This window comes from Rhizobium leguminosarum bv. viciae, assembly GCF_012276115.1.
GTDB classification, from domain to species: Bacteria; Pseudomonadota; Alphaproteobacteria; order Rhizobiales; family Rhizobiaceae; genus Rhizobium; species Rhizobium leguminosarum_T.
Window position 1 is genome coordinate 1 of the sequence record NZ_WIEU01000011.1, and the last position, 222,694, is coordinate 222,694.

Consider the following 222,694-nt stretch of genomic DNA (forward strand, 5'->3'; position numbering starts at 1 on the left):
CAGATCATGAAAGACGCTATTGTCGTGCCGCACGGTGTTGCTCCTCTTTCGTGTCCGGGAACGTCGCCAAACGCTCGAACATGAGTAGAATCAACACCGTGCACCATGTCCACTAAATTTAAACCGGACAGCAGTGGCCTCGTGCCGGGGATCTGCTGCACCAGCTGTAGATGCTCGGGACAGACCCGAGCATGACGACAGAGGAGTTGGCCGACTTTGTCAGCAGTCTAAGCCGGCTCAAGCCGGTTGCGATGCCTCGACGACGGCGAGTGCCGCCATATTGACGACGCCGCGGGAGGTGACAGAGGGGGCGAGGATATGGGCGGGCAGGGCGGTGCCGAGCAGGATCGGGCCGACATGCAGGCCGTCGGTCATCGACTTGACCACGCCGAGGGTGATGTTGGCGGCATCGAGGTTCGGGAAGACCAGGAGGTTCGCCTCATCGTGCAGCGTCGTGTCCGGCATGACGCGCTTGCGCAGCGCTTCGGTGATGGCGCTTTCGCCGTGCATCTCGCCATCGACCTCAAGGTCGGGTGCAGCATCGCGCACGAGCTGCAGGGCGTTGCGCATCTTCGTCGCGCTTTCGGACTCACGCGAACCGAAATTGGAATGCGAGACCAGGGCGGCGCGCGGCGTGAGGCCGAAACGGCGGATTTCCTCGGCCGCTAGCACTGTCGCCTCGGCGACCTCCTCGGCGGTCGGATTAAAGGTGACATAGGTGTCGGTGAAGAAGGTGGCGCCGCGCTGCGAAATCATCAGGCTGAGGGCTGAGAAATCGCGGACATCCTTGCGCTTGCCGATGATCAGGCGGACGTCGCGAAGATGCTTCTCGTAACGGCCTTCCAGGCCGCAGATCAGCGCATCGGCCTCGCCGCGCCTCAGCGCCAACGCGCCGATGACTGTCGTGTTGGTGCGCACGATCGTGCGGGCAGCTTCCGGGATGACGCCGCGGCGGCCGACGAGGGAGAAATAGAGATCGACATATTCGCGGAAGCGCGGATCGTCTTCCGGATTGATGACTTCGAAATCCTGCAGCGGGCGGATGCGCAGGCCGTAGCGCTTCAGGCGCGTCTCGATGACTTGCGGGCGGCCGATCAGGATCGGTTCGGCAAGGCCTTCTTCGAGCAGCACCTGGGCGGCGCGCAGCACGCGCTCGTCCTCGCCTTCGGAAAAGATGACGCGCTTGCGCTCGGCGGCCTTGGCCGCAGTGAAGATCGGCTTCATGACGAAGCCGGAGCGGAAGACGAAGCGGTTCAGCTGGTCGAGATAGGCGTCGAAATCCTGGATCGGGCGGCGTGCCACGCCGCTCTGTTCGGCGGCTTTGGCGACTGCAGGTGCGATGCGCAGGATCAGGCGCGGATCGAAGGGCGAGGGGATCAGGTAATCGGGGCCGAAGACCGGGGTCTCGCCGGAATAGGCACGCGCGGCAACATCGGACGGCTCTTCGCGGGCAAGGGCTGCGATGGCGCGCACGGCCGCCATCTTCATCTCCTCGTTGATCGTCTCGGCGCCGCAATCGAGCGCGCCGCGGAAGATATAGGGAAAGCAGAGGACGTTGTTGACCTGGTTGGCGAAATCCGAGCGACCGGTGCAGATCATCGCGTCGGGGCGGGCGGCACGGGCGAGATCGGGCATGATCTCCGGCGTCGGATTGGCAAGCGCCATGATCAGCGGCTTGTCGGCCATCTGCGCCAGCAGTTCCGGCTTCAGGACGCCAGCGGCCGAGAGGCCCAAAAAGACGTCGGCGCCGCCGATGTTTTCGGCGAGCGTGCGCGTCTCGCTCTTTTGGGCATAGATGGATTTCCATTCGTCCATCAACTCGGTGCGGCCCTCATAGACGAGGCCTTCGAGATCGTGGACCCAGATGTTTTCGCGTCTTGCCCCGAGAATGACAAGCAGGTTGAGGCAGGCAAGGGCGGCAGCACCGGCGCCGGAGGCGACGATCTTGATGTCGGCGATGTTCTTGCCGGCGAGTTCCAGCCCGTTCAGGATCGCGGCGGCGACGATGATTGCCGTGCCGTGCTGATCGTCGTGGAAGACGGGGATCTTCATCTTTTCGCGCAGGCGACGCTCGACCTCGAAACATTCCGGCGCCTTGATGTCTTCAAGGTTGATGCCGCCGAAGGTCGGCTCCAGCGAGGCGATGGTTGAGACCATCTGGTCGACGGCTGCGGCATCGATCTCGATATCGAAGACGTCGATGCCGGCGAATTTCTTGAAGAGCACCGCCTTGCCCTCCATGACCGGCTTGGAAGCAAGCGGACCAATATTGCCGAGGCCGAGCACGGCGGTGCCGTTGGAGATAACGGCGACGAGATTGGCGCGCGAGGTATATTCGGCCGCCATTTCGGGATTGTCGCGGATGGCAAGGCAAGGGGCCGCAACACCGGGCGAATAGGCGAGCGCCAAGTCGCGCTGGTTGCCGAGCGGCTTGGTCGCCTGGATTTCCAGCTTGCCGGGGCGGGGATAGCGGTGGAAGAAAAGCGCCTGTTCGTCGAGATCGCCGCTCGTCAGGTTCTTTTCCGTCTTCGATTTTTCCAGGTGATCCATCGCCGCCTCCGTGCACGTCTTTTGAGCTCCCTCCATACATCAATCGGATACGGGCGACAGTATGGAAATGAGGGATGGAAGAAGTTTTCGTGAGGTGGGCAGAGGGGTGTATCCACGCCGTGACCATTCGGCCTTCAAGCAGCCGCCGCAGCTAATCCTTTTGGGGAAACTTGTTTGACGACCTCAACAGGAGCAGGATGCCGGCCGCGACGGTGCGGGGCGCCGGTCGCATGGAGGAAATCATGGACAATTTGAACCTCACGACCCTGCAAAAGGGGCAGACGATGGTCAATGACGTGGCCATCGATGCTTTTGCCGCCGGATTTCGCGGCAGTCTCCTGACCAGCAAAGACATGGATTACAACGAGGCGCGGGCGATCTGGAATGGGATGATCGACCGCCGGCCCGGGCTTATCGCGCGCTGCGCGGGCGCCGCCGATGTCGTGCGGGCGGTGCGGTTTGCACGCGACAATAATCTGCTCGTTTCGGTGCGTGGCGGCGGACACGGCATCGCCGGCAATGCCGTCTGCGAAGGCGGTGTGGTCATCGACCTGTCTGCGATGAAATCGGTGCGGGTCGATCCGAAGACGCGTCGCGCCAGGATCGAGCCGGGAGCCACGCTTGCCGATGTCGACCAGGAAACGCTGGCCTTCGGGCTGGTGCTGCCGACCGGCATCAATTCCACCACCGGCATCGCCGGCCTGACGCTCGGCGGCGGTTTCGGCTGGCTGACCCGCAAATTCGGGCTGACGCTCGATAATCTGCTTTCGGTTGATGTGGTGACGGCCGATGGCGAACTGGTCAAGGCGAGCGAGACGGAAAAACCGGACCTCTTCTGGGCGCTGCGCGGCGGCGGCGGCAATTTCGGCGTCGTCACATCCTTTGAATTCAAACTCAACCCTCTCAACACAGAAGTTCTCGCCGGGCTGGTGGTACATCCCTTCGCCGATGCGGAGAAGGTGCTGAGGGAATACCGGCAGGCGCTGGACGCGGCACCCGATGAGCTGACCTGCTGGGTGGTGATGCGGCAAGCGCCGCCGCTGCCCTTCCTTCCCGCGGAATGGCACGGCAAGGAAATCGTCGTGCTCGCCATGTGTTATTGCGGAGACATCACGGCGGGCGAAAAGGCGACGGCCAGATTGCGCGCGATCGGAAATCCGATTGCCGACGTTGTCGGCCCGGTGCCGTTCACCGGCTGGCAACAGGCATTCGATCCGCTGTTGACACCGGGCGCGCGCAATTACTGGAAGAGCCAGGATTTTGCCTCTCTCTCAGATGTCGCGATCGAGGTTCTGCTCAAGGCCGTGCGCAAGCTGCCCGGCCCGGAATGCGAGATCTTCATCGGCCATGTCGGCGGTGCGGCTGGCCGCGTGGCCACCGAAGCCACCGCATTTCCACAACGCAGCTCGCATTTCGTCATGAATGTGCATGCGCGCTGGCGGGAAGCCGGGATGGATGGAAGCTGCATAGGCTGGGCGCGGGATCTGTTCGAGGCAACCAAGCCGCATTCGGTCGGCACGGCCTACATCAATTTCATGCCCGAAGACGAAGGCGATCGCGTCGAGACCGCCTATGGCGCCAACTACGCTCGCCTTGCCGAGATCAAGCGGCGCTACGATCCGAACAATCTGTTCCGGATGAACCAGAATGTTAAACCGATGGCGGCAGTGCGAGCTGCCTAGCCCCGCCGATCCCGCGCTCGGATGATATAGTCGGGCGCGGGATGAGGCGCCAATCACTTGTCACCCCTCGGTGAGTTCGATCAATTCACGCAGCAGAACCGCGTCGTCGGACGCGGCATGGCCGTCAGGCCGTAAAACATGGGCAAGCCATGCGCCGTCCGCCGCCAGGCGAACGATCTCGAGCCGCATTCCCATGTCGGTTTCGGCGTGCCTGATGAGCCGGTCGTTCATCCATCTGTGCCAGAGGCTCTTGGAGTAGGGGTCGGCGAGCACCGTCATCGTCTGCGCCGACCACGGGCTGTTGTTGAGGGCGCGGTCGGCAAACAGGGTGCGGACATAGGCGCGGGTGAATGTGCCGTGGCCGCCCTTATCCTTTTCCAGTTCTCCATCGATCTCACGGTCGAGGTTTTCCATCATGCCGTCGAACACGGCCTCTATAAGCGCCTGCTTATTTGGGAAGTGGTGAAACAGACCTCCCTTGGTCACGCCGGCGGCACTCGCGACCGCCTGCAGGCTGACGGCGGCGAGACCATGCTCGAGCGCCAGCTTGGTGGCGCAATCGAGAAGAGCCTGCCGCACGACGTCCGGCTGTTTCTTTCTGTTGCGGGGGCTATCTACCAATGCATGACCTGTGTTCGAGAAGCTTCGCGCCGAGGCGGCCCGAGAAAGATCAGTATCACTCCCGGGATCGCTGGGCCATGGGAGTTCCGATCATGATAGTGCTATCATACCTACCGGTAGGTATCTTGTAATGCAAAATAAGATCGACTATCTGTCGGCTGAGGAGGCCCGCCGAACGTCATTTCGGCGGGCTGCGCTTTTTTGGACCCCAGCGGGACCAGCAGGAAGGCTAATGAACATGCTTTTTCGAACGAAATCATTGCGTTATACGCTTGTCCTGGCGCTCATATTCGGTGCCGGCCTGCCGGCTTACGCGCAGGAAGGCGGCGCGATGCCGCCAGCAGCCGTCAGCGTCCTGACGCTCAATGCGCGTCCGGTTCCCGTTATCAGCGAGCTGCCGGGCCGCATCGCCGCGACGCGCGTTTCGGAGGTGCGGGCCAGAGTTTCCGGCATCCTGCAGGAACGGATCTTCGAGCAGGGCAGCCTCGTTCATCAGGGCGACGTGCTTTACCGGATCGATCCGGCGCTTTTCCGGGTCCGCGTGGCGAGTGCCGAGGCAAGCCTCGAGCGCGCCAGGGCGACGCAGATGAATGCCCGCCAGCAGTTGGAGCGGCAGAAATCGTTGCGCGACCGCGATGTTGCAAGCGGTATCGAATACGATGCGGCAGCCGTCGCCCTTGCCCAGGCCGATGCCGATGTCGCGCTGGCGCAGGCCGCACTCGACGAAGCGAAGATCAATCTCGGCTATACCGAAGTCCGCGCACCGATATCAGGCATCATCGGCGGCGCGCTGGTGACGGAAGGCGCGCTGGTGACGGCCGACGCCGGCGATGCGCTGGCGATGATCCAGCAGATCGACCCAGTTTATGCCGACTTCACGCAATCCTCCGGAGATCTGCTGGCGCTGAAGCGGGCGGTCGAGAACGGCAGCCTCACATCGACCGAACCAGGCAAGGCCGATATCAAACTCGTCTTCGACGACGGCACGGTCTATGGCGAAGCCGGCAAGCTGCTCTTCAGCAGCGCCAGCGTCGATGCGACGACGGGCCAGGTCACCCTCCGCGGTGAATTCCCAAATCCCAAGGGCGATCTGCTGCCGGGTCTTTACATCAGGGTCCGCATCGAACAGGCCGTCCGTGAGAAGGCAATCCTCATCCCGCAGCGCGCCGTCATCCGCACGGCCGATGGCAAGGCGCAGGTCTATGTCGTCCAGGAGGGAGACGTAGCACAGCCGCGTGACGTGGAGCTCGGTCAATCCTTCGGCAATGAATGGGTGGTCGAAAGCGGCCTGTCATCAGGTGAGCGTCTCGTTGTCGACGGCAGCCAGAAACTGCAGCCGGGCGCAAAGGTCGCGCCGGAAGAGTGGCGGGATGGTCAGCTCGCGTCCGGTGACGCCAAGAAGCCGGAGTAAGATCGATGGCACGTTTCTTTATCGATCGCCCGATCCTTGCCTGGGTCTTTGCGATCTTCATCTCCCTCGCCGGCCTGATCGCGCTGCCGTTCCTGCCGGTCGCGCAATATCCGAAGGTCGCGCCGCCGCAGCTCAGCATCACCACGAGCTATCCCGGCGCATCGCCGCAGGACATCTATCAGGGCGTCACTCGCCAGATCGAAGAAGAGCTGAATGGGGTCGAGCACCTTTCCTATTTCGAGTCGACCTCCGATACATCGGGTGCGATGACCATCACCGCGACCTTTGCGGCAGGCACCGATATCGACCAGGCCTCGGTCGACGTTCAGAACGCCATCCGCCGCGTCGAACCGCGACTGCCGCAATCCGTCAAGGATCAGGGCATCACGGTCGAGGAGGCATCGTCCGGCTTCCTGATGTTCATCTCGCTGACATCGACGGATGGGAAGACCGACGAGGTGGCGCTCGGCGACTATCTCAACCGAAACGTCATCGGCGAGCTGCGCCGTCTCGAGGGCGTTGGCCGCGCCCAGCTGTTTGCGTCGCAGCGGGCGATGCGCATCTGGATCGATCCCGACAAGATGGTTGGCCTGAACCTCACAGCATCCGACATCAGCGCGGCGATCTCGGCACAGAACGCCCAGGTCGCGGCTGGCCAGATCGGTGCGGCACCCAATCCGATCTCGCAGGACCTGACGGCGACGGTGCTGGTGAAGGGGCAACTGACCGACATCGAGGAGTTCGGAGACATCGTGCTGCGCGCCAATGCCGACGGATCGAACGTCAGGCTGCGCGACGTTGCGCGCATCGAAGAGGGCAGCGAGAGCTACAGCTTCTCGACCCGCTTGAACGGGCAGCCAAGTGCCGCCATTGCCATCCAGCTGTCGTCGACGGGCAATGCCGTCAACACCTCCAACCTGGTCAAGGCGAAGATGGAGGAGCTGTCACGCTTCTTCCCTGACGGCGTCGAATATTCCGTTCCCTATGATACCAGCCCGTTCGTCTCGGCATCGATCGAGAAGGTGGCGCATACACTCGCAGAAGCCGTCGCGCTCGTCTTCGTCGTCATGCTCATCTTCTTGCAGAGCTTCCGCTACACCATCATTCCAACGCTCGTCGTGCCCGTCGCGCTGCTCGGGACGCTTGCCGTCATGTTTGCCGCAGGCTTCTCGATCAACGTGCTGACGATGTTCGCGATGGTGCTTGCCATCGGCATTCTCGTCGACGACGCCATCGTGGTGGTGGAAAACGTCGAGCGGCTGATGGCGGTGGAAGGGCTGTCACCGAAGGAAGCGACCAAGAAGGCGATGCGGCAGATCACCGGCGCGATCCTCGGGATTACGCTGGTTCTCTCCTGCGTCTTCGTTCCAATGGCGTTCTTCCCGGGTTCCACAGGCATCATCTACCGTCAGTTCAGCCTGACCATGGTCGTATCCATCCTGTTTTCGGCCTTCCTGGCGCTGTCGCTGACCCCGGCGCTTTGCGCAACCTTCCTGAAGCCGATCAAGGGTCATCACGAGAAGAAAGGCATTGCCGGCTGGTTCAACCGCAACTTCGACCGGCTGACAGGCCGTTATGCCCGCACCGTCGAGGGACTGGCCAAGCGTTCCTGGCGGGTCATGGCCGTCTATGTCGCGCTGCTCATCGGCCTCGGTTATCTTTTCGTCAACCTGCCGAGCAGCTTCGTGCCGGATGAGGATCAGGGCTTCCTGATCGTCGACGTGCAGGGACCGCCGGAGGCGAGCCGCAACCGCACGGTGGCCTCGCTTGAAAGCATCGAAGCGATCTTCAAGAAGGAGCCGGCCGTTGCCAACGTCGTTGCGATCCAGGGCTTCAGCTTCTCGGGGCAGGGACCGAACGCCGCCCTGGTGTTCGTCACGCTCAAGGACTGGGCCGAACGCGGCGCCGGCAATTCGGTACAGGAGATCTCCAACCGCGCCAACATGCAGCTATTTGGGCTGAAGGACGCCACATCCTTCGCGCTGTCGCCGCCGCCGATCGAAGGGTTCGGCACGACCAACGGCTTCACCTTCCGCCTTCAGGATCGCGGGGGGAAAGGCCAGGCGGCACTGACCGAGGCGGCGGGAATGCTGATCGGCAAGGCATCGCAGAACCCCATCATATCAGGCATCCGACCGGAAGGTATGCCTGACTCGGCCCAGCTCGTGCTCGTCATCGATCGCGAGAAGGCAAATACATTCGGCGTTGCCTTCGCCGACATCAACAGCACGATCACCGCCAATCTCGGCTCGAGCTATGTCAACGACTTCCCGAATTCGGGCCGCATGCAGCGCGTCATCGTGCAGGCGCAGGACAAGAGCAGACTGCAGGCGGAAGACCTGATGAAGCTCAATGTCCGCAATGCGAGCGGCGGTATGGTGCCCCTATCGTCCTTTGCCGTCGCCGAATGGCAGAAGGGACCGGCGCAGATCGTCGGTTATAACGGCTACCCTTCCGTGCGTATCTCTGGCGCTCCGGCACCCGGATATTCGTCGGGGGCGGCGATTACCGAAATGGAGCGGCTGGCCTCAGAACTTCCCGACGGCTTCGGCTTCGAATGGACCGGCCAGTCGCTGGAGGAGCTCAGATCGGGATCGCAGGCGCCGTTCCTGTTCGGCCTCAGCATCCTTTTCGTCTTCCTGCTGCTGTCGGGGCTTTACGAGAGTTGGTCGATCCCGTTGTCGGTAATGCTGGTCGTGCCGCTTGGCGTCATCGGCTGCGTGCTCGCGGTGATGAGCCGCGACATGTCCAACGACATTTACTTCAAGGTCGGTCTGATCGCGATCATCGGACTGTCGGCGAAGAACGCCATCCTGATCGTCGAATTCGCCAAGGACGGTTTTGCCGAGGGCAAATCGCTGATGGAGGCCGCAATCGAAGGCGCCCGTCTGCGCTTCCGGCCGATCGTCATGACCTCGCTCGCCTTCACTTTGGGCGTGGTGCCTCTGGCGATCGCCACCGGGCCAAGTGCGGCGAGCCAGAATGCCATCGGCACGGGCGTGCTCGGCGGCATGATCTCGGCGACGGTGCTGGCGATCTTCTTCGTTCCCGTCTTCTTCGCCTTCGTGCTGCGTCTCTTGAGGACGAAGCGGCCGGAGACTGTGAACGAGGAGGCGCCGGCCGGGCAGGAGCCGGCAACCGTCGCGTCGCCGACCTGAGGTGAAGAATTGGCGGGTTGCCTTACCCGACCCGCCACACCTTTGCGCCGGTCCGATTTCAGGAATTATGCAGTCGGCTTCGGCGTGATCGTCACGTCGGCGCCATAGGCATCGCGCAGTTCGCCTTCCTGTCCCGGCTGCCGGTCGGCGGCCTGATGCAGCAGGATCGATTCGTATCCTTGCGAGCGCGTCCCCTCGATCAGCGTGATATCGGCGTTTCCAGGATTGTCGGAGCGCTCGAACCACTCGACAGGGCGGTGCAGGAAGTTCATTTCGACCGCCCGGTTGGTGACGCCATGACCGACGATCACGAGGTTGTGGTCGCTATTTTCGGCGTCGTGCATGACGGTCTGGAGGAACAGGCGCACCCGCTGAGCCACATCCGCCCGGCTTTCGCCGTCCGGCGGCCGTGCGTAGAATTTGCCGCTGTTGCTGCGCAGCCTTGCCCATTTTTCGAACTCCTCGGGAAACTTCTGCTTCTGTTCGGCGTGGTCGTAGATTTCGGTGAAGAGACCGAAATCCTGCTCGCGCAGCAGATAATCCTCCCTGATATCGCCGACGAAGCTTTCCGGCAGGGCTTCGAGCAGCGCATCCTTGCTCTGCCGGGTCCTGAGAAAGGGCGAGTACCAGATATGCAGCTTACCGAAACCCGCGCTCGGCAATGCCTTGAGATAGGAGGCGATCACGCTGCCTGCTTCGAGAGCCTGCCGATGGCCCCACCGCGTCAGCGGCACATTGTGATCGCCGAATTGGCGGTAGGCCTGTTCGTTGATATTGCCGAGGGATTCGCCATGGCGAACGAGAAAAAGACGCATCAGCCATCCCGCATTGTCGGATATGAATCGCCGCCATCATGAACGCCCTGAATGCGCAGGGCAACATGGCCGGCAGGCCTGGCGTCGACGGCCATGCTGCCCGCGCGGCGACGGCCATCCGGCCGCGCGGAATGATCGGGTTTGCAGCGCTTTTCCCCAGCTTGTCATCTTCCTGAAACACGAGTCTGGTTTTGGAAGGTTAGATGAAAGATGGGACATGAGCGGCAGCTCGTGAAAGACATGATGGAACCCAGACATTTCCGCACGCTCTTCATTTCCGATGTCCATCTCGGCTCGAAGGCCGCGAAGGCCGATTTCCTGCTGGATTTCCTGCGCTACCACGAGGCCGATACGATCGTGCTCGTCGGGGACATTGTCGACGGCTGGCGCCTGAAGCGCAGCTGGTACTGGCCGCAGGTCTGCAACGATGTCGTCCAGAAACTGTTGCGCAAGGCGCGCAAGGGCACGCGTGTCGTCTATATTCCCGGCAATCACGACGAATTCCTGCGCGCCTTCCCAGGCATGCATTTCGGTGGCATCGAGGTCGTCGAGCGCATGATGCATGACGGCGCCGACGGCAAGAAATACCTGATCCTGCACGGCGACGAGTTCGACGTCGTGGTCCGCAACGCCCGGCTGCTCGCCTATCTCGGCGACTGGGCCTATGACACGGCGATCCGCATCAACATCATCCTGGCGGCGGTGCGCCGCCGGCTCGGCATGCCCTACTGGTCGTTCTCGGCCTGGGCGAAGCTGCAGGTCAAGCATGCCGTCAATTTCATCGGCGAATTCGAGCGCGTCGTGGCCGAGGAAGCCCGCAAAAACGGCGCCGACGGCGTGATCTGCGGACATATCCATCATGCCATCATCCAGGATATGGACGGTATCCGCTACATCAACACCGGCGATTGGGTGGAAAGCTGCACGGCTGTCGCCGAGCACGAGGATGGCACCTTCGAACTGATCACCTGGCGCTCGCTCGCCAGCAGTGTGCCGGCACTTGCCGCTATCGAAATGCATGACGAGGGCGAACTGGCCCCGCAAGCCGCCTGATTTTGGCACCCGCGCTTTACAGCGCCGCGCGTCTTTCGGACGCGCAAAGGACGCCGTAGCACGTTGAAATTTTGCAGTAGGAATTTAGCCGTTACCGTCAGGCGACAGGCCCTATTTATTTTCTAAAACGTTTCAGGACGGCTATTTCTCGCAATAGTCGCCTCAAGGGTGGTGTGTTAGGACAACGACGAGTTTCCTTCAGGTCCATCCATGATTCCCGCTCAAAATTCCCCGACGGGTGAGGGAGCGCCGCCGCGCTTCCGGCTGCTCAGTGCGCTTTCCTATTGCGCGCCGCTGCTCGTCAACGGCATCGTTCTGCCGTTCTTCCCCGTCTGGCTTGCGGGCCACAGCTTCAGCGACCACGAAATCGGTGTGATCCTGGCCGTTCCGATGGTGGTGCGCGTGCTGGTGGCGCCTGTTGTCGCCATGATCGCCGACCGGATGAAGGAGCGCGCCGACGTGCTGCTCTGGTCAGGCAGCCTGTCGCTGCTGACGGCAGTAGCACTCTACTGGACGACGACTTTCTGGCCTGTCTTCATCGTCTTTACGCTGCAGGGCGCCACCTTCGCGCCCTATGTGCCGGTCGTCGAATCGATCGTCATATCTGGCGTGCGCCGCTGGGGTCTCGATTACGGATCGATGCGGGTCTGGGGCTCGATTGCTTTCATCGTTTCGACGCTGGTTGGCGGCGAATTCATCAACCAGTGGGGCGGGGGGATGGTGCTGCCGATCATGGTGTTCGGCTTTATCATGACCGTGGTCATGGCGATCTTCTGCCCGCGCATCGGGCCGACGCGGCGGCGAGGCCAGCCGATCGATCTTCCGGCCGCCACCGGCAGCGGCCTGCGTGAGCCGCACCTGATGCTGCTCTTGATCGGCGTCGCCATCCAGCAATCGAGCCATGCGGTGCTCAACGCCTTCTCCTCGATCTACTGGCATCACCTCGGTTTTTCCGGTACCGAGGTCGGCCTGCTCTGGAGTGCCGGCGTTGCTTCGGAAGTGACAGTGTTCTTTCTGTCGAAGCGCCTCAGCCGGCGCTTCAATGCCTGGACGCTTATCCGCTTCGGCTGCGCCATCAGCGTCTGTCGCTGGATCCTGTTTCCGATGAATACGGGATTTGCCGGTTTCTTCCTGTTGCAATGTTTCCACGGCTTCACCTACGCCTTCGTGCATACCGGCGTGCAGCGGCGGATCGTGGCGACGGTGCAGGAGACGCAGGAATCCTCGGCGCAGGGCGCCTATTTCTTCTATGTCGGCATGGCGATGGCGCTGATGACCCTGGCGTCGGGTTATCTCTATGCCTGGCTCGGCGTCGTCAGCTATTACGTCATGGCCGTGGTGGCGTTCACCGGCCTCGGCCTCGTCATCTCAGCCTATTACCTTCAGCCCCAGAGCGCGGTCTCGGGCGGAAAGACCAGGGAAGCGGCGTAGCGCAGGCCGGGTTCGCGGTCGCGGGCAAGCAGCAGCGGGCCGTCGAGATCGACGAAATCGGCGTTCTGGGCGAGTAATACTGCGGGCGCCATGGCAAGCGAGGTGCCGACCATGCAGCCGATCATGATGCTGAATCCAAGCCGTTCGGCCTCGGCCTTCATCGACAGCGCCTCCGTCAGGCCGCCGGTCTTGTCGAGCTTGATGTTGATCGCGTCGTAGCGGTCGGCAAGGCTTGCGAGATCGCCGGTGTGGTGGACGCTCTCATCGGCGCAGACGAGGAGCGGGCGGCGGATTTCGGCGAGCAGCCCATCGCGGCCGGCCGGCAGCGGCTGCTCGACGAGGGCGATGCCTACTTCTGCGGCGAAATGGAGATGACGCTCCAACACCGCTTCCGGCCAGCCTTCATTGGCGTCGAGGATGATTTCGGCATCGGGCGCGGCGGCGCGGACGGCGCGGATGCGGCTTTCATCGTCGCCAGTGCCGACCTTGACCTTCAGCAGGGCACGGCCGGCATGCGCGCGCGCCCGGGCGGCCATCACCTCCGGTTCACCGAGCGAGATGGTGTAGGCGGTGGTGAGCGGCTGCGGAGCGGAAAGGCCGAGGCGGGCGGCGACGCTGTCTCCCGTCCGCTTCGCCTCAAGATCCCAGAGGGCGCAATCGACGGCGTTGCGGGCCGCACCCGGCGGCATGGCCGACTGCAGATCGCGGCGCGAGATGCCGGCCTCGATCAGCGGTCGCGCCGCTTCGATCTGGGCGAAAACGCTCTGCATGGTCTCGCCGTAGCGGCGATAAGGCACGCATTCGCCAAGCCCCTGCGCACCCGCTTCGACAAGCGTGCAGGTGATGACCTCGGCTTCGGTCTTTGCCCCGCGCGAGATGGTGAAGGTCCCGGCAATCGGAAAGGAATTCATCTGGATATCGAGGGTGCGCGGCATTATTGCTCTCCTGCGAGCATGGAAATTGCACGGTGCTTCTGTATATTGACGCGCCGGGCGACGAACGATCTGCTTCGCGATTCGGCAATGTCGCTATAAGCCTTGAAAGACACAAGTATCTTGAACGCCGAGAATCGCAACGCCGCCTCACTTGATGTGAACGACCAGGCTGATGGCTCGGGACAGCGTGTGCGTCTTCAGGGAAATTGGCGCAGCGCCTACATCCATCTGGTGCTGCGCGATTTCGACAAGCTCCTGCAGAAGAAGACCGGCGACCTGACGGTAGACCTCTCGGACATATCGGAGATCGACACTGCCGGCATCTGGCTGCTGTGCCGGCTGAAAAAGCAAGAAGAGGCCGGCGGGCGTACGGTTCGCTTCGAAGGCACCAACCCGCATATCGACGAAATGCTCGAGATGTTTTCCGAGGAGCCGGCCAAGCCCGAGCCGGAACAGGCGGAGAAAGTCTCGCTTGCCGCGCGCATCTTCGCGCCGATCGGCAAGATGACCTATGAGGTCTGGGACAATTTCGCCGCCGCCATGTATATCCTCGGCTCGGCGGTGCGCGGCGCGCAGATGAAGTTCGGCCGCGGCAGCGGCGTTTCGCCGGCCTCCATCGTCAACCAGATCGACCATATGGGCGTTCGCGCTGTTCCGATCATTCTGTTGATGTCGTTCCTGATCGGGGCGATCATCGCCCAGCAGGGCGCCTTCCAGCTGCGCTATTTCGGCGCCGAGGTTTTCGTCGTCGATCTCGTCGGCATCCTGCAATTACGCGAAATCGGCGTGCTTCTGACCTCGATCATGATCGCCGGCCGTTCGGGCAGCGCCATCACCGCCGAAATCGGTTCGATGAAGATGCGCGAGGAGATCGACGCGCTGAAAGTGATGGGCCTGAACCCGATCGGCGTGCTGATCTTCCCGCGGCTGGTGGCGCTGACCATTGCGCTGCCACTTTTGACGGTGCTGGCGAATTTCGCTTCGCTGGGAGGGGCTGCCGCTGTCGCCTGGGGCTATTCCGGCATCACCTTCGCCAACTTCCTGTCGCGACTGCACGAGGCGGTGACGCTGTCGACGGTGCTCTCAGGCATGATCAAGGCGCCGTTCATGGCGCTGGTCATCGGCATCGTTGCCGCCGTCGAGGGGTTGAAGGTTGGCGGCAGCGCGGAATCGCTCGGCCAGCATGTCACGGCCTCGGTGGTGAAAGCGATTTTCGTCGTCATCCTGATGGACGGGCTTTTTGCGATGTTCTATGCAGCGATCGACTTTTAGCATGGCGGACCGCGTGGACGAGAAACCGATCGATACGGAAGACAAGGACGAAAGGGACATCGTGCTGTCGGCGCGCGACGTCACCGTCGGCTTCGGCTCCAAGGTCGTGCTCGACAATCTGAACCTCAATATTTACCGCGGCGAGATACTCGGTTTCGTCGGTGCGTCGGGCACCGGCAAATCGGTGTTGATGCGCACGGTGCTCAGGCTGCTGCCGCGCCGCTCCGGCACGATCAAGATCCTCGGCCAGGATTTCGACGAGCTCGATGAGCCGCAGCGCAACGCGCTCGATATGCGGCTCGGCGTACTGTTCCAGCAGGGAGCACTGTTCTCGTCGCTGACGGTCAAGGAGAACATCCAGGTGCCGATGCGCGAATATCTCGACCTGCCGCGCTCGCTGATGGACGAACTGGCGCATCTGAAGATCCGCATGGTCGGGCTCGCGGCTGATGCCGCCGACAAATACCCGTCCGAACTGTCAGGCGGCATGATCAAGCGTGCAGCCCTTGCCCGCGCTCTGGCGCTCGATCCGGAACTCGTCTTCCTGGACGAACCGACCTCGGGCCTCGATCCGATCGGCGCGGCCGAATTCGACGAACTGATCGCCAACCTGCGCGATAGTCTGGGACTGACCGTATATATGGTCACGCACGACCTCGACAGCCTGTTTTCGGTCTGCGACCGTATTGCCGTGCTCGGAAAGAAGCGGGTAATGGTGGAAGGCACGATCGACGATATGCTGGCCTATGACGATCCGTGGGTGCAGGCCTATTTCAAGGGCAAACGTGCGCGGTCGATCGTGCCGCAGGATGATGGCGCGCGGCACGGCAGCAGCGAGAAGTGACCGGATAAGATGGAAACCAAAGCCAATTACACGATTGTCGGTTTTTTCACTGTGCTGGTGATCGCGGCGGCCTTCGGCTTCGTCTACTGGATGGCCGAATATGGCCGAGGCGGCCCGATGACGGAGCTGATCGTTCGTATTCCGGGCTCGGCCAACGGTCTCAGCGTCGGCTCGCCGGTGCGCTTCAACGGCATCCAGATAGGCTCGGTGCAGACGCTGTCGATCGATGCCGACGATCCGCAATATTCGCTGGCCTTCACCCAGGTGCGTACCGATGCGCCGATCTACCCCTCCACCAAGGCCGCCCTTGAAATTCAGGGCTTGACCGGGGCTGCCTATATCGAACTCTCGGGCGGCCGCAAGGGCGAGGAAAGTATACTCCAGCATGCGATCGACAATAACAAACGCGCCGTCATCGTCGCCGACCAGTCGAGCGTCACCAATCTTCTGGCGACCGCCGACAAGATCCTCGATCGGGCCAACGACGCGGTCGGCGAACTTCAGGGTTTCATCGAAGATTCGCGCGGGCCGCTGACCGAGACTTTCAAGAATGCCGAGACGTTCTCGGATGCGCTTGCCAAGAATTCCGGCAATATCGACGCCTTCCTGCAGAGTGTGGGTGAGCTCTCCAATACGGTGAAGGCCGTGTCCGGCCGTGTCGATTCGACGCTTCAGGCCGTCGAATCGCTGATCAAGGCGGTCGATGCGCAGAAGATCGACAACATCGTCTCCAATGCCGAGAAGATCACCGCCAATGTCGCCGATGCCTCAGGCGACCTCAAAGGGGCGATCCAGAAGTTCGACCAGACGGCCACCACCTTCAACGATTTCGGCAAGCAGGCGCAGGCGACGCTCGACCGCGTCGATACGCTCGTTGCCCAGATCGACCCCCAGAAGGTGAAGGGCTCGGTCGACGACATCGCGCAGGCGACCAAGGATGCGCGCGCCGCCGTCGTCTCTATCCGCGATGTCGCCAACACGGTTTCGGCGCGTCAGAAAGATATCGACCAGACGATCCAGGACGTGTCGCAGCTTTCCAACAAGCTGAATTCGGCCTCGACCCGCATAGACGGCATTCTCATCAAGGTCGATGCGCTGCTTGGAACCGACAATACGCAATCGCTGTTCACCGAGGCGCGAAATACGCTGGAATCCTTCAAGAAGGTGGCAGACAACCTGAATTCGCGGATCGGGCCGATCGCCGACAATCTGCAGAAATTCTCGAACGGTGGCTTGCGCGACGTGCAGACTCTCATCAATGACATGCGCGGAACCGTGAGCAATCTGAACGATACGATCACCAACTTCGACCGCAATCCGCAACGCCTGATCTTCGGCGGGGACACGGTCAAGCAATATGACGGCCGGACGCGGCGTTAACTGGGGAAGTCAGGGGTAGCCTAATATGGTCGCATCGCATCTGTTGTCGCGCCGTTCTTGGATCAGGGGAACGGTGATCGCGCTGCCGCTGACGGCGCTGATCCTTTCGGGGTGCGGCACCGCGGCCAAGAACGATACTTATGATCTTTCCGCTGCCGTCGACGGGGGTGGACCCGCGGCCAAATCCCGCCAGATCCTTATCGCCAGCCCTACAGCGCTAAGGTCGCTTGACAGCGAGCAGATCGTCATCCGTGTTTCGCCGTCGGAAATCCAGTATCTCTCGAAGGCGCAGTGGGGCGACAAGCTGCCGCGCATGGTGCAGTCGAAGCTGGTGGAAGCCTTTGAAAACTCCGGCAAGCTCGGCGGCGTCGGCATGCCGGGGCAGGGGCTGGCGATCGACTATCAGGTCGTTACCGATATCCGCTCCTTCGAGATCGATGCTTCGAACGGCAACCAGGCGGTGGTCGAAATCTCCGCCAAGATCCTCAACGACCGCAACGGCTCGGTGCGCGCCCAGAAGGTGTTCCGCGCCATGGCGCCGGCCGGGGGTGACAATCAAGGCTTCGTCAAGGGCCTCGACCACGCCTTCTCCACGGTTGCCTCCGAGATCGTCAGCTGGACGCTGCCCTTGATCTGAACTGGAATTTCGAGGCCGAGGAGACGAGGTTCTCAAGCGGTGGCATCGACCTGCAAGACGACACTTCGAGCCGGTGATCTGTTCGGCCTTCTTGGCGGCGATTCGAAACGAATTGCAGGGTGATCGCGCAAGACCGGCAGCACCTGGAAGTGGCTTTCAGGTAGCCCGTTAGAGCGCCGTGCGTCCTTTCGGACGCATAAAGGACGCTCTCACTCTTTCAATCCTCGCATCGTGCTTTCCGAAAATCGATCCGATTTCGGGTCTATGCTAGCGAAAACCTGTCGGCAGGTCTCCGCTCATCGATCTACTTCGTCGGTTGCGAATCCGTCATCGTCGCTCCCGGCTGATTACCCGGTATGGTGGAAGCTGTGGCGTTTGATGACGGCGACAGGGTGCTGTCCAGCAGGCTTGCCATCTTGTCGTCGCGTATGCTCGCGGTCTTTTCGCCCATGACGACGCCGACCACGCGGCGGCCATCCTTCAACGCCGACGTCACGACATTGTAGCCCGATGCATCGGTGTAGCCTGTCTTGATGCCGTCGACGCCGTCGTAGCGATACATGAGGTTGTTGTGGCCGCGCAGTTTCATGCCGCGGAACTGGAAGCCGCGCATCGAAAAGAGCTTGAACTCCTCGGGGAAGTCTCGCATTAGCGAAACGCCGAGCGTCGCCATGTCCCGCGCCGTGGTCACCTGCTCCGGATCGGGAAGGCCCGACGGGTTCTTGAAGACCGTATCCTTCATGCCGAGTTGGCGTGCCTTGTCGGTCATCGCCTTGGCGAAAGCCTGTTCGGAGCCGCCAAGCTGTTCAGCGATCGCCACGGCCGCATCATTGGCGGAGAGCACGACAATTCCCTCGACCGCTTCGCGCAGCGTCACCTTGCGGCCGGCGCCGACAGCGAGCTTAAAGGGCTCCTTGCTCTCGGCATTTTCCGACATGGTGAGCTTCTGGTCCCAGTTGAGGCGTCCGTCATGCAGGGCTTCGAAGGCGAGATAGAGCGTCATCATCTTGGTCAGCGACGCCGGATAGTTCAGATCGTCCTGGTTGGAGCCTTCGAGAACCTGGCCTGACTGCACATCCACGACGAAGCTTGCCTGGCCTGCCTGAGCCAGAGTGAAAGCGCCCATCAGGAAAAAGGAAGAGAGCGCGGTGGCAAGGAGCCGGGATGTCGTCTTGGTCATCAATATTGCTGTCTCTGTCGTTTGGATGGCGGAGTGAGCCGTTCTGTTTGAATATGAGCGGATCAGAAAAGTTTGTGACGGAATGAAGGACAGCGGGCAATAAAAAAGGATCATCCACAGCTGATTCCTTTTGTCTCACCCTCTTCGGTTTTGACAATGATGCGTACGGCACGTAGAAAATGCACCATGAGCATGAAGCGCGCGCCCTTCTCCCGTCATATCAGCACCTGCCCGCAGGTCGCGATCTTGCGCGCTCTTGGCGGACGAGGTCTTCGCGTCCTGCTGTGACGTCAGGGCGCCAGGCGCCCGGCGCGCTGCTGGACGTAAAGCCCCTCACCACGTCAATCAAGGTTGCCAGGGAGACAGGCACCGTGCTCAATATTTATCATGTCAATTCGCTCGTCCATTGGGAGGAGCGCGAGATCCAGTTGCGCGATCATATGATCGGCTTCTTCTCGCAAGAGGTCCGTAGCTTCCTCAGATCCGTCAATCCGGCCTGGGATGTCAGGAGGGTCGAGGCGCCGGCGCTGATGCCGCGGTCGCTGGTTTCAAGTGCCTATTCGAACGCCGATATCTGGATCCAGGAACAGCTCTCCACCAGCGATACCGCGCTGGTGCTGAGACCGGAGACCACGCCGTCGACCTACGTCTACATGCAGCATATTCTCGGCAATCACTCGAAGACACGGCTGCCGCTCTGCGTCTGGCAGGCCGGCAGATCCTATCGTCGCGAGCAGGAACAGCCGAGCAAACACATGCGGCTGAAGGAATTCTGGCAGCTCGAATTCCAATGTGCCTTCACGGCCGACAGCGGCAACGACTATCACGCCGCCTGCCTTGAGCCGGTCCGCCGGATGATCGCATCGTTGATCCATCTGCCGACGCGGATCGTACCCTCCGACCGGCTTCCTGATTATTCCGAGGTGACTGTCGATATCGAGGTCGACAATGGCGACAAGTGGATGGAGGTCTGCTCGATCTCGCGACGCACGGACTTTCCGCAGCGCTACCGATCACAGCCCAAGAAGGGAGCGGCTATCGACCACGACGTGCTCGTGCTTGAGATCGCCATCGGCCTTGATCGTTGCGTCTACAACTGGAACATAGCGGCCGATCGATGAGATATCGGAAGCCGGGGCTGCCAAGCAGTCCCGGTTCTCCTGCAGCCCGAAAATTTATGAAAAGGCTATCTCGGCGGCGGGACGGATTTCTACCGTCGCCTTGCCCGCATCGAAACCATCGAGTGTTTCATTGTGATGGGCAATGATCTCGGAGAAGGTGAGGGTCGCCGTGTCGCCGGTCGTGTGACCATCGGCAATCAACGTCACGTCATATCCCAGCGACACGGCACGCCTGACTGTCGTGTCGACGCAGAATTGTGACATGCATCCACCGATGACGAGGTGGGTGACCGACCGTTCGTCCAAGCGTTCGGCAAGATCGGTCTCGAAGAAAGAGTCGGCGCTTTTCTTGCGCACAACGACCTCGGCCTGTGTCGGCGCGATCTCGTCGCGTAGCGCCCAACCCGGCGTGCCGACAGCCAAGCGATGGCCGCTGTCGCCGTCATGCTGAACGAGTACGATCGCCGCGCCCGCCTGCCGAGCTTTTTCCTGCAGCGCGGCCAGCCGTGCGACCGTCTCGTCGAGTGCGGCATCAATATGAGGTTGCCGCTCCGGCGAGGCTTTGCCGGAGAGGATGGCATTCTGCACGTCGATGATCAGAAGGGCCGTGGTCATTTCGGCGAGGTTTCCATAGCAGGACGGCGGACGGTTTCGTTTGGGAATGCTTGCTTTCGTGTGCCTTGGTCACACCCACATTATAGAACGAAAACCGCCTGACACGTGTTCAAGCGGCTTTCCAATCGTGGGTGCCAAGCCAGGCTCAGCCGAGCCTGCCTGCGGCGTGGGCGAGCATGGTGTAGACCTTGCCCGTATCCGAAGTGAGGTAGGACTGCGTCACCGTGCGGTTCGGGTCGGTGCGGGCGACGTCGGCGAGTAGCTTTTCGAAATCACCGATGTAGCGGTCGACGGCGGTGCGGAACTCCGGTTCGCGGTCGTATTTGCGCTTGATCTCGTCGAAAGTCTGCTGGCCCTTCAGCGTGTAGAGGCGGCGGGTGAAGACGTCGCGCTCGCCGCGCTGATAACGGCGCCAGAGATCGACCGAAGCGTCGTGATCGATGGCGCGGGCGATATCGACCGAGAGCGAGTTCAGCGATTCGACGACGTGGCGCGGATTGCGGCTGTCGTTGCTGCGCGCGGCCGGTGCGGCAGTTTCCGCCGGGCGGGCCGGAGCGCGGGCAGACGCCTGATCTGCGGCCTCCTCACGCGATGCGCCGCGCAGGAGATCGCTGATCCAGCCGCCGCTTTCGGGACGAGCCGGCTCTTGACGAGCCGTTTCCGGGCGACCTGCTTCCGGGCGGCCTGTTTCCTGGCGAGCGGGGGCAGGTTGCGGCGCGGCGCGCTGGGGGGCGGCAGCCGGCGCAGACGGTGCGATCGTCCCGCGCAGACCCGTCGCTTCGATCGGCGGCGGTGCTGCCGGCTGCGGCGGCTGGGCTGCGACCGGCTGAGCGGGACGCGGGGCCGGCTGTACCTGAGCGAGCGTGCGGGCGACGGGCTCGGAGATCTCGAGCTGCTGGCTGGAGCGGCCGACGAGCTGGGAGATATCCTGCAGCGCCTTGATCTGCTCGGCGACGGCGCGGCGCATGGCCGAAGCGCTTTCCTTGGCTTCCTCGGGAAGGTCGAAGGCGCCGCGCTTCAGCTCTGCGCGGGTGGCGTCGAGCTCGCTGCGGATGTCGGCGGCGGAGCGGCGGATATCCTCGGTGGCGCCGGAGAAGCGGCCGACGGCATCATCGATCGCTTCGCGCAGCGCTTCGCGCATATTCTGGGCGGCACCGTCGGAAGCGCGGCCGGCTTCGCCGAGCATGCGCTCGACCTCCGACAGCGAGGCGGTGAGACCGCCGCGAATACGATTGGAGAGATCGCCGGAGCGACGCTCGACATTGGCGAAGGTGCCGTCGATCGTCGTATTGGCCTCGTCGCCGGCGCGGGTGATCGCCTCGCGCATCGTCTCTGCCGCTTCCTGGGCACGCTTCTCGGTTTCGGTGAGAATGCGGCCGATATCGGCGAAGGAGGACTGCACACCCTGGCGCAGATTGCCGGTGACCTGGGCTGAGCGTTGCTCTGCCCGCTCAAACACCGTCTCGATCATGCCGCCGAGGCCTTGCATGGTCTTTTCGATCTCTGCGGAGCGCGAGACGAGGCCGACCGAGAGCGTCTGCAGAGCGCTCTCGCGCTCTTCGAGCGTCGAGGCGAGGTTGGACTGGGCGGCGCCGAGAAGCTGAGAAGCCTGGGTCAGAACCTTGGAGTGTTCGTCGAAGCGGCCGATGATGCCGCCGACCTGCGCCAGCGTCTGGCCCGAAATGTCGGAGAGGCGATCGACCTTGCCTTCGAGAAGCCTGGTCGAGGCGGAGACCATTTCGGCTGCCTTGGTGGCGGACTCGGCAAAGCGCGTGGTGGTATCGCCGAGACGGCCATCGACGCTGGTCAGTTGCTCGGCGGCGCGGTTCATCATCATCGCCATCGCCGCGCTGCTTTCCGACATGCGCTCGACGAGGCCGTTGACGTTGCCGACAAGGCTGTTCTCGATGGCGCTGACGGCATTGGCGACATTCTCGGTGCGGGCGGCAACGGCGCTGGCGAGCGCTTCGTTTTCGGCGCGCAGACGGTCGGCGCTGAGACTGGCCGCGGCAGTAATGCGGGCGGCGGCCTGCTCGCCGGCGTCGGTGTAGCGATCGATGATCGGGCGAGCCGTTTCGTCGAGGATGCGAGTCAATTCGACCGAACGGCCTGATAGCATCGAGTTGAGGTCGCGGGTGCGCTCTTCGAGCGTCGAGCGGATCGAGTTGCCGCGTGCTTCGAGCGCCCGGTCGATGTCGGAGAACGTCGTATCGATCTCGCGGGCATGCTCCTCGAGATTGGTGCGAATGGCGCTGCTGCGCGCTTCGAGCGCGCGGTCGACATCCGCCATGGTGGCCGTAATCTCGCTGCCGGCGCCCGACAGTGTCGAGCGGATGGCGTTACCGCGTGACTCCAGAGACTGGCCGGCATCCGACAGCACCTTGGAGATGGCATTGACTTGCGTGCCAACGATGGTCTCGGCCTCGGCGACCTTGTTGACGATGGCGTTGCCGGCTTCCGAGAAAGTCTGGGCGACGGCAGCGGCCTGGCTTGCCAGCCGGTTCTGAGCTTCGGCGACGCGAGTGACGATCTGCGACGAGCGCTCATCCATGGTGCGGGTGAATTCGTCGCTTTTCACATTGAGATCCTCGGCGAATTGCTGGCCGGTCTTGCCAAGCAGTTCGGTGGTTCTCGTCGCTTCGCCTTCCATCCCCTGGGCCGCGTCGGCAACTGCGCTGCGCAGCGTCGAGGCGAGACCAGCGGCCTTGCCTTCGATGGTGCGGTTGACGGCCTCGAGGCCGACGGTCAACGCACGGTCCATGGTGGAGAGGCGTTCCTCGATGCGTTCATTGCCGCGGTCGAGCGTTTCCGCGAGGCTCGCGGTTCGGCCATCGATAGCGCCGGTCAGGCTGGTGGTGCGGCTGTCCAGCGTCTCGGCCAGATTGGCGGTGCGGCTGTCGATCGCCTGAGTGAGGTTTGCGGCACTGCCTTCGAGCGTCGCCGAGATGCGCTGTGTGGCGTCGTTGCTGAGCGCGCCGAGACGAGAGGCGCCGTCGGCAAGCACGCCGGACAGCTGGCCGCTGGCCGCTTCGACCTTTTCGGCAACGCCGCCGACGCCGTCGCGGATGCGGGCCTCGATCGCCGCAAGACCGGATTCCACACGCGATCCGGTTTCTTCAAAACGGCCCGTCAGGCTTTCGACCGACCGATCGAGATGGGTGGACAAATCCTGGGTGGAGCTCGAAATCGCACTTGCCGCCTCCTGGAAGCGGCCGGCGATCTGGCCGGCGCCTGCATGCATGCGATCTTCCAATGTCTGGGCGCCGGCATCGATCGCCTGGCGGATCGCGGCCTCACGGTGTTCCAGCGACAATTCGAGCATGCTGACGCTCGTCGCCACCGAGGTGCCGATGCTGGTCGCCTGTTCGGCCAGCGTATCGCTGATCAGCGCATGGGCCTGGTTCAGCGATAGGTCGATGGCGTTGGCGCGGTCTTCGAGCGTCGTGCGGATGCGCTCATGGGCAGAGGCGAGCCCGCCCTCGATGCGCGCCGCGGCCTCGTCGGCGAGGTCTCCGAGCCGCGTATGTGCATCGGTCAGGCGGCCTTCGATGCGGCCGGTCAAGCCGCCGACGAGATCCTCGAAGCGGGCGCTGCCGGCATCGAGAACGCCCGAGAGGGCGGCGCTATGCTCGGAAAGCGCATTTTCGAGCCGCTGCTGATTGTCGGTATAGGCGGTGCGGATCGCATCGGTCTTGTCGGAGAAGGCACCGGCGACTCGTGCCTCGGCACCGGAGACGGCCTCCATGATGGCGTTGCTGCGGGCTTCGAGCACGCTGTCGAAGCGGCTCTGGTTATCATCGAGCGAAATGGCGAGCGCCATGGTCTTTTCGTCGAGCGTATCGGTGAGCCGATCGTGGGTTGCCGTTACGGCGCCGATGATCGCGGCGGTACGGTGGCCCAAGGCTTCCTCGAGGCGGGCCTGGCCTTCGCTCAGCGAGGTGGCGAGGGCGGCGGCCTTCTGGTCGAGTACACCGTTCAGGCCAACATGCGTGCCGGAAACCGCATTGGTGATCGCATCGGCGCCTGTTGTCAGCGTCTCCTCGAGACGGCTCTGGCTCTCGTTCAGCGAGATGGCAAGCGCCATCGCCCGATCGTCGAGTGTCTCGGACAGGCGGTCGTGGGTGGCAGAGACCGCATTCAGGAAGGATTCCGAGCGGCTCTCGAGCGTATCCTGCAGGCGGCTCTGACCCTCGTTCAGGGAGGCGGCGATCGCCGTCGCCTTTTCGTCGAGCGTTTCCGAGAGACGGTCGTGCGTGCCGGACACGGCCTTGAGGAAGGCTTCGGAGCGTGCTTCCAGCGTGTCTTCGATCCGCGACTGGCTCTCATTGAGCGAGATGGCGAGCGTCATCGCCTTCTCGTCCAGCGTCTCGGACAGACGGTCATGCGTGCCGGAGACCGCATTCAGCAGGGCCGCCGAGCGAGTTTCCAGCGTGTCTTCGATACGCGTCTGGGTTTCGTTGAGCGAAATGGCGAGTGCCATCGCCTTTTCGTCCAGCGTCTCGGAGAGGCGATCATGGGTGCCGGAGACGGCGTTCAGCAGCGCCGCGGAGCGGGTTTCGAGCGTATTCTCGATACGGGCCTGGCCTTCGCTCAGCGAGGTGGCAAAAGCTGCCGCCTTGCCGTCCAGAGTCTCCGAGAGACGATCATGGGTTCCGGAGACGGCGTTCAGCAGAGCGGCGGAACGGGTTTCCAGCGTCTCCTCGATACGGGCATGGCTCTCGTTCAAGGACATGGCGAGTGCCATCGCCTTCTCGTCGAGCGTCTCGGCAAGACGGTCGCGCGTGCCGGACACAGTGTTCAGCAGTGCCTCGGCGCGCGTTCCAAGCGCATCCTCGATGCGGGCATGGCGCTCGTCGAGCGAGGTCGTAAGGGCCGCCGCCTTGCTGTCCAGCGTTTCCGACAGGCGATCATGGGTGCCGGAGACGGCGTTCAACAGAGCTTCGGATCGGGTCTCGAGCGTGTCCTCGATGCGGGCCTGGCTCTCGTTCAGAGAGATGGCAAGCGCCATCGCCTTTTCGTCGAGCGTCTCGGCAAGACGGTCATGGGTGCCGGAGACGGCATTGATGATGGCGTCGGAGCGGGTCGTCAGCGCTTCCTCGAAGCGGCCGTGATGGGTGGTCAGCGCCTCGACCAATGCACCGCCGCGCTCTGCCATGACGCTGTCGATACGGCCGTGGGCAGTGCCGAGCGCCTCGCTGATTTCGGCCGCACGGGCGGTAAGCACGCCGCTTAGCTCCTCGGCGCGACCGCCGAAGGCAGCGGTCACCTGCTCGGTGCCAGCGGCAACGGCAGTCGTCAGATCGGTGGTGGTGGTGCGCAGCGTGTCGCGGAATTCGGCCGAGCGTGTCTGAAGGTTGTTCTGCAGCTCGGAGGTGCCGGTCGCAAGCGTCAGCGCGATTTCCGAGGTCGCGCTCTGCAGCGCCGAGGTCAGCTCGCCGGTGCGGCTGGTGAGCGCGGTGGTGATTTCGTCCGCCCGGCTGCCGAGCGTGCTTTCCAGCACTTCGTGGCCGGTGGCGAGCGCGGTGGCGAGCGCCAGCGACTGGTCTGATATCGACGAACCGAGCCGGTCGATGCCGGAGCTCAGAATGCCGTCGATCGAATCCGAGCCGCCGGTCAGCGTCTCGTTGATACGGGCGAGGCTCTCCATCAGCTTGGTGTCGAGCGAGCCGGTACGTTTGTCGAAGGCACTGGTGAATTCGGCGACGCGTTCGTCGAAGGCGGTCGACAGATGGGCGACGGTCGTCTGCAGCCGCTCCTCGAAGAAGCCGGAGCGCACGTCGAGATCCATGACGGCGTCGTCGGCGGTGGTCTGCAGGCTCTGGCGGAAGCTTGCGCCCTTTTCGTCGAGCGCGCTGTTCAGCTTCGACAGCACGTCGTCGAGCGTGCCGCCGATGGTGCGTTCGCCTGACGTCAGGCTCTCATTGATCTCGCGGGTGCGCGCGATCAGGATCTCGTTGAGCTGGTGCGTGCGCTCATTCAGCGCCGCATTCAGCTTTTCGGTGCTGCTGTCCATGGTCGAGGCGCGCGTCTCGAACTGGCTGAGCAGCCTTTCGCCATGGTCGTTGAGATTGACGGAGAGGGCTTCGAGGCGGTTGTCGAATTCGGTGGCCAGCGCAAAACCCGATGCGTTCAGGGTCTGCAGCAAGGTATCGGTCTTGGCGGCGAGCAGGCTGCCCATCGACTGCAGGGCGCTGTCCGATTTTTCCAGGATCGTCGCGGCGCGTGTATCGATCAGCGAGGCGAAGGCTTCGCCCGATGTGGCGAGCCGCACCGCGATTTCTTCGGTCGCAAGGGACAGCTCTTCCTTCAACTGGTCGTGCACGCTGCCGATCGAGGTGCGGATACGGTCGGCATGGTTGACGATCGCCTCGCGCTCGGAGCCGAGTTCGTGGACGAGGCCGCGAACACGCAACTCGTTGTCGGCATAAGAACGTTCAAGCGCATTGACTTCGGAATGGACGAGCGTTTCCAGTTCGGAGGCACGCGCGATGGTGCGCTCGATGCCTTCATTCATGGCCGAGACCTCACGGCGCACGGCCTGGCCGACGGTCATGATGCGCTCGGAGGCGATGGTTTCCGGCTCTGCCAGGCGCAATGCCACCTCTGCCATGGAGCGGGCGGCGTTGCGCATGTCCTGGGCGCGGGAGATCATGATGGCGAAGGCATAGAACATCATCACGGGAATGATGATGCCGACGAGGCCGGCGATGACGCCGGGCAGGGCGACGAGATCGGCGAGCGAACGGATCTGCCAGATCTGCGGAGCATAAAGCAGCGACATCAGGCCGAGGCCGGCCATGACCCAAAGCACGGAAAACAAGGTGGCGGTGCGCACCGCCGAGCGGCTGGAGGCGCCGTCAAAGGATTTCAAGATCGAGGCGGGCGTATTGCGGCTGGCATCGTTGGCGGGCGCGAAAGCCGGACCCCTGGAAGCCTGCTCGCCAGCGGCACCGCGGCGGCTGCGGCGCTGCGCTTCTTCCTGGGCCTGCTGGTTACGCGCATTTACTGGATCAGACACATTAGCCTCCGGGGCCTGGGGCGCGTCGCCGCGGCGAGACGGTACGTTATCCTTGCTAAAGTCGATCTGGAGCGCCTCGTCCAATGCCTTGAACGCCTTGTCCTCAATTGACTCATTATATTTGTTGTTCGCCATTCGGTTATGCCTCGTTACTGTCAGCCAGTCCGACAGCGCATCCTGGGCTTCCGCCTCACCCGGGAATAACTTTGCCGTTCCAGCCCTCCATCCCAACGAAGGACGGATAAGCATGTCATTTCAGAGTAGATAGCCGCTTTTTCAAACGGAAGGTATCAAAACACTACCATTATCCACTCGCTCGGCAAAGGCGCGTACCATAAACCCGCTCCACCAGTATCGTAGTGACACATCTGGGCTCTTCACACAATTAATGAAGGCTTGAGATTCATGGCTCGTTAACTCATTGTTAACATCTTTGAATCCTAGCTACGGCTTAAAAACCAATAATTTAGGGATATTTAACGGACGTTAACCATATGGCGAGATTTCCGCCCCGAATGTGCCGGAATTTAACGTAATGGCCACCCTCCTGTCGCAGAACTGTTGCAACTGCAGACGACAGAGACGGGAGAATTGGCAATGGCAGCCCAGATGGCAGCATTGAACATCGTATTCGAGGCGCCGGATAATGCAAAGGGACCGTGTCCCTCCAAGGTTCGGCCGATCGATCTGGTGCATCTCGCAAAGCAGACGATGGGCGACAAGACGCTGGAACTCGAAGTCCTTCAGATGTTTGCGCGTCAGGCCCGCGCATGCCTCCAGGACATTGCCAGCGGCGAAACCATCCGTATCGGCGCAGCCGCGCATCGGCTGAAGGGCGCGGCAAGCTCGGTCGGCGCGTTCCGCGTGTCGCAGACGGCGGAAGCCGTCGAGGAAAACGGCAACGATGCCGGCGCGACGGCAGCGCTCGGAGCCGCCGTCATCGACGCCGAGAATTTCATCCTGAAGCTCTGCCGCGGCTGATCTCCAAGTTTTTATCTGACGCATGTCGTTGTGCCAAAACCACTGTGCACTTTTGGGCGATGTGCATAAGATACAGTTCAAACGAGGCCCGTTGTTCCATTGCGGAACCGCGGGTCTTTTTGCGACGTCCCTGATGACGCTTTGAAGACGACGGGCGAAGGCCCGATCTGCGAGGCTATCACGGATTTCCCAATGTTGACTGATGCGTCGAATTGTCGGAAGAAAATCCGCCCACCCACTTGAAGACCGGAAATAGTCCTGATGCCAAAACTTACCATCGTCGCCTTCGACGGCACGCGCTTCGACCTCGACGTCGACCAAGGCTCCACCGTGATGGAGAATGCCGTGCGCAATTCGGTGCCCGGCATCGAGGCCGAATGCGGCGGCGCCTGCGCCTGCGCGACCTGTCATGTCTATGTCGACGAAGAGTGGACAGAGAAGGTCGGCCAGCCGGAAGCGATGGAAGAGGACATGCTCGACTTCGCCTTTGATGTGCGCCCGACCTCGCGGCTGTCCTGTCAGATCCGGATGAAGGCTGTCTATGACGGGCTCGTGGTGCACGTGCCGGAACGCCAAGCCTGAAGCACGCTGCGCTTCAAACGTCGCCGAAACATTCGATACCAAAAAAGACGCCTCGCGCGCTTGAGCGAGCGAGGCGAGGCGGGCGCATTACCTACGGATGAGGGAGGAACATCCGAGGCTTCGGAACGCGCCAGGAGAACCCAGCGATGAAAGTGCAGATGCCGTACCTGAACTTTCGAATGTGTTCATGTTAACGCGTTCCGGTTGAGTCTGCCAGGATGAAAAATGACCAGTAATTCGCTGGGGAGGGTGCAAGTTTCGCACAAGTTTCGTTATGCAGCTAAGGGTTTCCGCTCGCAACCAGACTGAAAAAGCCTTATTTTGCGCCGGCTCGACCATTGATTCGATTGTGCAGCAACCTCAGCATCCGCTTCTGGAAATTGACCGCCTCGACCCGGTCGAATCGCGCCTGCTGCCGGTCGTGCTCCTCTATACCGCGAGCTGATTCGTTGGAGACGAGTTCCTGCATGGCTTCGCAGCTGCGCTGCTGCGGCAGCGCGCGGATGGCGCGCTCCATGGCGCGGGCCTGGTCGCGGGCGATCTCGGCATGGCGCTCCTCGTGGCGCTTGATATCGCTCGACAGCGCGTCCCAGATCATCGACAGCTCCTTGCTGGCGCCCTTGCGGCTGCTCCAGCGCGGCAGGATGATCTGGGTGTGGACCGTGACCTTGACGTTGCCGACGCGGCAGCGCCCGTTATTCTGAATATAGGTTGCCTCGCCGCCGAAGCGGATCTTCGTAGCGCCGGGGTGGCGTGCCGAGGAACCGCTCGCCGTCGGGCCGCGCCGGCTGAGTTCGCGGTCGAGTTCATCCGCGGCTTTGCCGCGAATGTCGAAATAAGAATAGCTTTTCGATGCGATCACTTCGGCTGCCGACGGGCTGCAGAGGGAAAGAGCAATGGAAAAGGCGATAGGAACGACCATATAACGCACTGCAAGCGGCATTCTGAACGCAATCCGTGTTGAAATCGGCAGGAGCTTGGGGCATAGCCACCGCAAGCGCAATATCGGATGGCGCTTTTTTCGTCATCAATGGGATAAGTCTGGTGACAGGGCTCGAAGGCAGCATATGGCGTGTCGGCCATGGCCGGGAGATCGAACTCGGCCGTCGTTCGACGATCATGGCGATCATCAACGTAACGCCGGACTCCTTTTCCGACGGCGGACGCTTTGAAACCGTCGATGCGGCGGTCGAACAGGCGCTGCGGGCGGTGAGCGAGGGTGCCGGGATTGTCGATATCGGCGGCGAATCGACGCGGCCGAACGCAGCAACCGTCAGCCCTTCCGAGGAGCAGGCGCGCGTGCTGCCCGTCATCGAGGCGCTGCGCGGGCGCACCCAGGCGCTGATCTCGATCGACACTTATCGCGCCGAGACGGCGCGGCTTGCGATCAGCGCCGGCGCCCACATCGTCAATGACGTCTACGGGCTGCAGAAGGAGCCCGATATCGCCGATATTGCTGCGGTGACCGGAGCCGGGCTCTGCATCATGCATACCGGCCGCGACAGGGTAAAACTCGTCGATGTGATTGCCGACCAGGTGCATTTCCTCAAACGGTCGCTTGATATCGCCGCTGCATCAGGCGTCAACCGAGACCGCATCGTGCTCGATCCGGGATTCGGCTTCGCCAAGGAGACGGCGGAGGAGAACCTGGAGCTGATGGCGCGGTTTTCCGAACTTTCCCGCTTCGGCCTGCCGCTGCTCGCCGGCACGTCGCGCAAGCGCTTCCTCGGCGCCGTGACGGGGCGTGAGGCGCAGGACAGGGATGCGGCGACGGCTGCGACCAGCGCGCTGCTCAGGCTTCAAGGGGCTGCGGTTTTCCGGGTGCACAATGTCGCAATCAACAGGGATGCGCTCGATATCGCCGATGCTATGCTTAATGCGCGCCAGGAATTCGAGAGGAAGCGGCCGACATGACCACCTACACGATCACGCTGCAGAACTGCGCCTTCTTCGCGCGCCATGGCGTGCATGACGAGGAGGAATTTCTCGGCCAGCGCTTCTTCGTCGATGCCGAGCTCGATGTCGTCGCGGGCGAGGCGCTGGAAAGCGATTCGATCAACGATACCGTCAACTACGGCATCGCCTTTACGGTGATCGAGCAGATCGTCACCGGCAAGCGGCGCTACCTGATCGAGGCCTTGGCGCTCGATATCGCCAAGGGGCTCTGCGAGACATTCCCGCAGATCCGGCGAGCGAAGATCACGGTGCGCAAGCCGAACGCGCCGGTGCCCGGCGTGCTCGATTTCGTGCAGGTGAGCATTGAACACTTTGCCTGAGGCCGCATCGCAATCCGCCACACTTGGTCTCGGTGGCAATATCGGCGACCCTGTGAAGGCGATGGCTGCGGCACTGCGGAGGCTCAACGGACGAGACGACTGCCGGGTTACGGCGGTCTCACGGCTCTATCGCACGCCGCCCTGGGGCAAGACCGACCAATCGTTCTTCTTCAACGCCTGCGCTGCCGTCGAGACCAGGCTGGAGCCCGAGGCTTTGCTCGATGTCTGCCTGTCGATCGAACGGGAGATGAAACGCGAGCGCATCGAACGGTGGGGTCCGCGCACGCTCGATATCGACGTGCTGACCTATGGCGACGTGATCCAGGACGCGCCGCGGCTGGAACTGCCGCATCCGCGCATGACCGATCGCGGTTTCGTGCTGATGCCGCTTGCCGATATCGCGCCGGATCTTCGGGTCAGGGGCAGGGCGGTCAGTGACTGGCTGTCGAATGCCGAGGTGACCGGCATCGAGATCGCCGACGACAGTCGTGACTGGTGGCTGAGCGCCTGAAGCAGGGAAACTGAAACGGAAAACGGCGGGAAACCCGCCGCTTCAGGAAAATCCGCTGTGCGATTTGTCTACTGGATGGAACCGACGGCCATCTCGTCGACCTGGCGGGTCAGCGTCAGGCCGATGACCGGGATCATCTGGCTTTCGACCTTGACCGAAACGGTGACGTTCATCGTCTTGTCGTCGCGCACGCGGGCAATCATCGCACCATTCAGCTTGGCGCGGTTGATGCCGACAACGACGGTATCCTCGCTGACGGCACCGGAAACAACGTCAAGGCCCTTGCCGGCGGCGCCGTCGAGGAATTTGCCCTTGTAGCTCGAGCCCGACTGAGAGATGACGGCGGTCATCGGCTGCTTGAAGACGCCGACGCGGCAGGTGCCGTCGAGCTTGATGCCGGCGCTGCTGTCGCCGGTGGGCTCGCCGATCAGGTTGCAGGTGAATTTCGTGCCCTTGTACTTGCCGGCGACGATTTCGCCGGGGCCCTTCCAGGAGCCGGCAACGGAATCGAAGAAGGCCTTGTCACGGGTTGCAGCGGTGGCTGCCGGTGCGACATCTGCGACGGGAGACAATGCCGCGGCGGCCAGACCGCATACGATGAGAAACTTGCGCGAATACATGGATTTTCCTTGGCAAACACCACTCACGAACTGGCTGCAAGTTTTGCCGAAGAATGGTTAATCCTTCCTTTCGATTATGCCGAAATGCAAGACAACGCAGAGCTTTCGCGCGTCAACGATTTTAAAACATCGGCACTAAATCATTGAATCTGCCGTAATTTCTTCGGCCTTACGCAAGGGGAGGTGAAAGCTGCGGATTCCCTGCTTCGTTCAAGGATTATTGCCGCGCGGCGACATGGAGGGAGTGAGATCGCCGATGAAATCACCGATTCCCGGCCGCTTCAGGGCGCGGAAGGCGAGCGGACGGCAGAGATCCATCGCCGCGATTCCAATGCGGGCGGTCATCAGGCCGTTGATGACGCCTTCGCCCAGTCGAGCTGAAAGCTTAGAAGCCAGCCCATGGCCGAGCACCTGCTGGACGAGGCTGTCGCCAACGGCGATCGAGCCCGTGACGGCCAGATGCGCCAGCACGTCACGCAACAGGCGGAACATTCCGAGCGTGCCGGGCCGGCCGCCATACAGCTCGGCCATGGCGCGGATGAGGCGCACGGCCTCATAGAGCACGTAGAGCAGGTCGACCACGGCGCGCGGGCTGACGGCGGTGGCGATCGAGACGCGCTTCGAGGCGTTGACGATCAGAGCGCGGGCCTTGCGGTCGAGCGGAGCGAGCAGTTCCCGTTCGGCTAGCGCGATCAGATGCGGGGGATCGATGACCTCGCCCTCAGTCGCCTTCAGCGTCGCGCGGCCCTTCGCCGTCTCCGGATTGGCGGAAAGGAGCGTGGTAAGGCGTGCGACGACGGCGCGCGCCTTCGCTGGTCGGGTTTCGAGCATCGCCGCGTCTGCCTCGGCCTTGATCGTTTGGACGGCGGCAAGGCGCATCATGCCGATGGTTTCGCGGATGACGAGGGCCAGTATCGCGAGAATGCCGACCGCGAGCACGGCAAGGGCGGCATAGCCCAACCAGTCGGCGCGGGTGAAGAGATCGCGGATCAGACTATCGGTCCAGAGGCCGATGGCGAGCGACAGCAGGATGCCGAAGGCGCCGGCGGCGATCTTGCCGAAGGAGGTCCGCCGCTTGCGCGGCGCTGCAACGGGGACCGCGCTCAGATCCTTGTCGGGATTGAGGAAGGGATCGTCCTCGTCAGATGTCACGACGATATTTTCGGAGAAGCTTTCCGGCTTGCGTCGCTCACCTCCCTGCCGGCCGTTGTCGCGCTGATCGGCGGCCTCGTCCTCGTAGCTGAAGGCGGCGGGTGCGCGGCGCGGCGGATCTGACGGGGGCTTGCTCATGCGAGACGGTCTCCGAACAGAAACTGCATGGCGCGGTCGAGGCGGATATGCGGCACCGACAGCTTGATGCCGCCGCCGGTTTCCTCAAGGTGCGGCGGGCGGAACCTGACGACATTGACATCGGGCAGCTGCACACCTGTTACACCCGAGGCGATGCGGTCGAACAGGCTTTCCGGATCCTCCGGCAGGTCGCCGGGAAAGATCGCGGTCTTTCTCTTGCCGTCAAAACGCTCGCCGGCAATGGTTTCACCCTCCATCGGCGTGCCGACGATGACCGGCAGTTCATGGCCGTCACGCTTGACGGTCGCCTCGCGGGTGGCCCGCACGGAGGCAAGCGCCATGACGTCGATGCCGGCACCGGCCATGCCGATGCGGTCGATGGCGCGATCCACCAGGCGACGGGTCAGCGCGTCGAGCCGGTCGTGGCTTTCATGGTGGAGATGATCGGCCTTGGTGGCGGCAACCAGTACGCGGTCGATGCGCCGCCCGAGCAGGGAGGAGAGCAGCGAATTGGTGCCGGGGCGGAAGCAGGCAAGCACATCGGTCAGCGCGCGCTCCAAATCCTGCACGGCTTCGGGGCCGCGGTTCACCGCCTGCAGCGCATCGACCAGGACGATCTGACGATCGAGCCGGGCGAAATGCTCGCGGAAGAAAGGTTTGACGACGACCGATTTGTAGGCCTCGTAGCGCCGCTCCATCATCGTCCAGAGCGAGCCGCGGCCGGGACGGCCGTTCGGCGGCAGAGCCAGCGGCGCGAAGGTCAACGCCGGCGAGCCGTCGAGATCGCCGGGCAGCAGCAGACGGCCAGGCGGCAGGGTGGAAAGCGAGCGTTCGTCGGCTTTGCAGGCTTTGAGATAATCGGCAAAAGCGGTGGCGAGGTCGCGGGCGATCATCTCGTCGGCGCCGGCATGGATGTCAGTGGCGCGCGTCAGCGCCAGCCATGGGCGCGACAGCTCGCAGCGGACGCCGGTTTCGGCAAGTGCCAACGTTTCCTCGCTGAACATGCGGTAATCCTTGCCGAGCAGCGGCAGGTCGAGCAGCCATTCGCCGGGATAATCGACGATATCGATCGACAGGCGGCCGGGCGAAAACAACCGGTTCCAGCCGCTGGCGCTCTGATAATCCAGCGTGATGCGCAGCTCGGAGATGGCGCGGGTCGAATCCGGCCAGATACGGTCCTTCACCAGCGCACGGATATGGTCCTCGTACTGGAAGCGCGGCACGGCATCGTCGGGCTGCGGCTCCAGCCGTACCGCCGAGACGCGGCCTGATTGGACCGGTTCGAACAGCGGCAGGCGGCCGCCATGCAGGAGATTGTGGACGAGCGAGGAGATGAAGACCGTCTTGCCGGAGCGAGAAAGGCCGGTGACACCTAGCCGCACGGTCGGATTGACGAGGCCGCTCGCCCGGTCGGCGAGATTATCGAAGGCGATGCGGGCATCGTCGGCGAGGGATGTCAGGCGTGGCGGCAAGGCGCGATTCCGGTTGGTGACTGCCCCGCAATATAGGGAGGGCGCGCCGCCCGCAAAAGAAGCGAGGCTAGAGCATTTCCGTTTTTCTTCGAATCACGGAAATGCTCTATTTCGTTGTTTTCACGCAATTCCCGGCAAAAGCGCTTCGCGCTTTGCCCGGCAAAACCGCGGCACAGTTTTGCTGGAATTGCTCTAGTCTTCAGACGACGACGAAATCGGTGAGGCGCCAGGCGGTGGCCAAAGCATCGAAATCGAGCACGGCAAGGCCAGCCGTCGGGAAGCCGCCGGCAAGAGAGCCTGCCATTGCCTCATGGCCGATCAGCGCCTCCAATGCCTGCTCCATGGTCGGATTGTGGCCGACCAGCATGACAGCAGCTTGGTCCTGCGCATCGATGATCTCGAGATAGTTGTCGACCGTAGCGTTATAGAGCGCGTCGACATAACGAACCTCGAGCGTAAGGCCCATCGCCCGGTACACCGCATCGGCGGTATCGCGGCAGCGCAGCGCCGTAGAGCTGATCAGAAGATCAGGACGGTAGCCCTTGTCGGCGGCCTTATCGGCTATGATCTCGGCATCGCCAAAGCCCTTTTCGTTGAGCGGGCGGTCGAAATCGCGCTGTCCGGGTTCGGCCCAGGCGGCCTCGGCGTGACGCAGGAGATAGATGCGGTTGGGCGGAGGCAGGGGTACGGTCATGGGCAAATCCAAGATCCAGCGGGCCTTTTCAGTAGCGGTTGCAATCGGCCGGCGTCAACCGTCAGCGCTGCTCCAGCTGCCCAAAACGCGGCTGATAACACGGCGTTTTGAAGGCGAAGCAAAAAACGCAAGCCGGAATAATGATGAGAAAATAGTCTGTTAGCCGAAAATTGTGACAGATTTAAAAATCTGTTTACCTGTCGTATTTGGCTTGAATCGCGGCTAGCGCTTGGGATATACACCCCGCCAGATGAGATGTTCTTCAGGAGAATCGCGTTGAGTGAGAAGATCGATCTTAGCAATTACGTTCCCTCGGAAGAGGAAGAGTTCATGAACGTAAACCAGCGTGCCTATTTCAGGGCCAAGCTGGTTGCATGGAGAAATGATATCCTTAGAGAAGCGCGTGAGACACTCGACCATCTGGCCGAGGAAAGCGCAAACCATCCTGATCTCGCTGACCGAGCGTCGTCGGAAACAGATCGGGCGATCGAACTTCGCGCCCGTGACCGGCAGAGAAAGCTGATTTCCAAAATCGATGCGGCACTGCAGCGCATCGAAGACGGCACCTATGGCTATTGCGAGGAAACCGGCGAACCGATCGGCCTCAAGCGCCTCGACGCCCGCCCGATCGCGACACTGTCGATCGAGGCGCAGGAGCGTCACGAACGCCGCGAAAAAGTCTATCGCGACGAATGAGAGTTTTCATGCAGGTATGACAGCAGAATAGGCGCCGCGATCCGATCGCGGCGCCTTTTACAATTACGGTGAGCTTCCGGTCGCCACAGACCTCCACCATTGCTCCCGGCCGGTCTCGGCGGTGAGGTCGACTGCAACCCTGGTGCCGTTCTTGATCCGCCGCCGCAAAACGTCGGCTCGATTCGAATCCGTCCGCAGCATGCCACCATCGTGAAGAGCCTGTAGCCGGGTGCGTGAAACTTGCAACTCGGACGCCAGCAGGCGGTCGAGGCGCGTGCTTGATGGAAACGGGACGATCAGTTCGATTTCCAGTCTCGTCCAATTGGCAATGTCCTGCTGCATCTCTTTTGCGATTTCAGATTCGGCAAACTCGTCGACACGCTGCGACTTGCGCCTGAGAGCTTCGAGGTTGAACGCTTCTGCCCGGATCCAATCCGGATCGTTGGACTGCAACGCCTCGAGGACTGCAGGATCGATGTCGCGAACATTCCGACGCTCGAAGATCGGACGGTTCCACGTCTTATCGCAGGTCGAGCATTTGTAGATAAGCCAGGCATCGAGCTTGCGGCCATTGGCGTTGAGCCGGATCTTGTCGCTGCATCGGAAAGCTCTGAGGCCCCCGCAGCCGCTGCATACAATCCAGGGCTGGGGCGCTGTTTTCGGCAGAATGGTCCATCGGACCCGAAGGGTATTGCACATATCGTGTTGGTCTTCCGTTCGGAAGTCCACCAGGATGATGCGTGAGAAAGCCCTTGCGGGCGCGGTGTGGCGATGTTCTGGGCGGCGGAAGAGCTGAGACAGCGGAGCTGCACATGGCACATGTCAACAATGCCAAACCGGTCTCTCGCCACCACCCGATGAACATATTCATACGCCGTCAGCGTGTCGCTGTTCGGCAGTACGGGTGAAACTGGAGTGAGACCGGTATTTACTTAGGCAAAGTATGACCTCGATGCGCCAAAGCTCTTCAACCGATGCGATAACAAATTATCAGCACAAGATGGAGCCCCCTGACACATCAGGAACTGAAAATCGCCGCATTGCGGCTTTTATGCAACTGGTGATGATGGAAAGTCGGACGTGCGTTTCCGCTCACTTGTCGCGCCGCTCACTTGTCGCGGTTGACGCTCATCTCGCCGAAGATGCGGGCGACTTCCTTTTGCAGATCGGTATCGGCGCCGGTGATCGGAGCCATTTCCGGATCGCGGCGCGGCAGGTTTCCGGGTTGCGGCGCTCCGGGCCGGGGCGCTTGGTTTGCCGACGCCGGCACGATGCGTTCAGCCGTCAGATTGTTCGACATTTCCTGTTCCAGCACCCGCTGGAAATCAAGACGGCTCGCTGCTGCCGACTGCGCAGCCCAATCGTCTTCGGCGCTACCTGGTGCGGCGCGTGCGGCCGTCGGCATGTCCTTGACAGGCGGGGCGGAGACTTCGGGTTCGATGCGCTGCTGCGGCAGCACGCGCTGGCGGGCGGCATCGAGGATCTCGGCGGCACTTGAGGCATCGTGGAACGGTGCGGGCTGCGCGGCCGGGGGAGCGACGGGACGCTCCAGCGGACGCGGCTGGGGCGGGACGGCACGCAGAGGATTGTCGCGTTCGGCCGACAGCGGAGCCGTCACGGGCTCTGCCGGAAGAGGGCTCGTGACCACCGGCGGGGCCACGATCGGCTGAGCGGGCGATTGGGCCGACGGTTCTGGGCGCGGGCGCGGCTCCGGCGGAACCGGCGCGGAGAAAACGGGCTCGGCGGCCGGCTCGACACGGGCTGCGACCGGCGGGCGCGGTGGCGTTTCCGGCCGCGCAACGGATATCGGACGCTGCTCGACGGGCTGCGGGCGGTTGGCGCTTTCCGGCTGCTCGGCCGCCGCGGGCAGGATGCGGCTCTCGATGACGATATCGCTTGGGCCGCCGATCATGATCAGGTGCTCGACCTCGTCGCGGCGCACCAGCACCAGCCGGCGACGGGCATCGACGGCTGCGGCATCCAGCACTTGCAGGCGGGGCTGGCGATTGCGGCCGCCGCGCACGAAAGGCGAGGGCGCCCGGCTGCGGATCACCCAGAGCACGAGGATGAGCAGGAGAAGCGCCAGGCCGACGCCACCGGCCGCAAGCAGGAAATGGCTGCCATAAGCTCCGACAACATCATCCAACATAGTCACTCACTCCATTTCACATTCGGCACATATTGACGACTTTTCCGTTCCTTAGGCAAGGGCCGCCGGTGCTGTCCAGTCACGGGAGAACGCGATTTCGTGTTCCGCTGGTAGGCACCCGGCGACCTTGCGCACGGGCGGCAGCGTTGGCTTCTGGGGCAGATGGCGCTGTTGCCTGTGAATTCAAGCAGTCTTGCCGGCTAGCGGTGTTTTTGCCGACGCGGCAAATTGCTAAGAAGGAAAGAGTGCCTGATTCCTGCTTCGTGTTCGTGCTACGAAGCGGGAGGGCTTATGTGAGGAATATATGACGAAATCGCGTCAGGCCGACGACTATAACGCACCGCTTGTGGATCGTGGGGGGCGTTCTGGCACGGTCTTGCGCATTCTTCTGCTAGCGCTTGTGCTGATCGCTGCTGCCGGCGCCTTCGTCTTCTTCAAAAAATCGCTCGACAACGAGGTCGTGCTTGGCGGTCTCGGCGTGCTCGCCATGGTCGGCATCTTCTTCCTGGTGTCTTCGGTCATCGGCTTCATCGAGGTGATGCCGCAGCATCAGTCCGACAGCCTGGCGCGTGCCTTCCTCAACAGTCATCCCGACGGTACGCTGATCACCGACGAAAAAGGCCGGATCATCTATGCCAATGCCGCCTATGGCGCGCTGACCGGCGCGCGCAAGGCGACCGAGGTGCAGACGCTGGAAACGCTGCTGTCGCGCCACCGCGAATCCAACGAGGCGCTCTACAGGCTGGTCAACGGCCTGCGCGAGGGCAAGGAAGGCCGGGAGGAATTTCGCCTGCTGCGCGCCGTCGGGCCTGGCAGCAACAGCTCCGGCGCGCATTGGTACCGGCTGAAGGCGCGGCTGCTGCAGCCGGAGGAAAACGGCGGCAAGCCGCTGCAGATCTGGCAGATCACCGACATCACCACGGAGCGCGACGACCAAGAGCGCTTCTTCAAGGAATTGCAGAACGCGATCGATTATCTCGACCATGCGCCGGCCGGCTTCTTTTCCGCCGGCAGGAAGGGCGAGATCTTCTACCTGAATGCGACGCTTGCCGAATGGCTGGGCCTCGACCTCACCAAGTTCGTGCCGGGCTCGATGACGATCGGCGACGTCGTGGCGGGCGAGGGACTGGCGCTGATCCAGTCGGTGCAGGCCGAGCCGGGTCTGAAGAAGACCGTGACGCTCGATCTCGACCTGCGCAAGAGCAACGGCCAGAGCCTGCCGGTGCAAATCGTTCATAGCGTCACCTCGATGCGCGACGGCGCCCCCGGCGAAAGCCGGACGATCGTGCTGGCGCGTGAAAAGAGCGATGCCGGCGGCCAGTCCGCTTCGGCCGCCGCCATGCGCTTCACCCGCTTTTTCAACAATACGCCGATGGCGATCGCCTCGGTCGACGGAAACGGGCGCATCCTGCGCACCAACGCGCCGTTCCTGAAGATGTTCTCCGGCGTCGTCTCGCGCGACGACCTCGAAAAGGCGCCGCATCTTGAAACCATCGTGCAGGAGAGCGACCGGCCGCAGTTGGCCGCGGCGCTGGCGGCGGCCAAGGACCGGCAGGGCGACATCGCGCCCCTCGACACCCGGACGCCGACCGACGAGGCGCGCTATTTCCGCTTCTATGTCAATGCCGTCATCGACCAGAGCGACGAGGCGCCCGAGGAGGCGGCGATCGTCTATGCCGTCGAGGTGACCGAGCAGAAGGCGCTGGAAGCGCAGATGGCGCAGACGCAGAAGATGAATGCCGTGGGAACGCTCGCCGGCGGCATCGCGCATGATTTCAACAACGTGCTGACGGCGATCCTGCTGTCCTCCGACCACCTGCTGCTGCAGGCGCGGCCCTCGGATGCCAGCTTTGCCGACCTGATAGAGATCAAGCGCAACGCCAACCGCGCCGCAGTGCTGGTGCGCCAGCTGCTCGCCTTCTCGCGTAAGCAGACGATGCGGCCCTCGGTGCTAAACCTTACCGATGTCGTCGGCGACCTGCGCATGCTGGTCGACCGGCTGCTTTCCGGCACCAATGTCAAGCTCGACGTGCAATATGGCCGCGACCTATGGCCTGTCAAAACGGACCTGTCGCAGTTCGAGCAGGTGCTGATCAATCTCTGCGTCAATGCGCGCGACGCGATGCCCGAGGGTGGCACGCTGACGATCCGCACCCGCAATCTGACCGCCGCCGAGGTCTCGGCCTTCAACTATTCCTACATGCCGGCCGAAGACATGGTGCTGGTCGAAGTCGCGGATAATGGCACCGGTATCGCACCGGAGATCATGGACAAGATCTTCGAGCCGTTCTTCACTACCAAGGATGTCGGCAAGGGCACCGGTCTTGGACTCGCCATGGTCTACGGCATCGTCAAACAGTCGGGCGGCTACATCCAGCCGGAATCCGAAGTCGGCAAGGGAACGACCTTCCGCGTCTTCCTGCCGCGCCACATTCCGGAGCCGGCGGTGGCCGCCGAAGCAGGTTCGATCGACGGCGCCATCGCCGGGGCCGAAGTGGTGCCGCTGCCGGTATCGCCGCAGCAGCCGGAGGACCTGACGGGGTCGGCCGTCATTCTTCTCGTCGAGGACGAGGAGGCAGTGCGCCGCGGCGGCAAGCGCATGCTGGAAACGCGCGGCTATACCGTGCACGAGGCGGGCTCGGGCGTCGAGGCGCTGGCTATCTTGGAAGAACTCGACGGCAAGGTCGACATCGTCGTCTCCGACGTCGTCATGCCCGAAATGGACGGCCCGACGCTGCTGCGCGAACTGCGCAAGACCTATCCAGATATGAAATTCATCTTCGTCTCAGGCTATGCCGAAGATGCCTTTGCCCGCAATCTGCCGCCGGAGGCGAAATTCGGCTTCCTGCCGAAGCCGTTTTCGCTGAAGCAGCTTGCTGTTGTGGTGAAGGAGACGTTGGACGGTTGAGGGTATGGGTCAGAGAGGTCGTGCCGTACCGCCCCCCTCTGCCCTGCCGGGCATCTCCCCCACAAGGAGGGAGATCGGGCCGGGCGCGCCGGCTTCCCCAAACAATGAGCGTCCAGCACGGCGAAACGGTCGATGGGCAGGACGTTCAAGCCACTTGTGATCTCCCCACCTGTGGGGGAGATGCCCGGCAGGGCAGAGGGGGGCGGGATCGGCACCACCTATCTGACAAGGCCCGTCAACCTTCACTCACCCAGCGCGACAGCAATCTCAGCAGCAAGCCGCGCGTTGTTCTCAACCAACGCGATATTGGTCTTCAGGCTCTGACCATCCGTCAGGTCGAAAATGGTCGACAGAAGATAGGGTGTTACCGCCTTGCCGGTGACTTCGTCGCGTTCGGCGCTGTCGAGCGCTCGCTCGATATAGATTTCCATCTCTTCGCGCGCGATCTCGTCGGCCTCGGGCACGGGGTTGGCGACGAGCATGCCGCCGTCGACGCCGAGCTGTTCGCGCACCGTCTGGAAATTGGCGATTGCCGCCGGGCTGTTCAGCGACAGCGGGCTGCGGATGCCCGAGGAGCGCGACCAGAAGGCGGGGAATTCCTCGCTCTCATAGGTGACGACAGGCACGCCGCGGGTTTCCAGCACTTCCAGCGTCTTTGGAATGTCGAGGATTGCCTTGGCGCCGGCGCAGACGACGATGACGCCGGTGCGCGCGAGTTCCTCGAGATCGGCTGATATATCGAAGCTTTCTTCGGCGCCACGATGCACGCCGCCGATGCCGCCTGTGGCAAAGACACGGATGCCGGCGCGCGCCGCCGCGATCATCGTCGCCGCAACCGTGGTGGCGCCGGTGCGGCGCTCGGCGATGGCGAAGGCGAGATCGGCGCGCGACACCTTCATGACTTCGGTCGCCTTGGCGAGCTGCTCCAGTTCCGCAGCTTCAAGGCCGATATGCAGCGTGCCGTGAATGACGGCGATCGTTGCCGGCACCGCACCCTGTTCGCGAATGATCGCCTCCACGCTGCGGGCCATCTCGATATTGCCGGGATAGGGCATGCCGTGGGTGATGATCGTCGATTCCAGTGCCACCAGCGGCGCGCCGCGCTGCTTGGCGCTGGCGACTTCCTTCGAATAGGCGATCGGCAGAAGAGGGGAGATGGGCTTGGTCATGGTCTTGTCCTGTGATCGACAGAGCATGATGTCGAAGTGCGAGCGGTTTTCGGACGACATCATGCTCAACTATTTAATTAGCCGCTTCAATGCAGAATTCTGACCTTGGGAACAAGGGCAAGCGCTTCATTCAGCAGATCGGGTGTCAGATTTTCGTTGACGGCATGCCGCGACTGGACGGTCAGCGTGGCGGCTGCGGTGCCGTGACGAACAGCTTCTTCGAGCGGCAGGCCTGACATCAATGCGGCGAGCGTGCCGGCCGCAAGTGAATCGCCGGCACCCGTAACATCGGCGACGGTGTCGGCAATCGGCGGCTGCAGCGTCACGGCGCGGCCCTCGCAAAGTGCAACGAGCTCACGCCGGCCGCGGGTGACGACGGCGTTCCTGATGCCGATCTCGTTCAGCAAAGGTGGCCAGCCTGCAGCCTCTTCCGGCCGCTCGCCGGCAAGGGCGGCGGCTTCAGCCTCGTTCAGGAACAGGTAGTCGATATCCCCAATGCAGGGTTTCAGCCTGACGACCTTCGCCGGCGAGATGGCGATTGCCGCAACGGGCTTGGCGAGGGAATGCGCCTTTGCGACGATCGCCGCGATCGTCTCTTCCGGCAGGTTGGCGTCGAAGAGGATGAAATCATGCGCGGCGAAGGCCTCCCGCACCCAGCGGATGGAGAGACGTCGCGGCACGAAGAAGCGGTAAAGATCCATGTCGGCAAGGGCGATCACCAGATTGCCGTCCTTCTCGATGATCGCCGTGTAGCTCGGCGTCTTGCGGTCGAGGAAGACGAAGGGCCGGTCGTCGATGCCGGCGAAATCGGCAGCTTCTCCGACCGTCTCGCCCATCGGATCGCCACCGCGCGGCGAGATCATCGTCACCTGAAAACCGAGCCTTGCCAGGTTGCGCGCTGCATTGAAGCCACCGCCGCCTGGCTCCTCGAACCATGTGCCGGGATTGCTGGCGCCAGGCGCCGTCTCGCCGGAGATGCGGCCGCGCCGGTCGATATGGGCGCCGCCGAGAACAAGAATCTTTTTCTTCATCCGATCCTCTCTCCCGATGCCCGAAGGACGAATCGATACAGCGCGCCCTTCCGCGGCCGAGTCGGCATTTCTGGCCTAAGCCGTTGCTTTTTATCGATAAAACAAATGCAGAACACGTGTCGTTTTACCTTTTTCTTTCAACTGTTTGATCGCCTATTGCGAGAATGGAACAAATGGAGTACAAACTCGACATTGCTAGAGCGGCTTCAATAACCTAAAGGTGGATCGGATGTCTCAGAATTCATTGCGGCTGGTAGAGGACAAATCGGTGGACAAAAGCAAGGCGCTTGAAGCGGCACTCTCACAGATAGAGCGGTCGTTCGGCAAGGGCTCGATCATGAAACTCGGCTCCAACGAGAATGTTGTCGAGATCGAGACGATCTCGACCGGCTCGCTTGGTCTCGATATTGCACTCGGCGTCGGTGGCCTGCCGAGGGGCCGAATCATCGAGATCTACGGGCCGGAAAGCTCCGGTAAGACGACGCTTGCACTGCAGACGATTGCCGAAGCGCAGAAGAAGGGTGGCATCTGCGCCTTCGTCGATGCCGAACATGCGCTCGATCCCGTCTATGCCCGCAAGCTTGGCGTCGACTTGCAGAACCTTCTGATCTCGCAGCCCGATACCGGCGAGCAGGCGCTCGAAATCACCGATACGCTGGTGCGCTCCGGCGCCGTCGATGTTCTCGTTGTCGACTCGGTCGCTGCCCTGACGCCGCGTGCCGAAATCGAAGGCGAGATGGGCGACAGCCTTCCCGGCCTGCAGGCGCGACTGATGAGCCAAGCGCTGCGCAAGCTTACCGCTTCGATCTCGAAGTCGAACACCATGGTGATCTTCATCAATCAGATCCGCATGAAGATCGGCGTCATGTTCGGCTCGCCGGAAACGACGACGGGCGGCAATGCGCTGAAGTTCTATGCCTCCGTGCGCCTCGACATCCGCCGCATCGGCGCGGTCAAGGAGCGCGAAGAGGTGATCGGCAACCAGACCCGCGTCAAGGTCGTCAAGAACAAGATGGCGCCGCCCTTCAAGCAGGTCGAGTTCGACATCATGTATGGCGAGGGTGTTTCCAAGACCGGCGAACTGGTCGATCTCGGCGTCAAGGCCGGCATCGTCGAAAAGTCGGGCGCCTGGTTCTCCTATAACAGCCAGCGTCTCGGCCAGGGCCGTGAAAACGCCAAGACCTTTCTGCGCGACAATCCGGATCTCGCCCGCGAGATCGAACTGTCGCTGCGCCAGAATGCCGGCCTGATCGCCGACCGCTTCCTGCAGAATGGCGGACCGGATCCCGATGATGGCGACTCCGCCGCGGAAATGTGATTTTCACGCTCGGTTCTTTTGAACATCAAAGCCGGCCGCATTCCTTGATCAGAATGCGGTCGGTTTTGTTTGTCTGCTGGACAGTGGCGGGGGTGAACGTTAAAAGCCGATGAATTTAAATTTACCTGCCTCCGGCAGCATTGAAGGGCGTAGCATGAGCGGTGTGAACGATATCCGGTCGACCTTCCTCGACTATTTCAAGAAGAACGGCCATGAGATCGTTCCGTCGAGCCCGCTCGTGCCGCGCAACGACCCGACGCTGATGTTCACCAATGCCGGCATGGTGCAGTTCAAGAACGTCTTCACCGGCCTCGAAAAGCGTCCCTATTCGACGGCGACGTCTTCGCAGAAATGCGTGCGAGCCGGCGGCAAGCACAACGACCTCGACAATGTCGGTTATACTGCACGCCACCTGACCTTCTTCGAGATGCTCGGCAACTTCTCCTTCGGCAACTATTTCAAGGAGAATGCGATAGAGCTTGCCTGGAAGCTCGTCACCGAGGGCTTCGACCTTCCGAAGAACCGCCTGCTGGTGACTGTCTATTCCGAGGACGAGGAAGCTGCGACGCTCTGGAAGAAGATCGCCGGCTTTTCCGACGACAAGATCATCCGCATCCCGACCTCTGACAATTTCTGGCAGATGGGCGATACCGGCCCCTGCGGCCCGTGCTCGGAAATCTTCATCGACCAGGGTGAGAATGTTTGGGGCGGCCCTCCGGGCTCCCCGGAGGAAGATGGCGACCGGTTCCTGGAATTCTGGAACCTCGTCTTCATGCAGTTCGAACAGACCGAGCCTGGCGTTCGCAACCCGCTGCCCCGCCCGTCGATCGATACCGGCATGGGGCTGGAGCGCATGGCCTGTATTCTGCAGGGCGTTCAGAGCGTGTTCGACACCGATCTCTTCCGCACGCTGATCGGCACCATCGAGGAGACGATGGGCGTCAAGGCGGAAGGCAGCGCAAGCCACCGTGTCATCGCCGACCATCTGCGCTCCTCGGCCTTCCTGATCGCCGACGGCGTGCTTCCGTCGAATGAGGGTCGCGGTTATGTGCTGCGCCGCATCATGCGCCGCGCCATGCGCCATGCACAGCTGCTCGGCGCCAAGGAACCGCTGGTCTACAAGCTGCTGCCGACGCTGGTGCAGCAGATGGGCCGCGCCTATCCGGAACTGGTGCGCGCCGAGGCGCTGATCTCGGAAACGCTGAAGCTGGAGGAAAACCGCTTCCGCAAGACGCTGGAACGCGGCCTGTCGCTTCTGTCGGATGCGACGAGCGATCTTTCCAAGGGCGATATGCTGGATGGTGAGACCGCCTTCAAGCTCTACGACACCTACGGCTTCCCGCTCGATCTGACGCAGGATGCACTGCGTGCCCGTGAGATCGGCGTCGACATCTCCGGCTTCACCGATGCGATGCAGCGCCAGAAGGCCGAAGCTCGCTCGCACTGGGCCGGTTCCGGCGAGAAGGCGACGGAAACCGTCTGGTTCGAGCTTAGGGAAAAACACGGTGCGACCGAATTCCTGGGCTACGACACCGAAACGGCTGAAGGCGTCGTGCAGGCGATCGTCAAAGAGGGCGCGGTTTCGACCGATGCCAAGGCCGGCGACAAGGTGCAGATCGTCGTCAGCCAGACGCCGTTCTACGGCGAATCCGGCGGCCAGATGGGCGATACCGGCGTGATCTCGTCCGACCACGGCAAGATCGAGATTTCAGATACGCAGAAGAGGGGCGAAGGCCTGTTCGTGCATCAGGGTACCGTCGTCGACGGCGTGTTCAAGGACGGCGATGCTGTTGTGCTGACGGTCGATCATGCCCGCCGTTCGCGGCTGCGCGCCAACCATTCTGCGACCCACCTGCTGCACGAGGCGCTGCGCGAAGTGCTCGGCACCCATGTTGCCCAGAAGGGATCGCTGGTCGCACCCGAGCGCCTGCGCTTCGACGTTTCGCATCCGAAGCCGATGTCGGCCGAGGAACTGAAGATCGTCGAGGATATGGCAAACGAGATCGTATTGCAGAATTCGCCGGTTACCACGAGGCTGATGAGCGTCGACGATGCGATCGCCGAAGGCGCGATGGCGTTGTTCGGCGAGAAATACGGCGACGAGGTCCGCGTCGTGGCGATGGGCGAGGGTGTGCGCGGCGCCAAGGCCGGCAAGCCCTATTCGATCGAACTCTGTGGCGGCACGCATGTCGGGGCCACCGGCCAGATCGGGCTGATCCGCGTTCTCGGCGAAAGCGCCGTCGGCGCCGGCGTTCGCCGTATCGAGGCCGTCACCGGTGAATCGGCGCGCGAATATCTGGCCGAACAGGACGAACGCGTGAAGACGCTCGCCGCCTCGCTGAAGGTGCAGCCGGGCGAAGTGCTGTCGCGTGTCGAAGCGCTGATGGACGAGCGCCGCAAGCTCGAAAAGGAATTGGCTGACGCCAAGCGCAAGCTCGCCATGGGCGGCGGGCAGGGCGGCTCGGCCGATGCCGTGCGCGAAGTCGCCGGCGTCAAGTTCCTTGGCAAGGCGATTTCGGGCGTCGATCCCAAGGATCTGAAGGGACTTGCCGATGACGGCAAGACCAGCATCGGGTCGGGCGTCGTCGCGCTGGTTGGCGTTTCCGACGACGGCAAGGCAAGTGCTGTCGTGGCTGTGACACCGGATCTGGTGCAGCGCTATAGCGCCGTCGATCTCGTCCGCATCGCATCTGCCGCCCTCGGCGGCAAGGGCGGCGGCGGTCGCCCCGACATGGCGCAGGCCGGCGGCCCCGACGGCTCGAAGGCCGATGAGGCGATCGAGGCGGTTGCCGTGGCACTTGCCGGCTGAACTGCCGCCTGACAACAGTTTAAAATTCAAATCGGCTGCGAGATCATGGATTTCGCAGCCGGTTTTGTTTTCAACGACCGTGGTCACTCGATGTTCAGCTTCGCGGCTGCAATGCAAGGCGGCAGGCGAGCCCGGTGAAGACCGTTGCCAGGACATATTGCGACAACTTCGGGAAACGGCTCGCCGATTGGAGTCTCGAACGGATCGTGCTTCCGAGGAAAATCACGGCGCCGTTCACGACGAGGCCGATGCCATTCAGGATGCTTGCAAGTATCAGCATCTGCACCGTCAGCGATCCGGCTGACGCATTCACGAATTGCGGAAAGAGCGCCATGACGAAAAGCGCCATCTTCGGATTGAGCAGATTGGTGGCAAGGCCCGCAAAGAAGATACGCCGGCCCGACAGCTGCTTCAGCGTCGATGCCGGCTGAAAGGCGGCGCCTTCCGAGCGGACCGTCTTGTAGGCGAGATAGAGAAGATAGCAACAGCCGGCCCAGCGCACCGTTTCATAGGCGGCCGGCACGGTCATGAAGAGCTGCGACAGCCCAAAGGCTGCGGCAAGGGCGTGGCAATAGGTGCCGAGCGCGATGCCGGCATAGGTCAGGAAACCGGCAGCGCGTCCCTGGCTGATGCTGCGAGAGGCGATCAGCAGCATGTCCGGACCGGGCGTGGCGGTCAGCACCAGCGCTGCGGCGGCAAAGAGCATTAATGTTGAAAAATCCGGCATCTATCATTCCTTTTGGGTTCGAGCCGGAATTCCGGTCTACGCAGGATTCGCCGAAGGTTCAAGTCAGCAGGATTTGTCAAATCGGACTATGCTTCTCTCAAGCCGATCGATTTGCACGAGGTTCCGAGATGAATGGCGAAACGGCATGGGTACTTTATGAAAGCCGTCTGAGACGGGTTTCGGCCTATATTCACGACCACCTCGACGAGGAGCTGGATATGGAGCGCCTTGCCGAGATCGCCTGCATGTCGAGCTATCACTGGCACAGGATCTACCGGGCGATTTACGGCGAGACGCTGGCGGCCACCGTCAAGCGGCTCAGGCTGCATCGCGCGGCGGGCGAGATCGTCCGCACGGAGCTTGCCGTCAGCGAAATTGCGAAGCGATCAGGCTATCCCAATCTCCAATCCTTCAATCGTATCTTCAAGTCGGTCTACGGCATGCCGCCGGCCCGCTATCGGAAAGAGGGAAGCCACATAGCCTTCGAACCCTCACCTAACGGAAAGACCAAAGCCATGTTAGACGTTATCATACGCGAGATCGGGCCGATCGAGTTGATCGGCGTTGCCCATACCGGCTCCTACATGCAGATCGACAAGGCCTTCGAGACGCTGTTCGGCACGCTTTATGCCCGTGGCCTCGCCAAGCCCGACATGCGGATGATCGGCGTCTATCTCGACGATCCCGATCTTGTGCCGGAGGAAAAGCTGCGCTCGATCGCCTGCGTCACCGGCGCTGCCGAAGTGCCGGCGGCGGCACCCTTCGAGCGGCGCACGATCGACGGCGGCGACTATGCGGTGCTGCGCCACAAGGGTCCCTATGCCGACATGTCCAAGTCCTATCAGTGGCTGTTTGCCGAATGGCTGCCGAAATCCGGCCGGCAGCTGAAGGACAGGGTCATGTTCGAGGAATATCTCAACAATCCGCGCGAGGTGTCGCCGACCGAGCTTTTGACGGATATTCACATGCCGCTTGTCTGAGGCCCATCCATCGGGGGCGCAGCGGATCTGCCGCGTCCCCAGGACGTTCAAGGCGACCTTCCGCGTCCTGGAATTTTCAAGCGGCCTGCATGGTCTTGATGGCTTCGTCATCAACGGCGTTCGCCCGTTTGTAGGCCTCGCGCTCGCTGATGCGGCCGACATAATCGAGGAAGGCCTGGCGTCTTTCGATGCCGCCGAATCCGATGCCCCAGCCGATATGGGAGCCGACATAGACGTCGGCGGCGGTGAAACGCTCGCCGGTGATGTAGGTCGAAGCGGAGACGGCTTTCTCGAGTGTGTTCATGACGTCGCCGAAACTGCCGCAGCCGGCCATGCGCAGGCGTTCCTTCGGAATTTCGAAGCCGAGAGCCTTCATCGTCACCGCCGATTCGAGCGGGCCGGCGGCAAAGAACATCCAGCGGTAATAGCGGGCGCGCTCCTCCGGCCTCGGCGCCAGCGCCTTTTCGGGGAAGGTCTCGGCCAGATAGGCGCAGATCGCCGCGCATTCGGTGACGATGGTATCGCCGTGGCGGATTGCCGGCACCTTGCCCATCGGATTGACCGCGAGATATTCCGGCGCCTTCATGGTTTCGCCGAAGGTCAGGAGTTCGGTGCGGTAAGGCTGGCCGATCTCCTCCAGCATCCAGCGCGCGATGCGGCCGCGCGACATCGGGTTCGTATAGAATACCAATTCTTCGGTCATGACGTCCTCCTCGTGTTGCTGGTCCCACGGAATCAATAGCGCAGCGATGGCAGCCTGCAAGTCCCGGCCGTTAGAGCGGCTTGCGATATTGGATGAAGCCGGAGCGCTCGGCGATCCTGTCATAGAGCCGGCGGGCCGTTGCATTGGTCTCGTGGGTCATCCAGTAGAGCCTGCCTGCGCCGTTGGCGCGGGCGAGGTCGGCGACGGCCTCGATCAAAGCGGCCCCGATGCCGAGCCCGCGCTGGCTGTTGTCGACATAGAGATCCTGCAGGTAGCAGGTCCATTGCGGCAGCCAGCAGGAACGGTGAAAGATGGCATGGACGATGCCGACGAGACGGCCGTCTTCGTCGAAGGCGCCGAGCGCATGCATCGGTTCGTCAGGATCGTGGAAGCGATCCCAGGTGAGATCTGTGGTTTCGGGCGGGATGACCACTTCATAGAAGCGTTGATAGGCCTCCCATAGGGGTTCCCAAACGGCGCGGTCCGAGGATTCAAGCGGTCGCAGGATGGCCGTCATCGGTTCATTCTCCCAAAATAAAACGGCGGGGAAAATCCCCGCCGCTTCGATGTTATCTCGGAAAGACCGGCTTACGCCATGGCCTTCTGCAGGTTCTGGTCGATCTTGTCGAGGAAGGCGGTGGTTGAGAGCCACGGCTGGTCGGGCCCGATCAACAGCGCCAGGTCCTTGGTCATGCAACCGGATTCGACGGTGTCGACGCAGACCTTTTCGAGCGTCGCGGCGAAGCGGGCGAGCTCGGCATTGTCGTCGAGCTTGGCGCGATGCGCCAGGCCGCGGGTCCAGGCGAAGATCGAGGCGATCGAGTTCGTCGAGGTTTCCTGGCCCTTCTGGTGCTGGCGGTAGTGGCGGGTGACCGTGCCGTGAGCGGCTTCGGCTTCGACCGTCTTGCCGTCGGGCGTCAGCAGAACCGAGGTCATCAGGCCGAGCGAGCCGAAGCCCTGGGCAACGGTGTCGGACTGGACGTCGCCGTCATAGTTCTTGCAGGCCCAGACGTAACCGCCAGACCACTTGAGCGCCGAGGCGACCATGTCGTCGATCAGACGGTGTTCGTAGGTGATTCCGGCTTCCTTGAACTGATCCTTGAATTCGGTCTCGTAGACTTCTTCGAAGATGTCCTTGAAGCGACCGTCATAGGCCTTGAGGATGGTGTTCTTGGTCGACAGATAAACCGGCCACTTGCGCATCAGGCCATACATCATCGAGGCGCGGGCGAATTCGCGGATCGATTCGTCGAGGTTGTACATGGCCATGGCAACGCCGGCGCCCGGTGCGTTAAAGACTTCCTTCTCAATGACCGTGCCGTCTTCGCCGACGAACTTGATCGTCAGCTTGCCCTTGCCCGGGAACTTGAAATCGGTGGCGCGGTACTGGTCGCCGAAGGCGTGGCGGCCGACGACGATTGGCTTGGTCCAGCCGGGAACCAGGCGCGGCACGTTCTTGCAGATGATCGGCTCGCGGAAAATGACACCGCCGAGGATGTTGCGGATCGTGCCGTTCGGGCTTTTCCACATTTCCTTGAGGTTGAATTCCTTGACGCGGGCCTCATCCGGCGTGATCGTCGCGCACTTGATGCCGACGCCGTACTTCTTGATGGCGTTGGCGGCGTCGACGGTGACCTGGTCGTTGGTGGCGTCGCGGTTTTCGACCGAGAGGTCGAAATAGTCGATGTCGAGGTCGAGATACGGATGGATCAGCTTATCCTTGATGAGCTGCCAGATGATGCGCGTCATTTCATCGCCGTCGAGATCGGCGACGGGATTGGCGACCTTGATCTTGTTCATGTATCTGCCTCGTTCGAGCTTCAATGGGGACCGGCGTCCCGGGTGGGTGATGTGATGAGGAGCGCTATAGCATTGTGATCAGGGAACGCAAAGCTGCAAGGGGCTCGACAATGCGTTTTTGCCGCCATTGCCAAGTGCTGAAATTTAGCTAGTGTCCGCCTCGATCTGCCGCTCCGGACATCCGACCATGAAGACAATCGCCGTTGTTATCGCAAGCCTTATCGCCTTTTCCGGCATCGGGCACGCCGCCGACATCATTGCTCCCGTGAAGGAGATCATGGAGGCGACCAAGAGCAATTGGGCCGACAATAACAGCGACTGGACCGACATCTTCGATGCGAGCCGGCTTGACCATCTCTACAGCCGCGATTTCGTCGCGAAATACCAGGCGGCGGCGCAGTTTCCCGCCGTCGACGACGACGGCATTTCGCCCTTCGACTACGACGTCATCGTCAACGGCCAGGATGCCTGCCCGCTGGAGGATCTGACGATTGCGGCAGCGCCTGTGGTCGACGGCGTGGCCGAGGTGACGGTGCGCTTCCGAAAATCCGCCTGCTCGGCGGCGCCCGATGCCAAGGACTATACGACCGTTCGTTTCCTGGTGGTCGAAGTAGGCGGCAAGCCCGTCATCGACGATATCGTCACCGAGAATATCGAAACGCAGGCGCGCGATTCCCTGAAAACGACGATGGCGCTGATTGCCAAGGGCCAATAGGCGCGCGACATTCGAGAGCATCGGGGCGATCTCAGGCGGTTTGATTTCCGCTCTTGCGGCGGTATCTGTTGATCCCTGGGCGGCATGAGGGGCTTTTGCATTTGTTTTCCGGTTTTCAGTTCCGCGACTGGCTGCTTGCCAACGATCCGGCGCTTTCGCGCCTGCGGATGGCCTCGCGGGTAACGCTGACGATCGTCCTCTCCTTCGCCATTCTACTTGCCATCCAGATGTTCATCGTGCCGTTGCCGAAGGCGGCTTTCGGCCTCGGCATCGTGCTGTCGATCGAAGGCGGGGTGGCAGTGCGCGACAAGGGCAATTCGCGTCAGTTGGTGACGCGGCTTTTCGGCTGTGTCGCGAGCATTGCCGTCGTCGGCATCGCCGCGGGGCTGGAGGACCGCCGTTTTCTCTCCGATCTCGTCTTCCTGGTGGTGATCGCGCTGGCATCCGCCGGGCGGGTGTTCGGGTCGCGCGGTTTTGCAATCGGCATGTTCGCCTTCACCTCCTATTTCATGGGCGCGTATTTCCAGCCTTCGCTTGCCGAGCTGCCTTATGTGGCGGGCGGCCCTGTCGTCGCGGTGCTGATCGGCCATGTGGTGCGGGCGGTGCTTCTGCCGGATGATTGGCGGCGCGACCTGCTGCGCTCGCTCGAAAGCGTCAGGGGCCGGATCAACCAGATCCTCTTCAAGCTCGCCACCCTTGCCGGCAGCGGCCATATCGGCGAGGCTGACCGGCAGGAGCTGCGCCAGCTGGAGGACCGGCTGAAGGAAGTGGTGCTGATGGCCGAAACCTTCATTCCACGCCCGGCCGGCGGGGTTTTCGATGCCGCCGCCGATCCTGCCGCAGAGCTGGCGATCCGGCTCTTCGATGCGCATCTCGCCGCCGAGAGCGCGATCGTGCTGAGCTTCCATAGCCCGCCGCCCTTTGCGCTCGTCCATGCGGTGATCGAGGCGGATGCAACCGAACTTGCACCCTATAGTGCCATGGCTGAAGCCATCAAGGACGAGCCTCAGGGCGAAACCGTGCGGGCGCTTCTCTGGCTCGGCGAGGCGCGGCAGCAGCTGACGCAGGCGATCGGCGAGGGGCAGGCCTCCGGCTTTGCCGGCATCGATGCCGTCAAGGACACTGCGCAGCCTGAAAAGATCGACTTTTCCTTTGCCAATCCGCTGCTGCGCTCGGCACTGCAGATCACGCTCGCCTCGGCGCTTGCCATGGGCTTCGGCCTGCTTCTGTCGCGCGACCGCTGGTTCTGGGCGGTGCTTGCCGCCTTCCTCGTCTTCACCAATACCAATTCGCGCGGCGACACGGCGATGAAAGCGCTGTCGCGGTCGCTCGGCACGGTGTTCGGGATCGCCATCGGCCTCCTGCTGGCGACGCTGATTTCGGGGCAGCTGGCGATCGCCATTCCGGTTGCGGCCGTCTGCATTTTCCTCGCCTTCTATTTCCTGCAGGTTTCCTATGCGACGATGACCTTCTTCATCTCGATCGTGCTCTGCCTGGTCTACGGCATGACCGGGGTGCTGACGCTCGATCTCCTGCAACTCCGCATCGGGGAGACCGTGATCGGCGCGGTGGCCGGGACAGCGGTCGCCTTCCTGGTCTTTCCGGCACGCACGCGCGGCGCGCTTGATGCAGCACTCGCCCGCTGGTTCCAGGCGCTGGACGAGTTGTTGAGCTCGATCGGCGATGGCAAGAGCGGTTTTGCGCTGATCGCCCAGTCGCAGAAGATCGATGCCTGCTACCGCGACGTAACGGTGGCGGCGCGGCCGCTCGGCTCGTCCTGGTCGGTGGTGACGCGGCCCGGCCAGATCCGCCAGACGCTGGCGATCTTCCTCTCCTGCACCTACTGGGCGCGCATTCTGGCGAAGAGCTACGCAGCGTCGGGCGAGGCCGACGAGCTGAAAAGGCTGATCGCGTCGGATCTGGCGCTGATGAAGGATGCGGCCCCGCGTGGCTCGACCTGTTTCTTCATCGAGCGCAAGGCGTCGCGGACGACAGGGCGGCACCTGCCGCTGTCGCGCGAGGGCGCGAGGCTGGGGCTCGAAATGATCGGTTCGGCGCTGCAAAGGCTCTATCCGCAGGCTGATGTCTTGCCGTTTGCACCGGGCGAGGTTATTGCGCGCTCGAAACAGGGATAGAACCATGGCAGGCACGAACAGCGAGCGTCAACTTCTGGCCGAAGGGCCGGCCATCATTCTGGTCGAGCCGCAGATGGGCGAGAATATCGGCATGGTGGCGCGTGCCATGGCGAATTTCGGCCTTGCTGAACTCCGCCTCGTTAATCCGCGCGACGGCTGGCCGAACGAGAAAGCCCTGGCGACCGCCTCCAAGGCCGATCACGTGATCGAGGCGACCAAGGTCTACGATACGCTGGAACAGGCGGTCGCCGACCTCAATTTCGTCTATGCGACGACGGCGCGGGAGCGCGACGGCTACAAGCCGGTGCGCTCGCCCGTCATCGCCGCCGAGACGCTCCGGGCGAGGTTTCGCGCCGGCGAAGGCACCGGCATCCTCTTCGGGCGCGAGCGCTGGGGGCTGACCAACGAGGAGGTGGCGCTTGCCGACGAGATCGTCACCTTTCCCGTCAACCCGGCTTTCGCCTCGCTGAACATCGCCCAGGCGGTGCTGCTGATGTCCTATGAATGGATGAAATCAGGCATGGAGGATCTCGGCGCCGTGCCCTTCCAGGCGATGGGGCAGACGCCTTCGACCAAGGAACAGTTGTTCGGCCTCTTCGACCAGCTGGAAGAGGCGCTCGATGCGCGCGGTTATTTCCATCCTGCCGGGAAAAAGCCGAAAATGGTCGACAATCTGCGCGCTGTCTTATCCCGCCGGGCCTTCACGGAGCAGGAAATCAGCGTGTTGCGCGGCGTCATCTCCTCCCTCGACCGCTTCTCGCGCAAGAGCCCGCGCGGCGGCCGGTTCCCGACAGCGGCCAAGGAAACACCGCCAGATGACAGCGCCGACGCATGAGCTGAAACCCGTCCTCGTCTTCGATTCCGGCATTGGCGGGCTGACCGTCTTGCGCGAGGCGCGCGTGCTGATGCCGGAACGCGGCTTCATCTATGTCGCTGACGATGCCGGCTTTCCCTATGGCGGCTGGGAGGAACAGGCGCTGAAGGAGCGGGTGATCGGCCTCTTCGGCCGCCTGCTCGAAGAGCACGATCCCGAAGTCTGCATCATCGCCTGCAACACCGCCTTCACGCTTGTTGGTGCCGATCTGCGCGCCGCCTTTCCCCAGATGACCTTCGTCGGCACCGTGCCGGCGATCAAGCCAGCAGCGGAGCGCACGCGGTCCGGCCTCGTCTCGGTGCTCGCGACGCCGGGCACGGTCAAGCGCGCTTATACGCGCGATCTCATCCAGTCCTTCGCCCAGCAATGCCATGTCCGCCTCGTCGGCTCGGAGAACCTTGCGCGCATGGCGGAGGCCTATATTCGCGGCGACGCCGTCTCCGACGACGCCGTGCTTGCCGAAATCGACCAATGCTTCGTCGAGAAGGACGGACGAAAGACCGATATCGTTGTGCTCGCCTGCACGCATTATCCCTTCATGGCGAACCTTTTCCGGCGGCTCGCGCCCTGGCCGGTCGACTGGCTTGACCCCGCCGAAGCGATCGCCCGCCGCGCCCGCACGCTGGTGCCGCTGATCGCAGACGCTGTGCATCCCGGCAATTTCGACTTTGCGGTGTTTATGTCAGGCAATCCCGATTTCGCGACGCGGCGGCTGATGCAGGGATTCGGCTTGAGGGCGTAGCGCCGCGATTGATTTGAAGGCCCTTCGATTTTGGGGACACATTTGAGGAACTGACATGGCTCGGAATGCTGAAGAAGAAGATAGGTTGGCGGTCTACGCCGCAACTGCCGAGGGCGCACGGACGCGCTTTACGGCCCAGGATTGGGAACGCTTTTTCGCGGCACTCGACGAGCCGGCAAAGCCGACCGATCGCATGGTCAATGCCGTCAGGAAATATCGCGATATCGGCGGCGGTTGATGAAATTCGAACTGCTCGACCCGAAGCGAACCGTCGCAGATGTTGTCACACGCAATCGCGTGGGAGAAAGGGAGCAGCATGTCAATTGTGATCAGAAAGATGCGAGCAGGCGACAGTGCGCTTTGGGCTGAGATGCGCTTCAAGCTCTGGGACAGCCTTTCTATCGATGAACATCTTGGCGATATAGGCAGAATGCTCAAAGGCAAGAAACGGACCGGCTATCTTGCGCTGCGTCCCGACCAAGCGCCGCTTGGTTTTGCCGAGATTTGCATACGGGAATACGCCAACGGCTGCACTGCACAGCCCGTCCCTTTTCTCGAAGGCATCTGGATCGATCCCAAACACCGTCGACAGGGCGTTGGCCGTGCACTGCTTGAAAACATTACCGGTGATCTGATCAAGCAAGGATTTCGGGAGCTCTGCTCCGATGCAGACATCAGAAACAGACGGTCGCACTAGGCGCATCAGAATTGGGGTTTTACTGAAACCGAGCGAGTCGTCTATTTCCGCAAAGTTCTTTGATAGCCCGGAGCCCGGAATTGTCCTGTGGGTTGGCGAAATACGGTCCTGAAAGACGATGCATTCTTTGATAGACGGGGCGCTGCCGTTTCGGAAGAATGGCGCTTCGTTCATGTGAGTCTTTTCGCCGCGAGGATCAGCATTGCAGGTTGGCATCGATATGGGATTGGCGTCCGGCAGCCCGGCGACGCTCGATATCGAGGAGCTGCTGGCGACCCGTCTGCTCGTGCAGGGCAATTCCGGATCGGGCAAGTCGCATCTGCTGCGCCGCCTGCTCGAACAGTCGGCGCAATGGGTGCAACAGGTCATCATCGATCCCGAGGGTGATTTCGTCACTCTCAGCGATAGGTTTGGCCACGTCGTCGTCGACGGTGAGCGCACAGAGGCGGAGTTGGCGGGCATTGCCAACCGCATCCGCCAGCATCGCGTTTCCTGCGTGCTGACGCTCGAAGGCCTCGATCTCGAAGACCAGATGCGCGCTGCAGCCGCCTTCCTCAACGGCATGTTCGATGCCGATCGCGAATACTGGTATCCGGTTCTCGTCGTGGTCGACGAGGCGCAGATGTTTGCGCCGTCGGTCGGTGGCGATGTTTCGGAAGATGCGCGCAAGATGTCGCTCGGCGCGATGACCAATCTGATGTGCCGCGGACGTAAACGCGGCCTTGCCGGCGTGATCGCGACGCAGCGGCTTGCCAAGCTCGCCAAGAACGTCGCGGCCGAGGCCTCGAACTTTCTGATGGGCCGCACCTTCCTCGATATCGACATGGCGCGCGCTGCCGACCTGCTCGGCATGGACCGGCGCCAGGCCGAGATGTTCCGCGACTTGAAGCGCGGCAATTTCGTTGCTCTCGGACCGGCGCTGTCGCGCCGGCCGCTGCCGATCCAGATCGGCGCGGTGGAGACCTCGGCGCGCTCTTCCAGCCCGAAGCTGATGCCGCTGCCGGATGCGCCTCAGGATGTCGAAGACCTGATCTTCACGCCCGATCCGGAGGAATTCCAGCGGCCGCTGGTGCGCCGCGCGCCGCCGGCGCCGCGGCCGACGACCGATATTCTGGCCGAACTCTCGCGCTCGACGCCGGCGGCATCGGCTGCACCTGCGGAGGCGAGGGCGAACCAGGTGGAAGTCTCCGCCGAGGAGCGGGAAGAGCGCCTTGCCGGCGTGCTGGCCGAGATACTGGACGATCCGGCATCCGCCTTCCGCACCGATTCGGTGCTTTACCAGGACTTTCTGGTACGGCTGCGCATGCGTCGCGTGCCGGGACCGCCGATCGCGCTGCCGGAATTCCGCCGGCGCGTGGCGATCTCGCGTTCCGGCGTCGATGCGGCAACTGCCGCAACCGATGCCTGGGCGACGGCGCTGTCGCTGTCATCAAGCGTTACCGACGATCTGCAGGGTGTCTTCCTGACGATCGCCAAGGCCGCCGTCCGCGGTGAGCCGTGCCCGTCGGACGCCCGCATCGCCCGCGCCTACGGCACCCATTCCGCCCGCCGCGCGCGGCGCCTGCTTGGTTATTTCGAGGAGCAGGGCATCATCGTCGTGCACGCCGATTTTTCCGGCAAGCGTATCGTCGCTTTCCCGGACATGGACTGCCAGACGGCGCCGGGCGACGCCAACGCGCCCGACACGGGTGATCAACCGCTGGCGGCGGAATAGTGGCGCTTTCAGGGTTTGCCGCTGTTGACATTTTCATGACGGGCCTCTAAAGACCGCCGCAAGCACCGGGCAGCAATGTCCGGTGTTTCATTTGACATGTCCCGTGGATCGTTCCTGTTCGCTAACCGGAACATCCTGTCAGATCTCGGCAGAGATCAGAGGAGGGCGTGTTTCCTTCGTGCGGTTTGGCAACAAACCGTCTTAAACCTTTGAAAGGAAATACGATGAGCAAGCGCGAATCGTCCAAGTACAAAATTGACCGCCGTATGGGCGAAAACATCTGGGGCCGTCCGAAGTCTCCGGTGAACCGCCGCGAATACGGCCCGGGTCAGCACGGCCAGCGCCGCAAGGGCAAGCTTTCGGACTTCGGTGTGCAGCTGCGCGCCAAGCAGAAGCTCAAGGGCTACTACGGTGACCTGCGTGAAAAGCAGTTCCGCGCGATCTTCGCCGAAGCCGACCGCCGCAAGGGCGACACCTCTGAAAACCTGATCGGCCTCTTGGAATCGCGCCTCGACGCGATCGTCTATCGCGCCAAGTTCGTTCCGACGGTCTTTGCTGCCCGTCAGTTCGTCAACCATGGCCACGTCTCGGTCAACGGCGTGCGCGTCAACATCGGTTCCTACCGCTGCAAGGCCGGCGACGTCATCGAAGTTCGCGAAAAGTCGAAGCAGCTGGTGATCGTTCTGGAAGCCGTCAGCCTCGCCGAGCGCGACGTTCCCGACTACATCGAAGTCGATCACCACAAGATGGTCGCAACCTTCGGCCGCGTCCCGACACTCAGCGACGTTCCGTTCCCGGTCGTCATGGAACCGCACCTGGTCGTCGAATTCTATTCGCGTTAATGCATTCGTCTCGCAGTCGAAACCGATTGCGAGACAACAGCATGCGTCGATATAGGGAAAGCCGCTCCTTCGAGCGGCTTTTTTGCGATCTGGAGAGAAGCAATGGCAGATTTGCAGGCGACCCTCGATAGCATCTACGCCGATATCCAGCCGCGGATCGGCGAGGGCAAGGTCGCGGATTATATTCCCGAGCTCGCCAAGGTCGACCCGAAGCAGTTCGGCATGGCGATCGTCACCGTCGACGGCAAGGTCTATCGCGTCGGCGATGCCGACATCGCCTTCTCGATCCAGAGCATTTCGAAGGTCTTCATGCTGACGCTGGCGCTCGGCAAGGTCGGTGAGGGGCTGTGGAAGCGGGTCGGGCGCGAACCCTCCGGATCGGCTTTCAACTCGATCGTCCAACTCGAGCATGAGAGCGGCATCCCCCGCAACCCCTTCATCAATGCCGGCGCCATCGCCGTCAGCGACGTCGTCATGGCCGGCCATGCGCCGCGCGAGGCAATCGGCGAGCTGCTGCGCTTCGTGCGTTATCTCGCCGACGACGAGTCGATCACCATCGACGACAAAGTGGCGCGCTCGGAAACGCAGACGGGATACCGCAATTTCGCGCTTGCCAACTTCATGCGCGCCTACCGCAATCTCGACCATCCGGTCGATCATGTGCTCGGCGTCTATTTCCATCAATGCGCGCTGTCGATGAGCTGCGAGCAGCTCGCCCGCGCCGGGCTGTTCCTGGCGGCGCGCGGCAGCAATCCGACGACCGGCCATTCGGTGGTCTCGCCGAAGCGGGCGCGGCGCATCAATGCGCTGATGCTGACCTGCGGCCATTACGACGGCTCGGGCGACTTCGCCTATCATGTCGGCCTGCCCGGCAAGAGCGGCGTCGGCGGCGGCATCTTCGCGGTGGCGCCGGGCATCGCCTCGATCGCGGTGTGGTCGCCGGGGCTGAACAAGGTCGGCAATTCACAGCTTGGCGCTGCGGCATTGGAGATGCTTGCGGCGCGGACCGGTTGGTCGGTTTTCGGCGATTGACGCTGTGTTGCCAGGTGGGTTTCTGCTAGAGCAAATGTGGAATTTCTGTAGGACGAAGCAATGAATATCGCAGCCAACATCGCCGATGATCTGGAAACTGACGAGGCCGACAGCAACGGCCATGCGCTGTTTGCCGATGCGCCGCGTTCCGTCTCCTTCAACAAGCTGCGCAAGCGGCTGCTGCGGCAGGTGCGTCAGGCCTTCGACGATTTCGACATGCTGAAGGGCCAGAAGCGCTGGCTGGTCGGCCTTTCCGGCGGCAAGGATTCCTACGGGCTGCTGGCGCTGCTGCTCGATCTCAAATGGCGCGGCCTGCTGCCGGTCGAGCTCATCGCCTGCAATCTCGACCAGGGACAGCCGAATTTCCCGAAGCACGTGCTGCCGGGCTATCTTACGAAGATCGGCGTCCGCCACCGGATCGAATATCGCGATACCTATTCGATCGTGAAGGAGAAGGTGCCGGAGGGTGCCACCTATTGCTCGCTCTGTTCGCGGCTGCGGCGCGGCAATCTCTATCGTGTGGCGCGGGAAGAGGGTTGCGATGCGCTGGTGCTCGGCCACCACCGCGAGGACATTCTCGAAACCTTCTTCATGAACTTCTTCCATGGCGGCCGGCTCGCCTCGATGCCGGCGAAGCTTCTGAACGACGAGGGCGACCTGATGGTGCTCCGGCCGCTTGCCTATGCCGCTGAGGACGACCTCGCGAAATTCGCCACCGCCATGCAGTTTCCGATCATCCCATGCGATCTCTGCGGCTCGCAGGACGGGCTGCAGCGCAACGCGATGAAGGACATGCTCGCTGATATCGAACGGCGCATGCCGGGGCGCAAGGATACGATGCTGCGGGCGCTTTCGCATGTGAACCCGTCGCATCTGCTCGATCCGAAACTCTTCGACTTTTCCACCCTTGGTGTCACCGATCCTTCATAAGGGTCCGGCTAAGCAGGCTGTTCATTGCATGAAGGCAGGACTTCGCATGACTATTTCAGATCAGGATATTCTCTTTCTCGGCGATTGCGTCCGAGAGGCGGCGCGCGCCGAGATCATGCCGCGTTTCCGCAATCTCGGCGCTGCCGATGTTTCGGAGAAGACTTCGGCAATCGATCTGGTGACGCAGGCTGACCTGCTTGCCGAACACCGGATCACCGCGGCGCTGAGAGAGCGCTTTCCCGCAGCACTCGTCGTCGGCGAGGAGGCTTATGACGCCGACCGGTCCGTCGTGCCGGCCCTTGCCGATGCCGAGCTCGCCTTCGTCATCGACCCTGTCGACGGGACATTCAATTTCGCCGCCGGGCTTCCCGTCTTCGGGACCATCCTGGCTGTGACGGTCAAGGGCGAGACGGTCGCCGGCATCATTCATGATCCGGTTCTCGGCGACACAGTGACCGCGATCAAGGGGGCGGGCACCTTCCTGACGCGCCAGGACGGGCAATCGACAAAGCTGAAGGTGGCGGAGCCTACTAGCCTGAGCCAGATGGTCGGCGGCATGTCGTGGGGGCATATGGACGAGCCGGACCGCTCGCGTATCTGCGCCAACATGGCAAAGATCCGGATGACCTTCGCCTTCAACTGCTCGGCCTACGAATATTGGATGGTCGCCTCCGGCAAGCTGCATTTCATCGGGCATACGAAACTGATGCCCTGGGATCACCTGGCCGGTGTGCTGGCGCATCAGGAGGCCGGCGGTCATACGGCGAAATTCGACGGCACGCCCTATCGCCCCGGAGAGACGACGGGCGGGATCATCTCCGCGCCCGACCGGGAGAGCTGGCAGCTCATCCGGCGCGAGATCGTCGGCATCTGATTCAAGCTTCTCCTGAGAGACCTAAGCGTGAGGATTTGACATGACTTCGACTGTCGACGTGACCGTTCTTGCCGATCTGCTGCGCCGCGCGGCAAAGGCAGAGATCCTGCCGCGCTTTCGCCGGCTCGGCCAAGCCGATGTGCGCGCCAAGAGTGAGGCGACCGACCTCGTCACCGAGGCCGATGAGCAGGCCGAACGGATGATCAAGGCGGAAGCTCAGCGGCTCTGGCCGAACGCGCTGTTTCTCGGCGAAGAATCGGTCGCGGCCGATCCCGATTTGCTCGGCAGCCTCGAACATGCCGATCTCGCGATCGTCGTCGATCCGGTCGACGGCACCTTCAATTTCGCCTCCGGCATTCCGGCTTTCGGCGTCATGGCATCCGTCATCTCCGGCGGCGAGACGGTTGCCGGCATCATCTACGATCCGATGGGCGACGACTGGGTGATGGCCGAAAAGGGCGGCGGCGCCTGGCTGCGGCGGCCGGATGGCGGCGCCGAGCGGCTCTCGGTCGCAGCTCCCGTGGGACTGGAGCATATGGTCGGCATGGCCTCGACCGGCTACCTGCCGCAGGCGAAGCGGGCCGAAGTGCTCGCCAATCTCGCCAAGGTGCGCTTCCTCACCAATTACCGCTGCGCCGCCCATGAATACCGCACCTTTGCCGGCGGGCATGTGCATTACCTCATGTACAATAAGCTGATGCCCTGGGATCACCTTGCCGGCACCCTGATCTCGCAGGAGGCGGGCGCCTATGCGGCGCGCTTCGACGGCTCACCCTACCTGCCGCATCATCTCGACGGCGGGCTGCTGATTGCGCCCGACAAGGCCTCGTGGGACGTGCTGCGGCGTGAGGTTTTCACGGTCTGAACACTCGCCTTAAAGCGTAGAGCCTTTACTGCTGCCCTCATGCTATAGGACAGCGAGAATGTGCTCCCACGCTAGTCGTCCCAACTCTGTGTCGGCTTCGTCACTTCCACCGTGCGCATGCAGCGATGATCGGGGGGTCGTTTCGCCCGGCAACAGATTGCGATGGCCCGCGTGTTCTCCCAAGACAAGCTGGGTGGACAAACCAAAACCTGCGCGCCGCCGAACAATTGATGCGGCAAATTTGTCTGACGGCCAAAGCGCGTCATCGCATCCTGCTACGAGCAGAATTTCAGCATTCGTTTTCTCCAAAGGGATAGCCGCTGCGTCGATCTCAGACTCGTGCATATCGAGGCATCTTTGGAACAAACCCCGATAGGCGACCAGCCCGTCTCTGTATTCTCGCACCCAATCTGGGTCCGACGAAACAAAAGGAAGCGGTGTACCTCGCAATGTCCACGACGAGCGCTCGGGCCAACTGATGCCATCAAGCCCTGGACCAATATTTCCCCATACGACTGACGAAGGGCTCATGGCGACGACCGCGGTGATGCGCGGATCGTATACGGCCGTGAGCAGTGCAGCTTCGGCGCCTTTCGAGGTTCCCACCAGGACGATGCGTTTACAGCCGAGACCCACCAGGCAGTCCGTGGTAGAGAAAAACGTTTCTAGCGGCACCTCGCAAATGCCTGGCACCTGGCCTTCGCCGCCGAACCAGCGAAGCGCTATGGCCGTTGCCCCCTGGCTCGCAAACAACCTTGCGCGGGCCACATCGACCCGGCCACTGGAGCCGCCGAGCACCACCACGCCGGTGCTGGCATCCGGTTTGACTTGAAATATCTCGCCCTGCAATGGCGGGGGGAGACGTTGATATTCTGCATCCAAAACCAGGCTCCTTCTTCCAGGGGGCATCCAGATTTAGGAACGTGCCAAGTTTGCCATCTAATGCAATGCCGTCGGGGACCAACTGCTCCGGCAGATTTCCCATTTTCAGAAGTGAGCAGCACCCGGATCGAGCTGCGGGCTGTCGCCGGGGTGGGTGAAGAGCTTGCCGTTTTCGGCCCAAAGGGTGGCTGCGATCGTCACCGCGCCGAAGAGAGCGAAGCCGCCGAAGAGCGGCTGCACCGTGCCGTTGAACATCTGGCCGACCAGGCCGCCGAGGATGGCGCCGGCTGTCGTCGAGACGAAGCCGGTGATGGCGGTCGCCGTGCCGGCGAGATTACCCATCGGCTCGAGGCTGATGGCGGTGAAATTGGTGGCGATCAGGGCAAACATCATCAGCACGATGGTGAAGATGCCGTAGGCGATGGCGAAATCCGGCTTGCCGGCCAGCGAATAAAAAAATCCGACAGCCGACAGCGCCGTGAAGATCAGCAGGGCGGCGTGCGAGATGCGGCGCATGCCGAATTTGCGGACGAAGAATCCATTGGCGAAATTGGCGACGGCGATGCCGCCGGCGGTGGCCGCAAAGGCGATCGGCAGCCAGTCGCCAAGGCCATAGACCTCGCCGAAGACCTGCTGCACCGAGATCACATAGGCACTGATAACGCCGGTGAACATGGTGAGGCCGATCATGTAGCCGCAGGTGATGCGGTTTGTGAGCACGGTCTTGAAGCCATCCACGACAGAGCCGACCGACAGCGGCAGCCGCTCTTCCGGCGGCAGCGATTCCTTCAGCCGCAGGAAAGCCCAGACGAACAGGACGGTAGCGATGATCCCGAGCAGGATGAAGATCCAGTGCCAGTTGGCATAGAGGATGATGAGCTGGCCGACGGAAGGGGCGACGATCGGCACGATCATGAAGACGATCATCACATAGGACATCACACGGGCCATTTCGCGGCCACCGAAGCAGTCGCGCACCATGGCCATGGTGGTGATGCGCACCGCAGCACCGCCCACACCCTGAACGAAACGCATGACGAGCAGCATTTCGAAGCTGCCGGTCGCTGCAGCGGCAAACATTCCGACAATATAGCAGGCGAGGCCACCGAGCAGGATGTTGCGGCGGCCGAACGTATCCGAAAGGCTGCCGAAGAAGATTTGCGAGACACCAAATCCTAAGAAGAACACGCCGATGATCAGCTGCGCGTCGTTGGTACTGGTGACGCCGAGGGAATGGCCGATATTGGGCAATGCCGGCAGCATGCTGTCGATCGCCATAGCAACGCTGGCGGTCATGATGGCGATGGTAACGACGAATTCGCCAAAGCCCATGCCGATGCGGCGGGAGCCCTGGTTTTCCTGGTGCGGCTTATGCGGCGGCGTCATTTGGTGAAATCCCGGATGCGAATGAGGCCCGCCGTTCAGACGGCTGGGTTCTGCGATTGGAAGAGGCGGCCCTTCTCGGCGATGAGCACGAAGACGAGCCCGATGATCGACACGGTGAAATAACCGGCGACCATCGGCAGCGCAGTGCCGTCGAAGGCCTGGCCGATGCCGGCGCCGATGATGGCGCCGCCGACCGTGCTCATGAAGCCGAGGACGGAGGAGGCGGTGCCGGCGACGTGGCCGAGCGGCTCCATGGCGAGCGAATTGAAGTTCGAGCCGATCCAACCGAACTGGAACATGGAAAGGCCGAAGAAGGAGATGAACAGAGCGAAGGGCATCGGCTCGGTGCTGGCCATCTGGACGATCAGCCAGATGGTGTTGATGGCGATGAAGCCGATGAGCGAGCCGTGCGACAGGCGGCGCATGCCGAGCTTGCCGACGAAGCGCGAATTGAAGAAGGACGACAGCGACATGAAGATCGCCACGCCGGCAAAGGCGAAGGGGAAATAGACGCCGAGATCGTAAATGCCGACATAGACCTGCTGGGCCGAATTGATGAAGCCGAACAGCGCGCCGAAGATGAAGGTGCTGGCAATGGTGTAGCAGAGCGCGACGCGATTGGTCAGCACCAGCTTGAAGGCGCCGAAGATCGAGCGGGCGGTGAAGGGCCTGACATTGGCGGGATGCAGGGTCTCCGGCAGGCGTAGATAGGCCCAGACGGCGATAGCAGTCGCCATGGTGGCGATGAACAGGAAGATCAGGTGCCAATTGCCGAAGAACATGACGATCTGGCCGGTGCCGGGCGCAATCACCGGCACGATCATGAAGACCATCATGATCAACGACATGACCTCGGCCATCTGCCGTCCGCCATAGATATCGCGGACGATGGAGATGGTGATGACGCGGGTGGCCGCCGAGCCGATGCCCTGGACGAAGCGCAGCACCAGCAGACCGGCGAAGGAGGGAACGAAGACGATGCCGATGGCGGAAACGATATAGACGACGAGACCGAACAACAGCGGCGCGCGGCGGCCGAATCGATCGGAAAGCGGTCCGTAGAAAAGCTGGGCGCAGCCGAAGCCGAGCAGATAGGAGGAGACGACGAGTTGCCGGTGGTTCTCGCTCTCGACGCCGAGGCTTGCGCCGATCTGCTGCAAGGCTGGGAGCATGATATCGATCGCCAGCGAATTGATGGCCATCAGGAAGGCTGCGAGCGCGATGAATTCTCGCTTGCCCATGGGCATGCGGCCCGCGGACACGGCTTGTGATGAATCTGTCACAATGAAATTCCCATAAACAGGTCAAGGCGCTGCTGGCCGCAGCGCCTCGAACTCAAGAAACAGATTTGGAAACCGGGCGGACGTCCGGTGACCGGTCAGGCGGCGCCGCGAACCGTGATGCCGTTTTCCTGGAGATGCTGCTGCAGTTCACCAGCCTGGAACATTTCCCGGACGATGTCGCAGCCGCCGACGAACTCGCCCTTTACGTAGAGCTGCGGGATCGTCGGCCAGTTGGAATATTCCTTGATGCCCTGGCGGATTTCCGAATCGGCGAGCACGTTGACGCCTTTGTAGTCGACGCCGATGTAATCGAGAATCTGCACGACCTGGCCGGAGAAGCCGCACTGCGGAAACTGCGGCGTGCCCTTCATGAAGAGGACGACGTCGTTGCTCTTGATTTCGTTGTCGATAAATTCGTGAATGCCGCTCATGGGACCTAATCCTTTCAACAGGCGGGTTAAAGGCCCACCGTTTCAATCGTTGCCTTTAGATAGCATGCGACAGCAGGAATTCCAGCCGCCCGAACCAAAAAAATACCAATTCGGGCCGGCCGTTGCCGGGTTGTTGCAGTCGCGCTACTGCCCATCAAAGTGCTACAGCGTCCTTTGCGCGTCTCAAGAGACGCGCGGCGCTTTAGCGGAGCAGAATTCATCCGAAAGCCGCTCATATTTTCATCGTGTCTTAGCTGCGTCGCTGACGGCTGCGGCCAGCGGCAGTGCGGCGCTTGCTGACCTGTTTGCGGGCGGGCTTGGGCTTGGCCGCGGTCGCCTTGCGCGCAACCTTCGTCGTTGCGGCGGGGCGTGTCTTACGCCTCCTGCGCTTCGTCGTGACGCGGCCGGTGGTTTTCTTCAGGATCTCCTTCAGCACGCTTTCGACGACGCCTGATATCAATTCTTTGACTAGGTCGGCCACAAAACCCCTCCGTTCGTGGTGGAAACGACATGGCTGCTATTGAATTCTGGAAGAGTTCGGTTAGCAAGACGGCTTCGAAAACATACCCGGTTTTTCGCCGACAGCATCGGTGGAATGGCCTGATCACAGCAGCATGCCGGCCATTCGCCCGGCCGGAAGAGTGGAATGAAACTGATCGAGAAGCGGGTCGTCCTGCATTTCCCGGGCTTCGAGCCATTGGATGGCACTGCTCACAGGGCGCGCTACGAGCGATCCGCCAGGCAAAGTGCCGCCGTCTGGGGATATTCGATCGCGACGGGGGCAGTGGAAGAAGGAACCGATCCTGTCAGTTTCGAGGTCACGATGGGCGATGGGATGGGCAGCGATGCGGGAGATTCATCCGGCTGGCAGACCAAGAGCCGGATCCACATGATCGATCAAGACGCTCTGGTGCGTCGGCTCCGCGGCGGCAATACGTTGAGCCAGATCATTGCGGGCTTCCGAAGTTGCGCCGAGATCATGCTCGAAGGCGGAATGCGGGGATATTTCCGCCATGCCTGGCGCTTCGGCCTGTTCTTCGTTTTCCCGTTCCTGCTGATGGCACTGGCGATCGCTCTGACAGCACAAATTACCGTCATGCCTTATGTTCTCGGCTTTTCTGCCTGGCATATGTTCTGGAGCGGGCCGCTGGCGCTGTGTCTGTTCGTCTTCGCCTTACTGCCGTTTTGCGAGCGCTTCTATACGCTGCATCTTTTTGCCGATTGGGAAATGGCCGTGGCGCTCGGACGCATGGACCGGGCGGAATTCAACGACTGGCTGGAAGACCGGGCCTCTGCAGTGCGCACGGCGCTTGACGAAGAGGCGGACGAATATGTGATCTCGTCGCACAGCATGGGGTCGAGCGTCGCCGCCCATGTCATCGGCATATTGCTGGAACGGGAGCCGGAGATCTTCAACGGCAAGCGCGTGGTGTTCGCCACCCTCGGCAGTGCCATCCTGCAATGTGCGCTCATGTCATCGGCGACACTGCTTCGCGCTCGCGTCGGGCTGATTGCCCGCTGTCCCGACATTTCCTGGCTCGACGTGCAGTGCCTGACGGATTCGATTAATTTCTACAAGGTGCCTGTCGTCGCCGTCTCCGGCCATGCGGATGCGCCCCAGGCGAAAATGATCCTGATCCGCGTCAAGCAGATGCTGACGCGCGAGCACTATCGCAAGATCCGCAAGGACCAGCTGCGCGTCCACCGGCAATATGTGCTTGGGCCCGATCTGCAGGCGCCCTTCGACTTCACGCTGCTGACATCCGGGCCGATGCCCGCCTCGGTCTTTGCCGATCCCGACGAAAAGAGAATGCCCGGCTGAGGGCCGGGCATCGTCATCCGGATTGCATCGGGCTTTTATTCCGGCGCGGAAGTCTGCAGGGCCAGAGCGTGCAGCACGCCGCCCATATTGCCCTTCAGCGCCTCGTAGACCATCTGATGCTGCTGCACGCGGCTCTTGCCGCGAAAGGCTTCGGCGACGACTTCGGCGGCGTAGTGATCGCCGTCGCCCGCCAGATCGCGGATCGTCACTTTGGCACCGGGAATCCCAGCCTTGATCATGTCTTCGATATCGCCGGGTTTCATGGCCATGATCGTTACTCCTTGCGCATCATTCCGCAGCGGCAAGTTCGCCGCGGCCTTCCATGAAATCAGGGAACCACGATTCATGGGCATCGCGCAATTGCTGAATCGGCAGCGAGATGAGATCGCCGACGACGAGCGCCGTTCCTTCGACCGTGCCGAGACGGCGGAAGGGAACGCCGCCGCCTTCCGCATTGACGCAGACGAAATCGGCGACATCGGCGGGCAATGTCAGGACGTAACGCGCCTGATCCTCGCCGAAGAGCAGCGCATGCGGTGCACCCTTGCCTTCGCTCAGATCGATCGTCAGGCCTTTGCCCGAGGCCATCGCCATTTCGGCGAGCGCCACGGCAAGACCACCAGAGGAGATGTCGTGGCAGGCGGTCGCCTGGCCGTTGCGGATGACGGAGCGGACGAAATCGCCGTTGCGACGCTCGGCGAACAGATCCACTTCAGGAGCCGGACCTTCGCTGCTGGAAAGCACGTCGCGGAGATAGACGGACTGGCCGAGATGGCTGCCGTCGACGCCGATCATGATCACCTTGTCGCCATCGTTGGCGCTGCCGATGCGAACCATCTTGCGCCAATCCGGCAGCAGGCCGACGCCTGCGATCGTCGGGGTCGGCAGGATGGCGACGCCGTTGGTCTCGTTGTAGAGCGAAACGTTGCCTGAGACGATCGGGAAATCCAGCGCCCGGCAGGCCTCGCCGATGCCCTTCACCGCCTGAACGAACTGGCCCATGATCTCGGGCTTTTCGGGATTGCCGAAGTTCAAATTGTCGGTGGCGGCGAGCGGCTCGGCACCTGTCGCGGTGATGTTGCGCCAGCATTCGGCGACCGCCTGCTTGCCGCCTTCGAAGGGATCCGCCTCGACATAACGTGGGGTGACATCGGAGGAGAAGGCAAGCGCCTTGGAAGGATGGCCGTCGACGCGCACGACGCCGGCATCGCCACCCGGAAGCTGCAGCGAATTGCCCTGGATCAGCGTGTCGTATTGCTCATAGACCCAGCGGCGGCTCGACTGGTTGGCGGAGCCGACGAGTTGCAGCAGCGCCTGGCCGTAATCCTGAGGAGCGGCGACGAGATTGGCGGGCAGGGGAGCGTGTTTGCCGGGCTCGCGCCAGGGGCGATCATATTCCGGCGCCTGGTCGCCGAGATCCTTGATCGGCAGGTTGGCGACTTCCTCACCCTGGTGCATGACGCGGAAGCGCAGATCGTCGGTCGTCCAGCCGACGATGGCAAAGTCGAGGCCCCACTTGACGAAGATCGCCTTGGCTTCCTCTTCCTTCTCCGGCTGCAGCACCATGAGCATGCGCTCCTGGCTTTCCGACAGCATCATCTCGTAGGCCGTCATCCTCTCTTCGCGGACCGGCACCTTGTCGAGTTCGAGCAGGATGCCGAGATCGCCCTTGGCGCCCATTTCGACGGCAGAGCAGGTGAGGCCGGCGGCACCCATGTCCTGGATGGCGATGACGGCGCCGGTCTGCATCAGCTCGAGGCAGGCTTCCAGCAGGCACTTCTCGGTGAAGGGGTCGCCGACCTGAACGGTCGGGCGCTTCTCTTCGATCGATTCGTCGAATTCGGCCGATGCCATCGTCGCGCCGCCGACGCCGTCGCGGCCGGTCTTGGCGCCGAGATAAACAACCGGAAGACCGACGCCCTTGGCTTCGGACAGGAAGATGGCGTTGGATTTCGCAATACCGGCGGCAAAGGCGTTGACTAGGATGTTGCCGTTGTAGCGGGCGTCGAACTCGACCTCACCGCCGACTGTCGGCACGCCGAAGGAATTGCCGTAGCCGCCGACGCCGGAGACGACGCCGGAGACGAGGTGGCGGGTCTTCGGATGATCCGGCTCGCCGAAGCGCAGCGCGTTCATCGCGGCGATCGGGCGCGCACCCATGGTGAAGACGTCGCGCAGGATGCCGCCGACGCCGGTCGCAGCGCCTTGATAAGGCTCGATATAGGAGGGGTGGTTGTGGCTCTCCATCTTGAAGACGACGCAATCGCCGTCATCGATGTCGACCACGCCGGCATTTTCGCCCGGGCCCTGGATGACGCGCGGGCCTTTGGTCGGCAGCGTGCGCAGCCACTTCTTCGAGGATTTGTAGGAGCAGTGCTCGTTCCACATGGCCGAGAAGATGCCGAGCTCGGTAAACGTCGGTTCGCGGCCGATCAGATCCAGAATACGCTGATACTCGTCCGGCTTCAGGCCGTGCCTTGCAATGAGTTCGGGCGTGATCGGGATGGTGTTTGGAATGGTCATGAGCGGAAAATCCCTGGCGCGTTTTGCGCTGTCTTTAGCTTATGTAGCGGCGACGCGCGACAGGAAAATGCCCGCTGTCAACAGAGGGCGGGCAACTTCTTCTTCATGATGAAAAGTGGTCGCTGCTAGAATTTGTAGCCGATCTGCAGACCGGCGCGCGTCATGCCGTCGTTCGGCCCATCGCAGAGGTTGGCATGCGAGGAGTGAGCGATCTGGGCCATGACGTTCCAGTGGGCGTTGAAACGATAGCCGGCACCCACATATTCGTGGAAGAGGACGCGACAGCCGAGTTCCGGACCGTCATCATCGCCTTCGAGATCGCCGGTATGGATGACGCCGCCGAAGCCGGCTTCGGCAAAGAGCTTCTCGTTGAAATCGATCGTCCAGGTGAAGCCGGTGAAGAATTGGGTGGCTTCGCCCGATGTGCCGATCGAGGTGCCGAGATGCACACGAGGGTGCAGCAATTGCTGCTGCCAGCCGACCGCCGTGTCGTAGCCGAAAGGATCGAAGAGAGCGGTAATTTCGGGAAAGACGCCGTCTTCCCTGGAATGGCCCGATTGTACCGAGGCCGAAGCGCCGAAGCGCAATTCATCGAATATCTGCTCGCCGGCACTTGCCGAACTCGCAACCGGGATGGCGGCTGCCGCTGCCAATGATGCCATACCCAAAAAACGCAACGCGATCTTTCCGAAGTCGACCCTCATTTGCTGTCCTTTGATTCGCGTCAGACGGGAACAACAAAGAGGTAACATGGAGGTTGAGTCGGTATAGCGCTCCGAATAGGCGTCGGCGTTTTTTCCGATTTATGGCGTGTATTTGCAACACGTCATATTTCGCCATCATAGGCGGAGCCGCCATTTTCCAGCAGCCGGCGCAGGATCATCAGGCCCGAGATCAGTTCCTGCCCCGTCTTCGGCGAGGAAAAACCGATGCGAACGCGATGATAAGGTCGCTCTCCGCGCGCCGACTTGAACTCGTCCTCGTCGTCGACGAGCACGCCGTCGCGGAAGGCGGCATTCTTGAAGGTGCCCGACATCCAGGGTTCCGGCAGTTTCAGCCAGAGGAAGGGCGCGTGTATGTGCGATTCGAAATCGAAGCCCTGCAACTGTTCGCGGGCGAGCCGGACGCGCCGGGAGAGTTCCTCGACACTTGCCTTGCGAATCTCATGCGCCATGCCGCTCTCGACGAGGCGCGCACAGGTCTCTGCCAGGATGAAGGGCAGGCCGCCGGTGATCATCCTGTGCGTCACCTTGATGCGCTGGGCGAAATGCGGCGGGCAGGCGACCCAGCCGCCGCGCACGCCGGCGGCGACCGATTTCGACAGGCCGTTGACGAGGAAGGTGCGGTCGGGCGCAATCGAGGCGAGCAGCGGCGTATCATCGTCGGCCATGCCGCCGTAGAGGTCGTCTTCGATCAGCCAGACGCCGTGTTTCCTGGCGATTGCGGCGATATCAGCGCGCCGCTCATAGGGCATGATTGCCAGCGTTGGATTGTGGACAGTCGGCATCAGGAAGGCGATCTTCGGATGCTGCTGCTGACAGAGCCGCTCGAAATCCTCTGGAATTACGCCCAGTTTATCGGAATCGACCGTCAGCGTGCGGCGGCCGAGAAGGCGGGCGCTGCGGCTGACCTGGGTATAGGTGAGATCCTCGAAGACGATCTTGTCCCCCGGCGCCGAGACGGCGGCGATGACTGATATCGCCGCCGCATGGGCGCCGAGCGTCGGCACGATGTTTTCGACCTCCGGCGTCCAGCCGCTGCGGGCAAGCCACAACCGGCCGGCCTCGAACCAGTTGCGCGGGAAGCTCCGGGAATAGGAGGAGATTTCGGCAAGATGCTGCTCGCCGATCTCGGCGAGGATGCCTGCGATGATCTTGCCCTGGCCGAGATCGGGCGCGGCTGTCGTGTCGAAGCGGATCTTGTTGGCAGGCGCATCCTGGATGCGGGTGCCACTGAGCGAGACGGTCAGCGGATCGATCTGTTCGCCGGGCGGCGTTTCGGAGCGGTTCAGCACATAGGTGCCGCGCCCCACTTCGCCGGCGACCAGGCCGCGCTCATGCACCAGCGCGTAGGCGCGGCCGATCGTGCCGATCGTCACGCCGATATCGTAGGCAAGGTTGCGCTGCGGCGGCAATTTGCTGCCGGCGGGCAGGGCGCCGCTTGATATGGCGGATTCGATGCTGTCGGCAAGCCGGAGATAGACCGGCCCGGAGCCGCGGGAAATATCGGGAAGCCAATTTGTCATGGTGACAATTGTATATATTGGCACATTGTACCCGTCAAGCGTATGAGTCAATTCCAATGGCAAACCGAGAGGATTCCTGGAATGTCTGCCTTGCCTGAGATCAAAATGCCGATTGTACCGATTGTCTCTTACGAGGACAGGAGACAAATCATTCTCCCCGACTCGCCCGCCGAGGTGACGACGCTGGAGCGAATCTGGGCCGCCATTCTTCTCTGGCATCAAAAGCGGGAAGGCCGGCGCGCGCTGAGGGAGCTGACAGCGACCGAACTCAAGGATATCGGAGTGTCGCAGTCCGATGCCGCGCGCGAAGTCGGCAAGTCGTTTTTCTGGGAATGATTGTGCAGAACTCAAAGAGTTACAGCGCTGTTTGCGCGTCTGAAAAGACGCGTGACGCTGTCATCGCCGGGATCAGCTGCAGGCCTTGTTGCCGCCGGACCAGCGATTGACGTCGGCGGTGATGCGGCCGGCGACCGGTTCCTGCATCATCGGGCCGAAGGCCTGCAGGCGCGACGGACTTCCCTCGGCCTGCACGACGAGCAGCGGCCGGCTTTCCGGGCTTCCCTTATGGACGAGCAGGATGCGCGGACGGCCGGAGAAGGAATTGAGCTCCGGCGCGAGCTTGTAGGCTGCAAAGGCCGGATCGCCCGATTTGAACCAGCAGGCATTGGCGCCAAGCGCCACGCGTTCCATCGTCGGCAGCGCGGCGCGGTTCGGGCCTGTCGGCGCCGGCGTCTGGCAGGCTGCCACCATGGCTGCGAGAGCGGTCAACAGGGCGGCGTTTGCGACGGAGAGGCGAGGGCGCATCGATTGCTCCAGATCCGAATAGAAGGATTTTCGTGTGCATCCCGTTGCCCAAGACCGCTACGCGCGCTTGGGCGACGTGCGGGTTCAGGCGGCGATGACGTCGAGCGCCGAGGCGAAGAGGCCGCGGCCGTCCGAACCGCCATGGGCGGCCTCGATCAGGTTCTCTGGATGCGGCATCATGCCGAGCACGTTGCCCTTTTCGTTCATGACGGCGGCGATATCGTTGATCGAGCCGTTCGGATTGGTGCCTTCCGCATAACGGAACACCACCTGGCCATTGCCTTCGATCGCAGCCAGCGTCGCATCGTCGGCGAAATAATTGCCGTCATGATGGGCGACCGGGCAGCGAATGACCTGGCCCTGCGCATAGGCGCGGGTGAAATCCGTCTCGGCATTGACGACTTCGAGCTTGATCTCGCGGCAGACGAATTTCAGCGAGGAATTGCGCATCAGCGCGCCTGGCAGCAGGCCGGCCTCGACGAGGATCTGGAAGCCGTTGCAGACGCCCAGCACCTTCACGCCCTTTGAGGCCTTGTCGATGATCGCCTGCATGACCGGCATGCGGGCGGCGATCGCGCCGCAACGCAGATAATCGCCATAGGAAAAGCCGCCGGGGATGACGATCAGGTCGACATCGGGGATCTCGGTTTCCGTCTGCCAGATCGTCATCGGTGGCTGGCCGGAGATCTTGGTCAAGGCGGCGATCATGTCGCGGTCGCGGTTGAGGCCCGGAAGTTGAACGACGGCTGATTTCATGGGTGCTGTTCAAACCTTGCTTGTGTTTGTGCCAGTTCCCGAAGCGGCGACAGTGTTTCGATGTGCTTCGGGCATTGCCAATCTCGCAATGTTCAGTCGATCGCGATTGCGTAGTTCTCGATCACCGTATTGGCGAGCAGTTTTTCGCACATGGCCTTGAGATCGGCCTCAGCCTTGCCCTTGTCGGCGCCATCAAGCTCCAGGTCGAAGACCTTGCCTTGTCTTACATGGCCGACGCCCGAGAAGCCGAGGGCACTGAGCGCACCCTCGATAGCCTTGCCCTGCGGATCGAGAACGCCGTTTTTCAGTGTGACGGTGACACGAGCCTTGATCACTTTGTCTTTCCTGCCTTACTTGACGAGAACCGGGCCGGTGCCGCGCACAGGCTCGTTTTCATTGATGATGCCGAGACGGCGCGCGACTTCGGAATAGGCTTCGAGCAACCCGCCGAGGTCGCGGCGGAAGCGGTCCTTGTCCATCTTCTCGTGGGTTTCGATATCCCAGAGCCGGCAGCTGTCCGGCGAGATCTCGTCGGCGAGGATGATGCGCATCATATCGCCTTCGAAGAGACGGCCGCATTCGATCTTGAAATCGACGAGCTGAATGCCGACCCCGAGGAAGAGGCCGGTCATGAAGTCGTTGACGCGAATGGCAAGCGCCATGATGTCATCGAGTTCGGCGGGGTTTGCCCAGCCGAAGGCGGTGATGTGCTCTTCGGAGACCATCGGATCGTCGAGCGCGTCGGACTTGTAATAGAATTCGATGATCGAGCGCGGCAGCACGACGCCTTCGTCGATGCCGAGGCGCTTGGCGAGAGAACCGGCTGCGACATTGCGCACGACGATCTCCAGCGGGATCATCTCCACTTCCTTGATCAACTGCTCGCGCATGTTGAGCCGGCGGATGAAATGAGTGGGGATTCCGATCTTGTTCAGATGGCTGAAGATATATTCGCAGATGCGGTTGTTGAGGACGCCCTTGCCATCGATGACTTCGTGTTTCTTCTTGTTGAAGGCAGTGGCATCGTCCTTGAAGAACTGGATCAAAGTGCCCGGTTCCGGGCCCTCATACAGAATCTTTGCCTTGCCCTCGTAGATACGGCGGCGACGGTTCATCGTGGTCATTCTCTATTGTTGGCGCTCTTGGGATAGCGCGAGTGGATCGATCTCGTGGCGTCCCCTTAAAGGAAAAGAGTGGGTTTCACAATCCGCCTGTCGCTCCTTCCCCGGTTTGACGATTCTGTGGCCCCGGTTTCAAGATTCTGTGGCCCCGGTTTCCGGATTTCGCGACCTTGGTTTCCAATTTTACGGAATACCGCCAAGAGAATCGAATGAATTCGCAAGAGGAGTTTAGCGCCTTTTCCTCTACGGTGAAATGAAGGCGAAATGGCGGGCCGTTTATGCAGGTTTTTATTTGGCGGCTCTGCTTGGCAGGGCGCGGCGAAGTTGCGCCTGCAAGGCGCGAGCGGCGATTTGCCCGTGGCGCCAGCTTTCGGAGCGGATGAAGGAGGGGATCTGCATGGCCGGCATCGGCCGGGCGAGCGCGTAGCCCTGCAGCGTATCACAGTCGAGTTCTTCGAGAATGCGGATATGCTCCGCCGTTTCGACGCCCTCGGCGATGACGAGGATGTTCAGCGAGCGGCCGATATCAATAATCGAGCCGACCAGTTTGCGCTGCTCGGCCGATTGCGGCAGCATGCGGATCAGCTCGCGGTCGATCTTCAGCGTCTTCGGGCTCAGGCGCAGCAGGCTGACGATCGAGGCATGGCCGGTGCCGAAATCGTCGATCTGGATGTCGATGCCGAGCTTGCGCAGCTTTTTCAGGTTGGCGGCCACCGCCTCGTCGCAATCGTCGAGCGAGATCGATTCCAGCAGCTCGAAGGAGAAGGTGCCGGGCTCGATCTTCAAGGCGCGGAGCTTCTTGCCCAGATCGGGATCGGCGAGCCGCCTGGCGGAGACGTTGACCGATATCTTCGGGATCGGCAGCCCGTCCTTCAGCCACAGCTTCCGGTCGGCAATGGCGCGCTCGAGGATCAGGGCGTCGATGGTCGAGACGGCGTCGAGATCCTCGGCGATGTCGAGGAAGCGGTCGGGCGTCAGCAGCCCGTGCACCGGGTGCTGCCAGCGGGCAAGTGTTTCGACACCTGCGACATCGAGCGTGCGGGCATCGAACTGCAACTGATAGAAGGGCACGAATTCATTGCGTTCGAGGCCGATCAGGATCTCGTCTGCAAGGTGCTTGGCGGAGATGATGTCGCGGCGGGCAGCGGCCGAGAAGAACTCGAAGCGGTTGCGGCCCAGGCCCTTGGCGCGGTAGAGCGCGATATCGGCGTCGAGCAGCATCTGCTTGGCGTCGAGCTTCGCTCCGCTGTCGATGGCGATGCCGATGCTGGCACCGAAACGGCAATCGTGCCCCTCATATCTGACGGGTTTGCGCAATTCGCGGATGACACGTTCGGCAAGGCCGGCGATCTTCTTCGATGCGGGATCGACAGTGCAGAGGATGACGAATTCGTCGCCGCCGATGCGGGCGACGAAATCGGCGGCGCGGACGGATGTTCTCAGCACGCTTGCGGCATGCTGCAGCATGGCATCGCCGGCCCGGTGGCCGAGCGTGTCGTTGATCTGCTTGAAGCGGTCGAGATCGATGTGCAGGATCGCCAGAGCCAGGTTCTTGGCCCGGCATTCCGCCGCACGCTCGTCCAGCATCTTGTCGAGATAGCGGCGGTTCGGCAGCCCTGTGAGGTAATCGTGCAGTGCCAGGTGCTCGATGCTCTCCTTGGTGGCTTCGAGCTCGCGGTTGCGCGCCTCGGCCAGATCCTTGGCGCGCTGCAGTTCGTTGCGGAGCGCGACTTCTTCGGTGACGTCCCAGTTGGCGCCGATCAGTTTGCGGTGGCCGTTGCCGTCGACGAAGAAGGCCGAGCGGGCGCGGATGACGCGTTCGGCACCGTCGCCGCGGATGATGCGGTATTCCTGCTGGAAATCGCTTCCACTCTCGACGCTGCGGTCGGCCAGGCCGAGCACGCGCTCGCGGTCGTCGGGATGCAGACTTCTCGCCCAGGCGTCGCCGGCGATCTGGCGCGAGGCGCCCTGCAGCCCGTAAATGGCGATGAGGCGGTCGTCCCATTCGACGGTATCGTGCTCGATATCGGCTTCAAATACGCCGATGCGGGAGATCTCTAAGGCCAGATCCAGGCGGCGCGACAAACGCGACAGCGTCTCTTCGGCCTGCTTGCGGGCAGTGATATCCGTGTCCGTGCCGACGATGCGCGTCGGCACGCCGTTCTCGTCCCATTCGACGCAGGCGCCGCGACACTCGATCCAGACCCAGTGGCCGTCCTTGTGGCGCTCGCGATATTCGAAGACCTGGTAATTTGGATCGCCGGCGTTCTGCCGGTCGATTGCATGGACAACAAAATCGCGATCGTCGGGATGGAGGAGCTGCAGCCAGGCCTCGTAATCGCCGTCGGCTTCCTCCTCGGGCGCCATGCCGCGGATGGTCTTCCACGTCGGCGAGTAATATTTCCGGTCGAGACGGTAATTGTGATCCCATACGCCGAGACCAGAGCCGACGAGTGCATAATTCCAGCGGCTCTCCCGCTCGGCCAGGTCGGAATCATCGGTTGCCCCATTGCCGATGCCTGCCTCAACCGCTGCGGCATCGCCATGCGGATCACCGGCCTCTGGATGGGCTTTCTTCACGGGCATTCTCGCTTATCTCACCTCGGCGCAGTCTGCTGTCATTCCATTAAGAAAGACTTAGAAAGCACTTGCTCAACAAGCGAGAATGCGGGTTTTCCTCAATCAGCGGAGAGCCGGCCGAGGAACTGGGCAAAGACCATGGTGCCTTCGGGCCAAGGGCCGTGACCGGAATCGGCATTGATGTGGCCGGCCTCGCCGGCATCGACGAGGAAGGAGCCCCAGCTGCTGGCGACATCATCGGCATGTTCGTAGCTGCCGAACGGATCGTTGCGGCTGGCGACGGTGATCGACGGGAAGGGCAGCGGATCGCGTGGATAGGGGCCGAAGGTCATCAGGTGCTTCGGTCGGATGTCGGGATTGGCGACATCCGGCGGGGCGACGAGGAAAGCGCCCGCCACCCGGTTGCGGAAATGCGGGATGGCATGGATCACCGAGGGCACGCCCAGCGAATGGGCGACGAGAACGACCGGGCGGGTCGAGGCGTTCACCTCTTCGGCGATGCGGGCGATCCAGTCCTCGCGGACCGGCTTCGTCCATTCGGCCTGTTCGACGCGCCGCGCCGTGCTGAGCTTTGCCTCCCAGCGGCTCTGCCAGTGGCTCGGGCCGGAATTGGTGTAACCGGGGATGATGAGGATATCTGCGTCTGAGGCTTTCATGATGCCGCCGATGTGAGAAAGCTGGTCCAAGATGTCAAGAGGGGGTGTCAAGGGAGGGAGCGACACGGGCCCTGAAAGTTGCTATATTCCTCCAGTGCCGGTTGCGGATTTCGTATCGGCTTGCCCGCCGATGCTGTCCGCCGCCGATCAGGTCTCGGCTGAGGAGGAGAAAGCTATGGCGGCATTTCACGTCATGACGGGTGCAAGCGAAAGCATAGCGCGGCCCGTCGTCAATCGCATCGGTATCGCCGACGTCTTCGACGCGCTGAAGCGCGGATATGACGATTTCATGGAGAAACCGTCCCACTATGTGTTCCTGTGCCTGATGTACCCGATCGCCGGCGTTTTCCTGACGCTGTGGACCTCGGGCGCCAACCTTTTGCCGATGGTCTTCCCGCTGATGGCGGGTTTCGTGCTGATCGGCCCGATCGCAGCGATCGGCCTCTATGAGATCAGCCGCCGGCGCGAGGCCGGCCTCGACGCGTCTTGGACGCATGCGCTGGACGTACGCCATTCGCCGGCGCTGCCGTCGATCGTCGCGGTCGGCTTGATGCTCTGCGGCCTCTTCATCGTCTGGCTGGTGACGGCGCAGACGCTCTACAGCAATCTGCTCGGCGAGGTCTTTCCGCGCAGCATGGGGGATTTCTTCCGCCAGGTCTTCGGCACGTCGGAGGGCATGCAGTTGATCATCTGGGGCAATCTCATCGGCTTCGTCTTTGCGCTCGTCGTGCTGGCGATCACCGTCATAACCTTTCCGCTACTGCTCGACCGCGATGTCGGGGCAGTCGCCGCCGTCACGGCATCGATCCGCGCGACGATTCTCAATCCGGTGCCGGTGCTGCTCTGGGGCCTGATCGTCGCTGCGCTGCTCGTCCTCGGCACGATCCCGGTCTTTGCCGGGCTTGCGCTGGTTATCCCGATCCTCGGCCATGCGACCTGGCATCTCTATCGCAAGCTGATTGCGCGGGAAGCCACAGCATAACCACGGCCTGGCCTGCCGGAATCCCGGAGATCCCTCGGGGGAAATCTCGGATCCCTCGGGGGAATCTGAGATCCCTGGGGAATCTAAGATCCCTGGGGAATCTAAGATCCCTGGGAACCTCGAACCTGCCTCGGAGTTTGTTTAACCGAGAGCATGATGTCGTCGACATCATGCTCCGGAGACGTCGAGGGAGGATTCTAGAGGTGACGATGAAGCATCTGTTCGCCCGCTTCGCAACAAAAGTATCGGAATGGGCGGGCAAACCCGTCATCTTCATCCTGGCGCTGATCGCCGTCGTCATCTGGGCGGCACTCGGCCCGTTCTTCGACTATTCGGAAACCTGGCAGCTGGTGATCAATACCGGCACGACGATCATCACCTTCCTGATGGTCTTCGTGCTGCAGAACGCCCAGACGCGCGACACGCGGGCGATCCAGGCCAAGCTCAACGAAATCATCCTGACCAGCCATGCCGAAAACCGTTTCATCGGCATCGAAAATCTCGACGAGGAGGAGCTGAAGCACCTCGACCACCTGGTCGCCAAGGCCGCAAAGGGCAGGGGTGAGACGGAGGCTGGCAGGACATCGGAATCAACCGAAGCAGCGAATGCGGCGCCGTCGAAGAAGGCGGGAGCGCGCAAACGCTCTGTGATTGCCAAAGCACCGAAGCAAAAACAGCGGCCGCTTGAGAAAAGCTAGACTATGAAATACAATCGGCACTATATTCAGTTCATTAAATCCAACTCCGCAGGGAAAAATGAACGACTCCTTTCTTCGAGAGCCGCAGGTTGAGCTGTTCTTTCAAGCTTATTTCATAGGATTGACGTTAGGTCATTTGCCATTTTTCTTCGACGATATCGGCTTTATCGCGTTTATTCCAAAGTTTATTGTTTCGATACCAATAGTTTTTGTTTTGTTTATTTTTTATCGTGTGAAATACATTGAAATAAATTCACGGCCATTTCTTTGGTCGTCTATCATTTTTGTAGTAATTTTGTTGCTGATTGTAGCCGCTTTCTTGTTGCTGTCGGGCGGAAGTATTCAGAGGCTGACCTTGTTAGCTTTTTTCCTAATTATTTCTCTGCCTTCTATCCTTGTCTCATGCATCTACTTCCCAGTTATGATCAGGCTGCGACTAAGGAAAAAAGCCATCTGATAGATTCTCGACGGAGAGATATGCTGGCAGAAAAACGGCGCTTGCAAGGGCGCCGCTATTTCGTCGATTGAGGGTCGCTCAGGCGTTGCCGAACACCCGCCGGAAAATCGTGTCCACATGCTTGGTATGATAGCCAAGGTCGAACTTCTCCCGAATATCTTCCTCCGAAAGCGCAGCGCGTACCTCCGCATCAGCAAGCAGCTCCTCCAGGAAATCCTTGCCCTGTTCCCAGACCTTCATGGCGTTGCGCTGGACGAGGCGGTAGGCATCTTCGCGGGAAGTGCCGGCCTGGGTCAGTGCCAGCAGGACGCGCTGCGAATGGACGAGGCCGCGGAATTTGTTGAGGTTCTTCTCCATGTTCTCGGGGTAGACCAGCAGCTTTTCGATGACGCCGGCGAGCCGTGACAGGGCGAAATCGAGCGTCACGGTGGCATCAGGGCCGATCATGCGTTCGACCGAGGAATGGGAGATATCGCGTTCATGCCAGAGGGCGACGTTTTCCATCGCCGGCATGGCATAGGAGCGGACCATGCGGGCAAGACCGGTCAGGTTTTCGGTCAAAACCGGGTTGCGCTTGTGCGGCATGGCCGAAGAGCCCTTCTGGCCGGGCGAGAAATATTCCTCGGCTTCCAGCACCTCGGTGCGCTGCAGGTGGCGGATTTCGGTCGCCAGCCGCTCGATCGACGAGGCGACGACGCCGAGGGTGGCGAAATACATGGCGTGGCGGTCACGCGGGATGACCTGCGTCGAGACCGGCTCGGCCTTCAGGCCAAGGGCTCTAGCGACATGTTCTTCGACGCGCGGATCGATATTGGCGAAGGTGCCGACGGCGCCTGAGATGGCGCAGGTCGCGACTTCCTCGCGGGCGGCGACGAGGCGCTGGCGGCAGCGCTCGAATTCGGCATAGGCAAGCGCCAGCTTGACGCCGAAGGTGGTGGGCTCGGCATGGATGCCGTGCGAACGGCCGATGGTGACGGTGTCCTTGTGTTCGAAGGCGCGGGTTTTCAGCGCTGCGAGCAGCCGGTCGATATCGGCAAGCAGGATGTCGGTGGCGCGGACCAGCTGCACGTTGAAGCAGGTGTCGAGCACGTCGGACGAGGTCATGCCCTGGTGGACGAAGCGCGCATCCGGGCCGACGATCTCGGCGAGATGGGTGAGGAAGGCGATGACGTCATGCTTGGTGACGGCCTCGATCTCGTCGATGCGGTCGACGTCGAAGGTGGCGGCGCCGCCTTTCTCCCAGATCGTCTTTGCCGCCGATTTCGGGATGACGCCGAGTTCGGCCAGCGCGTCGCAGGCATGCGCCTCGATCTCAAACCAGATGCGGAACTTGGTTTCGGGAGACCAGATGGCGACCATTTCGGGCCGGGAGTAACGCGGGATCATGGGCGGCTGCCTTCACTTCAAGAGGTTTGCTTTGTCGAGGTTAGCGCCCCTGTAGCAAAGACGGGCGGCAATCTCAACGCATGCGTTTGGCAAGATGATAGCTGCTTGCGACAAGACAGACGAGGCCGAGCGGCAGGAAGAGGCGCAGACCGATCACCAGGAACTGATAGACGGCGCTGATACTGGTGAAGACGAACTGGAAAGCCCAGACGATACTGCCGAAGGGCGCATGCCAGCGCGAATAGAACATCCTGTATTCCATGGCGAAGAGGAAAGCGGTCATCAGGATCGTGGCCGCGGTCAGCGTCACGAAAAAAGCGGCAAAACGCGTTTCCAGCGGCCTGTCAAAGGCAAGGAAGCGGGCGACCGGCAGGGCGAACGGCCAGGCAAACAGGCCGCCGGCGAAATAGAGTGCGGCGATCTCGGCCAGTCGGCTCGTCTGCAGGCCATTGCGCAGGTAAAGGCCGAGCATGGCGGCGACAAGCATCTGCATGCCCCAGAGCAGCGCGCCGGCGATCAGATCGGGGTAGGGCGGCCGTGCAGCTCTTAGACGATCCATCCGTTGGCGATCCGTCCTCGGGCGATCCATGCTCAGGGTTGAACCGGAACGGCGATCCAGCGTCCGTTCCTGTCGGCATCGAAGGCCAGGACGAGGGCGATGTGAACCTGGTTTCCGCCTTCCGGCTGATAGACCACGGCGCCGCCGATCCGGTATTCGACGGAACATACGCGCTCGGCCGGAACGGCTGTAGCCTGGCGCGCCGCCTGCCGGTTCGGAGCGCCTTCCTTCTCGATCATCTGCAGGCTGAAGCCGATGACCCGCTTGTCGACCGCAGCGCAATCCTTCGGCGTCGGCACCGGCATCTCGCCGAGCGAGAGCGTATAGGGCGCCTTCGGCGGACCGTCGGTCGCAAGCGTCGTGTAGCGAAGCGTCTTCGAAGGGGAGCCGAGTTCGGTCGGCGGATTGAAGGCGGCGATCAGGCCGGGATTGGTCAACAGATCGTATTTGTCCATCTGGCTGCGCGCCGCCGTCAGGTTCTGCCGCCGCGCCTTGGAAAGATTGGCGTCCCTGTCGGTCAGCTCGGTATGGAAGGGCGTGCCCTCGAGATAGCGGCCGTCTTCGGTATCGATGAAGTAGGTGTTGGAGTAGGGAAGCTTGCCGCTCTCCTCGATGCCGAACTCCTGAAATCCGAAAACCTTGCCGTCGGCGGAAAAACCGATCGGCTGGATATTGGCGATATCGCCGGCAAGTGACAGGCCGGGCAGGCCGGCAAATGCGGCAGCAAGCATGCCACCAATAATCAGACGTTTGTTCATGCTCGTGCCCCTTCGGCTGCCTGACGCAGATCGGCGACGGTCCGGCGATAATCCTCGACCGTATCGCCCTTGAAAATTGCCGAGCCGGCGACGAGGACGTTGCCGCCCGCCCGCGCGACATCAGGCGCCGTTTCCACCGTGACGCCGCCATCGACCTCGAGCTCGATCGGCCGGTCGCCGATCAGTGACTTCGCCGCCGCGATCTTCTTCGCCATCGCCGGAATGAACTTCTGCCCGCCGAAACCGGGATTGACCGACATGATCAGGATGAGATCGACATCGTCGAGCACGTTCTCGATGGCGCTAAGCGGCGTCGCCGGATTGATTGTCACGCCGACCTTCTTGCCGAGATTACGGACGGTCTGCAGCGAGCGGTGCAGATGCGGCCCGGCTTCGGCATGGACGGTGATACGGTCGCAGCCGGCCTTGGCGAAGGCTTCGAGATAGTCGTCGACAGGGGAGATCATCAGGTGGCAGTCGAAGGTGGCTGATGTATACGAACGCAGCGACTTGATGACATCCGGGCCGAAGGAGATGTTTGGCACGAAATGGCCGTCCATCACGTCGAGATGGATCCAGTCGGCGCCGGCGGCCGTCACGTCGCGCACCTCCTCGCCGAGCCTGGCGAAATCCGCTGCGAGGATCGAAGGGGCAATGCGAATGGGCAGCGTCATCAAATCTTACTCCGTATGGGCCCGCCAGAGCGCGGGGCCCGAATTCAAGGCTGGCGCGCCGTTCATTGCGTCGGCGCGGCAGGTGGAAAAAAGCCGTTGCCCCGCCATTCGAGCAGGCGGTAGGGGTTTTGCGAAAGTTCATGCGCACCGGTGAAGGCAATAGTGCCGACCGGCGTCTGGAATGTTGCGCCGAGAAGCATCTCCTGGAGGGGCTTGCCCGCCGCGGCGGCGGCTTGTCCCGCCTGGCCGGCAATGAGGGCCGCGGCCAGCGACGGCAGGACATAACCTTCCGGCTCGACGCCTTTGGCGCGCAGCGCATCGGCTGTCGCTGCGCTTTCCGGCAGAAGGGCGTATTCGGGCAGGGCGACGGCGCGCACGCCATCTGCGAGCGGCAGCGGCTGATTGGCGGCGCGCATGGCATCGCCGCCGAGGATGGACAGCGGGATGTTCTCGGCCTTGGCGTCGCGGGCGATGACGGCGACGTCGTTGCGGTCGCCGCCGATGAAGACCCTGGTGGCGCCGGCCCGTTTCAGGCGGCGGACGAGGGCAATCTGCTGCTCCTGTCCCGGCCGGTAGGTATCGGTAAAAACCGGCTTCAGGCCGTTCTGCTCCAGCGCATTGCGGATCGCTTCCGTCAGTTCGCGGCCATGGATGGTGCCGTCCTCGATCAGGGCGATCGGATCGGCGGCCCAGTCCTTCAGGATCACTTCGATGACCTTTGCCGCCTCGGCGCCGTCGGCGGGCGCCGCCCGGAAAAGCGGCCAGCCGTTCTTCAGCGCATCCTCCATCAGGATGCGGGAGCGCACCGAGACGGTGATCGCCGGAATATTGGCGTCCTTCAGCTTCGGCAGCGCGCCTTCCAGCGTCTCGCTGCAGAGAAAGCCGACCGCGACCTGGACCTTGGCGTTGACAAGAGCATCGGCGACCGCGGCACCGCTATTCTCCTCGCAGGTCTCGTTGATGGCGACGAGGATATTTCCGGACTGCTGGATCTCGAAACCGGCGCCGGCGGCAATCTGGGCGCCGAGGAGGGCGAGCGGTCCGTTCTGAGGGGCGACGACACCGATCGTCACGCCGGCCGCATGGCTTTCAGCCGCCGCTCCCAGCAGCGCCAGAAAAGCTGCTATGCCACGCAGGTTGATCATGAAAGGCGGAGATCCCTAGCCATCGTCCATGCCCTTTTATCCGCAAGGCCGCGATCGTCAAAGAAAAACAAGCGCAACGCAGCGCTTTTCACCGGTGCTATTGTAGAAAAGGTAACCGATGCTCGCCATATTGGCGCGATAGCAAAGACGAACCGGATAAAACGCATACGGGAGAAGCAGGTGTTGAACAGGCAGCATATCGACCCCGGCCTTTATCGCGATGCCATGAGCCGGTATGCCGGCCATGTGCAACTCGTGACGACGGCGATGGGCGAACTGCGCCGCGGCGTCACCATCACCGCCGCCTGCTCGGTCTCGGACAATCCGGCCTCGGTGCTGATCTGCCTCAACAACACCAATCCGAAGAACGAGATCTTCTTCCGCAGCGGCATCTTCGCGCTGAACACGCTTGGCGCTCATCATCAGAGCGTCGCCGACGCCTTTTCCGGGCGCACGTCGCTTGCCAATGACGACCGTTTCGACAGCGCCCGTTTCGAGATGCTCGTGACCGGCGCGCCGGTGCTGGCCGATGCGCTCGCCGCCTTCGATTGCCGGGTCATCGACATCAAGGAAATGCCGACGCACAATGTTATCTTCGGCGAGGTTGCGGCTGTCCGCTTCAGCGAAAAACACCCGGCGCTAATCTATATGAACCGGGATTATCACGCGTTGTGATTTCCGCAGCGATCGAGATTTCGAGGGAATAGAGAATGGACAATGCCGGGATCGAGGAAATGTTTCAGGGGCTCGGCCCCGTCACGGTCAAGCGCATGTTCGGCGGCAAAGGCATCTATCATCTCGGACGGATCATTGCGCTCGAAGTGCGCGACGAGATGCTGCTGAAGGCCGACGAGAAGAGCGCCCCGGAATTTGCAGCTGCCGGCTCCACGCAATGGACCTATGAGGGCAAGAAGGGCAAGCCGGTAAAAATGCCCTACTGGTCGATCCCCGACGAGGCTTATGACGATCCCGATCTGATGGCGAAATGGGTGAGGCTTGCCTATGAGGCGTCGCTTCGCGCCGAATAGCAGAGCAATTCCAGCAAAAGTGCGTAGCGGTTTTGCGTCCGGAATTGCGTGAAAACAAAGAGATAGAGCATTTCCGTGATTCGGAGAAAAGCGGAAATGCTCTAGCGTTCAGCAGTCGGCAAGGCTGCGATGGCGGCTTTGGTGAAGGCCGACAGCGGCTCGGGCAGATTCGTCAGCGGAAACCAGCCGAAATCCGAGAGCTTCTCCGGTTCGGTCAGTTGAGGCTCGCCCTCGACGTCGCGAGCGAGATAGAGCAGAGAGATCCAGTGTTGGCGATCGGCATCGATGATCTGCTCGGTCATGCCAAGCCGTTCGATGCGGCCGATCGTCAGGCCGGTTTCCTCCTCGGCCTCGCGGCGCGCGGCTATCTCTGCCGGCTCCATATGGTCGACCTTGCCGCCGACAATATTCCAGTAGCCGGCTTCAGGTGCACGCAAGCGCTTGTAGAGAAGGATCCTGGCGTCGCGCAGAATCACCAGGCCGACGCCGAGGCCCGGAAAATCGAGACCGGGCCTGCCCATTGGAAATTCAGACCTTGGCGCTGCCGGCGATCAGCATGAAGGCCGGGATATCGTCGCCGAAGCCGACCGGGGTCGGGCCGTCGTCGTGGTCGCGATGACGGCGGCGGTCGCGGCTGTCGTCGTTTGCCGGGTAAGGCCGACTGTTGCGCGCATTGTTCTGCGGCTTCTGCTCTGCTTTGCGCTCGTTCTTCACGATGTCGGCCTTTACTGGTGCTGCTTCAATCACGTCTACGCCATTATCCTGTATGTCGTTGTCAGATTTATGACTCGCAGCGCTGCGACTGCCGCGTCCGCGGCTACGATCCCTGTCGCCATTTTCTCTCGGCGCACGATCTCGGGTTGCACCATCTCTGGCGCCACGCTCGCGGCTGTTGCGGCGCGGGCGTTCGCTGTCCCGGCTGTCTTCTGCCGGCGGCGGCAGCGACGTCAGGTCACCGCTCAGCCATTCGACCTTTTCGCCGATCAGCTTCTCGATGGCATCGACGAACTTAGTGTCGCGTTTCGTGACGAGAGTGAAGGCGGCACCCGAGCGGCCGGCACGGCCGGTGCGGCCGATGCGGTGGACGTAATCCTCGGAATGGATCGGTACGTCGAAATTGAAGACGTGGCTGACATCAGGGATATCGAGGCCGCGGGCGGCGACGTCGGAAGCGACCAGAAGCTGGAGATTGCCGTCACGGAAGCTCTGCAGCGTCATCGTGCGGGAACGCTGATCCATGTCGCCATGCAAAGCGCCGACCGAGAAGCCGTGACGCTCGAGCGACCGGAACAGATCGGCGACATCCTTTTTGCGGTTGCAGAAGACGATGGCGTTCTTGAGTTCGGTCTGGGCGCGGACGAGTTCGCGCAGGACGGCGCGCTTCTCGTAATCCTTGCCGTGCGAGGCGACGAAACGCTGCGTCACGGTCGCGGCGGCGGAAGCCGGCTTTGCAACTTCGATGCGCTCAGGATTCTGCAGGAAGCGGTCAGCGAGTTTCTGGATCTCCGACGGCATCGTTGCCGAAAAGAACAGAGTCTGGCGGGTGAACGGGATCATCTTGGCGATGCGTTCGATATCGGGGATGAAACCCATGTCGAGCATGCGGTCGGCCTCGTCGATGACGAGGATCTCGACGCCGCTCATCAGGAGCTTGCCGCGCTCGAAATGGTCGAGCAGGCGGCCGGGGGTGCAGATCAGCACATCGGCGCCGCGCTCGAGTTTGCGGTCCTGGTCCTCGAAGGAAACGCCGCCGATCAGAAGGGCGACGTTGAGGCGGTGGTTCTTGCCGTATTTCTCGAAATTCTCCGCGACCTGGGCAGCGAGTTCGCGGGTTGGTTCGAGAATCAGCGTGCGGGGCATGCGCGCACGCGCACGGCCCTTTTCGAGAAGCGACAGCATCGGCAGCACGAAGGATGCCGTCTTGCCAGTGCCGGTCTGCGCGATGCCGCAAATATCGCGGCGCTCGAGCGCAAACGGGATGGCGCCCGCCTGAATGGGCGTGGGGATCGTGTAGCCCGCATCCGTAACAGCGGATAGCACTTTTTGGCTCAAGCCAAGGTCAGCAAATGTCGTCAAAGGGAAAACTGTTTCCGTTCCGTTCGGCCGCTCTGAACGAGTCGGCGGGATTGCATGCCGCAATGCAGCGCGACATAGCCCCGAATGGCCGGCAAGTCAAGAAATAGAGACGCCGCACCCATTGCAGAGTGAAGCGTTGGTTACCAGGCAGGAGTTACTTGATATAGGTGGCGAGTTTAAGGCCGGCATTCATGAAATATACTGGATCGACGGCATGGCCATCCTGGCGCACTTCATAATGCAGGTGCGTGCCCGTCGAGCGGCCGGTGCTGCCGGCAAGACCGATGACGTCGTTGCGATCGACCGTGTCGCCGACCTTGACCAGAACCTCCGACATATGCCCGTAGCGCGTCGAGATGCCGTTGCCGTGATCGATCTCGATCATGTTGCCGTAGCCGCCGGTCCAGCCGGCGGAAATGACCTTGCCGGGCGCCGTCGGGCGGATCCTTTCGCCCGGCGAAAAGCGGAAATCGATGCCGGAATGGAGCGCGAGGCGGCCGAGGAAGGGATCACGGCGATTGCCGAAGGGGCTGGTCACGTCCTTGCCGATAGCGGGATTGCGGAAGGGCAGGGATTCGGCGGTACTGCGCACTGCTTCGAGCCGGGTCAGCGCGCCGTCGAGCGCTGCCAGCGAATTGCTGAAGCCGTCGTTGCTTTCCGGCTCGACATAGGGACCGCCGACGGCATCGTCGTCATCTTTCCTGGCAACGGTCTCGGGCATCGGAATCTTGAAGCGGGTCAGCACCGTCTCGATGGCGTTGGCGGCATTGCCGGCATCGCTGGTCAGCTGTTCGACACGGCTGCGCTGGTCCTGTTCGACATCTTTCAGCGACAGCGTCACCTTGGAGAAGATGCGGTCGGCACGGTCGCCGACCGTGTCAGTGGCCGGCACATAGGCAAGCGTCGAATTGTCGGGCGTCGCATCGGCAGGCGCGCCGCTCGCCAGCTGTTTCTCGATCGCCTCGATGCCGCTACCGGAGAGCGAAGCGCGCTTGTCCTTGATATCGGGTGCATAGGACTGAACGGGCGAAGACGGCGCAGGCGGGGCGCCGTCCTTTTCCGTCAGGCCGGAGCTTTCGGCCCGGTCGAGCAGATTGTCGAGCTTGCCATGGCGCGAGGTGAGCGCCATCTGCTGCTCCATCAGCTTGTCGACCTTGTCTTCCACCACCTGCTGATCGAGAAGCTGGCGGGAGGTGATGCGGTCGACCTGCGCGCGAAGGGCGGCGATGCGGTCTTCATAATCGTGCTGCATGCGGGCCTGGCGGGCCATGGTGGCGCCGATCAGGTCGTCGCGCAGCACGAGATAGGACGTGGCCAGGAGGTAGCCGATCGAGAAGACGCCGACGAAGCAGAAGGCAAGTGCTGCCATCCAGGGCCGGACCGTCATATGGCGGACTTTGTCGCCGCTTGCCAGGATGAGGATATGTTCCTGCGCCCGCCTGCCGAATACCCGGTGCTGATGTCCGCTGTTCACGCAGGCTCTCCCGATTGATGCTCTACGCCTCTTTCGGAAATTAGACACCGTTATGGTTAATGAATGCTTTCATTGTCGCCGTCGCGTCATAAATTTCAGTGACTTCAAGCGTGGCTGATCGATGCAAGCGCGCGGTAGAAGGACGGCGTCAGCCCGGCCTCGGCGCGGGCAAGGTCGTTGAAGGGCGGCTTCAGCGGTCCGCGGAAATTGGCGCGCACCAGTTCCTGGAAGGCCTTTGCCGGATCGCGCTTCTCGCGGGCGCAGAGAAAGCGGAACCATTTGGCGCCGACGGCGACATGGCCTTTCTCGTCGTTGTAGATGACGTCGAGCACCGCTGCACTTTCGAGATCGCCGGTCTGGCGCATCTTCGCCTGCAGCGACGGTGTAACGTCGAGGCCGCGGGCTTCCAGGATCAGCGGCACGACGGCGAGCCTTGCCGTCAGATCGTTGCGCGTCGCATGGGCGGCCTGCCAGAGCCCGTCATGGGCGGGCAGATCGCCGTAATCGGCGCCGAGATCGTTGAGCCTGGCGCGCACCATGCGGAAATGCTTCGCCTCCTCGAAGGCGACCAGCATCCAGCCGTCGAAAAAGGAATTCGGCACCTGCTCGGTCGCGAATCGCGCGACGATATCGAGCGCCAGATCGACGGCGTTGAGCTCGATATGGGCGATGGCATGAAGCAGGGCAATCCGTCCTTTGAGCGTATGCAGCGAGCGCTTCTCCACCTGGGTCGGCGGCATGAGCACCGGTTTGTCAGGACGGCCGGGCCTGTCGGGCAGGGCGGCATCGAGCGGCGAGCGCAGCGACACCCGGCGGGCGAACCAGCGGGTGGCGCTTTCCTGCGCAAGCGCCGTCTTGCGGTCGAGATCGGCCGAAGAGATCGCATCGATGGCGCCGCCGCGCAGCGAGGTTATCGTGAGATCCGCGCTCACGCCGCCAGGTTCCTCACGGCCTCGAGCACGGTTTCGGCATGGCCCTGCACCTTCACCTTCTGCCAGATGGTGGCGATCGTGCCGTCCTGGCGGATCAGGAAGGTCGTACGCTCGACACCCATGAAGTTGCGGCCGTACATGCTTTTTTCCTTCCAGACGCCATAGGCCTGCAGCGTCGTCTTTTCCTCGTCCGAGGCGAGCGCCACCGAAAGACGGTGCTTCTTGATGAACCTGTCATGGCAGGCGGCCGAATCGGGCGACATGCCGATGACGGCAGCACCCGCCGCTTCGAACTCGGCTGCCAACGCGGTGAAAGCCAGCGATTCGGCGGTGCAGCCTGTGGTGTCGTCCTTGGGATAGAAGAACAACACCAGCGGCTTGCCGTGGAATTCGGCCAGCGAAACGCGGCCGCCGCCGTCGCGGGGAAGGTTGAAATCAGGGGCCGTGACGCCGATGCCTGGAACCGCCATTGTGAAAACCTTTCTTTTGCCGGGTTTGTGTGGTGACACTTTCTCTCCCCGAATTATATAGTGGACGGATACCCGTCCAGCATGGCCGGGTTCATTTCTTCACGTAAAGGGAGAGCCCCAGGGCGCATGTCAGCCATCCGCGGCGAAAAGGTCACGTTTCGCAAGAAGGATATCGTTGCGCTGGACCGCTTGCCGTCCGCTCAGGCCGAGGATCCGATCATCGTTCATTGCCCGCCGCAGCGTTCGCCGATGCGCCGTACGGCGAAGCTGAGTTGCGGATTTCTGGGGCTGATCCTCGTTATTCTCGCTGCCATCGTTTTTACCGTCGAGAGCGGCATGTTCGACAAGCCGCTGTCGCAGCAGGCGCAGGCGGCGCTGAATGGCGTGGCCGGACCGCGCTACCGCGCCGAGGTCGGCTCCACCGTCATCCGCTTCACCTCGGATTTCCGGCTGGCGCTGGAAGCGCGCAACGTCAACATGATCGACCAGGAGAGCGGCCAGCACCTGTCGACGACGGGTTCGGTGCGCCTGGGGCTCGATCCGCTGCAGCTTTTCCGCGGCCGCATCGCCGTCGCGGACATCGAAGCGGAGGATATCGCCCTCGATACCGCGCTTCTGCCCTCCGGCAATGCCGTCAAGCTCGACGATCTGCGCATCGACGCCATGCCGGCGGCGATGGAGAAGATCTTCTCGCAGTTCGACATGTTCGACAGCATCGTGACGCGCGGCTCGACCAATTCGGTGCGCATCTCCGGCCTCGACATCAAGCTTGCCGATACCGCCAACGGTCCGCTGTCGCTCGTCATCGACAATCTCGTCTTTGCCCATGCCGGCCCGTCCTCGCTGCAATTGACCGGCGAAGTCGCGCTCAACGGCGAAGTGGCGGAGCTCGACGTGCTGGCCGAGAAGGACGGCGGCCACGTGTCGAAGGTCGTTGCGACGCTGAAGCATGCCGACCTCACGCCCTTCGGGCTGAAACGCAACGATCAGGGCGCAATACGGCAGGGGCTCAGCGCCTTTGCCGACCTCACGGTGTCGGCCACCAGAGGGCGCGATGGCGTGCAGCCGGCGCTTGCGGCGACAATCGATATCGATCCCGGCCTGGTCTATGCCGACGGCGATCCGCAGGAGCTGTCGGGCGGGCAAGTCAATCTCGTCTACGATTTCGCCAAGCAGACGATCGAGATCGCCCGATCGAACGCCCGGTTCGGCGCGACCACGCTTCCGATCAACGGCGCGCTGATCGACCTCGACAAGCTCGACCCGCAGGCGGGCAAAGGCTTCGGCATCGACCTGCTCGTCAGTGGCGGCACGGCAGCCCCCGGGGGCTCCGGCGAGCAGCCGCTCTCTTTCGACATCCAGGCGACCGGGCGCTACATGGTCGCCGGCCGCGAATTCCAGTTTCCCAACATAACCGCTTCCAGCCCGCTCGGCGCGCTCTACGGATCACTGCACGTCAAACTCGGCGACAAATCGCCGGAGATCAGTTTCGCCGGCCAGTCGGCGCAGCTGCAGACGACAGCGATCAAGCAGCTCTGGCCGTTCTGGATGGCGCCCAAGGTGCGCACCTGGGTGCACGGCAATCTCTTCGGCGGCACCGTCACCAATGCTACCCTATCCGTCTTCATTCCTTTCGGCAGGCTGGACGAGGCAGCCGGCGGCAAGGGCCTGAAGCTCGACGCCAACCAGATCCGCATCGGCTTCGACATTGCGGAGGCGCGGATGAACGTCGCCGGCGACATTCCGCCGATCCGCGACACGTCAGCACATTTCGACCTGACCGGCCCGGTTGCGACGATCGCGATCAAGAGCGGTACCTCCTATTTCCCCTCCGGCCGGTCCGTCGGTCTCGGGCAGGGGACGTTCATCTTGCCCGCCACCTACAATAAACCGCTGATGGCCGATATCGATCTCGCGGTCTCCGGAGCGGCCGACGCCGTCGGTGAGCTTCTGACCTACAGGCCAATCCGGGTGCTGCAGCGCGCCGGCTTTACGCCCGACGATCTCAAGGGCCGGATCGAAGCGAATGTGAAGGCCCATTTCGGCCTGCTCTCCTCGCAAAACCCGCCGCCGGCCGAATGGACGGCGGCAATGAAGCTCACCGATGTCGATCTTGCCAAGCCGTTTTCCGGCCGGATGATCAGCAATCTCGACGGCACGCTGAACGGCAATCCAAAGCGAATCACGCTTGACGCCAAGGCTCAGATCGACGGCGTCCCGGCCGATATCGATCTTACCGAACCGGTCGAGGCATCCGACACAGCGGCCAAACAACGGGTGATCACTGCGACCCTTTCCGAGGACCAGCGCAACAAGCTGATACCCGGCCTTTCCGGCATCGTCGGCGGCAGCGTGAAGATGGTGTTGACGCGGATCGACGACGACCGGCAGGACGTCCAGCTCGACCTCACCAAGTCGCTGCTCGAACTGCCCTGGATCGGCTGGGCGAAGGGCAGCGGCATTGCCGCTACGGCGGAATTCGAAACATCCGGCCCTGCCGACAATACCCAGATCAAGAATTTCCGGCTGAAGGGCGACGGTTTCGGCGCCAATGGATCGTTGAACATCGGCAAGGGCGGGCTGATCTCGGCCGATTTCGACAGCGTCAAGCTCTCTTCGCTCGACGATTTCGCCCTGTCGGTGAAGCGCAGCAAAGGCAATTTCGACGTCTCGGTCTCCGGCGACAGCGCCGATGCGCGGCCGGTCATTGCGCGGTTGAAATCGGGTTCGGACGGCGATGGTGATGGGGATGCCGGCGACACCGGCGTATCGGTGCGCGCCAGGCTGAAAAACGTCATCGGCTTCAACGACGAGAAGGTCGGCAATTTCCAGGCGCAAATATCACTGCGCGGCGACAAGCTGCAGACACTCAATTTTTCCGCTGTTACCGACAGCGGCGAGGCCGTGGTCAGCCAGATGAAGGACGGCGGCGTCATCAACATCACCAGCGGCGATGCCGGCGCGGTATCGCGTTTCGCCGATCTCTACCAGCACATGCAGGGCGGGTTGCTCAATCTGGCGATCCGGCTGGGGACGGAGGGCGGCTGGGACGGCTCGCTCGACGTGCGCCGCTTCGCGATCGTCAACGAACAGCGCCTGCGCTCGATCGTCTCGACACCGGTCGGAAATGAGCAGCGCAGCCTCAACGAAGCGGTCAAGCGCGACATCGACACCTCGTCCCAGCGCTTCCAGCGCGGCTTTGCACGTGTCGTCTCGCGCAACGGCATGGTCGGCATCGAGAACGGCGTGCTGCGCGGCGACCAGATCGGCGCAACCTTCCAGGGCATCGTGCGCGACCGCAAGGGCAACATGGACATGACCGGCACCTTCATGCCGGCCTACGGCCTCAACCGCCTGTTCGCCGAACTGCCGCTGATCGGCGTGATCCTCGGAAACGGCAGCGACCGCGGCCTGATCGGCATCACCTTCAAGCTGACAGGCAAGTTCGACCAGCCAAACCTGCAGATCAATCCGCTGTCGATCATCGCGCCTGGTGTTTTCCGGCAGATCTTCGAGTTCCAGTGAGGCGGGAAGCGGTCACGGCAGAGGTCGTGGCGAGACGTAGCTAACTCTCTCTCCGCCTGAAGAGATAGTCGAGGCCGCTGACACAATACCAGCGATAGCCGTAGGCATCGAGCATGACGGGTGTGGCGTTTGTCTTCATCTGCCGAGCGCGATTGACAAGTCCGTCATCGACGCCCAACTTGATTTAGAAAAATCTGATATAAGATACGGTCCCGGCCAGGAAGCAACGGCCGGTGCAATGTCGGAGGATGCCATGCAGTGCGCCCGGACAGTTTCTTTCGCATCGGCCGCCGTGCTCGCAGTCACGATTGGCGACGCTTCGTTTTCAGCGGAAAAGAGCGCGCGGTTGAACTCGCAAGAGGCGGTCATCCGTTCCGACCACGTCCTGACGGTTCCTCTGGACGCGATGATAACGCCGCCGATCTTCTCGATCAGCTGGTGGTCGCGGGTGAAGCCCGCTTCAAGCGTCGATCCACCGGGCTATCTTCTTAAGAAACCAGACGAGATGACCCGAAATACCGGTGAGGGGCCGAATGATCTTGCTCGCCGACCCGAATAGCGAGGCAGGGAAAAGCCGGCGAGGGCGCCGGCTTCGATATTGGTTCGGAATTGGAGGCCCTTACGCCGCGCGGCGGATCAGGATGTGCTTCTTCTTGCCGAGCGAGAGCTTGATGACGCCGTCGGCGGTGATTTCGCCGCTGCCGATCATCTTGCGTTCGTCGCTGACCGCCTCGTCGTTGATGCGGACTGCGCCGCCCTGGACGTGGCGGCGGGCTTCGCCGTTCGACGAGGCAAGGCCGGCACGAACGATCAGCGACAGCAAGCCGATGCCAGCGTCGAGCTCGGAGGCGGGCACGTCGACCGACGGCAGATTTTCCGAGAGGCTGCCTTCCTCGAAGGTTTTGCGCGCGGTTTCAGCGGCCTGCTCGGCGGCCGGGCGGCCGTGCAGGATCGCCGTTACCTCGGTCGCAAGGATCTTCTTGACCTCGTTGATCTCCGAACCACCGAGTGCCGAGAGGCGGGCGATTTCATCCATCGGCAGCGTGGTGTAGAGCTTCAGGAAGCGCGAGACGTCGGCATCCTCGGTGTTGCGCCAGTACTGCCAGAAATCATAGGCCGAGAGCATGTCGGCGTTCAGCCAGACAGCGCCGGTCGCCGACTTGCCCATCTTGGCGCCCGACGACGTTGTCAGTAGCGGTGACGTCAGCGCATAGAGCTGCGGTGTCCCCATGCGGTGACCGAGATCGATACCGTTGACAATATTGCCCCACTGGTCCGAACCGCCCATCTGCAGTCGGCAATCGTAGCGCTTGGCAAGCTCGACGAAGTCGTAGGCCTGGAGGATCATGTAGTTGAATTCCAGGAAGGACAGGGACTGTTCGCGGTCGAGACGCGTCTTGACGCTGTCGAAGGACAGCATGCGGTTGACCGAGAAGTGCTTGCCGACATCGCGCAGGAATTCGAGGTAGTTCAGCGAGCGCAGCCATTCGGCATTGTTGATCATCAGCGCGTCTTTAGGGCCGTCGCCGTAGTTCAGGTAATTGGAGAAGACGCGCTTGATCGAGGCGATGTTGCCTTCGATCGTATCGACGGTCATCAGCTGGCGCGCCTCTTCCTTGAAGGAGGGGTCGCCGACCATACCGGTGCCGCCGCCCATCAGCGAGATGGCGCGATGACCGGTCTTCTGCATCCAGTGCAGCATCATGATCTGGATCAGCGAGCCGGCGTGCAGGCTGGGCGCCGTCGGATCGAAGCCGATATATGCCGTCACGGTTTCCTTCGCGAACAGGTTATCGAGGCCGCTTTCATCGGAAACCTGATGAATGAAGCCGCGCTCTTTCAGCGTGCGGAGGAAATCGGACTTGAACTCGGACATAGGTTTCGTCTCTTGGTGTCTGCTCCGCACCCCATGCGGGCTTGAAGCAAGTTCGTTGTTGTTGATCTGTCGCGGCGCGTTTAGCACTGTTTTTATAAAAGTGCATCCGGGAATCGCATGGGAGGCAAGCCTCATGGATGTCATCAGGACCGCGATCGGGCTGATGAGCGGCACGTCGATGGACGGAATCGACGTCGCGTTGATCAGGACCGACGGCCGCGGCTTCATCGAGCGCGGGCCGTTCATGGGCGTGCCCTATGATGCGGATTTTCGCGGGCAGCTCAAACGGGCGCTGGAACTGTCGCGTCCACTCAGTGAGAGAAGCCAGCGGCCGGCTGAGCTTCGCGATATCGAGCTTGAACTGACGTTACGGCATGCAATTGCCGTTACGGCATTCATGGAGCGTTTCGGCCTAGCGGCCGATGGCGTCGATATCCTTGGTTTCCATGGCCAGACGGTGCTTCATCGCCCTGATGAGGGATTGACGATCCAGATCGGCGACGGCCAGGAGCTTGCGAAGAGAACCGGCATATCGGTTGTCTACGACATGCGCGCCAACGACATGGTTCATGGCGGGCAGGGCGCGCCGCTGGTGCCGGCCTATCACGCAGCACTTGCGGGAAAATTCCAGCAGGCGGGACAGGCAGTGTGCTTCGTCAACATCGGCGGCATCTCCAATCTGACCTTTATCGGCACGGACGGCCGGATATCGGCCTTCGACAGCGGGCCGGGCAATACGCTGATCGACCAGTGGGTGGAGATGCAGACCGGCAGAACCTATGATCCCGGCGGCGAGATCGGCGGCCGCGGCAAGGTCGTGGCCAGCCTGGCGGAGCGTTATCTGCAAAGCCCGTTCTTCCGCGGCAATGTTCGCCGTTCGCTGGACCGCGGCGATTTCGCGCCACTTCGGCCGGAGGAGGCGGGTCTTGAAGACGGCGCTCGGACGCTGGCGCATGTCGCCGCCGCCTCGATCATCAAATCCGCCGGTTTCCTGCCGGAGACCCCAGCGATCTATATCGTCTGCGGCGGCGGGCGGCTGAACGCCACTCTCATGGCAGAGTTCTCAGCCACGGCCGAAAGGCTGGGCTCGAGGGTGTTGACGGCTGAGGAGGGGGGCTTCGACGGCGATGCGATGGAAGCCGAGGCCTGGGCCTATCTCGCCGTCCGATCGCTGGACGGGCTGCCGCTGACATTTCCCGGCACGACAGGGGTCGCGGCTCCTGTCAGTGGTGGGGTGCTGGCAACGCCATGACAGAGAAAAGGGTCATACTGAAGACGCCACGGCTTACCTTCGTCATGTGGGACGAAGGCGATGGGACCTTGGTGCAACAGCTGCATTCGACGATGGCGACGACCCGATACCTGTCCGGCAACGTGCCGTGGAGTCTCCAAAAGGCTGAGGAACGGCTGCGCGGCTGGTTCGAGGAACAGGCGCGCGACGGCACGACCAAATACAAGCTTCTCGCCGAGGACGGTCGATTTGTCGGCCGTGCGGGGATTTCAAAGTTCAGGAACGAGCAATTCGAACTCGGCTATTCCCTGCGCGAGGAGGCGTGGGGCAAGGGCCTGGCAACGGAAGCGGCGAGCGCGCTTGCCGACTGGTTCTTCGAAAGGAAGTTTGCATCGGGCTTCATCGCCTTCACGCATCCCGAAAACATCGCCTCGCAACGCGTCCTCAGAAAGATCGGCATGCGCGAACGCGCGCCGATCCTGATCGATGGAGTGCTGGACACGGCTTTCGAACTCATCGCCAGTATGCGGCCGGCAAAGCTCTAACTCTTTACGGCGACCGGCCGGACATGGGATTCGCGTCCAGCCTGATGGCCATCCTCGACGCCCCTGACCTGAGCGATGAATGAGAACTTCTTGCGAAGGCCGAGGATCGGCTTCTCGATGAAATGCCAGGACAGCACCGCAACGGCGAGAGCCGATGGCAGGCCGACGAGATAGAGCGCCAGCGCACCATATTTCGGATAGAGGAAAACCGACGGGAACGAGCTGATCCAGATCTGCAAAAACGGGTCGTGATAGAGATAGACGCCGTAGGAATAGTCGCCTTTCCTGAAAAAGGCCGGGATGGGCACCTCGGACAGGCCGACGAAGACGGTGATGTAAACGAGAGAGGTAATGACCAAAGGCCGGTTGAGCACCGACTCCGTCGCTTGGCTATCGAGGGTGAGAATGGCGACGACGCAAACCAGGCAGGCAGCGGCGAACAGCCAGCGGGAATGCGGAATGACTGCTCTGAACTGAAAGACGACGATGCCCATCATGAAGGCCGTGATCAGCTGCGAGCCTCGGCTCATGAACAGGAAGCGAGCGACCGGCTTTATCGAGCCGGGCAACAGATAGGGCATCTTCTGCACGATAAGGCCGATAACGATGTAGGCGATCGTCACCGCGAGCAGCTTGTAGCGCGTCTTCACGATGGCGGTGATCATCAGGAACGACATGATGATGTAGCAGAAGATTTCCCAGGGAACCGTCCACAGAGCGCCGTTGACGCGCTGGCTCGGATTATCCTGGAAAACGCCCGGAAGCTCGTAATGGATCCAGCCGACGATATTCAGGAAGTATTTGAAAAATCGCTGATCGGTAAAATATTCGGAGTGGTAAACGACCGTGATGATCGGCCCGATGATCAGCGAACAAACGACGATATCGACGGCCAGGGCCGGGACGATGCGCAAGCCGCGGTTGATCAGAAAATTCCGGAGGCTCAGGCGCTGGGCGCTGCCGGCGATCAGAAATCCGCTCAACGCGAAGAACATCGGAACAAGAGCGTATTCAGTGAACCAGAATACTGACCCCCTGATGAAGTCATTGTTGTCGGTTAACAAAAAGGAATGGGTCAATACGATGGAAAAGGCGAGCCCTATTCGAAGGAAATCGAACCCCGGACCAATTCCCCTATACTTATCCAGGACTTCCCCGAACGACTTGGTCATTGCGGACCTCGCTTTTGTTAGGATCGCGAGGACCCTACCGCACTGCAACATGGATTGCAACACGATAGGTGATCTGTTCCGGCACAGCCGGCCCGGTTGTGTTCCGGACCGTCATGGCATCGATAAGGCCGAGATTTGTGGTGTCAGCGAATCCGCTTGGCGGCCGGTTCCGGCACCAGTTCGCCGTTGAGGCGGCGGTCGAGATAATCCTCGCATTCGCCCATCAGCGTTTCCACTTGGCCGTTGAAGAAGTGGTTGGCGTTGGCGACGGTGCGATGGGTGATGAGGATGCCCTTCTGGGTCTTCAGCTTCTCCACCAGGCCGTTGACATCCTTTTCCGGCGCCACCTTGTCGGCCTCGCCGTTGATGATCAGGCCGGAGGAGGGGCAGGGCGCCAGGAACGAGAAGTCGTAGGTATTCGGCTGGGGCGAGATCGACATGAAGCCTTCGATCTCCGGCCGGCGCATCAGGAGCTGCATGCCGATCCAGGAGCCGAAGGAATAACCGGCGACCCAACAGGTCTTGGAATCAGGATGCAGGCTCTGCACCCAGTCGAGCGCCGAGGCGGCATCCGAGAGCTCGCCTGCGCCGTGGTCGAATTCACCCTGGCTGCGGCCGATTCCCCGGAAATTGAAGCGCAGCGTCGTGAACCCGCGCTTCTGAAACATGTAGAAGAGCTGATAGACGATCTGATTGTTCATCGTGCCGCCGAACTGCGGATGCGGATGCAGAATCAGGGCGATGGGCGCGCTTTTTTCCTTGGAGGGCTGGTAGCGGCCTTCAAGACGGCCGGCTGGGCCGTTGAAAATAACTTCGGGCATTGGTACTCCGGGTTTTATTTCGCGTTCGCGCTGCGTTGGATGACAACATGACTTGACTAATGTTGTCAGCTTTTCTAAAACGCAGTTTAGAACAATTCGAAACTTGCATGGCGATCCACGCATCGTGGAACGTGTCATAAGGCAAGCCCGGCGGAAATTTCAAGAAAAATGAACCGCGGCCGCTGAAGCAAGCTCGTCAAGCGCAGGACTGAAGATCATGGCGCCGCCACGCCTTTATCTCGACTGGAATGCCACAGCGCCGCTGCACCCCGCAGCACGCGCGGCGATCATGCGCGCCATCGACGTGTTTGGCAATCCGAACAGCGTGCATGGAGAGGGCCGCGCCGCGCGCGCCGCCATCGAAGGCGCACGACGCAAGGTGGCAGCACTTGCCGGCACCGATGCCGGCAATGTGGTCTTTACCAGCGGCGCGACCGAAGCCGCCAATCTGGTGCTGACGTCGGATTTCCGCATGGGCCGCACGCCGCTTCGCCTTGGCCATCTCTATTTTTCGGCGATCGAGCATCCGGCGGTGCGCGAAGGCGGCCGCTTCGCCAAAGAGAAGATGACAGAGATCCCGGTGACGGAAGCCGGCATCGTCGATCTCGATGCACTCGGCCGCCTGCTCGATGCGCATGACAAGGCCGCCGGCCTGCCGATGGTCGCCATCATGCTCGTCAATAATGAGACGGGCATCGTCCAGCCGGTCGAGGCGGCGGCTAAGATCGTCCACGCCTATGGCGGGCTCTTCGTCGTCGACGCCGTGCAGGCGGCCGGCCGCATCGCGCTCGATATCGGCAAGATCGGCGCGGACTTCATGATCGTTTCCTCGCACAAGATCGGCGGGCCGAAGGGTGCCGGCGCGCTCATTGCGCAGGGCGAAGCGCTGATGCCCAGGCCGCTGATTCAGGGCGGCGGGCAGGAGCGGGGTCATCGCTCAGGGACACAGAATTCGCTGGCGCTGATCGGCTTCGGCGCGGCAGCAGAAGCGGCGGTCGACGAACTCGAGGCGCGCAATGCGGCAATCGGCGCGTTGCGCGAGCGGCTCGAGGCCGGCATGCGTGAGGCGGCAGCCGATGTGATGATCCACGGCGAGGGCGGCGAGCGCGTCGCCAATACGATCTTCTTCACCCTGCCGGGGCTGAAGGCCGAGACTGGACAGATCGCCTTCGATCTCGAAGGCGTTGCACTTTCCGCAGGTTCGGCCTGCTCATCGGGTCGGCTTGGCGAAAGCCATGTGCTGACGGCGATGGGACGTGACGCCAAGCTCGGAGCTCTGCGCATCTCGCTCGGCTTTTCGACGACGGAAGAGGATATCGACAGGGCGATTGCGGCTTTCGCAAAGATCTCCAACCGGCGCAGGTCGGCTGGGGAGGCGGCTTGCCCCGTGTCAAAACTTGCGGAAACGCAAATTTCTACTTGCCAATCGGGCTGAAAAGTCCCTTTTGGCCTCTTACATAAAGGGCAAGACAATTGCCCAAACACTACAAGCTGCCGGACCTTGTATCCGGCGAGATTGGAGAATGAGATGGCTGCCGTGCAGGAAACAATCGACCGGGTGCGCCTGATCGATGTGGACCAGTATAAATACGGTTTCGAGACCGTCATCGAGATGGACAAGGCGCCGAAAGGCCTGTCCGAAGATATCATCCGCTTCATTTCGGCCAAGAAGCAGGAGCCGGAGTGGATGCTGGAATGGCGTCTCGAGGCCTATCGTCGCTGGCTGACGCTGGAAGAGCCGACCTGGGCGCGCGTCAACTATCCGAAGATCGATTTCAACGACATCTATTATTACGCCGCGCCGAAGAGCACGCCGGGTCCGAAGTCGCTCGACGATGTCGATCCGGAGCTGTTGAAGGTCTATGAAAAGCTCGGCATCCCGCTGCGTGAGCAGGAGATCCTTGCCGGCGTCGAGAAGCCGAAGATCGCGGTCGACGCCGTTTTCGATAGCGTCTCGGTCGTCACCACCTTCAAGGCAGAGTTGAAGAAGGCCGGCGTGATCTTCATGTCGATCTCGGAAGCCATCCGCGAGTATCCGGAACTGGTGAAGAAGTACCTCGGTTCCGTCGTTCCGACCAGCGACAACTACTATGCGACGCTCAATTCGGCGGTCTTTACCGACGGTTCTTTCGTCTTCGTGCCGAAGGGCGTTCGTTGCCCGATGGAGCTGTCGACCTATTTCCGCATCAACGAGAAGGGCACCGGCCAGTTCGAGCGCACGCTGATCATTGCGGAAGAGGGCGCCTATGTCTCCTATCTCGAAGGCTGCACAGCGCCGCAGCGCGATGAAAACCAGTTGCATGCGGCTGTGGTCGAGCTGGTTGCGCTTGATGATGCCGAGATCAAATATTCCACCGTCCAGAACTGGTATCCTGGCGACAAGAACGGCAAGGGCGGCATCTACAACTTCGTCACCAAGCGCGGCGATTGCCGCGGCGACCGTTCGAAGATCTCCTGGACGCAGGTCGAAACCGGCTCGGCGATCACCTGGAAATATCCGTCCTGCATCCTGCGCGGCGACGACAGCCGCGGCGAGTTCTACTCTATCGCCGTGTCGAACGGCCATCAGCAGATCGACAGCGGCACCAAGATGATCCATCTCGGCAAGAACACGTCGAGCCGCATCGTTTCCAAGGGCATCGCCGCCGGTGTTTCCAACAACACCTATCGTGGCCAGGTTTCGGCTCACCGCAAGGCGTCGAACGCGCGCAACTTCACCCAGTGCGATTCGCTGTTGATCGGCGACAAGTGCGGCGCCCATACCGTGCCTTACATCGAGGCGAAGAATTCGACGGCGCAGTTCGAGCATGAAGCGACGACTTCGAAGATCTCCGAGGACCAGCTGTTCTACTGCCTGCAGCGTGGCATCCCGACCGAAGCGGCGATCGCACTGATCGTCAACGGTTTCGTCAAGGAAGTGCTGCAGGAACTGCCGATGGAATTCGCCGTCGAGGCGCAGAAGCTGATCAGCATCTCGCTAGAAGGCTCGGTCGGTTAGCCGCAGTTTTCCGTCATCCTCGGGCTTGTCCCGAGGATCTACGCACGTATCCGGAAAGTGGGATGAGTGGTTTCGTCTACATGATGTCCGACAAACCACGAGGCGTGATCTACATCGGCGTAACGAGCGATTTGCACGGACGCATTTGGGAACATCGCAACGAAATCCAGAAGGGTTTTACGCAGAAATACAGAGCAAAGAATCTCGTCTGGTTTGAGCACCATCCGAATATCGTGTTGGCGATCCAGCGGGAAAAATCTCTGAAGCGCTATATGCGTGAATGGAAAATCAAGCTCGTAGAGGAGCTCAATCCGACCTGGATGGATCTCTACGAGCGGATCGATGAAATCGAGAATATCTATCGACCGCATCCGAATACGCGGGAGTGGAGCGATTACAATTGACGGCTTAGATCCTCGGGACAAGCCCGAGGATGACGGATCGAGACCGGTGCGAACGGTCTATCAGGCGGCACTTGAATCCGCTTTATGAACAGGAAAAACGAAATGCTTGAAATCAGAAACCTTCATGCCCGTATCGCCGAAGACGGCACCGAGATCATCCGTGGCTTGAACCTGACGGTGAAAGCCGGCGAAGTTGCCGCGATCATGGGGCCGAACGGCTCCGGCAAGTCGACACTCTCCTATGTGCTGTCCGGCCGCAGCGATTACGAAGTCACCGAGGGTGACATTCTCTACAATGGCGAGAGCATTCTCGAGCTTGATCCCTCCGAACGCGCCTCCAAGGGCATCTTCCTCGCCTTCCAGTACCCGGTCGAAATCCCGGGTGTTGCCACCATGCAGTTCCTGAAGGTGGCGATGAACGAGCAGCGAAAGGCGCGCGGCGAGGACGAGCTGACGACGCCGGACTTCATGCGCCGCGTCAAGGATGCCGCCGGCAAGCTGCAGATCAATACCGAGATGCTGAAGCGTCCGCTGAACGTTGGCTTCTCCGGCGGCGAGAAGAAGCGGGCCGAGATCCTGCAGATGGCGCTGCTCGAACCGAAGCTCTGCGTGCTCGACGAAACCGATTCCGGCCTCGACATCGATGCGCTGAAGATCGTCGCCGACGGCGTCAACGCGCTGCGTTCGCCGGACCGCGCGGTCGTAGTCATCACCCACTACCAGCGCCTGCTCGACTATATCGTGCCGGATACCGTCCACGTGCTCTACAAGGGCCAGGTGATCAAGTCGGGCGACAAGACACTGGCGCATGAGCTGGAAGCCAACGGCTATGCCGACATCATCGGCACGGCGGCCTGAGTTTCGGGTGGAAAGGACGACGTCCATGAATATGCAGACGACGAGCCGCCTGACTGCGGCTGAGACGGCGCTGATCGAGGCTTTCAACCAGCAGATCGGCGAGCTGCCGGGCAATGGCGCCGTGACGGCATTGCGCGACCGGCTTCTCGACGACCTGAAGAAGGCCGGCCTGCCGACGCGCCGCATCGAGGCCTGGCACTATAGCGACCTCAAGAACCTGCTGCGCACTGTCCCGCAGCAGGCTGGCGATGCCGGCTCGCAGGCTTTGGAGCCGCTCGTTGCCGACTCGACGGTGCTGGCGGTGATCCAGGGCCATTCCAACCAGAAGGCTACGGTCGACGGTCTTGGCGTTTTCGCCTATTCCGAGCGTCTGCTTGACGGCTCTGCCGCGGGTGGCCTGGATGCACTCGGTTCTGACGACGCGGTCGGCCGCATCAATGGCAGCTTCGTGCGCGACGGCTATGTCGTCGACGTGCCTGCCGATACCGAGCTTGAAAACCCCCTTGAAATCCAGTTCATCCATGCCGGTGGGCAGACACATACGCGCCTGCCTGTGTCCTTCGGCGCCGGCGTCAAGGCGACCGTCATCGAGCGTCACCGCACGGTGACCGGCGATGCAGCGCTGGTGTCCCATGTCAGCGACATCACGGTTGGCGAAGGCGCCGAACTGACCTGGATCATCCTGCAGGAGCAGGGGGCTGACGATACGCATCTCGGGCAGATCCGCATCGATCTTCGCGCTGACGCCAAGCTCCGGCTTTTCGTCATCAATGCCGGCGGCAAGCTGGTCCGGCAGGAGCTGCATATCAAGGTGACGGGCGAGGGCGCCGATCTGACCCTGCGCGGCATCAACCTGCTCGGAGCAGAAAGCCATACCGACGTGACGATGATGCTCGGCCATGACGTGCCGAATACCGGCTCGACCGAAGTGATCCGCAACGTCGTCTTCGACCGTGCCAAGGGTGTGTTCCAGGGCATGATCCGGGTCGCGCCCGATGCGCAGAAGACCGATGCCAAGATGGCCTGCAACACGTTGCTGATGTCCGACGATGCCGAATTCTCGGTCAAGCCCGAACTCGAAATCTTCGCCGACGACGTCCAGTGCGGCCACGGCGCCACGGTGACCGATATCGACGCCAACCATCTCTATTACATGATGGCGCGGGGTATTCCGGAGAACAAGGCGCGGGCGATGCTCGTCAACGCCTTCGTCGCCGAAATCGTCGAGGAACTGGAAGACGAGGCCCTGGTCGAGGCGCTGGAAGGCGTGATTTCGGCCTGGCTCGAAAAGCACGCCTGATCGGATATAGCAATGGACAAGATAGTGCCGGCCACGCAATACGACGTCGAAGCCATTCGCCGGGATTTCCCGATCCTGGCGGAGAAGGTGTATGGCAAGCCGCTGGTCTATCTCGACAACGGCGCATCCGCGCAGAAGCCGCAGGTGGTGATCGACGCCATCTCGCATGCCTATTCCCATGAATATGCCAATGTGCATCGCGGCCTGCACTATCTCTCGAATGCGGCCACGGACGCCTATGAGGCAGCGCGTGAGAAGGTGCGCCGTTTCCTCAACGCCCCCTCGGTCAACGACATCGTCTTCACCAAGAATTCGACGGAAGCGATCAACACCGTCGCCTATGGCTGGGGCATGCCGAAGATCGGCGAAGGCGACGAGATCGTGCTCACGATCATGGAGCACCATTCCAACATCGTGCCCTGGCACTTCATCCGCGAGCGGCAGGGCGCCAAGCTCGTCTGGGTGCCCGTGGATGACGAAGGCGCCTTCCATATCGAAGATTTCGAGAAAAGCCTGACGGAGCGCACCAAGCTTGTCGCCATCACCCATATGTCGAATGCGCTCGGCACGATCGTTCCCGTCAAGGAAGTCTGCCGGATCGCGCATGAGCGCGGCATTCCGGTGCTGATCGACGGCAGCCAGGGCGCCGTGCATCTGCCTGTCGACGTGCAGGATATCGATTGCGATTGGTACGTCATGACCGGTCACAAGCTCTACGGCCCGTCGGGCATCGGCGTGCTCTACGGTAAGAAGGAGCGGCTTTTCGAGATGCGGCCGTTCCAGGGCGGCGGGGAGATGATCTTCGAGGTCGCCGAGGATATGGTCACTTATAACGATCCGCCACATCGCTTCGAGGCCGGCACGCCGCCGATCGTGCAGGCGATCGGGCTCGGTTATGCGCTCGACTACATGGAGAAGATCGGCCGTGAGGCGATCGCCAAGCATGAGGCCGATCTTGCCGCCTATGCGGTCGAGCGGCTGAAATCCGTCAATTCGCTGCGTGTCTTTGGGACGGCGCCCGACAAGGGCAGCATCTTTTCCTTCGAGCTTGCCGGCATCCATGCCCATGACGTCTCGATGGTGATCGACCGGCAGGGTGTTGCGGTCAGGGCCGGCACACATTGCGCCATGCCGCTCTTGAAACGCTTCGGCGTCACCTCCACATGCCGTGCATCCTTCGGCATGTACAATACCCGCGCCGAGGTCGATGCCCTGGCCGATGCGCTTGAATATGCGCGCAAGTTCTTTGCTTGAGGAGTGTCCGTGATGAGCCTGGACGAAAGCGAACAGAAGATCGACGTGCGCGAAGGCATCGTGCATTCCAGCATTCCGGCCGATGAGCTGGCGCGGCTCAGCGACGACGTCATCAGCGCGCTGAAGACGGTCTACGATCCTGAAATTCCCGCCGACATCTTCGAGCTCGGTCTGATCTACAAGATCGACATCGAGGACGATCGGATGGTGAAAATCATGATGACGCTGACCGCACCCGGCTGCCCGGTTGCCGGCGAGATGCCCGGCTGGGTCGAAAACGCCGTGGGCGCCGTCGAAGGCGTATCGGGCGTCGAGGTCGCGATGACCTTCGATCCGCCATGGACGCCGGACCGCATGTCGGAAGAGGCGCAGGTCGCCGTCGGCTGGTACTGATACAGTACCGTGGTATTGATCCGTTTACCTCGGAAGACTACATTTGAATCACGAAGCGCCGGATCTTGACCCCGGTTGCGGAAGGAGAATGAGCCGATGGGCTTTGCAATCATGAGCATGACGGACGGTGCTGCGGCTCGCGTCAAGGCGATCGTCGAGAACTCAGGATCGGATGCCAAAGGCATTCGCGTCGGCATCAAGAAGGGCGGCTGCGCCGGGATGGAATATACCATCGACCTGGTGACCGAGCCCAATGCCAAGGACGATCTGATTGAGCGCGACGGTGCCAAAGTCTGGGTCGAGCCGTCGGCAGCTCTCTATCTGCTCGGGACCGAGATGGGCTTCGAAACGACGACGCTCCGCTCCGGCTTTACCTTTACCAATCCGAACCAGACATCGGCCTGCGGCTGCGGCGAATCGGTCGAGCTGAAGCCCGCCGATCTCGCGGCTCTTGCCGCACAGCGCCAGGGCGAGCCGGCGCATTCCTAGGCCATTGAGTCGGCAGAGAAACTCCGCCAGCCAATTCCTGTTGAAACGAGTCCGCCTAGTCGAGCCTTTGTAGCTGCGCTTTATGGACGAGCAAGGCGAGGCGCCGCGCCACATGCTGTGTCCTGCTCAGCAGAACTTGTCATAAAAAACGACTGCGAATGGGAACGTGTCTCGATGTCTAGGAAAGAGACGACACGGCAGCCGTGGGGGTTGTTCCCGGCCAATCGAATACCAAGGTTGGTGGAAAATAGCGGATCCGGGTTCCAATATTCGTAACGTCCGGTACTGAGGAGTTCATCCCGTTCGACAAGAAATGTCGCTCTCAGTAGTTTTTCCTCGTCCGTGGAGATTGGCTCCGCTCTCTGCGCAAGTTTGATCTCGCACGAACGTTTTGATTTGCCACGATTGGATGGATGCTCGGCTTCCACGACCAAGAAACGAGATCCAGGAACCTCCCAGCGCTGTTCAGCCACTTCGTACCCAGATATAAGCGGAAAGGGCACCCCAGGAGCGGTCACCGGGGCCACCGTCCTAACATCACGCCCAAGGTCGCGTAATCCTGTTGCATCAAAGTCTTTGCCTGTCTCGACGGCAATTCGACACCGTGTGAACAGGTTACGCCAAACGTCGGAAAGGTCTTCGCTAGCGCCGGCACCGGTTATCAGAGCTAAATTCAGAAGAGCTGACAAGGTAATGCGGCGCAAGCGGAATTCCCTCCCTGAGGGATATATGAGCCCCTGATCAGAGCAATTATTCTAGGCTGCTGATTTCGTAGCGGTCAATGCCAGTACGTAGATCGGCACAAGTGTGATGTAAACAGTATTATAACAGCGCCACGACTTTGAGGATCGTGCTCAGTCGCGCTTGATGCTCATCAGCATTTCCCACATGTCGGCGCCAGTCTCGAAGACAACGGCGTTTGCCTTATAGCTCTGTTCGGCTTCAATCAGGTCGGTCAGTTCGGTGGCCGGATCGACATCTGACGCGGTCGGGTTGATGACGGCCTGGACGCCGCCTGACTCAACGGAGGTGAGGCTGGTGTTCAGCCTGGCATAGCCCGGCGTGCTGCTGTTTGCGATGTTGTTGGCAACCACGCTAACCCGCGTCGTCTGCGCTCGCATTCCCGAAAGAGCAGTGCTCGTAACACCCGATATGCTCATCAGCCGTTTCCCCAGAACTGGATGAAATCCTTGTACATGCAAGGGCTTAGGGAATGTTGAAGGCGTTGCGTTAGCAAAGACCTATCGGTTCGCGCATCTTCGCATCCATTTGTTCCGGATTGGCACGGAACGGGGTCGGGCGCGCGGAGCCATGGCCAGCTTCGCTATCGCGACGCCACCCAGTCATGCCAATCGCTCTCGTTGCCGTTGAACACGTTGAGGTCGATCTTGCCGTCGACGCCTTCGGAAAGGCCGGAGCCGGAATACTGCCAGAAGACCCACTTGCGGCCGGGGTAGACCTTGGAGGGATGAGCGGCCACCGAGCGCAGCCAGAAGGGATAGTCGAGCAGTTGGCCCTTCAAATTGTCGCGGTAGAAATCCGGTGCGGTATAGATGATCGGGCGTTGGCCGTAATAGCGCTCCAGCTTGTCCATGAAGACCTGCATCTTTTCCCGGACACGTGCGGGAGAGATGCGCCTCTTGCAGCTCGATTCGCCGTTCCATTCGACGTCGATCACAGGCGGAAGAGCGTTGGCTTCCCTTGGCACGTTGCGGATGAACCAGTCGGCCTGCTCACCGGCTGTCCGGCACCAGTAGAAGAAGTGATAGGCGCCGTGTTTCAGGCCGGCTTCCTTGGCCCGGCGCCAGTTCTTCTTGAACATCGGATCAAGGTGATCGCCGCCGTCGGTCGCCTTGATGTAGACGAAGTTCGCGCCTTGCCGCCGCAACGTCTCCCAGTTGATCTCGCCCTGCCAGCGCGACACGTCGACGCCGTGCACGGCAAGCTTCCTCGGCGAAGTGGAACCGAAGTTGATCGGCTTGGCATCGCGGAACCGGTGGCCGTAAATTTGGCCGCGTGTCGGCGATCTCGCGCCGACATCGGGCATTGCATTGCCGGCGGGATTGGACGGCATCAGCAGTGCGACGGGCTTATCTGTTGGCAGCGGCATGCCGACCGGCCTGTCGGCGGGTACGAGCGCTCGCGGCTCCGGAACCTCTCCCGCCCAGCGCAACGCCTGCTGCGGCGGGCTTGCCTGCGGCGCAGGATCGCCAACGGCGGCGGCAGGGATCGGGCCGCTCGGCTGGGCGATGGCATTGGTCGTTTCCGGCGACGGCACGTTGCCCAGCACATCTTCGGCGCCAGAACTGGCAGCGCATCCCGACAGGATCAGGGCGGCGAGGAGGATTGCTGGCACTGCCGATGGACGCATAAGAACCTGCACGCAAAACAAGGGATCGACGGAGATCCATGTTGATGGAAGTCGCCTTTCTGAATTGCTAACAGAGACTTGCTAAGAAAGGTTAAATTTGATCCTTGCGCGCGGAAGTCCTCCATGTCGATGTCGCCATTCTCGCGCACCTCCATCCGAAACAGCCTCAGCGATTGGCTCTCATACCTGCAATCAGAATATCAATGAGTTGCCTTGCCGCCTCCCGCCAGGCGGGGCCACAGCTGATGCTCGCGCCGCCCGCCAGCGCGCGCAAGATATCGAGCGGGTCCATCGCCAGACGGATTTCACCGGTGGCGACTGCGCGATCCACCAGCAGATTGACGGCACCTATGATCAAATCGGCAGAATCGGCATAGAGCTCGGAGGTGCCGCCGACCAAAGAATCCAGCACCTCGGACATGCCATGTTTAGTCACGACATAGTCCACGAACTGCACCAGCCACAGGCGAAGCGCTTCGACAGGCGGATGTGTCTCGGCAAGGCTTTTGGCGGCAGCGGCAAGCTGCGCCGTCTCGTTGCGGTAGATGGCGGAAACCAATGCATCGCGCGTCGGGAAATGGCGATAGAGCGTGCCGATACCGACGCCGGCGATACGGGCGATTTCCTCCAGGCTGGCGCTGGAACCCTTGTCGGCAAAGACGGTCTTTGCCGTTTCCATCAGCACAAGACGATTGCGTTCGGCATCCGCACGCGGCTTTCGGACGGTGGGCCCGTCACTTTTTTCGGCCATTTCCGAAAAGTCTCCTTGATAAACGGAGGCACCCTCCATATTTATCTGGAGGCATCCTCCTTTTATTTCATTTGAGGCCGGCGGGCAATGGTCCACCAGCCTGGAGTGGTGCGTCCATGATCAAGGAGATAATCATGAGTGGACTTTTTGGCGCGACATCAACCACCGATGAGGTGCTCGCCGGCGTCGATCTCAAGGGCAAGCGTGTTCTGGTGACGGGTATTTCGGCCGGCCTCGGCGTGGAAACCGCGCGCGTGCTGGCAGCCCATGGTGCGCAGGTGACGGGTACGGCACGCGACCTTGCAAAGGCGAGGGTGGCAACGGAAGTCGTGCGCGCCGGTGCGGCCGATGGCGGCAGCCTTGACATCATCGAGCTTGATCTTGCCTCTCTGGCAAGCGTGCGCGCCTGCGCCGATGCGCTTATTTCGGATGGCCGCCCCTTCAATGTCGTCATTGCCAATGCCGGCGTGATGGCCGCTCCCTTCGGCCGCACCGCCGATGGCTTCGAAACGCAGTTCGGCACCAACCATCTCGGTCATTTCGTGCTGGTCAACCGCATCGCACCGCTCGTCAAATCGGGCGGCCGAGTGGTGATCGTCGCATCCTCGGGCCATCGAATGGCACCTTTCAGCCTCGATGACCTCAATTTCGAGAGCAAGACCTATGAGCCCTGGGCGGCCTATGCCCAGTCGAAAACTGCAAATATCCTGTTCGCGGTGGAACTCGACCGGCGCCTCAAGGAGCGCGGCATCCGTGCAACGGCACTGCATCCCGGCGGCATCCAGACCGAACTCGACCGTCATCTCGACCCTGACATGATTGAAGGCATGATAACGCAGATCAACGCAGCACTCGCCGCCGAGGGCAAGCCGCCCTTCCAGTGGAAGACGGTTCCTCAGGGTGCGGCTACCTCCGTCTGGGCAGGTTTCGTTGCGCCGGCAGACGTGGTCGGCGGCAAATATTGCGAGAATTGCCACCTCTCCGAAGTGACGGATGCGGAGATCAGCCCGATTTCCGAAGGCGTGCGCACCTACGCGGTCGATCCCGAGACGGCCAGGGCATTGTGGGCCAAAAGCGAGGATATGGTCGGCGAGCGCTTTTAGGCCGTAAACCGGCACGCGTCGAGGCTGATAGGGGGAACTGGGAAACTGGTGCCCCTGCCGAGGAATTGAACCTGGATCGGCTGCTAACCAGACAGGTTAGCCGCACATGTCCATCAGAATTAGGAAAGCCCCTCCCATGATGGAAGGGGCTTGGATTGCTCTGCCCTTCGCTACAGCATCAGGCTTGACCGCTACTCAGCCGCCTCCGCGTAGCTTTCCACCGGCGGGCAGGTGCAGATCAGGTTGCGGTCGCCATAGACATTGTCGACGCGGTTGACCGGGGACCAGTATTTGTCGACACGGAAGGCGCCGGGCGGGAAGCAGGCTTGTTCGCGCGAGTAGGGGCGGTCCCAATCGCCGACGAGATCTTCCACCGTGTGCGGGGCGTTCTTCAGCGGGTTGTTCACCTTGTCCATGCGGCCATCCTCGATGGCGCGGGCTTCCTCGCGGATCGCCAGCATCGCCTCGCAGAAGCGGTCGAGTTCGGCCTTGGTCTCGCTTTCCGTCGGCTCGATCATCAGCGTGCCGGCGACCGGCCAGCTCATGGTCGGGGCATGGAACCCGCAGTCGATCAGGCGCTTGGCGACGTCGTCGACGGTAACGCCTGCGCTGTCGACCAGCGGGCGGGTGTCGATGATGCATTCATGGGCGACACGGCCGGCCTCCGACTTGTAGAGCACGTCATAGGCGCCCTTCAGCCGGGTGGCGATGTAGTTGGCGTTGAGGATCGCCACCTTGGTCGCCTGCGTCAGGCCTTCGCCGCCCATCATCAGGCAATAGCTCCAGGAGATCGGCAGGATCGAGGCCGAGCCGAAGGCGGCAGCCGAGACTGCACCCGAACGGCCGTCGGTTTCGGGATGGCCGGGCAGGTAGGGAGCCAGATGCGCCTTGACGCCGATCGGGCCCATGCCGGGTCCGCCGCCGCCATGCGGGATGCAGAAGGTCTTGTGCAGGTTCAAGTGCGAAACGTCGGAGCCGATGTCACCGGGGCGAGACAAGCCGACCATGGCATTCATGTTGGCGCCGTCGAGATAGACCTGGCCACCATTGACGTGCACGAGATCGCAGATTTCCTTGACGGTCTCCTCGAAGACGCCATGCGTCGAAGGGTAGGTGATCATGCAGCAGGCGAGGTTCTCGGCGTGCTGCTCCGCCTTGGCGCGGAAATCGTCGAGATCGATATCGCCGTTCTCCCGCACCTTGACGACGACCACCTTCATGCCGGCCATCTGGGCCGAGGCCGGGTTGGTGCCGTGTGCCGATGTGGGGATCAGGCAGACGTCGCGATGGGTATCGCCATTGGCGATATGATAGTTGCGGATCGTCAGCAGGCCGGCATATTCGCCCTGCGCGCCGGAATTCGGCTGCATGGAAAAGGCGTCGTAGCCGGTGACGGCGCAGAGCTTTTCGATCAGGTCGTCGATCATCTCGCGGTAGCCGAGTGCCTGATCGGCCGGCACGAAGGGATGAATATCCGAGAATTCCGGCCAGGTGATCGGCAGCATTTCCGCCGTCGCATTGAGCTTCATCGTGCAGGAACCGAGTGGGATCATCGAGCGGTCGAGCGCCAAGTCGCGATCGGAAAGCCGGCGGATGTAACGCGTCATCTCGCTTTCGGCGCGGTTCATGTGGAAGATCGGATGGGTGAGGTAATCGCTGGTCCGGAGCAGGCCCTTCGGCAGGCGGTAGGAGGGCTCGAAATCGGCAATGGTGAAATTGCCGCCGAAAGCGCGCCAGACGGCTTCGAGCGTCGCCGGCCGGGTGCGTTCGTCGAGGCTCATGCCGATTTTGGTTTCGCCGACCTTGCGCAGATTGACGCCTTCGGCGACGGCAGCGCGCAGGATGAGGCCCTGCATATGGCCGACATCAACGGTGATCGTGTCGAAGAAAGTCTCGGGCTCAACCTTGTAACCGAGCTTTTCCAGGCCCTTGGCCATCAGCACTGCCTTCTGGTGCACCTGCTGGGCGATCGCCTTGATGCCCTTCGGGCCGTGGAAGACGGCATACATCGAGGCCATGACGGCGAGCAGCACCTGGGCGGTGCAGATGTTCGACGTCGCCTTTTCGCGGCGGATATGCTGTTCGCGGGTCTGCAGCGACAGGCGATAGGCGCGGTTGCCGCGGGCGTCGACGGAAACCCCGACGAGGCGGCCGGGCATGGAGCGTTTGATGGCATCTTTCACCGACATATAGGCCGCATGCGGGCCGCCGTAACCGACCGGGACACCGAAGCGCTGCGAGGAGCCGACGGCGATATCGGCACCCATTTCGCCAGGCGATTTCAGCAGCGTCAGCGCCAGGATATCGGCGGCGACGATCGCTATGGCGCCGGTCTGATGCAGGCGCGAGATCAGGCCGGTAAAATCATGCACGTGACCGTGCGTGCCGGGATACTGGAAGATCGCGCCAAAAACGTCGACAGGATCGAGATCGGTGAAGGGATTGCCGACGATGACGCTCCAGCCGAGCGGCTCGGCGCGGGTGCGGATGAGGGCAATGGTCTGCGGATGGCAGTCGGCATCGACGAAGAAGGCCTTCGCCTTCGACTTGGCGACGCGTTCGGCGATCGCCATGCCTTCGGCGGCGGCGGTCGCCTCATCGAGCAGCGAGGCGTTGGCGACGTCGAGGCCGGTGAGGTCGCAGATCATCGTCTGGTAGTTCAGGAGCGCTTCCAGGCGGCCCTGGCTGATCTCCGGCTGGTAGGGCGTATAGGCGGTGTACCAGGCCGGGTTTTCCAGGATGTTGCGCTGGATGACCGGCGGCGTGATCGTGCCGTAGTAACCCTGGCCGATCAGCGAGACCAGCACCCTGTTCTTGTTGGCGGTCTCGCGCAGCTTGTCGAGCGCCTCGCGCTCGGTCATCGGCGCGCCCCAGACGAGCGGCGCCTTTTGGCGGATCGAGGGCGGCAGCGTCGCGTCGATCAGGCCATCGAGGCTGCTATAGCCGATCACCTTCAGCATATCGGTCATCTCGGCCGGCGAGGGGCCGATATGGCGGCGATTGGCGAAATCGTAGGGCTGATAGTCGGTGAACTGGAATTCTGTCGGCGTCGTCATTACGCAATGAGCTCCTTGTAGGCCGCCTCGTCGAGCAGGCCATCGGCGTCCGCAGCATTTGCAAGCTTCAGCTTGAAGAACCAGCCGGCGCCCTGGGGATCGGAATTGACCAACGACGGATCTGCAACGATGGCCGGATTGACCTCGGTGATCTCGCCATCCAGCGGACAATAGACGTCGGAAGCAGCCTTGACCGATTCAACGGTCGCGGCATTGCCGTTCTTGGAGAAGGTCGCGCCGACTTCCGGCAGTTCGACGAAAACCAGGTCGCCGAGCTGTTCGACGGCATAAGTCGTGATTCCGACCGTCGCAACGCCGCCTTCGATCTTCAGCCATTCATGTTCTTCGGTAAATTTCAGCATTGTTCGTCCTCTCTGGAAAAGGTTTAGCGTTTGTAGGTCGGTGTGACGAAGGGCAGGGCGCTGACGGTGATCGGTAGATATTTGCCGCGCACCTCGGCATAGACGAGCGTGCCTGCCGCAGCATGGGAGAGTGGCACGTAACCCATGGCGACGGGGCCTTCGACGCTAGGGCCGAAGCCGCCCGAGGTGACCTCGCCGATTTCGATCTTGCCCTCGGCATCGGCATAAAGCTTGGCATGGCCGCGCACCGGCGCCTTGCCTTCCGGCTTCAGGCCGACACGGCGGCGGGCAGCGCCGTTTTCGAGTTCGGACAGGATGCGGCCGGAGCCCGGGAAACCGCCGGCGCGCGCGCCGTTGCCGCGCCGTGCCTTCTGCATGGCCCATTCCAGCGCCGCCTCCACTGGCGAGGTGGTCGTATCGATATCGTTGCCGTAGAGGCAGAGGCCGGCTTCCAGGCGCAGCGAATCGCGGGCGCCGAGGCCGATCGCCTGGACGTCCGGATGTTCGAGCAACCGCATGGTGACATCCACGGCCTTGTCTGATGGAATCGAAATCTCGAAGCCGTCCTCGCCGCTATAGCCGGAGCGCGAGACCAGACAGGAGACATCGTGCAGGCGGCAGTGGCGCACATCCATGAATTTCATCGCCGCAACGTCGGCCCAGAGTTCGGCGAGAACCTCGACCGCGCGCGGCCCCTGCAGCGCGATCAAGGCGCGGTTGAGAAGGGTGATGTCGCACTGGTCGCCGATATGGGTTTGCAGATGGGCGAGATCGGCCTCTTTGCAGGAAGCGTTGACGACGATGAAAAGGTGGTCGTCGAGATGGGTGATCATCAGATCGTCGAGAATGCAGCCGGTGTCGTCGGTGAAGAAGCCGTAGCGCTGCCGGCCTTCGGCAAGGCCCAGGATGTCGACCGGCACCAGGCTTTCGAGCGCCAGCGCCGCATCCTCGTAGCTGCCCGACTTCGCCTTCACGATGACCTGGCCCATGTGGGAGACATCGAAGAGGCCGGCTTCGGCGCGGGTATGAAGATGCTCCTTCATCACGCCTGCGGGATATTGTACCGGCATGTCGTAACCGGCGAACGGTACCATGCGGGCGCCGAGCGAAAGATGCAGGGCATGCAGCGGGGTTTTCTTCAGGGCAGCAGTATCGTCCAAAAGACGCCTCCGGGGTTTGCGCCTTCTCGCGAAGGCGCGGGCTCAAATCTGAAGGCGCGGTTGCGCACTTCTCTCCTGAGCCCCCTCTGTCCCTGTGCCTGAGATTGTTATCCCTTCGGCGAGCGTTTCGAGAACGCTTCTCTCCAGAGTTCCGTCTGCCCCTTGCTGGTCCTTTTGCCTGAGAGTTTCCGGGGCGGTTGCTCCTTCGGCACCGGTGGCGAAAGCACCGGCTTCTCCCAACAAGGTTGGCGCAATTATCCGGCGGGTGCAGCACTTGGCAAGGCCAAATGTCGTGACCGGACATATTTTTGTCGCCATATGCCGGCTGAGCCCCGATCTGCAGCAAATCTGCTTTTGCATTTCGCGGGGAAAACGGCTATCGCGACATGCTGTTGAAGGGGATTTCATGCGACAGACCGGACTGAAAGCGACGCTCTTCCTGCGCATGCTTTGCGCATTGAGCTTGGCTTTGCTCGGCGCCCATCAGGCGCCGCAGGCTGTCGCCTTCGAAGGTTACGATGCCGCGGCCTATGTGCTGCCCGACGGCACTTTCGCCTCGCTCTGCGTCACCGTGAAGGACGACGACGGCAAGACCGTCGTCTTCAAGTCGAATTGCGAAGCCTGCCGGTTGTCGACCTCCACTATTCTGCCGACGCCGGATGCGGCCTCCTGGCTCGAGCGCAAGTTCGCCTCGCTGATCAACGTGCCGATCGAAATCTCCGCCGTTGCCGGCGCAAGCGCTGTCAGCCGGGCGAATTCCCGCGCGCCTCCCATCCTCGCCTGACCTGCCTTCGCAATCCATGATGCAGCATGCCGGTCCGCCTGAGAGAAGTCCGCGGCCGGCGAGGAGACATCCGATGAAAACTATCAAGACACTTGGCGAGACATTCGGGCTTGCCGCCCTTCTTTCCGTGACCGCCTTTGCCAGCTCCGAGGCGCATGTGACCTTCCTCGACAGAGAGGCGAAGCAGGAGAGCACCATTCTCGCTACGCTGCAGGTGCCGCATGGCTGCGATAGCAAGGCGACCACGGAAGTGCGGGTCAAGCTGCCGGAAGGCTTCGTGTTCGCCAAACCGCAGCCGAAGGCCGGCTGGGAACTCGAGGTGATCAAGGGCGACTACCAGAAGACCTACGACAATCACGGCGACAAGGTGAAGACGGGTGCGATCGAAGTGCGCTGGACGAACGGCAATCTCTCCGACGATTTCTACGACACCTTCGTCATCCAGGGTAAGGTATCGGGCGTCGAAGCCGGCACCTCGCTCGCCTTTCCGGTGACGCAGATGTGCGGCGACACGGTCGCGGCCTGGGATCAGGTGGCCAAGGAAGGCGGCGACGCGCATAGGATGAAAAGCCCGGCGCCGCTGTTGAAGGTCGTTGCCGGCGAAGATCATGGTCACGATCATGACGATATGGCCGACATGGACATGTCTGGTATGGCGGGCATGGACATGTCAGGCAAGGGGGCCGCACCGGCTGGCGACACGGTCAAGGCCGGCGATCTCGAAATCTCCGGCGCGTTCGCCAAGGCAATGCTGCCCGGCCAGCCGGTCGGCGGCGGCTTTTTCACGGTGAAGAATAACGGCCAGGCGGACGATCGCCTGGTGTCCGTCAGCTCGCCCGCAGCTGGCGAGGTTCAGATCCACGAGATGGTGACGAAGGACAATGTCATGCGGATGCGCCAGCTGAAGGACGGCATCGCCATTGCCGCAGGCGAGGCGGTCAAGCTCGAGCCTGGCAACCTGCACCTGATGTTCCAGAAGGTGAAGACGCCGTTCAAGCAGGGCGATACGGTGCCGGTGACGCTGACCTTCGAAAAAGCCGGCAAGGTCGATCTGGTCCTGCGGGTACTCTCCGCCCAGGGCAAGTGAGAGCAGCGATTCAAAGTGCTACAGCGTCCTTTGCGCGTCTGGAAAGACGCGCGGCGCTATCGTTAAAACAGAAAAGCCCGCGACTGTCATGTGAACTGCCCCCGAAGGTTGATGTCCAACTTTCGGGGGCAGTTCACATCGCAGTCGCGGGCTGTCGTTTGGAAGGCGATGGCCTCAGAAGTCTTCGTAGGATCGCAGCGCCTGTTTCAGGCCGGCCTGCGGCTGGCGGTTGCCTTTGGCCATCAGGTCGAGGGCAACTTCGGTCGACTGGATGATGCTGGAGGGCTCGTCTATTTCCTGAGTGCCTTCGGCCTTCAACTGCCGGTCGGCAACGCGGCGCGCATCGCGGGCGGCGGTGCTCGTCGCGACACGCTGCGGAATTCGGAGCGAGTCGAAGGCAATGGCGGCGGTGCTCGCCGATATGGACAGAAGCTGGGTCATGCTGTCAGCGTATCGGTACGACCTTGGCGCCCTCATAAAAAAATCATCGGCATTTTACCGGATGGTAAGAATTCATTCCTTCCCGATTGGAATCGCTGCAGAGTTGCGATAAATCCGGCTGATGATCCAGGCTCTTCTCGTCGCCGTCGGCGGCGCCATCGGTTCTCTTCTCAGATATTATGTCGGCCAATGGGCGCTGAGACTCATGGGTCCGGCATTTCCCTGGGGCACGCTCGCCGTCAATGTCGTCGGCTGTTTCGTCATCGGCGTCTTCGCCGAGCTGATCGCGCGGAAGTTCAATGCCTCGGTGGAGCTGCGCCTCCTCTCGATCACCGGCTTCCTCGGAGGCTTCACAACCTTCTCGGCCTTCTCGCTGGATGCGATCTCGCTGTTCGAGCGCGGCGAGGCCGTCGCCGGCGGTATTTACATCGCGGCGAGCGTCGGGTTTTCGATGGCGGCCGTCATCGCCGGGCTTGCCGTCATGCGCGCTTTGGCCTGATTTCTTTTCCGGTTTCCGTTTTGCTTGAAAATGCTCTAAAGGCTGCGGCAAGAACGCCGGCTTGGCCTGCGCTGCAATTTCCGAAAGATTTTTTATGGCTGGCATAGAACATATCAAGGTTGAACCCGACGAAGCCGGCATGCGGCTCGATCGCTGGTTCAAGGTGCACTTTCCCGGGCTCGGCTTCGGTCCGCTGCAGAAGCTCTTGCGCTCCGGCCAGGTGCGCGTCGACGGTGGACGTGTCAAATCGGATGCGCGCGTGCAGCCCGGCCAGACGGTGCGCGTGCCGCCGATGGATGTCGACGCCAAGCTGAAATCCGGACCGATCGCCGGCAAGGATCTCAAACATTCGACGGATTTCCAACTCTTGTCGCGCATGGTGCTGCACGAGGACGAAAAGGTAATCGTACTCAACAAGCCCCCTGGTCTTGCGGTGCAGGGCGGCTCGGGTGTGGCCAGGCATATCGACCAAATGCTCGAAGCCTGGACCAGCCCGAAGGGCGAGAAGCCGCGGCTTGTTCACCGTCTCGACCGCGACACCTCGGGTGTTCTCGTCATCGCCCGCACGCGTGGTGCAGCGCAGAAGCTGACGGCGGCCTTCCGCGAGCGCGACACCAAAAAGACCTACTGGGCGCTGGTCAAGGGCGTGCCGCGCAAGCACGAGGACAAGATTTCGACCTGGCTCGTCAAGGAGCCGACCGTCGACGGCGACCGCATGCGCATCGCCAAGCACGGCGAGGACGGCGCCGACCATGCGATTTCCTTCTACCGGGTGCTGGAGACGGCGGCACAGAACCTCGCATGGCTGGAGATGGAGCCCTATACCGGCCGTACCCACCAGTTGCGCGTCCATGCCCTGCATATCGGCCACCCGATCATTGGCGATCCGAAATATTTCGACGACGATCCGAATTGGGATTTTCCAGGCGGCGTTCAGAAGAAGCTGCATCTGCACGCGCGTCACATCGACATTCCGCACCCCTCCGGCGGCCGCCTGCGTGTCAGCGCGCCGCTGCCGGCGCATATGGTGCAGACCTGGAACCTTCTCGGTCTCGACCTTGCCGGCGCTGAAAGGGACAGCGAATGAAACTGGCGCTCTTCGATTGCGACGGTACGCTGGTCGACAGTGCTGCGCTGATCCACGAAACCATGCGCAGGACCTTCGACAAGTTCGGCAAGCCGGAACCGCGATTTGAAGACACCAAGGCCATCATCGGCCTGTCGCTGGATATTGCGATCGCCCGCATGCAGGGCAGGCCGCATGTGGAGCAGCAAGACATCGACATGACGGCGCATTACAAATCGCTGTTCTCGATCGTGCGTCAGGATCTCGACTACAAGGAGCCGCTGTTTCCCGGCATCCGCGAGATGATCGACGCGATCAGCGGACGCGATGACTTGCTGATCGGCGCGGTGACGGGCAAATCCAGGCGCGGGCTCAAGGTGGTGATGGAGACGCATGGCTTCGACAAGCATTTCATCGTCGCACGCACCGCCGACGATTGCCCCTCCAAGCCGCATCCGGCCATGGTGACGGAATGCTGCGATGAAACCGGCCTGAATGCAGTCGACACCATTGTCATCGGCGATGCGGTTTACGATATGCAGATGGCCAAGGCTGCCGGCGCCAAGGCGATCGGCGTTGCCTGGGGCTATGCCAGCGTGGATGAGCTGATCGCCAACGGCGCTGATGCGATCGCCTACCATCCGAACGAGATATTGCGTCATTTTTCCTGAGGTGAGCCCATGCGCGATCTGCTGAACGACCTTTCCGAAGGCCTGAGCCATCCCGATCCCATCCGCCGCGCGCAGATCCAGATGAAGAAGCCGCTGCCGAAGCGTTTCTATACCGATGTCTCCATAGCCGAGCACGAGGGTGGTTTTGCGATCACGCTCGACGGCAAGATGGTGCGCACGCCGGCGCGCCAAGTTCTCGCAGTACCGACCGAAGCGCTTGCGCGGCTTGTCGCCGCCGAATGGCAGGCGCAGGGCGAGGAGATCAATCCCGTGAGCATGCCGGTGACCCGGCTGGTCAACACCGCACTCGACGGCGTTGCCGCCAACGCGCAGGCGATCTTCGAGGATATCCTGCGCTTTTCCTCAAGCGACCTCATCTGCTATCGCGCCGAGGAGCCGGAACTGCTGGTCGAGCGCCAGGCCGAACGCTGGGATCCCGTGATCGACTGGGCGGCGACCGATCTCGGCGCCCGCTTCATCCTCGTCGAAGGGGTGATGCCTCATGAGCAGCCGCGCGAGGCGATTGCCGCCTTTGCCGTCACGCTCGCGAGATATGATAGCCCAATGGCGCTAGCCGCCCTCCACACAGTCACCACGCTGACGGGCTCGGCGATCCTGGCGCTGGCCTTCGCCGAGAGCCGGGTAACGGTGGAGGAGGCCTGGTCGCTTGCCCATCTCGACGAGGACTGGACGATCGAGCATTGGGGCAGCGACGAGGAAGCAGAGCAGCGGCGGGCCAAGCGCTTTGCCGAGTTCAAAGCCGCAGCGGATGTTTTTTTCGCCCTAAGCGCCTGAAACATATTGCCTTCCAATGCATTATGACGAAGTCTGCGACTCCAACGGGGTGGTGCGGGATTTTGCAATGAATTGGCTGAGGTCGTGTTTTTGCCGGGCGACACTCGTCTGTGTCGCGCTCACGGCCTGCGGCAGCCTCTCGGCCACCAAGCCGGCGGCGCCGGTCTATGATGTGCGCAGCGCCGTCGTTCTCTCAGGTCCGAACATGCAGGCCGAGCTGCTTTCCGGTATCAACGACCGCGTCAACGCGGCGATCAACGCCACCATGCGCGACACCGTGCTGCCGCGGGTGGTGCTGACGATCCGCGTGGTTTCCGTCCAGAAGGGCCTCGGCTTCCAGAAAGACCGCAACGTCGCCAAGATCAGCATTGACGCGGCCTCGGTCGAGGACGGCTCGGTCATCGCCGTCAGCGCCTTCGACGTCACCAGCATCGCTGCCGATCCCAAGCTTGCCGACGAGATCCTCGCCGAGGACGTCGCGGCAAGGATACGCTCGGCTTTCTCACTCAGCGGGCGCGCTCATTAGCACCGCGCTCTAACCGCCGGATTGCCGCCGGCAGCGGCGAGGGAGATCACATGAAGGAAATTCTCGAAGAACTGGAACGGCGCCGCGACGTCGCCCGCCTCGGCGGCGGCGAGGCGCGCATCGCCGCCCAGCACAAGCGCGGCAAGCTGACGGCGCGCGAGCGCATCGATCTCTTCCTTGACGAAGGCTCGTTCGAGGAATTCGACATGTTCGTCGAACATCGCTCCACCGATTTCGGCATGGACAAAAGCCGGATTGCCGGCGACGGCGTCGTCACCGGATGGGGCACGGTCAATGGTCGCACGGTGTTCGTCTTCGCCAAGGACTTCACCGTCTTCGGCGGCTCACTGTCTGAGGCGCATGCCGAGAAGATCATGAAGGTGCAGGACATGGCGCTGAAGAACCGCGCGCCGATCGTCGGCATCTACGATGCGGGCGGCGCCCGTATCCAGGAGGGCGTGGCGGCTCTCGGCGGTTATGCCGAGGTGTTCCAGCGCAATGTGCTCGCCTCCGGCGTCATTCCGCAGATCTCGGTGATCATGGGTCCTTGCGCCGGCGGCGACGTCTATTCGCCTGCGATGACCGATTTCATCTTCATGGTGCGTGATACTTCCTACATGTTCGTCACTGGGCCGGACGTGGTGAAAACCGTCACCAACGAGACGGTGACGGCAGAAGAACTCGGCGGCGCCGTGGTGCATACGGTGCGCTCGTCGATTGCCGACGGCGCCTACGAGAATGATGTCGAAACGCTGCTGCAGGTGCGCCGGCTGATCGATTTCCTGCCGCTTTCGAACACGGCGCCGCTACCGGAGATCGAATGTTACCAGTCGGTGACAGATGTCGATGCCTCGCTCGATACGCTGGTACCGGCGAGTTCCAACAAACCTTATGACATCAAGGAACTGATCCGGAAGGTGGCGGACGAGGGGGATTTCTTCGAGATCCAGGCGAGCTTTGCCAAAAACATCGTCTGCGGCTTCGGCCGCGTCGAGGGCTCGACCGTCGGTTTCGTCGCCAACCAGCCGATGGTGCTGGCCGGCGTGCTCGACAGCGACGCCTCGCGCAAGGCGGCCCGCTTCGTCCGCTTCTGCGACTGCTTCAACATTCCGATCGTCACCTTCGTCGACGTGCCGGGCTTCCTGCCGGGTACGGCGCAGGAATATGGCGGCCTCATCAAGCACGGCGCCAAGCTGCTTTTCGCCTATGCCGAGGCGACAGTGCCGAAGCTTACCGTCATCACCCGCAAGGCCTTCGGCGGCGCCTATGACGTGATGGCGTCGAAGCATCTGCGCGGCGACCTCAACTATGCCTGGCCGACGGCGCAGATCGCCGTGATGGGCGCCAAGGGCGCCGTCGAGATCATCTTCCGCAAGGATATCGCCGATCCGGAGAAGATCGCCGCTCATACCAAGATGTACGAAGACCGGTTCCTCTCGCCCTTCGTCGCCGCCGAGCGCGGTTATGTCGACGAGGTGATCATGCCGCACTCGACCCGCCGGCGGCTGGCGCGCGGTTTGAAGATGCTGCGCAACAAGGATCTCGCCAATCCGTGGAAGAAACACGACAACATCCCGCTTTGACCATGGCGCGGGCGAATAAGACCGTCCATTCAGGCGTTTAGCTGCTGTCGAAAAAGTGAACGGATGTCAGCAATCCGTGTGTTCAATCCTTGGCGAGGACAGGTTAACGCTCGGCTGTGTCTTTTAAAGAGGGGTTTTAATGTCAACTTTCGACCGTCTTTCCGCCTATCAGCCCTATGGGCTGGCTGCGCTCAGAATCATCACCGCGCTGCTGTTCATCGAACACGGCACGATGAAGCTTTTCGCTTTCCCGGTTGCGCAAATGGAAGGCTCGCTGCCGCCGCTGATGCTGTTCGCCGCCCTGCTCGAGCTGATCGGCGGCATCCTCATTCTCGTCGGCCTGCTGACACGTCCGGTCGCCTTCCTGCTGGCCGGCGAAATGGCCGTCGCCTATTTCATGGCGCATGCCCCGAGCAGCTTCTTCCCGGCCGTCAACCAGGGCGACGCCGCGATCCTGTTCTGCTTCGTTTTCCTCTACCTGGTCTTCTCCGGTCCCGGCGCTTTTGCCGTCGATAACCGCAAGACAGTCTGAACGATAAGCTGAGGGGCGTCGGCGGCGCCCCTCGATCTCATGTCAGGCGGTAAGCTTGAGGCCGGCGATGCCGGCGACGATCAGCGTGATGCAGGCAAGGCGGGAGACACTTGCCTCATCGCCAAGCAGCCAGATGCCGAGAAACACGGTGCCGACCGTGCCGATGCCGGTCCAGACCGCATAGGCAGTGCCGATCGGCAGATGCTTCACCGCCAGGCCGAGCAGCACGATGCTCACCACCATCGATATGACGGTCAGCGCCGTCGGCAGCGGTCGTGTGAAACCCTCGGTATATTTAAGGCCGATCGCCCAGCCACATTCGAAAAGACCGGCGAGCAAAAGCAGAAACCAGGCCATGCAACTCTCCTTGTTCAAGAGCGAGGCCGTCCCCGCGACAGTTGCGTCCTGAGGAAGGACGCCGCAGTCGTCTGCGATAGTGCCTATATGCGTGAGGCGGCGCCGATGTTCAAGGTCGGAATCGGCACAGCTGCCATGCCAGCCGTTTCTTGCGAGCTTGTGCGAGCCACATCAAGACTCCCCGCCAGCCTCCGCGGCAAGGCTTTTGGCGCGGCGGCAGAGGCGATCGAAGGTTTCGAGGAAGCGTGAGCGGTCCCTCGGGCTAAAGGCGGCGTTGTAGCCCTTGCTCTCGCCGGTTTCGCGCAAGTGCGCGCCGAGATCGCGCATGGCGCTCGCCATGCCGATATTGGTCTGGTCGAAGACGCGCCCGGTGGGGCCGCTGACGAAGGCGCCGGTCGCGACACAGCGCACGGCAAGCGGCACATCGGCGGTGACGACGACATCGCCCGCGCCGGCGCGTTCGGCGATCCAGTTGTCGGCGGCGTCGAAGGCGTTGGAGACGATGACGTTGTGGATCATCGGATCGCGCGAGGGGCGCAGGCCGGAATTGGCAACGAAGGTGACTTCGAGGGCGTGCCGTTCGGCGACCTTCAGGATTTCCGGCTTCACCGGGCAGGCATCGGCGTCGACGTAGATCATGGCAATATCCTCATGCCGGTTGCGTGGCCTTCTGGCGGACCATATCGATATGGGGAATGCCGTCTTCCAGATATTCCTGTGACACCGCGATGAAACCGAAAGATTGGTAGAACCGGCGCAAATGGGCCTGTGCCGACAAGGCAATGGGATTTTCCGGATAAAGCCGCTCGCAAGCGGCAATCGCCTCCCTCATCAGTACATCGCCCAGCCGCTTGCCGCGATGGTCAGGCGAGACGACAACGCGGCCGATCTTCGACGGATCCTGCGGCTCATACGGTTTCAGGATTCGCGCCGCGCCCAGGAGTTCGGCACCTTGCAGCAGCCGCAGATGCAAGGCATCGATATCCTTGCCGTCAAGTTCCGGGTAGGGGCAGTTCTGCTCGACGACGAAGACATCGACGCGCATTCTCAAGAGGTCGTAGAGCTCCCGCGCGGGAAGTTCATCGAGACTCCTGAGGTCTACCCTATAGGTGGCAGCAGCCCCCGTCGCCTTGACCTCCATCAGTACCTCGCCGGCCCGCGGCCCCTCCAGCTGTACGGTCATCACTTCCAGCGGTTTTCCTGCCTGAACGGCAACGGCGGCGCGAACTTCCATTTGATATCTCCCTGCTGATTCCGTCGGTACCCGGCTGCGTGTCGGGCTGAGCTTGGCATGCTCGGCAAGCCGGGCTGACGTGAATCTGCCCACCTGGCTTGTCTCTCAGGCAAATTCCATGATCACGGCATCGACGGCCAGGCTTTCGCCGGCTGCGGCATTGATCTTCGAGACGACGAGATCGCGGTCGGCGCGGAGCACGTTTTCCATCTTCATCGCTTCAACGATCGCAAGCGTCTCACCGGCCTTGACCTCCTGGCCCTCGGCCACCGCGATGGCGACGACGAGGCCGGGCATCGGGCAGAGCAGGAGCTTGGAAGTATCGGGCGGCAGCTTCACCGGCATCAGCATGTCGAGCTCGGCATGACGCGGCGAAAAGACCTTGGTCGTCACCGAAAGTCCCTGCCAGTCGATACGCAAGCCGTTCAGAACGGGGCGGATCTGCGCGGTGATGGCGCGACCGCCGACCTTGCCGTTCCAGACAGGGGCGCCCGGTCTCCAATCGGTGACAATATTCTGGCTCTCGCTCCCCATCGCCCCATCGATCGCGATATCCATATCGAAGGGGATGGTGACGAGGCCGTCGAGCAATCTTGCCGCGACGTGGTTGTCGCCGATCTTGACCACCCAATCCTCGCGCAGCGCGCCCGCTGCGGCGCGCAGGCGATCGGCGAAACGTTCGCGGCGGTTCGTCTCGATCAGGCAGGCGGAAAGCGCGATGCCGGCAAGCACGGCTTCTTGCGCCCGGTCCGGTTTCATCGGCGCAAAGCCATCAGGATATTCCTCGGCGATGAAGCCTGTGGAAAGCCGGCCCTCGCGCCAGCGCGGATGTTTCATCAGCGCCGACAGGAAGGGAACATTGTGCTCGATGCCATCGACGACGAAACCGTCGAGCGCCTGACCCATGGCCTCGATCGCTTCCAGCCGCGTCGGCGCCCAGGTGCAGAGCTTGGCGATCATCGGATCGTAATACATCGAAATCTCGGCACCCTCGAAGACGCCGGTGTCGTTGCGGACGACGACATTGCCGGTCCTGCCTTCCGCCGGCGGCCGGTAGCGCGTCAGGCGGCCGATCGAGGGCAGGAAGTTGCGATAGGGATCCTCGGCATAGAGCCGGCTCTCGACCGCCCAGCCGTCAAGCCTCACATCCTCCTGGGCAAAGGGAAGGGGCTCTCCCGCTGCGACACGGATCATCTGCTCGACGAGGTCGATACCGGTGATGAGTTCGGTCACGGGATGCTCGACCTGCAGGCGGGTGTTCATTTCGAGAAAATAGAAATTGCGGTCGCGGTCGACGATGAATTCGACGGTGCCGGCGCTCTGGTAATCGACGGCTCTCGCCAGCGCCACCGATTGTTCGCCCATCGCCTTGCGGGTCGCTTCGTCGAGGAACGGCGAGGGCGCCTCTTCCGCCACCTTCTGGTTCCGCCGCTGGATCGAGCATTCGCGCTCGCCGAGATAGACGACGTTGCCATGCGCATCGGCCAGGACCTGGATTTCGATATGGCGCGGCTCGACGACGAACTTTTCGATGAAGACGCGGTCGTCGCCGAAAGAGCTTTTCGCCTCCGAGCGGGCGCGCTCGAAGCCGTCGCGCACTTCCGCCTCGTTCCAGGCAATGCGCATGCCCTTGCCGCCGCCGCCGGCCGAGGCCTTGATCATGACGGGATAACCGATCCCGCCCGATATCACCTCCGCATGGGCGGCATCCTCGATGATGCCGAGATGGCCAGGCACGGTGGAGACACCGGCGGCATTGGCGAATTTCTTCGATTCGATCTTGTCGCCCATCGCCATGATCGCTTTCGGCTTCGGGCCGATGAAGACGATGCCCTGCTTTTCCAGTTCAGCGCAGAAGGAGGCGCGTTCGGACAGGAAGCCGTAGCCGGGATGCACCGCCTCGGCGCCGGTTGCCTTGCAGGCGGCAATGATCTTTTCGGCAACCAGATAACTCTCCGACGCCGCGGCCGGGCCGATATGCACGGCCTCGTCGGCCATCTCGACATGCAGCGCGTCCCGATCCGCATCCGAATAGACCGCGACGGTCAAAATACCCATGCGGCGCGCAGTCTTGATCACGCGGCAGGCGATTTCGCCGCGATTCGCGATCAGGATTTTCTTGAACATCGAGACTCCACCCAGAAATGCATTCCGGAGTTTTACGCACAAAACACCGGAACGCACAATCAGGCTTGCGGAGCGTCAGGCGACGGCAGCTTCTGCGACGGGTTCCTCGTCGACGATGCGCAGCCAGCGGCTGCGCCGCGGCTCGGCATAATCGCGCAGCTCGACGGCAGCCATGATCCCCGCCCAGTGCGGATGATTGGCGCCGCGCAGCGTTGCCTGCTCGATCTGCTGGAGAACGCCGTATTCGACCGACGAGACCGGGATGGTGCCGCCTTCGGCGACGCTTCTGAAGATGCGCATCGCATAGTCGATGTCCTGGCGGGTGATGCCCCGGCGATCGATGGCGCGCGACAGCTTGTAGCCACCGATATTGTCGGTGATCGCCAGGCGGAGCTGATCGAGGGCGAGCGCTCTCAACTCGACTGGGACATCGGCCGAAATCTCCATGACGTGGAGAATGAGTTCGAGCTCGAGCGCCGAGTTGACGACACCATCGGTCGTGAACATGCGCATGATCCAGGCGACGTTGATTTCATCCAGCGAGCCCTGCGGATAGGTGTAATGGACGATGAAACCGGCGAGCTGCTCCACGAAGAAAGCGTTCCAGTCGGCACATTTTTCAGGGCAGGAATTGTTGAGCGCCAACATCGCCACGACATCGTCGGATGTCCGGATACCCTCCGGAAAACTATGTTTGCGCAGCAGTACTATATCTTCGGCCGTCAGCCGATGCTTGCCGGCCACGACACAGGCCGGAAAAGCGAGACGAAATTCGCTCATGTTTTAACTCCAGGCTTCATCATGAAACCGGAGACAGTTTTATCGTCTGCGAATTGACGATCCCTCAAGAAGAGGAGTTAACCCGATATTCCCCAGGTTAGGAGGATTTTAACGATTGCGCCTGCAGCCGCTCGCGCCAGATGATGAAGAGGCCTGACGCAACGATGATGAAGATGCCGATCCATTTGGAAAAGCTCGGAAAATCGTTGAATAGCGCATAGCCGAGAACGGTCGCCGAGATGATCTCGAAGTACTGGAACGGTGCAAGCAGCGACAGCGGCGCGAGGCGGAAAGCCCGGACGACGAGCATATGCGCATATCCCGAGATCGAGCCGAGGGCGAGAAGCAGAACAAGGCCGAGGCTGGAGGAGGGCAGAGAGACGGCAAAATCAGCATTGCCGGAACTGCTGCCGAGGAAAAGGGCGGCCGCCATGAAGACCGTTCCGCCGATGCCGGCCATCGTCTGCATGGTCAGTGGCGAATCGGCCTCGCCGATGGCGCGGTTGAGGAAGAGATAGAGCGAGAACAGAAAGGCGCAGGCGACCGGCAGCAGCGCCTTCAGGCCGAAGATTTCGTAGCTCGGCTGAATGACGATCATCGCGCCGCCGAACCCGACGACGATCGCCACCCAGCGCCGCCAGCCGACCTTCTCTCCGAGAAACAGCGCCGACAGCGCGGCCAGCATGAAGGGTTCGACGAAATAAATGGCAAAGACATCGGCAAGCGGCATGTATTTGACGGCGACGAAGAACAGCAGGCTCGCACCACCATGCAGCGCACCGCGCAGCAGGTTCATCCACGGCCGTTGGGCCGAAAGCGCCTTCAGCCCGAAAAGGGCGAAAAGAATCGGCAGGGTGCAGGCGATCTGGAAGAAGAATCGGTAGAAGGTGACCTGACCCGGCGACATCGCCTCGAAGGTCGCCATATATTTAGCGATCGCATCCATGGTCGGCAGGATGAGCATGGCGCCGGACATGATGGCCATGCCCTGCAGGGAATTTTGATGGGGCTCTGACATGGCTGCTGATTCTTGCGAGGATGACGCCATCAACCACGGGAAGGCCGGGCGATCAAGCCGAGCAATCGCAAATGGATTCGAGGTGAAAACGAAATCGTCGCTTAGAGAGCGTTTCCCTGAAGGGAAAATGGTGCGGTCGAGAAGACTCGAACTTCCACGGGTTGCCCCACAGCGACCTCAACGCTGCGCGTCTACCAATTCCGCCACGACCGCATCGTGGTAGGTGCCGATTTGCGTCGGCGGGGCAGCATGTAGCAAAAGCATCTGGGGTGCACAAGGGCGATATGACAGTTTTTTTGAAAACCGCTCACAGCATTTGAATTGGCCCCGAAACGGGTCCATATAGCTGTGCTGCCGCCCCTATTTTACAGGCATTTCGGGGAGAGCGGCAAGGAATGGCCATGCTTCGCACCGATCTCGAATTCTCCATGCTTCCCCAACTCGGAACCCGACCGGTCCGCTGGCGCATCGCCGACGGTCTCGTTCCCTATGAGGAGGCGGTGGAGACGATGGAGCGCGAAGTGGCGATAATCGCCGATGGCGGTGATGAACTCGTCTGGCTCGTCGAACATCCGCCGCTCTATACCGCCGGCACCAGCGCCAATGCGAGGGACCTCGTCCAGCCGAACCGGTTTCCGGTCTTTGCGACCGGGCGTGGCGGTGAATACACCTATCATGGACCCGGCCAGCGCGTCGCTTATGTCATGCTCGATCTGAAGAGGCGGCGCCAGGACGTGCGCGCCTTCGTCGCCGCCCTCGAAGATGTCGTCATCCGCACACTTGACATGATGAATGTGCGCGGCGAGCGACGTGAAGATCGCGTCGGCGTCTGGGTGCGCCGGCCGGAAAAGCCATTGCTGGCCGATGGGACGATGGCCGAGGACAAGATCGCCGCCCTCGGCATAAGACTGCGGAAATGGGTGACCTTCCACGGACTGTCGCTCAACGTCGACCCGGATCTCGATCATTTCGGCGGCATCGTGCCCTGCGGGATTTCGGCCTATGGCGTGACCAGCCTCGTCGATCTTGGCTTGCCTGTGATGATGGCTGATGTCGATATGCGGCTGCGCACCGCCTTCGAGGCGGTTTTCGGCGAAACGGTCAGCGAAGCCTGAACGCGCGCGCCTGAAAAGACGCGCGCGCTGCATTCGTTCTACCAGGAGGGGCTGTTTCCGCCCCAGTTTGAACAAGGTCTCGTCCGTCATGCTCGGCCTTGTGCCGAGCATCTGACCACACCAATTATTCTGACTGAAAAGCTTTTGTTTTCATGTTCTTAATTGGACAATCGCAGATCCTCGGCACAAGGCCGAGGATGACGTCGCGGGTTTGCAGCGGTTTGTCACCAGCCCGAGAGCCGTTTCCGGCCCGTTTTTTCATGGGATCCCCGAGAGCCGTTTCCGGCCCGTTCTTTTATGGGATCAATGCGTCGCGCGGCATGCTTCGGTGCGGGAGGCGCCGCTGTCGGCACCCTTGGTGTGGGAGCCCTTCGGGCCAATCATGCTGTGGCATGGGGGCAGGGGATTGATACCGGCCGTTGCGGTCTTGTCGACGACAGGAGTCGCCATGGCGCTTGGGGCGAAGCCGTCGCTGTCGTTGGTGTAGTCGCTGGAGTAGGCCGGGGCCTTGCGGCTGCTATAGTGGACCGGAGCCGGCTTCGACATCGGGCTCGGAGCGAAGCCGTCGCTGTCATTGGTGTAATCGCTGGAATAGGTCGGCTGGGCGAAGGCGGCGCCTGCGAGGCTGACGGCGAACAGGGACGCGGCAAGGGCAAATTTGATGCGCATGGGTCTATCTCCTCAATCTGCTGTTGAATCCACAACATAAACCAACCCTCGGCACACACGAGTTCGCGCCCCAATTCAGGCGATTTTGTGATAATATGGCGACCCCAACCGCGACCATTTGTCCTAATGAAATCACAGTGTTGTCAAGGTAATTGACGTTCTCGTGACAGAAGCCACCTAACGACATCGGCAATTAGTCTCGTGAATAAGACAGCTGTTGCTACAATCGTAAATTGTTAATTTTTGGTAATCTTGAAAAGATCATCACGGGCGACAGCGGCCCGCCTCCCGTGGATGACCTGGACTTTGGGGCGAAGTCAGTCCTCGTTCGGGATATGCGCGTCGACACCGGTCAGCCGCAGCTTGTTGCGGACATGATGGACGCCGTCGACCGAAAGCGCGCCGAGTTCGACCTTGCGGGCGATGCCGATCGTCTCCACCGATCCTTCCAGGGTAACGACGTGACCGTCTGCATGAACCTCGACGCTGTCGATATTGACCTCGGGAATGTTTTCGAGATTGTCGTTCACCCGCGCTTCGAGATCGTCGCTTTCATCGCGGTCGATCGTATCGGCGCGCAGCGAATCTTTCAGGCGATTCTCGTTGCCGTCTTCATCCGTGCCATCGATCCGGAAGCCCTTGTTGGGATCGCTGTCGAAATTGGCCGCGGTCTCGCCGTAAGGACGATTATCCGGGCCGCCGGTGCCGGCGCCGCTGCCATCGGCATAGGGCCAGCCTTCGTCGAGATTGCGCTCTTCGAGGTCGCGATAATCTTCCTCCCGGGAAAGCTCAGGCTTCTCCCGGGAAAACTGGGTCTTGTCACCGATCCTTGCCATTGCACTCGCTCCTTGTTTCTTTGCTGGAAACGCCGCCAACGGCGAATGGTTCGGCGTGGACGGCGATTTGCCAGCCGTGATTGTCAGCCGTGATTGTCAGCCCTGGGCCTTCTCCCATTTCTTCACGAGACGGTCGCGCTTCAGCCGTGAGAGGCGCTGCAGCCAGAAAATGCCGTCGAGCTGGTCGACTTCGTGCTGGATGCAGATGGCGAGGAAATCTTCGGCACCGTCCTCGTGCACGGCGCCCTCGGCGTCCTGATAGCGGAAGCGGATCGCCCGCGGGCGGGTGACCTCGTCGGTCGCGCCGGGCATCGAGACGCTGCCTTCGGTATGGTTCATCGTCTCCTTCGAAAACCAGGTGATATGAGGATTGACGTAAAGGCGCACGCCGTCGGCCTTGTCGAGCTCCAGCACCGTGACACGGCTGAATACGCCGATATGGGCGGCGGTGATGCCGACGCCGGGGGCTGCGCGCATCGTCGCCAGCAGGTCCTCGGCAAGCGCTATGAGCGAGGAATCGAAGTCCGTCACCGGCGCGCAGACAGTCTTGAGGCCCGGATGCGGATAACGCAGAATCGGACGGATGGGCATGGGGCAGGCTTCCTCTGCTTGGACGGGTGAGGAAACTATCGCCGGCCGCATGCATTGTCATCACGAAGCACGGTTTGCCGCTTTACGACACGGATGCTTTGGGCTAGCAGGGGCCAAGAATTCCGGCTGCGGGAGCCTCGCGCGGGATTCGCTTATCCGCTTGTTGACAATGTGTTTTCGGCCGACATTTGCGAATGCGGCGCGGCAGTCGTTGAAATTCGAACCAGATGCGAGGGCGGCATATGACGACGACCGATGGGGAAGACCGCATTCGCCGGCGTCCCGATGACGGGGAAGCCGATATCTACGACGAGGACGGCAATGTCCGCGGCGATTTTCTGGCGCTCGTCGGTGCTGCGATCGCCGACCGCGACACGCTGTTCCTGCGCCAGAACGTTGCCCGCCTGCATGAATCCGAAATAGGCGACCTGCTGGAATCGATCCAGCCGGACCTGCGCCTGGCGCTGGTACGCCTGCTCGGTGACGATTTCGATATGACGGCGCTGACCGAGGTCGACGAGGCGATCCGCCGCGAAATCGTCGACCAGATGCCGAACGCGCAGATCGCTGCTGCGATCGGCGAGCTCGATTCGGACGATGCCGTCTACATTCTCGAGGACCTCGACAAGGAGGACCGCGAGGAGATCCTCGCGCAGCTGCCGTTCACCGAGCGGGTGCGGCTGCGTCGGGCGCTTGACTATCCCGAAAGCTCGGCCGGGCGCCGCATGCAGACGGAATTCGTCGCCGTGCCGCCATTCTGGACTGTGGGACAGACGATCGACTACATGCGCGACGAAGAGGATCTGCCCTATTCCTTCTCGCAGATCTTCGTCATCGATCCGACCTTCAAGCTGCTCGGCGCCGTCGATCTAGACCAGATCCTGCGCACCAAGCGACAGACGAAGATCGAGCAGATCATGCGTGAGACCAACCATCCGGTTCCGGCCGAGATGGACCAGGAGGAGGCTGCCCAGCTCTTCGAGCAATACGACCTTCTCTCGGCCGCCGTCGTCGACGAAAACGGCCGGTTGGTCGGCGTGCTGACCATCGACGATGTCGTCGACGTCATCCACGAAGAGGCGGACGAGGACATCAAGCGCCTCGGCGGCGTCGGCGACGAAGAGCTGTCGGACAATGTGCTCTCGACGGTGCGTTCGCGCTTCCTGTGGCTTTTGATCAATCTCGGCACGGCGATGCTGTCGGCCAGCGTCATCGGGCTGTTCGACGGCTCGATCGAGAAGATGATCGCGCTTGCCGTGCTGATGCCGATCGTTGCCTCGATGGGCGGCAATGCCGGCACGCAGACGATGACGGTGACGGTGCGCGCGCTCGCCACCCGCGATCTCGACATCTACAATGCCGGCCGCATCATCCGCAGGGAGGCGGGCGTCGGCATCCTCAACGGCATCGTCTTCGCGACGATCATGGGCGCGATCGCCGGCACGTGGTTCCATGACTACCAGCTTGGCGGAGTGATTGCGGCGGCGATGGTCATCAACTTGATGGCAGCCGCTCTTGCCGGCATCCTGCTGCCGCTGCTGCTCGACAAGATGGGGGCCGATCCGGCGATCGCCTCTTCCGTCTTCGTCACGACGGTGACGGACTGTACCGGCTTCTTCGCCTTTCTTGGTATCGCCACATGGTGGTTCGGCATCTGAACCGCCCAAAAATTGACTATTACGTAAAAGTCAATATTATCGTCTGTCCGACGACGGGGAACACATGCCGGTGAACAAATATTATAGCATAACGGAACTGACGCGCGAATTCGGGGTCTCGACGCGCACGCTCCGCTTCTACGAGGACGAGGGACTGATCCATCCGGAGCGGCGCGGGCGCACCCGTCTGTTCCGGCAAGCCGACCGGCGGCTGATCGGGGAAATCCTGCGCGGTCGGCGCATCGGCTTCACCATCGCGGAGATCCGTGAGATCATCCAGGTCTACAAGGAGCCGCCGGGCGAACTCGGCCAGTTGAAGCTCCTGATGAAGCGCGTCGACGAGAAGCGCGACGACCTGCGCCAGAAGCGCAAGGATATCGATGACACGCTGGCAGAACTCGACTCTATCGAAGAGACTTGCCTCGGCCGCCTCGCCGAAATCGGCGTCAACACCTGAAAACGCCGCAGAGCGATTGCCGGCGTTTATTGCGCCTCGGCGCTGCATTCGGCGGCGATCGTCTGGACCCGCTCGTCGTTCTGTATATCGATCGCGCCCGCCTGCAGCGGCGTGAACAGGGCTTGCGCCTGCAATTTCCCCAGCGTGCACTGACAGAAGCTGTGGCAGAGCGCTTCGCCTTGCTGCATGACGCAAGAGGCGTTGCATTGCCTTAGGTAAGTTGCGACCGGATCCGGGGCTTGCGGCGGGAGGACGAGGGAAATCCCATAGGCGATGCCAATCAATACGGGCTGGTGGATGAGATAGAAGGCAAGGCTGTGGCGGCCGAGCCTCGCCGGCCACCAGGAGCCGGTGCCGACGGCGGCAAGCCGGTGCAACAGCTTGGTTCTGACAGCGATCGAGGCGATGCTCAATCCGGCGAAGAAGGGCGTTGCCCATGGAAAGAGCGGCACATAGTCGTTGGATCGTTCCGGCGCCACGGCAAGGCCGATCCAGGCGAGATATCGCGGATCGAAGAAGGATGAGCGAAGCAGGTCGGGTGGCCCGAAATTATCGGTAATCCAGGCGGCAAAGAGCGCGAGCGTGGCGATGAGCGTGAAGGCGAGCGGCAATCTCAAGAAAATGACGCCGATGAGCGTGAGCACCGCGATACAATGCAGGATGCCGAAATAGATCCACTCGTTCGGCATCGCGATGCGTGTGGCGATCGAGATCACCGCGGCTGCCGCGGCGATCATGCCGAAGCGCTTCCAGAAGGAGGGCCAGCGAATCTCGGGCCTGCTCGACAGCGCCAGGCTGATGCCGACGATGAAGAGAAAGGTCGTGGCGATCGCCCGGGCATAGATCTTCAGCCAGCCGGTCTCGGCCGTGCCCGGCGCGAGATAGCCCATGAACTCCATGTCCCAGCTGAAATGGTAGCTCGCCATGGCGATCAGCGCGATGCCGCGCGCCGTATCCAATAGACCGATGCGCGGCGGTTTTGCCGTTGCGTCGGTTTCCCTTGCCGGCAATGTCATCAAAGTCCCTCGGACAAATCATTTCCGTCGCTCGACGGCCTATCGCGGCGAATAGCAGAAAGGTGGAGATTTGATGGCGGGCCGGTATCCATGATCGCCAGTCGCGCTTGCGAGAAAAATTGCCGGCGTGTCAGCACGAAGATGACGATCGCCGTCGTCAGCATGAAGACATAGGGGTTGATGAACCAGCCGAGATAGCCGATCGACAGGAAGATCGCCCTGAGGCCCTCGTTGAAATTGCTGCCGGCAATGACGTTCATGCGGATGACGCGTTCGGCGGCCCGCTCAGCGGCGATGACGTCGCGCTCGGTGTCGCGCATCATCGGGATCGAGCCGAAGAGGATGGTGCAGTAGTTGAACAGCCGGTAGGACCAGCCGAATTTGAAGAAGGCATAGCCGAAAAGTGCTGCCAGCCCACCGACCTTCATCTCGAAGACGGCATGGCCGCCATGGAAGACGAAGGGCAGGTCGGCGAAGACGGCGTCGACCTTCTCCGTCGCGCCAAGCAAAGCAAAGCAGCTGCCGATCGCGAAGATCGACGTCGAAGCGAAGAAGGCGGTGCCGTTCTGCAGGCCGGCCATGATCTGCGTGTCGATCATCTTCAGGTCGCGGCGCAGCGAATTGTAAATCCACTCCCGGCGCCGTTCGGTCATCGCATGGGTCAGGCTGGTGCGCCCGAAGAAGGTACGGCCATGCAGCAGCCAGGAATAGCCCATCCAGACAAAGGCAAAGAAAGCCAGAGCGATATAATCCGCCGTCGTCATCAGTGATTCGGTCTCCGCATCAACGCGGCCACTATGCCGCAAGTCGGATTATGCCGCATGGCCGAGTTCGGCGGCTTTACGCGGGCTTTCGGCCATGCGGCAGTTCGGCATAATCGAGCCGTCGGGAAACGACAAGGCTTGGTGGATCGCCGGCCGGCATCTTCTGGAACTAACGAAAGCAATGCGGTCATCCGTCAGCTTGGGGATTCGGGGCGGGCACTCGGAATTCTCACGCCCGAGCGAAAGCCGTATCATCAATCGGCTGCAACCGGCAGACGAGCGTGCCGCGTTAACCGCTTATAAAGTCGTCATGGCCAATTCTTGAGGACTGAACCTGAACTCCGAATTCAAAAGTGACCCATGAGTCGGCCGGATTACATCCCGAGTCTTGATGGCCTGCGCGGTGTCGCTGCGCTTCTGGTCGTTGGAGCCCATATTGGGCTTATCTTTCCGATCACAGCTCCGCATCTCGTGACGATGGGCGACGAAGCTGTCGGTTTGTTTTTTGCTCTCAGCGGCTTCCTGATGGCTCATCTTTACGGCTCACGGCCGGTCACGAAAGAAAACGTGCTGGATTTTCTTGTGAGCCGCTTTGCCCGCATCTATCCGGTTTACCTGGTGGCCGTCGTTCTCGTAGCGATGCTGTCGAGCATGCAAAATCTGGATTTTGTTCAGCCGATCGCTGGCGGCACGGACTTTCTGCGCCATGTCTTTCTTCTCGGCTCGAGTGGTGTTTTCTGGTCGATACCGCCCGAGATCCAATTCTATCTGCTCTTTCCTGTTCTGTGGCTTTGCTTGGCCCAGCCGCACCGCTATAGCGGCGTGATTGTGGGCCTCACCGTGGCCGTCGTCGTGGATGGCTTGGTTGAATTGCCAGGCCCGGGGATAGTGCTCGTCTCCAAGCTTCCTTACTTTCTTTTCGGGGCACTTGCCGGGATCATGCATTCCTGCTGGACTAGATGGATTCCATCTGTCCTCACAGGTATTTCAGCGCTTTTCCTTCTGGCGGTGTTTTTCACTTACCGGCATATCTTGCCCGGCTTTTCCCCGGAATTTTGGAGCCTGCAAAGTGCGGTGGCCGCGGCCGTCATTGTCGGGCTCGTCGCTCGACAGCCTCCCATCGCAGCCCGTGTCCTGGCAGCTGCACCAGTACGGTTTTTCGGAAAAATCAGTTTTTCACTTTACCTTTTCCATGTCCCCATCATGTTCCTGGCGCGTCTGACCTTTGATGCCTTGATGCCCGAACCGGCGCTCATCGTGGTGACGCTTTGCATTGCGGTAGCCGGGGCATGGTTCATCCACGAGACTATAGAGGTTCCAGGCCGGCGGCTGCTGGTCCTGATATGGCAGGACAATCGCTGGCGTCTGGTTTCGCGCGAAACTCCGGCCGACCAAATGGACCGCGCAATTCTCGGCTTGCAGGAGATCGAAAAGCGCCTGCTGAGCGACGCAACGCCAGCCATGGCCGATCAACGACAAATCTCGACGACGGCCGAGCCCTGGGATGGAGCCGACGGCACGGTCATTCAAGATGATCGCAACGGGAAGCTTCGCGCATAGCTCAGCTAAGCTCTTGGGCGAGTCCGATGAGAAGCCCTCCAGGCCCGCGGATGTAGCAGAGCCGATAGGTGTCTTGATAGTCCACGACTTCGCCGACGAGCTGCGCGCCGCGCTTGCGGAGCCTCTCAAGCGTCTCGTCGATGTCGTCGAGGGCGAACATGAGGCGGAGGTAGCCTAGAGCCTAGAGCGTTCACCGGGGCATTGCGGTGATCCGCGACGGCAGGCGGCCTGAGGAAGCGGGAGAGCTCGAGCCGGCTGTGGCCATCAGGCGTGCGCATCATGGCAATCTCGACGTGCTGATCGCCCAGTCCAGTCACACGTCCAGCCCATTCTCCTTCGATCATGGCCCGCCCTTCGAGCTCGAGGCCGAGCTCGCGAAAAAAAACAATCGTCTCTTCGAGGTCATCGACGACGATTCCCACGTTGTCCATCCGTTTGAGCGCCATGTGTCCAATCTCCCAATCTGCAAGGTGTCGTCTAGCATCGACGTCAGCAGGACATTGGGAGTCGGTACAGACTGTCAAGATAAAGCCACCAGTTCTTCCGCCGCATAGGCTTCATTGATTGCAGCAATGAACGGCAAGGCGGACCACTTGATTTAGCGCATGACCCCGAAAATCGGATTCGATTTTCGGGAAAGATTATGCGCACACTCAAAGTGCCAGAGCGTCCCTGTTGGACACGCGGCGCTCCAGTGTGCAGCCGGAATGTCGCACCAGCTCCATGCGATGTCGGTGTGCTGCACGGATTCGAAACCGACCTCGCTTAAGCTTGCATCCTCGTATTCAGAAGGCGCACCCATGTTTCTCTCGGTATTCGATGTCTTCAAGATCGGTGTCGGGCCGTCGAGCTCGCACACGATGGGTCCGATGTCGGCCGCCAACCGGTTTCTCGAGCTGATCCTCTCGAACGAATGGCCGCGCCCGTCGTCGGGCGCGCAGGTCACAGCCATCAAGGTCAGTCTGCATGGCTCGCTCGCCCATACCGGTATCGGCCACGGCACGGGGAGGGCTGTTATTCTCGGGCTGATGGGCGAGGCGCCCGACAGCGTCGATCCCGACCGGATGGACGGCATCGTCGACGCCGTGGAGCGCACCGGCCGCATCACGCCGGAGGGCCATCCCGCCTATCAGTTCCAGCCGAAGACCGACCTGATCTTCGACAAAAAACAGCCGCTGCCCGGCCATGCCAACGGCATGGTCTTTTCCGCCTATGACAAAGACGGCCGGCTTCTCGTCAAGCGCATCTATTATTCGGTCGGCGGCGGCTTCGTCGTCACCGACACCGAACTCGAGCAGATGCGGGCGAAGAAGAACGCGCCCGGCGGCACGCGCGTGCCCTATCCCTTCTCCACCGCCAAGCAGATGCTCGAGATGGCGGAGCGCTCAGGGCTGTCGATCGCCCAGATGAAGCGGGCGAACGAGGAGAGCCAGCGCAGCCAAGAGGAACTCGACCAGGGGCTTGACCGTATCTGGGAGGCGATGCGCTCCTGCATCGAGCGCGGCCTCAAGGTCGAGGGCATCATGCCGGGCGGTCTCAACGTCAAGCGTCGCGCCCGCAGGATTCACGACAAGCTGGAGGAGGAGTGGCGCAGCAACCGCGTCAACCCGCTGCTCGCCAATGACTGGCTGAGCGTCTATGCGATGGCCGTCAACGAGGAGAATGCAGCCGGCGGGCGCGTCGTCACGGCGCCGACCAATGGTGCTGCCGGCGTCATTCCGGCGACGATCCGCTATTATGAGCATTTCCACGAGGACTGGGACCAGAACGGTATCCGCGACTACCTGCTGACGGCCGCCGCCATCGGCGGCATTATCAAGCACAATGCCTCGATCTCGGGCGCCGAGGTCGGCTGTCAGGGCGAAGTCGGCTCGGCGGCAGCGATGGCTGCCGCGGGGCTTGCGGCCGTCATGGGCGGCACGCCGGAGCAGATCGAAAACGCCGCCGAGATCGCGCTCGAACATCATCTCGGCATGACCTGCGATCCGATCGCCGGCCTCGTGCAGGTTCCCTGCATCGAGCGCAACGCGCTCGGCGCGGTCAAGGCCGTCACGGCGGCCTCGCTCGCCATCAAGGGCGACGGCCAGCATTTTGTGCCGCTCGATGCCTGTATCGAGACGATGCGCCAGACCGGCCACGACATGAGCGAGAAATACAAGGAAACCTCGACCGGCGGTCTTGCCGTCAACGTCGTCGAATGCTGAGTTTGTGGACATCAGGTGCTTGACGCTTGACGCTCGCTGCCAAAAGGATTTCAACGGCAGCATGGCATTGCATCTCATCAAACTCTGCGTCGGCGCCGACTCGATAGACGATCTGCGCGAATGGGTAGCGGAACGTTCGCTGCGCGCCATCGCCGCCGGGCTCGAGCCGCATTCGGTGCACACGACGCGCATGGCGCCGAAACGCATGGAGGAGCTGCTTGACGGCGGCTCGCTCTACTGGGTGATCAAGGGGCAGGTGCAGGCGCGGCAGAAGCTGCTCGACATCGAGACCTTTACCGACGGCGAGGGGATTTCACGCTGCCGCCTGATGCTCGGCCCTGAGGTCATCGAGACGGCTGTGCAGCCGAAGCGTCCCTTCCAGGGCTGGCGTTATTACACTGAGGACGACGTGCCGCGCGACCTGACAAGCCTTGGCGCCGGCATTGCCGAAATGCCCGCGGATCTTCGCCGCGAGCTTACGGACCTTGGTCTGCTCTAGCCCTTAGGGTTCAGCGCAGGCGCAGTTGCACCGGCGCACTGCCGTTCGGCGAGGTCACATGCAGATGGATGCGGGCTTCGGGCTGAGAATAGCGCCAGGCGCGCGCACCATGGCACAGCAGCAGATTGATGAGATCCCGGGTCTTCGGAGACTTCGCCTTCGGCCGCTGCAGGCCGATCTCGGCGAGGCGCAAAGCCGCCTCGTGCAGCGGATGCAGAGATGAGCGCCCCTTGGCCGCCATGCGGCGGTCTGAAGGCATTCCCGGAACATTCTCGTTGATCGCCATGGTTTTCCCCGTACGCAATACTGATCGAGTTCAAGAACGGTGGCCGGAAACGCAAACACCGATTCCGGCCGTCACCGATGCCGCCGGCCATTTAGCAGGCAGCATCGAATAGCTCATTGGGCAGCCGCCCAGCACTTGATGCCTGCCTTCTTCAGTGCTTTGCAGGCATTGACGGCATCGCGCTGATCGTCGAAGCCGCCGAAGCGGGCGCGGTAAAGCTGATCACCGCCAGCGGCATAGGCGACCGCGAAGGGCTTTGCCGAGGCCAGCGCCTTGCCGCCCTTGCTCCTGGCGCTTTCCAGAAGGTCCATGGCCATCTGCCGGCTCGGCGAGACGCCGACCTGCACCACCCAGCCGGTCGGACCGTTGCTGGTTGAGGCAGCACGAGTCGGGGAGGGAGTGGTCGACGCAGTCGTGACGTTATCGACCGACGTATCGCCCTGTTCCGACGGCATAGACGCGGGCGTCGGCTTTGGTGCGGCCACCGCTGCCTGCTGCTTGAAGGTCATGGTCTTGACCTTTGTCGGCGCCGGCATCGGCTGTGCTACCAGTGGATTGTTGGATTTCGGCGCAGCGGTCTCGGCATAGGCGACCTCGGTCTCGGCGACCTGATAACGCGCATCCGGCAGCGGGCCTTTGTGCGGCAGGCTGAGATCGGCAGCGGCGGCCGAAACGGGCGGCTGCGCTGCGGTGATTGTCTTTGCGACCTGCTGTTGGGCGACCTGCTGCTGAGCCTTCTTCGGCTGGACCGGAGCGGGTGTCTCGATGATATCAGGGGCAGGGGCTGCCTGGGCGATCAGCGCCGACGATCCGCCACGGCTCGATGCCTTCGGCAGGTAGCTGGCGATCAGATTGCGCATCTGGGCATCGCGGGCGGGCGTCGAGGCGCCACCCATCACGACGCCGACGATCGACTTGCCGTCCACCTGCACCGAACTTACCAGATTGAAACCGGCAGCCCGGGTGTAACCGGTCTTGATACCGTCGACGCCGCGCACTGAACCGACGAGGCGGTTGTGGCTGCGGATCGTGCGGCTGCCGAACTTGAAGGCGCGAGTAGAGAAATAACCGTAATATTGCGGGAAATGCTGGCGAAGGGCGATGCCGAGGCGGGCCTGGTCGCGCGCCGTCGTCATCTGCGCCGTATTCGGCAGGCCGTTGGCGTTGCGATAGGTGGTGCGCGTCATGCCGAGCGCATGCGCCTTGGCGGTCATCATCTGGGCGAAGCGATCCTCGCTGCCGCCGCCCAGCATTTCGCCGAGCGCGGTTGCGGCATCATTGGCCGACAGAGTGACGAGACCGAGAATGCCCTGCTCGACGGTGATCGTGCCGCCCGCACGCACGCCGAGCTTGGTCGGCGCCTGGGCTGACGCATAGGCGGAGAAGGGAACCGGCGTATCGAGGCGGATGCGCCCCTGCTCCAATGCCTCGAAGGTCATGTAGAGGGTCATCATCTTGGTCAGGGAGGCGGGGTATTGCAGCCGGTCGGCGTTCTCACTGTAGAGAACGTTGCCGGTCTTGGCGTCGACGACGATGCCTGCATATTTCGGATTTGCCGCTTCCGCTTCGGCATTCACCGAATCGACCATGACGATCGTGACGGCCACCGAAAGGATCGCCAGCAGCCTTGCGAAAAAACTGCCGGATCGGGACGATGATACGGAGGAGACTGACCTTGACACTATTCCACTCTTCGCTTGCATTTCAGATATTTGGCACTTCAGATTTTGGCAGGAACCGCACACCTCCCGCCGCACAGCTCGTCTTCTAAAATTACCGGCTGGGCGTTACCAATCCGTTTATGATGAATCGTTTATTTCGCTGTCCGGGGAGCATTTTAGGGTGTTGTTGCAGAACGGTTCACAAGACGCGCGTCTACAAAGGTGCGGATAGCGGCATCAATATGTTCCCAGTCGTCGAGATGGCTGCTTGAGAAGCGGTAGAGAACGCTGAGATCCCGACCGACTTTGATATCGCGCTGACAATCTCCACCCGCCGCCTTATCCGGGGCTGACGGCAATATGCAGCGCACGACGTAATCCGGCCCGCCCTTGACGGGCGCCGTCAGCAGCACCTCGTCGCCATAACCCGCATCGGCGCGAAGACGATGCAGCGTCAGCCCGTGGCGAAAGGGCTCGGCCGGACCTTCGAGCAGATGCGAATAGATCGGTTCCAGCCGCCCGGACATGTCGCGCGACATGGTGCTCTGGGTGATCTGCAGGAAGATCAGTCCGGAGGATTGAGCGATATCGTCGAATCGAAGGTGGTTTTCCTTGCCGTAACCCTGCATCTCAGGCCAGGCGAGGTAGAGATCGACGCGCTCGGCGGCGCCTTCATGCCTTTGACTCGGGAAACGGATGGCATTCTCGGGGAATTTTACGGTGTCGCGGCCGATAGCCAGCTGGATTTCAACCGTGCTGTCGGTGTTGCCGGCAAGCGAGATATGCCGGCCGAACCAACGGCCGCCGATGCTGATGGCAATAGTCAGGACCGCCAGGACTGAGATCACCGCCATCGTGCGGAGGAGAAACCCCATGGAAAGAAGCGGCTGCTCGTCGGGTGCGCTGTGCGCGGCATGGCTCATGGCGGTTCTTCGCGTTTCGGTCCGCCGCAGGAAGAACATGAGCCGCCGGTGCCGATGATGAATCTCATCGTCATGATCGGACCGACAGGGTTAACAATTCGCTAATGCGCTGGTGGAGGAGCCTTTAAAAGGGGCGAGCCGTTCCCGGGACAGCGGGAACGGCTCTTGGGCACCGGTCGGGGACGGGATGCGGGGACTGACCGGGCCGCAGGCTGCAGCCGGCAATGGCCGGCAGGCTGTTCTTACTTGACGCTACCGACAGCGACAGCGCGGCCATCCTGAAGCTTCGACCAGCGGGCCGGATCGTCGGCGGACTGACGCTTCAGATAGGTGTATTCGGTGTCCGACCACAGCAGCACCTTGTTGCGCATGTTGTCGAGGATGAAGTCGCCATGATCGGTACGAACGGTCAGCACGGCATGGCCTTCGCCATTCGGCTGCAGCACGACGGTGATCAGCGTGTCGGACGGCGAGAAACCGTCGTCGATCAGCATCTTGCGCTTCAGCAGGGCGTAATCCTCGCAGTCGCCGACGGTGCGCGGATAGGCCCAGCGCTCCTCGACGCCGTAGATCTGCTCATCGGTCATCGGCTGGACCGTCGAATTGACGGCGTAGTTGACCTTGAGAATTTCCTTCCAGCGATCCTCGGTGAGGATGGCCGGTCCGGCATCGCCGCCGACTTCGACACATTCCGTCGGATTGGCCTTGCAGAATTCGTAGTGTCCGATCGGCGGGCTGGCATTGCCTGCCAGGGCCATGCTGGCGGGCATCGCCTGTCCCGAACCCGCCATTGCCATCATGATGGCACCGGCCAGAAGGCCGCCTTTCAGGATATTTGCAGTTGTCATTGCCGTCTCCCCGTAAGTTGAGGTGACAATGGCACAGACGTTTTTATCTCACGCAAAATTACGCAATAGAATTAAAGGCTTAGTTGATTCAAATACCGATAAAGCTTGGCTAAAAACAGATTCGAATGCGCATAAAATTCGATGCGGATTTGTCGCGAATTCGTTTCAAATTTTAATTCACACAACAAGGCTTTCGCCCGCGAAAAGGTTGCGTTGCCGTCCTGATGTTAAGGATTTTCGTTGAGCCGGGTAAATTCCGCCGGCCAATAAGCGGTCTGTGGTGGCGTGCCGCCGGCCGACGATGCCGCCGGAAAGGACCGATTCGGCCGGTTCAAAAGCAGCATGTCGCTCAGATCGCCGATTCCGGCGGGAAAATTATTTTTGAGGAAAATCGCGAAATCGATCCGTGGCAGTCACAATCGCCGCGCTCATATCCGGATTTGCGGTGGAATGTGCCGCATGCGGGATGATGCTGAGTTCGCTTTGCGGCCAGGCGCGGGCGAGTTCCCAGGCCGTGACGAGCGGCGCCTCGATGTCGAACCTTCCCTGCAGCAGGATACTGGGAATGCCGGTGAGCCGCGCGGTGTTCTTCAGAAGCTGGCCGTCCTCCAGCCAGGCACTGTGGGTGAAGTAGTGGGTGATGATGCGGGCGCGCGTCAGCAAATAGGCCGGATCGGCCCAACGGCGCGGCCGGCCTTGAGGATCGGCGAGCAGGATCGAGGCCGCCTCCCAGTCATGCCAGTCGCGCGCCGCCTTGAGGCGCGTTTCCGGGTCCGGATCGTTGAGGAGACGATGATAGGCGGCGACTATGTCCTCGTCTCGTCCCTGGCTGCCCGGAGGGACCGCCTGGCGGAAACAGCGCCATTCTTCCGGGAAGAGCGGTGCCATGCCGCGATAGAGCCAGTCGATTTCCGAGCGGCGGGTGGTGGTCACGCCTGACAGGACGATCGCCGCGACGCGCTCCGGATGGGTTTCGGCATAGGCGAGCGCCAGTGTCGAACCCCAGGAATTGCCGAAAAGCAGCCAGGTATCGATGCCGAGACAGGCCCGCAGCCGCTCGATATCGGCAACGAGATGCCAGGTGGTGTTGAGGGAGAGATCGGTTTCGGGATCGGCGGCACTCGGCAGGCTGCGGCCGCAATTGCGCTGATCGAACAGAATGATTCGGTAGGCGTCGGGATCGAAATAGCGCCGCGCCGCGGTCGAACAGCCGGAGCCAGACCCGCCATGCAGCACTAGTGCCGGCCGGCCTGCGGGATTGCCGCAGGCCTCCCAATAGATAAGATTGCCGTCGCCCGTATCGAGCAGGCCGTGATCATAAGGTTCGATTTCGGGATAAAGAGCTGACATCGGCGCACCTGCGGACGAAGCGGACCTTATCCATCATATCGCTGACGAAGGGAAGACGGGTGCCGATCAGTGTCGCAGCTTGTTCCACTCATAATAGTGTCCGCCGACTGGGTGGAACGACTTGCGACAGGATTTCGCGCTTGCTTTCCAAAGCCAGATTCGTTGCCGCTTGCGAAGTTCGTGCCAAGACGTGCAGGCTTTTCAACACGACCTGACCAGGCGCGCGCCGGACCTGGCAATCGCGATCTATGGAAGTCGCTCGAGAATTGCACCCAGGGAACCCTGGAAAGCAGTACAATTTTCAGCAGCTGTTAAAGGAATTCCCGCAGCGTCTCGCGGGACTGGATCGACAGGAATTCGATCGCCACACCTTCGACGAAGTGGCGCACGACGCGACCGCGCATGTTGCCGAGGCGCACCGCCGTTCCGATCGAAGGGCGCATCTCGACGTCGACGGCAGCGCCCGACAGCGAAAGGTCCATGATGCGGCAGGAATAACGCGTGCCGTCATCGAGCGTCAGTTCGGTCTTCGTGTCGCGTGGCGTCAGACGATCATGGCGGCGATCCTCGGGCAGGCCGAGTTCGTGCTTGTTGGCAAGCCAGGTGAGCTGGGCGGCGAGCTTCTCGCGCTTCCGGTCGGTGGCGTTGATCGACATGGTGAAGCCGCGGCCGTCGATCGTCTGGACATAACCTTCGACGCGGCCGAGATGGTCGATATAGGCGACGACGCGTTCGTTGGCGCGCGGCCGGCCGAGGCAGGTGACGTACATATCGCCAGGCGACATGTCGATCACCATGCATTCGAATTCCTCGTAGTTCGCAAGCATCAGCCTGCCCTGCATATTGATGGGCACGCGCTGAAAAACGCCCTGTTCAGGGCGCGGCGCAGGTCGTTGCGTCTGAGCTGGCTGGAACGAGTGCATCAAAGGGCTTCTTCATGAAAATAGCAGAGACCGATCTTTACCCACAATCCATTAACAGAAGGTTGTTTTGGCCGGTCCCCATATAGCGGAAAACGAGTATGCCTGATGTGCCGAAGTGGGACCGTCAGCGCGCCTCCACGCTCAGCAGCTGCGATACCATGCGGCGCATGACCTGGCCGAAATGGATGCTTTTGCCAGCGACGATCCTGTTGATGGGGCGCGGTTCGGCCGGTGCTGCCTTGTCGAATTTTCCGGGCAGCAGGCGGCTGCGGTCGAGCGCCAGGAATTCTAGCGGTACGATCTCCAACCAGCTCGCGGCCGCTGCTGGCGCGATCGCGCCGAGCAACCTGTCGCAGGCGCCGTCCGGCGAACGCAGCGGCATCATGATAATCTCGAAGGAGGCCTGATGACCGACGGTGCTGTAGCCGGTGGCGTTGAACAGGGCCGGCATGGCATGGTCCATGACGCCCATCGCCGTGCGTTCGATGTCCGCGAGCTGACCATTTGCCCAGAGAGACGAAAAACGTTCGCCGCGCAGGTCACGCCCGAAGAGATCACAGATACGGGTGCCGGCGAGCCGGAAACCGATGTCTCCGCCCTCGCGCCTCTCCAGAATGAACAGGCTCTGGAGCAGGTGGGGGACGGCGGAGGGTTCGACCTGTGATTTCAGCGGCGCATCGGCGGCGCCGCGGATACGGTTCCAGTAGTCAAAAATTTCGATGGTCGTTTGCACACGCATTTCACACCAACCTGTCCCATTCCGGAGCATTTTCGGGCAGTCATTGCCCGTACAGGCTCTACCTTGCGGATTTCATGCCAGATCGCGGCGGTTAAGGTTAAGAGATGGTTTCGGTTGAGATGCGATGCCCGTCGTGACACTGTCTTGCCATCGCTTCGACTTTCGAAGTTCAGCACAACCTGCCCGGGCCGAGGTCTTTTCCTGGAGCTCCCGGTACGCCGTCCGGCACTTCGGACGGCTTTTTTTTTGACAGTCGCTCCTGTATGGCTGTGGCCTCAACGAGGCAAAACACAGATGAATGAGCAGACGGCCGAGCCGCACAAGGCGCCCGAACCTCCCGAGGTCGAGCCGCCGGCACGACCGCGTGAACCGGTCTTCAACCTCCCGCCGGCGTTGTTCTTCAGCCTTTGCCTGCTGGCCATCATCTATGCGGTGCAGGAGCTCTTGCTATCCGACGATGCGCAGAACTGGCTGTTCTTCACCTTCGGCTTCGTTCCCGCCCGCTACGTGATTCCGCTGTCGCAGCAGGGGCTGGAGCTGTTCTGGACGCCCGTTACCTATTCGCTGCTGCACGGCAGCTTCCAGCATATCGTCTTCAACGCGTTCTGGCTGATGGCCTTCGGCGCGCCGGTCGTGCGCCGCATCGGGACGCTGCGTTTCGTGCTCTTCTGGTTTTTTTCCGCTGTCGCGTCCGCCATACTGCACGCGGTCCTGAACTGGGGAGACGTGTCGCTGCTGATCGGCGCATCGGGTGTCATCTCCGGGCTGATGGGCGCCGCCTGCCGATTCGCCTTTCCAGCCGAACGGCGGCCGATGCTGCCTGCGCATCTCAATCCTCGGCTTTCCATCTTCGAGGCGCTGAAGAGCCGTACCGTCATCATCTTCATGCTGCTCTGGCTGGTCGGCAATGCGTTGATCGCCGTCGGCATCCCGCTCGTTGGCGACAGCGACCAAGCGATTGCCTGGGACGCGCATATCGGCGGCTTCGTCTTCGGCTTCCTGTTGTTTTCGCTGTTCGACCGGGCGCCACGCCCGCCGGTGATGGAGCCTGACGGAACCGAGAAGGATGTGTTGCAATCCTGAGCCGGGCAGTGCACGATCGACCCATATCCGTGCCGGGGGGAGAAACCGCCGCGGATGCCTGTGACAAGTGTTTCACGGACATAGGAGGTTCGAATGACCAGTTCAGTCAAAGCAATCCTCGACCTGAAGGGCAGGGACGTCGTCACCGCCGGGTCGAACGCCACCGTCGCCGAGGCGGCCGCCATCCTCAGCAAGAAGAAGATCGGCGCCATCGTCGTCGTCGGCATGGAGAACCGGATTTCGGGCATGTTCACCGAGCGCGATCTCGTGCATGCGATCGCCAAACACGGCAAGGAAGGCCTCGACCAACCGCTGTCCCAGGTCATGACCGCGAAGGTCTATCGCTGCCATGAGGAGACGACCGTCAACGAGCTGATGGAGCTGATGACCAGCCGACGTTTCCGTCACGTGCCGGTGGAAAGCAACGGCAAGCTTGCCGGCATCATCTCGATCGGCGACGTGGTGAAATCGCGCATCGCCGAAGTCGAGCGTGAGGCCGAGGAAATCAAGGCCTATATCGCCGGCTGAGGTTTTCGGCTGCCTCGCTTAGTGTCGTCGTCCCAAACCGTCACGCGCTTTTGGACGACGTGCATCAGGGGTTGCTTGCGTAGACTTCCTGCATGCGCTGAATCTCGGGGAGCCGGGCTCTGGCTTCCTCGTAGCCGCGTTCGATCGCCTCGCCGGCCCGGTGGAATTCGGAAAGGCCGATATAGCTGAGGCGCGGCTGCAGCGAAATATCCGGCGGATCGCCGGCAAGGCGGGCGCGGGCGATCCTGTCCTGGATGATGTTGAAGGCCTGCACCATGACGCCGGTCATGCCGAGGCGCGCATAGGGCGCCTCTTCCTGTTTCTGCACTTCCTGGGCCGACAGGCTGGCATTGTGCCGGACGACGGCCGAGCGGCCGTAGAGATCGTAATTGAGATTGACGGCGACGACGAGCGGCTGCTCGTAGGCTCGGCAGACGGAGACGGGGACGGGATTGACCAGCGCCCCGTCGACCAGCGTGCGGTGATTGCTGCGCACCGGCTCGAAAATGCCGGGCAGGGCATAGGAGGCGCGCAGCGCCGTAATCAGCGAACCATTGGCAATCCAGACCTCATGGCCGGTATTGACCTCGGCCGCGACCGCGACGAACGGCCGGTCGAGATCCTCGACGTTCAGGCCTTCGAGATGTTCCTGCATGCGCTTGGTCAGCCGCATGCCGCCGAACAGGCCGCTGCCGCCGATGGTGAGATCGAGGAGACTTGCGATGCGGCGCATCGTCAGCGAGCGCGCGAAACTTTCGAGTTCATCGAGCTTGCCGGCGAGATAGCAGCCGCCGACCAGTGCGCCGATCGAGGTGCCGGCAATCATGCCGATCTCGACCTTTGCTTCGTCGAGTGCGCGCAGCACGCCGATATGGGCCCAGCCGCGGGCAGCGCCGCCGCCGAGTGCGAGCGCAATCTTGATTTTCTTTTGAGGCGCAGGAGGCGGGAGCATCTCGAGTGTGGTCGACATGCCGGAACCGGAACCCTCGCCTTCAGAGCTTTGACGATGCAGACTCCAGCTCAGCATGGCGCTCTCCCCTCCCAGCAGAACACTTGATTTTCGATAGTGTGCCCGATCAGTTTCCAAATGGTATATAGATGCGGTTTCTGGCGCAATAAGGAGCAAATGCCGGAGAATTTCAGGCTATTTTCCGTAGACATCCTGCGGATCGAAATGAAGCTCGTCGTCAACGATATCAAGCATCGGCTTTCCGTCTCGAAGCGTGATCGTCCGGTAGAAGCAGGAGCGGCGGCCGGTGTGACAGGTGGCGTCGTGGCCGGCGACCTCGACCTTCAGCCAGATGGCGTCCTGATCGCAATCGGTGCGGATTTCCTTCACCGACTGGAGATTACCCGAGGTCTCGCCCTTCTTCCAGAGCTTGCCGCGCGAACGGCTGAAATAGTGCGCGGTGCCGGTCTGGATGGTCAGCGCCAATGCCTGGGCATTCATGTGCGCCACCATCAGCAACTCGCCGTCGCCGGCGTCGGTGACGATCGCGGTGATCAGGCCGCGGTCGTCGAAACGCGGCGTGAAATCGCCGGCGTCTTCCAACGCCGACTTGTCCTCGGATGGTTGATTGAAGATCAGTTGACTCATCGCGGCCCTCCTGAGGGAGCCGGTATCAGCGGCTCCGCACCATGGTCATGAAGCGGGCCTGATCGGCCGGCTCAGTCTTGAACGTTCCCGTAAATGTCGTCGTCAACGTGGTCGAGCCCTGCTTCTGAACGCCGCGCATCGCCATGCACATATGTTCGGCCTCGATCAACACGGCGACGCCGCGCGGATTCAGCGTATCGTCGATGGCCCGGGCGATCTGCGCAGTCATCGTTTCCTGCGTCTGCAGGCGGCGGCCATAGATCTCGACGACACGGGCAATCTTCGACAGGCCGAGCACACGCCCGTCCGGCATGTAGGCAACGTGGGCCTTGCCGATGATGGGCACCATGTGGTGTTCGCAATGCGAGTAGAAAGGAATATCCTTGACGAGGACCATGTCGTCGTAACCGGCGACCTCCTCGAAGGTGCGGCCGAGCACGTCTTCCGCCGCCATGTCGTAACCGGAAAAAAGCTCGCGGTAGGATTTGACGACGCGGGCCGGCGTTTCGAGCAGGCCTTCACGTGTCGGATCGTCACCGGCCCAGCGCAGCAGAACGCGAACGGCTTCCTCCGCCTCCTGCTGGGAGGGGCGATCCGAGTCGCGGTTCGTCTGCGGAAAATTCTTTACGATGGCGTCCATGAACAATGGTCTCCTGGTCCGCACCGCGGACCCATCTGTCGGAATCGCCACTGGTCAATCCCATGCGGGAATTCATGCACCTTTGGCAGGCTCCGGGGCTTTCGGGGCAATTTCAACGCCCGTCCGGCACGGTTTCCCAATCAAACTTACACCAGGCCATTGCATTTTCATGGCCTTCGAACGACATACATATAGGAAGACGGTCATCGTATGTAAGTATCCTCACACGACACGGTGTGTTTTTTGTTTTGACGACAATAACGCCCTCAGAGAGGCCGATCCGCAGCGATTTTGGAGCGGAAATCCAGCATGGACGATATCTACAACAGCAAAATCCTCGAATTCGCCGGTAATATTCCGCTGACCGGCACGCTTGATGATGCCGATGCGAGCGCCCAGGCCCATTCCAAGCTCTGCGGCTCGAAGGTGCGGATCTGGCTGAAGATGGATGGCGACACCGTGACCGGTTTTGCTCATGACGTGAAGGCCTGCGCGCTCGGCCAGGCCTCGTCCTCGATTATGGCCCGCCATGTCGTCGGCGCCACATCGGACGAATTGCGGCAGGCCCGCCAGGACATGCTCGCCATGTTGAAGGCGGACGGGGCGGGGCCTCATGGACGATTCGAAGACATGCGCTATCTGTTGCCGGTGCGGGACTACAAGGCCCGCCATGCTTCGACGATGCTGACCTTCGATGCCGTCGTCGATGCGATCGGGCAGATCGAGGCGAAACGGGCGGAAGTTGTCGAGGCGTAACTGACATGTGCGAGTTCTGCGTTCGGCAGGCCGATGATGAGGACGACGGCGGTGCCGCCGGATCAGCAAAGCCGCGCGAAAAGGCCGCACGCACCTCCCGCAACTATGCCGGTCCGTTCCGCAAGACTCCCGACCGCCTGCTCGGCATGGGGCTGATCCGCCTCTACCAGCTGACGCTTTCCGGCTTTGTCGGCAATTCCTGCCGCCATATCCCGACCTGCTCCGAATATGGCTACGAGTCGATCGCCCGCCACGGCCTTTGGGCCGGCGGCTGGATGACATTGTTTCGCGTCGGCCGCTGCGGCCCGGGCGGCACAAGCGGCCTCGACCAGGTGCCGGAGATGCTCGGCGACGGCTTCCGCTGGTGGACACCGTGGCGTTATCTCGCCCTCGGGCGGAAGAAAGGGTGAGCGCCATGAGCACCTTCATCGCCCTTCTGCACAGCATTGTCCTGACGCCCGACCGCCGTGTCATCATGCAGGATTTGCGCGCACTTGCCGAAGAACTCGGCTATCGCGAGCCGCGCACGCTGGTTTCCACAGGCAATCTTGTCTTCGAGGCCGACGAGATGCGGCCGCACGAAGTCGAGACCGATCTGGAAGAGGGTTTTGAAGAAAAGTTCGGCAAACATGTCGATATCATCGTGCGCAGCGACTGCACCTGGATGGCGCTTTGCAGCACCAATCCCTTCAAGGACGGCAATGGCGACCAAGTCATCGTCCGGGTAATGCGTCTGCCGGTCGATCCCAAGAAGGTGGAGGCACTGAAACCACTGATGACGGAGGGACAGCGCATCGCCGTCGTCGGCGGCGATCTCTGGATCGATTTCGCCGGCAAGCCGAGCCAATCCAAGCTGCTTTCGGCGCTGACGACCAAGCGGCTCGGCGTCGGTACGATGCGCAACTGGAACACCGTGCGCGGGCTGACTGAAATGATTATATAACCCCCGCTTTTTCTTTACTCAGACAGGAAATCTGGCTATCAGGCGGCTGCGCATTCAGCTCCGCGGAGGCGCTTTTGTGTCAACCACCCGCATTCGTTGGCGGGACTGGACAAGGAGAATTTCGATGTCCCAAGCTATTTCCCTGACATTTCCCGATGGTTCCGTGCGCGGCTATGACGCCGGCGCAACCGGCCGGGATGTCGCCGAATCCATTTCCAAATCGCTCGCCAAGAAGGCAGTGGCCGTTGCTATCGACGGCACCGTGCGCGACCTTTCCGATCCTGTGACGACGGGCAGAATCGAGATCATCACCCGCAATGACGACCGCGCGCTCGAACTCATCCGCCACGACGCGGCGCATGTCATGGCCGAAGCGGTGCAGGAGATCTGGCCCGGCACCCAGGTGACGATCGGCCCGGTCATCGAAAACGGCTTTTATTACGACTTCGCCAAGAACGAGCCCTTCACACTCGACGATCTGCCGAAGATCGAAAAGAAGATGAAGGAGATCATCGCCCGCAACGCCGCCTTCACCAAGCAGGTCTGGTCGCGCGAGAAGGCGAAACAGGTCTTCGCCGACAAGGGCGAGCAGTACAAGGTTGAACTCGTCGATGCGATCCCGGAAGGGCAGGATCTCAAGATCTATTACCAGGGCGACTGGTTCGACCTCTGCCGCGGTCCGCACATGGCCTCGACCGGCCAGATCGGTTCCGCCTTCAAGCTCTTGAAGGTAGCCGGCGCCTATTGGCGCGGCGACAGCAACAATCCGATGCTGAGCCGCATCTACGGCACGGCCTTCGCCGAGCAGTCGGAACTCGACAACTACCTGCATATGCTTGCCGAAGCCGAAAAGCGCGATCATCGCCGCCTCGGCCGCGAGATGGATCTCTTCCATTTCCAGGAAGAGGGTCCCGGCGTCGTCTTCTGGCACGGCAAGGGCTGGCGCGTATTCCAGACGCTGGTCGCCTACATGCGCCGCCGGCTTGCCGGCGATTATCAGGAGGTCAACGCGCCGCAGGTGCTCGACAAGTCGCTGTGGGAAACCTCCGGTCACTGGGGCTGGTACCGCGACAACATGTTCAAGGTGACGGTTGCCGGCGACGACACCGATGACGACCGCGTCTTCGCACTGAAGCCGATGAACTGCCCCGGCCATATCCAGATCTTCAAGCACGGGCTGAAATCCTACCGCGAGCTGCCGATCCGGCTCGCCGAATTCGGCAATGTCCACCGCTACGAGCCGTCGGGCGCGCTGCATGGGCTGATGCGCGTGCGCGGCTTCACGCAGGACGATGCACATATCTTCTGCACCGACGAGCAGATGGCCGCCGAATGCCTGAAGATCAACGATCTCATCCTTTCGGTCTATAAGGATTTCGGCTTCGACGAGGTTACCATCAAGCTGTCGACTCGGCCGGACAAGCGCGTCGGTTCGGACGAACTCTGGGACCGCGCCGAAAGCGTGATGATGGGCGTGCTCGAGACGATCCAGCAGCAGTCCAACAATATCAAGACCGGCATCCTGCCGGGCGAGGGCGCCTTCTACGGTCCGAAGTTCGAATATACGCTGAAGGATGCCATCGGCCGCGAATGGCAGTGCGGCACGACGCAGGTCGACTTCAACCTGCCGGAACGCTTCGGCGCCTTCTACATCGACAGCAACTCGGAAAAGACGCAACCGGTGATGATCCACCGCGCCATCTGTGGCTCGATGGAGCGCTTCCTCGGCATCCTGATCGAGAACTTCGCCGGCCACATGCCGCTCTGGGTATCGCCGCTGCAGGTGGTGGTCGCAACGATCACCTCGGAAGCCGACGCCTACGGGCTTGAAGTGGCGGAGGCGCTGCGCGAGGCCGGTCTCAACGTCGAAACCGACTTCCGCAACGAGAAGATCAACTACAAGATCCGCGAGCATTCGGTCACCAAGGTTCCTGTCATCATCGTCTGCGGCAGGAAGGAGGCCGAGGAGCGCACGGTCAATATCCGCCGCCTCGGCAGCCAGGACCAGGTTTCGATGGGGCTCGACGCCGCCGTCGAGAGCCTTACCCTCGAAGCGACACCACCCGACATCCGCCGCAAGGCCGAAGCAAAAAAAGCCAAAGCGGCCTGAAAGCGGCCGGGAACCGACAGCGCTGGGCTTCGGCGCTGTCGGAAGCTGATCTATCACCATGATCGGAACGTGTCGTCCCGGGTGAGTTTCAGAAAATATTCTGTGCCAATGATGGAATCTGCGCCTGAGCACTGCTGAGCTGCACGGTCGGAGGCTTCTGGCCGTGACCGTCTTCTCAGTGGCGCCGACGTCGTCTCGAGCCGAAACCGCTCCCGGAAAAATCAATCGAGGCTGGTATCGTCGCCGCCCTGTGGCACGAGCTGTTCGTAGGAGGGCAGCGGTTCCGCCGGAGCCGGCTGGACGCCTGGCGGCGGTGGCGTGCCGACCGGTACCTGCTGCACTGTGCGGGCCGCGCTGACCGGCGGCTGCGGCTGCTGGTCCTTCATCAGAACCTCGACATCGGTGTTCCTGCCGGCGACGACGGTGAAATCGCGCTGATAGATCTTGTCCTTGTTGCGGGCGACGGCGGAATATCCGCCTTCGGCGAGAACCATGGTCGGGAAGGCGCTGACGCTTTCGCCGACGCTGTCACCGGCGGCCGTCAGGATCGACCATGCTGTATCGGCGATCGCCTCGCCGCCGGCGTCGGAGACCAGCTTGAAGGTGATCTGCGCGGCGCGATGCTGGATCGTCGCCTCGGTCAGCTTGCCGGCCTCGACCTGGATGTCGGCGCGGATCACGGCGTTGACGCTGCCATATTCGGAAACGATGTGATAGGTGCCGGCATTGAGACGGACAACGGTATTCGGCGAAACATCGGCCACGACGAGGCCGCGCTCGCCATCGTCGCGCACGTCCGAGGAATAGATCGAGAAGCTCAACTGGTCGGGGCGGATGCGGGCATCGGCGCCGGAGACGGCATTGAGCAGCAGGCCGCCGGCATCGAGCACCATCACCTGTTTGTCGACCTCGCCTTCGGCAGGCACGGTCAGTTTCTTGGTGACCCCGGCGCGGCCGAAGGAGACGTTGACGAAATAATCGCCGGGGGCGAGCTGGAAGGCGGCGGGGCCGCCCTTGGCGCTGGCGATCAACGGCAGCTTGCCGTCGGATCCGGCGATCGGGCTGAAGACATACCAGGAGAGGCCTTCCTCAATCGGCGTGCCGTCCGCCGTCAACTTGGCTTCCATCGGGACGTCGCGCAGCTTGACCCCTTTGGGCACCGTGCCGGGCGCGATGAAGGCATCGAGCTTCGGCATCTTCGGCGTCGATTCAAGCTGTTTGAATTCCTTGAATGCGTCCTGAGCGCCGGCGCCGAGGGGCATCAATACCATCAGGGCAATGGCAAGGCCGATGCGTGCAAAAGGCAAAATGCCAAACATCTGTTTCGTGAACCGATTGACTTCTGAAATAGCAAAGGTCACTTCAAGACCAACGCGATGGCAAATTCAAGACCCACCCTTTGCAGCAGCATAAAAATGAGAGCTTCTCCCGTATGAAATCCGATATCAAGCTGATCGACTACCTCGCCGTGCGCCGCTCCATCCCCGCTTTCCAGATGTGTGAACCAGGCCCCGAGAGGGCCGAGATCGAGGAGATCCTGCGTCTTGCCTCGCGTGTTCCCGATCACGGCAAGATCGCGCCCTGGCGCTTCATCGTCTATCGCGGAGAGCAGCGCGTGCGTCTCGGCGAGGAGCTTCTGGCGCTGGCGCTTCAGACAAAGCCCGACCTCTCCGAAGAGATGATCCAGGTCGAGCGCAGCCGTTTTACCCGCGCGCCCGTGGTCGTCGCCGTCGTCAGCAAGGCGGGGCCGCATATCAAGATCCCGGAATGGGAGCAGATGATGTCGGCAGGCGCGCTTTGCTTCAACGTCATCCTCGCCGCCAATGCCAACGGTTATGTCGCCAACTGGCTGACGGAGTGGTTCGCCTATGACGAGCGCGCCCATCCGCTGCTCGGCGTCGGGCCCGATGAAAAGGTGGCGGGCTTCATCCATATCGGCTCGACGACATTTCCGGCGATCGAGCGGCCGCGGCCGGAGCTTGCCGATACCGTGACCTGGGTCGGCGGAGACGACTGATGTTCTACACCACCGACAGCAACCGGCACGGGCTCGCGCATGATCCTTTCAAGGCGATCGTGTCGCCGCGCCCGATCGGCTGGATCGGCAGCAAGGGCAGGGATGGCTCGATCAATCTGGCGCCCTATTCATTCTTCAATGCCGTTGCCGACCGGCCGAAGCTGGTGATGTTTTCTTCGGCCGGGCGCAAGCACAGCCAGCGCAATGCGGCAGAGACCGGCGTCTTCACCTGCAATTTCGTCAGTCGCGATCTCGCCGAGAAGATGAACCTCTCCTCGGCGGCACTGCCCTATGGCGACAGCGAATTCGATTTCGCCGGCCTGACGGCGAAGCCGGCCGAACTGATCGACGCGCCCTATGTCGGCGAGGCTTTTGCTGTACTCGAATGCAGGGTGACCGAGATCATCGAGCCGAAGACGCTGTCGGGCGAACCATCCGAAAACGTCCTCGTCTTCGGCGAAGTGGTCGGCATCCGCATCGACGAAGCGATCGTCAGGGACGGCCGTCTCGACATGTCGATCGCCCGACCTTTGGCGCGCATGGGCTACATGGATTACAGCGAAGGCAGCGATGTTTTCGAGATGATCCGGCCGAAGACGCAGCAAGGCTGAGCCGAACCGGCAAGGTATCCAAAGCCTTAAGAAACATGGTGAACCAATCTTAAACCTTTTGCCGCTACGGTCGCAGCATTGAATGGAGCGCGAGGGAATCGCCTTCAAATACTGGGGCGTCGCGTGATCGTAGAAGCTTTCCTTCGTTGGATCGAAACGGCCAAGACCGGTGACCGGGCCCGGGCCGCAAACGCCCTCGGGCGCGCCTATCTGCAGTCCGAAATGTCCTCGGATGAACGGGCGGCGGCCGAAATGGCGATGACCTTTCTTCTCGACGATCCATCGCCACGCGTGCGGCTTGCGCTTGCCGAGGCAATCGCCTGGTCGCCCGATGCGCCGCGCAACCTGATCCTTTCGCTTGCCGAAGACCAACCCGAGGTCGCCTGCCACGCGGTGACCTGCTCGCCGCTTTTGAGCGACGCCGATCTCGTTGACCTTGCCGCACGCGGCAATGGCGCCACCCGCATGCTGATCGCCGCCAGAGCACATGTGACGCGGCCGGTCTCCGCCGCGCTTGCGGAGGTTGGCGACGAGGAAGAACTGCTCTGTCTGCTGGAGAATGACGGCGCGGTGATCTCCAGCCTATCGTTGAAACGCATCGCCGAACGGCTCGGCGACTGCTGCGATATTCGCAACCTGCTTCTCGACCGCAGCGATCTTCCCGCCGATGCCCGGCAACTGCTCACCCAGCATGTCAGTAATGCGCTGGTCGGCCTGCCGCTGGCACAGGCGGCGATCGGCCTGCAGCGGCTTCAGCGCATCAGCCGCGAGGCGACCGAGGCGGCCATCGTTTCGATCGCCGGCGACATCGCGCCGCGCGAAATACCCGATCTCGTCCAGCATCTGCGCCTCAACGGCCGGCTGACGCCGTCCTTCCTGATGCATGCGCTCTGTGCCGGCAAGGTGGATTTTTTCGCCGGTGCGATCGTCGATCTGACCGCGTGCAGCGAGCGCCGGGTGCGCTCGATCCTGGCAACCGGGCGCATGCATGCCGTGCGCGCGCTCTATGAGTCCGCCGGCCTGCCGAGGGATATCAGCGTGATCTTCGTCGAGGCGACGATGCTGTGGCGCGACGCCGCCAGAAAAGCGCCGGCCAGCGTGCTCGGCAATGTCTGCGGCCGTCTTCTCGAAAAATTCCGCCATCACGACGCGCATGGCGCGATCGGCGAGTTGCTCGACATGGTGGAAAAGCTCAGTGTCACTGAGCAGCGACAATCGGCCCGCGTCTACGCGGCGCTTGCGGCGGCTTAGCCCGAAATTTGTTATCGACCGATTCGTGAATCTCATCCCGCAGATCGGTGGCGAGGATTTACGCGCGTTATAGCCCAGCACGCTGGAAGTCGTCATTCAATTGCATTACATTGCATCTTGTTCAAGGAGGCCGACATGGCGTCAAACGCACTCGTTCAAACTCGCATAGATGCTGCGGTCAAGGATCGCGCCACGGCTGTTCTGGAAAACATGGGCCTGACCGTCTCGGATGTCGTCCGTATTCTGTTGACCCGCACCGCGAATGAGGGAGCTCTTCCGCTGGAGCTTATCAGCAACAGTGACGCTTACGATGCGTGGTTTCGCGGGAAAGTCCTGGAAGCTCTCCATGACACGCGACCGGATGTTGACGATACCGAGGTCGAGACCGTTTTTGAGAAGAGGCGCGCGGCGGCACTTCGGAAGAGCCAGGTGGCTCGATCGTGAGGCTTGTCTGGGCGAGGTACGCCTTATCCGACCGAGAGAATATTTTCACATATATTGAGATCGAGAATCCAAGGGCGGCAGTTCATGTTGACCAGAAAATCGTTCTTGCTGTTCGCAGCCTCGTCGAATTTCCCGAAAGCGGAAGGCCGGGAAGAATTGCGGGCACACGGGAGCTAGTAATCCCAAGCACGCCTTACATCGCCGCGTATGTGGTGCATGCAGACCGAATCCGTATTCTTCGCGTCCTCCACGGCGCCCAGATTTGGCCTGACGCCATACCAGCCGACTGAATTTTCCATCACATTAAAACAAGCAGAGCGTTCTTTATGCGTCGGATGCGCGGCCGCCTAATCAGCCAGCCGCGTCACCACCCAGGAATAGCTGGCGGAGACGAAGTGCACGGGTTTGGTCAGTGTGTCCTTGACACTTCTGCCAGAGGGCAAATGGGCGCGGACCTGCCCGGCGATGCCTTCGGCAAAACCGGCAATCCTTCCTGCGGGTTGGGGCTCTGCGACAGCGACCTCGGGCGCGGCGGCTGGCACGGGCGCCGGTTTCGGCGGCTCCGCGGCGGCGACGGCTTTCGGCGCCTCGCACACCGCGATCACCGAGGGATAGTTGACATTCACATAGGTCTTCAGCCGTCGTTCGGCTTCGGCATCGCAGGCGGCAACGGTTTCCCAGTGTTTATCGACCGTCGCGACATAATTACACTGGCTGATGGAATCGTCGCAGCCGAGAATGGTCATCGCGATCAGCACCGCTTGCATATTCTGCTTCCTTGATTATTGAGCACATCATCGTCTTAGAGGGCGCAATTCCAACCGAATGAAGGCAAGGCATTAACTCTTCGTCAAATTGTGCCCGCGCCGGCAGAGGGAGCCAGAATGTCCGTCACCATCGCTCTTGAACCGCCACGCCAGGAGGGCATCATCCGGCTTCTCGATCTTTCCGATGCCTATGCGCAATCGCTCTATCCTGCGGAGAGCAACCATCTGGTCGACCTCTCCTTGCTGGAGGAGCCTTCGGTGAGCTTCCTCGTCGCGCGCAATGGCGATGCGATCGTCGGCTGCTGCGCGCTGGTCGAGGCCGGGGACGGCACGGCGGAGATCAAGCGCATGTTCGTCGATCCCGAGGCGAGGGGGCTGAGGATCGCCAGCGGCCTGATGAATGCGCTCGAAGCGATCGCAAGAGAAAAGGGTCTGACGGCGATCCGGCTCGAAACCGGCATCTACCAGCCCGAGGCGATCACGCTCTACCGCAAATATGGATATCAGAAAATCGAGCCTTTCGGCAGCTATCTGCCGGACCCGCTCAGCCTATTCATGGAAAAGCGGCTGGGGTAGCCCGTCTGCGACGCCATGTTCAGCCTTCGGCGACGCGCGGCATGGTTTTCGGCGAACCGGGGACCGGCGGCGGGGCCTGTTCGTCGATGATGATCTGCGGTCCGGTTTCGCTCTTGTCGGCGTTGCGGGCCTCGTGGATCCATTCGCGCCAGATGGCGACGATCAGCGCCATCAGCACCGGGCCGATGAAGAGGCCGAGGAAACCCATCGTCTTGACGCCGCCGACGAGGCCGAAGAAGGTCGGCAGGAAGGGCAGTTTGATCGGACCGCCGACGAGTTTCGGCCGTAGCGTCTTGTCGACGATGAAGAGCTCGACAGTCCCCCAGACGAAGAGACTGATGCCGGCGACGTGCGAGCCGCTCGCCAGCAGATAGATGGAGACCAGCGTGAAGGAGAGCGGCGCACCGCCCGGTATCAGCGCCATCACGCCCGTCAGCACGCCGAGCGTCACCGGCGATGGCACGCCGGCAATCCAGTAGGCAAGGCCGAGCACGATGCCTTCGCCGATCGCGATCAACGTCATGCCCATGACGGTGGAGCTGATCGTCGCCGGCACGACGCGGGAAATGCGCTCCCAGCGGTTGGGCAGGATGCGCTCGCCCAGCATGTCGATCTGCTTGGAGAAGGAGAAGCCGTCGCGATAGACGAAGAACAGCGCGATCAGCATGAAGAGCAGCGTCAGCAGCAGATGGAAGGCGCCGCCGCCGGCCGCCAGCACGGCGCGGTAGATGTTGCCGATATTGGCGCCGCTGACCGCCTGAATGACTTCGCCGAGCGCGCCGGGACTGCCGATATATTTTGTCCAGACTTCATCGAGATAGGCGCCGGCCCAAGGCAGCGCGACGATCCAGTTGGGTGTCGGGGCGCCGGCGCGGTTGGCGTGGATTGCCCAGGCGACCCAGGTGCGCACTTCGCCCGTCGTATAGGTGACCGCAAGGCCGATCGGGATGACCAGGAAGGTGATGATCAGGATGATGGCGATGGTCGCGGCGATCGTCGTATTGCCGCCGACCCGGGCAAGAAGCTTGCGGTAGAGAGGCCAGCTGGCAAAGCCGATGACGAGGGCTGCGAGCACCGGTACGAGGAAGCCGTAGAAGAAATAGACGCCGGCAGCGACGACCAGGACCAGCAGCCAGCGCGCCGCCGAAATGGAGGGGATCAGCGGCGTACGCGTCTGCGCCGACGATCCGAGCCATCGCGGTACATGATTGCTTTTCTGACGGTCGAACACACCCACGCGCGCCTCTTCTTTTTCTTGTACTCTGGTTATGGGCCATCACCCCGGCGGTTTCAAGGTCCGCACCATGAAAGCGTATACAAAGCGTCGCTATTCGACACTCAGACCCGGGCGTCTTACTGCTGCGGACGGCTGAGAACCTTGAAGGCATAGAATTGCGTCTTCTGGCTGGTCGAAAAATTATTGTCGGAGCCGAGAATGAGAACATCGGTGCCATCCTTGGCCTTGCCGAGCGACATGGCCTCGATATTGTCGGGGACGAGCCCGATCGCCCTCAAATCGAGCACCTGGCTCTTGCGGGCGGGGACAACACGCTGGTCGTTTTCGGAGAGGGACGCGATGGCGGATACATCGGTGGCATCAGTCAGATCCATCATCATGATCTTGATGTTGTTGCCGAAGCCCTGGGCATAGCTGCGCTCGACGGCGAGCAGGCGGTGATCGTCGAGGGCGAGAATCTCGGACATGCCGTTGTCATTGCCGCCGTCGGCCTTGGTGGCGGCCTGCGGAATCGGCGCGACGGGGTAGACGTACTCAGCCTTCGGCTCGCCGGTGGCGCCGTCATAGCGGACGATGCGCGACAGGCTGCCTGACGTCAGCGACGATTTCGGGCCATCCTGGTAAAGGGCTGCTTCGACACCGACGAAAACATCGCCGGAGGGTGCGACCGCGAGATCCTCGAAGGCGAGGTTGTCGCGGATGCCGGTCGACTTGTCCGCGGTCGGTGCAAAGCCCTCCGGCAGCTTGAATTCGCGGACGAAGGAACCGTCCGGCGACGCGACGCGAACGAAGGGCGAAAGCAGCGCCTTGCCGTCGCCTTCGCTGCCCCAATAGATACCGTCCTTGCCGAGACGGATCGATTCCGGATCGACAGTCCGGGCAGCGAAGGGCTCGCCGTTCTTGTCCTTCAGCGTCACCTGCTTGACGACCGAAACGCCCTTGAGGCCCGCGTCGAGATCGACGTCGAGTTCATAGAAACGGGCAGGGCCTCTTTCCGAGCGGTCGTCGCTGATGGCGAGATAGTGGCCTGTGGCGGCATCGAAATCGAGGCCGGAAATACCGCCGAATTCGACGCCGTTTTCCATGTGGCCGGTCGGGATGACGAATTCACCGAGATAAGAGAGCGAGATGCCGGCGGCGCAATCGCCGAAGGGGCAGGCGGTCTCGAAGATGGCGCCGACATCGGTGGCGCGCACGGCAGCGGTGCTGGACAGGAGAACGAAAGCGGCAGCCGCGAGAAAACGCTTGGTCATGACAAATATCCGGCAAGGGTTGAAAACGGTTCGACCGGCGCAAATGCTCCCTGGGGGAGGCACGCCGACCGCTTCATGCGCCGGTTGTTTGACGGAGTTGTTACGGTTCTTCGTCAGTTCCGTGAAATCGTGAATGCTAAAATGCGGCGCGCCGAACCCGTGTCTATCCGACCGATCGGCGCGCTCGATGGTATATTCTAGATATCGAGGTTCTCGGCGAAAGCCGCGCGATCCTGGATGAAGCGGAAGCGGGCTTCCGGTTTGGTGCCCATCAGATCGTCGACGGCAGCGCGGGTGCCTTCGAAATCCACCTCGTCGATCAGCACCTTGAGCAGGGTGCGCTTGGACGGATCCATGGTGGTTTCTTTGAGCTGAGCGGGCATCATTTCGCCGAGGCCTTTGAAGCGGCTGATCTCGACCTTTGCCTTGCCTTTGAACTCCGTCAGCATCAGCTCGGCGCGATGATTGTCGTCGCGGGCATAGGCGGATTTCGAGCCTTGAGTGATCTTGTAGAGCGGTGGCACGGCGAGGAAGAGATGGCCGCCGCGCACCAGCTCCGGCATCTCCTGATAGAAGAAGGTGATGAGCAGCGAGGCGATGTGGGCGCCGTCGACGTCGGCATCGGTCATGACGATGATGCGCTCGTAGCGCAGGTCCTCGTCGCGGTATTTCGAGCGCGTGCCGCAGCCGAGCGCCTGGACGAGATCGGCGAGCTGCTGGTTGGCGCCGAGTTTTTCGCGCCCGGCGCTGGCAACGTTGAGGATCTTGCCGCGCAGCGGCAGAATTGCCTGGTTGGCGCGGTTGCGCGCCTGCTTGGCCGAACCGCCTGCCGAATCACCCTCGACGATGAAGAGCTCGGCACCTTCGGCGGTGTTCTGCGAGCAGTCGGCAAGCTTGCCGGGCAGGCGCAATTTGCGCACCGCCGTCTTGCGGTTGACTTCCTTTTCCTTGCGGCGGCGCAGGCGCTCCTCGGCGCGCTCGATCACCCAGTCGAGCAGCTTGGCCGACTCGTTCGGATTGTCCGCAAGGTAATGGTCGAAGGGATCGCGCAGCGCATTCTCGACGATGCGCTGGGCCTCGACGGTCGCAAGCTTGTCCTTGGTCTGGCCGACGAATTCCGGCTCGCGGATGAAGACCGACAGCATGCCGACGGCCGAAATCATCACGTCGTCGGTGGTGATCTGCGCGGCGCGCTTGTTCTGCGTCAGCTCGGCATAGGCCTTCAGGCCCTTGGTCAGCGCGATGCGGAGGCCAGCCTCATGCGTGCCGCCTTCGGGCGTCGGGATGGTGTTGCAATAGGAATGCACCTGCGGATCGCCGCCATACCAGGTGATCGCCCATTCCATCGAGCCGTGGCCGCTGGTCTTCTCGGTCTTGCCGGCAAAGATCTCGCGGGTGACGGTGAACTCCTTGCCCATCGTCGCCTGGAGATAGTCCTTCAGGCCGCCGGGGAAGTGGAAGACGGCCTTGTCGGGGACCTCGGAACCTTCGGGCAGCACGCCCGCCTCGCAGCTCCAGCGGATCTCGACGCCGCCGAACAGATAGGCTTTCGAGCGCGCCATGCGGAAGACGCGGGCGGCGTCGAACTTCATGTGATCCCCAAAGATCTGGGGGTCTGGATGGAAGCGCACGCGGGTGCCGCGGCGATTGTGGACGTCACCCAACTCTTCGAGCCCGCCCTGCGGCAGGCCGCGGGAGAAGCGCTGGCGGTAGAGCTTGCGGTTTCGCGCCACCTCGACCTCGAGGTCGTCGGAGAGCGCGTTGACGACCGAAACGCCGACGCCGTGCAGGCCGCCAGAGGTCTCGTAAGCCTTGCCGTCGAATTTGCCGCCGGCATGCAGCTTGGTCATGATGACTTCGAGCGTCGACTTGCCCGGCACCTGCGGATGGTTCTCGACCGGGATGCCGCGGCCGTTGTCGGAGACGGTGAGATAACCCTCGATGTCGAGATAGACCTCGATGAAATTGGCGTGCCCGGCGACCGCCTCGTCCATCGCATTGTCGATGACTTCGGCAAAGAGGTGGTGCAGCGCCTTTTCATCGGTGCCGCCGATATACATGCCCGGGCGCATGCGCACCGGCTCGAGGCCTTCGAGGACGCGGATCGACGAGGCGCCGTAATCATCCGAGTTCGAGGCGACGGGCGCCGGGCGTGCGGAGGCTCCGGCAGCAGGGGGTGCTGCCGCTGCGGCGGGCGCAGCCGTCACCGGCGGCCGTTCGGCGGGCGCCGCAGGCTTCTGCGCCTCCTCGCGTTTTTCAGAGAGGGGCATTCCGGAAAAGAGGTCGTTGCTATCGTCCATGGAGCCGTTCAGATCTTCATCCTGTCTTAGGTCTGGCTTGGGCGGGCATCCGCCGCCGACCCAAAATCACCGCATTTCATGCCACGTTTGCGAATCACGCAGATTTTGCCAGAAAGCACCTCTATACGCGACACCGCCTGATTTGGCGGGCTTTTCCCAAATGATTTGCGTTGCCGGGCGCAGAATGGCAAGCGGCGGCAGGCTTCAGGAACCATCCGAATGCGAATGTCCACAAGTCATTGCACCATCATCACCGCAATTGCGGCGTTTTTCTTGTCCGCGGCCATCCTGTCCGCTGTTGGTCCGGCAGAGGCGGCCGACGCTTTGCCGCCTTTCAAGGACGACCTGTTTTCCAAGCAGACCGTGCTGCAGACAGGCGACGGCGGCGCCTTCGAGGTCATCGACTATGACGAGATGCGCGATATCAACGGCCGCGACCAGATCCCGCAAAAGCGGGTGCAGCAGAAATATGTGGCGCTCGGCATCCGCAAGGCGCAAGCGGACGAGACGCTGTCTCTCGACGGCATCAAGCTCGATGTCACCAGGGTGGGACCGGCTCAGAGTGCCGCTTTCACGGTGATTTTCATCCATGGCCGCGACGGTGACCGGCGGCTCGGAGCCAACGACTACAGCTTCGGCGGCAATTTCAACCGCCTCAAGAACCTCGTCGCCGGCAATGACGGCGTTTATTATTCGCCGACGGTCAGAAGCTTCGACAGCAGCGGCGTTGCGGCGATCGCCGGCCTCATCCGCTATGCCAGCGCGCAATCGCCCGGCCGGCCGATCATCCTTTCCTGCGCCTCGATGGGCAGCCAGGTTTGCTGGGGCGTTGCGCGCGACAGCGACAGCGTCAAGCGGCTGAAGGGCATGCTTGTTCTGAGCGGGGTCACCGATCCCGATTTCACCAGAAGCGTCTTCTACAAGGCGAAGCTGCCGCTGTGGTTCGCCCATGGCAGCCGCGACCCGGTCTATGCCGCCGCTAACCAGCAGGCGCTGTTCGAAAGCCTGCACAAGGCAAAGTATCCGGCGCGTTTCACGCTGTTTCAGACCGGCAATCACGGGACGCCGATCCGGATGATCGACTGGCGTCGAGTGTTGAACTGGATTCTGGCTGCTTAGCGGACGATTTTCGGCAGAAATATGCGCGGGATCGCAGAGATTCCCCTTACGTCAAGGGCATGATGCTTTTCTTTGCTGCAAGCTTTTGATATTGCCCAAGGCATAAGCAGATTGTGGAAGGCCAGCATGACACCTGATGTGCGCCCGCTTGTGGCGGGAAACTGGAAAATGAATGGCATGCGTGCCTCCCTGGATCAGATCAAAGCGATCGCCGAGGGTGTTCGCCCGCCGCTGGCCGACAAGGTGGAAGCGCTGATCTGCCCGCCGGCGACGCTGCTCTATGTGGCGACGGCGCTGTGCACCGACAGCCCGCTGGCGATCGGCGCTCAGGACTGCCATCAGAACCCATCAGGCGCGCATACCGGCGACCTCTCGGCCGAGATGATTGCCGATTGTTTCGGCACCTATGTCATCGTCGGCCATTCCGAGCGGCGCACCGACCATGCCGAAACGGATCATCTGGTGCGCGCCAAGGCGGAGGCTGCCTTCGCCGCAGGGCTGACGGCGATCATCTGCATCGGCGAGACCGCGGATGAACGCCGGACAGGCCAGGCGCTCGACGTCATCAAGCGCCAGCTTTCCGCCTCGGTTCCGGACGGCGCCACCGCTGAGAGCACAGTCATCGCCTACGAGCCGATCTGGGCGATCGGCACCGGCGTGACGCCGACATCAGGTGATGTCGAAAAGGCGCATGCCTTCATGCGGGCAGAGCTTGCGGCCCGCTTCGGCGACGAAGGCCGGAAGATGCGTCTTCTCTATGGCGGCTCGGTCAAGCCGACCAATGCCCATGAGCTGATGGGCATTGCCAATGTCGACGGCGCGCTGATCGGCGGAGCGAGCTTGAAAGCGGCCGACTTCCTCGCCATCTACCGGGCCTATGAGGCGCTGCTCGCCTGAGGCATTTTTTATTCCTGGGTTTATTCCCGAGTTTATTCCTGGCCGAAGGGCTTGGAATAGATGAAAGCCTCATGTAAAGAGCCGCCAGAATTCTTAACTTTGTCCGTCTCCAGGCGGGCAGGACTGGACCCATGCAGACCGTATTGATTGTCATCCATCTCATGATCGTGCTCGCCCTCGTCGGCGTCGTGCTCATTCAGCGCTCGGAAGGCGGCGGCCTCGGCATCGGCGGCGGCTCCGGCTTCATGTCGGCCCGCGGCACGGCCAATGCGCTGACGCGCACGACCGCGATCCTTGCGACCCTGTTTTTCCTGACCTCGCTCGGCCTCGGCATCCTGACGCGTTACGAGGGCCGTCCGAGCGACATTCTCGACCGCATTCCGGCAACAGGCGGCCAGGGCAACGGCATTCTCGATTCGCTCGGCGGCGCGCAGGCTCCGGCACCCCCGCCGGCCGGCAACGGCGTTCCGAGCAGCGGCGCTGCAGCACCCGCACCGCAGGCTCCCGCTGCGCCGGCAACTCAGGCCCCGGCGGCCACCGCGCCTTCAACGACTGCTCCGGCAACGACTGCCCCGGCAACGCCCGCAGCTCCGGCCGCGCCGGCTCCGGCTCAGCCCTCCGGCGTCCCGACCGGACAGTAAACCGGTCTTCGACATAAACCGCCGGCAGGCCCTCGGGTCTGCCGGTTTTCTTTTGTTCAGATTCCTGCGCCACGCATCGAAAGTTCTGGAAAAGAATTTTTGGGCTGGTGGAATCGTTTTTGAAAAGGTATCCGGTGAATCCCATGGCGCGATACGTATTCATCACTGGCGGCGTGGTTTCTTCTCTCGGAAAAGGAATTGCGGCCGCGGCTCTCGGAGCGTTGCTGCAGGCCCGCGGATATCGGGTTCGGCTTCGCAAGCTCGACCCCTATCTGAATGTGGATCCGGGCACGATGAGCCCGACCCAGCATGGCGAGGTGTTCGTCACCGACGACGGCGCGGAAACCGATCTCGATCTCGGTCACTACGAACGCTTCACGGGGCGTTCGGCGACCAAGACCGACAACATCACCACCGGCCGCATCTACAAGAACATCATCGACAAAGAACGGCGCGGCGACTATCTCGGCGCGACGGTGCAGGTCATCCCGCACGTCACCAACGAGATCAAGGATTTCGTCACCGAGGGCAATGGCGACTACGACTTCGTCATCTGCGAGATCGGCGGCACGGTCGGCGACATCGAAGCGATGCCGTTCATGGAGGCGATCCGCCAGCTCGGCAACGACCTGCCGCGCGGCACCGCCGTCTACGTTCACCTGACGCTAATGCCCTATATTCCGGCGGCCGGCGAGCTCAAGACCAAGCCGACGCAGCATTCGGTGAAGGAACTGCAGGCGCTCGGCATTCATCCCGATATCCTGCTGGTGCGGGCCGACCGCGAAATTCCGGAAGCCGAACGCCGCAAGCTGTCGTTGTTCTGCAACGTTCGCCCGTCTGCCGTCATCCAGGCGCTCGACGTCGCCAACATCTACGATGTACCGATAGCCTACCACAAGGAAGGCCTCGACGACGAAGTGCTCGCGGCCTTCGGTATCGAGCCGGCGCCGAAGCCGCGGCTCGACCCGTGGGAGGAGGTCTGCAACCGCATCCGCACGCCGGAGGGCGAGGTGACGATCGCGATCGTCGGCAAATATACCGGCCTCAAGGATGCCTATAAGTCGCTGATCGAGGCGCTGCATCACGGCGGCATCGCCAATCGCGTCAAGGTCAATCTTGAATGGATCGAGTCCGAGGTCTTCGAAAAGGAAGATCCGGCACCCTATCTCGAAAAGGTGCACGGCATCCTCGTGCCCGGCGGCTTCGGCGAGCGCGGTTCGGAAGGCAAGATCCACGCTGCCCGCTTTGCCCGCGAGCGCAAGGTGCCGTATTTCGGCATCTGCTTCGGCATGCAGATGGCGGTCATCGAGGCGGCGCGCAATCTCGCCGACGTGTCCGGTGCCTCCTCGACCGAATTCGGCCCGACGAAAGAGCCGGTGGTCGGCCTGATGACCGAATGGGTCAAGGGCAACGAGTTGCAGAAGCGCACGGCAGCCGGGGATCTCGGCGGCACGATGCGCCTCGGCGCCTACAAGGCGGCGCTGAAGAAGGGCACGAAGATCTCGGATATCTACGGTTCCACCGATATTTCCGAGCGTCACCGCCACCGCTACGAGGTCAATATCGACTACAAGGACCGGCTCGAAAACTGCGGCCTCGTCTTCTCCGGCATGTCGCCGGACGGCGTGCTGCCGGAGACGATCGAATATCCCGATCATCCCTGGTTCATCGGCGTACAGTACCACCCGGAACTGAAGAGCCGGCCGCTCGACCCGCATCCGCTGTTTGCCAGCTTCATCGAAGCGGCGACGGAACAGAGCCGTCTCGTCTGACGAGTTCCGCTCCAGATCGCGCGGTTATGCGCGATCTGGATAAATCCCCCCTTCCACTTTCACGCAGCCGCCGGCAGCGGCCCGATATAGACCGAGCGCGGCCGGATCAGCCGGCCGTCGAGCGCCTGTTCGCGCGCATGCGCCAGCCATCCGACGGTGCGGCCGATCGCGAAGACGCCGGTGAAGGCCTCACGCGGAAAGGCGAGCGCTTCGAGCAGCAGCGCGGTATAAAACTCGACATTGACGTCAAGCGGCCGGTTCGGCTTGCGCGCCTTCAGGATCACCAATGCAGCGACCTCCACGGCTTCCGCCAGCGCACTGCGGGTGCTGTTTACCTGTCCGGTTGATATCAGCGGCTTCAGCGCGCCCTTCAGCGCATCGGCGCGCGGGTCGCGGACGCGATAGATACGGTGGCCGAAGCCCATCAGCCTTTCGCCGCGGTCGAGTGCTTCCTCGAGCCACGGGTAAGCATTCTCCGCCGTTCCGATCGCATCCAGCATATCGAGCACGGGACCGGGCGCGCCGCCATGAAGCGGCCCTTTCAGAGCGCTCACCGCCGCGAGCACGGAAGAGGTGAGGCCGGCCTGCGTCGAGGCAATGACGCGCGATGCGAAGGTCGAGGCATTGAGGCCATGGTCCGATATCGTCACCAGATAGGTGTCGAGTGCCGCTGTCTGCTCCCTGGTCGGCAATTTTCCGGTCAGCATGCGCAGGATATCGGCCGCCTGCGGCAGCGAGGCGTCCGGCGCGATCGGTCTTTTGCCGCGTTGCTTGCGAAGGATCGCCGGCAGGAAGACGGCGGGCGCCGCCAGAAGGCTGAGAGCGGTATCGAAATCCTCGCCGTCGGGCAGGCGGGCGATCAAGGCCCGCATCGCATCAACAGGAGGCAAAGCGAGCAGGGCGGCATCGGCGGCCTTGATATGGCCGAAAATCCTCGTTCGCGCCTGCGCCAACCAGTCGCGCAATTCCGCTTCGTCGAAGCTTTTTTCCATCAGCCCATCGAGCAATAGGGCGGCGACGCCTTCATAAGTGCCGTTTGCAACCAGGTGATCCAGCGATACGCCGCGGATGATCAGTCGCCCCGCTTCGCCATCGACATCCGAAAGCTGCGTTTCGGCAGCAATGACATCTTCCAAGCCGTTTTTCATGTTGTTTCTCCTTTACGGCCCGGATGATCCGACCTAGTCTCATTGACGTCAATCTTGATGCAATTGATCAACATGAGGTTCCGATGTCGTGGCTGACTGCCGAGGAGGCGCTGCAGGCACTGAAGACCAAGCCGCAGACGCTTTACGCCAATGTCAGCCGCGGGCGCATCCGCGCCAAGGCGGATCCCGCCGACCCGCGCCGCAGTCTCTACCAGGCCGCCGACGTACAGCGGCTTGCCGAACGCCATGCCGGCCGCCGCAAGACCGAAACCGTCGCCGCCGAGGCGATCCGCTGGGGCGATCCAGTTCTGTCCTCGGCAATTTCCACCATCATCGGCGGACGGCTTTTCTATCGCGGAAAAGATACGGCCGGTTTCGCTGAAGTCGCGACGCTGGAGCAGACGGCGGCGCTGCTCTGGAACGGTGCGGAGCCACTCTCCCCCGGCAGCGAGACCAGACATGCTTCTCCGTCGCTTCAGGCGGCGTTCCTGGCGCTGGCAGGGCGGGTGACATCGGATCTGCCGTCGCTCGGCCGCTCGCAGGCAGCACTTCGGCGTGAAGCAAGCCGGGTTCTCTATACGGTCGCCGATGCCCTGGCGCCTGGGCCTTCCGACCGGCCGCTGCATCTGAGGCTTGCGGCAAGCTGGCAGCGGCCGGATGCTGCCGATTGCCTGCGCCGCGCGCTGGTGCTGCTTGCCGATCACGAACTCAACGCATCCGCCTTCGCGGCGCGGGTCACGGCATCGGCGGGTGCAGCCCTTTCAGCCACCGTGCTGTCCGGTCTGGCGACGCTGACAGGGCCGCTGCACGGCGGCGCCTGGCAGGGCGTCGACGCTTTGATCGAGAACGCCTCCACTCTTGGGGCGGCGCAGGCGATTCGCCGCACGCTTGCCCAGGGCAATCGCCTGTCAGCCTTCGGTCATCCGCTCTATCCCGATGGCGATATCAGGGCCTTAGCGCTGCTTTCGCACTTCCCCCTTCCGCCGCAGTTTGACGAGGTCCGGCGAGTGGGCGAGGAGGTGGTCGGCGAGAAGGTCAACGTCGATTTCGTGCTTGCGGCGATGGGCGCCGCTTTCGACCTCCCGAGGGAGGCGCCGATCATCCTGTTCTCGCTTGCCCGTTCTGCCGGTTGGCTTGCGCATGCGATGGAACAGATCGACAGCGGCGAATTGATCCGGCCGCGGGCGCGCTATACCGGACCGACGCCTGAAACGGATAGTAGAGCGTAAGAATTCCTCCGGCGATTGCGCCGATCTGCTTTTTTTGCCTAGGGAAATATTTGAATTCGGCTATCATGCCTTAAATCGAAGAAGACAGTTGGGAAGAAGACGGTTGGCGGGCGCTTTCGAAAAGACCTGTTCGCACGGTCAAGGGGACTTTCCATGAATACGACGCTTCGCAATCTTTTTGCCGCCGCACTCGCTGCCGGCCTCATTCCGCATGGGGCGGCCTTTGCGCAGTCTGCCGGCTGCACGGTATCGCGTGATGCCGGCACCCGCCAGGTGCTCAGTTGTCCCGGCGGCGTCACTGTGACGGCGGAGGCCGGCGCGGCCTACAGCCTCGTCGATCGCAACCGTGACGGCAGCCCCGATTCGGCATCGGTGCGCCGCAAGGCAATTCTTGTCGATGTCGATAACGCCCAGCACGCCGGTGGTTTCCAGGTCGTGACACCGCAGGCGATCGCAGCCGTGCGCGGCACCCAATGGGCTGTCGATGTCGCAGGCGGCCAGACCTCGGTGCTGGTCGTCAGAGGCAGCGTCGCGGTTCGCCGGCCGGCCGGCGAGCCGGTGGTGCTGTCGCCGGGCGAGGGCGTCGACGTTACCGCCGGAACCGAACCCCTCGTCGTGCGTCGCTGGCCGGCGCCGCGCGCTGCTGCCCTTCTTGCCCGTCTCGGCCAATAAATCCCATGAACCATCGCCTGCAGACCGTGATCGCGCTGCTGCTCGCCGGTCTTTGGGGGGCTGCGCTCGGCTATGTCAATTTCAATGCCGGAAGCGGCCTTCTCGACCGGATGGAAGCCTCGCTTGCCGATATCCGCAGCGCCATCGTCGGGTCGAAGACGCCGCCTCCGGTCGTTTCGATCGTTGCGATCGACGACCGCACCGCTGGGGCGCACGGCTATCCGCTCGATCGGGCAACACTTGCGCGCCTCACCAACGTGATCAACGCGTTGAAGCCGAAGGCCCTGGCGATCGACATTCTGCTGGTCGATCCGGGGCCGGAGGCGGGTGATGCGGCGCTGACATCAGCCCTTCGCCAGGGGCCAAGCGTAATTGCGGCCGCGGCCACGTTTGCGCAAAGCAGCCAGCGGGTCACCGATGCGGCCGAGGATCCGTTTGCCGCCATCCCGGAGGCAAATCAGCTGCTGTTGCCGCTTCCCCGCTTTGCCGAGGCCGCCGCAGTCGGCATCGTCAACGTTGCAACCGACCAGACCGGCACGCCGCGCTTCATTCCGCTGATCTCGCGTGCCGCAGACCGGCTGGATCCGGCTTTTCCGTTGCGTGCCGCGTCGGTGGCGCTCGGCGTCGATCCTACGATCGAACGCGACGCCATCATGCTCGGAAAGTTGCGTATTCCCACAGATATCGGCCAGCGGCTGCCGGTGACCTTCTATGGCCGGCACGGCACCATCGCCACCTTCAGCGCCGCCGATGCGCTGGATGGCAAGCTTTCGGCGGATGCGGTGGCAGGCCGCATCGTCGTCATCGGTTCGACTGTCACCGGCGGCGGCGATGTCTACCCGACGCCGTTCGATCCCGTCATGCCCGGCGTCGAGGTGATGTCGACGGCGATCACCCATCTTGTTACCGGCGACGGCATGGTGCGCGACCGCAGGATGCGGCTGATCGATGCCGCCACCGCCATCGGACTGCCGATCGTGCTCGTGTCGATGGTCGCCTGGCGGAGGAGTGCGGCAGGCTATGTCATCATCGTGCTGACGCTGATCGTCTGGGCGATGCTCAATCTGTCGGCCTTCGCAAATGGCTACTGGCTGAGTGCGGCGCTGCCGATCGCCGCGGCGCTGCCGCCGGCGTTGGTTTATGGCGCGGCCGAACTCTGGCTCGACCGCGGCCGCGCCCGCCATTATGCCGAGCAAAGCGCGCGCCTGCAGCGCATCGAGGCGCCCGGGCTCGGCGAGTGGCTGGCGCGCGATCCGAATTTCCTCGCCGCGCCAGTGCGCCAGAATGCCGCCGTCATCTTCATCGATCTCTCGGGCTTCACCGGCCTCAGCGAAAATGTCGGGCCAGTGGCGGTGAGCGAGATGCTGAGCGGCTTCTTCGAATTGGTCGATGAGGAGGCGCGCGCCCATGGCGGCGCCATCACCAGCTTCATGGGCGACGGAGCGATGATCCTGTTTGGCCTGCCGGAGCCCGCCGATGACGATGCCGCCCGCGCTGCCGCCTGCGCGGTCAGTCTGTGCGAGCGCACAAGAGCCTGGCTTCAAGCGCATGCGGGCTTTGCCCAGAAGAAGATCGGTTTCAAGGTCGGCGCCCATTGCGGCCCGATCGTTGCCTCGCGACTAGGCACCGGCGACCGGCAGCAGATCACGGCTGCAGGCGATACCATCAATGTCGGCAGCCGGCTGATGGAGGTCGCCGCCCGCCATGGCGTCGAGCTGGCGCTGAGTGCCGAAATCGTCCGCGCCGCCGGCCCCGACAGCGTGCTCACGCAGTCCGGCCGCATGGAGGGACCGTTGGAAACGGCGCTGCGGGGCCGGGCAAGCCGCATCGACGCCTGGCTGTGGCGCAGCCGCACGCTTTGACAATCGCTGCGGGAGCGGCTAGGAACGGCGCAAATACCCAGCCGGCTGGCTCCGGCCATGGCGCAGCAACGCGCCTGACAGCTCCGAAAGATCGAACTCATGACAGAATTTAACGGCGTCGTTCCGGCGATCGCCAAGGCGTTGCAGAAGCGCGGTTACGCCGAACTCACCCCGGTGCAGAAGGCGATGCTCGATCCGGCGCTCGCCGCTTCCGACGCGCTGGTCTCGGCCCAGACAGGTTCCGGCAAGACTGTCGCCTTCGGTCTGGCGCTGGCGCCGACGCTGCTTGAGGGCAGGGAGCGCTTCGGCAATGCCGGCGCGCCGCTCGCCCTCGTCATCGCCCCGACGCGCGAGCTTGCCCTGCAGGTCAAGCGCGAGCTCGACTGGCTCTTTGAGATGACCGGCGCGGTGATCGTCAGTTGCGTCGGCGGCATGGACATCCGCAGCGAACGCCGGTCGCTCGAGCGTGGCGCCCATATCGTCGTCGGCACGCCCGGCCGGCTTTGCGACCATATCCGCCGCAGGGCGCTCGACATGTCGGAACTGAAGGCCGCCGTGCTCGACGAGGCCGACGAGATGCTCGATCTCGGTTTCCGCGAAGATCTTGAATTCATCCTCGATGCGGCGCCGGACGAACGCCGGACGCTGATGTTTTCGGCAACAGTGCCGGCTGCGATCGCCAAGCTCGCCAAGAGCTACCAGCGCAATGCCGTGCGCATCAGCACCGCGGCCGAGGAAAAGCAGCATATCGATATTGAATATCGCGCACTGATGGTCGCCCCGAGCGACCGCGAGAATGCGATCATCAACGTACTGCGCTATTACGAGGCGACCAATGCCATCGTCTTCTGTTCGACGCGCGCGGCCGTCAATCATCTGACGGCGCGGTTCAACAACCGCAATTTCGCCGTGGTGGCGCTGTCCGGCGAGCTGACGCAGAACGAGCGCACCCACGCGCTGCAGGCGATGCGCGACGGGCGCGCGCGGGTCTGCATCGCGACCGACGTTGCCGCCCGCGGCATCGATTTGCCGGGCCTCGATCTCGTCATCCATGCCGACCTGCCGACCAATCCGGACACGCTGCTCCACCGCAGCGGCCGCACTGGCCGGGCCGGACGCAAGGGCATCAGCGCCATGATCGTGCCGCTGAATGCACGGCGCAAGGCAGAGCGCCTGCTTGAGAATGCCGGTATTTCGGCTGCCTGGGCGCGGCCACCTTCGGCCGAGGAGGTGAGCGAGCGCGACGACGAGCGGCTGCTCGCCGATCCGATCTTCCACGAAACGCCGCAGGAGGAAGAGCAGGGGCTGGTACAGCAGCTTCTCGCCAGCCATGGCGCCGAAAAGCTTGCCGCCGCTTTCTTACGTCTTTACCGCACCAATCATTCGGCGCCGGAGGATCTGCTCGAGGTCACCGTGCAGGACGATCGCAGCCGCAAGCGCCGCGACAATGCCGAGCCGTACGAGCCGGCGCAGAAGGGACTGCGCGAAGATTTCGGCGCCAGCGTCTGGTTCTCCGTCTCGGTCGGGCGCAAGCAGAATGCCGAGCCGCGCTGGCTGATCCCGATGCTCTGCCGCAACGGCAATGTGACGAAGCGCGAGATCGGCGCGATCAAGATGCAGCCCGAGGAAACTTTTGTGGAGATCGCCGCGGCGAGCGCCGAAAGCTTCCTGGCGGCGATCGGTCCGAACAAGGCGCTCGAACGCGGCATACGCGTGACCAGGCTTTCCGGCACGCCGGATTTCAGCCGGGCGCCTGCGCCGAAGTCTTATGCTGGCAAGCCATCCCGTGACGAGCGGCCCGACGACGCGTTCCGCGCCGAGCGGCCGAAAAACAAGTTCGGCAAGGGTCCGGGCGGCGGATATGCTGCAGCCGACAATAGCGGCGGGGAAAGACGGGATAGCAAACCCTGGAGCAAGAAGCCGGGCAAACCCCCTTTCGATGGCCCGAAGTCCGACAAGCCGAAATACGACAAGCCGAAATTCGAAGGCCCCAGATCCGATGCCCCCAAATATGAGGGTAAGGGCGGCGCCGCACCGAAGAATAAGTTTTCAAAGAAGAAGCCCGGCTGATTTTGCCGGCAGCCCTTCGCTGGTCCGGCGGAGGGCTTTGGGCCGTATCCCCGAGGGAGGCAAGGATGGTGATGGAAACGGCGATCCTCAGCGTCCCGGTTTTCAGTACGCTCTGCAATGAGGCCTTCCGGCTGCGGCGCGCCGTTTTCGTGCATGAGCAGAAGGTTCCCGAAGCCGAGGAATTCGATGCCGACGATCTCAGCGCCCATCATCTCGTCGCCGTCACGGCAGGCGAGGTCTCCGGCACATTGCGGGTCATTTACGCCGAGGAACATGTGAAGATCGGCCGGGTTGCGGTTGCCGGCCGATGGCGCGGCTGCGGCATTGCGGCCGCAATGATCGGGCGTGCAATGGAACTGCACAGCGTTGCCCGCGACAACCGCTTCTATCTGACAGCGCAGGCCGACAAGCTGCCGCTCTACGAGCGTTTCGGCTTCGTCGCCTATGGCGCGGAATTTCTTGACGGTGGCATGCCGCATCTTGCCATGAAGAATTACTGAGCTTCGCCGGCAGGAGCCACGACGATGAAACGCCCGCGCACGCCACAACCCGATCCAGCCGCCTTCATCAGGGCCAATCTGCCGATATCGCCCGTTCCCTCCGTCCCCGAAATCCGGCTTCATCAAGCAGGACCTGCGAGCGGGCTCTGGCGGCTTGCCGGCCGCGGAGAGACCGATCCGGCGCCCTACTGGGCCTATCCCTGGGCCGGCGGCGCGGTGCTTGCCCGCCATCTGCTCGATCGACCAGAAATGGTCGCCGGTCGCCACGTCCTCGATCTCGGCGCCGGCTCCGGGCTCGTCGCTATCGCGGCGGCAAAGGCCGGAGCAGCCATGGTGACGGCGGTCGATATCGATGCCAATGCAATCGCCGCGATCGGCATCAATGCGGCGATCAATGGGGTTACTATTGCGGTCGTCGCCGCCGATATCATCGGGACGCCCCCGCCGGAGGCGGATGTTCTCGTGGTCGGCGACCTATTCTACGATCCCGCCCTTGCCGTGCGAGTGACGGCCTTCTTGCGGCGTTGCCAGGCAAGCGGCATCGAGGTGCTGATCGGCGATCCCGAGCGCGCCTATCTTCCGCAGGGCGAACTCCGGCGAATCGCGACCCATGCGGTTGCGGATTTCGGCGCGGGCACGGGCCGCGGGGCGGCGCAGGCGGGGGTTTTCTCGCTCCGGCAATAGCTGAAGGCAAGATTAAAACTCGCTTTGGCTGATGCGTTACCGTCTATCAAATGACTGTGTGGTCGATGCAGACACCATGCCTTTATTTTCGGTCGTCAACGCAGATTCCGGCAGACTCACACGAAAAAGGATGGATGCCGAAAGTTGTTGGAAGGGTCACATCAAAACATCTGTTGTCGGTGGTGTCGTCCACGTCGATCAACGCAAGCCATTGCTTTGTACTTTTGGTGGGATAATGGTCTTCAGTCGGATAGTAGAACCTCGAATAACATTGAAGTGGCAGAACTTCCTTCGGGAGTATTCCAGTCTTTATCAGATTCTGAAATTCATCTTCGTTAGCCCGTATTCCTTTTGCGATGAAATCAGTCACAAGCGGCTGGAGTTCCGGGTAGTTCGCAACGCAATTGCTTACGGTCTGATCTTCGTTGCCTTTATGTGTGGAGACGATGTAGCCAACGCTGCCTGCCGCCGACTTGTACGCCCCAAGTTTGCTTCCATCCAGGATCGTATAGCCTTTCAGCACACCTGACTTCTCAATCAGCGACCGATACCGCCTGAGATGCTCGTCCATATGATCCGAGCAGAGAATAAGAGTTTTGGGCGTCATCTCGTCTTTGCGATCAGGCATGCTCCACTCGATCGCCCAGGGGGCACCGAGATCGGACGGTGGCTCCAGTGCGGGGCTTCCTTCTACCGCCGCAACGGCGGACGAGTATGCCGCGAGGAGGATCACAGCCGATATCATGCAGCGAGATAACATTGGCATCACCTACAAACGTGGCTCCTGCGCGTTCATCAGCAGGTAGAAACGGAATACGCTCAGACGTGGAAATAAATTACAACTATAATCAGGCTAAAAGGTCGGGCCGCAACAGCATGACTGGGCAGGGCGATCCGGCCGGCAATTCCGGCGCATGCGGTGGGCGGATGACGAGGCAGTCGGCTTCGGCGAAGACCTTCATCATCGAGGAATCCTGCTTGCCGAAAGGCTCGGCGAGCCAGTGGCCGGCGACGGATTTCGAAAGTTTCGCCCTGATATAGTCCTGCCGGTGGTCGTTGGCGCGCAGTGTGACGGCCGTATCCACCGTTACCTCGCGCCGCACCGGCGGCAGGGAGGCGAGCTTGCGGATCAGCGGCTCCAGGAAGAGCAGAGAACAGACGAGGCTGGAGACCGGATTGCCGGGCAGGCCGAGCACATGGATCTCGCCGAAGCTGCCCACCATCAGCGGTTTACCGGGGCGCATGGCGATGCGCCAGAAATCGAGCTGCATGCCGGCCTCGATCAGCGTGGCCTGCACCAGATCATGGTCGCCGACCGAAGCGCCGCCGAGCGTGACGATCACATCGACCTTGGCGTCCCGCGCCGTGTCGATCGCCGCGCTGATCTTGGCCTTGTCGTCAGGCACGATGCCGAGATCGAGCACATCGCCGCCGGCTTTGCGGGCAAGGGCTGCAATGCCAAACGTATTGGATGCGATGATCTGCGAAGGGCCGGGCGTGCTTCCGGGCGGCAGCAGTTCGTCGCCGGTTGCGAGGATGGCGATCAGCGGGCGCCGTAGCACCTCGACATCGGGCCGGTTCATGCCGGCAGCGACCGTCAGTCGTGAGAAATCGAGCACGGTGCCGGCCGACAGCACCGCTTCGCCTTCGGCGAAATCCTGGCCGCGCGGACGCACATGCTGGCCCTGCCGCACAGGGAAACTGGTTCGGATACCGCCGTCGATCTTCTCCGCATCCTCCTGCAGTAGGACGCTATCGGCGCCTGGCGGAACAGGCGCGCCGGTGAAGATGCGCACCGCCTCTCCCTGGCTGACGCTGCCCTCGAAGCCGTGGCCGGCGGACGACGTGCCGATGACCTTCAGCTCGGCGCCCGGCTCCGGCGCGTCTTCGCGGCGTAGCGCATAGCCATCCATGGCGGAGGCATTGAAGGGCGGCTGGGTCAGGCCGGCCGTCAGATCGACGGCCAGGACGCGGCCCTCAACCTCGGCAAGCGGCAGCGTCTCGGACGCAGCAATGGGCTTTGCGCTGGAGAGCAAGCGGTTCAGGGCCTCGGCGACCGGGAGTAGGTTCATCTCGCCTCCGGATGACGGAAATCGCCGGATTTTCCGCCGGACTTTTTAAGAAGTCTGATGCCGCCGATCTCCATTGCCTTGTCGGCCGCCTTGGCCATGTCGTAGATCGTCAGGCAAGCGACCGAGACGGCGGTCAGCGCCTCCATCTCCACACCGGTCTTGCCGGTGAGCTTGGCGGTCGCCGTAACGCGCAGGCCGGGTAAGGCGGTATCGTCCTCGATCTCGACCGTGACCTTCGTCAGCATCAGCGGATGGCAGAGGGGGATGAGATCGGCGGTGCGTTTTGCCGCCATGATGCCGGCAAGGCGCGCGGTGCCGATGACATCGCCCTTCTTGGCATTGCCTTGGCGGATGAGAGCAAGCGTTTCCGGCGCCATCTTCACATGGCCCTCGGCAATGGCGACGCGCACCGTCTCGGCCTTGTCGGAGACATCGACCATATGCGCCTCGCCGGAGGCACCGATGTGAGTGAGACCTGGCTTTTGGCCGCTCATATCATTCGGCCGCGATGGCGGCTTCGCCAAAGAGCAGCGCGCGGGTGGCGGCCGCCACGTCCTCCTTGCGCATCAGGCTTTCGCCGACAAGGAAGGTTTTGATGTCGACGGCCTGCAGGCGCTTGCAATCGGCATGGGTGAAGATGCCGCTTTCGCCGATCAGGAGCCGATCATCAGGCACCATGGGGGCAAGCGCCTCGCTGACCGTCAGGCTGACCTCGAAGGTACGCAGATTGCGGTTGTTGATGCCGATGAGCGGTGAGGAGAGTTTTAGCGCCCGCTCCATCTCCTCGGCGTCGTGGACCTCGACCAGCACGTCCATGTCGAGGGCGAAGGCCTCGTCCTGCAGGCGTTCGGCTTCATCGTCGGACAGCGAGGCCATGATCAGCAGGATGCAATCGGCGCCCCAGGCGCGGGCTTCGTGCACCTGGTAGCTCTCGAACATGAAATCCTTGCGCAGCGCCGGCAGCGCGCAGGCCGCGCGGGCGGCTGTCAGAAATTCCGGCGCGCCCTGGAAGCTCGGCGTATCGGTCAACACCGAAAGGCAGGCGGCACCGCCGGCCTCATAGGCGCTCGCAAGCGACGGCGGATCGAAATCCGGGCGAATGAGGCCCTTCGAGGGGCTTGCCTTCTTGATTTCGGCGATCAGGCCGAAGCGGCCGGCATCACGCTTGGCAATCAGCGCCTTGTGGAAGCCGCGCGGCGCGGACTGGCCGGCCTGCATTGCCTTGAGATCGGCAAGCGACACTGCCGCCTTGGCAGCGGCGATCTCCTCGCGCTTGTAGAGTTCGATCTTCGTCAGGATATCGGTCATCGAACAATCCTAGTCGATATCGTTGGAAACGGCGATGAGTTTGTCGAGGGCGAGCGCGGTCGCACCGCTATCCAGCGAATGCGTGGCAAGCGTCATGCCGTCGCGGATCGTTTCGACCTTGCCGGCGATGACGAGCGAGGCGGCGGCATTGGCGAGCGAGACATCGCGATAGGCATTCCTGGCGCCGCCGAGCACTTCGCGAAGCGCTGCGGCGTTGGCAACACCGTCACCGCCCTTGATGTCGGCAAGCAAGCAAGGGCTGACGCCGAAATCGGCAGGCGAGAGCTCGAAGGTTCGGATCTTGCCGTCTTCGAGTGCTGCAACTTTTGTGATGCCGGTGGTGGTGATCTCGTCGAGGCCGTCGCCATGGACCACCCAGACGCATTCGGAGCCGAGATCGCGCATGACTTCGGCAAGCGGCACCAGCCATTGCGGCGAGAAGACGCCGAGCAGCTGGCGGCGGACGCCGGCCGGATTGGAAAGCGGCCCGAGCAGGTTGAAGATCGTGCGCGTGCCGAGCTCGACCCTCGATGGGCCGACATGGCGCATGGCGGAATGATGCAGCTGCGCGAACATGAAGCCGACGCCAGCTTCCGTGATGCAGCGGGAGATGATCTCGGGACCGACGTCAAGCTTGACGCCGAGTGCGGCCAGATTGTCGGCTGCGCCCGATTTCGAACTCAGCGCCCGGTTGCCATGCTTGGCGACGGGAACACCGGCCCCGGCGACGATCAGCGCCGCCAGCGTCGAGATATTGTAGGTGCCGCTGGCATCGCCGCCGGTGCCGACGATGTCGATCGCATCGGCCGGCGCCTCGACGGTCAACATTTTCGAGCGCATCGCGGTGACGGCGCCGACGATCTCATCGACGGTTTCGCCGCGCACGCGCAGCGCCATCAGGAAGCCGCCGATCTGCGAGGGCGTCGCCTGGCCCGACATCAGGATGTCGAAGGCGGCGCGGGCCTCGTCACGCGTCAGCGGCTCGCGGCTTGCGGCCTTGGCCAGGAACGGCTTCAGATCGGTCATAAAGCCTCCTAGCGGACCGTCGCCTGTTCAGCGAGCGTCTGGTTGATCTGAGCGCCATACTGCGTCTGCAGCAGGTTCACCATCTGATCGAGAATATCGTCGCCGGCGGCATTGGCCATGGCGGTGATCTGGGCATCGCGGTTGTTCAGCACGTCGCCGGTCGGCTGGGTGTTGACCTCGGTGACCTTCAGCAGGATCTGCGTCGAGGGATCGGCGCCGACGGCACTCGCGACCGTATCAACCGGACCGGAGAAGGCGGCGGTGACGCCGGCCCGGCCGAGGACTGCATCATCGGTTGAGCGGGTGACACCGCTCTTGCTTTCGACGGCAATGCCGAGCGGCGTTGCGATATCGGCAAGGGCCGTGCCTTTCTTCGCCTCGGCCTTCAATGCGTCGGCCTTCTTGGCGAGCTCGGCCTTCTGCTGCTCCGCCGTCCAGTCCTCGACGGCCTTTTCGCGCACTTCGGTGACTGGGCGGTCGCGGTCCGGCGTGATTTCGCGGACGTTGAACCAGACATAGCCGTCATTGCCGATCGGCAGCGGCGGCGCATCGACGCCGACCTCGGTCTTGAAGGCTTCGCCGAGCAGCTGCTGCCTGGCTGGGATATCCTTGACCTCTTGGCCATCCTTGTCGGCGCCGGTCATATCGACGGCATCGACAGTCACGGCCTTGAGATTCAGCTGGCCGGCAATATCCTCGAGCGTCGAACCGCCAGCGCGCAGGTCCTCGATGCGGTCATGAACGTTGATCACTTCCTGGGAGGCGTTGGAGAGCGCCAGCTGCTTGCGGATATCCTCCTTCACCTCGTCGAAATTCTTCGCCGTTTCCGACTTGATGTTGGTGACGCGCAGGATGACGGGGCCGAAGGAGCCATCGACGACAGGCGTCGTGCCGCCATCGCGCGAAACCGCGAAGGCCGCGTCGGCAACGGCCTGGTCGGGAACCTTGTCCTTGGTGAACTCACCGAGCAGCACGTCGCTTGCCGTCTTGCCCTGGTCGGAGACCAGCTGGTCGAACGTGGTGCCGCTCTTCAGCGCCGTTTCGGCGGCAGCGGCGAGATCCTTGCTGGCGAAGGTCAGCTGCTCGATGGTGCGGCTTTCCGGCGTGCGATAGCTATCCTTGCTCTTGTCGAAGGCTTCGTGGATCTGGTCTTCGGTGACGGTCGCGGCATCGGCGATATCGCCAGGCTGCAGCTTGAGATAGACGAGCTTGCGGTATTCGGGCGCCCGATAGCGCTGCTTGACACCTTCGAACCACGTCGCCAGCACGTCGTCGGCAGGCGCCTTGATCGGCTCGATATTGGCATTGGTGAGCAGCAGGTATTCGACGCTGCGGCTTTCGTCACCATAGAGCTTCAGGGCGTCGACCAGCGTCTTTGGTGCGGTGAAGCCGTTGGAGATGGCATCGACCACCTGGCTGCGGACAGCGACCTTGCTGCGCTCCTTGATGTAATCATCCTGGCGGATGCCGGCATTTTGCAGGCGCGAGATGAAGAGCTCGCGGTCGAACCGGCCGTTGACGGCCTTGAAAGCCGGATCGTCAGCGATCAGCTGGGCGAGGCGATCTTCCGAAAGGCCGAGGTTCATGTCTTCGGCGAGCTGGTCGAGCGAGGCGCCGGCGACGAGTTGGGCGAGCACCTGCTGTTCGACGCCGAAGGCGCGGGCCTGCTCGGGGGTGAGGCGCGTGCCGAACTGCTGGCTGAGGCTTGCCACCTGGCGCTGATAGGCGAGGTGGAATTCGTTGACGTCCACATGCTGATCGCCGACGGTCACGACCGTGGTGCTGTTGCCGCCTGACAGCAGCTCATGCGACACGCCCCAGACGCCGAAGGACGCGACGAGCAGAAGCAGGAGCAGCTTGGCAACCCAGGTCTGAGCAGCTCTTCTCAGGATATGGAACATAGAAACGCAAACCTCGCAGTATCATTGACCCGCGCGCGGGCGGACATTCGACGTTCCTTAAAACAAACCCGACAGGAAATGAAGGGTTTGTCGCGCGAAAAGCTGCACAAGGCGGCGGCTTCACCGCGGCGGCTTTGCGGCGAACAAAAGATCGGTTGCGGCGGAACCTTTCGGGCCGCCATTTCGTTGAAGCGGCATCCCATGAAACAGGAGCAGACCATGGCAGAATTGAAAACCGCTTCCGCCGAATCCACCGCTGCGCGCGTCAAGGCTGATATTGCAGCAGACGATCTGTCGGCGCAGGTCGCAGCCCTTCGCAACGATCTCTCCCGACTGACGGAAAGCGTGGTCGCGCTGGGGCAGGGGGCGAAGTCGGCGGTGACCGACGAGGCTTCGCTGATGACGGAACGGCTGCGCGACAAGGTGCGCGAAGAACCGCTCGTGGCACTCGCCGTGACGGCAGGCATTGCCTACGTGTTTGGCCTGCTCAGCCGTCGCTGAACGGGAATTCAGGGCAAGGAAAAGCCGGACGTCATGAACGCCCGGCTTTTGATATTTCCGACCACCCGGCAAGGCGCCGGAGGCCAGCTGCGACCGAGTCAGCGGCGGATGACACGCCCGATTGCAATCAGGATGCAGGCACCGATGAAGCCGGTGATCAGATAACCCAGCCAACCGGCAAGCGGCTGGATGTTCAACAGACCCAGGACCCAGTTGGCGACGATGGCGCCGACGATGCCGAGCAATATGTTCATGAGCAGGCTCATGCTGCTGCTCATGACCTTTTCCGCCAGCCATCCGGCGATGCCGCCGATGATGATGGCTGCAATCCAACCCACGCCTGCGTTTTCCATGGTTATCTCCCTCCTGGCAAAACGAGTCACAGAATGCACGAAACGAAAGGAAGTTCCACTCCCAGTTACCGAGATCGCGTGCGCGTTCAGCAACTTATGTGACTCACGGCTGCAGCAGGGTGACCGGAGAGTGCAAAGCGTGAGCGACAATCTGGAACAACAGGCCGGCAATGGCGAGTATTGCAAATCCGAATGGCATGATCAGGCTTTTGCTAAACATCTTTCCTCTCCCCTTTTGCGTAAAGCATAGGCGGAAGCGGACGGAGCGCAACAATATTGTTAACGGATAGTTAAGCTTGGCAATTAATTAAAATTAATTACATCAAGAAGTGTAAGAATACTTGCGGATGTTGAAAACTTTGTTTTGCACCTTTCCCGTGTTATTGACGGATCATCTGCGATCTATGCGCTTCAGACCTTCCGATCCCCGCCTTTGTCGTCGAGGCAGAACATGGTGCTGCTATCTCTCCGGATCGCAAACCAATAAGCCGCGGAACGCGGTCGGCACCGGGTCCAGTGATCGCGCGCCTTAAGGCCAATCCATTTGCCGCGCGGCAATCAGCTCCGGTGGACGATCAGCATAAAGACGAGGAAGGACGCTGTTGCGACCGTCGCGGCGAAGGCAATCTGGTAGTCCATGTTCGTTAGCCCCATTGGATGGCTCCCGTAAACGCCTGTGGCGTCACCGAGTTCCATGTCGCGAGTTCGCGCTTATCGCCTGCGGATTGATTTTGGCGAAGAATGCGTCATCTTCCTGTTCTTAAGAGTTAGAGCGTGATGTCGTCCGAAAACCGCTCACACTTTTCGGCATCATGCTATCGCCATTCAATCCGGGGAACCACTTGATGCCAAAAGCTGCAATCGCCATCGCCTGTATCTGCCTGCTGACACTTTCCGGCTGCGGCAATACCGCATACGGGCTGAAGAAGGATGGACAGGAAGCAAGCCACGCCATGGACAATGCGACACATCGGGTGCTTTCGGCCGGCGCCAAGAAGTGATGCAGGCGATGGAATAAAAAAGCCCGCCTGGGGTGAGGCGGGCTTAGGACTAACAGGGAGAATGGACGGATAGACTCCGCCTCAACTAATACAGCATTTTCTTAAGCGCATGACTTTACGTCATTCGACGTAACGGCGACCGGCAACGACCGATGCCGCCATGATTCGGAATCGAATCGGAGATATCCGGATCGAATCAGAAGTTGCCCCAGTTCTGAGCGCGGGCACGAGCGCGAATAATCCGGTATTCGCGACCGCCATAGAGCGAGCCGATTGTCAGCAGAAGCGTCAGAACGTCCCAGATGATATGCATGTTATCCTCTTAGGTTGGACGGCCCTGCCGTCGATCGGTGAAGATACAATAGCAATCTTTCGAACGTGCTTATATGACAAGAAATCGGGATGAGCGGGAAAGCCGGCAGGGCGCTTCCGCAGAGGAGAGGCGGCGTTGCCGCCTTGGAGCAGCAAAGTGAACAGATTCGACGGCGGCTTATGACGATTTTCTCCGTCCGCCACATCACGTCCTATCGTTACGTCAGGGACGTCGATTTCGGCGAGCATCGCTTGATGTTCCGGCCGCGCGACAGTTTCGACCAGCGGCTGCTCGAAGCATCGTTGACGATTTATCCCGAGGAAAGTCAGGTGCGCTGGATCCACGATGTTTTCGGCAATTGCGTGGCGCTCGTCGATTTTTCGAGGCCGGCGTCCGAACTTCGTTTCGAAACCTGGATCACGCTCGATCATACGCCCCAGGTCGCCCTGGATCTCAAGGTGGACGACGCGGCCCTGATCTATCCATTCTCCTACGACAAGGACGAGATCGCCGATCTGACACCGGCGATGCAGCGCCATTATCCCGACCCTAACGACGAGGTCGGACGCTGGGCGCGCCAATTCGTGCGCCAGGGGCGTCCGACGGAGACCGGGCATCTGCTGATGACGCTCTGCTACGCCATTCGGGAGAGCTTCGTCTATGCGCGGCGCCAGGAACATGGAACGCAGACGCCGGTGCAGACCTTGCAGCTTCGCTCCGGCACCTGCCGGGATTTTGCGCTTCTGATGATGGAGGCGGCACGCATCCTCGGCCTCGCGGCGCGGTTCGTCACGGGTTATGTCTATGTTCCCGACCGGGACGGCTCCACCGTGCTCGGCGGCGGTTCCACGCACGCATGGTGCCAGATCTATCTTCCAGGCGCCGGCTGGACGGAGTTCGATCCGACCAACGGCATTGTCGGCAACCGCGATCTCATTCGTGTCGCGGTTGCCCGCGATCCGCGTCAGGCAGTCCCGTTGAGCGGCAGCTATGACGGGGACGGGAAAGATTTCGACAGCATGACGGTGCAGGTCAACGTCACCACGAGGTAATCTCGACTACCTCCGAGGTAACCTTGGATTACTCCGGGGTAATCTTGATTACCCCGAGCCGGCCGCGCAGTGACAGTCCCGCGGCCACGGAACCGGGTAGCGCGATCAACGTTCCATACTCACCTCCACTGATGCGGAGACGCGACAAGGAAGCGACAATGAAGATACGCGCCGGGTTTCATCTGGGCTATGAATGCACGCAGCCGACGCCGATGCTGCTCGTCCTCAATATCCATCCCTCCCGTCGCGCCGATCTTCTCAGCGATCAGACCCTGACATTCGACCGGCCGATCGAGGCTTGGAGCTACACCGATGTGTTCGGCAATGCCTGTAGCCGGATCGTCGCTCCGCCGGGGCTGACGACGATCTCCACGGAGTTCGAGATCTACGACAGCGGCCAGCCCGACATCGTTCCCGACGATGCCGTTCAGCATGCGATCAATGACCTGCCGGACGATGTGCTGGTCTTCCTGCTCGGCAGCCGCTATTGCGACACCGACAGGCTTGCGGATTTCGCCTGGGCCAGATTCTCATCGACGCCGCTCGGCTGGGCGCGCGTCCAGGCGATCTGCGATTTCGTCCATGACCACATCACCTTCGATTACCTGAAGGCCGACGTGCTCAGGACCGCGCATGGCGGCTTCACCGACAAGACGGGCGTCTGCCGCGACTTTGCCCATCTCGCCATTGCGCTTTGCCGATGCATGAATATCCCGGCACGATATTGCACCGGCTATCTCGGCGATATCGGCGTTCCGATCGATCCCAATCCGATGGATTTCAGCGCCTGGTTCGAGGTCTTTCTCGGCGGCCACTGGCATACGGTCGACGCCCGCCACAACACGCCGCGCATCGGACGGATTCTGATGGGAACCGGCCGCGACGCCACCGACGTCGCCATGTCGACGGCCTTCGGCCCGGCAACGCTCTCCCGCTTCGAGGTGATCACCGAAGAAGTGCCGTAGGAGGCGATGAAAGCCGATTGATCGGCAGGGGCAGGCCTTACGATGCTTTGACAACCAGCATCGCGGGCGAGGCGGATCCTATGCCTTCTTCAAAAACTCGGTTTTCAGCACGAGGCCTTTGACCTGCTTGGTGCTGCACTCGATCTCACCCGGATTGTCGGTCAGACGAATGCCCTTGACCAGCGTTCCACGCTTCAGCGTCTCGGAAGTTCCCTTGACCTTGAGGTCCTTGATCAGCGTGACAGAATCGCCGTCGTGAAGCTGGCTTCCGTTGCTGTCTTTTACAATGATGTCGGTCATAACGTCCCCCTTTGGTGATCCGGACGGGAAATCATGGCGACGCGGAATAGTCAACCATACGAACGGATCAATCTGCCCGACCTCAGATCCGGCGCGAGCCTTTAATCAACCCCCGCGCAGGCGTCCCGAACGCAGCCGCGCAGCCAGCGGTGCGCCGGATCGGCATCCATCCTGGGGTGCCAGAGCAATGACACCGTGATCTCAGGCGTCGGGACGGGGAGGGGAAAACTGTGCATTCCCACGCGCAAGGCTCCCGTGTGCCGTTCGGGCACGCTGGCGATCAGATCGGAGTTCCGGGCGAGTTGCAGCGCTGTGGAAAAGCCGCTGACGATGGCGGCGATCTGCCGTTCCAGCCCGAGCGCGTTCAAGGCTTCATCGATCGGTCCCTTGTCGAGCCCGCGCCGCGAGACATAGATGTGCTGGCCGGCGGCATAAAGGGTGGGCGTCATCTCGCGCTCGCAAAGCGGATGCCCCAAGCGCACGACGCCGATGAAACGATCGCGGAACAAGGCCTGCGCCCGCACCTCTGGCCCGGTCGTCCCGCCGACGACGCCGGTCTCCAGATCGACGGTCCCGTCGCGAAGCGGGGCGCTGTCCTTGTCCGGCTTCTGCACGAAGCGCAGCCGCACACCGGACGCTTGCCGGCCTAGGCGGGCGATGAGATCGGGCCCGAAGCTCTCGGCAAAGCCTTCGCTGGTGCGCAGCGTGAACGTCCGGACCAAGCGTTGAAGGTCAAGCGCCTCGGCAGGACGCAGGATCGCCTGCGCGTCCTCGACAATCCGGCCGACCCGCTCGCGCAGTTCGAGCGCGCGCGGCGTGGGGACGAGGCCGCGGCCGGCCCGCACCAGCAGCGGATCGCCGGTCGTTTCGCGCAATCGCGCCAAGGCCCGGCTCATCGCCGACGGGCTGAGCCGCAGCCTTTGCGCCGCACGCGCAACGCTGCCTTCGGCAAGCAGCACCTCGAGGGTGACAAGGAGGTTGAGATCGGGTGTCGACATGCATTCAAGTATAACACGCTTTCATCGTGATGTGGCGTCAGACGCATGAATTAAGTGCAAACCATGCGCCTTCCGCCATATCAAGCAGAGGACTAGGTTTCACCAGTTCCATTCGGGGAACTAAGAGAAAACGGAGTTCACGGGTTGAAATCGATCATTGCAGAGCGAAGCGAGGCCATCGCCGAACAGGCACCCTCCGTACGATGGGCGCTTGCCAGTCTTTCCCTCTCGATGTTGCTGCCGTCGCTCGGCACCAGCATCGCCAATATTGCCCTGCCGAGCCTGGCGCAGGCGTTCGATGCCGCCTTCCAGGATGTGCAGTGGATCGTTCTCGCTTACCTCCTTGCCATCACCACCCTGATCGTCAGCGTCGGACGGCTCGGCGACATCACCGGCCGCCGCCGGCTGCTACTCATCGGCATCCTGCTCTTCACGCTGGCCTCGGTCCTCTGCGGCGTCGCGCCGACGTTATGGCTGTTGATTGCCGCGCGCGCTGTGCAGGGCCTGGGTGCGGCCATCATGATGGCGCTCACCATGGCCTTTGTCGGCGAAACCGTGCCGAAAGAAAGAACCGGGAGCGCCATGGGGCTGCTCGGAACGATGTCGGCGATCGGTACCGCTCTTGGGCCCTCGCTCGGTGGCCTGCTGATCGCCGGGCTCGGCTGGCCGGCAATCTTTCTCGTCAACGTGCCGCTCGGCGTTCTGACCTTCGTTCTCGCCTATCGCCATCTGCCCGCCGATATCACCAAGGGGAAGACGGATCGGAAGGGCTTCGACATGGCGGGCACACTGCTGCTTGCGCTGACGCTTTCGGCCTATGCGCTGGCGATGACGATCGGGCACGGTCGCTTTGGGCCGCTGAACATCGCCCTGCTCTCGGCTGCCGTCTTCGGCACCGGTTTGTTCGTCTTCGCCGAGGCGAGAGCGGCATCGCCGCTGATTCAGTTGACGGTGTTCCGCAATCGCATGCTCACCGCCAGCCTGGCGATGAACGCGCTGGTGTCGACTGTGATGATGGCGACGCTGGTGGTGGCGCCGTTCTACCTCTCCCATGCGCTCGGGCTCAATCAAGCTCTCGTCGGCATCGTCATGTCGATCGGCCCCGTCATCTCCATCTTGAGCGGGGTCCCGGCCGGTCGCCTGGTCGACCGTCTGGACGCACCATTCGTTGTCGTCGCAGGGCTCCTCGCCATGGCGGCAGCCTCCGTCGCCATGGCCGTGCTTCCCGGGATATCAGGCTATATCGCTGCCATTGCCATGCTGACACCCGGCTATCAGCTGTTCCAGGCGGCCAACAACACTGCCGTCATGGCGGACGTCCACCCGGACCAGCGGGGCGTCATCTCGGGCATGCTCAACCTGTCGCGCAATCTCGGTCTGATCACCGGCGCATCCGTGATGGGCGCCGTCTTCGCGCTTGCCTCGGGAACACCCGATATCACAGCGGCGCATCCCGAGGCCATTGCCTCAGGCATGCAGATGACCTTCGCCGTCGCGGCAGCACTGGTTATCGCCGCGCTCGCCATCGCGGCCGGGATTCATCGACGCCGAACCGATTCCCAAGCATGATCAGCGCCCGGTATGGACATGCGAGCAAAAGCCGCCGAGAATTCAACTGGACTCGAGCTTGCCGGTCCAGCGGTTTCGCCCCTTCCAATATGAGCAATCCGGGCAGGCCTCGCCGCTCGGATAGTCGATTCCCTCCTCGTGGGGGCAGCCGATGATTGCGTCCACCATCACTACCGACTTCACCTCATTCTCGCGCAGGAATGCGGCGATCTCGGCGATAACGGTCTCGTCCATCCTGAGATCGCCGGTTTCGGCAAACCATCGGCGCAGATCGAGGGGATCCGCATGCAGCGCCGGCATGATGCTGACGGCGGCCTTGCTGGCGCGGCTGTTGTCGGGCCCATAAAACGCGATCGTGCCCATGGGGTAGCCGCGGTTACCGCGCTTGCTCTTTTTCTCGAGCCATTTCCGTGGTTGCCAGCCTAATTTCATTGTCGCTGCTCGCTCTTTCAGTGGTTTGTTATTCTATTATCCAGCCTAATTCGCAGGGTAAAGTTCGGTAGCAATGAAAATGGGCTGAGGATATGGCCGGCAAGAGACAATGGATCGGGACGCGAATCGAGAAGCCGGCTCCGGCCGACAATCTTGAGAAGCAGGCGATTATCGCAGCCTGCGAGGCCTTCATTCGCGATATTCTGAAGCCGCGCTTCCTGCCAGAAATCCGGCCGACCGAGTGGAACTATGTCGTCGATATCAGGGGCTCATGGGCGGGAAATCGGTATCGGTTTATGCAGCGCTACAGATCCGGCTTTGAGGACAATCGCGGCGAAGAGTTCGATGCCCCCTTCGCCCGCATCGACCGCATGGGACCAGACCGGTTCGATATCTATTGGATGCGGCACACGGGCAAATGGTGGCGGCTCCATTCCGGTGTGACGCTTGCCGAGGCGCTGCGAATCCTCGAAACTGACGGTATGCTGCATCCGGTCTGATCAAGACAGAACGGCGCCGCAGACTGGAACCGCCTTCGTCCACGATGAAATCTCGACCACCACGGCCATGAGCGAATATCAATATTACGAATTCCAAGCGATCGACCGCCCCCTCAGCGACGCGGATCGCCGCTCCCTCCGGGAGTTATCGACCCGGGCGCGGATCACCTCCACGAGCTTCACCAATTCCTACGAATGGGGCGATTTCAAAGGTGATCCGGCCGAGCTCATTGAGCGCTGGTTCGACTTGCACCTCTATCTCGCCAATTGGGGAACGAGGCGCCTGATGATCCGCTTTCCAAAGCGGCTCGTCGACCAGCAACGTCTCGACGGATTTCTCAGCGCGGTCGATGGCGCTGAACTCACCACCTCGGGTGAAAACCTGATCCTCGATATCATATGCGAGGAAGTGGAATCCGAGGATGATTGGGAAGAGGGACCGGGCTGGCTCGCGGCGCTGATGCCGTTGCGCGCGGACGTGCTGGGCGGTGATCTCAGGCTGTTTTATCTGCTGTGGCTGATGGCTGTTCAGGCGGAGTCGCTCGGGCCGGAGGAGGTAGCGCCACTGCCGGGGCTTGGCCCGATGACCGATGCGCTTGAAGCCTTCGCGCAATTCTTCGGTCTCGATGCCGACCTCGTTGCCGCAGCCGCCGAACGCCCGGCCGAGACGACATTGGCCGGCTCCATGGCATCGGAGGCCGTCCGAAGCTTCGTGGCAGCCATGCCGGACAACGAGAAGACGATGATGCTTACCCGTCTGATCGAGGGGGATCCGCATGTGGCAAGCGAGCTGCAGAAAAACGCCCGGAGTTTCTCCGCCGGAACCAAGCCGGCCGTCGCCCCGCCCACGGTCGCGGAACTGCGAGCCCATGCCGGCGCGATTCGCCACATCCGCGAGCGTAAGGAAAACGAGCGGCTGGCGGCGGAACGAAAAAAGCAAGAGGCGGAAGAAGCACGCGCCCGCCGCGCGCGGCTCAACGCGATCATCCAGCGAGGCGATGCGGTCTGGCGCGAAATCGAGACCGAGATCGAGCGCCGCAACGCTTCCGGCTATGACAAGGCGGCCAGCCTGCTCACCGACCTGAAGACGATCGCCGGACAAAATGGCGGCACTGCCGATTTCACCCGCCGCCTGCATTCGATCCGTGAACGCCACGCTCAGAAGGGGCGCTTCATCGAGCGGCTGAACGTTTTCGGTTAGCCCGCGCCAGCGCAACTCAGACCAAGGTCCGATCCATCCCGGACTTCGTGCCCATAGCAACTTCCCATCGATGCAATAGGTTGCTTCGGCATGCGTGGAGGTGTCGGAGTTTTGCTGTGACTAAAATGATCGTTGCGGGGATGATCCTGGCGCCGCTTGTCTTCTGGGGCTCTATTGGCGTCCTGATATACGCGTACTTCTCGTGAGGGCTGCCCGGCGAAAACATCGACATCGCCGAGCCCGTATTTCGAAACATTCTGCGCCTTGACGATGCCGGCCGATGGCGCCGAAGAGATTCCGAACTGCCGCCTGACCGCCGACACATCGGGATCAGATCGAGTGGCCACGGAAGATCGCAACGGCCGCAGTGACCAGCGCGGCATTGTCGTTGGCAATCGTCCCATCCGGGAGGTGCTTGCCGTCTTCCAGGCCGATACGGGTGGAGTAGCGCCGCTCGCGCGCCAGCCTGACGAAGGGCCAGACGGTGTCGTCGAAACCGTGCAGAAGAATGGGCCGATTGACCCGGCTATCCCTGAGCGCCTTGATGATGCCGTCCGCGATATCGCATGCGCGCTGCAAATCCTGTTCGTCATCGAGCTCGATAAGCACACGAAAGACCCGCTCATGATCATCGAGGCCGATGTAGCGCTCCGCATCGGCGACCGATGCCAGTCCGACTTCAATGCCGACACCCATCTGCTGCAGGAGCTGCATGACACCGGGCGCATCGTCTTCGGAAAGGTTCACCGAGGCATAATCCGGCAGGACACGCCAGCGGCGGATGGCTTCCCGCGTTTTCTGCCGATCGCCTTCGATCCAGGCGCCGGTGGACACACCGATCAGCGTTCCCGGACAGACACGGCGGATCGCGCCTACCGTGTCGTCGACGGCAAGGCTCTCCCTGCCATTGGCTCCGCGCGGATGAACGTGGAGCTCCGCAGCGCCGGCAGCGACCGAAGCCGCGGCATCACGCACCATGGCATCGATCGTCAGCGGAAGGAGCGGATGGAAATCGCTCGGCCGCGCGCCGTTGATGCAAGCTTGAACGATCATAAAACGAGCCTCGCGCTTGTTGGGCCGCATACGACATTTGGAAACCTGAAGACTTAGGGGCGCTGCCGACAAAGTCATTTCCCTTGCCGTTGCAGCCCAACAATATCAAATCAGTCGAGATAGACGACTGCTGCTCTCGTGCAGGGTCAGGCTGCGCGCATGCCGACCAGAGGACGGCCACGTGATCTCGTGGCAGCGACGTGACGTCAATCTGCCGCCCGACCCCATTCTTAAGTTAATGGCGGTCGCGTCCTGTTGCTGCCTGTATATCATCTCATCGTCAACGCAAAGGAGGAGGCGTGAAACTCATCTATTGCCCTCGGGGAAGGCCAACCTTCTTGACGGTCGCGACAACGGCCGGATCTCGTGCAAAACAGCAATTTTCGGAAAATTGCCCTTCCCGAGAGAAGGGAGACATATGGCGGAAGAGGTGGGATTCGAACCCACGGTACGGTTTCCCGCACGCCGGTTTTCAAGACCGGTTCCTTAAACCACTCGGACACTCTTCCATCTGATTGAAAAGGTTGAGACATCAACATTCTGTCGATGTCTACGAACCGGCCATTGCTACCGATTTGCGACCCAATCACTCGATGGCTGGCTTTTTAGCAGCTTTGGTAGCAGCGTCAACTTGCTCTGCAGCATTTGCCCGCCTCCTTGGCATGACGTCGAACAAATTCGAGCGTGAGCCGAGAGGGCCTGTCCCACACATTGGAAATGACTCGCGTTCTCCCCGACTTGAGCGTTAACTGTGTTGTTCTGGCGGAGGAAACGAACCATGGCCATGTATCTCACGCGCTTCAGCTATACGCCCGAGACCTGGGCGCGGATGATCGAAAACCCCGAGGATCGCCGAGAGGCGGCACGTAGCTACATTGAATCCGTGGGCGGAAAGCTCCATGGCTTCTGGTACGCCTTCGGCGAGCATGATGGTTGGAATCTGTGGGAGGCGCCTGATAACGTATCGATGGCGGCCGTCGCGCTTGCGATCGGTGCAGGAGGCGCGCTCAGCTCCATGGAGACCACCGTCCTCCTCAGCGTCGAGGATACGATCGAAGCCTTGGAAAAGGCGAAGTCGATTCGCTATCGTCCACCCGCAGCATAGGCGGCGGCCCACGGCTTCCCATCCAAGTCAAAGATCCGCGCTTCGATTCCAAAAGTCTAAACCTTCAAAGCCCACGGCGGACAATTCGTTCCCATACAGAAGGAAGCGCCGCCCGCTGCCGCTCGTCAAATACGCGCAGACCGTGTTTCAATATGGAGCTTTTAGGGCGTCCGGAAGCACCCGGATGTTCACCATATGCCCGCATCGGCACGATGATTTCGGGCCATATTGCGGCGGCGGAAGGGCGGGTGGAGAAGGCATCCGTTAGTGATTTATAAACCATAATCATTAGAATTGTCGCTATCGCTGCGAAATCGTTCGTAAATTTGCCACGAACTTAGCAAGATTAAAGCCTCGTTAGGCGGGCGGGAATAAGGCGCTATTGCCCCAGGATGGGGCAGGGTTCCTTAACCATAACGATCTTTGAGCGGCGTGGGGCATATGAAACTGGATTACGGGGCGGCGTCTTTCGCAACGACAGCACGGTGGCTGGCGATCTCGGCAATGTGTGCGACGGTTGCAGCTTGCGGCACGACGCAGGCGGTGCCGAAGAAAAAATCCCACGGCAAAGAGTATTTCTCCGAATCCGAATATGGCGTGAAGGCGAGCCCGCGGGTCGCCACCGGCAACAATATCCCGAAGGGCGGCGGCCGCTACATCGTCGGCAACCCCTACGAGGTGAAGGGCAAGTGGTATTACCCGAAGGAAGACTTCGCCTATAGCAAGGTCGGCGTCGCCTCCTGGTATGGTTCGGCCTTTCACGGGCGCCTGACGGCGAATGGCGAAGTCTACGACCAGATGCATCTTTCCGCCGCGCATCCGACCTTCCCGCTGCCAAGCTATGCGCGCGTTACCAATCTCGAAAGTGGTTCCTCGGTCATCGTGCGCGTCAACGATCGCGGCCCCTATCACGAAGGCCGCATCATCGATCTTTCCAACAAGACGGCCGACATGCTGGACCTGCAGCACAGCGGCACCGGCAAGGTGCGCGTGCAATATGTCGGCCGCGCCCGCATGGACGGCCACGACATGCCCTATCTGATGGCCTCCTACGCGCCGAAGGGCAGCCGCATTCCCGGCGTCAATCCGGAAGGCCAGATCGCAACCGGCGTGATGGTCGCCTCCAACAGCCGCAAGATCACCCGCGACCAGCTGCAGAGTTCGGAAGACTACGGGACGCCGGCCAACGTGCCGGTGCCGAGGTCGGCGACTTCCTATGCCGGCTCGACGCCGAGCGCGCGCTACAATGCGTCACCCGCATCTGCACCGGCTGCCCATGTTCTGGTCGCGCCATCAGCGCCGTCCTTCAACAATGGCGCTCAGGCGATGGACCAGATGGTCGTGCTGCCGGAGATCGGTCCGATGCCCTACGAGCGGCCGCAGAATTCACTGGCGCTCGGCTACCAGAACGACGAGGTGAAGACGGTGACCGTCGATCTCGCCTTCGACGCGGTGATGGTGCGCAATGACGGGCTGACCCAAGAGTCCATCCTTGCCGCGGCCAAGCGCCGGCAGGCAAAGTTCGCCGCGCGCTGAACTGGCAATTGCATCGGATTTCCTCGCGTTCTAACCTCTTGAAATACGCCGCTCGATCAATGGAAATTGCGATGCTGAAGCCCGCGCTTCGCCTGCTTGCATGCCTGATGCCGTTCGCCACCGGAGCCTTTGCAGCCGATGGCGGTGCCGCCGGTTTCGCCACCAAGGCGGCGCAGGCCTATATGATCGAGGCAGCCACCGGCACGGTGCTTCTCGCCAAGAACGAGGACCAGGGCTTTTCGCCGGCTTCGCTCGCCAAGCTGATGACGATGGATCTGGTCTTCGAGGCGGTGACGAAGGGCCAGATCACGTTCGATACCGAATATCCCGTTTCAGAATATGCCTGGCGGACAGGCGGCGCACCGTCGCGGACCGCAACGATGTTTGCCAGCCTGAAATCGCGCGTGCGCGTCGAGGACCTGATCAAGGGTGTCGCCATCCAGGGCGCCAATGACAGCTGCATCATCCTCGCCGAGGGCATGGCCGGAAGCGAGCAGCAATTTGCCGTGTCGATGACGCGGCGCGCCCGCGAACTCGGCATGGAGAAGGCCGAGTTCGGCAATTCCACCGGCCTTCCCGATGGCAAGAGCAAGGTGACAGCACGCGAGATGGTGACGCTCGCCGCCGCCCTTCAGCAGACCTATCCGAACCTATATCCCTATTTCGCGCAGCCGGATTTCGAGTGGAACAAGATCTTCCAGCGCAACCGCAACCCGCTGCTCGGGCTCGATCTCGGCGCCGATGGGCTGGCGACGGGCTTTACCGAGGGCGAGGGCTATTCGATCGTCGCTTCGGTTGAGCGTGACGGCAGACGGCTGTTTGTGGCGCTTGCCGGCATTGCCTCCGACAAGGAGCGGACGGAGGAAGCCAAGCGCGTACTCGAATGGGGGCTGACGGCCTTTGAGAACCGGCAGATCTTCGGCGAGAAGGAAGTGATCGGCGCCGCCAGCGTCTATGGCGGCACGGCGCGCACCGTCGATCTCGTCGCCAAGGCGCCGGTCAGCGTCTATATTCCGATCAGCAATCCCGACCGGCTATCGGCGCGCATCATCTATCGCTGGCCGCTGACGGCGCCGGTCAAGCCGGATACCCAGGCAGGCACGCTGAGGATTTTCGCCGGCAGCCGGCTGCTCAGGGAAGTGCCGCTTTACACCGTGCAGGCGGTGGGCGAGGGCTCGCTCAGCAGCCGGGCGGTCGACGCCATGCTGGAACTCGGCGAATCGCTGTTCTTCTCCTGGCTCTGGGATAAGCCCGCGCCTGTCTGACGAGCTGTTTCCAATGCAATTTGCCGGGAAAGGTGAAACTGTCGCCGCGGCGAAAGGTTTTCCTCCCTGATATCTTCGGATAGATAGAAGGAGCGGGGCGCGTGCGGCGCCTGGAATGCGGGAAGTTGTCATTGTCATCCGGTACGGGATTGTTCGTTACGTTTGAAGGCGGGGAAGGCGCTGGGAAATCCACGCAGATCCGCCGCCTTGCCGAGGCGCTGAAGGGCGAAGGTCACGACGTGCTGATGACGCGCGAACCAGGCGGATCGCCGGGCGCGGAGGCCGTGCGCCACGTGCTCTTGTCGGGGGCTGCCGAAGCCTTCGGTACGCGGATGGAGGCGATCCTCTTTGCCGCGGCGCGCAACGACCATGTCGAAGAGGTGATCCGGCCGGCCCTGGCCGCAGGCAAGGTCGTGCTCTGCGACCGCTTCATGGATTCCTCCCGCGTCTATCAGGGCATCACCGGCAATCTCGAGCCCGATTTCATCGAGACGCTGCAGCGCATCGCCATCAACGGCGTCATGCCGGATTGCACCGTGATCCTCGACATCCCCGCCAAGGTCGGGCTGGAGCGCGCGCAGAAGCGCGCCGCAGCCGACGGTCCCGATCGCTTCGAGAAGGAGCGGCTGGAAACGCACGAGAAACGGCGCGAGGCCTTTCTCGATATCGCCGCCCGCGAGCCGGAGCGCTGCCATGTGGTCAACGCGATGCAGACGGAAGAGGCGATCGCCGCCGAGATCCTGGCGATCATCAAACAGCTGCTGTCGCCGGCAGGCCATGCCCGAATGCCGGAAGCCGCGCACCATGAGTGAGGCCCATCATGAGTGAGGACAGGCCCGGCCTGCTCGACGGTGCCATCTGGCCGGGGGAAAATACCAGGCTGTTCGGGCATAAGGAGGCGGAAGCCTTTCTTGCGCAGTCCTATCGGTCCGGCAAGGGCCATCACGCCGTCCTGATCGAGGGGCCGGAAGGCATCGGCAAGGCGACGCTCGCCTTCCGCTTTGCCAATCACGTGCTCTCGCATCCCGATCCCGAGACAGCGCCGGAGACGATCGGCGATCCTGATCCTGCCTCTCCCGTCAGCCGGCAGATCGCGTCGGGCGCCTCGCATAATCTGCTGCACCTTGCCCGGCCGGTGGACGAAAAGACCGGCAAGGTGAAATCGGCGATAACAGTCGACGAGGTGCGCCGTGCCGGCAAGTTCTTCTCGCAGACCTCAGGCACCGGCAACTGGCGGATCGTCATCATCGATCCGGCCGACGACATGAATCGAAATGCGGCCAACGCCATCCTGAAGATTTTGGAAGAACCGCCGAAGCGGGCGCTGTTCCTGGTGCTGTCGCATGCGCCGGGACGGCTGCTGCCGACGATCCGCTCGCGTTGCCTGCCGCTGAAGCTGGCGCCGCTTGCCGATGACGCGCTCGTCGCGGCCCTTGTCCATCTCGGCATATCAGGCGAGGGCGGGGCGGTGCTTTCGGCCGCCAAGGGCAGCGTCGGCGAGGCGCTGAAACTGCTGAACTATGGTGGCGGCGAGATCATCGCCGCCTATGACGAGATGCTTGCCGCCGAGGGACCGACGGCCCGCAAGGCGATGCATCGGCTGGCCGACGCGCTTTCGGGCCGGGACAGCGATACGATCTTCGATTTCTTCGTCAGCCATGTCGGCGACGACATCATGAACCGCGCCCGCGCGGCGGCCGGCGAGGGGCAGATCGCCGCGGCGGAGCGGCTGGCTCGGCTCTATTCCGAGATCATCGAGCGGCTCACCATTTCCGATGGCTACAATCTCGACCGCAAGCAGACGATCATCAGCATTCTCGCCGATATCAAGCAGCCAGGCCTTTAAAGCGCGTCAGCGCTGGCACTTTCGGCACCGTGCTCTGATCAGCCGGTCAATAACTTCAATGCGACGACAGCAAGCGTGGCGGCAAGGACGATGCGGATGGTGCGTTCGTGCAGCTTCGGCGCCAGAAGACTTCCGATGATGATGCCGGGGATAGAGCCGATCAATAAGGCAAGCAGCATCGGCCAGTCGATCTCGCCGATCAGCCAATAGCCCGTGCCGCCGATCAGGGTGAGCGGTACCGCATGAACGATATCGGAACCGACGATCTCGCGCACATCGAGCCTGGGATAGAGGACCAGCAGGATCGTCACCCCCAGCGCACCGGCACCGACCGAGGTCAAGGTGACGAGAACGCCAAGGACGAACCCGAGAATGACGGTGAGAGCAAGGATCGTTGCCGGTTGCGGTGGCCTGCGATGGCCCATGGCGCGGCGCGCCAGCCCGAGTATCTGGCCACGGAAGACCAGCATGATCGCGGTCATGACGAGCAGCCAGCCAAGTGCCGTGGTGATCGTGTTGGTCACGCCGATGCTTTTGCGATCGACGCCGGCCAGCAGCCAGAGCATCAGCAGGGCGGCCGGCAGGCTGCCGGCTGCGAGGCTGCCGACGATCTTCCAGTTGACGCGCCCATGCATGCCGTGAACGGCCGTGCCTGCCGTCTTGGTGATCGCCGCATAAAGAAGATCGGTGCCGACGGCTGTCGCGGGATGGACGCCGAAGAGCAGCACCAGCAGCGGCGTCATCAGCGAACCGCCGCCAACGCCGGTGATGCCGACGAGGGCGCCGACGAACAGGCCGGAAAGCGAATAGAGCGGCTCGAATGTCAAGCAAGCGCCCCCGACGGCGCGCGGCCACGACCATTCCGGTAGATGAAAACTCGCACTTCGTTCTTGTCCCACCCTCTTTCTCATGACCGGTAGATTGGGCGAGAAGCTGAGTCAAGTTCACGCCCCCATCGTCCCGGAAATCATCGACAACTGGAAAGTTGAGGTTTCGCTTGACGATGACATGCGCTAAGAGCGGCTGACCATTTTTATAGAGTTAGCCGGACATTGGCCGCCATGACAGACAAGACACCCTTCTACATCACCACCGCGATTTCCTACCCTAACGGCAAGCCGCATATCGGCCATGCCTATGAGCTGATCGCGACTGATGCGATGGCGCGCTACCAGCGCCTCGACGGCAAGGATGTGTTCTTCCTGACGGGCACCGACGAACATGGCCAGAAGATGCAGCAGACGGCGCGCGCCGAGGGGATCACTGCGCAAGCGCTTGCCGACCGCAACTCCGGCGAATTCCAGGCGATGGCGACGCTGCTCAACGCCTCGAACGATGACTTCATCCGCACCACGCAGGAGCGTCATCACCAGACGTCGCGGAACATCTGGAAGATGATGGCCGACAATGGCGACATCTACAAGGACAGCTACGCCGGCTGGTATTCGGTGCGCGACGAGGCCTATTACCAGGAAAACGAGACGGAACTGCGCGCTGACGGCGTGCGCTACGGGCCGCAGGGCACGCCGGTCGAGTGGGTGGAAGAGGCAAGTTATTTCTTCAAGCTCTCCGAATATCAGGAGAAGCTGCTTGCCCATTACGAAGAAAACCCTGATTTCATCGGCCCAGCCGAGCGCCGCAACGAGGTGATCTCCTTCGTCAAGTCAGGCCTCAAGGACCTCTCGGTTTCGCGCACGACCTTCGATTGGGGCATCAAGGTGCCGAACGATCCGGCCCATGTCATGTATGTCTGGGTCGATGCGCTGACCAACTACATCACCGCAACAGGCTATATCGAGGACAGGAACGGCCCGCGGGCGAAATACTGGCCGGCCGACGTGCACATCATCGGCAAGGACATCATCCGCTTTCACGCCGTCTACTGGCCGGCCTTCCTGATGTCGGCGAAGCTGCCGCTGCCGAAGCGGGTTTTTGCCCATGGCTTCCTGCTCAACAAGGGCGAGAAGATGTCGAAGTCGCTTGGCAACGTCGTCGATCCGGTCAACCTGGTGAACCATTTTGGCCTCGACCAGGTGCGCTACTTCTTCCTGCGCGAAGTCTCCTTCGGCCAGGACGGCAGCTATAGCGAAGAGGCGATCGGCACCCGCATCAACTCGGACCTCGCCAACGGTATCGGCAATCTCGCCAGCCGCTCGCTGTCGATGATCGTCAAGAATTGCGACGGCAAGATCCCGGAATGCGGGGCGCTCAGCGACGAGGACAAGGCTATGCTGGCTGAGGTCGATGCGCTGCATGCCTCGACCCGCGAGGACATGGGCAAGCAGCAGATCCACCGGGCGCTCGCCTCGATCATTTCGGTCGTTTCCGAGACCGACCGTTATTTCGCCGGCCAGGCGCCGTGGGCGCTGAAGAAGACCGATCCCGAGCGCATGGGCACGGTGCTCTATGTGACTGCCGAAGTCGTGCGCCAGATCGCCATCCTGTTGCAGCCCTTCATGCCGGAATCTTCGGCCAAGCTGCTCGATCTGGTCGCAGCGCCCGACGACAAGCGCGACTTCGCCGCTCTTGGGCAAGCCGGCCGTCTGGTTGCCGGAACGACCCTCGAAGCGCCGACGCCGGTCTTCCCGCGCTACGTGGCTCCGGAGGCTTGAGGCCGTGCTGATCGACACGCATTGCCATCTTGATTTCGCCGACTTCGAGGCGGAGCGGGACGAGATCGTCGCGCGCGCCCATTCTGCCGGTGTCAAGCAGATGGTGACGATCTCGACGCGGGTGCGCAAGCTCGAGGCGCTGCTTGCAATCACCCAGAAGTATCCCTCGGTGTTCTGCTCGGTCGGCACCCATCCGAACAATGCAAATGAAGAGCTGGATATCCAGACGGACGAGCTGGTCCGGCTTGCCAATGCCCATGAGAAGGTGGTGGCGATCGGCGAGGCCGGTCTCGACTATTTCTACGACACGCAAAAGCCCGAGGACCAGCAGACCGGCTTTCGCCGGCATATCGCGGCGGCGCGCGAGACGCAGCTGCCGCTCGTCATCCACAGCCGCAGCGCCGACGAGGACATGGCGGATATGCTGACCGAGGAAAGCGGGAAGGGGGCCTTCCCCTTCATTCTCCACTGCTTCTCCGCAGGCCCGGAACTTGCCAAGACCGGCGTCGCGCTCGGCGGCTATATCTCCTTCTCGGGCATCCTGACCTTCCCGAAGTCGGACGAGCTGCGCGAGATCGCCAAGACGATCCCGCTTGATCGGCTGCTTGTGGAAACGGACGCACCGTATCTCGCGCCGAAGCGCTGGCGCGGCAAGCGCAACGAGCCGTCCTATGTCGTCAACACGGCCGAGGTGCTCGCCGATACGATCGGCCTTGCCACCGAAGAGGTCGCGCGGATCACGACGGAGAACGCTTTCCGGTTGTTCTCGAAGATGCCGAGGATCTAGCGGCGTGCTCTACCGGCGGCGTTTCACCATTCTCGGCTGTTCGTCGTCACCGGGCGTGCCGCGCATCACCGGCGACTGGGGCGCTTGCAATCCCGACAATCCGAAGAACCGGCGCACGCGCGCTGCCTTCATGGTGCAGCAATTCGCGCCCGATGGCGGTGTCACCACCGTCGTCATCGACACCGGGCCGGATTTTCGCGAGCAGATGATCAGGGCAGGGGCCGACCATGTCGACGCCGTGCTCTACAGCCATCCACATGCGGATCATATTCATGGCATCGACGATCTGCGCGGCTATTTTCACAATACGCGCCGCCGGGTGCCGATCTTTGCCGACCAATTTACTATGGACAGATTGCGGGAAGCCTTCGGCTATTGCCTGGAAACGCCGCCGGGCAGCAATTACCCGCCGATCGTGCTGCCTGTTGTCATCGAAAACCTCGACGCGCCCGTCGAAATCCATGGTCCCGGCGGAATGATCGCCTTCCATCCGCATATTCAGCAGCATGGGGATATCCACTCGCTCGGCTTCCGCATCGGCGATGTGGCTTATTGCAGCGATATCAGCGATTTCCCGCCGCAGACCGTCGAGAAGCTTCAGAATCTCGAGATGCTGATCATCGACGCGCTGCAATATACCTACCATCCGAGCCATCTGTCGCTGGAACAGTCGCTCGACTGGATCGGCCGGCTGAAGCCCAAACGGGCGATCCTTACCCATATGCACACGCCGCTCGACTACGACGTGGTGATGGCTGAGACGCCGGACCATGTGGTGCCGGCGTATGACCAGATGAGTTTTGAGACCGAGGTCAGGATTTAGAGCTTGAACCCGCTCGCTTGCACGTAGGGCAGCAGTTCGACGCCGCCGCGATGGATCATGTCGAGCGAGACATAGAGGATGATCAGCAGGCCGACATAGGCGATCCAGCGATGGTTGGAGAGCAGGCGGGCGATCAGGTTTGCGGCAATACCCATCAGCGCGATCGACAGAGCAAGACCGATGACCAGCACGCTCGGATGTTCGCGCGCAGCACCGGCAACGGCCAGCACGTTGTCGAGGGACATCGAGACGTCGGCAATGACGATCTGGGTCGCCGCCTGGAAGAAGGTCTTTTTCGCCGCGCCTTCGCCACCCACCGCTCCGTGATTTTCGCCATGGCCGGCGCGAAGCTCGCGCCACATCTTCCAGCAGACCCAGAGCAGCAGCAGGCCGCCGGCCAGCAGCAGGCCGACGATCGCCAGCAGATAGACTGCGACGCTGGCAAAGAGAATACGCAGAACGGTCGCGGCCACAATGCCGACGACGATCGCCTTGCGGCGCTGCGTCGCCTCGAGGCCGGCAGCGGCAAGACCGATAACCACGGCGTTGTCGCCGGCGAGAACGAGGTCGATAGCAATGACCTGCAGCAAAGCCGTCAGACCGGCTGCCGTAAACATGTCCATATGAATTATCCCCAATGCGTCAAAGCCGTGCTAGCGTCTCGAAGGTTTGACGTCAACCGCTGAGAGATTTCGCAAGCGGCGTAATTTGCGAGTCTGCGCGCCGAAATGGCAGGCGGCGATGAAACAGCAGGCGATACGGCGGAGCATCGCCATTCCCTTGGAACATTCAACTCAGCCGCCGGTTCTTCAAGTCAGGAAACCAGACTTCGGCCAAACTTCGGATTGGCGGCTGGATCCAGACATCGAGAGGACAGTCCCATGGGCAGCATTTACAATGACACCAACCCGGCCTTTTCAGGCCCGACAGGCGGCAGCAGCCTTGCCGCATTTTTTGACAACCGATCGGACGCCGAATCCGCCGTCTCCCGTCTTGAGGACGCAGGCGTGCCGGTTGCGAGAATAAGGCTGATGCCCGGATATGAGGCGGGCGCAAAAAATACCGGCGCGATGAGCGAAGACCGCAGCGGCTTCTTCGACGCGCTGGCAGACTTCTTCTTCCCCGACGAGGATCGTGCGGTCTATGCAGAAGGGTTGCGGCGAGGCGGTTTCCTCGTTCAGGTCAATGATGTCGATGACGCGCTCTACGAGACCGTCCACGATATTCTGGACGACGAGGGCAGCATCGACATGGATGAGCGCGCGGATCTCTGGTCGTTGGAGGACAGACAGCAAGGCGCGTCCAATACCGGTTTTGCCGGATCGCCGCAGGGCGGCAAAGCCTCGGAAAATCTCGCCGTGTCCGAGAGCGCATTCGACGATGCGCGCCCGGGGGCAATGCGGGACACCGCGCATGGAAGCGCCAAGGTGCGTGCCTATACCTTGCCCGACCCTGGCACGACGTCATCGGACGAAACCAATCGGCAATCCCAAGGCCAGTCCCAAACCCAATCGCAAGGCGGATCTCATCAGAGCCAGGGTTTCCGACGCGACCATTGATATCACGAGGCCCGGCCGCAATGCCGGGCCTCGTTTCTTCTCGCTCAACTATTCGAGGACATGTCGATGCAATCATCCATCAACCGCCACGGCCTTGCGCCTGACCCCGACGAACTGATCGCGGAAGGTGATCTGCCTTTTGCCGATGCCGCGGAGCAGACGGCGCGTGAAAAGGCCGACGAGAGCCTGAACGCTCTGCAGCATGAGATCAGGTTGCTGAATGCCCGCATAGGCGTGCTGCGCGAGGATGCCGAAGCGGCGCTGAAAGCCAAGGCTGTATCGGTCGATGCAAGCGCTCATGTCCAGCTTGGCGATTATCCCTGGCTGAAACTTGCCGCGGCGATCGGCGCAACCTTCATTGCAGCCAGGCTGGTTCGGCGTCTTCCGCTCGGCGTCCTGCTTGCGGGATTTGCCGGCCATCTCTCGGAGGCAAGACCGCGGTGACGATCGCTAATGGCGGCTGCCTGGCGCGGACGAATATCGTTCCAGGCACTGATTGATGGACGAACGTCATTGGAGCCGGTGATCGATATGCGAACAAGCGCTCATGTCAAAACCAAGCCGGCAATTCCGGCCAAGGTCGCGACACCGCCTGCGATCGCGAAACGAACCGCATAGGCGATGCTCCCCATACTTGCTGCAAGAACGGCTTTCGCAAGAAAATTGGCGAAAGCGGCGACCGCTATGGCGCGAGCGGCCGCATCCGCGGGCACCTGGATGGATGGCAATTTCGCAACGGCAAGCGTTATCGCATCGAGATCGCCCAGTCCTGTGATGAATGCAAGGGCGATCAGCGACTGAGTTCCAAAGACGATCAAGGTCATTCGCGTCAGGACTGTCACGACGGCGAGAACGAGCGCGAAGCGCAGCACGACCATCACCTCGAGTGGGTTTCGGGGTGAAAAATCGGTGCTGTCATCCGGGCGCTGCAGCAATGCGGCGAAGCCGCCTGCTATGGCGAGGATGGCAGCAGCCGGAGCGAGTAATGGAGCAAGATCACTGAAAACAGCTGGTGCAATGACGCCGCAAATCAAAAGCACGCGGGCGAGAGAAACGGCTCCCGCCAGCATTGCTCCCGCTGAGAGGAGTGGCGAGAGGGCAGGCATCTGCTTCGACTGACGGGCGAAGGAAAGCGTCAGCGCCGTCGAGGAAACGATGCCGCCGCTGGCCCCGGTCAGCAGTATTCCGGCGCGGGCGCCGCTCAGCTTGATGAGGGTATAACCGGCAAAGGAAACGGCTCCCACCAGGATCGTCATCATCCAAAGCTCGAAAGGATTGATTGTCTGCCAAGGATCAATCGGTTCGTTGGGAAGGATCGGGAGGATGACGATGGTCATCGTCAGCAGGATCAGGGCGGCCCTGAGCTCGAGCCAGGTCAATCGGCGAAGAAATCCATGCAACGGCTCCCGCGCTGCAAGAAGGGCGGTTATTGCCACAGCGCTTGCGGCCGTTACCGTCATATCCGCCACAACCGCGCCAAAGCCCAGCGCAAAGACCGCCAAGGCCGCAATGGTGCCGGTGGCGCTGTAATCCTCTTCTTGTGCCGCCTGCATGCGGCTGAAGAGGAGAACCGTAATGCAAAAGAATATAAAGATAGCTGTCGGCAGAATCGGCCCTGTCACAGGCTGGAGGAAACCGCAGAAACCGCCGAGGAAACTTGACAAGCCATAGGTGCGGATACCGGCCACTCTTTTGCCTGGCGCAGCCTCACGATCCTGCCAGCCGCGCTCAATGCCGACAAGAATGCCGATTGCAAGCGCGAGGCTGAGGCGCTGGAATGCTTCTGTCGTCACCAATGATGTCATCATCCGACGGGTCCAGGCGCGCCAACCGATTCATCGAAGGCAGCTGCGCCGTATATGCCATTGCTGTTCACCCGCAAGCTGCTACTCAGCGGCGTCCGGACGGGTTTGCTCCGTGAAGTGCTGATATTCAATCGGGCTTCGCACTTCATCGCTTAACACGGATCTTTGCCGCTTCGCCCAACGAATTCCGCTTGCTTCCTAGGACGGTCAATATCACGCTCGCACTTTCGCGGTGGAGCGACCTTGATCTTCGTCAAAGCGCGGGAGACACCTCTGCGCTATAATAATCTCCAACCATTCGGAGGACATCAGCCGTGAAAGCGCAATTCCATTTACCGCTGGCCACCTATCCAGACGCAAGCTCTTTCTCGCTCCTTCAGAACGCTGTCGCTGTTTCCCTTCACCAGAAGGCCGGGTTGACGGCAAGTATACCGCTGGTCAGGATCGAACCCTTTCAGCCGCGATTTCCGTCACTCATTGACGTCGACAAAATGCGTGCGGAGGCGGAGCGCTTGAGTAAGGACAATGGAACCGTTCTCGGGCAGACGCTCCGTGATTATGCGAAAAAAGCCGAGGTCGAGGTCGAGATCCAGCCATTCGATGCGAGGGAGCCGTTTGTCGCACAAACTCTTGCCGAGCTGTCGCGCGCATATGATCTTTCCATCTTGGAAGCATCTGAGCTGATGAGGCGGCAGATCGAGAGCGTGCTGTTTGAAAGCGGTAGACCGCTCCTGCTTTTTCCTCCGGATAATTTCTGCGGCCGGATCGAGGCTGTTGCCGTCGCCTGGGATGGAGGAGCCACTGTCGCGCGGGCACTGACAGGCGCCAGATTGTTGCTGGAACAGGTCTCGCGTGTCGTCCTGATTTCCGTTACCGATGATAAGCAGATTGACGAGCGCGCCCGAGACCGCCTTGCAACCGCGCTCCGAAAGGCTGGTCTTGCCGTCGATATCGCAGCCGTGCAAGCGCAGGGAAACTCACCGGCCAGCGTCATTCAAGCTGCCGCCCTGGAACGCAAGGCAGACTTGCTCGTCGCCGGCGCATTCGGCCATTCGAAACTACGCGAATTCCTCTTGGGAGGGGTGACACGGTCGCTGTTGACCCACCTCGAAATGCCCACTCTCCTTTGTCACTAATTCAGAGTGCGCGCGGCGCGTCGCCGATAGCAGCAATATCGCCATCACCGAAAGTCTGATGCCACAACCAACGCTTTGGAAGGAATCAATGAACCTGCGCGACGTCTGAAGGCATCGGCCAAGCTCCTTGACGATCGCTTCAAGCGCATCTGCCGTCGTCCGCAGGCCAATGCCGCCGGGTGGTTAGGTCCCCCGGTTCTTGAGAGAAAACGACGCGCTCGATCAATGACAGGGCGGTCGACCATTTCACCCCCGATCTTAGCCACGTTTCCATCGGACGCAACCGCAAGGACAATACACGGGCCTGCGACCACCACACACTCTCGCCACGCGCAACCAGCGGCGTCGTTTTCTTGACGGGCACGGCGAAGATGTGCTCCACCTCGGCTTCGAGGTTCTAGAATGCGACGAAGCTGACAAGACCGGCGCGAAGGGTTGACGGAAATCATGGCGAAAATCGATCTCAATTCTGATCTGGGGGAGGCGTTTGGACCTTGGCGCATGGGCGACGACAAGGCGATCCTTGACGTTGTCACCAGTGCGAACATCGCATGTGGCGGCCATGCCGGAGATCCGGCGACCATGGTGGAGACGCTTGCCTTGGCCAGCGAACGGGGCGTCGTCGCCGGAGCCCATCCGGGCTTTGCAGATCGCGAGGGTTTCGGACGACGCCTGATCCCCTTGAGCATCCGGGAAGTGGAGCAGCTTGTCGCGACGCAGACCGGCGCGCTGATGGGAGCTGCGGCTCTGGCGGGCGCCCGCGTCCGTTACATCAAACCGCACGGCGCACTCGCCAATTGGGCGGCCGACGAACGGTCGGTCGCCGACGCCATCATCCGCGCAACCCGAGCGGTCTCGCCCGAACTTGCCATACTGGCGATCTCCGGGACAGAGCTGGAACATGCGGCCCGCGATGCCGGGATGACCGTCTTCAGCGAAATTTTTGCCGATCGCGGCTATCTCTCCACGGGTCGGCTCGTTCCACGCAACTTGCCGGGAGCGATGATCGATGATCCCGCGGAGGCAGCTTCGAGATTGATCGGATACCTGTCCAGCGGCCTCATGCCGACGGTCGACGGCGTTCCTATTTCTCTCGATGCGCACTCGATCTGCGTTCATGGGGACAGCCCAGGAGCACTTGCCATGGCCGTCCATGTGCGCCGGGAATTGCAGAAGGCGGGCATCGATGTGGGTCCATTCCTCCAGCCGACGCAGGAAAACAAGTGATGGCCAAAGGCTATCTTATCATTCTGATCGAAGGCGCCGACTGACGTGTCACAGGACCCGTCCGCATCGTCCGGCAGCGTTCCGACCTACCGCCCGGTGGGCGGGCACGCGGTGCTCGTCGAATTCGGCGCGACCATCGATAAACGGATCCACAATCAGGTCGTCAAGCTGGATGCCGCCTTGAAGGCGGCACCCTTTGAAGGATTCGTCGAAGCCGTTCCGGCCTATGCCAGCATTCTCGTATGCTTCGATCCGCTCGTGGCCGATCATCGGACGACGGAGGCGGCCATTGAGGAGCTTCTGGGGGCCGAGGTTCCAGAGACGATCGGAGCGATGCGCGAAGTCGAAGTCTGCTACGATCCTGATCTTGCGCCCGATCTTGCCGCCGTCGCCGAGGCAAGTCGATTATCGCCGGAAGACGTTATATCCGCCCATCTCTCCGGCGACTACAGCGTCTTCATGTACGGCTTCGCTCCAGGATATGCTTACCTCGCAGGCGTGCCCAAAGCCATTCAGCAGCCGAGGAAGCCGGCGCCTATTCGTGGCGTCGCCGCCGGTAGCGTGCTGATCGCCGGTCCGCAATGCCTGGTCAGCACGCTCACCATGCCGACCGGCTGGTGGATCATCGGCCGCTCGCCGACAAAGATCCTCGACGCCACGTCCAGCGACCGTCCGTTCCTTTTCGACGTCGGCGACGCGGTGCGTTTCCGCCGCATATCGAGGGCCGAATTCGACGCGCGGTGCCTCGCATGAGCGAAGCCGTCCTTGCAATCAACTTCGCGGGTCCTCACGTCGCGGTCCAGGACGGAGGGCGTCACGGATTGATGCGTTATGGCGTTCCGGCCTCCGGCCCGATGGACAGGACCTCGTTTGCCGCCGCCAACGTCGCCGTCGGCAATCCTGCCTTTCAGCCCGCAATCGAAGTCTCCATGGGCGGCCTCGTTCTAGACTGCATCTCGGGGGAGGTTACGTTCGCCGTCGCCGGAGGAGGCTTCGTCGTAGAGCATGCCGGCGACAAGCGCGGCGCATGGATGGTCGCCACCTTGAGGGCCGGGGAACGGCTGGCAATTCGTCCCGGACACTGGGGAAGCTGGACGTATCTGGCCTTCGCCGGTCATATCGAGGCGAAGATCTGGCTGGGCAGCATGTCGACGCACAGTCTCTCCGGCCTCGGCGGCGGGCGTCTCGCAGCCGGGCAGACGGTCACCGTCGCCGATCCGGAAGTGCGAGACGGTCGACATGGTCCGATCACATGTCCGGTCATCGCAAGACCGCGATCCGAACTGCGTGTGGTGGTCGGTCCACAGGATCGGTTCTTCTCGAAAGAAACCTTGTCGAATTTCCTTTCGTCGCCTTTCCGCCTGAGCGACGCCTATGACCGCATGGGTATACGCCTCCAAGGTCCGTCGCTTGCGCCAAGCGTCGCGCTGGACATGCCGTCGGAAGCGATCGTGCGGGGCTCGGTGCAGGTCGCCGGAGACGGTGTTCCCACCATTCTGCTGGCCGACCACCAGACGACCGGAGGCTATCCCAAGATCGCCACGGTGGTGGATTCGGATCTGGACGCCTTCGTCCAGTTGCGCCCACGCGACCATATCGGTTTCCTGGCCGTGACACCGCAGCAGGCGATCGAACACATTCGGCTTCGGGCTTCGACGATGTCCCGTTACCTCGCGGCAGTCCGCGACGGACCATGACGCGCGAACATAGGCGTGTCGATCTGAAGGGTAGGGCGGCGATAGCCGCTTGGAGCTGCGGTTCGCTCGAAGTATTGTTCGGAAAAAATCCACATTCGGTTCGGGGGCACCATGGATTTTCTGAACGTCGCGGCGATCTTTTTCTTCCTTCTCGTCTGGGTGGCCGTCGAGCCTTTGATGGCAGCGGGGTGGCCGAGGAAGAACGACAGCCTTTCCATGGATATGGTGCGCATTCGCGCCGCCTGGATGCGGGAGGTGCTGACGCGAGACAACAACTTCATCGGCGATGCCGCGATCCTTGGGCACACGATCAATTCGGCGTCCTTCTTCGGCTCCGCCAATCTTATCGTCATCGTCGGGCTCAGCGGCGCGCTGTTCATGGAGCCGAACTATGGATCGGGTGGCGGCCTGATCGCGATGTTTGCGGCTCAGGACCCGGCATGGTTTTTCCAGTGCAAGGTCCTCCTGATCATGGCGACGCTGCTGCGGGGCCTATCCGATTTCATCTGGGCGGTCCGGCAGATCAACTACTGCCTGGCGGCGATCGGGGCGAGCCCATCCCGCGATGAGGAGAGGGACATCGGCGGCTGGACGAATGCCCTGACCCTGGTTTTGAACCCGGCGCTTCGATCGTTCAGCGTCGGTGTTCGGTCTTATTACTTCACCTTCGCAGCCGCCTTCTGGTTTCTCGGGCCAATCCCCTTCGCTGTTGCGACCATCCTCAGCGTCGGCGTGTTGATCTGGCGTCAATCCTGGTCGGATGCTGCAAAGGGGATCATGGCCATACGCAAGCTGCTTGACTAGAACAGGATGATTTCAGGCGCGGTCGGCCTAAAATTTGAATCCTGTTCTAAATCTAAGAGTTAGAGCATGATGTCGTCCGAAAAACGCACACACTTTTCGGCATCATGTTCTAAAGCCTAGCCTTAGGCTGGGTTGCACATAAGCGGTATTGGCGGTGTCCGATGGATCGTCTCGAAGCGATGCGCATATTGCTGGCGGTCGTCGACGCCGGGAGTATCTCGGCCGGCAGCAGGAAGCTCAACGCGCCATTGCCCAGCGTCAGCCGCAAGGTAGCCGAACTTGAGCGGCAGCTTGGGGCAAACCTCATCGTCCGCACCAGCCGCAATCTGCAGCTCACCGATGCCGGGCGCGACTATGTTGACGCCGCTCGAAAGATCATGGCGGATCTCGATGAGGCCGAACGAAGAGCGTCCGGGGAATACCAGACGCCCAGAGGCGTGCTGACGATCACGATGCCGATCGAATACGGGAGCCGATACGTGCTGCCGATTGCGCTGAGTTTCATGGACAAATACCCGGAGGTGTCGCTGAACCTTCTGTCGCTCGACCGCACGGTTGATCTCGTGTCCGAGCAGGTGGATATCGCGATCCGTCTCGGCGACCTCGCCGACAGCGCCCTCCATGCCGCCAAGGTCGGGGAATTCCGCCTGCTGACCTGCGCGAGCCCTGCCTATCTCAAGCGGCATGGCATGCCCGAGCGTCCCGGCGATCTCATCGATTGCGACGGGATCATCTTCAACAAGCGAACATTCTTCTGGACATTCGACGTCGACGGCACGCCGATAGAGGCGGCGCCCCGCAACCGGCTCGAGGTGAATACGGCGGCGAACTGTGTTGCGGCGGCGGTCGGCGGGGCGGGGATCGCGCGGCTGTTCGACTATCAGATTCCAGACGAGCTGGCGTCCGGCGCGCTCGTTCCCATCCTCCGCGATTTCGACGGCCCACCCCAGCCCATTCATATCGTCTACGCGCGACAGGGGCTTCTCGCGTTAAAAATACGGGCTTTCGTCGACTGGGCACTGCCGCGGCTGCGCGCGCATCCTCATGAAGATAATCAAACATTATCTGAATGATGCATAGATCTCCTCAACTGTTTGTTTCGGGTTCTGAAGGTGCGGAAAGTGACCAATGCCTGGCAGGACGTCGCCTTTTGCGCCGATCTTGCCAGCGAACTCGATGCCCATCTCGCTGCTGATATAGATGTCCTTCTCGCCCCAGATCACTTTCACGGGCGTTTTCAGCCGGTCGAGGTTGGCCTCCAGGTAATGCTGATCGCGCGTAAAATTCGCGTAGTAGTGGGCGAAGGCGTCCGCCGACGTGACGCCGTCACGGCTCCACGAATGGCTCATGTCTTGCTGGACGTCGATCGGCAGATCGAATTGCTCCGCGGGTGAGAGGCCGCGCCTGTGCACGTTCTGAAGGATCTCGTCGCTCGTCTTGTTCATGTAGGCGCGGGTCGGCGAGGCGGTCGGTTCGGCTTTGAGATTCTGCAGGTTCTCCCACATGTAGTGCGGCCGGTCAAACGGCGCGAAGTCTCCGACGATGATCTGCCTGGCGATCGTCGGCTCATCGAGAGCAACCAGCAGAACGGGGAGGGCAGCGATATCAGTCGCATAGATCACGAGCTTCGACCGGTCGATGCCTGCCCGCTCGATATAGGCCTTCAACACTCGGGCGTACGCCCTCGGCGCATAAGAAAACCGTTCCGAAGCCGGGCGCGACGACTGCCCGTAGCCCGGCCAATCGAAGGCATGGACGTCGTAATCGCGTGCAAGCGTTGTCGCGATCTCCTTCCACACCATCAGCGTTTCCGGAAACCCATGCAGGAAAAGCACGGTACCTTTTGACGCGGGGGCGCGGACAATCATCCTCCTCAGCGTCAGGATCTCGTCGATCTCGGTGAAGTCTATGGTGTCTTGCGCGGCTTGCGTAGAAGCGAAGGCTTCAGCCATGTGGGAAGACGGAGTTGCTGCGACTGATGCAGCATTTGCGGTTTTGTCCTTAGACATAGGATGTCCTTTCTGAACGGCGGTCAGCCAAAGCCCAAAAGCCGGCTGTCTCCACAAATAATTGAGCATGGCGTCAGCCCGCAGTAGCCGGAGAAAGTGAGAGGAAGCCTCTCGATGGCGGTAGCGCTGCAACCCGGTTGCTCAAGGCTGACCTCTGAACGAGAGGGTGCCTCTCACTTTCCCGAGGTGCCGGCCGGCCGTCGACCCGCCCAAATATCCACCAGCCGCCGATTTGAGACAGCTCATTGGCGTTTGCTTGCGGAAGGCAGAGCGTCGGCCGCGACAATATAAGGAAGAACTGATATGACTGACATTACCCAAAGCAGACAGGTTGCGGCCACCCCCGACAAGGTCCGCGGCCTCCCGGGCCACGCCACTGTCGGCACGAACGATCTGGATGCCGCCTCGGCATTCTACGACAAGCTTCTGGCCGTGTTCGGGATCGGACGAGTCCTCGTCCAGCCCAACCGAGCCATCTACTACGGTCATCGCACGCTCGAATTCGGCATCATCAAGCCGTTCGACGGCCGCCCTCCCACCGTCGGCAACGGTGGAATGATTGCTTTCGAAGCGCCGTCCCGTTCCAAGGTCGACGAAGCCCATGCAACTGCGTTGGCGGCGGGTGGCTCGGACGAAGGGGCTCCTGGTCCGCGTGGCGAGAACGGCACGGGTCCTTACTGCGCCTATTTTCGCGATCCCGAAGGCAACAAGTTTCTGATCTTTCGTTCCGGCGCGGACGCGGCCTGACGTTTTCCGCATTGAAGCGGGGCAGGGCATCTTTTCCTCTCCTCGATATCACGAAAGGACACGGCATCATGGCAATGCTGAACGTTTTAAAACACCGCGACGTATCGCGCCGCTCGCTGCTGTCAGGCTTTGCCGCAGCCGGCATAACCGCCGTTCTCCTTCCGCGCACGTCCAACGCCGCTGATGTTGTCGGCGTCGTGTCCGAGGAGATCCGACCGTTCAAGGCTGAGGTCTCCGAGGCGGCGCTCGCAGATCTCAGGCGGCGTCTCGCCGAGACTCGGTGGCCCGACGGCGAAACCGTCATGGACCGTTCGCAGGGCGTCCAGCCCGACAGGCTGAAGGAGCTGGTGCGCTACTGGCAGTCGTCTTATGACTGGCGGAAGGCAGAGAGCAGGCTGAATGCCTTTCCGCAGTTTCTCACCACTGTCGATGGACTGGACATCCATTTCATCCATGTCCGCTCCCGTCATGAAAACGCGCTGCCGCTGATCATGACCCACGGCTGGCCAGGTTCGGTCTTCGAGCTGCTTGATGTCATCGGGCCGCTCACCGATCCGACGGCGCATGGCGGCCCGGCTGATGATGCCTTCCATCTGGTGATCCCTTCGATTCCAGGATTCGGCTTCTCCGGCAAACCTCCATCGGCGGGTTGGAACCCCCAGCGGATAGCCGCTGCCTGGGACGTGCTGATGAAGCGACTGCAATATGACCGCTATGTCTCGCAAGGCGGTGACTGGGGCGCGATCATCAGCGACGCCTTGGGTCGCCAGGCGCCCGCTGGGCTGCTCGCGATCCACGTCAACAGGGTCGAGCGTGCGACGACTTTCCCAGCGGACGCAGCGCAGGCTCTTAAAAATGGAGGGCCAGCTCCCGACAGCTTGTCTCAAGATGAAAAGGTCATCTTCGACGAGGCTCGGGACTTCCTCAACAACGGCTTCGGCTACGCAGCGATCATGAGCACGCGACCGGAGACGGTCGGCTACGCTATTGCGGATTCTCCGGTCGGCCTGGCCGCCTGGCTTTACGATAAGATCGCCGACTGGGTGTATACACGCGGCGATCCCGAACAGGCCCTTGGCAAAGATGGCATCCTCGACAACATCACGCTGTACTGGCTGACGAACACCGGCCCTTCCAGCGGTCGCATCTATTGGGAAAACGTCATGTCGGGCGCAAAACTCACGCCCGTCCAAGTCCCGGTCGCCGTCACGGTGTTTCCCGGCGAGGTCTACAAGCCGCCAAAGCACTGGCTGTCGAAGGCCTATCCGAAACTTATCTACTACAACCACGCCTCCAAGGGCGGTCACTTCGCTGCCTGGGAGGAGCCGGAACTCTTCAGTCAGGAGATCAGGGAGGCCTTCAGAAGCTTGCGGTCTTAACCTTTGGTTCGCAGTCTGCGTCCCCGAGACCGGTTCGTCGATTGACGTTGGTCGTGCAACGCTTCACAAAGTCCGAAGTTTCGACCAACCCGGCAAAGCGACGACACCGTCGCGGGGACCACGGCTATATGCGCATCATCGACGACCGTTATCCCCGCCGCAGAGTATGCGCATTCCTGACGCTGATATTTTCAACGCTTCTGCTGGCGAGTGCAAACCCCGCTTCGGCGGCTGAGCCGACCAATTCCTCGACGCCGATCCGGGTTATTATCGAATTGCCGAATGATGATTCCGGACGAGCGCTGGTTAATCGGATCGTTCCGGGCAATCAGGAACCGGCGCAGCCAGTAGCGGTTTCGCAAGAGGCTGCACCGACGTCGCTTGCCACGTCACTACAGGATTTGCGCCAGAGGTTGCTCACACTCGTCGATGCCGTTCCGACTCTTCCCGGGCAGATCCAGTCGGCGATCCGTGTCTTCCAAACGGATGATCGCATCGAACCTGTCGGCCTGATCTTGGCGGTCATACTCTTCGTCGCCGGCGGGTTCGTTGCGCAGCGCCTTGCCTGGTGGTCAGGGCGAGGGCTGCTCCATTTTGTGCTGAACGCGCCTGCCGACACCGTCCGGCAGCGGATCAAGCTCCACGCCGCCCGGCTTTCAATGGGTCTTCTCGCCTTGGTCGGTTATCTGATCGGAAGTCTCGGCGCGTTTATCCTGTTTCCGTGGCCTGCCGTGTTTCGCGATATCGCGCTGATCCTGCTATCAGCCGCGCTCATGGTACGCCTTGGCGTGCTCGTGGGCCGCATTGTCATCGCGCCGGGCGCCCGTTTGCCGCATATGCGGCTTCTGACGCTTGTCACCTCGCTTGCCTGGTTCTGGTACTACTGGCTCCTCGGAATCGTCGCAGTGCTGGCGGCTGGCTGGGCCACCATTGAAGTGATCGGGACGATCCGGGCTTCACCTATCTTGGTCGACCTCTTTACCGCAGCATGGCTTGCTGTCGTTTCAATCGCTTTGATCGTTATGATCTGGCTGCGGCACTTTCGTCCTGACGGGCCGCCCGTGAGCCGGCTGGTCTGTGTCGGCTTCAGCGCGAGCATCCTGCTATCGTGGCTGTTATGGGTATCCGGGCTCCGCGGTGCATTCTGGACAGTTGTCGTCATCACGCTTCTGCCCCTTACCGTTTCGGTGGCTCATGATATCATTCGTCGCATTATTCGATCCGGCGATGAGCAAGCGGTGGAAGATCCGGCTATCGTCGGATGGTCTGTTGTCATCATGCAAACGCTGCGCAACGGTCTGATTGTGGTCGCCGCGCTGCTCATTGCCCGCGCATGGAATGTCAATCTCAGTGATCTCGCCGCAGCCGAAACAGTGACCACGCGCTTGATTCGCGCCGGAATCCGCATCGTGATCGTGCTGCTGGTGACCGACGTAATCTGGAAGCTGGCAAGCACGCTGATCGACAGCCAGATGGCGGTGGCGTCGCGAAGCGAGCAGGGGGGACATCAGGATGGCCCCGAAGCGCGTCGGCGTCAGCGGTTGAATACCCTCCTTCCCATTCTTCGCAATGTGCTGTTCCTGGCGATCGGAGCTGTCGGCTTCCTGATGATCCTGGATGCCGTTGGCATTCAGATCGGACCGCTGCTGGCGGGCGCCGGTGTCGTCGGCATAGCCGTCGGCTTCGGTGCCCAAACACTCGTCAAGGACATCATCTCCGGCGTCTTTTATCTGTTCGACGATGCCTTTCGCATCGGCGAATACATCCAGGCGGCGAAATATAAGGGTACGGTCGAAGGTTTCTCGCTGCGATCGATCCGCTTGCGCCATCACCGCGGTCCGGTCACCATCGTTCCCTTCGGCGAACTTGGCGCGGTGCAAAACCTCAGCCGTGACTGGGTCATCGATATTATTACGCTCACCCTGAACTACGACAGTGACCTCGAGGAGGTCCGCAAGACCATCAAGCGCATCGGCGCTGAGCTTCTGGAGGATGCTGAACTCGGGCCTAATATCATCGAGCCCCTGAAAATGCAGGGGATCGAGCAGATGGCGGATTACGGTGTGCAGATTCGGCTGAAGTTCATGACGAAACCCGGCGAACAGTTCGGCGTTCGCCGAAAGGCCCTTGCCATGCTCAAGAAGACATTCGCAGAAAAAGGCATCCAGTTTGCAACGCCGACCGTCCATGTTTCCGGCGGTCCCGCCGATGCCGCGGCAACCGCTGCCGCCTCGGAACTGCAAAGACCACCGAAAGTCATCCCGACACTTGAGGAATAGCAACGGCGAGTTTTCCGTCAATGCTCAACAGTCTGACCCGGACGTTGCCGCCAGGCACGCGTCGTCCGAGACACGGGCTTCTATAAGAATCTGTTGGCTGGGATCAGCCGCTCAACGAGGCACGTCCGCAGGCAAACTCGTCGATATGCTGGATCGTCCAGGCGCAAATTCGATCGTGGCGATTTTAAAAGAGTGGCTATAAGATGGATGACGAAGGTATGCCATTGTAATCAAATGGCATCCACGTGTTCCATAATCTGTCTTATGCGACTTTTATCTCCACCGCAAAGTTGAAGTGTCCTGTTTCTGCAAAGTTGGAATGTCACACTCCCCGGGTTTTGATGGTGTGGGAGATTGCCGATGGGACTGATAGCGATGAGCGAGCGCGACCTGCAGCGGATCGAGATTTTGTCGAAGGTGATCGCCGGCCGGATGACGCTGGTGTCGGCGGCGCGTGTTCTGGGCTTGAGCGAGCGCCAGGTGCGCCGGCTGTTGGAGCGGATCAGGACGACCGGCGCGGCGTCGATCCGGCACAAGGCGATCGGCCGACCGTCGAACAACAGGATCAGCC

216 protein-coding genes, 2 tRNA genes, 1 pseudogene and 1 riboswitch are annotated in these 222,694 nt (G+C 61.8%); of the genes and pseudogenes, 117 read left to right on the top strand and 102 right to left on the bottom strand.

Annotated elements, in window-relative coordinates:
• Positions 1–237: 237 nt before the first annotated feature.
• Positions 238–2,550, bottom strand: a complete 2,313-nt coding sequence (locus GFM02_RS19335) for an NADP-dependent malic enzyme (RefSeq protein ID WP_168322456.1) — start codon at positions 2,548–2,550, stop codon at positions 238–240.
• Between the two features lie 242 nt (positions 2,551–2,792).
• Here GFM02_RS19335 and GFM02_RS19340 point away from each other — a divergent pair, with 242 nt between their 5' ends.
• Entirely contained in the window at positions 2,793–4,232 is a 1,440-nt protein-coding gene (locus GFM02_RS19340; RefSeq protein ID WP_168322457.1) for an FAD-binding oxidoreductase, read from the top strand.
• 60 nt (positions 4,233–4,292) lie between these two features.
• Here GFM02_RS19340 and GFM02_RS19345 read toward each other — a convergent pair whose 3' ends face one another.
• Positions 4,293–4,853: a TetR/AcrR family transcriptional regulator gene (locus GFM02_RS19345; RefSeq protein ID WP_168322458.1), complete on the bottom strand. Its 561-nt coding sequence runs from the start codon at positions 4,851–4,853 to the stop codon at positions 4,293–4,295.
• Positions 4,854–5,085: 232 nt separating this feature from the next.
• Here GFM02_RS19345 and GFM02_RS19350 point away from each other — a divergent pair, with 232 nt between their 5' ends.
• Together GFM02_RS19350 and GFM02_RS19355 are read left to right on the top strand one after the other, a co-directional pair.
• A complete protein-coding gene (locus GFM02_RS19350) occupies positions 5,086–6,264 on the top strand; it encodes an efflux RND transporter periplasmic adaptor subunit (RefSeq protein WP_020050182.1) in 1,179 nt (392 codons plus the stop codon).
• A gap of 5 nt (positions 6,265–6,269) precedes the next feature.
• The gene (locus GFM02_RS19355) at positions 6,270–9,422 is read left to right on the top strand and encodes an efflux RND transporter permease subunit (RefSeq protein ID WP_168322459.1); all 3,153 of its coding nucleotides are present in this window, start codon (positions 6,270–6,272) and stop codon (positions 9,420–9,422) included.
• 65 nt (positions 9,423–9,487) lie between these two features.
• Here GFM02_RS19355 and GFM02_RS19360 read toward each other — a convergent pair whose 3' ends face one another.
• On the bottom strand, positions 9,488–10,237 hold the full coding sequence (locus tag GFM02_RS19360) for a histidine phosphatase family protein (protein ID WP_131642422.1): 750 nt from the start codon (positions 10,235–10,237) through the stop codon (positions 9,488–9,490).
• 210 nt (positions 10,238–10,447) lie between these two features.
• On the opposite strand from GFM02_RS19360, the gene GFM02_RS19365 reads away from it, so the two are divergent.
• Positions 10,448–11,290 (top strand): UDP-2,3-diacylglucosamine diphosphatase, encoded by an 843-nt coding sequence (locus GFM02_RS19365; protein WP_168322460.1) that lies wholly within the window; start codon positions 10,448–10,450, stop codon positions 11,288–11,290.
• Positions 11,291–11,500: 210 nt separating this feature from the next.
• Entirely contained in the window at positions 11,501–12,721 is a 1,221-nt protein-coding gene (locus GFM02_RS19370; RefSeq protein ID WP_168322461.1) for an MFS transporter, read from the top strand.
• Here the strand turns inward: GFM02_RS19370 and dgcA are convergent.
• Positions 12,673–13,656 carry an N-acetyl-D-Glu racemase DgcA gene (dgcA, locus tag GFM02_RS19375; RefSeq protein WP_168322462.1) on the bottom strand — a complete coding sequence of 328 codons (984 nt, stop codon included), beginning with the start codon at positions 13,654–13,656 and terminating at the stop codon, positions 12,673–12,675. The two genes, GFM02_RS19370 and dgcA, sit on opposite strands and share 49 nt — an antisense overlap.
• 102 nt (positions 13,657–13,758) lie before the next feature.
• Between dgcA and GFM02_RS19380 the strand changes: the two genes are divergently transcribed.
• From GFM02_RS19380 to GFM02_RS19395, 4 genes are read left to right on the top strand one after another with little or no spacing between them, the layout of a single operon-like run.
• Complete coding sequence (locus GFM02_RS19380) at positions 13,759–14,928, top strand: MlaE family lipid ABC transporter permease subunit (protein ID WP_205930383.1); 1,170 nt, start codon at positions 13,759–13,761, stop codon at positions 14,926–14,928.
• A gap of 1 nt (position 14,929) precedes the next feature.
• Positions 14,930–15,772, top strand: coding sequence for an ABC transporter ATP-binding protein (locus tag GFM02_RS19385; RefSeq protein WP_168322464.1), 843 nt, complete (start codon positions 14,930–14,932; stop codon positions 15,770–15,772).
• A 9-nt stretch (positions 15,773–15,781) separates the two neighbouring features.
• Positions 15,782–17,152, top strand: coding sequence for an MlaD family protein (locus GFM02_RS19390; protein WP_168322465.1), 1,371 nt, complete (start codon positions 15,782–15,784; stop codon positions 17,150–17,152).
• A 25-nt stretch (positions 17,153–17,177) separates the two neighbouring features.
• The gene (locus GFM02_RS19395; protein ID WP_168322466.1) at positions 17,178–17,789 is read left to right on the top strand and encodes an ABC-type transport auxiliary lipoprotein family protein; all 612 of its coding nucleotides are present in this window, start codon (positions 17,178–17,180) and stop codon (positions 17,787–17,789) included.
• A 304-nt stretch (positions 17,790–18,093) separates the two neighbouring features.
• On the opposite strand, the gene GFM02_RS19400 is transcribed toward GFM02_RS19395, so the two are convergent.
• Positions 18,094–18,969 (bottom strand): D-alanyl-D-alanine carboxypeptidase family protein, encoded by an 876-nt coding sequence (locus tag GFM02_RS19400; RefSeq protein WP_168322467.1) that lies wholly within the window; start codon positions 18,967–18,969, stop codon positions 18,094–18,096.
• A gap of 371 nt (positions 18,970–19,340) precedes the next feature.
• On the opposite strand from GFM02_RS19400, the gene GFM02_RS19405 reads away from it, so the two are divergent.
• Positions 19,341–20,090, top strand: coding sequence for an aminoacyl--tRNA ligase-related protein (locus GFM02_RS19405; protein ID WP_168322468.1), 750 nt, complete (start codon positions 19,341–19,343; stop codon positions 20,088–20,090).
• Between the two features lie 54 nt (positions 20,091–20,144).
• On the opposite strand, the gene GFM02_RS19410 is transcribed toward GFM02_RS19405, so the two are convergent.
• Positions 20,145–20,705, bottom strand: a complete 561-nt coding sequence (locus GFM02_RS19410) for a cysteine hydrolase family protein (RefSeq protein ID WP_168322469.1) — start codon at positions 20,703–20,705, stop codon at positions 20,145–20,147.
• Between the two features lie 145 nt (positions 20,706–20,850).
• On the bottom strand, positions 20,851–27,858 hold the full coding sequence (locus GFM02_RS19415) for a hypothetical protein (RefSeq protein WP_168322470.1): 7,008 nt from the start codon (positions 27,856–27,858) through the stop codon (positions 20,851–20,853).
• 462 nt (positions 27,859–28,320) lie between these two features.
• On the opposite strand from GFM02_RS19415, the gene GFM02_RS19420 reads away from it, so the two are divergent.
• Positions 28,321–28,704: an Hpt domain-containing protein gene (locus GFM02_RS19420; RefSeq protein ID WP_168272953.1), complete on the top strand. Its 384-nt coding sequence runs from the start codon at positions 28,321–28,323 to the stop codon at positions 28,702–28,704.
• Between the two features lie 261 nt (positions 28,705–28,965).
• The gene (locus GFM02_RS19425) at positions 28,966–29,286 is read left to right on the top strand and encodes a 2Fe-2S iron-sulfur cluster-binding protein (RefSeq protein WP_003540151.1); all 321 of its coding nucleotides are present in this window, start codon (positions 28,966–28,968) and stop codon (positions 29,284–29,286) included.
• A 316-nt stretch (positions 29,287–29,602) separates the two neighbouring features.
• Here GFM02_RS19425 and GFM02_RS19430 read toward each other — a convergent pair whose 3' ends face one another.
• Positions 29,603–30,229 (bottom strand): DUF922 domain-containing Zn-dependent protease, encoded by a 627-nt coding sequence (locus tag GFM02_RS19430; protein ID WP_168304388.1) that lies wholly within the window; start codon positions 30,227–30,229, stop codon positions 29,603–29,605.
• Positions 30,230–30,330: 101 nt separating this feature from the next.
• On the opposite strand from GFM02_RS19430, the gene folP reads away from it, so the two are divergent.
• The 3 genes from folP to folK are packed head-to-tail and all read left to right on the top strand — an operon-like array spanning position 30,331 to position 32,073.
• On the top strand, positions 30,331–31,200 hold the full coding sequence (folP, locus tag GFM02_RS19435; RefSeq protein WP_168272955.1) for a dihydropteroate synthase: 870 nt from the start codon (positions 30,331–30,333) through the stop codon (positions 31,198–31,200).
• Complete coding sequence (folB, locus tag GFM02_RS19440; protein WP_020050165.1) at positions 31,197–31,562, top strand: dihydroneopterin aldolase; 366 nt, start codon at positions 31,197–31,199, stop codon at positions 31,560–31,562. The genes folP and folB overlap by 4 nt, the downstream gene beginning before the upstream one ends.
• Entirely contained in the window at positions 31,555–32,073 is a 519-nt protein-coding gene (gene folK, locus GFM02_RS19445) for a 2-amino-4-hydroxy-6-hydroxymethyldihydropteridine diphosphokinase (protein ID WP_168272975.1), read from the top strand. The genes folB and folK overlap by 8 nt, the downstream gene beginning before the upstream one ends.
• Positions 32,074–32,141: 68 nt before the next feature.
• Here folK and GFM02_RS19450 read toward each other — a convergent pair whose 3' ends face one another.
• Positions 32,142–32,693, bottom strand: coding sequence for a hypothetical protein (locus GFM02_RS19450; protein ID WP_003540146.1), 552 nt, complete (start codon positions 32,691–32,693; stop codon positions 32,142–32,144).
• A gap of 9 nt (positions 32,694–32,702) precedes the next feature.
• Here GFM02_RS19450 and GFM02_RS19455 point away from each other — a divergent pair, with 9 nt between their 5' ends.
• A complete protein-coding gene (locus GFM02_RS19455; protein ID WP_020050163.1) occupies positions 32,703–32,840 on the top strand; it encodes a hypothetical protein in 138 nt (45 codons plus the stop codon).
• Positions 32,841–32,903: 63 nt separating this feature from the next.
• Here the strand turns inward: GFM02_RS19455 and GFM02_RS19460 are convergent, their stop codons facing one another.
• From GFM02_RS19460 to GFM02_RS19470, 3 genes are all read right to left on the bottom strand, one after another.
• On the bottom strand, positions 32,904–33,983 hold the full coding sequence (locus GFM02_RS19460; protein ID WP_168322471.1) for a YcjF family protein: 1,080 nt from the start codon (positions 33,981–33,983) through the stop codon (positions 32,904–32,906).
• A complete protein-coding gene (locus tag GFM02_RS19465; RefSeq protein WP_168322472.1) occupies positions 33,980–35,455 on the bottom strand; it encodes a YcjX family protein in 1,476 nt (491 codons plus the stop codon). The genes GFM02_RS19460 and GFM02_RS19465 overlap by 4 nt, the downstream gene beginning before the upstream one ends.
• Positions 35,456–35,654: 199 nt before the next feature.
• Positions 35,655–36,149 (bottom strand): SixA phosphatase family protein, encoded by a 495-nt coding sequence (locus GFM02_RS19470; protein WP_168322473.1) that lies wholly within the window; start codon positions 36,147–36,149, stop codon positions 35,655–35,657.
• A gap of 276 nt (positions 36,150–36,425) precedes the next feature.
• Here GFM02_RS19470 and dksA point away from each other — a divergent pair, with 276 nt between their 5' ends.
• Positions 36,426–36,845 carry an RNA polymerase-binding protein DksA gene (gene dksA, locus GFM02_RS19475; RefSeq protein WP_017964517.1) on the top strand — a complete coding sequence of 140 codons (420 nt, stop codon included), beginning with the start codon at positions 36,426–36,428 and terminating at the stop codon, positions 36,843–36,845.
• Between the two features lie 63 nt (positions 36,846–36,908).
• On the opposite strand, the gene GFM02_RS19480 is transcribed toward dksA, so the two are convergent.
• Positions 36,909–37,544 (bottom strand): DUF1062 domain-containing protein, encoded by a 636-nt coding sequence (locus GFM02_RS19480; RefSeq protein ID WP_168322474.1) that lies wholly within the window; start codon positions 37,542–37,544, stop codon positions 36,909–36,911.
• A gap of 409 nt (positions 37,545–37,953) precedes the next feature.
• Positions 37,954–39,000, bottom strand: a complete 1,047-nt coding sequence (locus tag GFM02_RS19485; protein WP_168322475.1) for a flagellar biosynthetic protein FliO — start codon at positions 38,998–39,000, stop codon at positions 37,954–37,956.
• Between the two features lie 298 nt (positions 39,001–39,298).
• Here GFM02_RS19485 and cckA point away from each other — a divergent pair, with 298 nt between their 5' ends.
• The gene (gene cckA, locus GFM02_RS19490; protein ID WP_168304383.1) at positions 39,299–41,902 is read left to right on the top strand and encodes a cell cycle histidine kinase CckA; all 2,604 of its coding nucleotides are present in this window, start codon (positions 39,299–39,301) and stop codon (positions 41,900–41,902) included.
• A gap of 242 nt (positions 41,903–42,144) precedes the next feature.
• Here the strand turns inward: cckA and GFM02_RS19495 are convergent, their stop codons facing one another.
• On the bottom strand, positions 42,145–43,071 hold the full coding sequence (locus GFM02_RS19495) for a pseudouridine-5'-phosphate glycosidase (protein WP_012757660.1): 927 nt from the start codon (positions 43,069–43,071) through the stop codon (positions 42,145–42,147).
• An 86-nt stretch (positions 43,072–43,157) separates the two neighbouring features.
• On the bottom strand, positions 43,158–44,102 hold the full coding sequence (locus GFM02_RS19500) for a carbohydrate kinase family protein (protein WP_020050155.1): 945 nt from the start codon (positions 44,100–44,102) through the stop codon (positions 43,158–43,160).
• Positions 44,103–44,331: 229 nt separating this feature from the next.
• On the opposite strand from GFM02_RS19500, the gene recA reads away from it, so the two are divergent.
• Together recA and alaS are read left to right on the top strand one after the other, a co-directional pair.
• Entirely contained in the window at positions 44,332–45,420 is a 1,089-nt protein-coding gene (recA, locus tag GFM02_RS19505; protein ID WP_003568997.1) for a recombinase RecA, read from the top strand.
• A 154-nt stretch (positions 45,421–45,574) separates the two neighbouring features.
• The gene (alaS, locus tag GFM02_RS19510) at positions 45,575–48,229 is read left to right on the top strand and encodes an alanine--tRNA ligase (RefSeq protein WP_020050154.1); all 2,655 of its coding nucleotides are present in this window, start codon (positions 45,575–45,577) and stop codon (positions 48,227–48,229) included.
• Positions 48,230–48,323: 94 nt separating this feature from the next.
• On the opposite strand, the gene GFM02_RS19515 is transcribed toward alaS, so the two are convergent.
• Positions 48,324–48,956: a LysE family translocator gene (locus GFM02_RS19515; RefSeq protein ID WP_168322476.1), complete on the bottom strand. Its 633-nt coding sequence runs from the start codon at positions 48,954–48,956 to the stop codon at positions 48,324–48,326.
• Between the two features lie 128 nt (positions 48,957–49,084).
• Here GFM02_RS19515 and GFM02_RS19520 point away from each other — a divergent pair, with 128 nt between their 5' ends.
• A complete protein-coding gene (locus tag GFM02_RS19520) occupies positions 49,085–49,936 on the top strand; it encodes an AraC family transcriptional regulator (RefSeq protein ID WP_168322477.1) in 852 nt (283 codons plus the stop codon).
• 76 nt (positions 49,937–50,012) lie between these two features.
• Here the strand turns inward: GFM02_RS19520 and GFM02_RS19525 are convergent, their stop codons facing one another.
• The 3 genes from GFM02_RS19525 to GFM02_RS19535 all read right to left on the bottom strand — a co-directional run bounded on the left by GFM02_RS19525 (position 50,013) and on the right by GFM02_RS19535 (position 52,439).
• Entirely contained in the window at positions 50,013–50,639 is a 627-nt protein-coding gene (locus GFM02_RS19525; protein WP_168304378.1) for a glutathione S-transferase family protein, read from the bottom strand.
• 70 nt (positions 50,640–50,709) lie between these two features.
• Positions 50,710–51,156 (bottom strand): GNAT family N-acetyltransferase, encoded by a 447-nt coding sequence (locus tag GFM02_RS19530; protein ID WP_168322478.1) that lies wholly within the window; start codon positions 51,154–51,156, stop codon positions 50,710–50,712.
• Between the two features lie 71 nt (positions 51,157–51,227).
• On the bottom strand, positions 51,228–52,439 hold the full coding sequence (locus GFM02_RS19535) for an NADP-dependent isocitrate dehydrogenase (protein ID WP_168322479.1): 1,212 nt from the start codon (positions 52,437–52,439) through the stop codon (positions 51,228–51,230).
• 187 nt (positions 52,440–52,626) lie between these two features.
• On the opposite strand from GFM02_RS19535, the gene GFM02_RS19540 reads away from it, so the two are divergent.
• The 12 genes from GFM02_RS19540 (at position 52,627) to GFM02_RS19595 (ending at position 63,859) form a co-directional block, all read left to right on the top strand.
• Positions 52,627–53,154: a hypothetical protein gene (locus GFM02_RS19540; protein ID WP_168322480.1), complete on the top strand. Its 528-nt coding sequence runs from the start codon at positions 52,627–52,629 to the stop codon at positions 53,152–53,154.
• Positions 53,155–53,249: 95 nt separating this feature from the next.
• On the top strand, positions 53,250–55,289 hold the full coding sequence (locus GFM02_RS19545; protein ID WP_168322481.1) for an FUSC family protein: 2,040 nt from the start codon (positions 53,250–53,252) through the stop codon (positions 55,287–55,289).
• 4 nt (positions 55,290–55,293) lie between these two features.
• Positions 55,294–56,124: an RNA methyltransferase gene (locus GFM02_RS19550; RefSeq protein WP_018483700.1), complete on the top strand. Its 831-nt coding sequence runs from the start codon at positions 55,294–55,296 to the stop codon at positions 56,122–56,124.
• Entirely contained in the window at positions 56,105–56,905 is an 801-nt protein-coding gene (gene murI, locus GFM02_RS19555; RefSeq protein WP_168322482.1) for a glutamate racemase, read from the top strand. Before GFM02_RS19550 ends, murI begins: the two co-directional genes overlap by 20 nt.
• 55 nt (positions 56,906–56,960) lie before the next feature.
• On the top strand, positions 56,961–57,143 hold the full coding sequence (locus GFM02_RS19560; protein WP_168322483.1) for a DUF1778 domain-containing protein: 183 nt from the start codon (positions 56,961–56,963) through the stop codon (positions 57,141–57,143).
• 192 nt (positions 57,144–57,335) lie between these two features.
• Positions 57,336–57,602 (top strand): GNAT family N-acetyltransferase, encoded by a 267-nt coding sequence (locus GFM02_RS35730; RefSeq protein WP_432444450.1) that lies wholly within the window; start codon positions 57,336–57,338, stop codon positions 57,600–57,602.
• A gap of 202 nt (positions 57,603–57,804) precedes the next feature.
• Positions 57,805–59,316 (top strand): ATP-binding protein, encoded by a 1,512-nt coding sequence (locus GFM02_RS19570; protein ID WP_168322485.1) that lies wholly within the window; start codon positions 57,805–57,807, stop codon positions 59,314–59,316.
• Between the two features lie 224 nt (positions 59,317–59,540).
• Entirely contained in the window at positions 59,541–60,158 is a 618-nt protein-coding gene (gene rpsD / locus GFM02_RS19575; protein ID WP_017964499.1) for a 30S ribosomal protein S4, read from the top strand.
• A gap of 102 nt (positions 60,159–60,260) precedes the next feature.
• On the top strand, positions 60,261–61,190 hold the full coding sequence (locus GFM02_RS19580) for a glutaminase (protein ID WP_003540105.1): 930 nt from the start codon (positions 60,261–60,263) through the stop codon (positions 61,188–61,190).
• A gap of 60 nt (positions 61,191–61,250) precedes the next feature.
• Positions 61,251–62,120, top strand: coding sequence for a tRNA 2-thiocytidine(32) synthetase TtcA (gene ttcA / locus GFM02_RS19585; RefSeq protein ID WP_168322486.1), 870 nt, complete (start codon positions 61,251–61,253; stop codon positions 62,118–62,120).
• 46 nt (positions 62,121–62,166) lie between these two features.
• Positions 62,167–62,994: an inositol monophosphatase family protein gene (locus tag GFM02_RS19590; RefSeq protein WP_168322487.1), complete on the top strand. Its 828-nt coding sequence runs from the start codon at positions 62,167–62,169 to the stop codon at positions 62,992–62,994.
• A gap of 40 nt (positions 62,995–63,034) precedes the next feature.
• Positions 63,035–63,859 carry an inositol monophosphatase family protein gene (locus tag GFM02_RS19595; protein ID WP_168322488.1) on the top strand — a complete coding sequence of 275 codons (825 nt, stop codon included), beginning with the start codon at positions 63,035–63,037 and terminating at the stop codon, positions 63,857–63,859.
• A gap of 42 nt (positions 63,860–63,901) precedes the next feature.
• On the opposite strand, the gene GFM02_RS19600 is transcribed toward GFM02_RS19595, so the two are convergent.
• From GFM02_RS19600 to GFM02_RS19620, 5 genes are all read right to left on the bottom strand, one after another.
• Positions 63,902–64,768, bottom strand: coding sequence for an acyl-CoA thioester hydrolase/BAAT C-terminal domain-containing protein (locus GFM02_RS19600; protein WP_168322489.1), 867 nt, complete (start codon positions 64,766–64,768; stop codon positions 63,902–63,904).
• Between the two features lie 78 nt (positions 64,769–64,846).
• Positions 64,847–66,127, bottom strand: a complete 1,281-nt coding sequence (locus GFM02_RS19605; protein WP_168304363.1) for a multidrug effflux MFS transporter — start codon at positions 66,125–66,127, stop codon at positions 64,847–64,849.
• Between the two features lie 35 nt (positions 66,128–66,162).
• Positions 66,163–67,368 (bottom strand): multidrug effflux MFS transporter, encoded by a 1,206-nt coding sequence (locus tag GFM02_RS19610; RefSeq protein WP_168322490.1) that lies wholly within the window; start codon positions 67,366–67,368, stop codon positions 66,163–66,165.
• Between the two features lie 137 nt (positions 67,369–67,505).
• On the bottom strand, positions 67,506–67,841 hold the full coding sequence (gene grxD, locus GFM02_RS19615) for a Grx4 family monothiol glutaredoxin (RefSeq protein WP_017960646.1): 336 nt from the start codon (positions 67,839–67,841) through the stop codon (positions 67,506–67,508).
• Positions 67,842–68,091: 250 nt separating this feature from the next.
• Positions 68,092–68,322 carry a hypothetical protein gene (locus GFM02_RS19620; protein WP_168322491.1) on the bottom strand — a complete coding sequence of 77 codons (231 nt, stop codon included), beginning with the start codon at positions 68,320–68,322 and terminating at the stop codon, positions 68,092–68,094.
• A gap of 165 nt (positions 68,323–68,487) precedes the next feature.
• Between GFM02_RS19620 and GFM02_RS19625 the strand changes: the two genes are divergently transcribed.
• Positions 68,488–69,663, top strand: a complete 1,176-nt coding sequence (locus tag GFM02_RS19625; RefSeq protein ID WP_168322492.1) for a hypothetical protein — start codon at positions 68,488–68,490, stop codon at positions 69,661–69,663.
• Positions 69,664–69,698: 35 nt separating this feature from the next.
• Here GFM02_RS19625 and GFM02_RS19630 read toward each other — a convergent pair whose 3' ends face one another.
• The 4 genes from GFM02_RS19630 to GFM02_RS19645 form a co-directional block, all read right to left on the bottom strand.
• The gene (locus GFM02_RS19630) at positions 69,699–69,932 is read right to left on the bottom strand and encodes a BolA/IbaG family iron-sulfur metabolism protein (protein ID WP_003540079.1); all 234 of its coding nucleotides are present in this window, start codon (positions 69,930–69,932) and stop codon (positions 69,699–69,701) included.
• 19 nt (positions 69,933–69,951) lie between these two features.
• The gene (gene purL / locus GFM02_RS19635) at positions 69,952–72,186 is read right to left on the bottom strand and encodes a phosphoribosylformylglycinamidine synthase subunit PurL (RefSeq protein WP_020050132.1); all 2,235 of its coding nucleotides are present in this window, start codon (positions 72,184–72,186) and stop codon (positions 69,952–69,954) included.
• 125 nt (positions 72,187–72,311) lie between these two features.
• Positions 72,312–72,890, bottom strand: a complete 579-nt coding sequence (locus GFM02_RS19640) for an acyloxyacyl hydrolase (RefSeq protein ID WP_168322493.1) — start codon at positions 72,888–72,890, stop codon at positions 72,312–72,314.
• 122 nt (positions 72,891–73,012) lie between these two features.
• Positions 73,013–74,431, bottom strand: coding sequence for a PLP-dependent aminotransferase family protein (locus tag GFM02_RS19645; protein ID WP_168322494.1), 1,419 nt, complete (start codon positions 74,429–74,431; stop codon positions 73,013–73,015).
• 81 nt (positions 74,432–74,512) lie between these two features.
• On the opposite strand from GFM02_RS19645, the gene GFM02_RS19650 reads away from it, so the two are divergent.
• Positions 74,513–74,767 carry a DUF1127 domain-containing protein gene (locus GFM02_RS19650; RefSeq protein ID WP_168322495.1) on the top strand — a complete coding sequence of 85 codons (255 nt, stop codon included), beginning with the start codon at positions 74,513–74,515 and terminating at the stop codon, positions 74,765–74,767.
• 72 nt (positions 74,768–74,839) lie between these two features.
• Here the strand turns inward: GFM02_RS19650 and GFM02_RS19655 are convergent, their stop codons facing one another.
• The 6 genes from GFM02_RS19655 to GFM02_RS19680 form a co-directional block, all read right to left on the bottom strand.
• Positions 74,840–75,235, bottom strand: a complete 396-nt coding sequence (locus GFM02_RS19655; RefSeq protein ID WP_077978276.1) for a hypothetical protein — start codon at positions 75,233–75,235, stop codon at positions 74,840–74,842.
• A gap of 84 nt (positions 75,236–75,319) precedes the next feature.
• Positions 75,320–75,991, bottom strand: coding sequence for a phosphoribosylformylglycinamidine synthase subunit PurQ (gene purQ / locus GFM02_RS19660; RefSeq protein ID WP_168322496.1), 672 nt, complete (start codon positions 75,989–75,991; stop codon positions 75,320–75,322).
• 92 nt (positions 75,992–76,083) lie between these two features.
• The gene (gene purS / locus GFM02_RS19665) at positions 76,084–76,326 is read right to left on the bottom strand and encodes a phosphoribosylformylglycinamidine synthase subunit PurS (protein ID WP_077978274.1); all 243 of its coding nucleotides are present in this window, start codon (positions 76,324–76,326) and stop codon (positions 76,084–76,086) included.
• Positions 76,327–76,341: 15 nt separating this feature from the next.
• Positions 76,342–77,106, bottom strand: coding sequence for a phosphoribosylaminoimidazolesuccinocarboxamide synthase (gene purC, locus GFM02_RS19670; RefSeq protein ID WP_003540062.1), 765 nt, complete (start codon positions 77,104–77,106; stop codon positions 76,342–76,344).
• A gap of 294 nt (positions 77,107–77,400) precedes the next feature.
• Positions 77,401–79,698: a bifunctional diguanylate cyclase/phosphodiesterase gene (locus GFM02_RS19675; RefSeq protein WP_168322497.1), complete on the bottom strand. Its 2,298-nt coding sequence runs from the start codon at positions 79,696–79,698 to the stop codon at positions 77,401–77,403.
• Between the two features lie 92 nt (positions 79,699–79,790).
• Positions 79,791–80,348, bottom strand: a complete 558-nt coding sequence (locus GFM02_RS19680) for an RBBP9/YdeN family alpha/beta hydrolase (RefSeq protein WP_026265268.1) — start codon at positions 80,346–80,348, stop codon at positions 79,791–79,793.
• A 175-nt stretch (positions 80,349–80,523) separates the two neighbouring features.
• Between GFM02_RS19680 and GFM02_RS19685 the strand changes: the two genes are divergently transcribed.
• The 3 genes from GFM02_RS19685 (at position 80,524) to GFM02_RS19695 (ending at position 82,485) form a co-directional block, all read left to right on the top strand.
• A complete protein-coding gene (locus tag GFM02_RS19685; RefSeq protein WP_168273249.1) occupies positions 80,524–81,330 on the top strand; it encodes a DUF2189 domain-containing protein in 807 nt (268 codons plus the stop codon).
• Between the two features lie 209 nt (positions 81,331–81,539).
• Positions 81,540–82,028: a low affinity iron permease family protein gene (locus tag GFM02_RS19690; protein WP_168273259.1), complete on the top strand. Its 489-nt coding sequence runs from the start codon at positions 81,540–81,542 to the stop codon at positions 82,026–82,028.
• Between the two features lie 58 nt (positions 82,029–82,086).
• Complete coding sequence (locus tag GFM02_RS19695) at positions 82,087–82,485, top strand: hypothetical protein (RefSeq protein WP_168273248.1); 399 nt, start codon at positions 82,087–82,089, stop codon at positions 82,483–82,485.
• A gap of 78 nt (positions 82,486–82,563) precedes the next feature.
• On the opposite strand, the gene purB is transcribed toward GFM02_RS19695, so the two are convergent.
• The 5 genes from purB to GFM02_RS19720 all read right to left on the bottom strand — a co-directional run bounded on the left by purB (position 82,564) and on the right by GFM02_RS19720 (position 87,007).
• The gene (gene purB, locus GFM02_RS19700; protein WP_168322498.1) at positions 82,564–83,871 is read right to left on the bottom strand and encodes an adenylosuccinate lyase; all 1,308 of its coding nucleotides are present in this window, start codon (positions 83,869–83,871) and stop codon (positions 82,564–82,566) included.
• Positions 83,872–83,944: 73 nt separating this feature from the next.
• On the bottom strand, positions 83,945–84,430 hold the full coding sequence (locus tag GFM02_RS19705) for a hypothetical protein (protein WP_168273246.1): 486 nt from the start codon (positions 84,428–84,430) through the stop codon (positions 83,945–83,947).
• 32 nt (positions 84,431–84,462) lie between these two features.
• Complete coding sequence (locus tag GFM02_RS19710; RefSeq protein ID WP_168322499.1) at positions 84,463–85,188, bottom strand: DUF2259 domain-containing protein; 726 nt, start codon at positions 85,186–85,188, stop codon at positions 84,463–84,465.
• Positions 85,185–85,862: a ribulose-phosphate 3-epimerase gene (gene rpe, locus GFM02_RS19715; protein ID WP_168322500.1), complete on the bottom strand. Its 678-nt coding sequence runs from the start codon at positions 85,860–85,862 to the stop codon at positions 85,185–85,187. The genes GFM02_RS19710 and rpe overlap by 4 nt, the downstream gene beginning before the upstream one ends.
• Positions 85,863–85,924: 62 nt before the next feature.
• Positions 85,925–87,007, bottom strand: a complete 1,083-nt coding sequence (locus GFM02_RS19720; protein WP_168322501.1) for a branched-chain amino acid ABC transporter substrate-binding protein — start codon at positions 87,005–87,007, stop codon at positions 85,925–85,927.
• A 180-nt stretch (positions 87,008–87,187) separates the two neighbouring features.
• Between GFM02_RS19720 and GFM02_RS19725 the strand changes: the two genes are divergently transcribed.
• Together GFM02_RS19725 and GFM02_RS19730 are read left to right on the top strand one after the other, a co-directional pair.
• Positions 87,188–87,682: a flavin reductase gene (locus GFM02_RS19725; protein WP_020050115.1), complete on the top strand. Its 495-nt coding sequence runs from the start codon at positions 87,188–87,190 to the stop codon at positions 87,680–87,682.
• A gap of 35 nt (positions 87,683–87,717) precedes the next feature.
• Positions 87,718–88,035: a TfoX/Sxy family protein gene (locus GFM02_RS19730; protein WP_020050114.1), complete on the top strand. Its 318-nt coding sequence runs from the start codon at positions 87,718–87,720 to the stop codon at positions 88,033–88,035.
• Between the two features lie 101 nt (positions 88,036–88,136).
• Here GFM02_RS19730 and GFM02_RS19735 read toward each other — a convergent pair whose 3' ends face one another.
• The 5 genes from GFM02_RS19735 to GFM02_RS19755 all read right to left on the bottom strand — a co-directional run bounded on the left by GFM02_RS19735 (position 88,137) and on the right by GFM02_RS19755 (position 92,987).
• Complete coding sequence (locus GFM02_RS19735; RefSeq protein WP_168322502.1) at positions 88,137–88,556, bottom strand: NUDIX domain-containing protein; 420 nt, start codon at positions 88,554–88,556, stop codon at positions 88,137–88,139.
• A 7-nt stretch (positions 88,557–88,563) separates the two neighbouring features.
• Complete coding sequence (locus tag GFM02_RS19740; protein ID WP_163880231.1) at positions 88,564–90,111, bottom strand: DEAD/DEAH box helicase; 1,548 nt, start codon at positions 90,109–90,111, stop codon at positions 88,564–88,566.
• 154 nt (positions 90,112–90,265) lie between these two features.
• The gene (locus GFM02_RS19745; protein ID WP_168322503.1) at positions 90,266–91,585 is read right to left on the bottom strand and encodes a peptidoglycan DD-metalloendopeptidase family protein; all 1,320 of its coding nucleotides are present in this window, start codon (positions 91,583–91,585) and stop codon (positions 90,266–90,268) included.
• A 104-nt stretch (positions 91,586–91,689) separates the two neighbouring features.
• Positions 91,690–92,517, bottom strand: a complete 828-nt coding sequence (locus tag GFM02_RS19750) for a DUF455 family protein (RefSeq protein WP_168322504.1) — start codon at positions 92,515–92,517, stop codon at positions 91,690–91,692.
• Positions 92,514–92,987, bottom strand: a complete 474-nt coding sequence (locus GFM02_RS19755; protein ID WP_168322505.1) for a peroxiredoxin — start codon at positions 92,985–92,987, stop codon at positions 92,514–92,516. The genes GFM02_RS19750 and GFM02_RS19755 overlap by 4 nt, the downstream gene beginning before the upstream one ends.
• 126 nt (positions 92,988–93,113) lie before the next feature.
• Between GFM02_RS19755 and GFM02_RS19760 the strand changes: the two genes are divergently transcribed.
• On the top strand, positions 93,114–96,512 hold the full coding sequence (locus GFM02_RS19760) for a DUF3971 domain-containing protein (RefSeq protein WP_168322506.1): 3,399 nt from the start codon (positions 93,114–93,116) through the stop codon (positions 96,510–96,512).
• A 238-nt stretch (positions 96,513–96,750) separates the two neighbouring features.
• Positions 96,751–97,071 carry a hypothetical protein gene (locus tag GFM02_RS19765; protein ID WP_020050107.1) on the top strand — a complete coding sequence of 107 codons (321 nt, stop codon included), beginning with the start codon at positions 96,751–96,753 and terminating at the stop codon, positions 97,069–97,071.
• A gap of 60 nt (positions 97,072–97,131) precedes the next feature.
• On the opposite strand, the gene tyrS is transcribed toward GFM02_RS19765, so the two are convergent.
• Positions 97,132–98,388, bottom strand: coding sequence for a tyrosine--tRNA ligase (gene tyrS, locus GFM02_RS19770; protein WP_168322507.1), 1,257 nt, complete (start codon positions 98,386–98,388; stop codon positions 97,132–97,134).
• A 133-nt stretch (positions 98,389–98,521) separates the two neighbouring features.
• Between tyrS and GFM02_RS19775 the strand changes: the two genes are divergently transcribed.
• Positions 98,522–99,640: an anhydro-N-acetylmuramic acid kinase gene (locus GFM02_RS19775; RefSeq protein WP_168322508.1), complete on the top strand. Its 1,119-nt coding sequence runs from the start codon at positions 98,522–98,524 to the stop codon at positions 99,638–99,640.
• The gene (locus tag GFM02_RS19780) at positions 99,637–100,164 is read left to right on the top strand and encodes a GNAT family N-acetyltransferase (RefSeq protein ID WP_168322509.1); all 528 of its coding nucleotides are present in this window, start codon (positions 99,637–99,639) and stop codon (positions 100,162–100,164) included. Before GFM02_RS19775 ends, GFM02_RS19780 begins: the two co-directional genes overlap by 4 nt.
• On the opposite strand, the gene GFM02_RS19785 is transcribed toward GFM02_RS19780, so the two are convergent.
• Positions 100,161–101,336: an acyltransferase family protein gene (locus tag GFM02_RS19785; RefSeq protein WP_168263040.1), complete on the bottom strand. Its 1,176-nt coding sequence runs from the start codon at positions 101,334–101,336 to the stop codon at positions 100,161–100,163. The genes GFM02_RS19780 and GFM02_RS19785 overlap by 4 nt on opposite strands.
• A 143-nt stretch (positions 101,337–101,479) precedes the next feature.
• Positions 101,480–102,157 (bottom strand): alpha/beta hydrolase, encoded by a 678-nt coding sequence (locus GFM02_RS19790; RefSeq protein WP_003540001.1) that lies wholly within the window; start codon positions 102,155–102,157, stop codon positions 101,480–101,482.
• A 217-nt stretch (positions 102,158–102,374) separates the two neighbouring features.
• Between GFM02_RS19790 and GFM02_RS19795 the strand changes: the two genes are divergently transcribed.
• From GFM02_RS19795 to sufA, 8 genes are all read left to right on the top strand, one after another.
• On the top strand, positions 102,375–103,592 hold the full coding sequence (locus GFM02_RS19795; protein ID WP_168322510.1) for a cysteine desulfurase family protein: 1,218 nt from the start codon (positions 102,375–102,377) through the stop codon (positions 103,590–103,592).
• A 93-nt stretch (positions 103,593–103,685) separates the two neighbouring features.
• The gene (gene sufB, locus GFM02_RS19800) at positions 103,686–105,155 is read left to right on the top strand and encodes a Fe-S cluster assembly protein SufB (RefSeq protein ID WP_020050101.1); all 1,470 of its coding nucleotides are present in this window, start codon (positions 103,686–103,688) and stop codon (positions 105,153–105,155) included.
• Positions 105,156–105,217: 62 nt separating this feature from the next.
• On the top strand, positions 105,218–105,559 hold the full coding sequence (locus GFM02_RS19805; RefSeq protein ID WP_020050100.1) for a GIY-YIG nuclease family protein: 342 nt from the start codon (positions 105,218–105,220) through the stop codon (positions 105,557–105,559).
• A 102-nt stretch (positions 105,560–105,661) separates the two neighbouring features.
• Positions 105,662–106,417 (top strand): Fe-S cluster assembly ATPase SufC, encoded by a 756-nt coding sequence (sufC, locus tag GFM02_RS19810; protein WP_020050099.1) that lies wholly within the window; start codon positions 105,662–105,664, stop codon positions 106,415–106,417.
• A 25-nt stretch (positions 106,418–106,442) separates the two neighbouring features.
• Entirely contained in the window at positions 106,443–107,717 is a 1,275-nt protein-coding gene (sufD, locus tag GFM02_RS19815; protein WP_168322511.1) for a Fe-S cluster assembly protein SufD, read from the top strand.
• 12 nt (positions 107,718–107,729) lie between these two features.
• Positions 107,730–108,971 carry a cysteine desulfurase gene (locus GFM02_RS19820; RefSeq protein ID WP_020050097.1) on the top strand — a complete coding sequence of 414 codons (1,242 nt, stop codon included), beginning with the start codon at positions 107,730–107,732 and terminating at the stop codon, positions 108,969–108,971.
• Between the two features lie 12 nt (positions 108,972–108,983).
• Positions 108,984–109,364: an SUF system Fe-S cluster assembly protein gene (locus GFM02_RS19825; protein ID WP_003559708.1), complete on the top strand. Its 381-nt coding sequence runs from the start codon at positions 108,984–108,986 to the stop codon at positions 109,362–109,364.
• 96 nt (positions 109,365–109,460) lie between these two features.
• The gene (sufA, locus tag GFM02_RS19830; protein WP_017964450.1) at positions 109,461–109,853 is read left to right on the top strand and encodes a Fe-S cluster assembly scaffold SufA; all 393 of its coding nucleotides are present in this window, start codon (positions 109,461–109,463) and stop codon (positions 109,851–109,853) included.
• An 80-nt stretch (positions 109,854–109,933) separates the two neighbouring features.
• Here the strand turns inward: sufA and GFM02_RS19835 are convergent, their stop codons facing one another.
• The 4 genes from GFM02_RS19835 to GFM02_RS19850 form a co-directional block, all read right to left on the bottom strand.
• Entirely contained in the window at positions 109,934–110,557 is a 624-nt protein-coding gene (locus GFM02_RS19835) for a hypothetical protein (protein WP_168322512.1), read from the bottom strand.
• A 150-nt stretch (positions 110,558–110,707) separates the two neighbouring features.
• On the bottom strand, positions 110,708–111,013 hold the full coding sequence (locus tag GFM02_RS19840) for a flagellar basal body rod protein FlgC (protein ID WP_020050095.1): 306 nt from the start codon (positions 111,011–111,013) through the stop codon (positions 110,708–110,710).
• 164 nt (positions 111,014–111,177) lie between these two features.
• Entirely contained in the window at positions 111,178–112,224 is a 1,047-nt protein-coding gene (locus GFM02_RS19845; RefSeq protein WP_168322513.1) for a glycoside hydrolase family 25 protein, read from the bottom strand.
• A gap of 166 nt (positions 112,225–112,390) precedes the next feature.
• Entirely contained in the window at positions 112,391–113,014 is a 624-nt protein-coding gene (locus GFM02_RS19850) for a TetR/AcrR family transcriptional regulator (protein ID WP_020050093.1), read from the bottom strand.
• A gap of 95 nt (positions 113,015–113,109) precedes the next feature.
• Here GFM02_RS19850 and GFM02_RS19855 point away from each other — a divergent pair, with 95 nt between their 5' ends.
• The gene (locus GFM02_RS19855; RefSeq protein WP_168322514.1) at positions 113,110–114,078 is read left to right on the top strand and encodes an SDR family NAD(P)-dependent oxidoreductase; all 969 of its coding nucleotides are present in this window, start codon (positions 113,110–113,112) and stop codon (positions 114,076–114,078) included.
• 191 nt (positions 114,079–114,269) lie between these two features.
• Here GFM02_RS19855 and gcvP read toward each other — a convergent pair whose 3' ends face one another.
• From gcvP to gcvT, 3 genes are read right to left on the bottom strand one after another with little or no spacing between them, the layout of a single operon-like run.
• Positions 114,270–117,134, bottom strand: coding sequence for an aminomethyl-transferring glycine dehydrogenase (gene gcvP / locus GFM02_RS19860; protein WP_168272245.1), 2,865 nt, complete (start codon positions 117,132–117,134; stop codon positions 114,270–114,272).
• Positions 117,134–117,496 (bottom strand): glycine cleavage system protein GcvH, encoded by a 363-nt coding sequence (gcvH, locus tag GFM02_RS19865; protein WP_168272244.1) that lies wholly within the window; start codon positions 117,494–117,496, stop codon positions 117,134–117,136. The genes gcvP and gcvH overlap by 1 nt, the downstream gene beginning before the upstream one ends.
• A gap of 23 nt (positions 117,497–117,519) precedes the next feature.
• Complete coding sequence (gcvT, locus tag GFM02_RS19870; protein ID WP_168322515.1) at positions 117,520–118,656, bottom strand: glycine cleavage system aminomethyltransferase GcvT; 1,137 nt, start codon at positions 118,654–118,656, stop codon at positions 117,520–117,522.
• Between the two features lie 156 nt (positions 118,657–118,812).
• Positions 118,813–118,905, bottom strand: a riboswitch (glycine riboswitch).
• A gap of 157 nt (positions 118,906–119,062) precedes the next feature.
• Here gcvT and GFM02_RS19875 point away from each other — a divergent pair.
• Complete coding sequence (locus GFM02_RS19875; RefSeq protein ID WP_168322516.1) at positions 119,063–119,440, top strand: hypothetical protein; 378 nt, start codon at positions 119,063–119,065, stop codon at positions 119,438–119,440.
• Positions 119,441–119,513: 73 nt separating this feature from the next.
• Entirely contained in the window at positions 119,514–120,527 is a 1,014-nt protein-coding gene (locus GFM02_RS19880; RefSeq protein ID WP_168322517.1) for a DUF1775 domain-containing protein, read from the top strand.
• Between the two features lie 174 nt (positions 120,528–120,701).
• On the opposite strand, the gene GFM02_RS19885 is transcribed toward GFM02_RS19880, so the two are convergent.
• Positions 120,702–120,968, bottom strand: a complete 267-nt coding sequence (locus tag GFM02_RS19885) for a hypothetical protein (protein WP_017960595.1) — start codon at positions 120,966–120,968, stop codon at positions 120,702–120,704.
• 121 nt (positions 120,969–121,089) lie between these two features.
• On the opposite strand from GFM02_RS19885, the gene crcB reads away from it, so the two are divergent.
• From crcB to GFM02_RS19920, 7 genes are all read left to right on the top strand, one after another.
• The gene (gene crcB / locus GFM02_RS19890) at positions 121,090–121,467 is read left to right on the top strand and encodes a fluoride efflux transporter CrcB (protein ID WP_168322518.1); all 378 of its coding nucleotides are present in this window, start codon (positions 121,090–121,092) and stop codon (positions 121,465–121,467) included.
• Between the two features lie 94 nt (positions 121,468–121,561).
• Entirely contained in the window at positions 121,562–122,554 is a 993-nt protein-coding gene (locus GFM02_RS19895) for an RluA family pseudouridine synthase (protein ID WP_003559680.1), read from the top strand.
• Positions 122,551–123,204: an HAD-IA family hydrolase gene (locus GFM02_RS19900; protein ID WP_168322519.1), complete on the top strand. Its 654-nt coding sequence runs from the start codon at positions 122,551–122,553 to the stop codon at positions 123,202–123,204. Before GFM02_RS19895 ends, GFM02_RS19900 begins: the two co-directional genes overlap by 4 nt.
• A 9-nt stretch (positions 123,205–123,213) precedes the next feature.
• On the top strand, positions 123,214–123,999 hold the full coding sequence (locus GFM02_RS19905) for an ATP12 family chaperone protein (RefSeq protein WP_168322520.1): 786 nt from the start codon (positions 123,214–123,216) through the stop codon (positions 123,997–123,999).
• A 67-nt stretch (positions 124,000–124,066) separates the two neighbouring features.
• Positions 124,067–124,525: a hypothetical protein gene (locus GFM02_RS19910; RefSeq protein WP_168322521.1), complete on the top strand. Its 459-nt coding sequence runs from the start codon at positions 124,067–124,069 to the stop codon at positions 124,523–124,525.
• A gap of 50 nt (positions 124,526–124,575) precedes the next feature.
• Positions 124,576–126,108, top strand: coding sequence for an acyl-CoA carboxylase subunit beta (locus tag GFM02_RS19915; RefSeq protein ID WP_062944333.1), 1,533 nt, complete (start codon positions 124,576–124,578; stop codon positions 126,106–126,108).
• 139 nt (positions 126,109–126,247) lie between these two features.
• Positions 126,248–126,640, top strand: a complete 393-nt coding sequence (locus tag GFM02_RS19920; protein WP_168322522.1) for a DoxX family protein — start codon at positions 126,248–126,250, stop codon at positions 126,638–126,640.
• A gap of 42 nt (positions 126,641–126,682) precedes the next feature.
• Here the strand turns inward: GFM02_RS19920 and sugE are convergent, their stop codons facing one another.
• The 7 genes from sugE to GFM02_RS19955 all read right to left on the bottom strand — a co-directional run bounded on the left by sugE (position 126,683) and on the right by GFM02_RS19955 (position 132,369).
• Positions 126,683–126,997, bottom strand: coding sequence for a quaternary ammonium compound efflux SMR transporter SugE (gene sugE, locus GFM02_RS19925; RefSeq protein WP_168322523.1), 315 nt, complete (start codon positions 126,995–126,997; stop codon positions 126,683–126,685).
• 171 nt (positions 126,998–127,168) lie between these two features.
• Positions 127,169–127,636: a YaiI/YqxD family protein gene (locus GFM02_RS19930; RefSeq protein ID WP_168322524.1), complete on the bottom strand. Its 468-nt coding sequence runs from the start codon at positions 127,634–127,636 to the stop codon at positions 127,169–127,171.
• A 10-nt stretch (positions 127,637–127,646) separates the two neighbouring features.
• Positions 127,647–128,231, bottom strand: coding sequence for a GNAT family N-acetyltransferase (locus GFM02_RS19935; RefSeq protein ID WP_205930386.1), 585 nt, complete (start codon positions 128,229–128,231; stop codon positions 127,647–127,649).
• Between the two features lie 105 nt (positions 128,232–128,336).
• On the bottom strand, positions 128,337–130,358 hold the full coding sequence (locus tag GFM02_RS19940) for an acetyl-CoA carboxylase biotin carboxylase subunit (RefSeq protein ID WP_168322525.1): 2,022 nt from the start codon (positions 130,356–130,358) through the stop codon (positions 128,337–128,339).
• A gap of 75 nt (positions 130,359–130,433) precedes the next feature.
• The gene (locus GFM02_RS19945; RefSeq protein WP_064648181.1) at positions 130,434–131,138 is read right to left on the bottom strand and encodes a hypothetical protein; all 705 of its coding nucleotides are present in this window, start codon (positions 131,136–131,138) and stop codon (positions 130,434–130,436) included.
• A gap of 97 nt (positions 131,139–131,235) precedes the next feature.
• Positions 131,236–132,186, bottom strand: a complete 951-nt coding sequence (locus GFM02_RS19950) for a DMT family transporter (RefSeq protein WP_205930387.1) — start codon at positions 132,184–132,186, stop codon at positions 131,236–131,238.
• A gap of 98 nt (positions 132,187–132,284) precedes the next feature.
• Positions 132,285–132,369 (bottom strand) — tRNA-Leu (locus GFM02_RS19955).
• A 182-nt stretch (positions 132,370–132,551) separates the two neighbouring features.
• On the opposite strand from GFM02_RS19955, the gene lipB reads away from it, so the two are divergent.
• The gene (lipB, locus tag GFM02_RS19960; RefSeq protein WP_168272231.1) at positions 132,552–133,271 is read left to right on the top strand and encodes a lipoyl(octanoyl) transferase LipB; all 720 of its coding nucleotides are present in this window, start codon (positions 132,552–132,554) and stop codon (positions 133,269–133,271) included.
• Positions 133,272–133,574: 303 nt separating this feature from the next.
• Here lipB and GFM02_RS19965 read toward each other — a convergent pair whose 3' ends face one another.
• From GFM02_RS19965 to GFM02_RS19975, 3 genes are all read right to left on the bottom strand, one after another.
• The gene (locus GFM02_RS19965; RefSeq protein WP_168272230.1) at positions 133,575–133,940 is read right to left on the bottom strand and encodes a hypothetical protein; all 366 of its coding nucleotides are present in this window, start codon (positions 133,938–133,940) and stop codon (positions 133,575–133,577) included.
• Positions 133,941–134,257: 317 nt separating this feature from the next.
• Positions 134,258–134,776, bottom strand: a complete 519-nt coding sequence (locus GFM02_RS19970; protein WP_168322527.1) for a BON domain-containing protein — start codon at positions 134,774–134,776, stop codon at positions 134,258–134,260.
• A 96-nt stretch (positions 134,777–134,872) separates the two neighbouring features.
• A complete protein-coding gene (locus GFM02_RS19975) occupies positions 134,873–135,367 on the bottom strand; it encodes a peptide deformylase (RefSeq protein ID WP_168322528.1) in 495 nt (164 codons plus the stop codon).
• Positions 135,368–135,609: 242 nt separating this feature from the next.
• Between GFM02_RS19975 and mgtE the strand changes: the two genes are divergently transcribed.
• Together mgtE and GFM02_RS19985 are read left to right on the top strand one after the other, a co-directional pair.
• A complete protein-coding gene (mgtE, locus tag GFM02_RS19980) occupies positions 135,610–137,025 on the top strand; it encodes a magnesium transporter (RefSeq protein ID WP_168322529.1) in 1,416 nt (471 codons plus the stop codon).
• Positions 137,026–137,089: 64 nt separating this feature from the next.
• The gene (locus GFM02_RS19985; RefSeq protein WP_129422434.1) at positions 137,090–137,482 is read left to right on the top strand and encodes a MerR family transcriptional regulator; all 393 of its coding nucleotides are present in this window, start codon (positions 137,090–137,092) and stop codon (positions 137,480–137,482) included.
• Between the two features lie 26 nt (positions 137,483–137,508).
• Here the strand turns inward: GFM02_RS19985 and GFM02_RS19990 are convergent, their stop codons facing one another.
• A complete protein-coding gene (locus GFM02_RS19990) occupies positions 137,509–138,498 on the bottom strand; it encodes a heparan-alpha-glucosaminide N-acetyltransferase (RefSeq protein ID WP_168322530.1) in 990 nt (329 codons plus the stop codon).
• Positions 138,498–139,262 (bottom strand): DUF599 domain-containing protein, encoded by a 765-nt coding sequence (locus GFM02_RS19995; RefSeq protein ID WP_028741294.1) that lies wholly within the window; start codon positions 139,260–139,262, stop codon positions 138,498–138,500. Before GFM02_RS19995 ends, GFM02_RS19990 begins: the two co-directional genes overlap by 1 nt.
• A gap of 360 nt (positions 139,263–139,622) precedes the next feature.
• Here GFM02_RS19995 and GFM02_RS20000 point away from each other — a divergent pair, with 360 nt between their 5' ends.
• Positions 139,623–140,822, top strand: coding sequence for an acyltransferase family protein (locus tag GFM02_RS20000; protein WP_168322531.1), 1,200 nt, complete (start codon positions 139,623–139,625; stop codon positions 140,820–140,822).
• 1 nt (position 140,823) lies between these two features.
• Here GFM02_RS20000 and GFM02_RS20005 read toward each other — a convergent pair.
• Positions 140,824–141,268 (bottom strand): annotated as a pseudogene (locus GFM02_RS20005) (VOC family protein).
• 354 nt (positions 141,269–141,622) lie between these two features.
• On the opposite strand from GFM02_RS20005, the gene GFM02_RS20010 reads away from it, so the two are divergent.
• Positions 141,623–143,026, top strand: a complete 1,404-nt coding sequence (locus GFM02_RS20010) for an L-serine ammonia-lyase (protein WP_168322532.1) — start codon at positions 141,623–141,625, stop codon at positions 143,024–143,026.
• A 61-nt stretch (positions 143,027–143,087) separates the two neighbouring features.
• Positions 143,088–143,525 carry a DUF1489 family protein gene (locus GFM02_RS20015; protein WP_003559632.1) on the top strand — a complete coding sequence of 146 codons (438 nt, stop codon included), beginning with the start codon at positions 143,088–143,090 and terminating at the stop codon, positions 143,523–143,525.
• Between the two features lie 10 nt (positions 143,526–143,535).
• Here GFM02_RS20015 and GFM02_RS20020 read toward each other — a convergent pair whose 3' ends face one another.
• From GFM02_RS20020 to GFM02_RS20050, 7 genes are all read right to left on the bottom strand, one after another.
• Positions 143,536–143,811: a hypothetical protein gene (locus GFM02_RS20020; RefSeq protein WP_168322533.1), complete on the bottom strand. Its 276-nt coding sequence runs from the start codon at positions 143,809–143,811 to the stop codon at positions 143,536–143,538.
• 113 nt (positions 143,812–143,924) lie between these two features.
• Entirely contained in the window at positions 143,925–145,514 is a 1,590-nt protein-coding gene (locus GFM02_RS20025; RefSeq protein WP_168322534.1) for an SPOR domain-containing protein, read from the bottom strand.
• Positions 145,515–145,648: 134 nt separating this feature from the next.
• Complete coding sequence (locus GFM02_RS20030; protein WP_168322535.1) at positions 145,649–146,434, bottom strand: hypothetical protein; 786 nt, start codon at positions 146,432–146,434, stop codon at positions 145,649–145,651.
• 203 nt (positions 146,435–146,637) lie between these two features.
• On the bottom strand, positions 146,638–147,243 hold the full coding sequence (locus GFM02_RS20035; RefSeq protein ID WP_020050062.1) for a transglutaminase-like cysteine peptidase: 606 nt from the start codon (positions 147,241–147,243) through the stop codon (positions 146,638–146,640).
• Positions 147,244–147,618: 375 nt separating this feature from the next.
• The gene (gene pip / locus GFM02_RS20040) at positions 147,619–148,593 is read right to left on the bottom strand and encodes a prolyl aminopeptidase (protein WP_168322536.1); all 975 of its coding nucleotides are present in this window, start codon (positions 148,591–148,593) and stop codon (positions 147,619–147,621) included.
• A 311-nt stretch (positions 148,594–148,904) separates the two neighbouring features.
• On the bottom strand, positions 148,905–149,516 hold the full coding sequence (locus GFM02_RS20045) for a PilZ domain-containing protein (RefSeq protein WP_168322537.1): 612 nt from the start codon (positions 149,514–149,516) through the stop codon (positions 148,905–148,907).
• Positions 149,517–149,640: 124 nt separating this feature from the next.
• On the bottom strand, positions 149,641–150,285 hold the full coding sequence (locus GFM02_RS20050) for a PAS domain-containing protein (protein ID WP_020050059.1): 645 nt from the start codon (positions 150,283–150,285) through the stop codon (positions 149,641–149,643).
• A 264-nt stretch (positions 150,286–150,549) separates the two neighbouring features.
• Here GFM02_RS20050 and GFM02_RS20055 point away from each other — a divergent pair, with 264 nt between their 5' ends.
• Together GFM02_RS20055 and GFM02_RS20060 are read left to right on the top strand one after the other, a co-directional pair.
• Positions 150,550–151,338 carry a rhomboid family intramembrane serine protease gene (locus tag GFM02_RS20055; RefSeq protein ID WP_168322538.1) on the top strand — a complete coding sequence of 263 codons (789 nt, stop codon included), beginning with the start codon at positions 150,550–150,552 and terminating at the stop codon, positions 151,336–151,338.
• Positions 151,339–151,431: 93 nt separating this feature from the next.
• Complete coding sequence (locus tag GFM02_RS20060) at positions 151,432–151,866, top strand: CBS domain-containing protein (protein WP_168304303.1); 435 nt, start codon at positions 151,432–151,434, stop codon at positions 151,864–151,866.
• 64 nt (positions 151,867–151,930) lie between these two features.
• On the opposite strand, the gene GFM02_RS20065 is transcribed toward GFM02_RS20060, so the two are convergent.
• The 3 genes from GFM02_RS20065 to folE all read right to left on the bottom strand — a co-directional run bounded on the left by GFM02_RS20065 (position 151,931) and on the right by folE (position 154,103).
• Positions 151,931–152,893: a patatin-like phospholipase family protein gene (locus GFM02_RS20065; protein ID WP_017960563.1), complete on the bottom strand. Its 963-nt coding sequence runs from the start codon at positions 152,891–152,893 to the stop codon at positions 151,931–151,933.
• A 117-nt stretch (positions 152,894–153,010) separates the two neighbouring features.
• Positions 153,011–153,463 (bottom strand): phosphoribosyl-AMP cyclohydrolase, encoded by a 453-nt coding sequence (gene hisI / locus GFM02_RS20070; RefSeq protein WP_168322539.1) that lies wholly within the window; start codon positions 153,461–153,463, stop codon positions 153,011–153,013.
• Positions 153,464–153,488: 25 nt separating this feature from the next.
• On the bottom strand, positions 153,489–154,103 hold the full coding sequence (folE, locus tag GFM02_RS20075) for a GTP cyclohydrolase I FolE (protein WP_017960561.1): 615 nt from the start codon (positions 154,101–154,103) through the stop codon (positions 153,489–153,491).
• Positions 154,104–154,412: 309 nt separating this feature from the next.
• Between folE and GFM02_RS20080 the strand changes: the two genes are divergently transcribed.
• The 4 genes from GFM02_RS20080 to thrS all read left to right on the top strand — a co-directional run bounded on the left by GFM02_RS20080 (position 154,413) and on the right by thrS (position 157,912).
• A complete protein-coding gene (locus GFM02_RS20080) occupies positions 154,413–154,859 on the top strand; it encodes an iron-sulfur cluster assembly scaffold protein (protein WP_017960560.1) in 447 nt (148 codons plus the stop codon).
• Between the two features lie 5 nt (positions 154,860–154,864).
• Positions 154,865–155,269 (top strand): membrane protein insertion efficiency factor YidD, encoded by a 405-nt coding sequence (gene yidD / locus GFM02_RS20085; protein ID WP_168322540.1) that lies wholly within the window; start codon positions 154,865–154,867, stop codon positions 155,267–155,269.
• 5 nt (positions 155,270–155,274) lie between these two features.
• Positions 155,275–155,802 (top strand): DUF1697 domain-containing protein, encoded by a 528-nt coding sequence (locus GFM02_RS20090; RefSeq protein WP_168283598.1) that lies wholly within the window; start codon positions 155,275–155,277, stop codon positions 155,800–155,802.
• Between the two features lie 124 nt (positions 155,803–155,926).
• Complete coding sequence (gene thrS / locus GFM02_RS20095) at positions 155,927–157,912, top strand: threonine--tRNA ligase (RefSeq protein ID WP_168322541.1); 1,986 nt, start codon at positions 155,927–155,929, stop codon at positions 157,910–157,912.
• A 221-nt stretch (positions 157,913–158,133) separates the two neighbouring features.
• On the opposite strand, the gene GFM02_RS20100 is transcribed toward thrS, so the two are convergent.
• Positions 158,134–159,231: a hypothetical protein gene (locus GFM02_RS20100; RefSeq protein WP_168322542.1), complete on the bottom strand. Its 1,098-nt coding sequence runs from the start codon at positions 159,229–159,231 to the stop codon at positions 158,134–158,136.
• Between the two features lie 113 nt (positions 159,232–159,344).
• On the opposite strand from GFM02_RS20100, the gene GFM02_RS20105 reads away from it, so the two are divergent.
• The 5 genes from GFM02_RS20105 to GFM02_RS20125 all read left to right on the top strand — a co-directional run bounded on the left by GFM02_RS20105 (position 159,345) and on the right by GFM02_RS20125 (position 162,525).
• The gene (locus GFM02_RS20105) at positions 159,345–159,929 is read left to right on the top strand and encodes a nitroreductase family protein (protein ID WP_168322543.1); all 585 of its coding nucleotides are present in this window, start codon (positions 159,345–159,347) and stop codon (positions 159,927–159,929) included.
• Positions 159,929–160,540 (top strand): flavin reductase family protein, encoded by a 612-nt coding sequence (locus GFM02_RS20110; RefSeq protein ID WP_131619874.1) that lies wholly within the window; start codon positions 159,929–159,931, stop codon positions 160,538–160,540. The genes GFM02_RS20105 and GFM02_RS20110 overlap by 1 nt, the downstream gene beginning before the upstream one ends.
• A gap of 108 nt (positions 160,541–160,648) precedes the next feature.
• Positions 160,649–161,791, top strand: a complete 1,143-nt coding sequence (locus tag GFM02_RS20115; protein WP_168322590.1) for a DUF2336 domain-containing protein — start codon at positions 160,649–160,651, stop codon at positions 161,789–161,791.
• A 135-nt stretch (positions 161,792–161,926) separates the two neighbouring features.
• Positions 161,927–162,235, top strand: coding sequence for a type II toxin-antitoxin system RelB/DinJ family antitoxin (locus GFM02_RS20120; protein ID WP_168322544.1), 309 nt, complete (start codon positions 161,927–161,929; stop codon positions 162,233–162,235).
• Complete coding sequence (locus GFM02_RS20125) at positions 162,232–162,525, top strand: type II toxin-antitoxin system mRNA interferase toxin, RelE/StbE family (RefSeq protein ID WP_168322545.1); 294 nt, start codon at positions 162,232–162,234, stop codon at positions 162,523–162,525. Before GFM02_RS20120 ends, GFM02_RS20125 begins: the two co-directional genes overlap by 4 nt.
• A gap of 57 nt (positions 162,526–162,582) precedes the next feature.
• Here GFM02_RS20125 and GFM02_RS20130 read toward each other — a convergent pair whose 3' ends face one another.
• Positions 162,583–163,002 carry a hypothetical protein gene (locus GFM02_RS20130; protein ID WP_168322546.1) on the bottom strand — a complete coding sequence of 140 codons (420 nt, stop codon included), beginning with the start codon at positions 163,000–163,002 and terminating at the stop codon, positions 162,583–162,585.
• Between the two features lie 117 nt (positions 163,003–163,119).
• On the opposite strand from GFM02_RS20130, the gene GFM02_RS20135 reads away from it, so the two are divergent.
• Positions 163,120–163,578, top strand: coding sequence for a GNAT family N-acetyltransferase (locus GFM02_RS20135; RefSeq protein ID WP_168322547.1), 459 nt, complete (start codon positions 163,120–163,122; stop codon positions 163,576–163,578).
• 19 nt (positions 163,579–163,597) lie between these two features.
• Here the strand turns inward: GFM02_RS20135 and GFM02_RS20140 are convergent, their stop codons facing one another.
• The 3 genes from GFM02_RS20140 to parE form a co-directional block, all read right to left on the bottom strand.
• Positions 163,598–164,815: an AI-2E family transporter gene (locus tag GFM02_RS20140; RefSeq protein WP_168322548.1), complete on the bottom strand. Its 1,218-nt coding sequence runs from the start codon at positions 164,813–164,815 to the stop codon at positions 163,598–163,600.
• Between the two features lie 116 nt (positions 164,816–164,931).
• Entirely contained in the window at positions 164,932–166,068 is a 1,137-nt protein-coding gene (locus tag GFM02_RS20145) for an esterase-like activity of phytase family protein (RefSeq protein ID WP_168322549.1), read from the bottom strand.
• Between the two features lie 197 nt (positions 166,069–166,265).
• Positions 166,266–168,368: a DNA topoisomerase IV subunit B gene (gene parE, locus GFM02_RS20150; protein WP_168322550.1), complete on the bottom strand. Its 2,103-nt coding sequence runs from the start codon at positions 168,366–168,368 to the stop codon at positions 166,266–166,268.
• 219 nt (positions 168,369–168,587) lie between these two features.
• On the opposite strand from parE, the gene GFM02_RS20155 reads away from it, so the two are divergent.
• Positions 168,588–169,487, top strand: coding sequence for an alpha/beta hydrolase (locus tag GFM02_RS20155; protein ID WP_168322551.1), 900 nt, complete (start codon positions 168,588–168,590; stop codon positions 169,485–169,487).
• Here the strand turns inward: GFM02_RS20155 and GFM02_RS20160 are convergent.
• Complete coding sequence (locus GFM02_RS20160; protein ID WP_165447531.1) at positions 169,484–169,666, bottom strand: hypothetical protein; 183 nt, start codon at positions 169,664–169,666, stop codon at positions 169,484–169,486. The genes GFM02_RS20155 and GFM02_RS20160 overlap by 4 nt on opposite strands.
• Between GFM02_RS20160 and tpiA the strand changes: the two genes are divergently transcribed.
• The 3 genes from tpiA to GFM02_RS20175 all read left to right on the top strand — a co-directional run bounded on the left by tpiA (position 169,614) and on the right by GFM02_RS20175 (position 172,797).
• Positions 169,614–170,384, top strand: a complete 771-nt coding sequence (tpiA, locus tag GFM02_RS20165; RefSeq protein WP_168322552.1) for a triose-phosphate isomerase — start codon at positions 169,614–169,616, stop codon at positions 170,382–170,384. The two genes, GFM02_RS20160 and tpiA, sit on opposite strands and share 53 nt — an antisense overlap.
• Positions 170,385–170,515: 131 nt before the next feature.
• Positions 170,516–171,025, top strand: a complete 510-nt coding sequence (secG, locus tag GFM02_RS20170; RefSeq protein WP_168322553.1) for a preprotein translocase subunit SecG — start codon at positions 170,516–170,518, stop codon at positions 171,023–171,025.
• 143 nt (positions 171,026–171,168) lie between these two features.
• Entirely contained in the window at positions 171,169–172,797 is a 1,629-nt protein-coding gene (locus GFM02_RS20175) for a CTP synthase (protein ID WP_018072161.1), read from the top strand.
• Between the two features lie 59 nt (positions 172,798–172,856).
• Here the strand turns inward: GFM02_RS20175 and GFM02_RS20180 are convergent, their stop codons facing one another.
• Positions 172,857–173,945: a citrate synthase/methylcitrate synthase gene (locus tag GFM02_RS20180; protein WP_168322554.1), complete on the bottom strand. Its 1,089-nt coding sequence runs from the start codon at positions 173,943–173,945 to the stop codon at positions 172,857–172,859.
• Between the two features lie 83 nt (positions 173,946–174,028).
• On the opposite strand from GFM02_RS20180, the gene GFM02_RS20185 reads away from it, so the two are divergent.
• The 6 genes from GFM02_RS20185 to GFM02_RS20210 all read left to right on the top strand — a co-directional run bounded on the left by GFM02_RS20185 (position 174,029) and on the right by GFM02_RS20210 (position 180,962).
• Positions 174,029–175,174, top strand: coding sequence for a citrate synthase (locus tag GFM02_RS20185; RefSeq protein ID WP_168322555.1), 1,146 nt, complete (start codon positions 174,029–174,031; stop codon positions 175,172–175,174).
• Positions 175,175–175,327: 153 nt separating this feature from the next.
• Complete coding sequence (locus tag GFM02_RS20190; protein ID WP_168322556.1) at positions 175,328–175,846, top strand: FecR domain-containing protein; 519 nt, start codon at positions 175,328–175,330, stop codon at positions 175,844–175,846.
• Positions 175,847–175,851: 5 nt separating this feature from the next.
• Positions 175,852–177,708, top strand: a complete 1,857-nt coding sequence (locus GFM02_RS20195) for a CHASE2 domain-containing protein (protein WP_168322557.1) — start codon at positions 175,852–175,854, stop codon at positions 177,706–177,708.
• Positions 177,709–177,807: 99 nt separating this feature from the next.
• Positions 177,808–179,778 (top strand): DEAD/DEAH box helicase, encoded by a 1,971-nt coding sequence (locus tag GFM02_RS20200; protein WP_168322558.1) that lies wholly within the window; start codon positions 177,808–177,810, stop codon positions 179,776–179,778.
• Between the two features lie 65 nt (positions 179,779–179,843).
• Positions 179,844–180,278: a GNAT family N-acetyltransferase gene (locus GFM02_RS20205; RefSeq protein WP_168322559.1), complete on the top strand. Its 435-nt coding sequence runs from the start codon at positions 179,844–179,846 to the stop codon at positions 180,276–180,278.
• A 24-nt stretch (positions 180,279–180,302) separates the two neighbouring features.
• Positions 180,303–180,962, top strand: coding sequence for a class I SAM-dependent methyltransferase (locus GFM02_RS20210; RefSeq protein WP_168322560.1), 660 nt, complete (start codon positions 180,303–180,305; stop codon positions 180,960–180,962).
• Between the two features lie 82 nt (positions 180,963–181,044).
• On the opposite strand, the gene GFM02_RS20215 is transcribed toward GFM02_RS20210, so the two are convergent.
• The 6 genes from GFM02_RS20215 to GFM02_RS20240 all read right to left on the bottom strand — a co-directional run bounded on the left by GFM02_RS20215 (position 181,045) and on the right by GFM02_RS20240 (position 187,269).
• On the bottom strand, positions 181,045–181,722 hold the full coding sequence (locus tag GFM02_RS20215; RefSeq protein ID WP_168322561.1) for a hypothetical protein: 678 nt from the start codon (positions 181,720–181,722) through the stop codon (positions 181,045–181,047).
• Positions 181,723–181,810: 88 nt separating this feature from the next.
• Positions 181,811–183,034 (bottom strand): molybdopterin molybdotransferase MoeA, encoded by a 1,224-nt coding sequence (locus GFM02_RS20220; protein WP_168322562.1) that lies wholly within the window; start codon positions 183,032–183,034, stop codon positions 181,811–181,813.
• The gene (gene moaC, locus GFM02_RS20225) at positions 183,031–183,528 is read right to left on the bottom strand and encodes a cyclic pyranopterin monophosphate synthase MoaC (protein WP_168322563.1); all 498 of its coding nucleotides are present in this window, start codon (positions 183,526–183,528) and stop codon (positions 183,031–183,033) included. Before moaC ends, GFM02_RS20220 begins: the two co-directional genes overlap by 4 nt.
• A gap of 1 nt (position 183,529) precedes the next feature.
• The gene (gene trpC, locus GFM02_RS20230) at positions 183,530–184,342 is read right to left on the bottom strand and encodes an indole-3-glycerol phosphate synthase TrpC (protein ID WP_168322564.1); all 813 of its coding nucleotides are present in this window, start codon (positions 184,340–184,342) and stop codon (positions 183,530–183,532) included.
• Positions 184,343–184,351: 9 nt separating this feature from the next.
• Positions 184,352–185,368 carry an anthranilate phosphoribosyltransferase gene (gene trpD / locus GFM02_RS20235; protein ID WP_168322565.1) on the bottom strand — a complete coding sequence of 339 codons (1,017 nt, stop codon included), beginning with the start codon at positions 185,366–185,368 and terminating at the stop codon, positions 184,352–184,354.
• Between the two features lie 8 nt (positions 185,369–185,376).
• The gene (locus GFM02_RS20240) at positions 185,377–187,269 is read right to left on the bottom strand and encodes a peptidylprolyl isomerase (RefSeq protein ID WP_168322566.1); all 1,893 of its coding nucleotides are present in this window, start codon (positions 187,267–187,269) and stop codon (positions 185,377–185,379) included.
• Positions 187,270–187,488: 219 nt separating this feature from the next.
• On the opposite strand from GFM02_RS20240, the gene GFM02_RS20245 reads away from it, so the two are divergent.
• Positions 187,489–187,770 carry a hypothetical protein gene (locus tag GFM02_RS20245; protein ID WP_025394620.1) on the top strand — a complete coding sequence of 94 codons (282 nt, stop codon included), beginning with the start codon at positions 187,489–187,491 and terminating at the stop codon, positions 187,768–187,770.
• 98 nt (positions 187,771–187,868) lie between these two features.
• Here the strand turns inward: GFM02_RS20245 and GFM02_RS20250 are convergent, their stop codons facing one another.
• On the bottom strand, positions 187,869–188,123 hold the full coding sequence (locus GFM02_RS20250; RefSeq protein WP_168322567.1) for a GlsB/YeaQ/YmgE family stress response membrane protein: 255 nt from the start codon (positions 188,121–188,123) through the stop codon (positions 187,869–187,871).
• An 845-nt stretch (positions 188,124–188,968) separates the two neighbouring features.
• Between GFM02_RS20250 and GFM02_RS20255 the strand changes: the two genes are divergently transcribed.
• From GFM02_RS20255 to GFM02_RS20265, 3 genes are all read left to right on the top strand, one after another.
• Positions 188,969–189,124, top strand: coding sequence for a hypothetical protein (locus GFM02_RS20255; RefSeq protein ID WP_018445292.1), 156 nt, complete (start codon positions 188,969–188,971; stop codon positions 189,122–189,124).
• Positions 189,125–189,616: 492 nt separating this feature from the next.
• Entirely contained in the window at positions 189,617–190,489 is an 873-nt protein-coding gene (locus GFM02_RS20260; protein WP_020050019.1) for a transglutaminase family protein, read from the top strand.
• Positions 190,490–190,647: 158 nt separating this feature from the next.
• On the top strand, positions 190,648–191,454 hold the full coding sequence (locus GFM02_RS20265) for a transglutaminase-like domain-containing protein (RefSeq protein WP_168272189.1): 807 nt from the start codon (positions 190,648–190,650) through the stop codon (positions 191,452–191,454).
• Between the two features lie 78 nt (positions 191,455–191,532).
• Here the strand turns inward: GFM02_RS20265 and GFM02_RS20270 are convergent, their stop codons facing one another.
• Complete coding sequence (locus GFM02_RS20270; protein ID WP_020050017.1) at positions 191,533–191,754, bottom strand: alkylphosphonate utilization protein; 222 nt, start codon at positions 191,752–191,754, stop codon at positions 191,533–191,535.
• A gap of 101 nt (positions 191,755–191,855) precedes the next feature.
• Positions 191,856–192,752 carry a LysR family transcriptional regulator gene (locus GFM02_RS20275; protein ID WP_168322568.1) on the bottom strand — a complete coding sequence of 299 codons (897 nt, stop codon included), beginning with the start codon at positions 192,750–192,752 and terminating at the stop codon, positions 191,856–191,858.
• A gap of 144 nt (positions 192,753–192,896) precedes the next feature.
• Between GFM02_RS20275 and GFM02_RS20280 the strand changes: the two genes are divergently transcribed.
• Positions 192,897–194,321 carry an MFS transporter gene (locus GFM02_RS20280; RefSeq protein WP_168322569.1) on the top strand — a complete coding sequence of 475 codons (1,425 nt, stop codon included), beginning with the start codon at positions 192,897–192,899 and terminating at the stop codon, positions 194,319–194,321.
• A gap of 42 nt (positions 194,322–194,363) precedes the next feature.
• Here GFM02_RS20280 and GFM02_RS20285 read toward each other — a convergent pair whose 3' ends face one another.
• Positions 194,364–194,753: a hypothetical protein gene (locus GFM02_RS20285; protein ID WP_168322570.1), complete on the bottom strand. Its 390-nt coding sequence runs from the start codon at positions 194,751–194,753 to the stop codon at positions 194,364–194,366.
• 92 nt (positions 194,754–194,845) lie between these two features.
• Here GFM02_RS20285 and GFM02_RS20290 point away from each other — a divergent pair, with 92 nt between their 5' ends.
• Both GFM02_RS20290 and GFM02_RS20295 read left to right on the top strand, forming a co-directional pair.
• A complete protein-coding gene (locus GFM02_RS20290; RefSeq protein WP_163880063.1) occupies positions 194,846–195,253 on the top strand; it encodes a hypothetical protein in 408 nt (135 codons plus the stop codon).
• 67 nt (positions 195,254–195,320) lie between these two features.
• On the top strand, positions 195,321–196,454 hold the full coding sequence (locus tag GFM02_RS20295; RefSeq protein WP_168322571.1) for a hypothetical protein: 1,134 nt from the start codon (positions 195,321–195,323) through the stop codon (positions 196,452–196,454).
• Positions 196,455–196,784: 330 nt separating this feature from the next.
• On the opposite strand, the gene GFM02_RS20300 is transcribed toward GFM02_RS20295, so the two are convergent.
• Together GFM02_RS20300 and GFM02_RS20305 are read right to left on the bottom strand one after the other, a co-directional pair.
• The gene (locus GFM02_RS20300; protein ID WP_168322572.1) at positions 196,785–197,507 is read right to left on the bottom strand and encodes a 3-keto-5-aminohexanoate cleavage protein; all 723 of its coding nucleotides are present in this window, start codon (positions 197,505–197,507) and stop codon (positions 196,785–196,787) included.
• 419 nt (positions 197,508–197,926) lie between these two features.
• Positions 197,927–198,016 (bottom strand) — tRNA-Ser (locus GFM02_RS20305).
• Between the two features lie 269 nt (positions 198,017–198,285).
• Between GFM02_RS20305 and GFM02_RS20310 the strand changes: the two genes are divergently transcribed.
• The 5 genes from GFM02_RS20310 to GFM02_RS20330 all read left to right on the top strand — a co-directional run bounded on the left by GFM02_RS20310 (position 198,286) and on the right by GFM02_RS20330 (position 203,259).
• Positions 198,286–198,612 carry a GYD domain-containing protein gene (locus GFM02_RS20310; RefSeq protein WP_011652042.1) on the top strand — a complete coding sequence of 109 codons (327 nt, stop codon included), beginning with the start codon at positions 198,286–198,288 and terminating at the stop codon, positions 198,610–198,612.
• A gap of 441 nt (positions 198,613–199,053) precedes the next feature.
• A complete protein-coding gene (locus GFM02_RS20315; protein ID WP_168322573.1) occupies positions 199,054–200,148 on the top strand; it encodes a septal ring lytic transglycosylase RlpA family protein in 1,095 nt (364 codons plus the stop codon).
• Positions 200,149–200,219: 71 nt separating this feature from the next.
• Positions 200,220–201,413, top strand: coding sequence for a D-alanyl-D-alanine carboxypeptidase family protein (locus GFM02_RS20320; protein WP_168322574.1), 1,194 nt, complete (start codon positions 200,220–200,222; stop codon positions 201,411–201,413).
• Between the two features lie 131 nt (positions 201,414–201,544).
• Entirely contained in the window at positions 201,545–202,225 is a 681-nt protein-coding gene (gene tmk, locus GFM02_RS20325) for a dTMP kinase (protein ID WP_168322575.1), read from the top strand.
• Positions 202,226–202,233: 8 nt separating this feature from the next.
• Entirely contained in the window at positions 202,234–203,259 is a 1,026-nt protein-coding gene (locus tag GFM02_RS20330; RefSeq protein WP_168322576.1) for a DNA polymerase III subunit delta', read from the top strand.
• 38 nt (positions 203,260–203,297) lie between these two features.
• Here GFM02_RS20330 and GFM02_RS20335 read toward each other — a convergent pair whose 3' ends face one another.
• Entirely contained in the window at positions 203,298–204,086 is a 789-nt protein-coding gene (locus GFM02_RS20335) for a sulfite exporter TauE/SafE family protein (protein WP_168322577.1), read from the bottom strand.
• 234 nt (positions 204,087–204,320) lie between these two features.
• Here GFM02_RS20335 and metG point away from each other — a divergent pair, with 234 nt between their 5' ends.
• The 3 genes from metG to GFM02_RS20350 are packed head-to-tail and all read left to right on the top strand — an operon-like array spanning position 204,321 to position 207,481.
• The gene (metG, locus tag GFM02_RS20340) at positions 204,321–205,871 is read left to right on the top strand and encodes a methionine--tRNA ligase (protein ID WP_168322578.1); all 1,551 of its coding nucleotides are present in this window, start codon (positions 204,321–204,323) and stop codon (positions 205,869–205,871) included.
• A gap of 4 nt (positions 205,872–205,875) precedes the next feature.
• A complete protein-coding gene (locus GFM02_RS20345) occupies positions 205,876–206,658 on the top strand; it encodes a TatD family hydrolase (RefSeq protein ID WP_168322579.1) in 783 nt (260 codons plus the stop codon).
• 4 nt (positions 206,659–206,662) lie between these two features.
• A complete protein-coding gene (locus tag GFM02_RS20350) occupies positions 206,663–207,481 on the top strand; it encodes an MBL fold metallo-hydrolase (RefSeq protein WP_168322580.1) in 819 nt (272 codons plus the stop codon).
• Here GFM02_RS20350 and GFM02_RS20355 read toward each other — a convergent pair.
• A complete protein-coding gene (locus GFM02_RS20355) occupies positions 207,478–208,104 on the bottom strand; it encodes a TerC family protein (RefSeq protein ID WP_168322581.1) in 627 nt (208 codons plus the stop codon). The genes GFM02_RS20350 and GFM02_RS20355 overlap by 4 nt on opposite strands.
• A gap of 258 nt (positions 208,105–208,362) precedes the next feature.
• On the opposite strand from GFM02_RS20355, the gene GFM02_RS20360 reads away from it, so the two are divergent.
• The gene (locus tag GFM02_RS20360) at positions 208,363–209,040 is read left to right on the top strand and encodes a hypothetical protein (RefSeq protein ID WP_020049988.1); all 678 of its coding nucleotides are present in this window, start codon (positions 208,363–208,365) and stop codon (positions 209,038–209,040) included.
• 66 nt (positions 209,041–209,106) lie between these two features.
• Entirely contained in the window at positions 209,107–209,484 is a 378-nt protein-coding gene (locus GFM02_RS20365) for a hypothetical protein (protein WP_026265253.1), read from the top strand.
• A gap of 101 nt (positions 209,485–209,585) precedes the next feature.
• Here GFM02_RS20365 and GFM02_RS20370 read toward each other — a convergent pair whose 3' ends face one another.
• Positions 209,586–210,848, bottom strand: a complete 1,263-nt coding sequence (locus GFM02_RS20370) for an MgtC/SapB family protein (RefSeq protein ID WP_168272176.1) — start codon at positions 210,846–210,848, stop codon at positions 209,586–209,588.
• A 311-nt stretch (positions 210,849–211,159) separates the two neighbouring features.
• Here GFM02_RS20370 and GFM02_RS20375 point away from each other — a divergent pair, with 311 nt between their 5' ends.
• The 6 genes from GFM02_RS20375 (at position 211,160) to GFM02_RS20400 (ending at position 216,782) form a co-directional block, all read left to right on the top strand.
• Positions 211,160–211,981 (top strand): universal stress protein, encoded by an 822-nt coding sequence (locus GFM02_RS20375; protein ID WP_168304262.1) that lies wholly within the window; start codon positions 211,160–211,162, stop codon positions 211,979–211,981.
• Between the two features lie 447 nt (positions 211,982–212,428).
• Positions 212,429–213,208 carry a LamB/YcsF family protein gene (locus GFM02_RS20380; RefSeq protein ID WP_168304261.1) on the top strand — a complete coding sequence of 260 codons (780 nt, stop codon included), beginning with the start codon at positions 212,429–212,431 and terminating at the stop codon, positions 213,206–213,208.
• 45 nt (positions 213,209–213,253) lie between these two features.
• On the top strand, positions 213,254–213,961 hold the full coding sequence (locus GFM02_RS20385) for a 5-oxoprolinase subunit B family protein (RefSeq protein ID WP_348643982.1): 708 nt from the start codon (positions 213,254–213,256) through the stop codon (positions 213,959–213,961).
• Positions 213,949–214,905, top strand: a complete 957-nt coding sequence (locus GFM02_RS20390; protein WP_168322582.1) for a 5-oxoprolinase/urea amidolyase family protein — start codon at positions 213,949–213,951, stop codon at positions 214,903–214,905. Before GFM02_RS20385 ends, GFM02_RS20390 begins: the two co-directional genes overlap by 13 nt.
• A gap of 111 nt (positions 214,906–215,016) precedes the next feature.
• A complete protein-coding gene (locus GFM02_RS20395) occupies positions 215,017–215,709 on the top strand; it encodes a DUF599 domain-containing protein (protein ID WP_168322583.1) in 693 nt (230 codons plus the stop codon).
• 161 nt (positions 215,710–215,870) lie between these two features.
• Positions 215,871–216,782 carry a LysR family transcriptional regulator gene (locus GFM02_RS20400; RefSeq protein ID WP_168322584.1) on the top strand — a complete coding sequence of 304 codons (912 nt, stop codon included), beginning with the start codon at positions 215,871–215,873 and terminating at the stop codon, positions 216,780–216,782.
• On the opposite strand, the gene GFM02_RS20405 is transcribed toward GFM02_RS20400, so the two are convergent.
• Positions 216,771–217,718, bottom strand: coding sequence for an alpha/beta fold hydrolase (locus GFM02_RS20405; RefSeq protein WP_168322592.1), 948 nt, complete (start codon positions 217,716–217,718; stop codon positions 216,771–216,773). The two genes, GFM02_RS20400 and GFM02_RS20405, sit on opposite strands and share 12 nt — an antisense overlap.
• 303 nt (positions 217,719–218,021) lie before the next feature.
• On the opposite strand from GFM02_RS20405, the gene GFM02_RS20410 reads away from it, so the two are divergent.
• The 4 genes from GFM02_RS20410 to GFM02_RS20425 all read left to right on the top strand — a co-directional run.
• On the top strand, positions 218,022–218,465 hold the full coding sequence (locus GFM02_RS20410; RefSeq protein ID WP_168322585.1) for a VOC family protein: 444 nt from the start codon (positions 218,022–218,024) through the stop codon (positions 218,463–218,465).
• A 68-nt stretch (positions 218,466–218,533) separates the two neighbouring features.
• Positions 218,534–219,844, top strand: coding sequence for an epoxide hydrolase family protein (locus GFM02_RS20415; protein WP_168322586.1), 1,311 nt, complete (start codon positions 218,534–218,536; stop codon positions 219,842–219,844).
• Between the two features lie 128 nt (positions 219,845–219,972).
• On the top strand, positions 219,973–222,123 hold the full coding sequence (locus GFM02_RS20420; RefSeq protein WP_168322587.1) for a mechanosensitive ion channel domain-containing protein: 2,151 nt from the start codon (positions 219,973–219,975) through the stop codon (positions 222,121–222,123).
• A gap of 360 nt (positions 222,124–222,483) precedes the next feature.
• The coding region (locus tag GFM02_RS20425) for a helix-turn-helix domain-containing protein (RefSeq protein WP_168322588.1) at positions 222,484–222,694 on the top strand (211 nt) is incomplete at its 3' end.

Coding starts and splice junctions, on each gene's coding strand:
- GFM02_RS19335 (WP_168322456.1), bottom strand. CDS start 2,550: ATGGATCACCTGGAAAAATCGAAGACGGAAAAGAACCTGACGAGCGGC.
- GFM02_RS19340 (WP_168322457.1), top strand. CDS start 2,793: ATGGACAATTTGAACCTCACGACCCTGCAAAAGGGGCAGACGATGGTC.
- GFM02_RS19350 (WP_020050182.1), top strand. CDS start 5,086: ATGAACATGCTTTTTCGAACGAAATCATTGCGTTATACGCTTGTCCTG.
- GFM02_RS19355 (WP_168322459.1), top strand. CDS start 6,270: ATGGCACGTTTCTTTATCGATCGCCCGATCCTTGCCTGGGTCTTTGCG.
- GFM02_RS19360 (WP_131642422.1), bottom strand. CDS start 10,237: ATGCGTCTTTTTCTCGTTCGCCATGGCGAATCCCTCGGCAATATCAAC.
- GFM02_RS19365 (WP_168322460.1), top strand. CDS start 10,448: ATGGGACATGAGCGGCAGCTCGTGAAAGACATGATGGAACCCAGACAT.
- GFM02_RS19370 (WP_168322461.1), top strand. CDS start 11,501: ATGATTCCCGCTCAAAATTCCCCGACGGGTGAGGGAGCGCCGCCGCGC.
- dgcA (WP_168322462.1), bottom strand. CDS start 13,656: ATGCCGCGCACCCTCGATATCCAGATGAATTCCTTTCCGATTGCCGGG.
- GFM02_RS19385 (WP_168322464.1), top strand. CDS start 14,930: ATGGCGGACCGCGTGGACGAGAAACCGATCGATACGGAAGACAAGGAC.
- GFM02_RS19390 (WP_168322465.1), top strand. CDS start 15,782: ATGGAAACCAAAGCCAATTACACGATTGTCGGTTTTTTCACTGTGCTG.
- GFM02_RS19395 (WP_168322466.1), top strand. CDS start 17,178: ATGGTCGCATCGCATCTGTTGTCGCGCCGTTCTTGGATCAGGGGAACG.
- GFM02_RS19400 (WP_168322467.1), bottom strand. CDS start 18,969: ATGACCAAGACGACATCCCGGCTCCTTGCCACCGCGCTCTCTTCCTTT.
- GFM02_RS19410 (WP_168322469.1), bottom strand. CDS start 20,705: ATGACCACGGCCCTTCTGATCATCGACGTGCAGAATGCCATCCTCTCC.
- GFM02_RS19415 (WP_168322470.1), bottom strand. CDS start 27,858: ATGGCGAACAACAAATATAATGAGTCAATTGAGGACAAGGCGTTCAAG.
- GFM02_RS19420 (WP_168272953.1), top strand. CDS start 28,321: ATGGCAGCCCAGATGGCAGCATTGAACATCGTATTCGAGGCGCCGGAT.
- GFM02_RS19425 (WP_003540151.1), top strand. CDS start 28,966: ATGCCAAAACTTACCATCGTCGCCTTCGACGGCACGCGCTTCGACCTC.
- GFM02_RS19430 (WP_168304388.1), bottom strand. CDS start 30,229: ATGCCGCTTGCAGTGCGTTATATGGTCGTTCCTATCGCCTTTTCCATT.
- folB (WP_020050165.1), top strand. CDS start 31,197: ATGACCACCTACACGATCACGCTGCAGAACTGCGCCTTCTTCGCGCGC.
- GFM02_RS19450 (WP_003540146.1), bottom strand. CDS start 32,693: ATGTATTCGCGCAAGTTTCTCATCGTATGCGGTCTGGCCGCCGCGGCA.
- GFM02_RS19460 (WP_168322471.1), bottom strand. CDS start 33,983: ATGAGCAAGCCCCCGTCAGATCCGCCGCGCCGCGCACCCGCCGCCTTC.
- GFM02_RS19470 (WP_168322473.1), bottom strand. CDS start 36,149: ATGACCGTACCCCTGCCTCCGCCCAACCGCATCTATCTCCTGCGTCAC.
- GFM02_RS19480 (WP_168322474.1), bottom strand. CDS start 37,544: ATGTGCAATACCCTTCGGGTCCGATGGACCATTCTGCCGAAAACAGCG.
- cckA (WP_168304383.1), top strand. CDS start 39,299: ATGACGAAATCGCGTCAGGCCGACGACTATAACGCACCGCTTGTGGAT.
- GFM02_RS19495 (WP_012757660.1), bottom strand. CDS start 43,071: ATGACCAAGCCCATCTCCCCTCTTCTGCCGATCGCCTATTCGAAGGAA.
- GFM02_RS19500 (WP_020050155.1), bottom strand. CDS start 44,102: ATGAAGAAAAAGATTCTTGTTCTCGGCGGCGCCCATATCGACCGGCGC.
- recA (WP_003568997.1), top strand. CDS start 44,332: ATGTCTCAGAATTCATTGCGGCTGGTAGAGGACAAATCGGTGGACAAA.
- alaS (WP_020050154.1), top strand. CDS start 45,575: ATGAGCGGTGTGAACGATATCCGGTCGACCTTCCTCGACTATTTCAAG.
- GFM02_RS19515 (WP_168322476.1), bottom strand. CDS start 48,956: ATGCCGGATTTTTCAACATTAATGCTCTTTGCCGCCGCAGCGCTGGTG.
- GFM02_RS19520 (WP_168322477.1), top strand. CDS start 49,085: ATGAATGGCGAAACGGCATGGGTACTTTATGAAAGCCGTCTGAGACGG.
- GFM02_RS19525 (WP_168304378.1), bottom strand. CDS start 50,639: ATGACCGAAGAATTGGTATTCTATACGAACCCGATGTCGCGCGGCCGC.
- GFM02_RS19530 (WP_168322478.1), bottom strand. CDS start 51,156: ATGACGGCCATCCTGCGACCGCTTGAATCCTCGGACCGCGCCGTTTGG.
- GFM02_RS19535 (WP_168322479.1), bottom strand. CDS start 52,439: ATGAACAAGATCAAGGTCGCCAATCCCGTCGCCGATCTCGACGGCGAT.
- GFM02_RS19540 (WP_168322480.1), top strand. CDS start 52,627: ATGAAGACAATCGCCGTTGTTATCGCAAGCCTTATCGCCTTTTCCGGC.
- GFM02_RS19550 (WP_018483700.1), top strand. CDS start 55,294: ATGGCAGGCACGAACAGCGAGCGTCAACTTCTGGCCGAAGGGCCGGCC.
- murI (WP_168322482.1), top strand. CDS start 56,105: ATGACAGCGCCGACGCATGAGCTGAAACCCGTCCTCGTCTTCGATTCC.
- GFM02_RS19560 (WP_168322483.1), top strand. CDS start 56,961: ATGGCTCGGAATGCTGAAGAAGAAGATAGGTTGGCGGTCTACGCCGCA.
- GFM02_RS35730 (WP_432444450.1), top strand. CDS start 57,336: ATGCTCAAAGGCAAGAAACGGACCGGCTATCTTGCGCTGCGTCCCGAC.
- rpsD (WP_017964499.1), top strand. CDS start 59,541: ATGAGCAAGCGCGAATCGTCCAAGTACAAAATTGACCGCCGTATGGGC.
- GFM02_RS19580 (WP_003540105.1), top strand. CDS start 60,261: ATGGCAGATTTGCAGGCGACCCTCGATAGCATCTACGCCGATATCCAG.
- ttcA (WP_168322486.1), top strand. CDS start 61,251: ATGAATATCGCAGCCAACATCGCCGATGATCTGGAAACTGACGAGGCC.
- GFM02_RS19590 (WP_168322487.1), top strand. CDS start 62,167: ATGACTATTTCAGATCAGGATATTCTCTTTCTCGGCGATTGCGTCCGA.
- GFM02_RS19595 (WP_168322488.1), top strand. CDS start 63,035: ATGACTTCGACTGTCGACGTGACCGTTCTTGCCGATCTGCTGCGCCGC.
- GFM02_RS19600 (WP_168322489.1), bottom strand. CDS start 64,768: ATGCCCCCTGGAAGAAGGAGCCTGGTTTTGGATGCAGAATATCAACGT.
- GFM02_RS19605 (WP_168304363.1), bottom strand. CDS start 66,127: ATGACGCCGCCGCATAAGCCGCACCAGGAAAACCAGGGCTCCCGCCGC.
- GFM02_RS19610 (WP_168322490.1), bottom strand. CDS start 67,368: ATGGGCAAGCGAGAATTCATCGCGCTCGCAGCCTTCCTGATGGCCATC.
- grxD (WP_017960646.1), bottom strand. CDS start 67,841: ATGAGCGGCATTCACGAATTTATCGACAACGAAATCAAGAGCAACGAC.
- GFM02_RS19625 (WP_168322492.1), top strand. CDS start 68,488: ATGAAACTGATCGAGAAGCGGGTCGTCCTGCATTTCCCGGGCTTCGAG.
- GFM02_RS19630 (WP_003540079.1), bottom strand. CDS start 69,932: ATGGCCATGAAACCCGGCGATATCGAAGACATGATCAAGGCTGGGATT.
- purL (WP_020050132.1), bottom strand. CDS start 72,186: ATGACCATTCCAAACACCATCCCGATCACGCCCGAACTCATTGCAAGG.
- GFM02_RS19640 (WP_168322493.1), bottom strand. CDS start 72,890: ATGAGGGTCGACTTCGGAAAGATCGCGTTGCGTTTTTTGGGTATGGCA.
- GFM02_RS19645 (WP_168322494.1), bottom strand. CDS start 74,431: ATGACAAATTGGCTTCCCGATATTTCCCGCGGCTCCGGGCCGGTCTAT.
- GFM02_RS19650 (WP_168322495.1), top strand. CDS start 74,513: ATGTCTGCCTTGCCTGAGATCAAAATGCCGATTGTACCGATTGTCTCT.
- GFM02_RS19655 (WP_077978276.1), bottom strand. CDS start 75,235: ATGCGCCCTCGCCTCTCCGTCGCAAACGCCGCCCTGTTGACCGCTCTC.
- purQ (WP_168322496.1), bottom strand. CDS start 75,991: ATGAAATCAGCCGTCGTTCAACTTCCGGGCCTCAACCGCGACCGCGAC.
- purC (WP_003540062.1), bottom strand. CDS start 77,106: ATGAACCGTCGCCGCCGTATCTACGAGGGCAAGGCAAAGATTCTGTAT.
- GFM02_RS19675 (WP_168322497.1), bottom strand. CDS start 79,698: ATGCCCGTGAAGAAAGCCCATCCAGAGGCCGGTGATCCGCATGGCGAT.
- GFM02_RS19680 (WP_026265268.1), bottom strand. CDS start 80,348: ATGAAAGCCTCAGACGCAGATATCCTCATCATCCCCGGTTACACCAAT.
- GFM02_RS19685 (WP_168273249.1), top strand. CDS start 80,524: ATGGCGGCATTTCACGTCATGACGGGTGCAAGCGAAAGCATAGCGCGG.
- GFM02_RS19690 (WP_168273259.1), top strand. CDS start 81,540: ATGAAGCATCTGTTCGCCCGCTTCGCAACAAAAGTATCGGAATGGGCG.
- GFM02_RS19695 (WP_168273248.1), top strand. CDS start 82,087: ATGAACGACTCCTTTCTTCGAGAGCCGCAGGTTGAGCTGTTCTTTCAA.
- purB (WP_168322498.1), bottom strand. CDS start 83,871: ATGATCCCGCGTTACTCCCGGCCCGAAATGGTCGCCATCTGGTCTCCC.
- GFM02_RS19705 (WP_168273246.1), bottom strand. CDS start 84,430: ATGGATCGTCTAAGAGCTGCACGGCCGCCCTACCCCGATCTGATCGCC.
- GFM02_RS19710 (WP_168322499.1), bottom strand. CDS start 85,188: ATGAACAAACGTCTGATTATTGGTGGCATGCTTGCTGCCGCATTTGCC.
- rpe (WP_168322500.1), bottom strand. CDS start 85,862: ATGACGCTGCCCATTCGCATTGCCCCTTCGATCCTCGCAGCGGATTTC.
- GFM02_RS19720 (WP_168322501.1), bottom strand. CDS start 87,007: ATGATCAACCTGCGTGGCATAGCAGCTTTTCTGGCGCTGCTGGGAGCG.
- GFM02_RS19730 (WP_020050114.1), top strand. CDS start 87,718: ATGGACAATGCCGGGATCGAGGAAATGTTTCAGGGGCTCGGCCCCGTC.
- GFM02_RS19735 (WP_168322502.1), bottom strand. CDS start 88,556: ATGGGCAGGCCCGGTCTCGATTTTCCGGGCCTCGGCGTCGGCCTGGTG.
- GFM02_RS19755 (WP_168322505.1), bottom strand. CDS start 92,987: ATGGCGGTTCCAGGCATCGGCGTCACGGCCCCTGATTTCAACCTTCCC.
- GFM02_RS19760 (WP_168322506.1), top strand. CDS start 93,114: ATGTCAGCCATCCGCGGCGAAAAGGTCACGTTTCGCAAGAAGGATATC.
- GFM02_RS19765 (WP_020050107.1), top strand. CDS start 96,751: ATGTCGGAGGATGCCATGCAGTGCGCCCGGACAGTTTCTTTCGCATCG.
- tyrS (WP_168322507.1), bottom strand. CDS start 98,388: ATGTCCGAGTTCAAGTCCGATTTCCTCCGCACGCTGAAAGAGCGCGGC.
- GFM02_RS19775 (WP_168322508.1), top strand. CDS start 98,522: ATGGATGTCATCAGGACCGCGATCGGGCTGATGAGCGGCACGTCGATG.
- GFM02_RS19780 (WP_168322509.1), top strand. CDS start 99,637: ATGACAGAGAAAAGGGTCATACTGAAGACGCCACGGCTTACCTTCGTC.
- GFM02_RS19785 (WP_168263040.1), bottom strand. CDS start 101,336: ATGACCAAGTCGTTCGGGGAAGTCCTGGATAAGTATAGGGGAATTGGT.
- GFM02_RS19790 (WP_003540001.1), bottom strand. CDS start 102,157: ATGCCCGAAGTTATTTTCAACGGCCCAGCCGGCCGTCTTGAAGGCCGC.
- GFM02_RS19795 (WP_168322510.1), top strand. CDS start 102,375: ATGGCGCCGCCACGCCTTTATCTCGACTGGAATGCCACAGCGCCGCTG.
- sufB (WP_020050101.1), top strand. CDS start 103,686: ATGGCTGCCGTGCAGGAAACAATCGACCGGGTGCGCCTGATCGATGTG.
- GFM02_RS19805 (WP_020050100.1), top strand. CDS start 105,218: ATGAGTGGTTTCGTCTACATGATGTCCGACAAACCACGAGGCGTGATC.
- sufC (WP_020050099.1), top strand. CDS start 105,662: ATGCTTGAAATCAGAAACCTTCATGCCCGTATCGCCGAAGACGGCACC.
- sufD (WP_168322511.1), top strand. CDS start 106,443: ATGAATATGCAGACGACGAGCCGCCTGACTGCGGCTGAGACGGCGCTG.
- GFM02_RS19820 (WP_020050097.1), top strand. CDS start 107,730: ATGGACAAGATAGTGCCGGCCACGCAATACGACGTCGAAGCCATTCGC.
- GFM02_RS19825 (WP_003559708.1), top strand. CDS start 108,984: ATGAGCCTGGACGAAAGCGAACAGAAGATCGACGTGCGCGAAGGCATC.
- sufA (WP_017964450.1), top strand. CDS start 109,461: ATGGGCTTTGCAATCATGAGCATGACGGACGGTGCTGCGGCTCGCGTC.
- GFM02_RS19840 (WP_020050095.1), bottom strand. CDS start 111,013: ATGAGCATATCGGGTGTTACGAGCACTGCTCTTTCGGGAATGCGAGCG.
- GFM02_RS19845 (WP_168322513.1), bottom strand. CDS start 112,224: ATGCGTCCATCGGCAGTGCCAGCAATCCTCCTCGCCGCCCTGATCCTG.
- GFM02_RS19850 (WP_020050093.1), bottom strand. CDS start 113,014: ATGGAGGGTGCCTCCGTTTATCAAGGAGACTTTTCGGAAATGGCCGAA.
- GFM02_RS19855 (WP_168322514.1), top strand. CDS start 113,110: ATGAGTGGACTTTTTGGCGCGACATCAACCACCGATGAGGTGCTCGCC.
- gcvP (WP_168272245.1), bottom strand. CDS start 117,134: ATGACGACGCCGACAGAATTCCAGTTCACCGACTATCAGCCCTACGAT.
- gcvH (WP_168272244.1), bottom strand. CDS start 117,496: ATGCTGAAATTTACCGAAGAACATGAATGGCTGAAGATCGAAGGCGGC.
- GFM02_RS19875 (WP_168322516.1), top strand. CDS start 119,063: ATGCGACAGACCGGACTGAAAGCGACGCTCTTCCTGCGCATGCTTTGC.
- GFM02_RS19880 (WP_168322517.1), top strand. CDS start 119,514: ATGAAAACTATCAAGACACTTGGCGAGACATTCGGGCTTGCCGCCCTT.
- GFM02_RS19885 (WP_017960595.1), bottom strand. CDS start 120,968: ATGACCCAGCTTCTGTCCATATCGGCGAGCACCGCCGCCATTGCCTTC.
- crcB (WP_168322518.1), top strand. CDS start 121,090: ATGATCCAGGCTCTTCTCGTCGCCGTCGGCGGCGCCATCGGTTCTCTT.
- GFM02_RS19895 (WP_003559680.1), top strand. CDS start 121,562: ATGGCTGGCATAGAACATATCAAGGTTGAACCCGACGAAGCCGGCATG.
- GFM02_RS19900 (WP_168322519.1), top strand. CDS start 122,551: ATGAAACTGGCGCTCTTCGATTGCGACGGTACGCTGGTCGACAGTGCT.
- GFM02_RS19905 (WP_168322520.1), top strand. CDS start 123,214: ATGCGCGATCTGCTGAACGACCTTTCCGAAGGCCTGAGCCATCCCGAT.
- GFM02_RS19910 (WP_168322521.1), top strand. CDS start 124,067: ATGAATTGGCTGAGGTCGTGTTTTTGCCGGGCGACACTCGTCTGTGTC.
- GFM02_RS19915 (WP_062944333.1), top strand. CDS start 124,576: ATGAAGGAAATTCTCGAAGAACTGGAACGGCGCCGCGACGTCGCCCGC.
- GFM02_RS19920 (WP_168322522.1), top strand. CDS start 126,248: ATGTCAACTTTCGACCGTCTTTCCGCCTATCAGCCCTATGGGCTGGCT.
- sugE (WP_168322523.1), bottom strand. CDS start 126,997: ATGGCCTGGTTTCTGCTTTTGCTCGCCGGTCTTTTCGAATGTGGCTGG.
- GFM02_RS19930 (WP_168322524.1), bottom strand. CDS start 127,636: ATGATCTACGTCGACGCCGATGCCTGCCCGGTGAAGCCGGAAATCCTG.
- GFM02_RS19935 (WP_205930386.1), bottom strand. CDS start 128,231: ATGGAAGTTCGCGCCGCCGTTGCCGTTCAGGCAGGAAAACCGCTGGAA.
- GFM02_RS19940 (WP_168322525.1), bottom strand. CDS start 130,358: ATGTTCAAGAAAATCCTGATCGCGAATCGCGGCGAAATCGCCTGCCGC.
- GFM02_RS19945 (WP_064648181.1), bottom strand. CDS start 131,138: ATGAGCGAATTTCGTCTCGCTTTTCCGGCCTGTGTCGTGGCCGGCAAG.
- GFM02_RS19950 (WP_205930387.1), bottom strand. CDS start 132,186: ATGGCGTCATCCTCGCAAGAATCAGCAGCCATGTCAGAGCCCCATCAA.
- lipB (WP_168272231.1), top strand. CDS start 132,552: ATGGCCATGCTTCGCACCGATCTCGAATTCTCCATGCTTCCCCAACTC.
- GFM02_RS19965 (WP_168272230.1), bottom strand. CDS start 133,940: ATGCGCATCAAATTTGCCCTTGCCGCGTCCCTGTTCGCCGTCAGCCTC.
- GFM02_RS19970 (WP_168322527.1), bottom strand. CDS start 134,776: ATGGCAAGGATCGGTGACAAGACCCAGTTTTCCCGGGAGAAGCCTGAG.
- GFM02_RS19975 (WP_168322528.1), bottom strand. CDS start 135,367: ATGCCCATCCGTCCGATTCTGCGTTATCCGCATCCGGGCCTCAAGACT.
- mgtE (WP_168322529.1), top strand. CDS start 135,610: ATGACGACGACCGATGGGGAAGACCGCATTCGCCGGCGTCCCGATGAC.
- GFM02_RS19985 (WP_129422434.1), top strand. CDS start 137,090: ATGCCGGTGAACAAATATTATAGCATAACGGAACTGACGCGCGAATTC.
- GFM02_RS19990 (WP_168322530.1), bottom strand. CDS start 138,498: ATGACATTGCCGGCAAGGGAAACCGACGCAACGGCAAAACCGCCGCGC.
- GFM02_RS19995 (WP_028741294.1), bottom strand. CDS start 139,262: ATGACGACGGCGGATTATATCGCTCTGGCTTTCTTTGCCTTTGTCTGG.
- GFM02_RS20000 (WP_168322531.1), top strand. CDS start 139,623: ATGAGTCGGCCGGATTACATCCCGAGTCTTGATGGCCTGCGCGGTGTC.
- GFM02_RS20010 (WP_168322532.1), top strand. CDS start 141,623: ATGTTTCTCTCGGTATTCGATGTCTTCAAGATCGGTGTCGGGCCGTCG.
- GFM02_RS20015 (WP_003559632.1), top strand. CDS start 143,088: ATGGCATTGCATCTCATCAAACTCTGCGTCGGCGCCGACTCGATAGAC.
- GFM02_RS20020 (WP_168322533.1), bottom strand. CDS start 143,811: ATGGCGATCAACGAGAATGTTCCGGGAATGCCTTCAGACCGCCGCATG.
- GFM02_RS20025 (WP_168322534.1), bottom strand. CDS start 145,514: ATGCAAGCGAAGAGTGGAATAGTGTCAAGGTCAGTCTCCTCCGTATCA.
- GFM02_RS20030 (WP_168322535.1), bottom strand. CDS start 146,434: ATGTTCTTCCTGCGGCGGACCGAAACGCGAAGAACCGCCATGAGCCAT.
- GFM02_RS20035 (WP_020050062.1), bottom strand. CDS start 147,243: ATGACAACTGCAAATATCCTGAAAGGCGGCCTTCTGGCCGGTGCCATC.
- pip (WP_168322536.1), bottom strand. CDS start 148,593: ATGTCAGCTCTTTATCCCGAAATCGAACCTTATGATCACGGCCTGCTC.
- GFM02_RS20045 (WP_168322537.1), bottom strand. CDS start 149,516: ATGCACTCGTTCCAGCCAGCTCAGACGCAACGACCTGCGCCGCGCCCT.
- GFM02_RS20050 (WP_020050059.1), bottom strand. CDS start 150,285: ATGCTCCGGAATGGGACAGGTTGGTGTGAAATGCGTGTGCAAACGACC.
- GFM02_RS20055 (WP_168322538.1), top strand. CDS start 150,550: ATGAATGAGCAGACGGCCGAGCCGCACAAGGCGCCCGAACCTCCCGAG.
- GFM02_RS20060 (WP_168304303.1), top strand. CDS start 151,432: ATGACCAGTTCAGTCAAAGCAATCCTCGACCTGAAGGGCAGGGACGTC.
- GFM02_RS20065 (WP_017960563.1), bottom strand. CDS start 152,893: ATGCTGAGCTGGAGTCTGCATCGTCAAAGCTCTGAAGGCGAGGGTTCC.
- hisI (WP_168322539.1), bottom strand. CDS start 153,463: ATGAGTCAACTGATCTTCAATCAACCATCCGAGGACAAGTCGGCGTTG.
- folE (WP_017960561.1), bottom strand. CDS start 154,103: ATGGACGCCATCGTAAAGAATTTTCCGCAGACGAACCGCGACTCGGAT.
- GFM02_RS20080 (WP_017960560.1), top strand. CDS start 154,413: ATGGACGATATCTACAACAGCAAAATCCTCGAATTCGCCGGTAATATT.
- yidD (WP_168322540.1), top strand. CDS start 154,865: ATGTGCGAGTTCTGCGTTCGGCAGGCCGATGATGAGGACGACGGCGGT.
- GFM02_RS20090 (WP_168283598.1), top strand. CDS start 155,275: ATGAGCACCTTCATCGCCCTTCTGCACAGCATTGTCCTGACGCCCGAC.
- thrS (WP_168322541.1), top strand. CDS start 155,927: ATGTCCCAAGCTATTTCCCTGACATTTCCCGATGGTTCCGTGCGCGGC.
- GFM02_RS20100 (WP_168322542.1), bottom strand. CDS start 159,231: ATGTTTGGCATTTTGCCTTTTGCACGCATCGGCCTTGCCATTGCCCTG.
- GFM02_RS20105 (WP_168322543.1), top strand. CDS start 159,345: ATGAAATCCGATATCAAGCTGATCGACTACCTCGCCGTGCGCCGCTCC.
- GFM02_RS20110 (WP_131619874.1), top strand. CDS start 159,929: ATGTTCTACACCACCGACAGCAACCGGCACGGGCTCGCGCATGATCCT.
- GFM02_RS20120 (WP_168322544.1), top strand. CDS start 161,927: ATGGCGTCAAACGCACTCGTTCAAACTCGCATAGATGCTGCGGTCAAG.
- GFM02_RS20130 (WP_168322546.1), bottom strand. CDS start 163,002: ATGCAAGCGGTGCTGATCGCGATGACCATTCTCGGCTGCGACGATTCC.
- GFM02_RS20135 (WP_168322547.1), top strand. CDS start 163,120: ATGTCCGTCACCATCGCTCTTGAACCGCCACGCCAGGAGGGCATCATC.
- GFM02_RS20145 (WP_168322549.1), bottom strand. CDS start 166,068: ATGACCAAGCGTTTTCTCGCGGCTGCCGCTTTCGTTCTCCTGTCCAGC.
- parE (WP_168322550.1), bottom strand. CDS start 168,368: ATGGACGATAGCAACGACCTCTTTTCCGGAATGCCCCTCTCTGAAAAA.
- GFM02_RS20155 (WP_168322551.1), top strand. CDS start 168,588: ATGCGAATGTCCACAAGTCATTGCACCATCATCACCGCAATTGCGGCG.
- tpiA (WP_168322552.1), top strand. CDS start 169,614: ATGACACCTGATGTGCGCCCGCTTGTGGCGGGAAACTGGAAAATGAAT.
- GFM02_RS20160 (WP_165447531.1), bottom strand. CDS start 169,666: ATGCCATTCATTTTCCAGTTTCCCGCCACAAGCGGGCGCACATCAGGT.
- secG (WP_168322553.1), top strand. CDS start 170,516: ATGCAGACCGTATTGATTGTCATCCATCTCATGATCGTGCTCGCCCTC.
- GFM02_RS20175 (WP_018072161.1), top strand. CDS start 171,169: ATGGCGCGATACGTATTCATCACTGGCGGCGTGGTTTCTTCTCTCGGA.
- GFM02_RS20180 (WP_168322554.1), bottom strand. CDS start 173,945: ATGAAAAACGGCTTGGAAGATGTCATTGCTGCCGAAACGCAGCTTTCG.
- GFM02_RS20185 (WP_168322555.1), top strand. CDS start 174,029: ATGTCGTGGCTGACTGCCGAGGAGGCGCTGCAGGCACTGAAGACCAAG.
- GFM02_RS20190 (WP_168322556.1), top strand. CDS start 175,328: ATGAATACGACGCTTCGCAATCTTTTTGCCGCCGCACTCGCTGCCGGC.
- GFM02_RS20195 (WP_168322557.1), top strand. CDS start 175,852: ATGAACCATCGCCTGCAGACCGTGATCGCGCTGCTGCTCGCCGGTCTT.
- GFM02_RS20200 (WP_168322558.1), top strand. CDS start 177,808: ATGACAGAATTTAACGGCGTCGTTCCGGCGATCGCCAAGGCGTTGCAG.
- GFM02_RS20205 (WP_168322559.1), top strand. CDS start 179,844: ATGGTGATGGAAACGGCGATCCTCAGCGTCCCGGTTTTCAGTACGCTC.
- GFM02_RS20210 (WP_168322560.1), top strand. CDS start 180,303: ATGAAACGCCCGCGCACGCCACAACCCGATCCAGCCGCCTTCATCAGG.
- GFM02_RS20215 (WP_168322561.1), bottom strand. CDS start 181,722: ATGTTATCTCGCTGCATGATATCGGCTGTGATCCTCCTCGCGGCATAC.
- GFM02_RS20220 (WP_168322562.1), bottom strand. CDS start 183,034: ATGAACCTACTCCCGGTCGCCGAGGCCCTGAACCGCTTGCTCTCCAGC.
- moaC (WP_168322563.1), bottom strand. CDS start 183,528: ATGAGCGGCCAAAAGCCAGGTCTCACTCACATCGGTGCCTCCGGCGAG.
- trpC (WP_168322564.1), bottom strand. CDS start 184,342: ATGACCGATATCCTGACGAAGATCGAACTCTACAAGCGCGAGGAGATC.
- trpD (WP_168322565.1), bottom strand. CDS start 185,368: ATGACCGATCTGAAGCCGTTCCTGGCCAAGGCCGCAAGCCGCGAGCCG.
- GFM02_RS20240 (WP_168322566.1), bottom strand. CDS start 187,269: ATGTTCCATATCCTGAGAAGAGCTGCTCAGACCTGGGTTGCCAAGCTG.
- GFM02_RS20245 (WP_025394620.1), top strand. CDS start 187,489: ATGGCAGAATTGAAAACCGCTTCCGCCGAATCCACCGCTGCGCGCGTC.
- GFM02_RS20250 (WP_168322567.1), bottom strand. CDS start 188,123: ATGGAAAACGCAGGCGTGGGTTGGATTGCAGCCATCATCATCGGCGGC.
- GFM02_RS20255 (WP_018445292.1), top strand. CDS start 188,969: ATGCCAAAAGCTGCAATCGCCATCGCCTGTATCTGCCTGCTGACACTT.
- GFM02_RS20260 (WP_020050019.1), top strand. CDS start 189,617: ATGACGATTTTCTCCGTCCGCCACATCACGTCCTATCGTTACGTCAGG.
- GFM02_RS20265 (WP_168272189.1), top strand. CDS start 190,648: ATGAAGATACGCGCCGGGTTTCATCTGGGCTATGAATGCACGCAGCCG.
- GFM02_RS20270 (WP_020050017.1), bottom strand. CDS start 191,754: ATGACCGACATCATTGTAAAAGACAGCAACGGAAGCCAGCTTCACGAC.
- GFM02_RS20275 (WP_168322568.1), bottom strand. CDS start 192,752: ATGTCGACACCCGATCTCAACCTCCTTGTCACCCTCGAGGTGCTGCTT.
- GFM02_RS20285 (WP_168322570.1), bottom strand. CDS start 194,753: ATGAAATTAGGCTGGCAACCACGGAAATGGCTCGAGAAAAAGAGCAAG.
- GFM02_RS20290 (WP_163880063.1), top strand. CDS start 194,846: ATGGCCGGCAAGAGACAATGGATCGGGACGCGAATCGAGAAGCCGGCT.
- GFM02_RS20295 (WP_168322571.1), top strand. CDS start 195,321: ATGAGCGAATATCAATATTACGAATTCCAAGCGATCGACCGCCCCCTC.
- GFM02_RS20300 (WP_168322572.1), bottom strand. CDS start 197,507: ATGATCGTTCAAGCTTGCATCAACGGCGCGCGGCCGAGCGATTTCCAT.
- GFM02_RS20310 (WP_011652042.1), top strand. CDS start 198,286: ATGGCCATGTATCTCACGCGCTTCAGCTATACGCCCGAGACCTGGGCG.
- GFM02_RS20315 (WP_168322573.1), top strand. CDS start 199,054: ATGAAACTGGATTACGGGGCGGCGTCTTTCGCAACGACAGCACGGTGG.
- GFM02_RS20320 (WP_168322574.1), top strand. CDS start 200,220: ATGCTGAAGCCCGCGCTTCGCCTGCTTGCATGCCTGATGCCGTTCGCC.
- GFM02_RS20330 (WP_168322576.1), top strand. CDS start 202,234: ATGAGTGAGGACAGGCCCGGCCTGCTCGACGGTGCCATCTGGCCGGGG.
- metG (WP_168322578.1), top strand. CDS start 204,321: ATGACAGACAAGACACCCTTCTACATCACCACCGCGATTTCCTACCCT.
- GFM02_RS20355 (WP_168322581.1), bottom strand. CDS start 208,104: ATGGACATGTTTACGGCAGCCGGTCTGACGGCTTTGCTGCAGGTCATT.
- GFM02_RS20360 (WP_020049988.1), top strand. CDS start 208,363: ATGGGCAGCATTTACAATGACACCAACCCGGCCTTTTCAGGCCCGACA.
- GFM02_RS20365 (WP_026265253.1), top strand. CDS start 209,107: ATGCAATCATCCATCAACCGCCACGGCCTTGCGCCTGACCCCGACGAA.
- GFM02_RS20370 (WP_168272176.1), bottom strand. CDS start 210,848: ATGATGACATCATTGGTGACGACAGAAGCATTCCAGCGCCTCAGCCTC.
- GFM02_RS20380 (WP_168304261.1), top strand. CDS start 212,429: ATGGCGAAAATCGATCTCAATTCTGATCTGGGGGAGGCGTTTGGACCT.
- GFM02_RS20395 (WP_168322583.1), top strand. CDS start 215,017: ATGGATTTTCTGAACGTCGCGGCGATCTTTTTCTTCCTTCTCGTCTGG.
- GFM02_RS20400 (WP_168322584.1), top strand. CDS start 215,871: ATGGATCGTCTCGAAGCGATGCGCATATTGCTGGCGGTCGTCGACGCC.
- GFM02_RS20405 (WP_168322592.1), bottom strand. CDS start 217,718: ATGTCTAAGGACAAAACCGCAAATGCTGCATCAGTCGCAGCAACTCCG.
- GFM02_RS20410 (WP_168322585.1), top strand. CDS start 218,022: ATGACTGACATTACCCAAAGCAGACAGGTTGCGGCCACCCCCGACAAG.
- GFM02_RS20415 (WP_168322586.1), top strand. CDS start 218,534: ATGGCAATGCTGAACGTTTTAAAACACCGCGACGTATCGCGCCGCTCG.
- GFM02_RS20420 (WP_168322587.1), top strand. CDS start 219,973: ATGCGCATCATCGACGACCGTTATCCCCGCCGCAGAGTATGCGCATTC.